This window comes from Azospirillum sp. UENF 312511 (assembly GCF_058780635.1).
Map to the genome: position 1 here is coordinate 2360603 of NZ_JBSNCG010000003.1, position 221996 is coordinate 2582598.

Annotated in this window: 220 protein-coding genes, 6 tRNA genes, 1 other RNA gene, 5 pseudogenes and 1 riboswitch (2 of these 233 running past the window's edge); of the genes and pseudogenes, 148 read left to right on the forward strand and 84 right to left on the reverse strand. The window is 68.4% G+C overall.

What is annotated here, in order from left to right; genetic code table 11:
• The 17 genes from rplV to ACWPN7_RS22590 all read left to right on the forward strand — a co-directional run.
• Positions 1–95, forward strand: partial view of a 50S ribosomal protein L22 gene (gene rplV, locus ACWPN7_RS22510; protein ID WP_035675046.1) — the 3' portion only. Its footprint begins 301 nt before the window's first position; only the last 95 of its 396 coding nucleotides appear in the window; its start codon lies beyond the left edge, outside the window; it ends in the stop codon at positions 93–95.
• Between the two features lies 1 nt (position 96).
• Positions 97–873 carry a 30S ribosomal protein S3 gene (gene rpsC / locus ACWPN7_RS22515; RefSeq protein ID WP_014241032.1) on the forward strand — a complete coding sequence of 259 codons (777 nt, stop codon included), beginning with the start codon at positions 97–99 and terminating at the stop codon, positions 871–873.
• A gap of 15 nt (positions 874–888) precedes the next feature.
• Entirely contained in the window at positions 889–1320 is a 432-nt protein-coding gene (gene rplP / locus ACWPN7_RS22520) for a 50S ribosomal protein L16 (RefSeq protein WP_014241031.1), read from the forward strand.
• Entirely contained in the window at positions 1317–1523 is a 207-nt protein-coding gene (gene rpmC / locus ACWPN7_RS22525; protein ID WP_014241030.1) for a 50S ribosomal protein L29, read from the forward strand. The genes rplP and rpmC overlap by 4 nt, the downstream gene beginning before the upstream one ends.
• 12 nt (positions 1524–1535) lie before the next feature.
• Positions 1536–1790, forward strand: a complete 255-nt coding sequence (gene rpsQ / locus ACWPN7_RS22530; RefSeq protein WP_014241029.1) for a 30S ribosomal protein S17 — start codon at positions 1536–1538, stop codon at positions 1788–1790.
• 17 nt (positions 1791–1807) lie between these two features.
• Complete coding sequence (rplN, locus tag ACWPN7_RS22535; RefSeq protein WP_012973215.1) at positions 1808–2176, forward strand: 50S ribosomal protein L14; 369 nt, start codon at positions 1808–1810, stop codon at positions 2174–2176.
• A complete protein-coding gene (gene rplX, locus ACWPN7_RS22540) occupies positions 2173–2493 on the forward strand; it encodes a 50S ribosomal protein L24 (protein ID WP_088123921.1) in 321 nt (106 codons plus the stop codon). Before rplN ends, rplX begins: the two co-directional genes overlap by 4 nt.
• An 11-nt stretch (positions 2494–2504) precedes the next feature.
• Positions 2505–3047 carry a 50S ribosomal protein L5 gene (gene rplE, locus ACWPN7_RS22545; RefSeq protein WP_035675042.1) on the forward strand — a complete coding sequence of 181 codons (543 nt, stop codon included), beginning with the start codon at positions 2505–2507 and terminating at the stop codon, positions 3045–3047.
• A gap of 19 nt (positions 3048–3066) precedes the next feature.
• Positions 3067–3372, forward strand: a complete 306-nt coding sequence (gene rpsN / locus ACWPN7_RS22550) for a 30S ribosomal protein S14 (RefSeq protein WP_038526805.1) — start codon at positions 3067–3069, stop codon at positions 3370–3372.
• Between the two features lie 13 nt (positions 3373–3385).
• A complete protein-coding gene (rpsH, locus tag ACWPN7_RS22555) occupies positions 3386–3784 on the forward strand; it encodes a 30S ribosomal protein S8 (protein ID WP_035675041.1) in 399 nt (132 codons plus the stop codon).
• Positions 3785–3797: 13 nt separating this feature from the next.
• The gene (rplF, locus tag ACWPN7_RS22560) at positions 3798–4331 is read left to right on the forward strand and encodes a 50S ribosomal protein L6 (RefSeq protein WP_014241025.1); all 534 of its coding nucleotides are present in this window, start codon (positions 3798–3800) and stop codon (positions 4329–4331) included.
• 8 nt (positions 4332–4339) lie between these two features.
• Positions 4340–4702: a 50S ribosomal protein L18 gene (gene rplR / locus ACWPN7_RS22565; RefSeq protein ID WP_014241024.1), complete on the forward strand. Its 363-nt coding sequence runs from the start codon at positions 4340–4342 to the stop codon at positions 4700–4702.
• A 12-nt stretch (positions 4703–4714) separates the two neighbouring features.
• Positions 4715–5296, forward strand: a complete 582-nt coding sequence (rpsE, locus tag ACWPN7_RS22570) for a 30S ribosomal protein S5 (RefSeq protein WP_035675037.1) — start codon at positions 4715–4717, stop codon at positions 5294–5296.
• 2 nt (positions 5297–5298) lie between these two features.
• Positions 5299–5490, forward strand: a complete 192-nt coding sequence (gene rpmD / locus ACWPN7_RS22575; protein WP_014241022.1) for a 50S ribosomal protein L30 — start codon at positions 5299–5301, stop codon at positions 5488–5490.
• Positions 5491–5494: 4 nt separating this feature from the next.
• Positions 5495–5980 carry a 50S ribosomal protein L15 gene (gene rplO / locus ACWPN7_RS22580; RefSeq protein WP_014241021.1) on the forward strand — a complete coding sequence of 162 codons (486 nt, stop codon included), beginning with the start codon at positions 5495–5497 and terminating at the stop codon, positions 5978–5980.
• Positions 5981–6098: 118 nt separating this feature from the next.
• Positions 6099–7439, forward strand: a complete 1341-nt coding sequence (gene secY / locus ACWPN7_RS22585; RefSeq protein ID WP_014241020.1) for a preprotein translocase subunit SecY — start codon at positions 6099–6101, stop codon at positions 7437–7439.
• Positions 7439–8086 (forward strand): adenylate kinase, encoded by a 648-nt coding sequence (locus ACWPN7_RS22590; protein ID WP_038526809.1) that lies wholly within the window; start codon positions 7439–7441, stop codon positions 8084–8086. Before secY ends, ACWPN7_RS22590 begins: the two co-directional genes overlap by 1 nt.
• A gap of 133 nt (positions 8087–8219) precedes the next feature.
• Here ACWPN7_RS22590 and ACWPN7_RS22595 read toward each other — a convergent pair whose 3' ends face one another.
• Positions 8220–8978: a FadR/GntR family transcriptional regulator gene (locus ACWPN7_RS22595; RefSeq protein ID WP_459196412.1), complete on the reverse strand. Its 759-nt coding sequence runs from the start codon at positions 8976–8978 to the stop codon at positions 8220–8222.
• A 109-nt stretch (positions 8979–9087) separates the two neighbouring features.
• Positions 9088–10002 (reverse strand): DMT family transporter, encoded by a 915-nt coding sequence (locus ACWPN7_RS22600; RefSeq protein ID WP_103041387.1) that lies wholly within the window; start codon positions 10000–10002, stop codon positions 9088–9090.
• 185 nt (positions 10003–10187) lie between these two features.
• Between ACWPN7_RS22600 and ACWPN7_RS22605 the strand changes: the two genes are divergently transcribed.
• The 5 genes from ACWPN7_RS22605 (at position 10188) to ACWPN7_RS22625 (ending at position 16487) form a co-directional block, all read left to right on the forward strand.
• Entirely contained in the window at positions 10188–11060 is an 873-nt protein-coding gene (locus ACWPN7_RS22605) for an N-formylglutamate amidohydrolase (RefSeq protein WP_103041388.1), read from the forward strand.
• Between the two features lie 6 nt (positions 11061–11066).
• Positions 11067–12197, forward strand: a complete 1131-nt coding sequence (locus ACWPN7_RS22610; protein ID WP_137114847.1) for a carboxylate-amine ligase — start codon at positions 11067–11069, stop codon at positions 12195–12197.
• Positions 12198–12383: 186 nt separating this feature from the next.
• Complete coding sequence (locus tag ACWPN7_RS22615) at positions 12384–13694, forward strand: O-acetylhomoserine aminocarboxypropyltransferase (protein ID WP_200476043.1); 1311 nt, start codon at positions 12384–12386, stop codon at positions 13692–13694.
• A 10-nt stretch (positions 13695–13704) separates the two neighbouring features.
• On the forward strand, positions 13705–14502 hold the full coding sequence (locus tag ACWPN7_RS22620) for an alpha/beta fold hydrolase (RefSeq protein ID WP_492273447.1): 798 nt from the start codon (positions 13705–13707) through the stop codon (positions 14500–14502).
• A gap of 98 nt (positions 14503–14600) precedes the next feature.
• Complete coding sequence (locus ACWPN7_RS22625) at positions 14601–16487, forward strand: sensor histidine kinase (protein WP_459196414.1); 1887 nt, start codon at positions 14601–14603, stop codon at positions 16485–16487.
• An 83-nt stretch (positions 16488–16570) separates the two neighbouring features.
• Here ACWPN7_RS22625 and ACWPN7_RS22630 read toward each other — a convergent pair whose 3' ends face one another.
• Positions 16571–17032: an Hsp20 family protein gene (locus tag ACWPN7_RS22630; RefSeq protein ID WP_038526830.1), complete on the reverse strand. Its 462-nt coding sequence runs from the start codon at positions 17030–17032 to the stop codon at positions 16571–16573.
• A 279-nt stretch (positions 17033–17311) separates the two neighbouring features.
• On the opposite strand from ACWPN7_RS22630, the gene ACWPN7_RS22635 reads away from it, so the two are divergent.
• Entirely contained in the window at positions 17312–17719 is a 408-nt protein-coding gene (locus ACWPN7_RS22635) for a DUF1465 family protein (protein WP_038526833.1), read from the forward strand.
• 83 nt (positions 17720–17802) lie between these two features.
• Here the strand turns inward: ACWPN7_RS22635 and rpmE are convergent, their stop codons facing one another.
• The gene (gene rpmE, locus ACWPN7_RS22640) at positions 17803–18027 is read right to left on the reverse strand and encodes a 50S ribosomal protein L31 (protein ID WP_014241009.1); all 225 of its coding nucleotides are present in this window, start codon (positions 18025–18027) and stop codon (positions 17803–17805) included.
• Between the two features lie 378 nt (positions 18028–18405).
• Here rpmE and ACWPN7_RS22645 point away from each other — a divergent pair, with 378 nt between their 5' ends.
• Together ACWPN7_RS22645 and ACWPN7_RS22650 are read left to right on the forward strand one after the other, a co-directional pair.
• On the forward strand, positions 18406–20208 hold the full coding sequence (locus ACWPN7_RS22645) for an ABC transporter transmembrane domain-containing protein (protein ID WP_459196612.1): 1803 nt from the start codon (positions 18406–18408) through the stop codon (positions 20206–20208).
• A 57-nt stretch (positions 20209–20265) separates the two neighbouring features.
• Complete coding sequence (locus tag ACWPN7_RS22650; RefSeq protein WP_149648482.1) at positions 20266–21063, forward strand: DUF2243 domain-containing protein; 798 nt, start codon at positions 20266–20268, stop codon at positions 21061–21063.
• Between the two features lie 15 nt (positions 21064–21078).
• On the opposite strand, the gene ACWPN7_RS22655 is transcribed toward ACWPN7_RS22650, so the two are convergent.
• On the reverse strand, positions 21079–22605 hold the full coding sequence (locus ACWPN7_RS22655; protein ID WP_459196415.1) for a class I SAM-dependent methyltransferase: 1527 nt from the start codon (positions 22603–22605) through the stop codon (positions 21079–21081).
• A 296-nt stretch (positions 22606–22901) separates the two neighbouring features.
• Between ACWPN7_RS22655 and ACWPN7_RS22660 the strand changes: the two genes are divergently transcribed.
• Together ACWPN7_RS22660 and ACWPN7_RS22665 are read left to right on the forward strand one after the other, a co-directional pair.
• A tRNA-Lys gene (locus ACWPN7_RS22660) sits at positions 22902–22977 on the forward strand.
• Between the two features lie 76 nt (positions 22978–23053).
• Positions 23054–23129, forward strand: a tRNA-Lys gene (locus ACWPN7_RS22665).
• Positions 23130–23238: 109 nt separating this feature from the next.
• Here ACWPN7_RS22665 and ACWPN7_RS22670 read toward each other — a convergent pair.
• The 7 genes from ACWPN7_RS22670 to ACWPN7_RS22700 all read right to left on the reverse strand — a co-directional run bounded on the left by ACWPN7_RS22670 (position 23239) and on the right by ACWPN7_RS22700 (position 29571).
• Positions 23239–23679: a MaoC family dehydratase gene (locus ACWPN7_RS22670; protein ID WP_038526841.1), complete on the reverse strand. Its 441-nt coding sequence runs from the start codon at positions 23677–23679 to the stop codon at positions 23239–23241.
• 236 nt (positions 23680–23915) lie between these two features.
• The gene (sciP, locus tag ACWPN7_RS22675) at positions 23916–24278 is read right to left on the reverse strand and encodes a CtrA inhibitor SciP (RefSeq protein ID WP_425321498.1); all 363 of its coding nucleotides are present in this window, start codon (positions 24276–24278) and stop codon (positions 23916–23918) included.
• Between the two features lie 175 nt (positions 24279–24453).
• Positions 24454–25182 carry a flagellar hook assembly protein FlgD gene (locus ACWPN7_RS22680; protein ID WP_038526844.1) on the reverse strand — a complete coding sequence of 243 codons (729 nt, stop codon included), beginning with the start codon at positions 25180–25182 and terminating at the stop codon, positions 24454–24456.
• A gap of 40 nt (positions 25183–25222) precedes the next feature.
• Positions 25223–27265 carry a flagellar hook-length control protein FliK gene (locus tag ACWPN7_RS22685; RefSeq protein ID WP_149648485.1) on the reverse strand — a complete coding sequence of 681 codons (2043 nt, stop codon included), beginning with the start codon at positions 27263–27265 and terminating at the stop codon, positions 25223–25225.
• Positions 27266–27492: 227 nt separating this feature from the next.
• Positions 27493–28008 (reverse strand): hypothetical protein, encoded by a 516-nt coding sequence (locus ACWPN7_RS22690; protein WP_035675012.1) that lies wholly within the window; start codon positions 28006–28008, stop codon positions 27493–27495.
• Positions 28001–28408, reverse strand: a complete 408-nt coding sequence (locus tag ACWPN7_RS22695; RefSeq protein ID WP_103040025.1) for a rod-binding protein — start codon at positions 28406–28408, stop codon at positions 28001–28003. The genes ACWPN7_RS22690 and ACWPN7_RS22695 overlap by 8 nt, the downstream gene beginning before the upstream one ends.
• On the reverse strand, positions 28408–29571 hold the full coding sequence (locus ACWPN7_RS22700; RefSeq protein WP_081862872.1) for a flagellar basal body P-ring protein FlgI: 1164 nt from the start codon (positions 29569–29571) through the stop codon (positions 28408–28410). Before ACWPN7_RS22700 ends, ACWPN7_RS22695 begins: the two co-directional genes overlap by 1 nt.
• 252 nt (positions 29572–29823) lie before the next feature.
• Between ACWPN7_RS22700 and ACWPN7_RS22705 the strand changes: the two genes are divergently transcribed.
• The 4 genes from ACWPN7_RS22705 (at position 29824) to ACWPN7_RS22720 (ending at position 32795) form a co-directional block, all read left to right on the forward strand.
• The gene (locus tag ACWPN7_RS22705; RefSeq protein ID WP_038526852.1) at positions 29824–30240 is read left to right on the forward strand and encodes a flagellar assembly protein FliX; all 417 of its coding nucleotides are present in this window, start codon (positions 29824–29826) and stop codon (positions 30238–30240) included.
• A gap of 189 nt (positions 30241–30429) precedes the next feature.
• Positions 30430–30849 carry an RNA polymerase-binding protein DksA gene (gene dksA, locus ACWPN7_RS22710; protein ID WP_035675009.1) on the forward strand — a complete coding sequence of 140 codons (420 nt, stop codon included), beginning with the start codon at positions 30430–30432 and terminating at the stop codon, positions 30847–30849.
• Positions 30850–31422: 573 nt separating this feature from the next.
• Positions 31423–31932 (forward strand): hypothetical protein, encoded by a 510-nt coding sequence (locus ACWPN7_RS22715; protein ID WP_051657785.1) that lies wholly within the window; start codon positions 31423–31425, stop codon positions 31930–31932.
• A gap of 464 nt (positions 31933–32396) precedes the next feature.
• Complete coding sequence (locus ACWPN7_RS22720; protein ID WP_103040024.1) at positions 32397–32795, forward strand: SHOCT domain-containing protein; 399 nt, start codon at positions 32397–32399, stop codon at positions 32793–32795.
• Between the two features lie 429 nt (positions 32796–33224).
• On the opposite strand, the gene flgH is transcribed toward ACWPN7_RS22720, so the two are convergent.
• The 4 genes from flgH to flgF are packed head-to-tail and all read right to left on the reverse strand — an operon-like array spanning position 33225 to position 36384.
• Positions 33225–34010, reverse strand: coding sequence for a flagellar basal body L-ring protein FlgH (flgH, locus tag ACWPN7_RS22725; RefSeq protein ID WP_459196416.1), 786 nt, complete (start codon positions 34008–34010; stop codon positions 33225–33227).
• A 12-nt stretch (positions 34011–34022) separates the two neighbouring features.
• Entirely contained in the window at positions 34023–34805 is a 783-nt protein-coding gene (gene flgA, locus ACWPN7_RS22730; RefSeq protein WP_459196417.1) for a flagellar basal body P-ring formation chaperone FlgA, read from the reverse strand.
• A 44-nt stretch (positions 34806–34849) separates the two neighbouring features.
• Positions 34850–35635 carry a flagellar basal-body rod protein FlgG gene (flgG, locus tag ACWPN7_RS22735; protein WP_038526857.1) on the reverse strand — a complete coding sequence of 262 codons (786 nt, stop codon included), beginning with the start codon at positions 35633–35635 and terminating at the stop codon, positions 34850–34852.
• A gap of 26 nt (positions 35636–35661) precedes the next feature.
• Positions 35662–36384, reverse strand: a complete 723-nt coding sequence (flgF, locus tag ACWPN7_RS22740; RefSeq protein WP_038526860.1) for a flagellar basal-body rod protein FlgF — start codon at positions 36382–36384, stop codon at positions 35662–35664.
• A gap of 498 nt (positions 36385–36882) precedes the next feature.
• Here flgF and ACWPN7_RS22745 point away from each other — a divergent pair, with 498 nt between their 5' ends.
• The 11 genes from ACWPN7_RS22745 to ACWPN7_RS22795 all read left to right on the forward strand — a co-directional run bounded on the left by ACWPN7_RS22745 (position 36883) and on the right by ACWPN7_RS22795 (position 46999).
• Complete coding sequence (locus tag ACWPN7_RS22745) at positions 36883–37404, forward strand: flagellar basal body-associated FliL family protein (protein ID WP_035674997.1); 522 nt, start codon at positions 36883–36885, stop codon at positions 37402–37404.
• Between the two features lie 18 nt (positions 37405–37422).
• Positions 37423–38505: a flagellar motor switch protein FliM gene (fliM, locus tag ACWPN7_RS22750; protein ID WP_035674995.1), complete on the forward strand. Its 1083-nt coding sequence runs from the start codon at positions 37423–37425 to the stop codon at positions 38503–38505.
• A complete protein-coding gene (locus ACWPN7_RS22755; RefSeq protein ID WP_137103277.1) occupies positions 38502–39209 on the forward strand; it encodes a DUF6468 domain-containing protein in 708 nt (235 codons plus the stop codon). Before fliM ends, ACWPN7_RS22755 begins: the two co-directional genes overlap by 4 nt.
• Positions 39206–40156 carry a MotE family protein gene (locus ACWPN7_RS22760; RefSeq protein ID WP_459196418.1) on the forward strand — a complete coding sequence of 317 codons (951 nt, stop codon included), beginning with the start codon at positions 39206–39208 and terminating at the stop codon, positions 40154–40156. Before ACWPN7_RS22755 ends, ACWPN7_RS22760 begins: the two co-directional genes overlap by 4 nt.
• 202 nt (positions 40157–40358) lie before the next feature.
• Entirely contained in the window at positions 40359–40697 is a 339-nt protein-coding gene (locus ACWPN7_RS22765) for a con-10 family general stress protein (RefSeq protein ID WP_038530663.1), read from the forward strand.
• 462 nt (positions 40698–41159) lie between these two features.
• Positions 41160–41879, forward strand: a complete 720-nt coding sequence (locus tag ACWPN7_RS22770) for a protein phosphatase CheZ (RefSeq protein WP_492273448.1) — start codon at positions 41160–41162, stop codon at positions 41877–41879.
• Positions 41880–41883: 4 nt separating this feature from the next.
• The gene (locus ACWPN7_RS22775; protein WP_247881623.1) at positions 41884–42570 is read left to right on the forward strand and encodes a hypothetical protein; all 687 of its coding nucleotides are present in this window, start codon (positions 41884–41886) and stop codon (positions 42568–42570) included.
• A complete protein-coding gene (locus ACWPN7_RS22780) occupies positions 42567–43304 on the forward strand; it encodes a flagellar motor protein MotB (protein ID WP_035674985.1) in 738 nt (245 codons plus the stop codon). Before ACWPN7_RS22775 ends, ACWPN7_RS22780 begins: the two co-directional genes overlap by 4 nt.
• 5 nt (positions 43305–43309) lie before the next feature.
• Positions 43310–46735, forward strand: a complete 3426-nt coding sequence (locus ACWPN7_RS22785) for a tetratricopeptide repeat protein (RefSeq protein ID WP_459196419.1) — start codon at positions 43310–43312, stop codon at positions 46733–46735.
• Positions 46736–46814: 79 nt separating this feature from the next.
• Positions 46815–46961 carry a hypothetical protein gene (locus ACWPN7_RS22790; protein WP_160174796.1) on the forward strand — a complete coding sequence of 49 codons (147 nt, stop codon included), beginning with the start codon at positions 46815–46817 and terminating at the stop codon, positions 46959–46961.
• On the forward strand, positions 46952–46999 hold the full coding sequence (locus ACWPN7_RS22795) for a hypothetical protein (RefSeq protein WP_490246407.1): 48 nt from the start codon (positions 46952–46954) through the stop codon (positions 46997–46999). Before ACWPN7_RS22790 ends, ACWPN7_RS22795 begins: the two co-directional genes overlap by 10 nt.
• Before the next feature lie 84 nt (positions 47000–47083).
• On the opposite strand, the pseudogene ACWPN7_RS22800 reads toward ACWPN7_RS22795, so the two are convergent.
• From ACWPN7_RS22800 to ACWPN7_RS22820, 5 genes and pseudogenes are all read right to left on the reverse strand, one after another.
• Positions 47084–48983: pseudogene (locus tag ACWPN7_RS22800) on the reverse strand (potassium transporter Kup).
• A 221-nt stretch (positions 48984–49204) separates the two neighbouring features.
• Positions 49205–49960 carry a flagellar type III secretion system pore protein FliP gene (gene fliP / locus ACWPN7_RS22805; RefSeq protein WP_165359978.1) on the reverse strand — a complete coding sequence of 252 codons (756 nt, stop codon included), beginning with the start codon at positions 49958–49960 and terminating at the stop codon, positions 49205–49207.
• 14 nt (positions 49961–49974) lie between these two features.
• On the reverse strand, positions 49975–50325 hold the full coding sequence (locus ACWPN7_RS22810) for a FliO/MopB family protein (protein WP_014240974.1): 351 nt from the start codon (positions 50323–50325) through the stop codon (positions 49975–49977).
• A gap of 8 nt (positions 50326–50333) precedes the next feature.
• Positions 50334–50711: a hypothetical protein gene (locus tag ACWPN7_RS22815; protein WP_038526881.1), complete on the reverse strand. Its 378-nt coding sequence runs from the start codon at positions 50709–50711 to the stop codon at positions 50334–50336.
• A complete protein-coding gene (locus ACWPN7_RS22820) occupies positions 50708–51034 on the reverse strand; it encodes an EscU/YscU/HrcU family type III secretion system export apparatus switch protein (RefSeq protein WP_103040016.1) in 327 nt (108 codons plus the stop codon). Before ACWPN7_RS22820 ends, ACWPN7_RS22815 begins: the two co-directional genes overlap by 4 nt.
• A 225-nt stretch (positions 51035–51259) precedes the next feature.
• Here ACWPN7_RS22820 and flgB point away from each other — a divergent pair, with 225 nt between their 5' ends.
• From flgB to ACWPN7_RS22855, 7 genes are read left to right on the forward strand one after another with little or no spacing between them, the layout of a single operon-like run.
• Positions 51260–51664: a flagellar basal body rod protein FlgB gene (flgB, locus tag ACWPN7_RS22825; RefSeq protein WP_035674977.1), complete on the forward strand. Its 405-nt coding sequence runs from the start codon at positions 51260–51262 to the stop codon at positions 51662–51664.
• 57 nt (positions 51665–51721) lie between these two features.
• Complete coding sequence (flgC, locus tag ACWPN7_RS22830) at positions 51722–52132, forward strand: flagellar basal body rod protein FlgC (protein ID WP_035674975.1); 411 nt, start codon at positions 51722–51724, stop codon at positions 52130–52132.
• Between the two features lie 35 nt (positions 52133–52167).
• Entirely contained in the window at positions 52168–52467 is a 300-nt protein-coding gene (gene fliE, locus ACWPN7_RS22835; protein WP_014240969.1) for a flagellar hook-basal body complex protein FliE, read from the forward strand.
• A 46-nt stretch (positions 52468–52513) separates the two neighbouring features.
• Entirely contained in the window at positions 52514–52834 is a 321-nt protein-coding gene (locus ACWPN7_RS22840) for a flagellar biosynthetic protein FliQ (RefSeq protein ID WP_035674973.1), read from the forward strand.
• Positions 52831–53601, forward strand: coding sequence for a flagellar biosynthetic protein FliR (fliR, locus tag ACWPN7_RS22845; protein WP_137103270.1), 771 nt, complete (start codon positions 52831–52833; stop codon positions 53599–53601). The genes ACWPN7_RS22840 and fliR overlap by 4 nt, the downstream gene beginning before the upstream one ends.
• A 15-nt stretch (positions 53602–53616) precedes the next feature.
• Positions 53617–54693 (forward strand): flagellar biosynthesis protein FlhB, encoded by a 1077-nt coding sequence (flhB, locus tag ACWPN7_RS22850; protein ID WP_456530553.1) that lies wholly within the window; start codon positions 53617–53619, stop codon positions 54691–54693.
• Positions 54694–54743: 50 nt separating this feature from the next.
• A complete protein-coding gene (locus ACWPN7_RS22855; protein WP_451992448.1) occupies positions 54744–57269 on the forward strand; it encodes a PAS domain S-box protein in 2526 nt (841 codons plus the stop codon).
• 26 nt (positions 57270–57295) lie between these two features.
• Here ACWPN7_RS22855 and ACWPN7_RS22860 read toward each other — a convergent pair whose 3' ends face one another.
• Entirely contained in the window at positions 57296–57799 is a 504-nt protein-coding gene (locus tag ACWPN7_RS22860) for a class I SAM-dependent methyltransferase (RefSeq protein WP_038526899.1), read from the reverse strand.
• Positions 57800–58023: 224 nt separating this feature from the next.
• On the opposite strand from ACWPN7_RS22860, the gene recA reads away from it, so the two are divergent.
• A complete protein-coding gene (recA, locus tag ACWPN7_RS22865; protein ID WP_014240962.1) occupies positions 58024–59103 on the forward strand; it encodes a recombinase RecA in 1080 nt (359 codons plus the stop codon).
• Between the two features lie 146 nt (positions 59104–59249).
• On the opposite strand, the gene ACWPN7_RS22870 is transcribed toward recA, so the two are convergent.
• The gene (locus ACWPN7_RS22870; RefSeq protein WP_160174797.1) at positions 59250–59402 is read right to left on the reverse strand and encodes a hypothetical protein; all 153 of its coding nucleotides are present in this window, start codon (positions 59400–59402) and stop codon (positions 59250–59252) included.
• Between the two features lie 159 nt (positions 59403–59561).
• On the opposite strand from ACWPN7_RS22870, the gene alaS reads away from it, so the two are divergent.
• The gene (alaS, locus tag ACWPN7_RS22875; protein ID WP_459196420.1) at positions 59562–62231 is read left to right on the forward strand and encodes an alanine--tRNA ligase; all 2670 of its coding nucleotides are present in this window, start codon (positions 59562–59564) and stop codon (positions 62229–62231) included.
• On the opposite strand, the gene ACWPN7_RS22880 is transcribed toward alaS, so the two are convergent.
• Positions 62228–62626, reverse strand: a complete 399-nt coding sequence (locus tag ACWPN7_RS22880; RefSeq protein ID WP_459196421.1) for an Mpo1-like protein — start codon at positions 62624–62626, stop codon at positions 62228–62230. The genes alaS and ACWPN7_RS22880 overlap by 4 nt on opposite strands.
• Positions 62627–62742: 116 nt before the next feature.
• On the opposite strand from ACWPN7_RS22880, the gene ACWPN7_RS22885 reads away from it, so the two are divergent.
• From ACWPN7_RS22885 to ACWPN7_RS22900, 4 genes are all read left to right on the forward strand, one after another.
• Positions 62743–63588, forward strand: a complete 846-nt coding sequence (locus ACWPN7_RS22885) for an AAA family ATPase (RefSeq protein WP_492273449.1) — start codon at positions 62743–62745, stop codon at positions 63586–63588.
• Between the two features lie 356 nt (positions 63589–63944).
• Entirely contained in the window at positions 63945–64910 is a 966-nt protein-coding gene (locus ACWPN7_RS22890) for a pyridoxal-phosphate dependent enzyme (protein ID WP_459196433.1), read from the forward strand.
• Between the two features lie 100 nt (positions 64911–65010).
• Complete coding sequence (locus ACWPN7_RS22895; protein WP_349618688.1) at positions 65011–65361, forward strand: hypothetical protein; 351 nt, start codon at positions 65011–65013, stop codon at positions 65359–65361.
• 99 nt (positions 65362–65460) lie between these two features.
• Positions 65461–65955 (forward strand): DUF6803 family protein, encoded by a 495-nt coding sequence (locus ACWPN7_RS22900; protein WP_459196434.1) that lies wholly within the window; start codon positions 65461–65463, stop codon positions 65953–65955.
• Positions 65956–66112: 157 nt separating this feature from the next.
• Here the strand turns inward: ACWPN7_RS22900 and ccoG are convergent, their stop codons facing one another.
• Together ccoG and ACWPN7_RS22910 are read right to left on the reverse strand one after the other, a co-directional pair.
• Positions 66113–67588, reverse strand: a complete 1476-nt coding sequence (ccoG, locus tag ACWPN7_RS22905) for a cytochrome c oxidase accessory protein CcoG (protein ID WP_459196435.1) — start codon at positions 67586–67588, stop codon at positions 66113–66115.
• A 108-nt stretch (positions 67589–67696) separates the two neighbouring features.
• Positions 67697–68248: an HD domain-containing protein gene (locus ACWPN7_RS22910; RefSeq protein ID WP_137103261.1), complete on the reverse strand. Its 552-nt coding sequence runs from the start codon at positions 68246–68248 to the stop codon at positions 67697–67699.
• A 67-nt stretch (positions 68249–68315) separates the two neighbouring features.
• Here ACWPN7_RS22910 and ACWPN7_RS22915 point away from each other — a divergent pair, with 67 nt between their 5' ends.
• The 4 genes from ACWPN7_RS22915 (at position 68316) to hmuQ (ending at position 72978) form a co-directional block, all read left to right on the forward strand.
• A complete protein-coding gene (locus ACWPN7_RS22915; RefSeq protein ID WP_349618686.1) occupies positions 68316–69509 on the forward strand; it encodes a vWA domain-containing protein in 1194 nt (397 codons plus the stop codon).
• Positions 69510–69991: 482 nt separating this feature from the next.
• Positions 69992–71683 carry a methyl-accepting chemotaxis protein gene (locus ACWPN7_RS22920; RefSeq protein ID WP_456521561.1) on the forward strand — a complete coding sequence of 564 codons (1692 nt, stop codon included), beginning with the start codon at positions 69992–69994 and terminating at the stop codon, positions 71681–71683.
• A 129-nt stretch (positions 71684–71812) separates the two neighbouring features.
• Positions 71813–72517, forward strand: a complete 705-nt coding sequence (locus ACWPN7_RS22925) for a hypothetical protein (RefSeq protein ID WP_459196436.1) — start codon at positions 71813–71815, stop codon at positions 72515–72517.
• A 125-nt stretch (positions 72518–72642) separates the two neighbouring features.
• On the forward strand, positions 72643–72978 hold the full coding sequence (hmuQ, locus tag ACWPN7_RS22930; protein WP_459196437.1) for a heme-degrading protein HmuQ: 336 nt from the start codon (positions 72643–72645) through the stop codon (positions 72976–72978).
• 14 nt (positions 72979–72992) lie between these two features.
• On the opposite strand, the gene ACWPN7_RS22935 is transcribed toward hmuQ, so the two are convergent.
• Positions 72993–73472 carry a phosphate-starvation-inducible PsiE family protein gene (locus tag ACWPN7_RS22935; RefSeq protein WP_349593580.1) on the reverse strand — a complete coding sequence of 160 codons (480 nt, stop codon included), beginning with the start codon at positions 73470–73472 and terminating at the stop codon, positions 72993–72995.
• 250 nt (positions 73473–73722) lie between these two features.
• On the opposite strand from ACWPN7_RS22935, the gene ACWPN7_RS22940 reads away from it, so the two are divergent.
• From ACWPN7_RS22940 to ACWPN7_RS22955, 4 genes are all read left to right on the forward strand, one after another.
• Positions 73723–75168, forward strand: coding sequence for an NADP-dependent isocitrate dehydrogenase (locus ACWPN7_RS22940; protein WP_459196439.1), 1446 nt, complete (start codon positions 73723–73725; stop codon positions 75166–75168).
• Between the two features lie 78 nt (positions 75169–75246).
• Positions 75247–75828, forward strand: a complete 582-nt coding sequence (locus tag ACWPN7_RS22945) for a sigma-70 family RNA polymerase sigma factor (protein WP_459196440.1) — start codon at positions 75247–75249, stop codon at positions 75826–75828.
• Entirely contained in the window at positions 75828–76619 is a 792-nt protein-coding gene (locus tag ACWPN7_RS22950; RefSeq protein ID WP_459196441.1) for an anti-sigma factor family protein, read from the forward strand. Before ACWPN7_RS22945 ends, ACWPN7_RS22950 begins: the two co-directional genes overlap by 1 nt.
• 175 nt (positions 76620–76794) lie before the next feature.
• The gene (locus ACWPN7_RS22955; protein ID WP_014240942.1) at positions 76795–77178 is read left to right on the forward strand and encodes a GcrA family cell cycle regulator; all 384 of its coding nucleotides are present in this window, start codon (positions 76795–76797) and stop codon (positions 77176–77178) included.
• Between the two features lie 103 nt (positions 77179–77281).
• Here the strand turns inward: ACWPN7_RS22955 and ACWPN7_RS22960 are convergent, their stop codons facing one another.
• The 4 genes and pseudogenes from ACWPN7_RS22960 to ACWPN7_RS22975 all read right to left on the reverse strand — a co-directional run bounded on the left by ACWPN7_RS22960 (position 77282) and on the right by ACWPN7_RS22975 (position 80569).
• Positions 77282–77890: an exopolysaccharide biosynthesis protein gene (locus tag ACWPN7_RS22960; protein WP_014240941.1), complete on the reverse strand. Its 609-nt coding sequence runs from the start codon at positions 77888–77890 to the stop codon at positions 77282–77284.
• 91 nt (positions 77891–77981) lie between these two features.
• Positions 77982–78362 carry an oxidoreductase gene (locus tag ACWPN7_RS22965; RefSeq protein WP_038526937.1) on the reverse strand — a complete coding sequence of 127 codons (381 nt, stop codon included), beginning with the start codon at positions 78360–78362 and terminating at the stop codon, positions 77982–77984.
• A 157-nt stretch (positions 78363–78519) separates the two neighbouring features.
• Positions 78520–79744: pseudogene (locus ACWPN7_RS22970) on the reverse strand (NADP-dependent isocitrate dehydrogenase).
• Positions 79745–79984: 240 nt separating this feature from the next.
• Positions 79985–80569: an LOG family protein gene (locus ACWPN7_RS22975; RefSeq protein WP_459196442.1), complete on the reverse strand. Its 585-nt coding sequence runs from the start codon at positions 80567–80569 to the stop codon at positions 79985–79987.
• Between the two features lie 142 nt (positions 80570–80711).
• On the opposite strand from ACWPN7_RS22975, the gene ACWPN7_RS22980 reads away from it, so the two are divergent.
• Together ACWPN7_RS22980 and ACWPN7_RS22985 are read left to right on the forward strand one after the other, a co-directional pair.
• Positions 80712–80921, forward strand: a complete 210-nt coding sequence (locus ACWPN7_RS22980; protein WP_038526946.1) for a hypothetical protein — start codon at positions 80712–80714, stop codon at positions 80919–80921.
• Between the two features lie 168 nt (positions 80922–81089).
• Positions 81090–82169, forward strand: a complete 1080-nt coding sequence (locus tag ACWPN7_RS22985) for a LysM peptidoglycan-binding domain-containing protein (protein WP_451992426.1) — start codon at positions 81090–81092, stop codon at positions 82167–82169.
• A gap of 16 nt (positions 82170–82185) precedes the next feature.
• On the opposite strand, the gene ACWPN7_RS22990 is transcribed toward ACWPN7_RS22985, so the two are convergent.
• Positions 82186–82650 carry a hypothetical protein gene (locus tag ACWPN7_RS22990; protein WP_014240935.1) on the reverse strand — a complete coding sequence of 155 codons (465 nt, stop codon included), beginning with the start codon at positions 82648–82650 and terminating at the stop codon, positions 82186–82188.
• Between the two features lie 127 nt (positions 82651–82777).
• On the opposite strand from ACWPN7_RS22990, the gene ACWPN7_RS22995 reads away from it, so the two are divergent.
• Together ACWPN7_RS22995 and pssA are read left to right on the forward strand one after the other, a co-directional pair.
• Complete coding sequence (locus ACWPN7_RS22995; RefSeq protein ID WP_014240934.1) at positions 82778–83476, forward strand: phosphatidylserine decarboxylase; 699 nt, start codon at positions 82778–82780, stop codon at positions 83474–83476.
• The gene (pssA, locus tag ACWPN7_RS23000) at positions 83473–84381 is read left to right on the forward strand and encodes a CDP-diacylglycerol--serine O-phosphatidyltransferase (RefSeq protein ID WP_014240933.1); all 909 of its coding nucleotides are present in this window, start codon (positions 83473–83475) and stop codon (positions 84379–84381) included. The genes ACWPN7_RS22995 and pssA overlap by 4 nt, the downstream gene beginning before the upstream one ends.
• Positions 84382–84403: 22 nt before the next feature.
• On the opposite strand, the gene ACWPN7_RS23005 is transcribed toward pssA, so the two are convergent.
• Positions 84404–84742 carry an ACT-like domain-containing protein gene (locus tag ACWPN7_RS23005; RefSeq protein WP_014240932.1) on the reverse strand — a complete coding sequence of 113 codons (339 nt, stop codon included), beginning with the start codon at positions 84740–84742 and terminating at the stop codon, positions 84404–84406.
• 264 nt (positions 84743–85006) lie between these two features.
• On the opposite strand from ACWPN7_RS23005, the gene ACWPN7_RS23010 reads away from it, so the two are divergent.
• The gene (locus tag ACWPN7_RS23010; protein ID WP_038526955.1) at positions 85007–85597 is read left to right on the forward strand and encodes a GNAT family N-acetyltransferase; all 591 of its coding nucleotides are present in this window, start codon (positions 85007–85009) and stop codon (positions 85595–85597) included.
• Between the two features lie 23 nt (positions 85598–85620).
• Here the strand turns inward: ACWPN7_RS23010 and prmB are convergent, their stop codons facing one another.
• Together prmB and arsC are read right to left on the reverse strand one after the other, a co-directional pair.
• A complete protein-coding gene (gene prmB, locus ACWPN7_RS23015; protein WP_200775867.1) occupies positions 85621–86562 on the reverse strand; it encodes a 50S ribosomal protein L3 N(5)-glutamine methyltransferase in 942 nt (313 codons plus the stop codon).
• Positions 86563–86904, reverse strand: a complete 342-nt coding sequence (gene arsC, locus ACWPN7_RS23020) for an arsenate reductase (glutaredoxin) (RefSeq protein ID WP_038526958.1) — start codon at positions 86902–86904, stop codon at positions 86563–86565.
• A 208-nt stretch (positions 86905–87112) separates the two neighbouring features.
• On the opposite strand from arsC, the gene serA reads away from it, so the two are divergent.
• Positions 87113–88360, forward strand: a complete 1248-nt coding sequence (gene serA, locus ACWPN7_RS23025; RefSeq protein ID WP_038526960.1) for a phosphoglycerate dehydrogenase — start codon at positions 87113–87115, stop codon at positions 88358–88360.
• A gap of 153 nt (positions 88361–88513) precedes the next feature.
• Complete coding sequence (locus tag ACWPN7_RS23030; protein WP_492273450.1) at positions 88514–89158, forward strand: hypothetical protein; 645 nt, start codon at positions 88514–88516, stop codon at positions 89156–89158.
• A 150-nt stretch (positions 89159–89308) separates the two neighbouring features.
• Here the strand turns inward: ACWPN7_RS23030 and ACWPN7_RS23035 are convergent, their stop codons facing one another.
• The 3 genes from ACWPN7_RS23035 to carA all read right to left on the reverse strand — a co-directional run bounded on the left by ACWPN7_RS23035 (position 89309) and on the right by carA (position 94148).
• Positions 89309–89614 carry an HNH endonuclease gene (locus ACWPN7_RS23035; RefSeq protein WP_247875140.1) on the reverse strand — a complete coding sequence of 102 codons (306 nt, stop codon included), beginning with the start codon at positions 89612–89614 and terminating at the stop codon, positions 89309–89311.
• Positions 89615–89639: 25 nt separating this feature from the next.
• Complete coding sequence (locus tag ACWPN7_RS23040; protein WP_459196613.1) at positions 89640–92708, reverse strand: response regulator; 3069 nt, start codon at positions 92706–92708, stop codon at positions 89640–89642.
• 264 nt (positions 92709–92972) lie between these two features.
• Entirely contained in the window at positions 92973–94148 is a 1176-nt protein-coding gene (gene carA / locus ACWPN7_RS23045) for a glutamine-hydrolyzing carbamoyl-phosphate synthase small subunit (protein ID WP_459196444.1), read from the reverse strand.
• A 462-nt stretch (positions 94149–94610) separates the two neighbouring features.
• Between carA and ACWPN7_RS23050 the strand changes: the two genes are divergently transcribed.
• The 5 genes from ACWPN7_RS23050 to ACWPN7_RS23070 all read left to right on the forward strand — a co-directional run bounded on the left by ACWPN7_RS23050 (position 94611) and on the right by ACWPN7_RS23070 (position 99426).
• A complete protein-coding gene (locus ACWPN7_RS23050; protein WP_492273451.1) occupies positions 94611–95072 on the forward strand; it encodes a GatB/YqeY domain-containing protein in 462 nt (153 codons plus the stop codon).
• 38 nt (positions 95073–95110) lie between these two features.
• On the forward strand, positions 95111–96592 hold the full coding sequence (gene dnaG, locus ACWPN7_RS23055; RefSeq protein ID WP_492273452.1) for a DNA primase: 1482 nt from the start codon (positions 95111–95113) through the stop codon (positions 96590–96592).
• The gene (locus ACWPN7_RS23060) at positions 96589–97044 is read left to right on the forward strand and encodes a hypothetical protein (protein ID WP_492273453.1); all 456 of its coding nucleotides are present in this window, start codon (positions 96589–96591) and stop codon (positions 97042–97044) included. Before dnaG ends, ACWPN7_RS23060 begins: the two co-directional genes overlap by 4 nt.
• A 185-nt stretch (positions 97045–97229) precedes the next feature.
• Complete coding sequence (gene rpoD, locus ACWPN7_RS23065) at positions 97230–99191, forward strand: RNA polymerase sigma factor RpoD (RefSeq protein ID WP_103039999.1); 1962 nt, start codon at positions 97230–97232, stop codon at positions 99189–99191.
• A 159-nt stretch (positions 99192–99350) separates the two neighbouring features.
• Positions 99351–99426: transfer RNA gene (locus tag ACWPN7_RS23070), tRNA-Ile, on the forward strand.
• A 5-nt stretch (positions 99427–99431) separates the two neighbouring features.
• Here the strand turns inward: ACWPN7_RS23070 and arsN2 are convergent.
• Both arsN2 and ACWPN7_RS23080 read right to left on the reverse strand, forming a co-directional pair.
• Positions 99432–99911, reverse strand: a complete 480-nt coding sequence (arsN2, locus tag ACWPN7_RS23075) for an arsenic resistance N-acetyltransferase ArsN2 (protein ID WP_051657793.1) — start codon at positions 99909–99911, stop codon at positions 99432–99434.
• Between the two features lie 134 nt (positions 99912–100045).
• Positions 100046–100123 (reverse strand) — tRNA-Arg (locus tag ACWPN7_RS23080).
• Positions 100124–100335: 212 nt separating this feature from the next.
• Between ACWPN7_RS23080 and ACWPN7_RS23085 the strand changes: the two genes are divergently transcribed.
• The 5 genes from ACWPN7_RS23085 (at position 100336) to ACWPN7_RS23105 (ending at position 106531) form a co-directional block, all read left to right on the forward strand.
• Positions 100336–100842: a hypothetical protein gene (locus ACWPN7_RS23085; RefSeq protein ID WP_144243458.1), complete on the forward strand. Its 507-nt coding sequence runs from the start codon at positions 100336–100338 to the stop codon at positions 100840–100842.
• A 23-nt stretch (positions 100843–100865) separates the two neighbouring features.
• Positions 100866–101519: a phosphatase PAP2 family protein gene (locus ACWPN7_RS23090; protein ID WP_051140303.1), complete on the forward strand. Its 654-nt coding sequence runs from the start codon at positions 100866–100868 to the stop codon at positions 101517–101519.
• A gap of 186 nt (positions 101520–101705) precedes the next feature.
• Complete coding sequence (locus ACWPN7_RS23095; RefSeq protein ID WP_459196445.1) at positions 101706–105104, forward strand: DEAD/DEAH box helicase; 3399 nt, start codon at positions 101706–101708, stop codon at positions 105102–105104.
• A 108-nt stretch (positions 105105–105212) separates the two neighbouring features.
• Positions 105213–105752, forward strand: a complete 540-nt coding sequence (locus tag ACWPN7_RS23100; protein WP_038526974.1) for a hypothetical protein — start codon at positions 105213–105215, stop codon at positions 105750–105752.
• The gene (locus tag ACWPN7_RS23105) at positions 105749–106531 is read left to right on the forward strand and encodes an endonuclease III domain-containing protein (RefSeq protein ID WP_459196446.1); all 783 of its coding nucleotides are present in this window, start codon (positions 105749–105751) and stop codon (positions 106529–106531) included. Before ACWPN7_RS23100 ends, ACWPN7_RS23105 begins: the two co-directional genes overlap by 4 nt.
• A 127-nt stretch (positions 106532–106658) precedes the next feature.
• Here the strand turns inward: ACWPN7_RS23105 and ACWPN7_RS23110 are convergent, their stop codons facing one another.
• Positions 106659–106922: a hypothetical protein gene (locus ACWPN7_RS23110; RefSeq protein ID WP_038526977.1), complete on the reverse strand. Its 264-nt coding sequence runs from the start codon at positions 106920–106922 to the stop codon at positions 106659–106661.
• A 192-nt stretch (positions 106923–107114) separates the two neighbouring features.
• On the opposite strand from ACWPN7_RS23110, the gene ACWPN7_RS23115 reads away from it, so the two are divergent.
• Positions 107115–109766, forward strand: coding sequence for a glycosyltransferase (locus ACWPN7_RS23115; RefSeq protein WP_451992410.1), 2652 nt, complete (start codon positions 107115–107117; stop codon positions 109764–109766).
• 72 nt (positions 109767–109838) lie between these two features.
• Here the strand turns inward: ACWPN7_RS23115 and ACWPN7_RS23120 are convergent, their stop codons facing one another.
• From ACWPN7_RS23120 to ACWPN7_RS23135, 4 genes are all read right to left on the reverse strand, one after another.
• Positions 109839–110651: a hypothetical protein gene (locus tag ACWPN7_RS23120; RefSeq protein ID WP_149648521.1), complete on the reverse strand. Its 813-nt coding sequence runs from the start codon at positions 110649–110651 to the stop codon at positions 109839–109841.
• 87 nt (positions 110652–110738) lie between these two features.
• Positions 110739–111089, reverse strand: coding sequence for a hypothetical protein (locus tag ACWPN7_RS23125; RefSeq protein ID WP_459196447.1), 351 nt, complete (start codon positions 111087–111089; stop codon positions 110739–110741).
• A gap of 71 nt (positions 111090–111160) precedes the next feature.
• Positions 111161–111610 (reverse strand): hypothetical protein, encoded by a 450-nt coding sequence (locus ACWPN7_RS23130; protein WP_038526988.1) that lies wholly within the window; start codon positions 111608–111610, stop codon positions 111161–111163.
• A gap of 230 nt (positions 111611–111840) precedes the next feature.
• Positions 111841–114072: a DNA topoisomerase gene (locus ACWPN7_RS23135; RefSeq protein ID WP_459196448.1), complete on the reverse strand. Its 2232-nt coding sequence runs from the start codon at positions 114070–114072 to the stop codon at positions 111841–111843.
• A 45-nt stretch (positions 114073–114117) separates the two neighbouring features.
• Here ACWPN7_RS23135 and ACWPN7_RS23140 point away from each other — a divergent pair, with 45 nt between their 5' ends.
• The 8 genes from ACWPN7_RS23140 (at position 114118) to ACWPN7_RS23175 (ending at position 123779) form a co-directional block, all read left to right on the forward strand.
• Positions 114118–114903: a trypsin-like serine peptidase gene (locus ACWPN7_RS23140; protein ID WP_456521552.1), complete on the forward strand. Its 786-nt coding sequence runs from the start codon at positions 114118–114120 to the stop codon at positions 114901–114903.
• A 112-nt stretch (positions 114904–115015) separates the two neighbouring features.
• Positions 115016–115363, forward strand: coding sequence for a RidA family protein (locus tag ACWPN7_RS23145; protein ID WP_014240903.1), 348 nt, complete (start codon positions 115016–115018; stop codon positions 115361–115363).
• A 229-nt stretch (positions 115364–115592) separates the two neighbouring features.
• On the forward strand, positions 115593–117734 hold the full coding sequence (fusA, locus tag ACWPN7_RS23150) for an elongation factor G (RefSeq protein WP_038526994.1): 2142 nt from the start codon (positions 115593–115595) through the stop codon (positions 117732–117734).
• Positions 117735–117906: 172 nt separating this feature from the next.
• Positions 117907–118479, forward strand: coding sequence for a tetratricopeptide repeat protein (locus ACWPN7_RS23155; protein WP_137114796.1), 573 nt, complete (start codon positions 117907–117909; stop codon positions 118477–118479).
• Positions 118480–118601: 122 nt separating this feature from the next.
• Positions 118602–120182, forward strand: coding sequence for a DegQ family serine endoprotease (locus tag ACWPN7_RS23160; RefSeq protein ID WP_492273454.1), 1581 nt, complete (start codon positions 118602–118604; stop codon positions 120180–120182).
• 178 nt (positions 120183–120360) lie between these two features.
• Positions 120361–121038, forward strand: coding sequence for a winged helix-turn-helix domain-containing protein (locus ACWPN7_RS23165; RefSeq protein WP_035674886.1), 678 nt, complete (start codon positions 120361–120363; stop codon positions 121036–121038).
• Between the two features lie 19 nt (positions 121039–121057).
• Complete coding sequence (locus tag ACWPN7_RS23170; RefSeq protein ID WP_459196450.1) at positions 121058–122455, forward strand: sensor histidine kinase; 1398 nt, start codon at positions 121058–121060, stop codon at positions 122453–122455.
• A gap of 241 nt (positions 122456–122696) precedes the next feature.
• Positions 122697–123779 carry an AI-2E family transporter gene (locus ACWPN7_RS23175; protein WP_492273455.1) on the forward strand — a complete coding sequence of 361 codons (1083 nt, stop codon included), beginning with the start codon at positions 122697–122699 and terminating at the stop codon, positions 123777–123779.
• A 16-nt stretch (positions 123780–123795) separates the two neighbouring features.
• Here the strand turns inward: ACWPN7_RS23175 and ACWPN7_RS23180 are convergent, their stop codons facing one another.
• The gene (locus tag ACWPN7_RS23180) at positions 123796–125337 is read right to left on the reverse strand and encodes an MDR family MFS transporter (protein WP_038527004.1); all 1542 of its coding nucleotides are present in this window, start codon (positions 125335–125337) and stop codon (positions 123796–123798) included.
• Positions 125338–125465: 128 nt separating this feature from the next.
• On the opposite strand from ACWPN7_RS23180, the pseudogene ACWPN7_RS23185 reads away from it, so the two are divergent.
• The 4 genes and pseudogenes from ACWPN7_RS23185 to ACWPN7_RS23200 all read left to right on the forward strand — a co-directional run.
• Positions 125466–125642: pseudogene (locus tag ACWPN7_RS23185) on the forward strand (ATP-binding cassette domain-containing protein); the annotation flags it as partial.
• A gap of 76 nt (positions 125643–125718) precedes the next feature.
• Positions 125719–126057, forward strand: coding sequence for an ATP-binding cassette domain-containing protein (locus tag ACWPN7_RS23190; RefSeq protein WP_492273456.1), 339 nt, complete (start codon positions 125719–125721; stop codon positions 126055–126057).
• A 4-nt stretch (positions 126058–126061) separates the two neighbouring features.
• The gene (locus ACWPN7_RS23195) at positions 126062–126859 is read left to right on the forward strand and encodes an ABC transporter permease (RefSeq protein WP_149648529.1); all 798 of its coding nucleotides are present in this window, start codon (positions 126062–126064) and stop codon (positions 126857–126859) included.
• Between the two features lie 75 nt (positions 126860–126934).
• Positions 126935–127147 carry a hypothetical protein gene (locus ACWPN7_RS23200; RefSeq protein WP_103039994.1) on the forward strand — a complete coding sequence of 71 codons (213 nt, stop codon included), beginning with the start codon at positions 126935–126937 and terminating at the stop codon, positions 127145–127147.
• A gap of 121 nt (positions 127148–127268) precedes the next feature.
• On the opposite strand, the gene ACWPN7_RS23205 is transcribed toward ACWPN7_RS23200, so the two are convergent.
• Both ACWPN7_RS23205 and ACWPN7_RS23210 read right to left on the reverse strand, forming a co-directional pair.
• Complete coding sequence (locus ACWPN7_RS23205) at positions 127269–129815, reverse strand: PAS domain-containing sensor histidine kinase (protein WP_459196451.1); 2547 nt, start codon at positions 129813–129815, stop codon at positions 127269–127271.
• The gene (locus ACWPN7_RS23210; RefSeq protein ID WP_459196452.1) at positions 129812–132859 is read right to left on the reverse strand and encodes a chemotaxis protein CheB; all 3048 of its coding nucleotides are present in this window, start codon (positions 132857–132859) and stop codon (positions 129812–129814) included. Before ACWPN7_RS23210 ends, ACWPN7_RS23205 begins: the two co-directional genes overlap by 4 nt.
• A 644-nt stretch (positions 132860–133503) precedes the next feature.
• On the opposite strand from ACWPN7_RS23210, the gene ACWPN7_RS23215 reads away from it, so the two are divergent.
• Complete coding sequence (locus ACWPN7_RS23215; protein ID WP_038527021.1) at positions 133504–133749, forward strand: hypothetical protein; 246 nt, start codon at positions 133504–133506, stop codon at positions 133747–133749.
• Between the two features lie 98 nt (positions 133750–133847).
• On the opposite strand, the gene sppA is transcribed toward ACWPN7_RS23215, so the two are convergent.
• Positions 133848–135599 carry a signal peptide peptidase SppA gene (gene sppA, locus ACWPN7_RS23220; protein ID WP_459196453.1) on the reverse strand — a complete coding sequence of 584 codons (1752 nt, stop codon included), beginning with the start codon at positions 135597–135599 and terminating at the stop codon, positions 133848–133850.
• A 58-nt stretch (positions 135600–135657) separates the two neighbouring features.
• Positions 135658–136230, reverse strand: coding sequence for a peroxidase-related enzyme (locus ACWPN7_RS23225; protein ID WP_014240886.1), 573 nt, complete (start codon positions 136228–136230; stop codon positions 135658–135660).
• A 218-nt stretch (positions 136231–136448) separates the two neighbouring features.
• Between ACWPN7_RS23225 and ACWPN7_RS23230 the strand changes: the two genes are divergently transcribed.
• Complete coding sequence (locus ACWPN7_RS23230; RefSeq protein WP_459196454.1) at positions 136449–137543, forward strand: response regulator; 1095 nt, start codon at positions 136449–136451, stop codon at positions 137541–137543.
• Positions 137544–137552: 9 nt separating this feature from the next.
• Here the strand turns inward: ACWPN7_RS23230 and ACWPN7_RS23235 are convergent, their stop codons facing one another.
• From ACWPN7_RS23235 to fabI, 4 genes are all read right to left on the reverse strand, one after another.
• Positions 137553–138122, reverse strand: coding sequence for an invasion associated locus B family protein (locus ACWPN7_RS23235; RefSeq protein ID WP_459196455.1), 570 nt, complete (start codon positions 138120–138122; stop codon positions 137553–137555).
• 5 nt (positions 138123–138127) lie between these two features.
• Complete coding sequence (gene aroC, locus ACWPN7_RS23240; protein ID WP_459196456.1) at positions 138128–139204, reverse strand: chorismate synthase; 1077 nt, start codon at positions 139202–139204, stop codon at positions 138128–138130.
• Positions 139205–139299: 95 nt separating this feature from the next.
• Complete coding sequence (locus tag ACWPN7_RS23245) at positions 139300–140463, reverse strand: hypothetical protein (protein WP_038527037.1); 1164 nt, start codon at positions 140461–140463, stop codon at positions 139300–139302.
• Between the two features lie 172 nt (positions 140464–140635).
• The gene (fabI, locus tag ACWPN7_RS23250) at positions 140636–141484 is read right to left on the reverse strand and encodes an enoyl-ACP reductase FabI (RefSeq protein WP_014240881.1); all 849 of its coding nucleotides are present in this window, start codon (positions 141482–141484) and stop codon (positions 140636–140638) included.
• A 136-nt stretch (positions 141485–141620) separates the two neighbouring features.
• On the opposite strand from fabI, the gene ACWPN7_RS23255 reads away from it, so the two are divergent.
• Positions 141621–142967, forward strand: a complete 1347-nt coding sequence (locus tag ACWPN7_RS23255; protein WP_459196457.1) for a YihY family inner membrane protein — start codon at positions 141621–141623, stop codon at positions 142965–142967.
• A gap of 34 nt (positions 142968–143001) precedes the next feature.
• Here the strand turns inward: ACWPN7_RS23255 and ACWPN7_RS23260 are convergent, their stop codons facing one another.
• On the reverse strand, positions 143002–144018 hold the full coding sequence (locus tag ACWPN7_RS23260) for a radical SAM/SPASM domain-containing protein (protein WP_456524333.1): 1017 nt from the start codon (positions 144016–144018) through the stop codon (positions 143002–143004).
• 137 nt (positions 144019–144155) lie between these two features.
• Between ACWPN7_RS23260 and ACWPN7_RS23265 the strand changes: the two genes are divergently transcribed.
• From ACWPN7_RS23265 to ACWPN7_RS23280, 4 genes are all read left to right on the forward strand, one after another.
• Positions 144156–145292 carry a sialidase family protein gene (locus tag ACWPN7_RS23265; RefSeq protein ID WP_459196458.1) on the forward strand — a complete coding sequence of 379 codons (1137 nt, stop codon included), beginning with the start codon at positions 144156–144158 and terminating at the stop codon, positions 145290–145292.
• A 73-nt stretch (positions 145293–145365) separates the two neighbouring features.
• Positions 145366–146526, forward strand: a complete 1161-nt coding sequence (locus tag ACWPN7_RS23270; protein ID WP_349618657.1) for a phosphoserine transaminase — start codon at positions 145366–145368, stop codon at positions 146524–146526.
• Between the two features lie 53 nt (positions 146527–146579).
• Positions 146580–146852 (forward strand): ribbon-helix-helix domain-containing protein, encoded by a 273-nt coding sequence (locus ACWPN7_RS23275; RefSeq protein ID WP_451992382.1) that lies wholly within the window; start codon positions 146580–146582, stop codon positions 146850–146852.
• A complete protein-coding gene (locus ACWPN7_RS23280) occupies positions 146839–147186 on the forward strand; it encodes a hypothetical protein (protein WP_459196459.1) in 348 nt (115 codons plus the stop codon). The genes ACWPN7_RS23275 and ACWPN7_RS23280 overlap by 14 nt, the downstream gene beginning before the upstream one ends.
• Positions 147187–147218: 32 nt before the next feature.
• Here the strand turns inward: ACWPN7_RS23280 and ACWPN7_RS23285 are convergent.
• Together ACWPN7_RS23285 and ACWPN7_RS23290 are read right to left on the reverse strand one after the other, a co-directional pair.
• Positions 147219–148611 (reverse strand): annotated as a pseudogene (locus ACWPN7_RS23285) (TrkH family potassium uptake protein).
• A gap of 206 nt (positions 148612–148817) precedes the next feature.
• Complete coding sequence (locus ACWPN7_RS23290; protein ID WP_459196461.1) at positions 148818–150527, reverse strand: hypothetical protein; 1710 nt, start codon at positions 150525–150527, stop codon at positions 148818–148820.
• Positions 150528–150820: 293 nt separating this feature from the next.
• Between ACWPN7_RS23290 and ACWPN7_RS23295 the strand changes: the two genes are divergently transcribed.
• The 4 genes from ACWPN7_RS23295 (at position 150821) to ACWPN7_RS23310 (ending at position 156176) form a co-directional block, all read left to right on the forward strand.
• Positions 150821–151984: an ATP phosphoribosyltransferase regulatory subunit gene (locus ACWPN7_RS23295; protein WP_035674841.1), complete on the forward strand. Its 1164-nt coding sequence runs from the start codon at positions 150821–150823 to the stop codon at positions 151982–151984.
• 91 nt (positions 151985–152075) lie between these two features.
• Positions 152076–153368 carry an adenylosuccinate synthase gene (locus tag ACWPN7_RS23300; protein WP_035674818.1) on the forward strand — a complete coding sequence of 431 codons (1293 nt, stop codon included), beginning with the start codon at positions 152076–152078 and terminating at the stop codon, positions 153366–153368.
• A 203-nt stretch (positions 153369–153571) separates the two neighbouring features.
• Positions 153572–155614 (forward strand): serine/threonine-protein kinase, encoded by a 2043-nt coding sequence (locus ACWPN7_RS23305; RefSeq protein WP_081862875.1) that lies wholly within the window; start codon positions 153572–153574, stop codon positions 155612–155614.
• Positions 155615–155648: 34 nt separating this feature from the next.
• Complete coding sequence (locus ACWPN7_RS23310) at positions 155649–156176, forward strand: hypothetical protein (RefSeq protein WP_459196462.1); 528 nt, start codon at positions 155649–155651, stop codon at positions 156174–156176.
• Between the two features lie 144 nt (positions 156177–156320).
• Here ACWPN7_RS23310 and rpoH read toward each other — a convergent pair whose 3' ends face one another.
• Both rpoH and ACWPN7_RS23320 read right to left on the reverse strand, forming a co-directional pair.
• Positions 156321–157205 carry an RNA polymerase sigma factor RpoH gene (gene rpoH, locus ACWPN7_RS23315; RefSeq protein WP_038527068.1) on the reverse strand — a complete coding sequence of 295 codons (885 nt, stop codon included), beginning with the start codon at positions 157203–157205 and terminating at the stop codon, positions 156321–156323.
• Positions 157206–157388: 183 nt separating this feature from the next.
• Positions 157389–158441, reverse strand: a complete 1053-nt coding sequence (locus tag ACWPN7_RS23320; RefSeq protein WP_459196463.1) for an RluA family pseudouridine synthase — start codon at positions 158439–158441, stop codon at positions 157389–157391.
• 46 nt (positions 158442–158487) lie between these two features.
• Between ACWPN7_RS23320 and ACWPN7_RS23325 the strand changes: the two genes are divergently transcribed.
• The 4 genes from ACWPN7_RS23325 to ACWPN7_RS23340 all read left to right on the forward strand — a co-directional run bounded on the left by ACWPN7_RS23325 (position 158488) and on the right by ACWPN7_RS23340 (position 160115).
• Positions 158488–158811 carry a hypothetical protein gene (locus ACWPN7_RS23325; protein ID WP_038527073.1) on the forward strand — a complete coding sequence of 108 codons (324 nt, stop codon included), beginning with the start codon at positions 158488–158490 and terminating at the stop codon, positions 158809–158811.
• Entirely contained in the window at positions 158808–159857 is a 1050-nt protein-coding gene (locus ACWPN7_RS23330) for a threonine aldolase family protein (protein ID WP_459196464.1), read from the forward strand. Before ACWPN7_RS23325 ends, ACWPN7_RS23330 begins: the two co-directional genes overlap by 4 nt.
• A 68-nt stretch (positions 159858–159925) precedes the next feature.
• A tRNA-Glu gene (locus ACWPN7_RS23335) sits at positions 159926–160001 on the forward strand.
• A gap of 38 nt (positions 160002–160039) precedes the next feature.
• Positions 160040–160115: transfer RNA gene (locus ACWPN7_RS23340), tRNA-Glu, on the forward strand.
• A 72-nt stretch (positions 160116–160187) separates the two neighbouring features.
• Here ACWPN7_RS23340 and ACWPN7_RS23345 read toward each other — a convergent pair.
• Positions 160188–161198, reverse strand: a complete 1011-nt coding sequence (locus tag ACWPN7_RS23345; RefSeq protein WP_459196465.1) for a transglycosylase SLT domain-containing protein — start codon at positions 161196–161198, stop codon at positions 160188–160190.
• Positions 161199–161834: 636 nt separating this feature from the next.
• Between ACWPN7_RS23345 and ACWPN7_RS23350 the strand changes: the two genes are divergently transcribed.
• Positions 161835–162539, forward strand: coding sequence for a sigma-70 family RNA polymerase sigma factor (locus ACWPN7_RS23350; RefSeq protein WP_081862876.1), 705 nt, complete (start codon positions 161835–161837; stop codon positions 162537–162539).
• Positions 162540–162741: 202 nt separating this feature from the next.
• Here the strand turns inward: ACWPN7_RS23350 and ACWPN7_RS23355 are convergent, their stop codons facing one another.
• Positions 162742–162906: a DUF1328 domain-containing protein gene (locus tag ACWPN7_RS23355; RefSeq protein ID WP_035674837.1), complete on the reverse strand. Its 165-nt coding sequence runs from the start codon at positions 162904–162906 to the stop codon at positions 162742–162744.
• 330 nt (positions 162907–163236) lie between these two features.
• Between ACWPN7_RS23355 and ACWPN7_RS23360 the strand changes: the two genes are divergently transcribed.
• Positions 163237–163890: a hypothetical protein gene (locus tag ACWPN7_RS23360; protein ID WP_103039985.1), complete on the forward strand. Its 654-nt coding sequence runs from the start codon at positions 163237–163239 to the stop codon at positions 163888–163890.
• A 34-nt stretch (positions 163891–163924) separates the two neighbouring features.
• On the opposite strand, the gene ACWPN7_RS23365 is transcribed toward ACWPN7_RS23360, so the two are convergent.
• The 3 genes from ACWPN7_RS23365 to tldD form a co-directional block, all read right to left on the reverse strand.
• On the reverse strand, positions 163925–166000 hold the full coding sequence (locus tag ACWPN7_RS23365) for a YjbH domain-containing protein (RefSeq protein ID WP_459196466.1): 2076 nt from the start codon (positions 165998–166000) through the stop codon (positions 163925–163927).
• Positions 166001–166216: 216 nt separating this feature from the next.
• Positions 166217–166741: a glycine cleavage system transcriptional repressor gene (locus ACWPN7_RS23370; protein ID WP_038527082.1), complete on the reverse strand. Its 525-nt coding sequence runs from the start codon at positions 166739–166741 to the stop codon at positions 166217–166219.
• Positions 166742–166783: 42 nt separating this feature from the next.
• Positions 166784–168217, reverse strand: coding sequence for a metalloprotease TldD (tldD, locus tag ACWPN7_RS23375; protein WP_137103209.1), 1434 nt, complete (start codon positions 168215–168217; stop codon positions 166784–166786).
• A 169-nt stretch (positions 168218–168386) separates the two neighbouring features.
• Here tldD and ACWPN7_RS23380 point away from each other — a divergent pair, with 169 nt between their 5' ends.
• The 15 genes from ACWPN7_RS23380 to ACWPN7_RS23450 all read left to right on the forward strand — a co-directional run bounded on the left by ACWPN7_RS23380 (position 168387) and on the right by ACWPN7_RS23450 (position 183738).
• Positions 168387–169745, forward strand: a complete 1359-nt coding sequence (locus ACWPN7_RS23380; RefSeq protein ID WP_014240856.1) for a DUF3422 family protein — start codon at positions 168387–168389, stop codon at positions 169743–169745.
• 483 nt (positions 169746–170228) lie between these two features.
• Entirely contained in the window at positions 170229–171074 is an 846-nt protein-coding gene (gene coxB / locus ACWPN7_RS23385) for a cytochrome c oxidase subunit II (RefSeq protein WP_038527090.1), read from the forward strand.
• A 66-nt stretch (positions 171075–171140) separates the two neighbouring features.
• On the forward strand, positions 171141–172754 hold the full coding sequence (gene ctaD, locus ACWPN7_RS23390) for a cytochrome c oxidase subunit I (RefSeq protein WP_035674796.1): 1614 nt from the start codon (positions 171141–171143) through the stop codon (positions 172752–172754).
• Positions 172755–172819: 65 nt separating this feature from the next.
• Positions 172820–173749, forward strand: coding sequence for a heme o synthase (cyoE, locus tag ACWPN7_RS23395; RefSeq protein WP_492273457.1), 930 nt, complete (start codon positions 172820–172822; stop codon positions 173747–173749).
• The gene (locus ACWPN7_RS23400) at positions 173746–173880 is read left to right on the forward strand and encodes a cytochrome c oxidase system small membrane protein (RefSeq protein ID WP_014240852.1); all 135 of its coding nucleotides are present in this window, start codon (positions 173746–173748) and stop codon (positions 173878–173880) included. The genes cyoE and ACWPN7_RS23400 overlap by 4 nt, the downstream gene beginning before the upstream one ends.
• 44 nt (positions 173881–173924) lie before the next feature.
• Positions 173925–174548 (forward strand): cytochrome c oxidase assembly protein, encoded by a 624-nt coding sequence (locus tag ACWPN7_RS23405; RefSeq protein WP_459196468.1) that lies wholly within the window; start codon positions 173925–173927, stop codon positions 174546–174548.
• A gap of 59 nt (positions 174549–174607) precedes the next feature.
• Positions 174608–175486, forward strand: coding sequence for a cytochrome c oxidase subunit 3 (locus ACWPN7_RS23410; protein ID WP_014240850.1), 879 nt, complete (start codon positions 174608–174610; stop codon positions 175484–175486).
• A gap of 82 nt (positions 175487–175568) precedes the next feature.
• Entirely contained in the window at positions 175569–175943 is a 375-nt protein-coding gene (locus ACWPN7_RS23415) for a DUF983 domain-containing protein (RefSeq protein ID WP_038527096.1), read from the forward strand.
• A 2-nt stretch (positions 175944–175945) separates the two neighbouring features.
• Positions 175946–176695: an SURF1 family protein gene (locus ACWPN7_RS23420; protein ID WP_459196614.1), complete on the forward strand. Its 750-nt coding sequence runs from the start codon at positions 175946–175948 to the stop codon at positions 176693–176695.
• A gap of 12 nt (positions 176696–176707) precedes the next feature.
• Positions 176708–178204 (forward strand): carboxypeptidase M32, encoded by a 1497-nt coding sequence (locus tag ACWPN7_RS23425; RefSeq protein WP_459196469.1) that lies wholly within the window; start codon positions 176708–176710, stop codon positions 178202–178204.
• 412 nt (positions 178205–178616) lie between these two features.
• Entirely contained in the window at positions 178617–179942 is a 1326-nt protein-coding gene (locus ACWPN7_RS23430) for a glycoside hydrolase family 5 protein (protein ID WP_459196470.1), read from the forward strand.
• Between the two features lie 174 nt (positions 179943–180116).
• Positions 180117–181529 carry a threonine synthase gene (thrC, locus tag ACWPN7_RS23435; protein ID WP_459196471.1) on the forward strand — a complete coding sequence of 471 codons (1413 nt, stop codon included), beginning with the start codon at positions 180117–180119 and terminating at the stop codon, positions 181527–181529.
• Positions 181526–182782 (forward strand): M16 family metallopeptidase, encoded by a 1257-nt coding sequence (locus ACWPN7_RS23440; protein ID WP_492273458.1) that lies wholly within the window; start codon positions 181526–181528, stop codon positions 182780–182782. Before thrC ends, ACWPN7_RS23440 begins: the two co-directional genes overlap by 4 nt.
• A 27-nt stretch (positions 182783–182809) precedes the next feature.
• Entirely contained in the window at positions 182810–183400 is a 591-nt protein-coding gene (locus tag ACWPN7_RS23445) for a GNAT family N-acetyltransferase (protein ID WP_038527111.1), read from the forward strand.
• Between the two features lie 119 nt (positions 183401–183519).
• Complete coding sequence (locus tag ACWPN7_RS23450; protein WP_459196472.1) at positions 183520–183738, forward strand: hypothetical protein; 219 nt, start codon at positions 183520–183522, stop codon at positions 183736–183738.
• 73 nt (positions 183739–183811) lie between these two features.
• Here ACWPN7_RS23450 and ACWPN7_RS23455 read toward each other — a convergent pair whose 3' ends face one another.
• Positions 183812–184387 (reverse strand): YqgE/AlgH family protein, encoded by a 576-nt coding sequence (locus ACWPN7_RS23455; protein WP_038527116.1) that lies wholly within the window; start codon positions 184385–184387, stop codon positions 183812–183814.
• Positions 184388–184544: 157 nt separating this feature from the next.
• Between ACWPN7_RS23455 and ACWPN7_RS23460 the strand changes: the two genes are divergently transcribed.
• Together ACWPN7_RS23460 and ACWPN7_RS23465 are read left to right on the forward strand one after the other, a co-directional pair.
• Complete coding sequence (locus ACWPN7_RS23460; RefSeq protein WP_459196473.1) at positions 184545–186629, forward strand: protein-disulfide reductase DsbD family protein; 2085 nt, start codon at positions 184545–184547, stop codon at positions 186627–186629.
• A gap of 29 nt (positions 186630–186658) precedes the next feature.
• The gene (locus ACWPN7_RS23465) at positions 186659–187141 is read left to right on the forward strand and encodes a peroxiredoxin (protein WP_038527122.1); all 483 of its coding nucleotides are present in this window, start codon (positions 186659–186661) and stop codon (positions 187139–187141) included.
• Between the two features lie 171 nt (positions 187142–187312).
• Here the strand turns inward: ACWPN7_RS23465 and ACWPN7_RS23470 are convergent, their stop codons facing one another.
• From ACWPN7_RS23470 to ispH, 5 genes are all read right to left on the reverse strand, one after another.
• On the reverse strand, positions 187313–188911 hold the full coding sequence (locus tag ACWPN7_RS23470; protein WP_459196474.1) for an AMP-binding protein: 1599 nt from the start codon (positions 188909–188911) through the stop codon (positions 187313–187315).
• Between the two features lie 110 nt (positions 188912–189021).
• Positions 189022–189516, reverse strand: a complete 495-nt coding sequence (gene rnhA, locus ACWPN7_RS23475; protein ID WP_014240837.1) for a ribonuclease HI — start codon at positions 189514–189516, stop codon at positions 189022–189024.
• A 4-nt stretch (positions 189517–189520) separates the two neighbouring features.
• A complete protein-coding gene (locus tag ACWPN7_RS23480) occupies positions 189521–190504 on the reverse strand; it encodes a homoserine kinase (protein WP_014240836.1) in 984 nt (327 codons plus the stop codon).
• 65 nt (positions 190505–190569) lie between these two features.
• Positions 190570–190932: a Uma2 family endonuclease gene (locus ACWPN7_RS23485; protein ID WP_492273459.1), complete on the reverse strand. Its 363-nt coding sequence runs from the start codon at positions 190930–190932 to the stop codon at positions 190570–190572.
• Between the two features lie 245 nt (positions 190933–191177).
• Positions 191178–192158 (reverse strand): 4-hydroxy-3-methylbut-2-enyl diphosphate reductase, encoded by a 981-nt coding sequence (gene ispH, locus ACWPN7_RS23490; RefSeq protein ID WP_038527134.1) that lies wholly within the window; start codon positions 192156–192158, stop codon positions 191178–191180.
• Positions 192159–192432: 274 nt separating this feature from the next.
• Between ispH and ACWPN7_RS23495 the strand changes: the two genes are divergently transcribed.
• The 6 genes from ACWPN7_RS23495 to gcvPB all read left to right on the forward strand — a co-directional run bounded on the left by ACWPN7_RS23495 (position 192433) and on the right by gcvPB (position 197936).
• Positions 192433–192879: a hypothetical protein gene (locus ACWPN7_RS23495; protein WP_247887567.1), complete on the forward strand. Its 447-nt coding sequence runs from the start codon at positions 192433–192435 to the stop codon at positions 192877–192879.
• A gap of 20 nt (positions 192880–192899) precedes the next feature.
• The gene (locus tag ACWPN7_RS23500; RefSeq protein ID WP_349618640.1) at positions 192900–193145 is read left to right on the forward strand and encodes a CDGSH iron-sulfur domain-containing protein; all 246 of its coding nucleotides are present in this window, start codon (positions 192900–192902) and stop codon (positions 193143–193145) included.
• A gap of 85 nt (positions 193146–193230) precedes the next feature.
• Positions 193231–193330, forward strand: a riboswitch (glycine riboswitch).
• A gap of 175 nt (positions 193331–193505) precedes the next feature.
• Positions 193506–194618 (forward strand): glycine cleavage system aminomethyltransferase GcvT, encoded by a 1113-nt coding sequence (gene gcvT / locus ACWPN7_RS23505; protein WP_459196476.1) that lies wholly within the window; start codon positions 193506–193508, stop codon positions 194616–194618.
• A 33-nt stretch (positions 194619–194651) separates the two neighbouring features.
• Positions 194652–195026: a glycine cleavage system protein GcvH gene (gene gcvH / locus ACWPN7_RS23510; RefSeq protein ID WP_014240827.1), complete on the forward strand. Its 375-nt coding sequence runs from the start codon at positions 194652–194654 to the stop codon at positions 195024–195026.
• Between the two features lies 1 nt (position 195027).
• Positions 195028–196368, forward strand: a complete 1341-nt coding sequence (gene gcvPA, locus ACWPN7_RS23515) for an aminomethyl-transferring glycine dehydrogenase subunit GcvPA (protein ID WP_459196477.1) — start codon at positions 195028–195030, stop codon at positions 196366–196368.
• 5 nt (positions 196369–196373) lie between these two features.
• Positions 196374–197936, forward strand: coding sequence for an aminomethyl-transferring glycine dehydrogenase subunit GcvPB (gene gcvPB / locus ACWPN7_RS23520; RefSeq protein WP_372441615.1), 1563 nt, complete (start codon positions 196374–196376; stop codon positions 197934–197936).
• A 130-nt stretch (positions 197937–198066) separates the two neighbouring features.
• Here the strand turns inward: gcvPB and ACWPN7_RS23525 are convergent, their stop codons facing one another.
• From ACWPN7_RS23525 to efp, 5 genes are all read right to left on the reverse strand, one after another.
• Positions 198067–199386 carry a peptidoglycan -binding protein gene (locus ACWPN7_RS23525; RefSeq protein WP_459196478.1) on the reverse strand — a complete coding sequence of 440 codons (1320 nt, stop codon included), beginning with the start codon at positions 199384–199386 and terminating at the stop codon, positions 198067–198069.
• 51 nt (positions 199387–199437) lie between these two features.
• Positions 199438–200577: a hypothetical protein gene (locus ACWPN7_RS23530; protein ID WP_038527158.1), complete on the reverse strand. Its 1140-nt coding sequence runs from the start codon at positions 200575–200577 to the stop codon at positions 199438–199440.
• Positions 200578–200677: 100 nt separating this feature from the next.
• Entirely contained in the window at positions 200678–201448 is a 771-nt protein-coding gene (locus ACWPN7_RS23535; RefSeq protein ID WP_451992334.1) for an OmpA family protein, read from the reverse strand.
• A 179-nt stretch (positions 201449–201627) separates the two neighbouring features.
• The gene (locus ACWPN7_RS23540) at positions 201628–202482 is read right to left on the reverse strand and encodes an inositol monophosphatase family protein (RefSeq protein ID WP_145677040.1); all 855 of its coding nucleotides are present in this window, start codon (positions 202480–202482) and stop codon (positions 201628–201630) included.
• A 91-nt stretch (positions 202483–202573) separates the two neighbouring features.
• The gene (efp, locus tag ACWPN7_RS23545; protein ID WP_014240821.1) at positions 202574–203140 is read right to left on the reverse strand and encodes an elongation factor P; all 567 of its coding nucleotides are present in this window, start codon (positions 203138–203140) and stop codon (positions 202574–202576) included.
• 167 nt (positions 203141–203307) lie between these two features.
• On the opposite strand from efp, the gene epmA reads away from it, so the two are divergent.
• On the forward strand, positions 203308–204360 hold the full coding sequence (gene epmA, locus ACWPN7_RS23550; protein ID WP_038527165.1) for an EF-P lysine aminoacylase EpmA: 1053 nt from the start codon (positions 203308–203310) through the stop codon (positions 204358–204360).
• A 27-nt stretch (positions 204361–204387) separates the two neighbouring features.
• Here epmA and ACWPN7_RS23555 read toward each other — a convergent pair whose 3' ends face one another.
• From ACWPN7_RS23555 to ACWPN7_RS23585, 7 genes are all read right to left on the reverse strand, one after another.
• A complete protein-coding gene (locus ACWPN7_RS23555; RefSeq protein ID WP_038527168.1) occupies positions 204388–205383 on the reverse strand; it encodes an MDR family oxidoreductase in 996 nt (331 codons plus the stop codon).
• 123 nt (positions 205384–205506) lie between these two features.
• On the reverse strand, positions 205507–206853 hold the full coding sequence (locus ACWPN7_RS23560) for an OmpP1/FadL family transporter (protein WP_200776537.1): 1347 nt from the start codon (positions 206851–206853) through the stop codon (positions 205507–205509).
• A gap of 192 nt (positions 206854–207045) precedes the next feature.
• On the reverse strand, positions 207046–207852 hold the full coding sequence (locus tag ACWPN7_RS23565; RefSeq protein WP_038527174.1) for a TSUP family transporter: 807 nt from the start codon (positions 207850–207852) through the stop codon (positions 207046–207048).
• Between the two features lie 19 nt (positions 207853–207871).
• Positions 207872–208510 carry a thiamine phosphate synthase gene (gene thiE / locus ACWPN7_RS23570; protein ID WP_456523396.1) on the reverse strand — a complete coding sequence of 213 codons (639 nt, stop codon included), beginning with the start codon at positions 208508–208510 and terminating at the stop codon, positions 207872–207874.
• A 12-nt stretch (positions 208511–208522) separates the two neighbouring features.
• Positions 208523–209452, reverse strand: a complete 930-nt coding sequence (locus ACWPN7_RS23575) for a class I fructose-bisphosphate aldolase (protein ID WP_014240815.1) — start codon at positions 209450–209452, stop codon at positions 208523–208525.
• A 180-nt stretch (positions 209453–209632) separates the two neighbouring features.
• Positions 209633–209878 carry a hypothetical protein gene (locus ACWPN7_RS23580; RefSeq protein WP_459196479.1) on the reverse strand — a complete coding sequence of 82 codons (246 nt, stop codon included), beginning with the start codon at positions 209876–209878 and terminating at the stop codon, positions 209633–209635.
• An 87-nt stretch (positions 209879–209965) separates the two neighbouring features.
• Positions 209966–210409 carry a hypothetical protein gene (locus tag ACWPN7_RS23585; protein WP_051657800.1) on the reverse strand — a complete coding sequence of 148 codons (444 nt, stop codon included), beginning with the start codon at positions 210407–210409 and terminating at the stop codon, positions 209966–209968.
• Between the two features lie 133 nt (positions 210410–210542).
• Between ACWPN7_RS23585 and ACWPN7_RS23590 the strand changes: the two genes are divergently transcribed.
• Positions 210543–210887 carry a type II toxin-antitoxin system HicB family antitoxin gene (locus tag ACWPN7_RS23590; RefSeq protein ID WP_014240811.1) on the forward strand — a complete coding sequence of 115 codons (345 nt, stop codon included), beginning with the start codon at positions 210543–210545 and terminating at the stop codon, positions 210885–210887.
• Positions 210888–210973: 86 nt separating this feature from the next.
• Here ACWPN7_RS23590 and gap read toward each other — a convergent pair whose 3' ends face one another.
• A complete protein-coding gene (gene gap / locus ACWPN7_RS23595) occupies positions 210974–211981 on the reverse strand; it encodes a type I glyceraldehyde-3-phosphate dehydrogenase (RefSeq protein WP_451992324.1) in 1008 nt (335 codons plus the stop codon).
• A 144-nt stretch (positions 211982–212125) separates the two neighbouring features.
• Positions 212126–214138: a transketolase gene (gene tkt / locus ACWPN7_RS23600; protein ID WP_459196480.1), complete on the reverse strand. Its 2013-nt coding sequence runs from the start codon at positions 214136–214138 to the stop codon at positions 212126–212128.
• Between the two features lie 328 nt (positions 214139–214466).
• On the opposite strand from tkt, the gene ACWPN7_RS23605 reads away from it, so the two are divergent.
• The 13 genes and pseudogenes from ACWPN7_RS23605 to tolR form a co-directional block, all read left to right on the forward strand.
• Entirely contained in the window at positions 214467–214691 is a 225-nt protein-coding gene (locus ACWPN7_RS23605; protein ID WP_038527192.1) for a hypothetical protein, read from the forward strand.
• A 3-nt stretch (positions 214692–214694) separates the two neighbouring features.
• Entirely contained in the window at positions 214695–215009 is a 315-nt protein-coding gene (locus ACWPN7_RS23610) for a cell division protein ZapA (RefSeq protein WP_014240504.1), read from the forward strand.
• 13 nt (positions 215010–215022) lie between these two features.
• Positions 215023–215182, forward strand: a non-coding RNA gene (ssrS, locus tag ACWPN7_RS23615) — 6S RNA.
• Between the two features lie 39 nt (positions 215183–215221).
• Positions 215222–215845, forward strand: coding sequence for a 5-formyltetrahydrofolate cyclo-ligase (locus ACWPN7_RS23620; protein WP_459196481.1), 624 nt, complete (start codon positions 215222–215224; stop codon positions 215843–215845).
• A 12-nt stretch (positions 215846–215857) separates the two neighbouring features.
• Complete coding sequence (locus tag ACWPN7_RS23625; RefSeq protein WP_137103172.1) at positions 215858–216679, forward strand: TIGR00282 family metallophosphoesterase; 822 nt, start codon at positions 215858–215860, stop codon at positions 216677–216679.
• Positions 216680–216879: 200 nt separating this feature from the next.
• Positions 216880–217632 carry a YebC/PmpR family DNA-binding transcriptional regulator gene (locus tag ACWPN7_RS23630; protein WP_014240508.1) on the forward strand — a complete coding sequence of 251 codons (753 nt, stop codon included), beginning with the start codon at positions 216880–216882 and terminating at the stop codon, positions 217630–217632.
• A 28-nt stretch (positions 217633–217660) separates the two neighbouring features.
• A pseudogene (gene ruvC, locus ACWPN7_RS23635) lies at positions 217661–218170 on the forward strand (crossover junction endodeoxyribonuclease RuvC); the annotation flags it as partial.
• A 96-nt stretch (positions 218171–218266) separates the two neighbouring features.
• Complete coding sequence (locus ACWPN7_RS23640) at positions 218267–218743, forward strand: endonuclease domain-containing protein (protein WP_459196615.1); 477 nt, start codon at positions 218267–218269, stop codon at positions 218741–218743.
• Positions 218740–219345, forward strand: a complete 606-nt coding sequence (gene ruvA / locus ACWPN7_RS23645) for a Holliday junction branch migration protein RuvA (protein WP_459196482.1) — start codon at positions 218740–218742, stop codon at positions 219343–219345. The genes ACWPN7_RS23640 and ruvA overlap by 4 nt, the downstream gene beginning before the upstream one ends.
• Positions 219342–220433, forward strand: a complete 1092-nt coding sequence (ruvB, locus tag ACWPN7_RS23650) for a Holliday junction branch migration DNA helicase RuvB (RefSeq protein ID WP_149648567.1) — start codon at positions 219342–219344, stop codon at positions 220431–220433. Before ruvA ends, ruvB begins: the two co-directional genes overlap by 4 nt.
• Positions 220426–220905 (forward strand): tol-pal system-associated acyl-CoA thioesterase, encoded by a 480-nt coding sequence (gene ybgC, locus ACWPN7_RS23655; RefSeq protein ID WP_109138422.1) that lies wholly within the window; start codon positions 220426–220428, stop codon positions 220903–220905. Before ruvB ends, ybgC begins: the two co-directional genes overlap by 8 nt.
• 5 nt (positions 220906–220910) lie before the next feature.
• A complete protein-coding gene (gene tolQ, locus ACWPN7_RS23660; RefSeq protein WP_174441036.1) occupies positions 220911–221633 on the forward strand; it encodes a protein TolQ in 723 nt (240 codons plus the stop codon).
• Between the two features lies 1 nt (position 221634).
• On the forward strand, positions 221635–221996 hold the 5' portion of the coding sequence (tolR, locus tag ACWPN7_RS23665; protein ID WP_459196483.1) for a protein TolR. Its footprint extends 121 nt past the window's final position; only the first 362 of its 483 coding nucleotides appear in the window; its start codon is at positions 221635–221637; its stop codon lies off the right edge, out of view.

Consider the following 221996-nt stretch of genomic DNA (forward strand, 5'->3'; position numbering starts at 1 on the left):
CCCGTGGGCGCGGCGCGCGGGTCGAGAAGCTGTTCTCCAACCTGACGATCATCGTGCGTGAGCGCGAAGCCGCCGCTGCCGAAGGGGCCGAGTAAGATGGGTCAGAAAGTCAATCCGATCGGGCTGCGCCTCGGCATCAACCGGACCTGGGACAGCCGGTGGTTCGCCAAGCGCGACTACGCCAACCTGCTGCACCAGGACCTGAAGCTCCGCGGCTACCTGCAGGGTCGCCTGCAGCAGGCCGGCTGCTCGCGCGTCATCATCGAGCGTCCGGCCAAGAAGGCCCGCGTCACCATCCACTCGGCCCGTCCGGGCGTGGTGATCGGCAAGAAGGGCGCGGACATCGAGAAGCTGCGCACCGAGCTGTCGAAGATGGCCGGCGGCGAGGTGAGCCTGAACATCATCGAGATCCGCAAGCCGGAGATCGATGCCAAGCTCATCGCCGAGAACATCTCCAACCAGCTCGAGCGCCGTGTGGCCTTCCGCCGCGCCATGAAGCGCGCGGTCCAGTCGGCCATGCGTCTGGGCGCCCAGGGCATCCGGATCAACTGCTCCGGCCGTCTCGGCGGCGCCGAGATCGCCCGCCTGGAGTGGTACCGCGAGGGCCGCGTTCCGCTGCACACCCTGCGTGCGGACATCGACTACGGCACCGCGACCGCGAAGACCACCTACGGCACCTGCGGTGTCAAGGTGTGGGTCTTCAAGGGCGAGATCATGGCGCACGACCCGATGGCGCAGGACAAGCGCATGGGCACCGAGCCGGTGTCGACCGATGGCGAGCCGCGGCGCGAGCGTCGCGAGCGTGGTGACCGTGAGGAGCGTGGGGGCCGTGGTCGCGGCGACCGTGACCGCTCCGAGCGGGCTGACCGCTAGTAAGGGGCACGAGCGATGCTTTCTCCGAAGCGTACCAAGTACCGCAAGGCCCACAAGGGCCGCATCCACGGCAACGCGAAGGGCGGCACCCAGCTGAACTTCGGCTCCTTCGGCCTCAAGGCCCTGGAGCCGGAGCGCATCACGGCCCGCCAGATCGAGGCGGCCCGCCGCGCGATCACCCGCGCCATGAAGCGTCAGGGCCGCGTGTGGATCCGCGTGTTCCCGGACCTGCCGGTCTCCACCAAGCCCGCCGAAGTCCGCATGGGTTCCGGTAAGGGCACGCCCGAGTACTGGGCGGCCCGCGTTCATCCCGGCCGCATCCTGTTTGAGCTGGACGGCGTGCCCGCGGATGTGGCAAAGCAGGCGTTCGCCCTGGCGGCCGCCAAGCTGCCGATCAAGACCAAGCTGGTGACCCGCCTCGGCGGCGGTGAGGAGGTGGCGGCATGAAGTCCGTCGACGTTCGTGCGAAGAGCACCGAGGAGCTGAACGATCAGCTCCTCCAGCTCAAAAAGGAACAGTTCAACCTGCGTTTCCAGCGGGCTTCCGGCCAGCTGGAGAACACCGCGCGGGTGCGAGTGGTGCGTCGCGACATCGCGCGCATCAAGACGATCCTCGGCGAGCGTTCGCGCTCGGCCGAAGCCGGCAAGTAAGGAGGGCTACCTATGCCTCGCCGCGTTCTGCAGGGCACGGTGGTCAGCGACAAGGGCGACAAGACGGTTATCGTCCTGGTCGAGCGCCGCGTCATGCACCCCGTGTACAAGAAGTTCATTCGTCAGTCGAAGAAGTACGCCGCCCACGACGAGGGCAACCAGTTCAAGGTCGGCGATACCGTTTCGATCATCGAATGCCGCCCGATCTCCAAGCGCAAGCGCTGGACGGTCGTGCTTGAGTCCGCCGCCGTTAGCGGCGCCGCGTAAACGGAAGGGTACAAACCATGATCCAGATGCAAACCAACCTGGAAGTCGCCGACAATAGCGGGGCGCGCCGGGTGCAGTGCATCAAGGTGCTTGGCGGGTCCAAGCGGAAGGTGGCCACCGTCGGCGACGTCATCGTCGTCTCGGTCAAGGAGGCCATTCCGAAGGGTCGCGTCAAGAAGGGCGACGTGCATCGCGCCGTCATCGTCCGCACCGCGAAGGAACTGCGCCGGGAGGACGGATCCGCGATCCGTTTCGACCGCAATGCCGCCGTGCTGATCAACAAGCAGGGCGAGCCGATCGGCACGCGTATCTTCGGGCCGGTCACTCGTGAGCTTCGCGGCAAGAAGTTCATGAAGATCATCTCGCTGGCGCCGGAGGTGCTGTGATGGCCGCGAAGATCAAGACCAAGGACAAGGTCGTCATCCTTGCCGGCAAGGACAAGGGCAAGACCGGTGAGGTCCTCAAGGTCATCCCGGCGGAAAACCGTGTCGTCGTGCAGGGCGTGAACGTGGTGAAGAAGCACCAGCGTCCGAGCGCCACCTCGCAGGGCGGCATTGTTGAGTTCGAGGCGCCCATCAACGTCTCGAACGTTGCTCATGTCGACCCCAAGGACGGCAAGCCGACCCGCGTCGGTTTCAAGGTCCTTGAGGATGGCCGCAAGGTGCGTGTCGCCAAGCGGTCCGGCGAAGTCATCGACGTGTGAGGACCGGACCAATGGCTGCACGTTTGAAGGAAGTGTACGACTCCAAGATCCGCGCCGCGCTCAAGGCTGAGTTCGGCTACGCGAACGACATGGAAGTTCCGCGGATCGAGAAGATCGTCATCAACATGGGTGTCGGCGAGGCTGTCGGCGACTCCAAGAAGATCCAGAATGCGGTGAGCGAACTGACGGCGATCAGCGGCCAGAAGCCGATCGTCACGAAGTCCCGCAAGTCGATCGCGCAGTTCAAGCTGCGTGAGGGCATGGCGATCGGGTGCAAGGTCACGCTCCGCCGTGAGCGGATGTACGAGTTCCTGGATCGCCTGGTCACGATCGCGTTGCCGCGTGTCCGCGACTTCCGCGGCATCCCCGGCAACAGCTTCGACGGCCGTGGCAACTATGCCATGGGCGTGAAGGAGCAGATCATTTTCCCGGAGATCGACTACGACAAGATCGATCAGATCCGCGGCATGGACATCATTTTCGTCACCTCGGCGAAGACCGACAAGGAGGCCAAGGCTCTCCTGAAGGCCTTCGACATGCCGTTTGTGGCCTGATTGGCTGGAGCACGACCCCATGGCTAAGACCAGTGCCATCGAGAAGAACAAGCGTCGCACCAAGCTGGTGAAGCAATTCGCCAACAAGCGTGCCCGCCTGAAGGCCATTGCCTCCGATCGCTCCCTCCCGCCGGAAGAGCAGTTCGCCGCCCGCCTCAAGCTGGCTGAGCTGCCGCGCAACTCATCGAAGGTGCGCATCCGCAACCGCTGCGAAATGACCGGCCGTCCGCGGGCGTTCTATCGCAAGTTTAAGCTGTCCCGCGTCACCCTCCGTGAACTGGCCTCGACCGGCCAGATCCCGGGGATGGTGAAGTCGAGCTGGTAAGGAGGGTCGGAGAATGTCTTTGAGCGATCCGCTCGGCGATATGCTGACCCGCATTCGCAACGGTCAGCACGCCCGTATGTCTGTTGTGCAGAGCCCGGCGTCGAAGCTGCGCAGCAACGTGCTTGAGGTTCTCAAGCGCGAGGGTTACATCCGCGGCTACTCCGAGGAGGAGCTGCGCCCCGGCATCAAGAACCTGAAGATCGAGCTGAAGTATCACGAAGGCGAGCCTGTCATTAAGCAGATCGCCCGCGTGTCGAAGCCCGGCCGCCGCGTTTATTCGAAGATCACCGATCTGCCCCGCGTCTTCAACGGCCTCGGCATCGCGATCCTCTCCACGCCGCGCGGCGTGATGTCGGACAATGAGGCCCGCGCCGCCAACGTCGGCGGTGAAGTCCTCTGCCGCGTGTTCTAAGGGGGACCCTTCGATGTCGCGCATTGGAAAGCATCCCGTGCCGGTTCCGGCTGGTGTTGACGTCTCCGTCAACGGCCAGCAGGTGTCGGCCAAGGGCAAGCTGGGTTCGCTCAGCCTGACCCTCATCGACGACATCACGGCCAAGCTGGAAGACGGCAAGGTCGTGGTGGCCCCGGCGAACGACAGCAAGCGCGCCCGCGTCATGTGGGCAACCTCGCGCACCCTGATCAACAACATGGTCACGGGCGTCAACCAGGGCTTCACCATCAACCTCGAGATCAACGGCGTCGGTTACCGTGCCGCCGTGCAGGGCAAGGAGCTGGTCATGCAGCTCGGCTACTCGCACGACGTCAAGTACCCGATCCCGGAGGGCATCACCATCAAGTGTGACAAGCCCACCGCGATCTCGGTGTCGGGCTTCGACAAGCAGAAGGTCGGTCAAGTCGCTGCGGAGATCCGCGGTTGGAAGAAGCCGGAGCCCTATAAGGGCAAGGGCATCAAGTACGAGACCGAGACGCTGATCCGCAAGGAAGGCAAGAAGAAGTAAGGTCCGCCATGCTCAAGCCAAAGCAACTCCACGAGCGCCGCAAGCAGCGCGTGCGCGCGCAGATTGCCAAGAAGGCCGGCGGGCGGGCTCGCCTCTCGGTTTTCCGGTCCAATCTGCACATCTACGCCCAGATCATCGACGACGAGAACGGCCGCACGGTCGCCTCGGCCTCGTCCGTGGAAAAGGAGCTGCGCGAGCAGCTCAAGCACGGTGGGAACGTCGAAGCCGCCCAGAAGATCGGCGCGCTCATCGCCGAGCGCGCCAAGGCGGCGGGCGTCACCGAGGTCGTGTTCGACCGTGGTGGCTACATTTACCACGGCCGGGTCAAGGCCCTGGCTGACGCCGCCCGCGAGGGCGGGCTGTCGTTCTAAGGAGGCTCCGAAATGGCACGTGAAAGAGGCGAGCGGAGCGACCGTGATCGGCAGCCGCGCGATCGCGACCGGGAAGAGAGCGAGCTGATTGAAAAGCTCGTTGGTATCAACCGCGTCGCCAAGGTTGTGAAGGGCGGCCGTCGCTTCGGCTTCGCCGCCCTGGTGGTGGTCGGTGACGGCAAGGGCCGCGTCGGCGTCGGATCGGGCAAGGCCCGTGAAGTGCCGGAGGCGATCCGCAAAGCGACCGACCAGGCGAAGCGCGGCATGATCCGCGTTCCGCTCCGCGAAGGCCGCACGCTGCACCACGACTCCAACGGTCACTTCGGTGCCGGCAAGGTCGTGCTGCGCACCGCCCCGGCCGGTACCGGCATCATCGCCGGCGGCCCGATGCGCGCGATCTTCGAGGCGCTGGGTGTGCAGGATGTGGTGACGAAGTCCATCGGCACCTCCAACCCGCACAACATGATCAAGGCGACCTTCGACGCCCTGTCGCAGGTTTCCAGCCCGCGCAGCGTCGCCGCCCGCCGCGGCCGTCGCGTGAGCGACATCCTCGGCAAGCGTGAAACCGGCGCCGCCGGTGCGCAGGAGGCTTGATCATGGCCGAGAAGAAGACCGTCATCGTCACCCAGACCGGCAGCCCGATCGGTCGTAAGCACGACCAGCGCGAGACGCTGGTCGGTCTGGGTCTCAACAAGCTGCACCGGACCCGCGAGCTGGAGGACACTCCGGCCGTGCGGGGCATGATCGCCAAGGTCGCGCACCTGGTCCGCGTCGAGAACGAGGGCTGAACCCATGACGAAGCTGAACGATCTCCGGGACAACCCCGGTGCCCGTAAGGAGCGCATGCGCGTCGGCCGCGGTATCGGTTCGGGCAAGGGCAAGACCGGCGGCCGTGGCGTCAAGGGTCAGACCTCGCGCACCGGCGTGGCCATCAACGGCTTTGAAGGCGGCCAGATGCCCCTTCACCGCCGCCTTCCGAAGCGCGGTTTCCGCAACATCTTCGCGAAGGAATACTCGGTCGTGAACCTGGGCCTGGTCCAGAAGTTCATCGACGCCGGCAAGCTCGACGCCAGCCAGACCATCGATGCGGTGGCTCTGGAAGCGGCGGGCGTCACCGGCAAGGTGAAGAAGGACGGCATCCGTCTGCTGGGCAAGGGCGCCCTGACGACGAAGGCCAGCTTCACCGTGGCCGGCGCCTCCAAGTCGGCTGTGGAAGCGGTCGAGAAGGCGGGTGGCAGCGTCACGCTGACCGCGTCCGCCGCCGAAGCCGCCGAGTGATCGGAAGCCCGCGCTTGCGCGCGGGCACCTTCCGGCACTAAATGAAGCGAAGTTGCGAGGGGCGGCCTGCATCCTGCAGGACCGCCCCGTTCGTGCATTAGGGACAGGGATACGACCCATGGCATCAGCGGCCGAGCAGCTTGCCGCGAACATTAATTTCGGGGCCTTCTCCAAGGCGACCGAGCTGAAGAAGCGGATCTGGTTCACCCTTGGTGCCTTGATCATTTACCGCCTGGGCACCTACATCCCGATTCCGGGCGTCAACCCGCAGATCCTGGCCGATATTTTCCGGCAGCAGGGCGGGGGCATCCTGGGCATGTTCGACATGCTGGCCGGCGGCGCGCTGCACCGCATGACGATCTTCGCGCTCAACATCATGCCGTACATTTCGGCCTCCATCATCGTGCAGCTTCTGACCGCGGTGTCGCCGCAGATGGAAGCGCTGAAGAAGGAGGGCGAGTCGGGCCGCAAGAAGCTGAACCAGTACACCCGCTACGGCACCGTCCTTCTGGCGACCGTGCAGGCCTGGGGCCTGGCGGTGGGGCTCGAGGCGATGACCGGCGCTTCCGGCGCCGCGGTTCCGGAACCGGGGCTGTTCTTCAAGATTGCCACCGTCATCACGCTGGTCGGCGGTACCATGTTCCTGATGTGGCTGGGCGAGCAGATCACCGCCCGCGGCATCGGCAACGGCATCTCCCTCATCATCTTCGCCGGCATTGTCGCCGAGCTGCCGCGCGCTCTCGTCAGCACGCTGGAGCTGGGGCGCACCGGCGCGCTGTCCACGCTGTTCATCGTCTTCCTGCTGCTGATGGCGGTGGGCGTCGTGTTCTTCATCGTGTTCATGGAGCGCGCGCAGCGCCGGCTGCTGATCCAGTATCCGAAGCGGCAGATGGGCAACCGCGTGTTCGGCGGCGAAGCGTCGCACCTGCCGCTGAAGCTGAACACCTCGGGCGTCATCCCGCCGATCTTCGCGTCGTCGCTGCTGCTGCTGCCGCTGACCGCGGTCGGCTTCGCCGGCGGCGAGGGTCCGGAGTGGCTGCAGACCGTCACGCGCTATCTGGCGCACGGCACGCCGCTCTACATGATCCTGTATTCGGCGCTGATCATCTTCTTCTGCTTCTTCTACACGGCCATCGTCTTCAACCCCGCGGACACGGCCGAGAACCTGCGTAAGTATGGCGGCTTCATTCCCGGCATCCGTCCAGGCAAGAACACCGCGGACTACATCGACTACGTGCTGACCCGGTTGACGGTGATCGGTTCGGCCTACCTTGTGGCGGTTTGTCTCCTCCCCGAAATCCTGATTTCCCAGCATTCGGTTCCGTTCTATTTTGGCGGCACCAGCCTGCTGATCGTGGTCACGGTGACGATGGACACGGTTGCGCAGATTCATTCCCATCTGCTGGCCCACCAGTATGAGGGGCTGATTAAAAAAGCGAAGCTTCGGGGGAGAAAGTAATGAATCTCATTCTGCTCGGACCGCCGGGCGCCGGGAAGGGGACCCAGGCGCGGCGTCTCGAAGACACGCGCGGGCTCGTCCAGCTTTCCACGGGCGATATGCTCCGCGCGATGGTCGCCGAGGGTGGTCCGCTTGGGCAGCAGGCGAAGGACATCATGTCCGCCGGCAAATTGATGCCGGACGAGCTGATGGTCAAAATCATCGCTGAGCGCATTTCCAAGCCGGATGTGGCCAACGGCTTCATTCTCGATGGTTTCCCGCGCACGGTCGCCCAGGCCGAGGCGCTGGACACCATGCTGTCGGACAAGGGCCTGAAGCTCGATCATGTGATCGAGATGAAGGTCGTGGACGACGTCCTGGTGGAGCGCATCACCGGCCGTTACACCTGCGCCAAGTGCGGCAAGGGCTACCACGACGTTTTCGAGAAGCCGAAGGTCGAGGGCGTCTGCGATGTCTGCGGCAGCACGGAGTTCAAGCGCCGGGCTGACGACAACGCCGACACGGTGAAGACCCGCCTCGCCCAGTATCACGAGCAGACCGCGCCGATTCTGCCGTATTATCAGAGCCGTGGCGTTCTGAAGACGGTGGACGGCATGGCTGAGATCGACGACGTGACCAAGCAGATCGAGGGCATCCTGGCGGCCTGACCGGGCCGCCTGACCAGGACCGCCATGATTGGCTGAAAAGAAAAGCCGCGAGGATCTTCGGACCCTCGCGGCTTTTTCCATGCCGTGACGACGAGGCGGGGAGGGTGGTCCTCCCCAATGACGCCGCCCGTCGTTACGGAACGGCGTCGGTATCGGGGCGCGAAAGGTCTTCCGCCTTGCGGCTCAGATCGTTGTAGCGGTCGAGTACCCAGCCAAGGTGATCGGTGGCCGCAACGGCGGCGGCATCGGCGTCGCGGCGCCGGATGGCGTCGTAGATGGCCCGGTGATGGTCGATCATCAGCGCCTCGCGGCCCAGCGCGAAAGGTTCGGTGTGATGGTACTCCATCATCTGGCCGAGGATGTCGCGGATGGTCGCCAGCAGATGCAGATAGACCGGGCTTCCCGCCGCCTGGGCGACGGCGAGGTGGAAGTCCATGTCGTCGGCCGCCTGCTTGCCGTCGCGACCCGTCTCGCCCATCGCGGCGAGGACCCGCCCGATATGATCGATCTGCTCCTGGGTCGCGCGCTCGGTGGCGCGCCGGGCCGCCCAGCTTTCCAGGGCCTGCCGGATCTCCACGAGGTCGCAGAGATTGGCGTGCTTCACCCGGACCATCTCGGTCAGGGCGCCGTCCATGGCGCCCGCGGAGGACACCACGCGCGTGCCGCCGCCCTGCACGGCGGTCAGGAAGCCCTGCGTCTTCAGCTTCTGCAGGGCCGCGCGCACCGACACCCGGCTGACATGGAGCTGCTCCGCGAGCTGGCGCTCGCCGGGCAGACGCTCTCCCGGAACGAGTTCGCCGCGGGCGATCCGTTCGAGAATCCGCTCCGCCACCCATTCGGAAATGCGCTGGGAGGAGGCCGGTACGTGGTGGGGTTCTTCGGTGTCGGACACGGTGGCATGCCCTTTCATCAGCAATCGGTCATAGGTCGTACCCGAGTCGGGCAAATCACGTCAACTCGCATCCGGACGGCGGCGTATGGTCTGCGTCTGCCGCAGCGCTTCATCGGCTCCCGCGCCGCGCCACCAGGATTCCCGCCAGCACCACGGTGCCGCCGACCGCCTGGAACGCGCCGAGCGGCTCGGCGAGCAGTGCCCAGGCCAGCACCGCCGCCGCGGCCGGCTGGAGCAGCAGGCTGACGGAGGAGAAGGCGGCGGGCAGATGGGCCAGCGCGTAGGCGATCAGGCTCTGGCCGCCGGCATGGCTGACCAGGGCGAGCCCCAGCAGCACACCCCAGCCGCCGAGCGAGCCGGCGATCAGGCTCTCCCCCGACAGCAGGGCGATGGGCAGCAGAGCGAGGCCGGTGACCACACCGCTCCAGGTCATGATGGTGGCGGTGGAGAACTCCGCCCGCAGACGGCCGACCATCAGGAAGTAGCCGCTGTAGAACACCGCGGTCAGCAGCCCCAGGGCGTCGCCGAACAGATGGTCGGGGCTCAGCTGCAGGCTTTGCCCCATCAGGATGATGGCGCCGCACAGCGCCAGTGCCAGTCCGGTGAGGAAGGTCCGGCTGAACCGCTCCTTGAACACCAGCCAGGACACCAGCGTCACGAAGATCGGCGCAAAGTTGGCGAGCAGCGTGGAGTTGGCCACGGAAGTGTAGCGGATCGACCAGTGCCAGATGGCGAGGTCGCCCGCGAAGAACAGTCCGGCGGCGCTCAGCCGGGCGTAGTCGTTGAGCGACGACGGTTTGCGGGAGCGCGCGCCGCCCTTCGGCTCCATGGCCATCCAGACCCACAGAGCGGGAATGGCGAAGGCCAGCCGCCAGAAGGCGGTGGCGCTTGGTCCCAGTTCGGACAGGCGCACGAAGATCGGGGCGAAGGCGATGCCCAACGCTCCGGTGAGAAGGGCGATCAGCGCGATCCGCTGCGCGGAGTCGACGCGCGCGACGGGGGCGAGGGTGCTGGCGTCCGGCATGGCGTCCGTTATAACGGACGCAACCTGCGGGCGCCATGTTCCCCCACCGCATGGCACGTCTGCGGAGGACCCGGATTGTGGGACATTGCCGCGACGACGGGATCATCCCGGCGTCCCGACCGTTGCCCTCGGACCCACCGGCGGGAACTTCCGCTGCGACCGAGACCCTGCAATACTGTGCCATCATGACGCAGCGATCCCCCTGCAAGCCCGCCGAACACCCCCGACCGGTGACCCTGCCGTCGCCGCCGCGCGCCGCGCCGGCCCCACCGCTGCTGGGTCCCGACGATCCGCCGCCGGTGACCGTGCTGCGCCCGGAGTCGGACAGTCCGGTGCTCCTGCTGTGCGACCACGCCTCGCGCGCCATTCCGAAGGCTCTGGGGACGCTGGGGCTGGACGAGGCGAATCTGTGCCGGCACATCGCCTACGACATCGGCGCGGCGGAGGTGACGCGGCGGCTGTCGGAGCGCTTCGGCGCGACGGCGGTGCTGTCCGGCTATTCCCGGCTGGTGATCGACCCGAATCGCGCGCTGGACGATCCCACGGCGATCCCGGTGGTCAGCGACGACGTGGTGATCCCCGGCAACCGTGCTCTGGACCGGGCCGAGGAGGAGCGCCGGATCGACGCCATCTTCCGGCCCTATCACGAGGCCGTCGCCGCCGAGGTCGCCCGGCGGCGCGAGCGCGGGCAGGTGCCGGTGCTGCTGTCGATCCACAGCTTCACGCCCGCCATGCGCGGTGTCGCCCGGCCCTGGCACGTCGGCATCCTGTGGGACCACGACCCGCGCATTCCGATTCCGATGATCGCGCGGCTGCGCGCCGATGGGCGCTGGTGCGTCGGCGACAACGAACCCTATTCGGGCCGAACGACCCTGGGCGGCACGGTGGAAAGCCACGCGACTCCCGCCGGGCTGCCCAACGTCCTGGTCGAGGTCCGCCAGGACCTGATCGCCACGCCGGAGGGGGCGGAGCTGTGGGCGACGGTGCTGGGCGACGCGCTGGAGCCGATCCTGGCCGACCCCGGCCTCTACGAAATCAAACTGTTCCCGCGGGAGTGAGCGTTCATGGAGCCGGCCTTCACGCTGGGGCTTGAGGAAGAGTATCTGCTGGTGGACCGCAGCTCGCGGGACATCGCGCGCAACCCGCCGGACGAGATGCTGGAGGCCTGCCAGGAGCAGGCGCCGGGCCAGATCCATCCGGAATTCCTGCGCTGCCAGATCGAGGTCGGCACGCCGGTCTGCTCCGACCTGAAGGAGGCGCGGGCGGAGCTGGCGCGGCTGCGCGCGACGGTGGCCGGGGTGGCGCGCGCCCACAATCTGGCGCCCATTGCCGCCTCGACCCATCCCTTCGCCGCATGGGAGCCGCAGAAGCACACCAACCGCGACCGCTACAACATGCTGGCCCGCGACCTTGGTGCCCCGGCGCGGCGCCTGATGATCTGCGGCATGCACGTTCATGTCGGGATCGAGGACGACGACCTGCGCATCGACCTGATGAATCAGGTCCGTTACTTCCTGCCGCATCTGTTGGCGCTGTCCACCTCTTCGCCCTTCTGGCGGGGGCAGGACATGCAGCGGAAATCCTACCGGCTGGCGGTGTGGAACGAGTTGCCACGCACCGGCATGCCCGACAGCTTCCAGAGTTTCGGCGAGTACCAGCAGCAGGTGAATGTCCTGGTCAACGCCGGGATCATCGAGGACGCGAGCAAGCTGTGGTGGGACATCCGCCCGTCCCAGCGCTTCCCGACGCTGGAGATGCGGATCACCGACGTCTGCACCCGCCTTGACGACGCGGTGACGGTGGCGGCGCTGTTCCGCTGCCTGCTGCGGATGCTGTGGCGGCTGCGGCTGACGAACGTGACGTGGCGGCCCTACAAGAACCTGCTGATCGGCGAGAATCGCTGGCGCGCCCAGCGCTACGGCCTCGACGAGGGGCTGGTCGATTTCGGGCGCGGCACCATCGTTCCCTACGCCGACCTGATGGAGGAGCTGATCGAGCTGACCCGCGAGGACGCTGAGCGATTCGATTGCGTGGCGGAGGTCGCCAACGCCCGCGACATCATTCGGCGCGGCACCAGCGCCCACCGTCAGGTGGCCATCTACCGCGAGGCGCTGGAGCAGGGCGCCACCGGCTGGGAGGCCCTGGCCCAGGTGGTCGATTGGCTGGCCGAGGAGACGATGGTCGGAGTGGAGTGATTTGCACCGAAGAGTTGCTTCGAAATCCATGGCAACTTTCGGAAAGCCACTACTTGACCTTTGCGTCATCCAGCCATACCCTCCCCGCAAATCAGCTCACCGAGTTGAGCAGGGCAGGCAAAAAAACGAAGCAGCAGAGGGCCGCTCGCACCACGGGCGGCCCTTACCTTTTTCAGGGGGAAGGGAATGGCCGACGCCAAGTTCCTCAAGTTCGACACGCTGAGCCTGCACGCCGGCCAGCGGCCCGACCCGGCCACCGGGGCGCGGGCGGTGCCGATCTACCAGTCCACGTCCTACGTCTTCGACGACACCGACCACGCCGCCTCGCTGTTCAACCTGGAGCGGCCGGGGCACATCTATTCCCGCATCTCCAACCCCACGGTGGCAGTGCTGGAGGAGCGGCTGGCGGCTCTGGACGGTGGTGTCGGCGCGGTCTGCACGGCCAGCGGCCAAGCGGCGCTGACGCTCGCCATCATGACGTTGATGGACGCGGGCGGGCACATCGTCGCCTCCTCCTCGATCTACGGCGGCAGCCGCAACCTGCTGGCCTACACGCTGCCGCGATTCGGCATCACCACGACCTTTGTGAATCCGCGCGACCTCGACGGCTTCCGTGCGGCCATCCGGCCGGAGACGCGGCTGCTGTTCGGCGAGGTGCTGGGCAATCCGGGGCTGGAGGTGCTCGACATCCCCCGCCTGTCGGCCATCGCGCATGAGGCCGGTCTGCCGCTGATGGTCGATGCGACCTTCGTCACGCCCTATCTGTGCAAGCCGCTGAGTTTCGGCGCCGATCTGGTCATGCATTCCTGCACCAAGTGGCTGGCCGGGCACGGCGTCGCCATCGGCGGGGTGGTGATCGACGGCGGCACCTTCGACTGGGAGGCGTCCGGCAAGTTCCCGACCCTGACCGAACCCTACGCCGGCTATCACGGCATCGATTTCGCGGAGGAGTACGGGCCGGCGGCCTTCGTCATGCGCGCCCGCGCCGAGGGGCTGCGCGACTTCGGCGCCTGCATGAGCCCGATGAACGCCTTCCAGATCCTCCAGGGGGTGGAAACCTTGCCGCTGCGCATGAAGGGCCACATCCACAACACCCGCAAGGTGCTGGGCTTCCTCGAATCGGAGGCCTACGCGGAGAACGGCACCGTCGCCTGGGTCACCCATCCCGAACTGCCCGACCATCCCGACCACCGGCTGCGCGCGCAGCTCCTGCCGCACGGCGCCGGCTCCATCATCTCCTTCGGCATCAAGGGCGGCCGGGCGGCCGGGCGGCGCTTCATCGAGAAGCTGGTGCTGTTCTCCCACCTCGCCAACGTCGGCGACGCCAAGTCGCTGGTCATCCATCCCGCCAGCACCACCCACGCCCAGCTCGACGCCGAGGCGCTCGCCGCCGCGGGGGTGGGGGAGGACATGATCCGCCTGTCCATCGGACTGGAGGATTGCGACGACCTGATCGACGATCTGCGCCAGGCGCTGCGCGCCGCGACGAAGGCGTGAGGAGGCTGCCATGGACCTGACCGTCAACGGCCACGCCGTCTACGCCCACACCGGCGGACGTCCCTTCGACCCGACGCTGCCGGTGATCGTGCTGATCCATGGCGCCGGCATGGACCACACGGTGTGGAGCCTGCAAAGCCGCCACCTCGCCCATCATGGGCGGTCGGTCCTGGCGGTTGACCTGCCGGGCCATGGCCGTTCCACCGGGGCGCCGCTGCCCTCCATCGAGGCGTTGGCGGATTGGATCGTGGCGTTGCTGGACGCGGCGGGGGTGGCGAAGGCCGCGCTCGCCGGTCATTCCATGGGCGCTCTGGTGGCCCTGGAAACCGCGGCGCGGCACGGCGACCGCGTCGAATCGCTGGCCCTGCTGGGGGTGGCGGAGACGATGCCGGTCCATCCCGACCTGCTCGCCGCCGCGGCGCTGAACGACCCGTCCGCCATCGAGCTGGTCATCGGCTGGGGGCACGGGCCGCGCGGGCATGTCGGCGGCGCCGCGGCGCCCGGACTGTCGCTGCTCCCCGGCGGGCGGCGGCTGATGCAGCGGGCGCGGCCCGGTGTGCTGGGCGTCGATCTGGGCGCCTGCAACGCCTATGTCCGCGGCGGCGAGGCGGCGGCGGCGGTGTCCTGCCCGGCGCTGTTCCTGCTGGGCGGAGTCGACCGTATGACCCCGGCGAAATCCGGCAAGGCGCTTGCCGCCAAAGTGAGTGGTTCTGAAGTCATTCTGCTGTCTGGCATAGGCCATATGGTTATGACGGAAGCACCAAACGCAACCACAGATGCTTTCGCCGCGCGGTTTTCTGCGCGCTGAAGCGGCTATTTCTTAGACCATTACAATGGCGTCATGAATCGTTAACGGATTCGCGTCTTACTAATCTGCATCGGAGTGGCGGTGCGGAATGGTGAGCGGTGCGGAGTCTTGAGCGGTATGTTCATGCTTTGATGGCGAACGCCGGCGATTTCGTCGCCGTGGTGTCGCCGGACGGTCGATTCGCCGATGTGGGAGCCGCGTCTCTGCGCGTGCTTGGCATTCCGCCGGAAGCGCTTCGGGGGACGTTCGCGCTGGAGTGCGTGCACCCGGACGACCGCGCGGAGGCTGCCCGGCGCCTGTCCCACGACAAGCCCTCCGGCGAGGCCGAAGGTCCCTTCGCCTGCCGGCTGCGCCACGCGGCGGGTGGATGGCGGCACATAGAGGCGATGGCGCAGAACCGGCTGGACGATCCCGACGTTCGGGGAATCGTTCTCAACGCCCGGGACGTGACCGACCGGGTGGAGGCCGAACAGCGGCTGCGGGCAAGCGAAGCGCTCTACCAGACGCTGGCCCGCTCCGCCCCGGTCGGCATTTTCCAGACGGATCGCGACGGCGGCATCGTTTCCGCCAACCCGCGCTTCGCCGCCATCGCCGGGTTGCCGCCCGACGCCCCGCATGGTCATGGCTGGCGCGCGGCGCTGCATCCGGATGACCGCCCGCGATTGGAGGCGGACTGGGGGGAGGCAGCGGTGTCGGGGCAACCGATTCTGCTGAATGTGCGGTTCTGCGGAGCCGATGGCGCCGTCACCTTCGCCTTGTGCCAGGGCTCGCCGCTGACCGACGCGGACGGGCGGGTGCAGGGCTGGGTCGGCACGTTGTCCGACATGACCGAGTATGTGCGGACTGTCGACGCGCTGCTGATGGCGGAAGCCCGGACCAACGCCATCGTCGACGCCGCGGCCGACGCCATCGTCACCATGGACGGGGAGGGGATCGTCCACAGCTTCAACCCGGCGGCGGAGGCGATGTTCGGCATTCCGGCCGCCGACATGCTGTGGAGCCGGATCGACCGGCTGATCCCGGACATCGGCGCGCTGCTGCAGGATGGTGGGTTGACCGTCTACCAGCCGGGCGGCGAGGCCCACGGCGCCGGGGCCGTGCGGGAGGCCGTGGCGGTGCGTGGCGGTGACGGCGACCGCTTTCCCATCGAACTGTCGGTGAGCGCGGTCGAGACGGGAGGGCGCCGCGTCTTCACCGGCATCATCCGCGACATCACCGCGCGCAAGCGGAGCGAAAGCGACCTGATCGCCGCGAAGGAGGCCGCCGAATCGGCGGATCGCGCCAAGTCGACCTTCCTCCAGGTCATGAGCCACGAATTGCGGACCCCGCTGAACGCGGTCATCGGCTTCGCCCAGGTGATCGAAATGCGGCTGCTCGGCGCGGCGGAGGTGGACCGCTACATCGACTATGCCGGCTCGATCCGCCAGTCGGGCGAGCATCTGCTGGCGATCATCGACGACATCCTGGACATCACGACCATCGAGGCCGGCGGGCTGCGGTTGAACGAAACCCCCGTCGATCCGTCCGCCCTGGTGGGGGAGGCGCTGACTCTCGTCGCCATCCAGTCGGGCAAACGCGGCGTGCCGATCCACCTCGATCTGGAGGATGGCTTGCCGACGGTGACCGGCGACGCGCTGCGCTTGCGGCAGGTGCTGGTGAACCTGCTGTCGAACGCCGTCAAATTCTCCAATCCGGGCGAACCCGCCCTCATCCGTGCCCGTCGCGGGGGGGATGGCGGGCTGGAGTTGGCGGTGACGGACACCGGGATCGGCATCGCGGCGGAGGATCTGCCGAAGGCTATGACCCCCTTCGTCCAGGTCGACCAGTCGATGGCGCGGCGCTACGAGGGGATGGGGCTCGGCCTGTCCATCTCGAAACGGCTGGTCGAGGCGCATGGCGGCAGGCTGCGCATCGACAGCGCGCCGGGGCAGGGGACCACGGTGACGGTGGCCTTGCCGCCGGGCCGGGTCATGGCCGACGGATGATGGAGACGGCGAGACCTTCCTGCGGACGCAAAAACGGCGCCCCGGTTTCCCGGAGCGCCGTGCCGACGTGTGGAGGTTTCCGGTTACGCGGCCTGCTGGGTCAGCGCGGGCTTCGCCGTACCGTTGGTGCCGATCTGAATGGTCCGCGGCTTCATCGTCTCCGGCACCTCGCGCACCAGATCGATGTGGAGCAGCCCGTTCAGCAGATTGGCGTTGCCCACCTTGATGAAGTCGGCAAGCTGAAAGCGGCGCTCGAAAGCGCGGCCGGCAATACCCCGGTAGAGGAATTGGCCGGTCTCCTGTTCCTTCTTAGCTTTTCCTGTGACCACCAGAGAGTTCTGCTGAGCGGTGATCTCCAGGTCTTCCGGGCCAAAGCCGGCGACGGCCATGGTGATCCGGTAAGCGTCGTCGCCCGTCTTCTCGATGTTGTAGGGCGGGTAGGACGCGGCGGCCTCGTCGCCGGTCATCGCGTTCTCCAGGAGACGCGAGAGGCGGTCGAACCCGACGGTCGAACGGAACAGGGGCGAAAGGTCGTAGGAGCGCATGACATATCCTCCAGATGAGCGATACAGCGATCGGAGACCACGATCATCGTCGGTCTCCCGGCTTGCGGTTCCGGCGAACCCCAACTGGGCGTCCGCCGACACCGCGACAGATAAGCGAGCGACTTGCCTGTTCAAGAGGGTGCTTTTTGAAAATCGCCGGGCCGCGCCACCCCCGCCCACAGGGCGGACGGCGGGGGTCCATAACCACTCATCGATTGTTAATCAGTTGCGGCGAGGCTCGGAATCGGGCCATCCGGCCGCGGGAGGGGTACGGCCGTGATGGAAACACCGACCTTCTTCAACGGAACTTATGACGAGACGATGGCGCTGCTGATCGAGGCGCGCAATTACATCGCCTATCATGACGCCGCCAGCCATCGGGCGCTGCCGCCCCATGTCCGGCTGCAGATCTCGTACGAATCCATGCGGGTGACCAGCCGCCTGACCCAGGTCATGGCCTGGCTTCTGGCGCAGAAGGCCGTCCACGCCGGGGAGATGACCCGCGAGCAGGCGGCGAGCGATGACTTCGCCCTGTCGGGCGGAGACATCTGCACCGACCCCTCCGGCCCCGACAACGAGCAGCTTCCGGAGGGCCTGCGCAGCCTTCTGGAGCGCAGCCACCGGCTCTACATGCGCGTCGCCCGCCTGGACGAGCGCGCCCGCGACGCGGTGGCTCTGGCCGGCTGACGGCCGGCTTTCTCAAAAGCCGCAAACGCGAAAAGGGCGTCCGGCGGACCGGACGCCCCATTTCGTTTTGCGGACGAAGAAGATTACTTCTTCAGGCCGAAGCTCGCGAAGCGCTTGTTGAACTTGGCGATCTGGCCGCCCGTGTCCAGCAGCTTCTGCACGCCGGTCCAAGCCGGGTGCGACTTCGGGTCGATGTCGAGGCGCAGCGTATCGCCCGGCTTGCCCATCGTGGAGCGGGTCTTGAACGTGCTGCCGTCGGTCATCACCACGTTGATCTCGTGGTAGTCGGGATGGATATCAGTCTTCATGGCCGGGGTTCCTGCAAAGCGAGCGCGGTCTATAGCAAAGCATGCGGCATGATGCAACCGCGTTCCTGCGCTGGAATGGCGGGTGTTCCCCAACGACCGCCGCCTCGGCATGCCGCGGCATCCTTCACCACAAAGACGCGGATGCACGGAGAGTTGGAGCGCTTCTGGAACGGGGGGCCGCCGGCCGGATCGCCGTGTCTTGGTGCCTGCGCGGTTTGATCCGGCGGCCACACCATACCTTGTTCATAGGCCTCCCCCTTGCTATATGCCGAGTTTGCCCCCGTGCACATCTGCACATCGTCCTGCCGCCCGTCCTGCTGCTGGGGAGCCTCGGTGTCCCGTCATTCGTCAAAGTCCAATCCGGTCACGCCCGATCCGGTGTCCGAAGGGTTGCCCATCGCAGCAACACGCCGCCGCAACCTGTCGCCGCTGCGCCGGCTGTTTCCTTTCCTGTGGCCGTACCGTCTGCAAATCCTGGGCGCCATGCTGGCCCTGACCGTGGCCGCCGGGACCGTTCTGGGGCTGGGGCAGGGGATGCGCGTCCTGGTGGACCAGGGCTTCGTCGCGGGTGATTCGGCGCTGCTCGACCGGGCGCTGCTGGTGCTGCTGGTGGTCATCGTGCTGATGGCCGCCTCGACCTTCGGACGCTTCTATCTAGTGAGCTGGATCGGCGAGCGGGTGGTGGCCGACATCCGCCGCGCCGTCTACAGCCATGTGGTGAAGCTCTCCCCCGGCTTCTTCGAGACCACCAAGACCGGCGAGATCCTGACGCGCCTGACCACCGACACCGAGGTGCTTCAGGTCGTGGTCGGCTCTTCCGTCTCGATCGCGCTGCGCAACACGCTGATGTTCGTGGGCGGCACGGCGATGCTGCTGGTGACCTCGCCGAAGCTGGCCGGGCTGGTGTTCCTGGGCGTGCCGGTGGTGATCCTGCCGATCATCATCCTGGGGCGCCGGGTGCGCACCCTGTCGCGGGCCAGCCAGGACAAGATCGCCGATCTCGGCTCCTTCGTCGAGGAGACGCTGGGCGCCATCCGCACAATGCAGGCCTACACGCACGAGACCATCGACCGCAGCCTGTTCGGCGCGCGGGTGGAGGACGCCTTCGCCACCGCCCGGCGGCGGGTGACGGTGCGCGCGATCATGACGATGATCGTCATCGTGCTGGTGTTCGGATCGGTCGGGCTGATCCTGTGGATCGGCGGGCACGACGTGCTGGCCGGCCGGCTGACGGTGGGGCAACTCTCGGCCTTCGTCATCTATTCGGTGGTCGTCGCCGGCTCCGTCGGAGCGATCAGCGAAGTCGCCGGCGAACTCCAGCGCGCCGCCGGCGCCACGGAGCGGCTGTTCGACCTGCTGGACACCGAGCCGGAAATCCGCGCCCCGGCCAACCCGCGCGCGCTGCCGGAGCCGGCGCAAGGCGCGCTGTCCTTCCGCGACGTGCGCTTCCATTACCCGTCGCGCCCGGATTGGGCGGCGCTGAAGGACTTCTCCCTGGAGATCGAGCCGGGGGAAACGGTGGCCCTGGTCGGCCCGTCGGGCTCCGGCAAATCCACGGTGTTCCAGCTTCTGCTGCGCTTCTACGACCCGCAGGACGGAGCGGTCAAACTGGACGGGGTGGATGTCCGCGACGCCGACCCGGTGGAGGTGCGGCGGCGGCTCGGCCTCGTGGCGCAGGACCCCGTGGTCTTCTCCGCCAACGCCTGGGAGAACATCCGCTACGGGCGTCCGGACGCCAGCGACGCGGAGGTGCTCGCCGCCGCCGAGGCCGCCCACGCGCTGGAGTTCCTGCAGGCATTGCCGGAAGGGCTGGACACTTTCCTGGGCGAGAAGGGCGTGCGCCTCTCCGGCGGCCAGCGCCAGCGCCTGTCCATCGCGCGGGCCATCCTGCGCGACCCGCCGGTGCTGCTTCTCGACGAGGCGACCAGCGCGCTCGACGCGGAGAGCGAGCGCATGGTGCAGGACGCGCTGGACAAGCTGATGACCCGGCGCACCACGATTATCATCGCCCACCGCTTGGCGACGGTTCTGAACGCCGACCGGATCGTGGTGATGGAGCAGGGGCGCGTCGTCGCCACCGGGCGTCACGCCGAGCTGGTCCGCGAAGGCGGCCTCTATGCCCGCCTCGCGGCGCTCCAGTTCGACCGCGCGGCGGACGAGGCTGGGCTGGTCGGGGGCTGAGAAGCCCTTCGGGCGCCGAATCCGGAACCCGTCCGTGTTTGCGGCGGTTGTCCGGCCATGTCCTCAGACACGGCGTATTCTCCTTCACCGGCGCGGGCGGCCACGGGGTTTCCCTGGGCGGGGTACCTGCTGGGCTTCGCGCTGGGCGGCTTCTTCGACGGAATCCTGCTGCATCAGGTGCTGCAGTGGCATCACCTGCTGTCGGCCGTCGAATCGTCCGCCGTGCAGGACATCCGCGTCCAGATCCTGGCGGACGGCCTGTTCCACGCCGCGATGTACATCGTCGCGGCGGTCGGCCTGTGGCTGCTGTGGCGGAGCCGGCGCCGCTTCGCCGAACCGGGGGCGGACCGTCTCCTGTTCGCCAACGCGCTGATCGGTTTCGGCGTCTGGCACCTGATCGACGGCGTCCTGTCCCATTGGATTCTCGGCATCCACCGCATCCGCATGGATTCGGCGAACCCGCTGCTCTGGGACCTGCTGTGGTTCGTCGTCTTCGGCGTCGTCGTCGTCGCGGCGGGCTGGCGATTGCGGCGCAGCGGGGGAGGAGGCAGCGTTGGCCGCGTCTCACCGGTCGTCCTGACGCTGGCGGCGCTGGTCGCCGGGCCGGTCGCCGCTCTGCCGCCGCCGGGCATGACGACGGTGATGGTGCTGTTCAAACCCGGCACGACGGCGCCGGACGTCTTCGCCGCCGTGGCGGCGGTGGACGGGCGGACGGTCTGGCAGGATCCCTCCGGACAGCTTTGGGCCATCGACCTGGGCGAGGCCGGCAGCCCGACGGCGCTGTACCGGCACGGCGCCCTGCTGGTCAGCAACACGCTGCTGCCGACCGGCTGCCTCGACTGGTTCCGGACCTGACGCGCCGCCTCCCGGTTACGCCACGCCGAGGCGGCGCAGGGTGGGCAGGCGCAGGCGGGTGAAGCGGTCGAACCGGGCGCGCAGCTCCGCCAGATTGGCCTCCTCCCCGTCGAGCCGTTCGCCGTCGCGCGACAGGGCGAGCCCGTCGGCCGACAGCGCTTCCCAGGCGGTCGCCGCGGGGTCGGTGCCGTTGCGTCGGGCCAGCAGGAACAGCGCCTCCAGCCGCGACACCGCAACGCCGGAACCGAGGACGGGCGACGCCAGCGTGTCCAGTATGTCGTCGCGGCGGCTGCGCTCCAGGATGGCGGCGTTGAAGCGGTCCGCCTGGAGCGCGCGCGCCGCCTGACCGGTCTCGGGCAGGGCGGGCGCCGCCAGCGCAAGGCTGGTCAGGATCATCAGCGCGCGCAGCACGGCCTCCTCGCCATGGCGGGCGAGGGCGGGAAGGGCCGACAACTCGGCCAGCGTGGGCGTGCCGGCGGACAGCGCCTCGGCCAGCGGGCCGTGCAGGTCCTGCGGCAGGGGCACGCGCCCGACCGGCGCCAGCACGACTTCCGGCAGATCGTCGGGCGGCACCAGAAGGGCGAAGCAGGTGGCGCGCAGCCGCTCCCGCCGCTCCGCCACGGTCAGCCGCTCCGCCCCCTTCACGAACAGGTCGCGGCGGAAGGCGCGGTTGGTCAGCAGGTCGCGCAGCGTCTCGCGGTAGGCCGGGTCGCGCGCCTCGGCCAGCAGGGGCATGGCGTCCGGCGGCAGGGACAGCTCGTCCATCTGCTCCATCGGGACGGCGGGGCCGGCGAAGTCCAGCTTGGCCGCGGCCAGCTCCCGCGCCACGTCGGCGTGGTAGAAGGCGGTCCAGTCGCGGTTCAGATATTCGTGGGCGATGTAGTTGGGCGACTTGCGTTTCAGCGAGTCCAGCCGCGCCGGGAGCGCGTCGGCCTGGGCGAACCAGCCGGCGTTCAGCGCGGTCAGGCGGCTGGCGAAGGCCACGGCCTCCTCGATCCGCTCCGGCAGGGGGCCGGTGCGGTCGGCGCAATGCTCGACCAGGACGCGGCGCAGCGGCATGTAGGCGAGCGTGCCGGGCAGGGCGTTGTAGCTGACGAAGACCAGCCCGCCGGGCTTCAGCCGCCGCTTCAACAGGTCCACCAGGATCGCCCGGTTCTCCGCGCTGACCCAGGACCAGACGCCGTGCAAAGTCACGATGTCCAGGTCCTTGGACCCGCCTTGGGCGTATTCGGCGAAGCTCTCCTCCCGGAAGGCGGCGTTGCCCAGCCCGGCCTCGGCGGCGAGGCGTTGGGCGCCGGCGATGTGGCCGGGGTTGAAGTCCACCGCCTCGAACCGGGCGTCGGGATGGCAGCCGGCCAGGACGGCGCTGCTCACCCCATGGCCGCAGCCGATCTCCGCGCAGGCGAAGGACCCTGCGAGGTCCATCGGGGACCGCCAGCCGCGCAGGGTCAGCGCGAAGGACAGCAGCGCCGGCGACAGTTCCCGGTAGAAGGCGTGGATGTAGCCGATCCCGCCCACATAGCCCTCGGTCCAGCCCTGCATGATCCCCAACCTTTCCGTCATCCGCTGGGGAAGGGTGATAGCGCCGGGCTTGGCCGACTGTCAAAGAAGGCGGCCGAAGAGGGCGGTTTTGAGGGGTGTGTGCGGAGCCGGAATGAGCCCCGCAAAAAAATGCGATCCTATCCATTTTGGTATCGACAAGCCCCGGACCCTTCGTTATAAACCGCGCCACACCGGCCGGGACGACGGCTTGGCCGGACAGGAACCCTAGTCGATACGGTCAGGCACCCCCTGACGCAGAGACGAAGGCTCCGGTGCCGGTGTGAACGAGAAGTGATGGGCGCATAGCTCAGTTGGTAGAGCAGCTGACTCTTAATCAGCGGGTCCAAGGTTCGAGTCCTTGTGCGCCCACCATCACTTTCCGGATCGAAAGGGATCATTCCCAGACCCCTTTCTACGCCGCCGGGTGTTTCGATGCCCGGATGGGAATGGGCGCATAGCTCAGTTGGTAGAGCAGCTGACTCTTAATCAGCGGGTCCAAGGTTCGAGTCCTTGTGCGCCCACCATTCCCAAGACAACGGCACGACAGCGACGCGCACAAAAGGGCTGCCCTCGGGCGGCCCTTTGTGCGTTTGGGGTCGTTCGCGTTCGGGGCTCTGCTTGCGCCATCAGTCTTTATCGGCGGCGGGGGACGAGCAGATTCGCGGTCATCTGCTGCACAATCTCGCCGTCCTGGTTGAGGGTGGTGGTGCGCACGCGGGCGATGCCGCGGTCGGGGCGCTTGGCCGACACACGGACCTCCAGGATCTCGCTCTCGATGCGCAACACATCGCCGGGGCGGGTGGGCTTGGGCCAGCGGATGTCCTCCACCCCCATCCCGACGAAGCCGCCGGCAAGCGCGCCATCCCCCGTGACGATCATCCGCATGGTCAGTCCGGCGGTGTGCCAGCCGCTCGCCGCCAACCCGCCGAAGACGCTGTCCTGCGCCGCCTCGGGGTCGAGGTGGAAGGGCTGTGGGTCGAACTGCCGCGCGAAGGCGACGATGTCCTCTTCCGTCACGGTCACCGGGCCGCCGGTGAAGCGGTCGCCCGGGGTCAGGTCGTCAAGATAGCGCATCGGTCGGCGGACTCCCGTGGGTGGCTGCACCGTCGCTTAGCGTTAACCTTTGCGGGGCGAGAACGAAAGCGATACCTGCCACGTAAAAATTGCAAAGCAGCCGGGACGCAAAATGTCGGGGCAGAAAGCGCCCGTTTTGGAAAACGCCCGCCGACAACGCGCCAGGACACAAAACAACGACGCCGCAGGGCGAGCCTGCGGCGGTCTGGTCCGGTCGGACGGCGAGCGAGAGTCGCTTATTCGGCGGCGGTGCTGGCCATGCGGCTGCGCACGGACGGTGGCGGCTGGTTCCCACGATAGTCCTGCAGCCGCGTGGCGCGCAGGCCCCGCATGCCGTGGCTGTCGATCAGCCGTTGCCAGGACAGGAACTCTTCCACGGACAGGGTGTAGCGGCGGCACGCCTCCTCGAGGCTTATGAGCCCCGAACGCACGCCGGCCACAACCTCCGCCTTGCGCCGCATGACCCAGCGCTTGGTGTCCGGAGGGGGAAGATCATTTTCTGTCATCGGCCGTCCTGCTGGACCGATGACCGACGCTCCACTGGAGCCATCGTCGCTCATTTCAAGCTCGCGAGATGACATGCGCGGACGCTCCACCATCAGCAGTGTATTCCACGATTTGGTGGTAACCTACCCCTTCTACGCTTAACAAAAGCCTAAACGATAGGGTTAATGTTTTAAGCATAAAAGGCATGGCGCATAGGCCCATCCGGACCCATGCCCATGCCTTTTCCCATGCGTCTGGACGACGCCTGTGAAGGTGAGGACGAGACCCTCAGTACACCTTGGAAAGCTTGGACAGCGGAACCTCGAGGCTGCCGACGGACATCACCGTTTCGCCGTCCTTGTTGGACCCGATGCCGTTGACCGTGCCGAAGGTGAAGGGGGTCGCCTTGATGATGTCGTCCTTCTTCTCGGACACCGGGGCGATGTTCAGGCGGTACTGGCCCGGCTGGACGGCGTTGCCGCCATCGTCCTTGAAGTCCCAGTTCACGACATGCTTGATGCCGGCGGTGGTCTCGCCGGTCATCGACCGGACGATGCGGTTCTTGCTGTCCAGGATGTCCACGCGCACCGACTTGGCGGACTTCTCCAGTTCATAGGCCAGCGGCGCCGCCGTCATGCCCTGGGTGTAGTCGAAGCTGTCGCCCTCGAAGGTGACCGTGCGGCCCAGATAGGCGAGGTTGGTCGAGTTGGTGGAGGCGTTCTGCAGCTTCAGCAGCTTGTCCAGGCGGCTGTTGGTTCCGATGTTCTGCTCCACGTTCGCGAAATCGACCAGCTGCTTGGTCATGTCGTTCGTGTCCATGGGCTTCAGCGGGTCCTGGTTCTGCATCTGCGTGGTCAGCAGCTTCAGGAAATGCTCGAAATTGTCGCCCAGCCCTTTCACCGCGGTGTCGAGCTTCTGCTCGTCGGCCGTCTTGGTGGTCTTGGTGGAGGTGTCGGTCTTCGTCTTGGTCTGGTTGGTGTTCCAGCTGCTGCCGTAGTCGGTGTTGGTGGTGGCCATGGTCGTCGTCCTTCGCTGGAATGGCTGCAGCTGGTCTGAATCAGGCTTGGATGTCGACGCGGCCCGGGGCCAGCGTCAGGGTGTAGGCGGCCTGCGCATCCTCCACCTCTCCGCCGCCGCCGAGGCCGCGGCCCCGCCGTCCCGAGCCGCCTTGCCGTCCCGAGTCCTGGAACGACTGGCCGCCTTCGCCGCGCAGGCTGAAGTTGAGGCTGTTGCTGTCCGCCTTCAGTCCGGCGTCTTGCAAGGCGCGTTCCAGATTGCGGCTGTCGCGCTGCAGCAGTTCGAGCGTCTGGGCCTTCTCCACGGCGACCGACGCGGTGACCCGCCCGTCCTGGCCGATTTCCAACTTGATGTCGATGCGGCCCAGCTCGGCGGGGCGCAGGTTGATGGTGAACTGGTCGTTGCCGTCCGACACGTTCTTGCTGATGTGGACGGCCACCTGATCCTGCACGCCCATCGGCAGGCCGGCGGACCCGCGGGACGGGCGAAGCTGGGCGGTGGTCAGACCCGTTTCCACGCCGCTCGCCGTGTGCACCCCCTCGATCCCGGCGAAGACCGGGTGGGTGGGTGTTGCGGGGTGGGACGCGCCGTCGGTCGGCGGCGGCGTGTCCGCGGCGGCCGCCGCAGCGGCGGCGGTCAGGAACGCGCTTTGCCCGGCAGGCTTTGCCGGGTCGGCAACCGGTGCCTGGGGCGCCGGCGGTTGCGTCAAGCCGGCGTTGCCGCTCGGGTCCTGGGTGCCGCGGTTGCCGGCGTTGGCCCCGGCATCGCCGTCCGCCCCGGTCCGGTTTGCGCCCTTGGCCTTGGCCGCGGCGAGATCGGTCAGGGATTGCGGCAGCGGCGCGCCGTCGTCGTTCGGCAGGTCGGCGATGGACAGGGCACCGGGGGGCAGGGCGCCGGGGGACGGCGCGTCGGTGGCCTTCGCCGGCTTGTCCTTGGTGGCGGCGTCCCTGGCCTCGGCGTGGGGCGCAGGCACCTCGATCTGCGGGCCGTCGGTCGGAGCGGCCGGCACCGGCGCGGCTCCCGCCAGCGCCGGAGACGCTTCCGCGGCCGGCTTGGCCGTGCCCGCGGCCTTCACCGATTCGTCGGCGGCCTTGGTCTTGCCGTCCGGATGAGGAGCGCCGGCGGCCGCCAGGGCGGCGGCCAACGCGGCCTCCGCGGCGGCGTCAGGGGCGGAAGGGACCTTTTCGCCGTCCGGAGTCGGGCTGCCGGGCGGCGTGGCCTCGACCGGGGCTGCCGGCTCGACCGCGCCATCCCCGGTCGCCTTGTCGGCCTCCGCGCCGTCCGGCGTGCCGACGGCAACCTGGGCGACGGCCAGCGAGAGGGCGGCCTCCATGTCGGTCAGGGTGGCGGATCGGTCGGCGGTGACCAACTCCACGGTGGTCTCAGTCACGGTGACGGTCAGGTCGAGGATCACGGCGTCGCCGTTCCCATCCTCCGCGGCCTGATCGCCGGCACCGTCCTGCATGGTGCCATCGCCCAGTGCGCTGCCGGCTTCGTCCGAGGGGACCTCCTCTGCCGTGTCGGCGAGAGCGGCGGCGCCGGTGGGCGCCGGCTTGGCGGCGTCTTCCTGCGCGGTCTTGGCGCTGGCGGCCTTCGCATCCTTGGCCGCGGCGTGGTTGGCCGCGGCGGCCTCGCGCCGTTCGGTGCGCGTCGCGTGGGCGGAGTCGCCAGCCTTGGCCGCGTCGGACGCGCGGGCGTCCTTGCGGTCGGCGGCGCGCTGAGTCTCGTCCTTGCGGGCGGCGCGGGACTCGGCCTGGGTCGTCGCTTCGGAGGCCTGGCGCGGCTTGGCGGGCTCCGCGCGTATGGGGTCGGGACGGGCCGGCGGACCGCGCTCCGCGGCCTTGCGGGCGGCGGCCCGATCGGCGGCGGCCTGGTCGGCTGCGCTTGCCGCGGCGTTGCGCCGGTCCTGGGCCGCGCTCTCCGCCTGGACCTGATCGCGCTTGCGGGTGGCGGCCTCGCTGATCAGCCGGTCCATCATCGAGGCGAACTTGTCGCTTCGCGGAGCCGTGTTCTGGCTGGAGGAGGTCTGGCCCCTGACCAGGCTTTCGAACGCGGAGGGCGCGGTGTTCGTTTGGATGGCCATGGAACGGGTTCCCCGAAGCGGACAGGTGCACCCCATCCAGAAGCAACTAACGGGCCAGTTTCAGGCCGGCGCCGACGCGTCCGACCGTCATCCCGCGCCCGGCAGTTCCGTCCGCCGGGCGGCAAAATCCGCCGGGTGACCGGCGCTTCTTGCCGGACCCGGCAACGGCGAAGGGCCGCCCGGTCGGACGGCCCATGCTGCGGATTTCGGTGACGCCGGGAGAGGTGTCAGAGACGGGTGTTGAGGGTGGCGGAGGTGGACGGCCCATGGCTCGGCGTGACGTAGGTCGCGCGGGGCGGAACCGGGGCGGTGCCGTAGGCGGGGGTGGTGGTCTGCCGGGCGCGGTTGATGGCGCCGACCACGGTGTCCACCAGGATCTTCTGCGCCGCGCTGTTGCGGCGGAGCGCGTCGGCGTTGGCGGCGGACGCCTCGTACAGGCCGCGCGTGGCCTCGCGCAGCTGGGCCTTGGCCTCGTCGGGCAGGGCGGCCATGCCCTCGCGGTCCACGCGCAGCAGGCGCGACACCTCTTCATAGACCAGCATCATCGGCTGCTTCTCGCGTCCCAGCCGGGCCAGCTCGGCGCTGGTGCAGTGCCGCATCACCGCCTCGGTCTCGCGCGCCAGATGGGCGCTCAGCCGGTTCATCAGCTCGACCAGAGCGGCGGCACGCTCCTCCGCGTTCTTGGGCAGATTGGCGGCGGGAGCCTTGGACGGCTGCGGGAAACGGACGTCGACCTTATCCATGGGTGCCCTCCTGTGCGCGCAGAAGCTCGCGGTAAACCTGATCGGCAATGCCGAACCCGCCGCTGCGGGACATCTGCTTGCCGTATTCGTTGGTCAGCATGGAGCGGAACATCTCCTCGGCGTGGCCGCCGCCGAAGGTCTGGTCCACTTCGATCCCGTCGAACATGTGGCCCAGCATCTGGGAGACGAAGACGCTCTCGAACTCGTTCGCGGACTGGCGGATCTTGGCGCGGATCGCCGGGTCCACCTTGCTCTCCGCGCTTTTGGGATCGACCAGATCGCTCCGCACCGCCGTCCGGAAGCTCGCCTGGGCGCCGGACTGCGCACCGTTCTGGGCGCGCTCGGCGGCCGCGGGCAGGCGCGGGGGCGGAAGGCCGGGAAGGGAAAGCGTCGTATCCATCAGATCACCTCGATCTCCGCCTGCAGGGCTCCGGCGGCCTTGATCGACTGAAGGATGGCGATCATGTCCCGGGGCCCCACGCCAAGCGCATTCAAGGATTGTACCAACTCCTGGAGCGTCACCCCGGAATTCATCACGGCGAGGCGGTTGTTGGACTGGTCGTCCACCTGGATGTCGGTGCGCGGCACCACGGCGGTCTGGCCCTGGCTGAAGGGGCCGGGCTGGCTGACCTGCGGCGTCTCGGTGACGCGGATCGTCAGGTTGCCCTGGGCGATGGCGACGGTGGAGATGCGGACGTTCTCGCCCATCACGATCACGCCGGATTTCTCGTCCACCACCACGCGGGCGACCTGATCGGGGGTGACGCGGAGCTGCTCGATCTCGGTGATCAGGCCGACGATGTCGCCGCGCCGGGCCTCCGGCACGCTCAGCAGGACCGAGGAGGGGTCGGTGGCCTGCGCCCGATTGCCGCGGAGCTGGATGTTGATGGCGGTCGCCACGCGCTGGGCAGTGGTGAAGTCCGGGTTGCGCAGCGACAGGCGCAGCACCGGCAGCTCGGCCAGCGAGAACTGGATCTCGCGCTCGACGATGGCGCCCGAGGAGATGCGCCCCGAGGTGGGGACGCCGCGGGTCACGCTGGCCCCCTGGCCCTGGGCGGAGAAGCCGGACACCGCGATCGGCCCCTGGGCCACGGCGTAGACCTCGCCGTCGGCGCCCAGCAGCGGGGTGACCAGCAGCGTGCCGCCGAGCAGGCTCTTCGAATCGCCCATCGCCGACACGGTGGCGTCGATGCGCGTGCCCTGGGCGGAGTAGGGCGGCAGGGTCGCCGTCACCATCACCGCCGCCACGTTCTTGGTGCGCAGGTTGGTGCCGCGGGTGTTGACGCCCATGCGCTCCAGCATGCCGACGAGGCTCTGCTCGGTGAAGGGCGAGTTGTTCAGGCTGTCGCCCGTGCCGTTCAGGCCGACCACCAGGCCGTAGCCGATCAGCATGTTGTCGCGCACGCCCTCGACGTCCACCACGTCCTTGATCCGCGCCGAGGAGGCCGAGGCCGGAGCCGACAGCGCGAGCAGCGCCGCGGCGAGTGCCGCCAGCAACGCGACCGCGCGGAGCAGGACGGCGGTGCGCGGCATGGTGGCGCGGGTCAGGGCGGTGGCGGTCATGGCGGGGACACTCCTCAACGGCTGTCCCTTCCTATACAAACGGCGTGCCAGAGCCGCCGATGGCAGGCGAAGGGCAGGATCGGCAAGGGGAAGCGGCCGCGCTGGATGAAAAGGCCGGAAATTGGCACCGTGTCCGACCGCTTTATGTCACGGAAGCGGGGCAATTTTTGCCCGATTGCGGCAAACCTTGACCGGATGTTAAGGTGCTTCCATCTAGAGTATCGCGCTTTTCCGAAACCGGTTGCACGGAACATGAAAGTCGAAGGCCCCGGAAAACTTCGCGGCAGCAGCTCGGTCCGGCGCACGGGGAAGGCCGAAGGCTCGTCCGGTGCGTCCTTCTCCAAGCAGCTCGTCGGCGAGACCAACACCGCCCAGGGCGTCCATGCCGCGGCGCCGCTGGCCGGCATCGCCAGCGTGCTGGCGTTGCAGGAGGTGGACGACGCCACGGCCCGCGCGTCGCGTGGCAAGATGCGCGCCGAGGAGATGCTCGACAAGCTGGAGGAGATCCAGCACGGGCTTCTGGCCGGCACGCTTTCGGCGCAGAAGCTGATGGACCTCGTGAAGGTGGTGCAGTCGCGCCGCGTCCATGTGGACGATCCGCGGCTGGCCGACATCCTTGACCAGATCGACCTGCGCGCCCAGGTCGAGCTGGCGAAGCTCACCCCCTGAGCGCGGTTTCCGGCCCTAGGACCGGCTTTTCGGCATCGGCCGTACGGCCATCGCCGAGCCTTTCACAAAACTTTGCTTCTCCAAGGGCTTGTTCGCGCTTCGATAGGCGAAGCGCAGGGTTGCGGTTGCCGATGCGCCTACCTATACTCCGCGCCGCCCGGATCACCCTTTTGCGTTGGATGCTCTCGGATGTCGTCTCCGCTTCTGCCTAAGAACTACACCCCGTCGGAAGACGAGGAGTTCATGAATCCCGTGATGCGGGAATATTTCCGCCAGAAGCTGCTGCGCTGGCGCGCGGAGCTGCTGGCTGAATCCAGCGAGACCCTGAGCAGCCTTCAGGAAGGCGGCATCCAGGAACCGGACATCGCCGACCGCGCGTCGGCGGAAACCGACCGGGCGCTGGAACTCCGCACCCGCGACCGCGAGCGCAAGCTGATCTCCAAGATCGACGCGGCGCTGGAGCGGTTGCAGGATGGGTCCTACGGCTATTGCGAGGAAACGGGGGAGCCCATCTCCGTCCGCCGCCTCGACGCCCGTCCCATCGCGACGCTGAGCCTGGAAGCCCAGGAGCGGCACGAGCGTATGGAACGCACCCAGCGCGACGACTGACGCGGCGGCTGTTCGCGTCACTGGCCGCGCCTTGGACAAAAGCCTCCTCCGATCCCGGCGGGGGCTTTTGTCCGTGAGGGGAACGGTGTGCCGGCGATCGATCCCCGCAACGAAGGGCCTCGTGGCGAGGTCCCGGCGGTGATCTGAAGAAGGGGCGGCCCGCCCCTCTGTCGGAGCTTGGTTCGCTCGGGCCGGCCGCGAGCCCGCTGCAATGAGCCGTCAAACTACCGGCCCCGACCGGTCCCGGCCAGCCCGGGAAACGGCTTGCCACTCCCTGTCGCTCTCCATCCCCGAACGAAGAACGTCTTCCGATGACCGCCTCACCCTTCGGCGTGGCGCTTTCGCGCGCCTAGCCGCGTCCCCCGGGGTGGCTGTCCATAAACCCATGGTGCGGGTTGCCAGAACGGCCTGTTGAGGGTGAAATGGACGTTCTGAAGCGGATCGAGACATTGCGGGCCTTGGTCGGTGAGACGCAGACACGCAGGAAGCGTCTCCTGGATCGATCCCATGAGCGCTTGCGCTCCGCTGAGAAGGCGTTGGAGGGTTCTCACCGCCTGTTGAAAGGGAAGCCCCATGACCCAGGCACGCCATCCGGTGAACCACACTGTGACGCGGGACGCTGATGCGGAAGACTGGCGTCGGCGCAGCGAGACAAGGCGCGGCCGGGCCGAAGAGGCGCGCGCCGGGGCGGAACGGATGCGGGAGGAGGCCGAACAGGAACGCTCCGCGATGTTCCAGCGCCACGTCGAAACGGAAGGCGCACGGCTTATAGCGGAAGAGGGGCGAATCACCGGCGAGGCGCAGCGGCAGGAGGCCGAGGACGCCCGCATCCAGGACGAAGACCTTCGCCGGTCCGCCGAGATGGCCAGGCTCGCGGCGGAAGAGGCGCGGCGCGCCGAAGAACAGGCGCGGCTGCTCCACGAGGACATCCGGCGTTTCGCCGAGGAGGCTCGGCTTCATGCCGAACAAGCGCGCGCCGACGCGGAGCGCATCCGGGCGGCGAACGAGGAGCAGCGCCAGATCCTTGAGGAGATGCGGGAAACCGTCCGGCGCTACGAGGCGCTTCTGGCCCGGAACGGGTGACGGTCAACGGCGCGCTCCGGTGGGGCGCTGCCGTATCGCGCAATCCCGGGGCGCGTCGGCGCTGCACGATGAACTTCCCCGGAACCTCGCGGCATCGTGGCGCCTCAACACAGTGCCGTTGGTTACAAACTCTTTAGATTTCCTTCGCACACTCGCTTCGGTGGTGCTCGGCGGCGAGCGCTCATGGGCGGGTGTGGGGAGGGTTTATGAGGGGTGGTGGCCTCGCTTGTCCGGTTTGGCGCCGCTGGTTACGGCTTGCGCACCAGGAAAACGGAAGCGATCAGGCCAACACGGCTCATCCAGGCGCTTCGCAACCATCTGTCACCCAGCCATCCCGCCATGCACAGGGTTCCTGTCGATCTGCATGAACGGGTGTCGTCGATCCAGTCCATGAAGCCCAATGCCCCGAGGCAACACGCCGTTGTCTCCGGGGCCGGTTTCTTCGGCACTCCAGGGAAGCTGGGATGAGAAAAGTTTTCGTTGCTGTTCTGGTGCTGGGGCTTGGGGCCTGCACACGGGCCATCCCGATCACCGACACAGAGGGTGAGCGCGTTTGGATGATCGAGTGTGGCGCTGCCGTTTCGTTCTCGGTGTGCCACACCAGGGCACAGAAGATGTGTCCCGGCGGTTACGCGACGCTCTCCGAGGATGCGGGCTTTAACCGTAAGGAGGTTCGAGTCCGTTGCCTTCCGCCAAAGGACACGGCGGATCAAGCCCCATCAGCCTTGTCGTCGACCACGGCGCCCGGGGCGCCCAAATCCGCTGAATCTCGCCTCCGCGATCTGCAGTCGCTCTTCGACAAGGGGCTCATCACCGAGCAGGAGTACGAGACACGTCGGCGCTCAATCATCGGAGCCTTGTGATCTCCGATGTGGGCGAGGTGCAGGGGCGAGAGGATGTCCGGAGACCTGTCCGCCCGTGCAGCGAATCGTGTCGTGACAGCGTCGGAGCGGATAGCCCAACCTTCCCGCGCACCATGCTGATGCCGTCAGCTTGCCGGCGCGCCTCAGGGCATCGGCACGAACATCGAAACGACAAGCTCGGGGCGGGCAGCGAACGGCGCGGCAAAAGGCGCCGGGCGGCATAAACTTCCCGTCCATGCTCGCGCCAGCGGACATGGAGCCGCTTCCGCGTCGTGTCCATGCCGCGTGGGATGGTTGTCGATGCATAGGGCGCGGCGGAAGCGCCGGGCTTCCCGTTGCGGCGCCTTGCAGCACGTCCGAAGGGGGGCGATGCCCCCTTCGCATTGATTTTCCTGTCTGTTCGGCCCTGTGTTCCCGAACGTCCCGAGATCAGAAGGGCATGATGATGTCGAAGAGCTGCTGGCCGTAGCGCGGCTGCTGCACGTCGGTGATCTGGCCGCGTCCGCCGTAGGAGATGCGGGCCTCGGCGACCTTCTCGTAGCTGATGGTGTTCTGCGCGGTGATGTCCTCGGGCCGGATCACGCCGGTGATGATCAGGTCGCGCACCTCGTAGTTCACCCGCACCTCCTGCCGGCCCTGGATGACCATGTTGCCGTTGGGCAGGGACTGGGTGACCAGGGCGGCCACCTTCAGGGTGATCTGCTCCTTGCGGTTGACGGCGCCCTTGCCGTCGTTGGAGGTCGAGCTGCCGACGTTGAGTAGACTGCCGGCGTTCGCCCCGTCGGGCAGCACGCGCTGCAGCGCCTGGCCCTCGAAGCCGAAGAGGCTCGGCATGCCGGCCTGCTCAGTGTTGTTGCGGCTGCGGGTGGTCTGGTTGTTGATCTGCGCCTGGTCGTTGATCTGGATGTCAACGGTCAGCAGGTCGCCGACCTTGGCCGCGCGCTGGTCCTTGAAGAAGGCCTTGGCGCCGGTCCGCCACAGCGAGTTCGGGTTGCGCTCCGTCGGCAGCGGGGTGGGCATCGGCAGGCTGACGGGCTGGTAGCCGGGCTGGGCCTGCGGGTCCTTGATCTTGGTGAGTTCGGGAGCGGAGCCGATGTCCGCCACGCGCGACATGGCGTTGCAGGCGGGGAGGCCGGCGGCGGCGACGGCGAGCAGAGCGAAGCGGAAAGCCGTGCGGGCGGTGTTCGTGGGGGTGGGGATCTTGAGGGCGCACATGGAGCTTTCTCCTTACTTCGCGATGAAGCCGGGCTTTGCCACGGCGACGATGCTGGGGCCGGCGACGGTCGCCTCGAGGATGCGGTTCGACTGGGTGTTGATGACGCGGATCACGTCGCCCCGGCCGCCGTCCTGCAGGGCCTTGCCCTGGGCCGACAGGGTCAGGTTCTCGGTGGCCAGCGTGATGGTGACGAGCGAGCCCTTGTCCACGACCCGCGGCGACTGCAGGTCGCGCAGCCGGACCGGCTGGTTCACCGGGACGCCGCGCCGCGGCGTCAGGCCGATGAGCTGGGCGTCGGTGGCGGCGATGTCGCTGCCGGCGAGGTCGGCGCGCACGTCCTGCCAATCCACGTCGCCGGGGCCGATCACGTCGCCGGGCGCGATGCGCCGCGACAGCACCGGCACCTGCACCACGCCATAGGCGCGGCCCGACACCGGAAGGCGCACGACCGGGCGGGTGTCGGCCACGATCATCTCCGCGGCGAAGCGGCCCTGCACCGGGTTGTAGTAGAGGTTCTCCACCGTCAGACTGCCGGCGCCCGCCGGCGCGCGCAGCTCCACCGCCCGGTTGTCCAGCTCCATCTGCAGCCGGCCCGTGGTGATCTGGCGGGACAGCGCGTCTGACAGCACCGCCTCGACATGGGCAGGGCTGTAGACGACCACCTGCGCCGCCACCCCGATCGCGCCGTCGTCCATCGCCTGGGCAAGGGCCGTCTGGGCAAAGACCGTCGGGCCGCCGGCAAGGGCGGCGGCGAGAAGGGCGGTGCCGAGGATGCGGAGGGCGGGGCGGGGCATGGCGGGAGTTCCTTGCAAAAACGGGCCTTACGACGGTGCCGACATCAGCGGAGCTGCGAGGCCTGCTGCATCATCTCGTCGGTGGTCTTGATGACCTTGGAGTTCATCTCGTAGGCGCGCTGGGCCGAGATCAGGGTGGTGATCTCCTGCACGATGTTGACGTTGGAGGTCTCCAGCGCGCCCTGCACCACGCGGCCGAAGCCGGGAGCGCCAGGGTTGCCATTGACCGCCTCGCCCGAGGCGCCGGTCTGCAGGAACAGGTTGTCGCCGACGGCTTCCAGGCCGGCCGCGTTGGCGAAGGTGGCGAGCTGGAGCTGGCCGACATTCTGCTGCGCCACCTGGCCGTCCAGCTTCACCATCACCTCGCCCGAGGCGTTGATGGCGACGTCCACGGCTTCCGCCGGGATGGTGATGGCCGGCTGCACCGGATAGCCGTCGGCGGTGACGATGATGCCCTCCGGCGACAGCTTGAAGTTGCCGGCGCGGGTGTAGGCCGTGTCGCCGCTGGGGAGCTGCACCTGGAAATAGCCGGAGCCGTTGATGGCGACGTCCAGCTTGTTGTCGGTGACGGTCAGGTTGCCCTGCTCCAGCACGCGGGCCACCGCGGCGACGCGCACGCCGGCACCCACCTGCACGCCGGTCGGCACGATGGTGCCGGCGTCCGACGAGGTGGAGCCGATGCGGCGGAAGTTCTGATACAGCAGGTCCTGGAATTCGGCCCGCTGCTTCTTGAAGCCGGTCGTCGTCGCGTTGGCGATGTTGTTCGAGATGGTTTCGACGTTCAGCTGCTGGGCGATCATGCCGGTGGCGCCGATGGCGAGGCTGCGCATGGTCCTTACTCCTTAAACGCGGTCGATCAGGCCGTGCGGCCCAGCTTCTGGATGGCGCTGCGGATGCGCTCGTGCTCGTTCTCGATCAGCTTCTGGTTGGACTGGTACTGGCGCTGGATCTCGATCAGCGCCGTCATCTCGACCACCGGCTTCACGTTCGAATTCTCTAGCATTCCCTGTGCCACCTTCGTGTCGGCGGGGGCCGCCTGCGGCTCCTCGTCGCTGACGTAGAGGCCGGCCCCGACCTCGGTCATCAGTTGCTCGTTGCGGAAGGTGACGATGTTCAGCCGGCCCACCTGACCCAGCTCGGTGGAGACGGTGCCGTCGCCGGACACCATGATGTCCCTGGTGCCGTTCGGGATGGCCAGCGGCTGGCCGTTGTCGCCCAGGACCGGCAGGCCGCCGCCGTCGACGATCTGGCGCTGGTCGTTCAGGCGGAAGTTGCCGGCGCGGGTGTAGCGGGGGCCGCTCGCCGTATCGACGGTGAAATAGCCGTGGCCGGTCAGTGCCAGGTCCAGCGAATTGCCGGTCTGCATCATCCCGCCGGCCGAGAGGTCGCGCACCACGGCGCGGTCCTGCACGAAGCTGATCTGCTCGTGCATGCCCGGACGCTCCAGGAACTCCGTGAACAGCATGCGCTGCTGCTTGAAGCCCGTGGTGTTCATGTTCGCGATGTTGTTCGAGATCACGTCCAGCTGGCGGCGCAGGGTCATCTGGCGCGACAGGGACACGTAGATCGGGTTTTCCATCGGCGGCCTCTTTCCATTCGGACCGGGGGAGCGTCCCGACCGGCGCAAATGGCTATGCACGACGCGTGCCAGCGCCGGAGAGAGCCGGAAAGACGGCGATGACGGGCGTTGCCGCCGTTGGGGAAGCGCCTGCCGGGCAAGAACTGCCGGTGGGTTGGCAAGGGCTGCCGCCCGACGCCGGGCAAAAGCGTCCCGTTGCCGCGGCGCGGACGGCGCGCGGGGTCACGGAGGCCTCATCCGCCGGAAGCAGGCGGACCGGCAACGGCAGGTGGGGCGGGGCAGGGTGGTGCGGACGGGGATGGCGGGCGTGGTTCGGGCGTTCGCTCCTCGGTTGACGGAGATCTCCGGCGATGCCCCACTCAAGAACCGTGCCGCTGTCTGTGGTTGCGCTTCTGTCACAGCCCCGGGCCATGCCTGAAAGGCTTTGTTAACTATCCGAAAGATAGGGTTGCTGGGCTGGTAAGGCCACGCTCCGCCACCGCTCGCGCTTAGGATTCCATGACCGCGCACGCTGAAGACGACGTTCCGACCGATGGCCTGCCGCGCAAGAAATTCAGCGGCAAGAAGCTGGTTCTGTTCGTCATCCTGCCGCTGGTGCTGCTGATCGGCGCCGGGGCGGGCGTGTATTTCAGCGGCCTGCTCGACTCGCTGCTCGGCAAGAAGGAGGAGCATGCGGAGGTGCCGGCGGAGCCGGCGCAGCCCGATCCCCACGCGGCCCCGGTCTTCTACGACCTGCCGGACATGCTGGTGAACCTGAACAGCAGCGGCAAGCGGCCGGCCTTCCTGAAGATCAAGATATCGATCCAACTCGCGAAGGGCGAGGACATACCGGCGATCGAGCATGTGCTGCCGCGCATCATCGACAACTTCCAGGTCTATCTGCGCGAACTGCGGCTGGAGGATCTGAAGGGGTCGGCGGGCATGTACCGCCTGCGCCAGGAACTGCTGATGCGGATCACCGCGTCCGCCCATCCGGTGAAGGTCAAGGACGTTCTGTTCAAGGAAATGCTGGTCCAGTAGGGGCGGCGGAAACGGGCCATGAGCAACACCGAGGAACTGAGCGAAGAAGAACGCCTTGCCGCCGAATGGGCCGCCCTCGCCGAAGACGGCGGCGATATGGGCGACATGGCGGACATGGGCGGCGGCGGTTCGACCCGCGTCCTCAACCAGGACGAGATCGACAGCCTGCTCGGCTTCGACCAGGGCGGGGCCGGGGACGGCGACAACTCCGGCATCATGGCGCTGGTCAACTCGGCGCTGGTCAACTACGAACGCCTGCCCATGCTGGAGGTGGTCTTCGACCGCCTCGTCCGCATGATGTCCACGTCCTTGCGCAACTTCACCTCCGACAACGTCGAGGTCAGCCTCGACCAGATTTCCTCGGTGCGCTTCGGCGACTATCTGAACTCGATTCCGCTGCCGGCGATGCTGTCCGTCTTCAAGGCGGAGGAGTGGGACAACTACGGCCTGATGGTCGTGGACTCGGCGCTGATCTACTCCATCGTGGACGTGCTGCTGGGCGGGCGGCGCGGCACCGCGGCGATGCGCATCGAAGGCCGCCCCTACACGACCATCGAGCGCAACCTCGTGGAGCGCATGGTCCATGTGGTGCTGTCCGACCTGTCCGCCGCCTTCGACCCGCTGTCGCCCGTCACCTTCCGCTTCGACCGGCTGGAGACCAACCCGCGCTTCGCGACCATCGCGCGCCCGGCCAACGCGGCGGTGCTGGTCAAGCTGCGCATCGACATGGAGGATCGCGGCGGCCGCCTGGAGCTGATGATCCCCTACGCGACGCTGGAGCCGGTGCGCGAGCTTCTGCTCCAGATGTTCATGGGTGAGAAGTTCGGCCGCGACTCGATCTGGGAAACCCACCTCGCCTCGGAGCTGCTGGTCACCGACGTGGACATCTCCGCGGTGCTGGACGAGGTGACGATGACCCTGCACGACGTGCTGAACTGGCGCGTCGGCACGCGAATCCTTTTGAACGCCACGCCGGACGGCACCATCGAGCTGCGCTGCGGCGACGTTTCCATGTTCCAAGGCCGCATGGGCCGCAAGGGTGGGCACATCGCCGTGCGGATCGAGCGGGAGCTGCCCAAGCAGGAGGTCATGCGGCTATGAGCCCGACCCTCACGCTCGTCCTCGATCTGGTGATGGTGGGGCTGCTCGCCGCGACCATCGCCTACGCGATCATCCTCAACCGGCAGATCATCAAGCTGCGCGAGAGCCGCGGCGAGATGGCCGAGCTGGTGCGCGGCCTGAACGAGGCCATGTCGCGCGCCGAAACCGGCGTGCGCGGTCTGAAGAAGACGGCCCACGAAACCGGCGACGATCTGCAGCGCACGGTCGCGAAGGCGCAGACCCTGCGCGACGAGCTGGAATTCATGATCGAGGCCGCCGACGCCATGGCGAACCGGCTGGGCAACGTCGGCGGGGAGCGTCCGAAGCCGGGCCCCGCGGCGCGTCCAGCGGCGCGCCCGGGCTTGGCCACCCGTCCGCCCGTCGCCTCGCGCCCGCCCGTCGCCCCGCGTCCGATCGTCGAGGACGATCATGGTCACGACGATCTCGATCCCGATGATCTCGATCTTCACGGCCACGATCTTCACGACGGGCATAGCGACCACGACGACCACGACGACCTGCCGCCGCTGCGCTCCGCCGCCTTCCGGAACGAGCCGCTGCGCGCCGACCCGCTGCGGGCCGATCCATCGGTGCGCCGTCCGGCGCCCGCGCCCGATCCCATCTTGCGGGAGGGCGAGAGCCTGTCCCGCGCCGAACGTGAACTTCTGCAAGCCATCGAGAACGCCGGCAAGGGGGTCGGATGAGCGACGCCACCACCACCGCGAAGGGCGCCCCCGCCGCGCAAGGCGGGGAGCCGAAGGTTGTGATCCGCCCCGCCGGGGCCACCCCGACCGGCGTCCGCACCAGCCAGAGCGTCGCCGGCCAGCCGACCGCTCAAGGCGCCGCTCAGGCCGCGGCCCAAGCCGCCGCCAAAGCAAAGCCGAAGGCCAAGGTGAAGGCCAAGGCCAAGCGCAAGCCCGCCGTCCCGCGACGTCCATTGTCGGAGCGGATGCGCGAGAAGATGAAGGCGTGGCGGTTCCGCATCCTGCCCCTGACCATCTTCGTCGCCGTCCTGATGCTGGGGGTGCGCGTCGGCGACCTGTGGCGGATCACCACGCGCGACGCCCGCCTGCCGGAGTTCCCGGCGACCCTCGCCCAGGGGCAGAGCGCCGTTCCGGCGGCTCCGATGCAGCTTGCCGCCAACGGCGCCAAGCCCTCGCCCGAACCGGCCCAGGGCGGGTCGAGCAACGGCGCGCCGCCCAACCCGACGCCGCCGGACAACGCCGCCCTCGGCCCGGTGAAGAACGAGGAGCTTCTCCAGCATTTCGCCGAGCGCCGCGCCGAGATCGAGCGCCGCACCAAGGAGCTGGAGCAGCGTGAAGCGCTGCTGACCGCCGCCGAGAAGCGCATCGACCAGAAGGTGCAGGAGATGGAGAAGGTCCGCACCGACATCCAGAAGCTGATGCGCCAGGGCGACGAGAAGCAGACCGCTCAGCTCGAAAGCCTCGTGAAGATCTACGAGACGATGAAGCCCAAGGAAGCCGCCCGCATTTTCGAGGAGCTGGACATGCCCGTCCTGCTGGGGGTGGTGGAGAAGATGAAGGAAACCAAGACGGCGCCGATCCTGGCCGCGATGGACCCTCTGAAGGCCAAGGAACTGACCTCCGCGCTCATCGAGCGGCGCGGTGTGCCCGCGGCACCGAAGAACTGAATACGCCCTTCGATTGCGATGACGGCAAGTCGGGTATGACCGTGCGGTTGGTCATACCCGCCCCCCGTGCCACATCTACTGAATATACGTACACGTACTGTCAGGATGGTAGAAGGCCCGCGACGGTCGGCTTCGGTTCATGTTGGCTCCGGCGTGTTCGGGCAACGCAAGTTTGCCCAACAACAAGAAGGAAGGAGACAAGATGAACGACCAGAACCAGGGCCGTAGCTCGGGCGGTCAGCATTCCGGCGGCAACTTCAAGAACGATCCGGAACGTGCGGCGGAAGCCGGCCACAAGGGCGGCCAGGTTTCCGGCGGCAACTTCAAGAACGATCCGGAGCGCGCCTCCGAAGCCGGCCACAAGGGTGGTCAGGTTTCCGGCGGCAACTTCAAGAACGACCCGGAGCGTGCGTCGGAAGCCGGCCACAAGGGTGGTCAGGCGTCGGGCGGCAACTTCAAGAACGATCCGGAGCGCGCATCGGAAGCGGGCCGCAAGGGCGGCGAACACAGCCATGGTGGCGGGCGGAGCAGCGGGAGCTGACCGTCGGGACTGTTTTAGCGTAACTGTTTGACCCCTGACTGTTTCATTGGCGCACCAGCCTGACGGAACAGTCGCACGGTGCAACGGTGAAGAAGGGCCGCCCTCAAGGCGGCCCTTTGTCCGTTTGCGGACTCCGATTGAAACAAATTGCCGCAGCTTTCTTTGAAGTTCGACAGTGGCGAGCGTTGGTCGAAGGCACGCGGGCGCAGAAGAACGCTTCCACTTTCTTTCCGGAAGCGCGATTCTATCCCGTCTTTGCGTTGCGACGTTTCAGGCGCTTAACGGCGTGTTAACCGAGCGAAATTAGGGTTGGAAAGGCTGACGAGGCTCCGAGTCGGCGGCGGCCGTGCGAGGACGCGAGGTAGGGTCGAACCCGCTTCCGGCGTCTGCGTCCGGGCCGGCCGACGCACCCGATCGCACGCAGGCCGGACAAGACCACGGAACGCTCACATCGGAACGCACATGGCCCCGCCCGTTTCCTCCTCGCTCGCCGACCAGAAGCTTCTGCGCCAGCAGCTCGACGCCGCCCATGCCGAAGCGGCCCAGCCGCTGAGCCGCGAGGAGGTGACGGACATCGTCCGCTCCATCCTCGGCAGCATGGACGGCGACATCTCCGCCACCGACCTGCGCCTCTACAAGGAAGTGGTGGACCTCGCCCGCTTCATCGAGAGCGCCAAGCAGGAGCTGGCGGCGCTCCAGCCCGCGGAAATCCGCGACCAGCACATTCCCAACGCCACCGATGAGCTGGACGCCGTCGTCGGCGCCACGGAGCAGGCCACCTTCGCCATCTTCGACGCCTGCGACGTCATCACCGGCATCTCCGGCCAGATCGATCCGGGGAACTCCGCGAAGCTGACCGAGCAGGTGACCAAGATCTTCGAGGCCTGCAACTTCCAGGACATCACCGGCCAGCGCATCTCCAAGGTGGTGCGCACGCTCAAGCACATCGAATCGAAGGTGGATATGATCGTCGCGGCCTTCGGCGACGAGGTGCGGCAGAACTACACCCGCCCCGCCGCCGCCGCAGTTGCCGCGGCGGAGGTCCACACCGATCCGTTGCCGAACTTCGCCACCGACCGCCCGGCGGACGACCCGGAGGCCGGGCTGCTGCACGGGCCGCAAATGACCAGCGCCGCCATGGACCAGGACGAGATCGACCGCCTGCTGGCGAGCTTCGATTAATCCCATGGCTGCGCCCGGCCACAGGAAGCCGGACCTGTCGGGCAGCCGGCCGAACCCGAACAACGGAAGCATCGTGCTTCTGCTGTCGCTGTTCCTGCTGCTGCTCGTCTTCTTCATCGTGCTGAACGCCCAGTCCGTGCAGACCGCCCAGCGGGTGCGCACGGTCCTGGTGTCGCTGGAGCGCAGCTTCCCCGCCTTCTACATCGACCCCCGCCTGCGCGAGCCGGCCGACCCGCTGGCCTCGCGCGCCGGCACCGTCTTCGCCGTGCAGCGGCTGGACGGTCTGGGCAATCTGTTCGCCACTGCCGTCGCCGTGGCGAAGGTGGACAGCGTGACGCCGGGCCGCCTGCTGGAGGTGCGCCTGCCCGCCGACGAGCTGTTCCTGCCCGGCACGGCCGACCTGCGCCCGGACCGCATCGGCCTGATCGACCGGGTGGCTGACGCGCTGTTGCAGAACCGGCCCGGCGAGCGGATCGAGCTGGACGCGCTTCTGTCCATCGGTGCCGCGGGCGGCCCCAGCCAGCCGCCCGGCCCGGTCGTGCGGGCGGGTGCGCTGGCCCGGCTGTTGATCGCCGACGGGGCGCCGTCGGACGCGGTGACGGTGGGCATCGAGCGCGGTGCGCCGGGCGCCGTCCGCCTGCTGTTCAGCTTGCGCGCCATGGACGATGCGCCAGGGGGAGGGCGCCGATGATCCGCCTCCCCAAACTGCCCAAGGCCGAGGACAAGAGCGGCGGCCACAACCGGACGATCTGGCTGATCAGCTTCACCGACCTGATGTCGCTGCTGCTCGCCTTCTTCGTGCTGATGTATTCGATGAGCGAGCCGGAGGCGCAGCGCTGGACCGGGCTGGTCAAGTCGCTGTCGTCTGCCCGCTCGACCGCGGTGACGCCCTCCGCGACGCCGCCCGAGCCGAAGGCCGCCTTCAACGCCGCCACGGTGGAGTCATATTCGGCGATCAATCTGGATTATCTCAGCGCCCTGCTTCGTACCCAGACCGCGGCCAACGAGGATCTGGCGGCAGTGGAGGTGCGGCGGGAGGACGACCGCGTGGTGATCGGCCTGCCGGCCCATGTGATGTTCGACCCGACCGGCGGCAGCTTCACCGACCAGGGGCGGCGCGTGCTGTATCTGCTGGGCGCGGCGGTGGGCCGGATCGGCAACCGGATCGAGGTGGTCGGCCACGCCGAGCGGGAGGACCAGTCCGCGGGGCTGGCCTGGGAACGCGCCCTGACGCGCGCGGTTGCCGTTGCGGCGCTGTTGCGCGAGACGGGCTACAAGCGCGACCTCGTGGCGCGCAGCCTGATGAGCGAAGCGCCCGGCATCGATCCGGTGCCCGGCGGGGCGCGGGTCGATGTGGTGGTGCGTGAGGAGACGGCGGGGCCGCCGGTGTCCGGGGCGGCCACCGATGCGGAGCCGGAGGAGTGAAACGGATGGGGCGGGGCAGGGCATACCGGCGCTGGCTGAGCGGCTTCGTGGCCGCCACGGCTCTGCTCGCTGCCATCCCAGCTGCCTGGGCCGTCGACGTTCCGGTGCGCGCCGCCACCCACAAGACCTTCGGGCGCATGGTTTTCGACTGGCCGCGCCAGACCGGCTACAGCGCGTCGGTGGAGGGCAACACGCTGGTCGTCCGCTTCGACGAGCCGATCAACGCCGCTCTGGATCGCACCGTGGCAGCCTTGCCCGGCTATCTGTCCGGCGTGAGGATCGGCGGCGACGGCAAGACGGTGACCTTCGACCTGAAGCGGCCGGTGACGCTGAAGAGCTTCCGCAACGGCAACGCCGTGGCGCTTGACCTCACTCCCGCCGCGGAGGCGCCGGTCCAGAACCAGACGCCGACCCAGAGCCAGACGCCGGCCCAGGCCCCCGCTCCAACTCCCGCGGCAAAGGCCGAGACACCGGCCGCACCCGCTCCGGCGCGCTCCGCGGGACGGGTGACGGTCAGCGCGGCCGACACGCCGGAACAAAGCCGCCTGTCCTTCACCTGGCCGGAGGGCGCCAATTACACGCTGCGCCGCGACGGTGCCTCGGCCACGCTGCTGTTCGACCGCAACGGCACCGCCGATCTGGCGCCGGTGGCCAAGGCGACGCTGCGCAACATCCAGAACGTCGAGCAGTTCCGGCAGGCCAACGGCGCGCTGGCCTTCACCTTCGCGGTGCCGCAGGACGCCGAGATCAAGGACAGCAAGTCGGGCCGGTCCGTGGTGATCGACGTGCAGAATCCGGGCACGCGCGCCGGTCTGCCGACGAGCGACGCCGCGAATGCGGCCCCGCCCGGCGCCACCACGACCACCGTCCGCCCGCCCTCGGCCAAAGCCGCAGCGCCATTGCCTGCGGTTACACCCCCGGCTCCTGCCAGACCGGCGGCCGCGCCTCCTCCGCCGAAGGAGGTCGCGGCGGCCCCCGCGCCCGCGAAGCCCGAAGCCGCCAAAGCCGATCCGGCGAAGGCCGAGCCGCAGGGGCCGACGCTGGTCTTTGACGCGGGTGGCCCGGCGTCCATCGCCGTCTACCCGCGCGCCGGGCATCTCTACATCGTGTTCGACAAGCCCCTGCCCATCGGTGCCGGCAAGGCCATCGGTGCCGGCGCCGGGACGGTCGGGGCGATCGAGCCGGTGCCGGCCACCGGGGGCAGTGCCTTCCGCACCCGGATCGGGCCGCTGGTCTGGCCGAAGATCGAACGGCAGGGGACGAGCTGGAAGATCACGCCGACCAGCCGCCTGACCGGTACGCCGCCCTTCGAGCTGAAGATCGACCCGGAACCGGATTTCCTGCTGGGCGCCCGTCTGCTGGTGCGCGCCGCGGACGCGGCGACCGTGGTGACGCTGTCCGACCCCGACGTCGGCGACCGTCTCCAGGTCGTCCCGCTGCCGGTTCCCGGCAACGCCATTCCCGAATCGCACCGTTACGCCGATCTGGAACTGCTGCCCAGCTACCAGGGCGTCGTCGTGCGGCCCATCGCCGACGCCATCACCGTGCGCCCGGTCAAGGAGGGGGTGGAGGTGACGGCGGCGGGGGGGCTGCATCTGTCGCCCATGGCCGACGCCGGGAGCCGCCCGGCCACGGCGCAGACGGCGTCGCTTCCGCCGACGCCGTCCCCCGGCGGCGCCTCCAACACGCTGACGCCGCCCACCGACCCGAAGCCGGTGCCCTCCGGACGCCGCCTGTTCGACCTGCCGGCCTGGAAGAAGGGCGACCTCGACCATTACACCGAGGCGCGGCAGAACCTTCAGCTCAACATCGTCAACGCGCCGGATTCCGAACGCCCCCGCGCCCAACTCGACCTTGCCCGCTTCTATCTGGCGAACGGCTTCGGGCAGGAGGCCATCGGCATGATGGATGTGCTGCAGGAGGCCCAGCCCGACCTGGAAGGCTGGCCGGAATTCCGCGCCCTGCGCGGGGCCGCGCGTTTCCTGGCCGGAAACACCGACGCCGCCGCGGAGGATTTCGCCCATCCGAACCTCGCCAACAACGGCGAGGCCGCGCTGTGGCGCGCCGCCATCGCGGCGGACCGCAACGACTGGCCGGCGGCCCAGGCCGGCTTCAAGGCGGCGGCGCCGATCCTGAATTCCTACCCCGACCCGATCCTGACCAAGCTGGCGACCCGCGCCGCCGAGGCCGCGCTGAAGACCGGCGACGCGCCCTTCGCCAAGCGGCTGCTCGACCGCATTGTCGAGCGCGGCGGCACGGACGCCGAGGAGCGGCCCGACGTCCAGTATCTCCGCGGCCTCTACTATGCCCAGACCAACGAGCCGGAGCGGGCGCTGGAGCAGCTAACCGCCTCCTACAACAGCCTCGATCGCTACTACCGGGCCAAGGCCGGGCTGGCGCTGGTCAACCTGCAACTGGCGGAAGGCCGCATGTCGCCGCCCGCCGCGGCGGAGCGGCTGGCCGGGCTGACCTTCACGTGGCGCGGCGACGAGCTGGAGATGCAGATTCGCCAGCGCATGGGCGAGGTGCTGATCGCCGCCGGCCAGTACGCCGACGGCTTCAACGCCATGAAGGAGACCGCCGCGCTGGTCGCCGACACGCCGCGGGCGGAGGAGATCACCCGCGAGATGTCGCGCATCTTCGCCGACCTCTACAAGGACGGGGCGCAGAAGCTGCCGACCATTGAGGCGCTCCAGCTCTACGACCAGTTCCGCGAGCTGACCCCGGTGGGCGAGGCGGGCGACGAGGTGATCCGGCAGCTCGCCGAACGTCTGATCTCGGTGGACCTGCTGAACCGCGCCGCCGACCTGTTGCAGCATCAGGTGGAATACCGCCTGTCCGGCGAGGACAAGGCGCGCGTCGGCACGCGGCTCGCCTCCGTCCGCCTGCTCGACAACAAGCCGGAAGACGCGTTGCGCGCGCTGGAGCTGTCCAACGTGCCGAACCTGCCGGCGGACCTGATTGGCGAGCGCCGCCTGATGCAGGCCAAGGCGCTGGCCGAGCTGGGCCGCGGCGACGAGGCGCTGCTGCTGCTCTCCGAGGACGACAGCAAGCCGGCCAACTCGCTGCGGGTGGACATCGCATGGCGCGCCCAGAAATGGGAGGCTGCGGCCTTTGCGCTGAACAAGCTGATCGGCGCGCCGCCGCCGCCGACCCAGCCGATCAACCCGGCGACCTCGCAACTCGTCCTGAACCGGGCGGTGGCGCTGGCCTTGGCGGGCGACGGCACGAACCTGAACTTGCTGCGCAAGGAGTTCGGTTCGGCGATGACCAACGGTCCCGACGCCGACGCCTTCCGCGTGCTGACCCGGCCGGAGCAGGCGCTGGGCCTGATCGACGTCAACACCGTCCGCTCCCGCGTCGCCGAGGTGGACGTGTTCCAGAAGTTCCTGAAGAACTACCGCGGCAAGCAGAGCACGGCGATCAACTAGGTCCTTCTCTGGATTCGACCGGGGCGGGAAGTTGTGGTAGGTTTTGCGTCGGAATGCATGCTTTCGAGGGGATTCGGTGATGGATCGCGAATCGGAAATCCTGTCGAAGCTCGATCAGCTCATCGATATGCAGCATGCGACGCAGGGCGACATCCGTGAACTGAAGGGGCAGATGTCCATCATGCTGATGTGGCTGCAGTCCATGGATCAACTTTTTTGGCGCTGATGGCGCCGGTCAATCCACCGCGCAAGCCGGCAGCCTGACCTTGCTCTCTCGCGAAAAAGCCCCTCTCCATCGGAAAGGGGCTTTTTGATTGGCGCGGCGGCAAAGCGTCGGAGCGAGGCCCTTCAGAGCTGAACCTGGGTGCCCAGCTCGACCACGCGGTTCGGCGGGATCTTGAAGAAGTCGGTGGCGCTGACCGCGGTGCGCGACATCACGACGAACAGCTTTTCCCGCCATTGGGCCATCTGCGGGTTGATGCGGGGGATCAGCGTCTCGCGGCCGAGGAAGAAAGAGGTCGTCATCACGTCGAACTCCAGCCCGAACGCCTTGCACAGCCGCAGCGCCTTGGGGATGTTCGGTTCCTGCGAGAAGCCGTAGCGCACCGTCAGGCGGTAGAAGCCGTCGGCCAGCCCTTCCAGGACGACGCGCTCCTTGGCGGGAACGCGGGGCACGTCCTCGACCATCACGGTCAGGAAGACGATGCGCTCGTGCATCACCTGATTGTGCTTCAGGTTGTGCAGCAGGGCGATCGGCACCGTGTCGGCGCTGGAGGTCAGGAAGATCGCCGTGCCCTTCACCCGCTGGATGTCGGAGGACTTGGCGTGCCGTTTGACGAAGCCGTCCAGTGGCAGGGAATCCTCAGCCAGCCGGCGGTTCAGGACGGCGCGGCCGCGGCGCCACGTCGACATCAGCCCCAGAAGTCACCGCGGCGATGACCAGCGGCACCCAGCCGCCGTGCGGGATCTTCACCGCGTTGGCGAGGAACAGCGCCAGATCGACGCTGAGGAACAGCGCGCCCAGCGCCAAGCAGGCCGGCAGGCTCCAGTTCCAGCGGCGGTGCGCCACGACCAGCGCCAGGATGGTGGTGATGACCATGTCGCCGGTCACCGCGATGCCGTAGGCGGTCGCCAGCCGGCTGGAGGACTCGAACCACAGGACCAGCCCGATGACCGCGACCAGCAGGCCCCAGTTGGCGCGCGGGATGTAGATCTGCCCGCCTTCCTCCTGCGAGGTGTGGCGGATGTCCAGCCGCGGGCACAGGCCGAGCTGCACCGCCTGCCGGGTCAGCGAGAAGACGCCGGAAATCACCGCCTGGCTGGCGATCACCGCCGCGCAGGTCGACAGCAGGATCATCGGGTAGAGGCCCCACTCCGGCACCAGCAGGTAGAAGGGGCTGCGCACCGCCGCCGGATCGCTCAGCAGCAGGGCGCACTGGCCGAGATAGTTCAGCAGCAGCGCGGGCAGCACCACGGCCAGCCACGCCACCTTGATGGGGCGGCGGCCGAAATGGCCCATGTCGGCGTAGAGCGCTTCGCCACCGGTGACCGCCAGAACGACGGCGCCAAGCACCAGGAAGCCGATCCAGCCGTTCGAGGCGAAGAAATGAACGGCATGCCGGGGGTCGAGCGCGGCCAGAACCTGCGGCTCCTTGACCAGCTCGATCAGGCCGAGCAGGCCCAGCGTGGCGAACCACGCGACCATGATCGGGCCGAACAGGCGGCCGACCTTCTCGGTGCCGCGGCTCTGGATTCCGAACAGGGCGATCAGGATGCCCACGGTCACCGGCACGACGACCCGCTCCAGTGCCGGCTGCGCCACCTCCAGCCCCTCCACCGCGGAGAGGACGGAGATGGCCGGGGTGATCATGCCGTCGCCGTAGAACAGGGCGGCGCCGAACAGGCCCATCGCCATCAGGCCGGACAGCCGCCCGGTGGAATCGGGCCGGCTGTTGGTCGCCAGGGCCAGCAGGGCCAGGATGCCCCCCTCGCCCTTGTTGTCGGCGCGCATGACGAACAGCACGTATTTCACCGTGACCACGAGCACCAGCGCCCAGAAGACCATGGACATGATGCCCAGGATGTTCTGCGGCGTGAGGGCGAGCCCATGCTCCGGCGAAAAGCATTCGCGCAGGGTGTAGAGCGGGCTGGTGCCGATGTCGCCGTAAACGACGCCAAGCGCACCGAGGGTGAGCGCGGCCAGCCTGCCCTTGTCGGGTGCCGCGGCTTTCAGGGTCGTGTCTGACATGTGGGACGTGGAGGGGGTCCGTTGGGAGGCCGAGCGGGGGACGAAGAAGCCACAAGCTGCGGGTACGGCGGCGGTCGGTGCGCTCGCGCGGGCCGATCCTCTTACGCTCTTCCCGGATCCAATACTAGCGCAAGCCGATGCGCCCGTCCGCAGGCAGTTTCACCTGCGACGATCTGGGCCGAAGGCGAAGGGCAACCTGCGGAACCCCGGACGAAAAGCGCCTACAGCGTGCCGAAGCTGCGGGCCAGCGATCCGGCGATCAGGTACCAGCCGTCCACCAGCACGAAGAAGATGATCTTGAACGGAATCGCCACCATGGTCGGCGGCAGCATCATCATGCCCATCGACATCAGGATCGACGACACCACCATGTCGATGATCAGGAAGGGCAGGAACAGCAGAAAGCCGATCTCGAAGGCCCGCTTGATCTCCGAGATCATGAAGGCGGGGACCAGCACGTGCAGCGGGGTCTGCTCGGCGTCCGCCACGTTCTCGATGCGCGCCATGTCCATGAACAGGCGCAGGTCCTTCTCGCTGGTGTGCTTCAGCATGAACTCGCGCAGCGGGGCGACCGTGCGGCGGAAGGCCTCCGTCTCGTCGATGTCCTGGTTGATCAGGGGCTGGATGCCCTGATTGTAGGAACGCTCGAACACCGGCGCCATGACGAAGAAGGTCAGGAAGACCGCCAGAGACATCAGCACCGTGTTCGGCGGCACCTGCTGGATGCCCAGCGCCGAGCGCAGGAAGGACAGAACGATGACGATGCGGGTGAAGGCCGTCATCATGATGAGGATCGACGGCGCCAGTGACAGCACCGTGATCAGCGCGACCATCTGGACGATGCGTCCGGTGGTCGATCCCCCGGCGTCGCCCAGGTCGAAGGTCATGCTCTGCGCCAGCGCCGGCCCGGCGGCCAGCGCCCCGGCCACCCCGATCGCCAGCGCCAGCAGCCCGGCGAACGCCAGCCGTCTGGTCATGCCCATGCCGGCTTTCATGACCGGGCCCCGGCGGGGGGCAGGGCGGTGGACGGCGTGGTTGTGGACGGTGGGGCGGCGGCCTCGGCCAGCGCGCCCTGGAAGCCGCCGCGCGGCGTCTGGTCAACCACCTGGTCGCCGAAGGCGCTCAGCAGCAGCAGATGCTCGCGGTCGTCGCGGCGGACCAGCACCAGCCGGCGCTTGCCGTCGAGCGGCAGCACCTCGACGACGCCCAGCCGGCGCTGGCGCCCCGACGTGGCGGTCATGCCGCCGAAGCCGATGCGGCGCATCACCCAGGCCACCAGCACGATCAGCGCGATGACGAAGGCGAGGGCGAGAACGAATTGGATGTACTGGTCGAGGCCCATGGATCAGGTCAGCTCTGTCGGGACGGCGTGGCCGGCGGGTCGGACGGAAGGTCGCCGGGCGCGGCGGAGGCGCCGCGGCCATAGGCGGCGCTGGCGCGCTGGCGTGCGGTGTGGGGGTCGTGGCGTCCCTCGGCGGCGGCGGCCAGCGTCTCCCTCTGGCGGGTCAGCGCGGCCGCGACGGCATCCAGGGTCGGCAGCAGACGTTCCAGGGCGGCGGCCAGTTCGGCGTCGCCGCGGGCGGACTGCGCCTCGGCGCACAGGGTGGCGACACGGGTGTCGAGCCCGGTCAGGTCGGCGGCCAGTCCGGCCTCCATCTGGGCGCGGGTTTCCTCCAGCGCGGCGGTCAGCGCCTGGATGTCGCGGCGGAGCGTCGCGGTGCCGGTCACGTCGCCTCTCCGGCGGCCGGTTCCGCGGACGGCGGCAGCGTGCCGTTGGCGCGGTAGACGTAGGCGAGGATCTCGGCCACGGCGGCGATGGCCTCGATGGGAATTTCCGAGTCGATGTCCACCGCCGACAGGATCTGCACGAGGTCGGCGTCCTCGCGCACCTTCACGCCGTTGGCGAAGGCCAGCTCCAGGATCTGTTCGGCCACATGCCCCTTGCCGGTGGCGACGACGCGGGGCAGGGACTGGTCGCCCAGCTCATACTTCAGCGCGACCGCGACGGGCCGGTTGGGGAGAGGGCGGTGGTTGGGAGTCGGCTCGGACAAGGGGCTCCTGCCGGATGGCCTGTGTCGATGGGCGTATCCTGGCGGAACATGCTTAACGAAGCATGAAGCTCAAGCGTGGCAGGAAAGGGCGGAGCGATGCCGCGGGTGGGATTCACCTTTGATTAACTGAAACGGCGGAAGATCGGAATGCTGTGATGCATCCCGCCCGCCCTGGTGCGCGCCTTCGCGCGTCCGGGCGGCAGGCCCTCAGACCGGAACCCGGCGATGAATCTCGAAAACCTCGGCCTCTTCAAGCTGATGTCGCGCAAGATGGGCTGGCTGACCGAACGCCAGAACGTGATCGCGGCGAACATCGCGAACGCCGACACGCCGGATTACAAGGGCCGGGACCTGAAGCCCTTCACCTTCCGCGACGCCCTGTCCGACAGCCGGCGCCTCCAGCCCGCCGCGACCAACGCCTCGCACCTCCAGGGGACGCGCGGCACCGGCGGACTGAACCAGGAACAGCGCCAGCGCAACCCCTACGAGACGGCGCCGGACGGCAACAACGTGGTCCTGGAAGAGCAGATGCTGAAGCAGGGCCAGACCGGCATGGACTACCAGACGATCACGAACCTCTACAAGAAGCAGGTCAACCTGATCCGCTCCTCCATCCGCAGCGGCGGTTGAGGAACGGCGGCGTTCAGGCGGGGTTCGGGGCGCCAAGCTCGGAGAAGGGGGCGGAACATGGATCTCTACACGTCGATGGCGGTGTCCGCGTCCGGTATGAAGGCGCAGGGCACGCGTCTGAAGACCATCGCGGAAAATCTGGCCAACGCCAACACCACGGCGGAAACGCCGGGCGATCTGCCCTATCGGCGCAAGGTCGTGATGTTCCAGAACGCCCTGGACCGCCAGATGGGGGTCGATCTCGTCCGCGTCGCCAAGATCGACGTGGACAAGAAGGACTTCGAGCGGCGCTACGACCCTTCGCACCCCTCCGCGGACGCCGACGGCTACGTGCTGCTGCCCAACGTCAATTCGGTGGTCGAGGCGATGGACATGCGCGAGGCGCAGCGTTCCTACGAGGCCAACCTGTCGGCGGTGGACAGTGCCCGCCAGATGCTGATGCGCACCATCGACATCCTCCGCACCTGACGCGGCGACGCTTTTAAAGGAAGGACATCCGTCCCATGGTCAACCCGATCAACGCCGCCGCGGCCTACGCGAACACCGCCGCCTCCACGACCGGGCCGGGCATGGCGCCGCGCAACGGCGTCAGCTTCGGTGACGTGCTGGAGCAGACCGCCAAGGAGGTCATCGGCGACCTCAAGCAGGGCGAGACGATGACCGCCAAGGCCGCCGTCGGGCAGGCCGACCTGACCGACGTGGTCCAGGCCGTCACCAACGCCGAGGTGACGCTGCAGACCGTCACCGCCGTGCGCGACAAGGTTCTGTCGGCCTATCAGGAAATCCTGCGCATGCCGATCTGACGGCGGCTTGCGGAGTCCTGAAAAGAAGCGCCCCGAGCGAAGCATCATGAGCGAAACCGACGTCATCGAGATCTGCCGCACCTCCATCGTCACGCTGGTGTTCGTGGTGGCGCCGGTGCTGGTCGCCATGATGGTGGTCGGCACGGTCATCTCGGTGTTTCAGGCGGTCACCCAGATCAGCGAGCAGACCTTGGCCATGGTGCCGAAGGTGCTGCTGGTCTTCGGCCTGTCGATTCTGCTGATGCCCTTCATGCTGGGCGAGTTGCGCTCCTTCTTCGAGCATGAGGTCGCCGACCGCATCGTCGCCATCGGCACCGGCGTGAACACGGTCCCCAACGCCGGAAACCTGCCCGGCGGCGGCGGATGAACCTGCTTCAGCAGTTTCTGGGCGACCAGATCTTCGTCTGGTTGCTGGTCTTTGCGCGCGTCGGGACGGCCTTCAGCATCATGCCGACCATCGGCGACGCCTTCGTCTCCGCCCGCACGCGCCTTCTCTTTTCCGTCGCGGTCAGCGTTCTGGTGGCACCGGTGCTGGGCGACCGCATGCCGCCGATGCCCGACAACATCTTCCGCCTGTTCGTCCTGATCGCCGGAGAGGTGACCGTCGGCATCTTCATGGGCACCGTCGCGCGCCTGCTGATGGGTGCCCTGGAGGTGGCCGGAACGATCATCGCGCTGCAGTCCGGCCTGTCGAACGCCCAGATGTTCAACCCGGCCATGGCGTCGCAGGGATCGCTGCCCGGCGCCCTGCTGGGGTGGCTGGGCCTGCTGCTGATCTTCATCACCAACCTGCACCATCTGCTGATCATGGCGGTGGTGGACAGCTATTCGACCTTCGCGCCGGGGGCGGCGATCCCCATCGACGACATGGCGAACGTGGTCGGGCAGCTGGTCGGCAAGTCCTTCGTGCTGGGCGTTCAGATGGCGGCGCCGTTCCTGATCTCGGGCATGCTGTTCGCGTTGGCGCTGGGTCTGCTGAACAAGCTGGCGCCGCAGATCCAAGTGTTCTTCCTGTTCACCTCGCTCCAGGTCGCGCTCGGGCTGTTCATGTTCGCTCTGACGCTGGCGGCGATGATGATGTTCTGGCTGACCCATTTCGAGGCTGCCTTCGTCGATTTCCTGAGACCGGGCTGAGCGGGGAGAGAGCCGGTGTCCGAAGACGCGGATGAATCATCCAAAACAGAAGACCCTACGCAAAAGAAGCTCGACGAGGCCCACAAGCAGGGCCAGTACGCGATGACGCAGGAAATCGGCAATTGGCTGATGATCGCCGCGGCGCTGGTGATCCTGATCACGATCCTGCCCGGAACGCTGAAGGGCATGGTGCCCCGCCTGAACTTCTTCTTCGAGAACCTGGACCAGATTCCCATGGACCAGGGTGGGGTCGGCGCGGTCTTGATGCGGGTGATGAAGGACATCCTGTGGGCGCTGTGGCTGCCCATCCTGTTCCTGCTGTTCGCCGGGGTGATCGGCACCATCGGGCAGAAGGGCTTCAACGTCTCCTGGGAGCTGATCGCGCCGAAATTCAGCAAGCTGAATCCGATCTCCGGCGTCGCCAACCTGTTCAGCGCCCAAAAGGGCGTCGATCTGCTGAAGAGCTTGGCCAAGGTCGCGGTGGTCGGCGTCGTCGCCTACATCGCGCTCCAGCCGATGATGCTCACCATCGGGCATTTCATCGGCATCGACATGATGCTGCTGCTCCGCGAGATGGACGGCCTGACCTTCCGGCTGCTGGCCGGTGTTCTGGCCATCCTGACTCTGATCGCCGGGGCCGACCTGTTCTGGCAGCGCCACAGCTTCGACAAGAAGATGCGCATGACCAAGCAGGAGGTGAAGGACGAGCACAAGCAGGCCGAAGGCGACCCGCATGTGAAGGGCCGCATCCGCCAGTTGCGGTTCGAGCGGGCGCGCAAGCGCATGATGGCGGCGGTGCCCGGCGCCGACGTGGTGGTGACCAACCCGACCCACTTCGCCGTCGCGCTGAAATACGACTCCTCCACCATGGGTGCCCCGATGGTGGTGGCGAAGGGCGCCGACGCCGTCGCCTTCAAGATCCGCGAGATCGCCGAGGAGAACGGCGTGCCGGTGATGGAGAATCCGCCCCTCGCCCGTGCGCTCTATGCCGCATGCGATATCGACGAGGAGGTTCCGTCCGAGCACTATCGCGCGGTGGCGGAAGTCATTACCTATGTCTTCAAGCTGAAAGGACGCGCGGTGCGGAACTGAGGACCGTTCCCGGACCTTTCCTTGCGGCGAACGGCTGACCTGGAGTTCCGGTGGACGACACGACCTCTTCCTTTGCCGACAGCGCTCCCGCCGGACGGCGCACCGATGGTGTCGCGGGGGTGGGGGAGCGGCCCGGCGGCGCCGTCGCCACCGGCGTTCTGGCGGTCCTTCTTCTGGCCGGGCTGGTCGCGGCGGGGGCCGGGGTGGTTCTGGACCGCGATCCTGTGGCCTGGGCCGGCCTGACCACCGCGGGCGCGGGAGCCTTGGCCCTGGCGATCCGCATGGTCCGCGCGCGGCGGCGGGTGGCCCGCGTCGGCTCCCTGCTGGGCAGCGCGCTGGAAGGGCTTCCCTCCGGCCAGCTCGTCTGCGACGGCGCCGGGCATGTGGTCTTCGTCAACAGCACCTTCCGCTCGCTGACCGGCTGGAGCGAGGGAGAACCGCCGCTGCGCGCCCTGGAGCGCCAGTTCGCCGACGATCCGGACAGCGCCGACGCCTTCCGCCGCCTGTGCGAGCGGGTGAAGGGCGGCTATTCCGGGTCCATCGAGCTGGCGGTCCGCCAGCAGGGGCGCGCCGCCGAATGGCGCCGCATCCAGGGCCAGCCCATCGACGGGCACGCCGGGGCGGTGATGTGGCGCGTCGAGGACATCACCGCGCGGCGCGAGCTGGAGCAGGTGACCCGGCGCGAGCAGACCCAGCTCGTCGATTTCATGGACCACGCACCGATCGGCTTCTTCTCGGTGGACCAGGACGGGCACTTCCAGTTCGTCAACGCGACCCTGGCGAAGTGGCTGGGCTGCGCGCCGGAGGATCTGGTCGAGGGCGGGCGCCGCCTTCACGATGTGCTGGCCCATCCGCCCGCCGTGTCCGCTCCCTACGACCTCCTGGAGGGCGGCGGGCTGGAGCAGCGCGGCGAGATCGCCATGGACGGGCTCCAGGGCCGCCGCTTCCAGGCCTATGTCGCGCAGAGCGTGGTGAGGGGCGAGGACGGGCGGATTTCGCACACCCGCTCCGTCGTGCGCGACCTGACGCCGGAGCGCGAGTGGCAGGAGGCCCTGCGCCTGTCCGAGCAGCGCTTCCAGCGCTTCTTTGAGGACGCGCCCATCGGCATCGCCCTGGTGGATGAGGTTGGGCGGCTGGCCGAGTGCAACCAGGCCTTCCTGGCACTGATCGGCAGCGAGGCCGGCAACGTCCTCGGGCGGGGCATGGCCGACCTGATCGTCCCGGCGGAGCGCGCCATGGTGACCGAGCGGCTGACTGCCGTGCAGGGTGGCGCCGACCCCGCGGCCCCGCTGGAGGTGAGGTTGACCGGCGGGCGCGAGCTGGTGGCCCAGCTCTACGCGCGGCGGCTCGGCGGGGTGGGGCCGGAAGGGGCGGCGGGGCTGATCCTGCATTTCATCGACATGACCGAGCGCAAGGGGCTGGAGGCCCAGTTCGCCCAGTCGCAGAAGATGCAGGCGGTCGGCCAGCTGGCCGGCGGCGTCGCCCATGACTTCAACAACCTGCTGACCGCGATGATCGGCTTCTGCGATCTGCTGCTGCTGCGGCACAAGCCGGGCGACCAGTCCTTCAGCGACATCATGCAGATCAAGCAGAACGCCAACCGCGCGGCCAATCTCGTGCGCCAGCTTCTGGCCTTTTCGCGCCAGCAGACGCTGCAGCCGCGCATTCTCAGCGTGACCGACGTCCTGGCCGAGCTTGGCAATCTGATGCGCCGGCTGATCGGCGAGAACATCGAACTGAAGATGCTCCACGGCCGGGACATCGGCTATGTGAAGGTCGACCAGAACCAGCTGGAGCAGGTCATCATCAACCTCGTGGTCAATGCGCGCGACGCCATGGCCGGGGGCGGACGGCTGACCATCGTCACCTCCAACCATGTGGTCGAGCAGGCGCAGCGCCGCGAGCACGAGACGATTCCGTCCGGCGAGTATGTGTCCATCGAGGTGATCGACACCGGCTGCGGCATCCCCAAGGAGAATCTCCAGCGCATCTTCGAGCCCTTCTTCACGACCAAGGGCGTGGGGTCGGGCACCGGGCTGGGGCTGTCCACCGTCTATGGCATCGTCCGCCAGACCGGCGGCTTCGTGCTGGTCGAGTCGGAGAAGGGGGAGGGGACGACCTTCACCATCCTGTTGCCCCGCCACAAGGGCGAGGCCCGCCCCGACCAGGGCGAGCCGCGCGAGCGGCGCGGCAGCGACCTGACCGGCTCCGGCACCATCATGCTGGTCGAGGACGAGGACGCCGTGCGCGTCTTCTCCGCCCGTGCGTTGCGCAACAAGGGCTATCAGGTGCTGGAGGCCAAGAACGGCGAGGCGGCGCTGCAGCAGATCAACACGGACGGCAACCGCATCGATCTGCTGATCACCGACGTGGTGATGCCGCAGATGGACGGCCCGACCCTGGCCCGCCATGTCCGGCAGATGCGGCCTGACATGCGGGTGATCTTCATCTCCGGCTACGCCGAGGACCGTCTGGGCGAGATCGACGGGGTCGAGGTCGCCCACTTCCTGCCCAAGCCCTTCTCCCTGAAGCAGTTGGCCTCCAAGGTGAAGGAGGTCATCCGGGACGGGAAGTGACGCGGTGGGCAGAATAGGGCGGGGCCTTATCCGACCCGCCAGCCGTGATAGGTCCAGCGGTCCGTTCCCGGCACGTCGACCGGCTCCCACCCGCGGCGACCGGCGCCGATCGGGCGGTCCGACAGGACCAGCGCGCCCGGCGCCAAGAAAGGTTCGACCAGGCCGCCGATCCACTGGCGGATGCCGTCCTCGTCGTCCTCCCGCTCGCAGCCGATGTCGGCGTGGGCCAGCCGCACGCTGCCGCGGAAGCGCTCCGCGGCGGCGGGCAGCGCGTCCCGGAAATCGCCGAGGAACAGCCGGTCCTCGTCCGGGCGCAGGGAGGCGGGAACGCGCGCCCACATGTCGAAGACCAGGATGTCGCGCGGCGGGAACAGGCTGCGCAGATGGTCGTAGGTGCGGCCCTTCCCCAGACCGATCTCCATCACCAAACCGGGCGTTCCCGCGACGCAGCCGGCGGCCCAGCCGAGCGCGACGCGCTGGGTGGTGAGGCGGTCGATCATGCGGTCGAGCGTGGAGTGGACGGTCGCCATGCGTGGCTTTCCGGGGTGTCGTTGGAGGGGCATCTCCTCTTGAACGCAGCCGCTGGAATTCCGTTGCACGGCGCCGGATCGTTACTAACTTGTGATGAGAACATTCGCGGAACTTAGAGCTTTGCGCAGGGGAACAAAGCTGGTACATTCCCTCTCACCGAATGACCGTTGGTGAGATCGTTGGCCCTGGGGCCGCGGATGTGATCTAACAAGGGGAGACGGGCATGTCGTCCGCACAGCTTCGTTTGGTCGAGAAGGATTCCATGGATAAGCAGAAGGCCCTGGATGCCGCTCTGGCGCAGATCGAGCGCGCCTTTGGCAAGGGCTCGATCATGAAGCTCGGCGCCCGCGAGAACACGGTCGAGACGGAGGTCGTTTCCACCGGCTCGCTCGGCCTCGACATCGCGCTGGGCATCGGCGGCCTGCCGCGCGGCCGCATCATCGAGATTTACGGGCCGGAAAGCTCGGGCAAGACGACGCTGGCGCTGCACGCCATCGCCCAGGCCCAGAAGGGCGGCGGCACCTGCGCCTTCGTGGACGCGGAGCACGCCCTGGACCCGTCCTATGCCCGCAAGCTGGGCGTCAACGTGGACGAGCTGCTGATCTCCCAGCCCGACGCCGGTGAGCAGGCGCTGGAGATCGCCGACACGCTGGTGCGCTCCGGCGCCGTCGACGTGCTGGTGGTCGACTCGGTGGCGGCATTGGTGCCGCGCGCCGAGCTGGAAGGCGAGATGGGCGACAGCCACGTCGGCCTGCACGCCCGCCTGATGAGCCAGGCGCTGCGCAAGCTGACCGGCTCCATCGCCAAGTCGAACTGCCTGGTGATCTTCATCAACCAGATCCGCCTGAAGATCGGCGTGATGTTCGGCAACCCGGAGACGACGACCGGCGGCAACGCGCTGAAGTTCTACGCCTCCGTCCGTCTGGACATCCGCCGCATCGGCGCGATCAAGGACCGGGAGACGGTGGTGGGCAACCAGACCCGCGTGAAGGTGGTGAAGAACAAGATGGCCCCGCCGTTCCGCGTGGTCGAGTTCGACATCATGTACGGCGAGGGCGTGTCGAAGGTGGGCGAACTTCTCGACCTCGGCATCCAGGCCGGCGTGGTGGAGAAGTCGGGCGCGTGGTTCAGCTACGACGGCACCCGCATCGGCCAGGGCCGCGAGAACGCCAAGAACTACCTGCGCAACAACCCGGCCACGGCCGACGCCATCGAGGCGAAGATCCGCGGCAACGCCGGTCTCGTCGCCGACGCCATGATGGGCACCCCGGAGGCCGACGGCGAGGCCGCCACGCCGGAGTGATCCCGGGCGGCAAGCCGGTTTCTGTGTGTGAAAGCCCCTCTCCGGTCCGCCGGGGAGGGGCTTTCGCCGTCTTGCCGGACGGCTGGAAAGACCTTACATTCAGGCTGGGCGGACGGGTGCTGCTACACCCGCCCGCCGGCCCGGTCCTAGCGGTTCAGGATCTCAAGCAGCAGCTTGAGCGCCCGCAACAGCAGGATCAGGAGTTCGAGGATTTTCCGCATCCTCTCATCTCCTTGTGAGCGCCTCATTGAGATTGGACGGGCGGTGGCGATCCACCGCCCGTCCGCGCTGACGATCATGCAAATGTGGCGCTCCGTCCACGCGGCCTGTCGCCGCGCGGGTGCCCGTCGCGGGCACTCTGTGGACAGCCACCGCAAGTCACGTTAAAAGCACGGTTCGGCCGCGAACAAGGCCGCGCCGCCGATTGTAGCCGACCGTAGCCGGAGCCTGGACAGCTTATGAAGACCGCCAACGACATCCGCCGCACGTTCCTGGACTTTTTCGCGAAGAACGGCCACCAGATCGTGGAGTCGTCGCCGCTGGTTCCGCGCAACGACCCGACGCTGATGTTCACGAACGCCGGCATGGTGCAGTTCAAGAACGTCTTCACCGGGGCGGAGCAGCGGCCTTATTCGCGCGCGACCACCTCGCAGAAGTGCGTGCGCGCGGGCGGCAAGCACAACGACCTGGACAATGTCGGCTACACGGCGCGGCACCACACCTTCTTCGAGATGCTGGGCAACTTCTCGTTCGGCGACTATTTCAAGGACGACGCGATCGCCTTCGCCTGGAACCTTGTGACGAAGGAGTTCGGGCTGCCGGCGGACAAGCTGCTGGTCACCGTCCACAGCTCCGACGAGGACGCGGCGGGCATCTGGCGCAAGGTCGCCGGCCTGTCGGACGACCGCATCATCCGCATCCCGACCGACGACAATTTCTGGCGCATGGGCGACACCGGCCCCTGCGGTCCCTGCTCGGAGATCTTCTTCGACCACGGCCCGCACATCGCCGGCGGTCCTCCGGGCTCGCCCGACCAGGACGGCGACCGCTTCATCGAGATCTGGAACCTCGTGTTCATGCAGTATGAGCAGCGCGGTCCCGACGACCTGATCGCCCTGCCGAAGCCGTCGATCGACACCGGCATGGGGCTGGAGCGTCTGGCCGCCGTGCTCCAGGGCAAGCACGACAACTACGACATCGACCTGATGCGGGCGCTGATCGTGGCCTCCGCCGAGGCGACGAAGACCGCGCCGGACGGCGCGCACGCCGTCTCGCACCGCGTCATCGCCGACCATCTGCGCTCCTGCTGCTTCCTGATCGCCGACGGCGTTCTGCCGTCGAACGAGGGCCGCGGCTATGTGCTGCGCCGCATCATGCGCCGCGCCATGCGCCACGCCCACATGATCGGCGCGCGCGAGCCGCTGATGCACCGCCTCGTCCCGGCGCTGATCCAGCAGATGGGCGACGCCTATCCGGAGCTGAACCGCGCCCGCGCCCTGATCGTCGAGACGCTGAAGCTGGAGGAGACCCGCTTCAAGCAGACGCTGGAGCGCGGCCTGCGTCTGCTGGAGGACGAGGTCGCCCGCCTGGGCGAAGGGCAGCCGCTGCCCGGCGACGTCGCCTTCAAGCTGTACGACACCTACGGCTTCCCGCTCGACCTGACCCAGGACGTGCTGCGCACCCAGGGCCGCCCGGTCGACGAGAGCGGCTTCAAGGCCGCCATGGACGAGCAGCGCCGCAAGGCCCGCGAATCCTGGGCCGGCTCGGGCGAGGCGACGACCGAGAAGCTGTGGTACGAGCTGAAGGACGAGCTGGGCGCCACGGAGTTCTTCGGCTACGACACCGAGGTCGCCGAGGGCAAAGTGACCGCCATCGTCAAGGGCGACGCCCGCGTCGAGCAGGCCGCCGCCGGGGACGAGGTGCTGGTCATCGTGAACCAGACGCCCTTCTACGGTGAATCGGGCGGTCAGGTCGGCGATGCCGGCGTGATCTTCTCCGCCGAGGGCACCGAGGTCGCCGTCTCCGACACCCAGAAGAAGCTGGGCGCCGTCTGGGCCCATGTCGGCACGGTCACCAAGGGCACGCTGAAGGTCGGCGACGTGGTGGAACTGCGCGTGGACACGGAGCGCCGCTCGGCCATCCGCGCCAACCACTCGGCCACCCACCTGCTGCACGAGGCGCTGCGCCGCCGCCTGGGCGAGCATGTCACCCAGAAGGGCTCGCTGGTCGCCCAGGAGCGCCTGCGCTTCGACATCAGCCAGCCGGTCGGCCTGACCCCGGCGGACATCGCCGCGGTCGAGGACGAGGTGAACCGCCGCATCCTCGGCAACAGCGAGGTCGTCACCCGTCTGATGTCCCCGGACGAGGCCCGCGCGTCCGGCGCCATGGCCCTGTTCGGCGAGAAGTATGGCGACGAGGTGCGCGTCGTCTCCATGGGTGGCCCGCACGGCGAGCTGGACCGTGACTACTCGATCGAGCTGTGCGGCGGCACCCACGTCCGCCGCACCGGCGACATCGGCCTGTTCACGATCGTCGCCGAGGGCGCCGTCGCCGCCGGCGTGCGCCGCATCGAGGCGCTGACCGGCACCGGCGCCAAGGCTTGGCTGTCGGAACGCGATCATCTGCTGACCGAGGCCGCGTCCGTCCTGAAGGTCCGTCCGGAGGACGTCCCCTCGCGCCTCGCCGCTCTGGTGGACGAGCGCAGGAAGATGGAGCGCGAGCTGGCCGAACTCCGTCGTCAAGTCGCCATGGGCGGTGGTGCGAAGGCGGACGGCGGCAACGAGGCCAAGGACATCGCGGGCGTGAAGTTCGCCGCCCGCGTGGTCGAGGGCCTGCCGGCCAAGGACCTGAAGCCGATGGCCGACGAGCTGAAGAAGCAGGTCGGTTCCGGCGTCGTCGTTCTGATCGCATCGAACGAGGGCAAGGCGTCCATCGTCGTCGGCGTCACCGACGATCTGACCGGCAAGATCAGCGCCGTCGATCTGGTGCGCGTCGGTGCGGAGGCTCTGGGCGGAAAGGGCGGCGGCGGCCGTCCGGACATGGCCCAGGCCGGCGGTCCGGACGTCGCGCTGGCGCCCGCCGCCGTCGAGGCCATTGAGAAGGCGCTGGCGGCGAAAGCCGCTTCTTAACCGGGCCGCTCCTCCGAGCGCACCGGCTCCAACGCGGGTGCGCTCGGCGGGTGCCGGCGAATGACGAGGCCGGGGCGGTCAGGAATGCCGTAGCGCCGGTATTCCCGCGCCAGCTGTCCGGTCAGGGCCAGCCCGGCCATGCGGATGTCCGCGGCCAGCGAGGCCAGCGGCGCGTCCAGCGTCTTGGGCCGATTGCGCTCCACCAGGAAATGGCCCAGCCACGCCGCGCCGTAGCCGACCAGCGGCGCCGCCACGAGCGCCCGCCAGTCGCGGCGTGCCAGTCCCACTCCAAGCAGGGCTGCCGCCGACAGCGTGCCGGCGACGTGCAGCGCGCGGTTCGTCGGGTCGCGGTGCTGTTCCAGATAATCGGGCCAGAAATTGGGATCGGTCGCCATGGCGGACTCCTTCCGCGGGGGAACGCCGGGCGGCCCGCGGCGGTTCCGTCTTGCATGACGCCCGCCGTGCTGGAAGGATGCGCGGGTCAACGAACGATACCGCGGAACCGACTGGCATGCGCTTCACCGGCACCGACTCCTACGTCGCCACCGACGACCTGATGGTGGCCGTCAACGCGGCCATCACGCTTGAGCGCCCGCTGCTGGTGAAGGGGGAGCCGGGCACCGGCAAGACCGTGCTGGCCCAGGAGGTCGCCCGCGCCCTGAACAAGCCGCTGCTCGCCTGGCACATCAAGTCCACGACCAAGGCGCAGCAGGGCCTCTACGAGTACGACGCGGTCAGCCGCCTGCGCGACAGCCAGCTCGGCGAGGAGCGGGTGCACGACATCGGCAACTACATCGTGCGCGGCAAGCTGTGGGAGGCGTTCGAGGCGCCGGAGCCCCCCGTGCTGCTGATCGACGAGATCGACAAGGCCGACATCGAGTTTCCCAACGACCTGCTGCTCGAACTCGATCGCATGGAGTTCCACGTCTACGAGACGCGGCAGACGGTCAAGGCGGCCCGGCGCCCCCTGGTCATCATCACCTCCAACAACGAGAAGGAACTGCCGGACGCCTTCCTGCGCCGCTGCTTCTTCCACTACATCCGCTTCCCCGACCGCGACACCATGGAGCGGATCGTGGACGTTCATTACCCCGGCCTGAAGCAGGACCTGCTGCGCGAGGCGATGGCGCTGTTCTACAGCCTGCGCGAAGTGCCCGGCCTCAAGAAGAAGCCCTCCACCTCGGAGCTTCTCGACTGGATCAAGCTGCTGATGGTCGAGGACGTGGACCCCGAGACCCTGCGCGCCAAGGACGCCCGCAGCCTGATCCCGCCGCTGTGCGGCGCGCTCCTGAAGAACGAGCAGGACGTGCACCTGCTGGAACGGCTGGCTTTTCTCGCCAAGCGGGAAGGGCGCTAGGAAGCGCTTGACCGCGGCCGCCCTTCTGGGGCAGCCTGAACCCATGCAATCGACCCCGCACCTGAACCGAATGCGAATTACCGCCCCGGCGCTCTGACAGAGGGCGCCGGACCGCGAGCGTTCGTTTTCGCAATCTGGTGTGGAGTGTGGCGTGTCCGTGCGCCCTGGGTCTTCCGGAACCCGCAATCCGGTTCATCACCATCCCCTGACCCGTTGCTTCACGCGTGCGTTGCGCCATCCGGCGGACCGAATGCGGGGCTCTGCGCGAATTATCGTCCCGGTCCGCTGACGCTGGCCGGGTTTCGCGCCTTCCTTTTCCGCCCCCCGTTCGTTCCCTCCGCCCGAGGACCCCTGCGATGCCGTCCGCGCACGCCACCCGTCTGCCTGCCCCTACCAGCCACCGGAACACCGAAGACCGTTTGCCGTCCTGGCTCCCCCTCTCCGCCATCGAGGACGCCGCCGAGCGTCTGCACGGGCGGATCGTCCGAACGCCGCTGCTGCCCGCTCCGGTGCTGGGGCGTGACGTCTGGCTGAAGGCGGAGACCTTCCAGGCGACCGGCGCCTTCAAGGAGCGCGGTGCCCTGAACCGCCTCTTGCGCCTGACGGCGCTGGAGCGCGCGGCGGGCGTCGTCGCCATGTCGGCGGGCAACCACGCCGCCGGACTGGCGCTGCACGCCCAGCGGCTGGGCGTGGCGGCGACCATCGTCATGCCGGTCACCGCGCCGCGCTGCAAGGTGGAGCGGACCGAGGCGCTGGGTGCCGAGGTCGTGCTGTCCGGGGCTAATGTGGGGGAGGCGAAGTCCCGCGCGCTGCAACTGGCGGCGGAACGGCGGCTGACCTTCGTTCATCCCTACGACGACCCGGACGTGATCGCCGGGCAGGGCACGGTGGGGCTGGAGGTGCTGGCCGACCGCCCTGACGTTGGGACGCTGGTGGTGCCGGTGGGCGGCGGCGGCCTGCTGGCCGGGATGGCGGCGGCGGTGAAGGCGCGCAAACCCTCCGTCACCGTGGTCGGGGTGCGGCTGGCGCGCCGGCGGGGACCGACCTTGGCCGACGGGATCGCGGTGGACGCGCTGGGCAAGCTGCCGCAGGCCCTGCTGGCCGGCTTCGTGGACGCCCTGGTCGAGGTGGAGGAGGCGGAGGTCGCGGCGGCGATGCGGACCCTGCACGGCTCCTTCGGCATGGTGGCGGAAGGCGCGGGTGCCGCGGCGGTGGCGGCGCTGTTGGCCGGGAAGGTGCCGGCGGGGGGGCGGACCGTGGCCGTGCTGTCCGGCCGCAACGTGGATTCCGACACGCTGGTGCGGACGCTCGCCGCCGCTTGATCGACATCAAAGACCGCGGGGCCGGGACAGGCCCAGGATCATCCTGCGGGCGCACCGTCCGGAAGACGGTGGCCTTGCAGGCAAAAGGCCGGTTGTCCCCGTGGCTCGTCTGGTGTCCCTCCTCGCGCTTGTGGTTCTGGCCGTCGGGTTTCTCGGCGGTGCCGCGCCCATGCGCATGGCGGACCTCCCGACGCTCCACTGCGAGTCCACCACGGTGCAGGACGCCGTGGATTGCGACATCCACCACCCGACGGACAGCCCGGCTCCGGGAAAGACCCATGCACACGGCACCGCCGGGTGCCTCTGCCTGAGCGGAGCCTGTGACCTGACCGGTCTGCCGGCCCGGATCGGTGTGCCGTTCGGCCACCGCCTCGCGACCCTGCTTCCCGGCGCGGACGCCGAGCCCGCCGCCACCGCCCACGCGCCGCCGCTGCCACCGCCGCGCGCCTGACTCCCGCCGTTCCGTCGCCTTTTCCCCGACCTGCGGACGTGCCCGGTCTTACGCCGATCGCGGCACCGGCGCGCCCGCCGAACACGCGCGAGTCACCCCATGACCATGACCCACTACATGGAACTGCTGGCCGTCAACCAGCCCTGGAACCTGCTGATCTTCATGGCGGTCCCCGTCATCCTGGCCGAGACGGTGGCAATCAGCGAACTGTACCTGCTCTACACCCGCGACTATGACGGCCCGGTGCGGCGGCTGAACCGCTGGGCCGGCATCACCGTCGGCGTCTATTTCACGGGCGTCTTCGTCCATCTGATGCAGAACGCGGTCGTTCCGCTGACCGTATCCGGCGGCTGGCGCGGGCCGGCGGACGTGCTGGCGGTGGGCTTCTACCTCGCCGGCATCGTTCCGCTCGGCGGCATCGCGCTCCTGGACCTTGGGCTGATCGGCCGGGGCCGCGGCGAGCATGGCCGCATGGCGATCCACGCGGCCCTGGTCGGGCTGTTCCTGATCGTCGCCCACATCGCCATGATCTTCGGGATGCTGGACCCGACGCTCCTCACGGGTGCGGCGGCCGGCGGTCACAGCATGCATTGAGCGGATGCTGACAGTCCCTCTCCCGTCCCGGGAGAGGGAAGGGGCCCGCGCAAGGCGCGGGAAGGGTGAGGGTACTGCCGAGAATAACTGCCTCGATCCTCGTACGACCCTCACCCGGCCCTTCGGGCCACCCTCTCCCGGGACGAGAGAGGGGTTTCTAGGGCGCCATGAACACGCTGCGGTGCCGGCCGATCTCGCCGCTGGTCAGGTCACGGGCCACCACCGTCACGTCGGTGGATCCCGGCGTTGCGGCGCCCCGCGGCACGCGGACGAAGATGCGGTAGGTCGCCACCGAATCCGCTTCCGCGGCGAGCGTCAGCGAACTTCCCGACTGGGCGTCCACGCTGGCGACCGACAGGTCGGCGTTCGCCAAACCCTCCACCGACAGGCGGTAGGTCCGTGCTTCGTGGGTCTTGTTCAGAATCTTGATGGTGTAGGCGTTCTGCACGTCGCCGTTCGACTGCTGCACGTAGAGCGGGGCGCGGTCGCGCAGCACGCTGACGTCCAGCGTCGGGCGCAGCGCCAGGGAGATCGCCATGGCGCCGGCCACCACCAGGATGATGAGCGCGTAGATCACCGTGCGCGGGCGCAGCAGCCGCACTGGCGCGGCCTGACCGTCGGCCTTGGCGACCTGATTGGAGCGGTTGTCGAACAGGATCAGGTCGCCGGGGCGCCCGACCTGGGCCATCACGTCATTGCAGGCGTCCACGCACAGGCCGCAGCCGATGCAGGAGATCTGCTGGCCCTTGCGGATGTCGGTGCCGGTCGGGCAGACATGGACGCACAGCTTGCAATCGATGCAGTCGCCCAGCCCCTCCGCCGTCCGTTCCTCCCAGTTCTGCGACTTGCGCAGCGGCGCGCGCCCTTCGCCGCGCCAGTCCTGGTAGGTGACGACGTAGGTGTCCTCATCGACCATCGCCGCCTGGAAGCTGCGCCACGGGCAGACGTAGATGCAGATTTGCTCGCGCGCCCAGCCGGCGAAGAAATAGGTCGTGCTGGTGAACAGCCCGGCGAAGGCCAGGACTTTCCACGATACCTCGCCGGTCACGATCTCGCGCAGCAGGGTCGGGGCGTCGTTGAAGTAGAAGATCCAGGCGCCGCCGGTGACCAGGGAAATCACCAGCCAGATGGCGTGTTTCGACGCCTTCAGTCCCAGCTTGCGCGCCGACAGCGGCGCCTTGTCGAGCCGGATGCGCTCGGTGCGTGGGCCTTCCAACTTGCGCTCCACCCACATGAACAGGTCGGTCCAGACCGTCTGTGGGCAGGCGTAGCCGCACCAGATGCGGCCGAGCAGGGTGGTGGCGAAGAAGATGCCGAAGGCGCCGATGATGAGCAGGCCGGTCAGATAATAGACCTCCTGCGGCCAGATCTCGATCCAGAAGAAGTAGGCGCGCCGGCCCACCATATCGACCAGCACCGCCTGATCGGGAATGCCCGGCCCGCGATCCCAGCGCAGCCAGGGCGTGACGTAGTAGACGCCGAGCAGAACCGCCAGCGCCAGCCATTTCAGCCGGCGGAAGCGGCCATGGACGTCGGCGGCGTAAACCTTGGGGCGTTGCACGAACCAGCGCTCGCGCGGCTGGTCGGCATCATGGGAGTCCGGGGTTTGGGCGGCGGGGGAGGTGAGGGACATGGCGTGCGACCTTGCTTTGACGCGGCGGTCAACCTAGCCCCTCCTTTATAAGCCTTCCGTGATGTAGTCACACTGCGCTAAATCAGCCGCCGCGGCAGCGAAATGGGTCTAGACCGCTTCGCCGCGCAGTTCGGCCAGACCGTCCTCATAGGCGCGGTCGAACAGCGATTCCAGCCGCGCGTCGGTGCCGCGCAGGCCGGCGACGACCGCGTGCGCCCACTCGAAATACTCGACCTTGCGCTCCAGCGGCCAGTCGGCGGGCGGGCTGTGCGCCATGGAGCGCAGGTTGGACACCTTGTCGGCCAGCTTCACCAGCTTGGCGCGCGAGGAGGCGGTCGGGGCGGCGTCGATCTGCCGCTGCTTGCGCTCCGCCTTGCGCAGGCGCTTGTCGTCGGTGGTCTCGGCGACGACGCCGGCGACCTCCGCCCCGAAATGCTGCTCGATCTCCTCATAGGAGGCGTCGGTGTCCTCCAGCGTGTCGTGGAGCAGCGCGGCGATGACCACCACCGGGTCATTGCCCGCCGTCGCCTCGGCGCAGAGGAACGCCACCTCCGACAGGTGGTTGAGGTAGGGCTCGGCGCGCACGCCCTTGCGGCGCTGGTCGATGTGCTTGTGCGCGGCGAACTCCAGCGCGCGGGCGAAGTCGAGAAGGGCTGTCATGGCGTTCCTGGCGGGTCGGCGCTACGATGAGGGCGGATGGGGACGAAACCCCACGGGGGGAAGCGGCATGTTCACGGGATTCTTCTTCGAACTGCGCAAGGCGGGCGTGCCGGTCTCGCTGAACGAGTACCTGACGCTCATGGAGGCCATGAAGCGCGGCGTCGCCGACTTCCGCGTCGAAGACTTCTATTACCTCAGCCGGGCCTGTCTGGTGAAGGACGAGCGCAATCTCGACCGCTTCGACCGCGTGTTCGGGCAGGTCTTCAAGGGGCTGGAAGGTGCGGAGGGCGCCGGGGGCGACGAGATTCCCGTGGTCGACCTGCCGGAGGAATGGCTGCGCAAGCTCGCCGAACGCTTCCTGACCGACGAGGAGAAGGCGCAGATACAAGCCCTTGGCGGCTGGCAGAAACTCTTGGAGACGCTGGCGGAGCGGCTGGCCGAACAGAAGGGGCGGCACCAGGGCGGCTCCAAATGGATCGGCACCGCCGGAACCTCGCCCTTCGGCGCCTACGGCTACAACCCGGAGGGCGTGCGCATCGGCCAGAAGGAATCCCGGCACCGCCGCGCCGTGAAGGTGTGGGACAAGCGGGAATTCAAAAATCTGGATGATCAGGTCGAGATCGGCACGCGCAACATCAAGGTGGCGCTGCGCCGCCTGCGCAAGTTCGCCCGCACCGGGGCGGCCAGCGAGCTGGACCTGCCCGGAACCATCCGCGCCACCGCCAGCAACGCCGGCTGGCTGGACCTGAAGATGGTGCCGGAGCGGCACAACACAGTGAAGGTGCTGCTGTTCCTCGACATCGGCGGTTCGATGGACGACCACATCCGGCTGGTCGAGGAGCTGTTCTCCGCCGCGCGGGGCGAGTTCAAGCATCTGGAGCACTTCTACTTCCACAATTGCGTTTACGAGAGCGTGTGGCGCGACAACAAGCGCCGCCACGACGAGCGCACCTCGACCTGGGACGTGCTGCACACCTATCCCGCCGACTACAAGCTGGTCTTCGTCGGCGACGCGGCGATGAGCCCTTACGAGATCGCCTATGCCGGCGGCAGCGTCGAGCATTGGAACGAGGAGCCGGGGCAGGTCTGGCTGCAGCGGATGCTGTCCGTCTACAGCCGCGCCGTCTGGCTCAACCCCACGCCGGAATCGCGCTGGGGCTACACTGAGAGTACCCGCATGCTGCAGCGGCTTTTGGGCGGCCGCATGTACCCGCTGACCTTGCAGGGCCTGGACGCCGCGATGCGCGAGCTGGTGCGGTAACGCGCGGTCCAGCCACCGCCTTCGACGGTCGATTGCGTTTCGTGGAAACGGACGGCGTGAAGCCGCGTCCGCCGGCGCGATGCGTCACGCCTGTGACAGCTCTGTCGGGCAAAGCGCCGAAGGGCGCGTCAACAGTCCGCTCAAGATCAGTTTGCAATCTTTGGCTGAGATTGTGTTTTGCGGATGCGCGCCTTTATAATGGCCTGTTTCAGTAATTGAACGAATTTCTGGGCATTTGAAGAAACAAGAGGCCCGAGTCGCAGAGTTAAGTATCTGAACAATCCTCTAATCGGTATCTCTATACGATACAAATGCGGTCAGGCTTTCGTTTGTTTTAAACATTGATCGTCATTTTTGCGGCTTCCGGGCAACATTGCCTAGCAAACGGATATTGCAAATCATTCTACCTTGAATGCATACGATTGCATTCATGAACATGAAGCTTCTTGTTCACAGCATGCAGTCGATGAGGGTCAGGGAAAATGGCGGGTCTTCTTGCGCGCATCAGCATCAGCGGCAAAATCTACAGCGTTGTCGCGATCCTGGGAGTGGTGGCCGCTATCATTGGTGGTGTTGGCTCCATTGGAATGCAGACCTACGACGACAAGTTCGACCAAATTCAGAACTGGTCCCGGCGGGCGCTGATCAACGAGCAGATCAACGCTTTGATCTATAAGGTCGTCATGGACAGCCGCGGCATCTACGCCGCGGACGGAACGGCGGACGCCACGCCCTACGCCAAGAACATCCTCGGCGCCACCGGCGAGCTGGAAAAGCTCATGGGCAAGCTGGAGACTCTGCAGCCGCCGGAAAACAAGGTCGCCTTCGGCGAGGTCCAGCAGACGGCCCGCGCGTTCGTCCTGCACCGCAACGAGGTCGCCCGCCTCGGGATGGAGGCCGGCCCGGACAAGGCGCGCGACCACGGCGACACCCCCGAGGCCCGCGCGCTGCGCAGCAAGCTCGGCCAGTTCATGGAGAAGGCCTCCGAACGCAACATGCAGGGGATCGCCCAGGCCAACGATGAACTGAGCGCCGTGAACAGCCTGATGACGACGCTCATGATGGTCGTCGGCATCGGTGGTGGCCTCGGCGCGCTGGCGTTGAGCGTCCTGGTCGCGCGCGTCGGCATCTCCCGCCCGATCGCCGGGATCACCGACGTCATGGAGCGGCTGGCGACCGGCGACACCTCGGTGACGGTGCCGGGCCTCGGCCGTGGCGACGAGATCGGCGGCATGGCCAAGGCCGTGGCGGTCTTCAAGGACAACGCCGTGGACCGCGAGCGCATGCGGGTCGCCGAGGAGGCCGAGCGCCGGGCCAAGGAGCGGCGCACCCACGCCGTCGAGGAACTGGTGCAGTCCTTCGACCGCAACGTTTCCGGCATCCTGCGCACCGTCGCCTCCGCCGCCACGGAACTGGAGGCCACGGCGCAGAGCATGCTGACGACCGCCGACCAGACCAAGGGGCAGGCGGCCAGCACCGCGGCTGCGGCCGAGCAGGCGTCGGTCAACGTGCAGACCGTCGCCGCGGCGACCAACGAGTTGAGCGCGTCGATCAACGAGATCAGCGGTCAGGTGACGCGCTCCACCACCATCGCCAGCCACGCGGTGGGCGAGGCGCAGCAGACCAACGAGCGCGTCCAGGGCCTCGTCGCTCAGGCGCAGCGGATCGGTGATGTGGTGAAGCTGATCACCGACATCGCCAGCCAGACCAACCTGCTGGCGCTGAACGCGACGATCGAGGCGGCGCGCGCTGGGGAGGCCGGCAAGGGCTTCGCCGTCGTGGCGTCGGAGGTGAAGAACCTCGCCAACCAGACGGCCAAGGCGACCGAGGAGATCGCCTCCCAGATCGCCTCCATGCAGGAGGCCACCGGCGGGGCGGCGGCGGCCATCAACGGGATCGGCGACACCATCGGCACGATCAGCGAGATCGCCACGATCATCGCCTCGGCGGTGGAGGAGCAGGGATCGGCGACCGGCGAGATCGCCCGCAACGTGCAGCAGGCCGCTCAGGGCACCCATCTGGTGACCACCAACATCACCGAGGTCAGCGACGGCGCCACCCAGACCGGCTCCGCCGCCACCCAGGTGCTGGGCGCCGCCGGCGAGCTGTCCCGCCAGTCGGAGGTCCTGCGGAGCGAGGTGGAGCGCTTCCTGGCCGGCATCCGCGCCGCGTAAGGATGGTTCGGGGGTGTGCGAGGAAGCGCACCCCCGCCCATTCTCATCCTGAACGGACCGAACGGCGTTTGCCGGACCGAAATCCCGTTTTTATCGTCACGGCCATTCGCGTTCGAATGGAGGGGTACCGTGGCGAAATCCTATCTGGCGTCCTGGAAGAAGGCGAAGGACCGCTTCGAGAAGACGACGGGCAAGAAGAAGCCCGATCCCAAGAGCCGTTTCGGCAAGCTGTTCAGCAAGATCAGCGCGACCGGCCTGGAAGGCGCGCTGAAGAGCTACGACGCCGCCACGACCGTGCAGGATGCGCAGAAGCACGCCCGTGCCTTCCAATCCGCGGCAGGCAGCTACATCCCCACGCTCGACGCGGCGGGCAAGGCGGCCAAGCAGGACGGCGACGCGGTCTACGCCGAAGCCTGCGCCGACATGGTGGCGTCGCTGAACAAGATCGCCGGTAGCGTCGTGACGGATTTGGAACGGTTCGACGATCTGCCGAAGACCATCGATGGCTATTTCAAGTCGCCGTACTGGTTCAAGCTGCTGCACAAGATGGCCAAGCAGGAAATGTCGCTCGAAAATGTCGAGCTGTACGACAAGATCCTGAAAGGCAAGCTGTCGAAGGCGGAGCCTGCGGAAGAGGCATACAAGGAATACGTGGCCGTCCGCTCCCCCAAGGAAGTGAACATCGGGTCGGGAACCCGGAGCGCGTGCAAGAAGTGCGCGGATCAGGGCGCTTGGACCGACATGCCTTGGGACAAGGTGGCGAAGGATTTGGGCGTCAACCTGGCTGACACCATCGGACGCCTGCACAGCGCGCTCGCCAAGGGCGAGATCTGACGGCCGGCGGCCGGTTGACGCGGTCAGGTTGATGCGGTCAAGTTGACTGGGCGGGCCTCCGCCGTCACTTTGAGGGTCAGCCCTTCAGGGGCGGCCCTTCAAAAATGGTCTCGGGAGGCTCCGCCATGTACATCGCCATGAACCGTTTCCGCGTGCGTCCGGACGCGGAACAGGACTTCGAGGAGGTCTGGCTGAACCGCGAGGTCCATCTGAACACGGTTCCGGGCTTCGTGGAGTTCCACATGCTGCGCGGCCCGCGTTACGAGGACCACCGCCTCTATTCCTCCCACACCGTCTGGGAGTCGGAGGCGCATTTCCAGGCCTGGACCCGCTCGGAGGAGTTCCGCGCCGCCCATCGCGGGGCGGGGGACCGCAAGCCGCTCTATCTCGGCCCGCCGCAGTTCGAGGGCTTCGAGGTCATCCAGACCGTGGTGGGGCAGACCGCGGGGCGCGAGGGCTGAGCCGCCGGGTGCGCTCAGCCTTTCAAAGCGTCCTCGTCGCCGATCAGGCGGTGGGCGATGGCGACGGTGATCAGGCCGGCGAGCAGAAGGCCGTACTGCCACAGGCTGGACCAGTCGCCGGTCTGCACGTCGCCCGCCACCGCCTGGACCGGGCGCACGATCAATTGCCGCAGCAGCGTGATCATCGCCACCTCCAGGAAGACGCGCAGGTGGAAGCGGTTGGTCCGCACATAGTCGACCTCCGCGGAGATCAGCGCGGACAGCGTCCAGACGATGAACAGCACGCCGAGCGCGTGCAGGAATCCGTGTGCCAGCTGGTCCTTCTGGAAGGCTGCCCAGGCTTCGATGAAGAATTCCCAGACCACCATGGCGCTCGCCGCGACCAGGGCGATCGCCAGGACGACGTGCAGCAGCCCGTTGAAGGACTTCAGGGCGCGGATCAGGCCCTGTTCGAGAAGCGAGTTGGATGGGGCGCGGGGGAGCGATTGCAGCATCGTGGCGTGTCGCAAGGTCGAAGGGTGCGGGAAGATAGAAGCCCAACCCGGCGGACGCCCCCGCCGTTTTGCCATTGCCGCCATGGGGAAAACGCAAGCATTGCAGATCAGCGTCAAGTCGCCGCATCAATGGTCCCGGCTTTGCAGGTGGAAAAAAGCACCGGCCATTGAACTCCGGGCCTGATTTCGTCTAGGGTCGCCGCGGTCCCTCCGGCGTCGTTCCTTCGAGGGTTCCCCCAGGAGTGAATGGATGCGCGAAACCACCCCCATCACGGTCGCCCGCGGCGACGGCATCGGTCCGGAAATCACCGACGCGGTGCTTCACGTGATGGAGGCCGCCGGCGCCCGCCTGAAGGTGGAGGAGGTGCCAGCGGGCGAGCAGGTCTACCGCCGCGGCCATCTGGGCGGGCTGGACGCCGCCGGCTGGGGGTCGATCCGCCGCACGCGGGTCTTCCTGAAGGGGCCGATCACCACGCCCCAGGGCTACGGCAACAAGTCGCTGAACGTCACCGCGCGGACCACGCTGGGGCTGTTCGCCAACGTGCGGCCCTGCGTGTCGCACCATCCCTACGTCCGCACGCGGCACCCGCGCATGGACGTGGTCATCATTCGCGAGAACGAGGAGGACCTCTACGCCGGGATCGAGCACCGCCAGACCGACGACGTGATCCAGTCGGTCAAGCTGATCTCCCGGCCGGGGTCGGAGCGCATCGTGCGCTACGCCTTCGACTACGCCCGTGCCAACCACCGGCGCAAGGTGACGGCCTTCGTCAAGGACAACGTCATGAAGATGACGGACGGGCTGTTCCTGAAGATCTTCAACGAGATCGCCGCCGAATATCCAGAGATCAAGGCCGACCACCTGATCGTCGACATCGGCGCCGCCCGTCTGGCCGACCAGCCGGAACGGTTCGACGTGATCGTGACGCTGAACCTGTACGGCGACATCGTGTCGGACATCGCCGCCCAGATCACCGGCTCGGTCGGGCTGGCCGGCTCCGCCAATATCGGCGACGCCTGCGCCATGTTCGAGGCGATCCACGGCTCGGCGCCGATGATCGCGGGGCAGGGAATCGCCAACCCGTCGGGTCTGCTGATGGCCGCCGTGATGATGCTGGTCCATATCGGGCAGGGCGACGTGGCGGCGCGCATCCACAACGCCTGGCTCAAGACCGTCGAGGACGGCGTCCACACCGTGGACATCTTCAACCGCGGGGTCAGCCGCCAGCGCGTCGGCACCCATGCCTTCGCGAACGCGGTGGTGGAGCGGTTGGGCCAGATGCCGGTGACCCTGCCCACCGTCGGCTACGCCGTCACCGCGCGGCCCGCCTATGAGTCCGGGGTGCGGCTGTCCCCCCGCCGCAAGGCGGTGAAGGAGTTGGTGGGGGTGGACGTGTTCCTGCATTGGCCGGGCGGCAACCCCGACGAGCTGGCCGGGCTGGTCCTGCCGGTGGCGACCCCGGCGCTGCGGCTGTCCAGCATCTCCAACCGCTCGCAGAAGGTCTGGCCGGAGGGCAACATCGGCGTCTTCTGCACCGATCATTGGCGCTGCCGCTTTCTGGCGCCGGAGGGCGTGGCGGTCGGCCACCCCGACATCGTCGAGCTGCTCTCGGGTCTGGCCCGCGCCGGGTTGGATTTCACCCAGACCGAGAACCTGTGCAACTTCGACGGCAAGTCCGGCTTTTCGGCAACGTAAGCCGCGAAGTCGGGGAATAATCGTCCCCGGCCGGACGTCCAGACGGGCAGGACATCCTTCCAAGGGGAGCGCCGCCGCATGCCTCTGCCAAAGCCGCCTCCCGAACCTCCTCCAGGGAACAGCCCCCCAGCCAGCGGCGCCCCAGCCAGCGGCGCAGTGGACGAGCGGGCCATCGCCGCGCAGGTGCCGCGGCTGCGCCGTTACGCCGCAGCGCTGGCCGGCAACCTGTCCGACGCCGACGACCTCGTGCAGGACTGCATCGAGAAGGCGCTGGCCAACCGGCACACGCTGCGGGACGTCACCCGGCTCGGCGGCTGGCTGCTGTCGATCCTGCACAACCTGCACGTCTCCGGCCTGCGCTGGCGCCGCCGCCGCGGGCCGGAGGTGCCGGTGGAGGATCTGGCGAACGATCTGGCGCTCAGCGCCGCCCCCGCCGACCGGGCGGAGGTGCGGGACTTCGTGCGCGCCTTCAACCAGATGTCGGAGGAGCACCGGGCCGTGCTTCTGCTGACCGGGCTGGAAGGGCTGTCCTACCGCGAGGCGGCGGAGGTGCTGGGGGTTCCGGTGGGAACCGTCATGTCTCGGCTGGCCCGCGCCCGGGAACGGCTGCGCGTTCTGCTGGACGGCGGGACGGAGCAGGCGGTGAGGAGGATCAAGTGATGGACACCGAACCGGACGCTCCGGTGACCGAGGCCGAGTTGCACGCCTGGATGGACGGCGAATTGCCGGAGGAACGGCGTGGCGAGGTCGAGCGCCATCTGGCGGGCGACCCCGATCTGGCCCGCCGTTTCGACCGCTACCGCGCCCAGCGGGCCATGCTCCAGGGAACCTTCGGCCCGCTGATCGACCGGCCGTTGCCGGCGGCCCTGGTGCCGCCCTACAGCCGGGCGCCGGGTCGGCCGGCGGTGCGCCCGCGCCGATGGCTTCCGGCGCTGGCCGCGGCGGCGATCCTGCTGGTTTTCGTCGCCGGAGGGGCGGGGGGGTGGTGGCTGCGCGGTTGGTCGGGCGGGGTGGGCGGCGGTGGCGCCGCCTTCGTCGCCGACGCGGTGGCCGCGCACCGGGTCTTCGCGGTGGAGGTCCGCCATCCCGTCGAGGTCGGCGCCGACCAGGAGGCGCATCTCGTGGGTTGGCTGTCCAAACGCCTGGGCAAGCCCCTGCAGGCGCCGCGGCTGGCCGACAAGGGCTACGATCTGGTGGGCGGGCGGCTGCTGTCCGACGCCCGGGGGCCGGCGGCCCAGCTCATGTACCAGGATGCGGCCGGTCGCCGCATCACCCTGTACATCCGGCCGGCCTCCGACGCGCCGGACACATCCTTCCGGTTTGCCCAGGACGGCAACGTCCAGGCTTTCTACTGGCGGGACAACGGTTTGGCGTGGGCGGTAACGGGTGACCTCGACCGAGTGACCCTTTCGGCCATAGCCGAGGAGGTGTACGGCGCGTTGAACTCATAACACCCACAGACTTATGCACAGGAATGTTGTTCGAGCCCCCTATCCCTCTATCCGGCCATCTGGTAGGTTGGCCGGCGTTGGGCACAAAATATTGCGCCTTATGGAAAACGGCCGTCTGGTCGGAAGGTATATTGGTTAACCAAGTCACCGGTTACCGGACCACGGGAGACAGGGGATGAGTTGGACGGACGAACGGGTTCAGCAGCTTAAGGACCTCTGGGCCCAGGGGCTGAGCGCGAGTGAAATCGCGGACATCCTGGGCGACATCACCCGCAACGCGGTGATCGGAAAGGCGCACCGCCTCGGCTTGTCGGGACGCCCGTCGCCGATCAAGAAGAAGCCGACCCGCGGCGCGACGATCCTCGCTTTGACCGAGCGCATGTGCAAATGGCCGGTCGGCGACCCGAAGCACCAGGACTTCCATTTCTGCGGCAAGCCCTCGCTGCCCGGCCTGCCGTACTGCGCCGAGCATGCGGCGGTGGCCTACCAGCCGGCGTCCTCCGGCAAGAAGCGCGACGAGGACCGCAACACCGGTGAGCGCAACGTCGGCGCTGCCTAGACTCCGCCGGATTTCTCCGCCGGATTTCCGGATTTCGGGCGCTCTTCACGCGGGCGCCCGCCCGACACGGCGACCGGATCGCCGGCCGTAAGAGGGGCGCCGGTCAGATCGGCGCCGCGGTGATCGCCCACCAGCTTCCGGCGATCAGCATCGCCGAGACACCCGCCGCCGCCACGCCCAGACCCAGACCGGCGGCGACCGCCAGACCGTCCTTCACGATCAGCCCCAGCGCGATCACCAGCACCGCCAGACCGGGCAGGGTGTTGCCGAACGGGATGGGCAGGGCGATCAGAACACCCATCGCCAGCAGGAAAACACCCAGCGGCCGCAGCGCGCTCTGACGGGTCAGCGACGGCCAGCGCGTGCGCAACCGGGCTTCCAGCCGCTCGACCAGCGGTGTTCCCTTCTCCACGATCTTTTCAAGCGTGGTCCGCGCCACACGGCGGCGCCCGATCCAGCCCGGCACCTCCAGCCGGTCGCGGCCGACGATCATCTGGATCGCCACCAGCGCCAGCACCGTGCCGAAGATCAGGCCCGCCGGCAGCCCCGGCGTCGGCACCACGGCCGGGATCGCCAGCGCCAACAGCAGAAAACCCGGCGCGCGGTCGCCGAGATGGCCCAGCACCTCCCCCAGCGTCGGCTTGTCGCCGGTCATGCGCCCGTGCAGCTTTTTGAGCAGCGCGGACGCCCGTGCCGGGTCCTTCGTGTCCATGACCTGTCCCAAACCCCCTGTTCCATCGTCGCCGGGTGGATGTGGTGGCGCGGCGGCTCACAGGAAAGGGGGGCGGGGGAAGGCGTGAAGGTCAGTACTCCTCGACCTCGTGCTTCAACTGCACCAGACGGCCGCTCAGCAGCGACAGCATCAGTTGCACCACCATCTCGTGGACGATCAGCGTGTGGGTGTTGCCGCTGTCCTGCATGTGCTGGCGCAGCGCCTCGCGCACCTTCGGCACGCCGGTCACGTCGATCAGCACGTCCACCGCCGAGCCGAGCCGGGCGAGGTCCATGAAATCGGTCGTGGTGGCGACGCCGCGCGCGCGGGCAAGCCGCATGCCGGGCGCCTCGGCGTCCAGGTCGGCAACGCCGAGAATCTCGACGAAGGGAGCGTCCAGAAGCTGCGTCAGCAGGGGCGTTCCGGTTTCGCCGGCGCCGATCACGGCGATGCGGAAGATGTCCTTGGCCATGGGAAAAGTCTCGAATTCCGGTTCGTCAGGTCCGCGCCGGCATCGCGCCGCGCGGGCAAGAAAAAAGCGGGGAGCCGAAACTCCCCGCCGCAACCTTACATCGACCCGGCGTCCCGTTTGACCGGGACGCGTCGTCGCACCTGACGCGGAATGCGCGTTACGCCCAGGCGGCCATCTTCTTCTGCAGGTTCTCGTCCAGCTTGTCGAGGAACTGCTTGGTGGTCAGCCAGGGCTGATCCGGACCGATGAGGATCGCCAGATCCTTGGTCATGAAGCCCGAACTCGACGGTCTCGACGCAGACGCGCTCCAGCGTCTCGGCGAACTTCACCACGTCCGGCGTGTTGTCGAACTTGCCGCGGTAGGCCAGACCCTGCGTCCAGGCGTAGATCGAGGCGATCGGGTTGGTGGAGGTTTCCTTGCCCTTCTGGTGCTCGCGGTAGTGGCGGGTCACCGTGCCGTGGGCGGCCTCCGCCTCGACGGTCTTGCCGTCCGGCGTGATCAGCACCGAGGTCATCAGGCCCAGCGAGCCGAAGCCCTGCGCCACGATGTCCGACTGCACGTCGCCGTCGTAGTTCTTGCAGGCCCACACGAAGCCGCCTTCCCACTTCAGGGCCGAGGCGACCATGTCGTCGATCAGGCGGTGCTCGTAGACGAGGCCCTTGGCCTTGAACTGGGCGGCGTAATGCTCGTCGAACACCTTCTGGAAGATGTCCTTGAAGCGCCCGTCATAGGCCTTGAGGATCGTGTTCTTGGTGGACAGATAGACCGGGTAACCGCGCTCCAGGCCGTACATGAAGCTGGAGTGGGCGAAGCCCTCGATCGACTCGTCCAGGTTGTACATGCCCATGGCGACGCCGGAGGCGGGGAAATCGTACACCTCGTGCTCGATCGGCTCGCCGCCGCCTTCCGGCACCCACTTGATCGTCAGCTTGCCCTTGCCGGGAACGACGAAGTCGGTGGCCTTGTACTGGTCGCCGAAAGCGTGACGGCCGATGATGATCGGCTTGGTCCAGCCCGGAACGTAGCGCGGAACGTTGGAGCAGACGATCGGCTCGCGGAAGACGGTGCCGCCCAGGATGTTGCGGATCGTGCCGTTCGGCGACTTCCACATCTTCTTGAGATTGAACTCCGTCACCCGCGCCTCGTCCGGGGTGATGGTCGCGCACTTGACGCCGACGCCGTACTGCTTGATCGCGTTGGCCGATTCGACCGTCACCCGGTCGTCCGTCTTGTCGCGGTTCTCGACGCTGAGATCGTAGTATTTCAGGTCGACGTCGAGGTACGGCAGGATCAGCTTGTCCTTGATGAACTGCCAGATGATACGCGTCATCTCGTCGCCGTCGAGTTCGACGACCGGATTGGCTACCTTGATCTTCGTCATGGGTGCGAGTTCTCCCCGAACGGGTAGGGGTTGTCTTATGCTTGGACGCCGGGCGCGCTGTGCGAGGGCACGGGCCGGGGCGTCCATCCGAAGACGGGCCCCGGTTCCCCGGACGGAAACGGATGGCGGTTATATAGCACCGGGGCACCGCCGAAAGAAAGGACCGCGGGGCATCAAAACAGACGATATCGCGCTGAAAACGGCGCAATTTGCGCGATCTGGTCCTACCACTTGGTCTTTTCAGAGCTTTTGTGTGGGAATCTTCAACGTTGGCTCCGGTTCATAGGCCAGCGCGGCAAACACATCGTCCACGTCATCGACGACGGTGTACAGCGCGCGGTGCGCCGGCTGGGTGAAACCCTGCGCCACCGTATGGTCGATCAGGCCGAGCAAGGGGCGCCAGTAGCCGTCCACATCCGCGATCACCACCGGCTTGTCGTGCAGGCCCAGCTGCTTCCAGGTCAGGATCTCGAACGCCTCGTCGAGCGTGCCGAGGCCGCCCGGCAGCACCACGAAGGCGTCGGCGCGGTCCACCATCATGCGCTTGCGGGTGTGCATGCTGTCGACGACGTGCAGTTCGGTCAAGCCGGTGTGCTCGATCTCGGCGGCCTGGATGTGTTCCGGGATGATGCCGATGACCTGCCCCCCGGCGGCCAGTGCCGCGTCGGCCGCGATGCCCATCAGCCCGACGCGCCCGCCGCCGTAGACGAGCTGGATGCCCCGCCGGGCGAGCCCGTCGCCCAACATATGGGCGGCCTCCTTGTGGACAGCGGCGACGCGGCTGGATGAGCCGCAATAGACGCAGACGGAATTCGGGGCTCTCATCGCTCACCCTTTCTCGCCGGTTGGGTACACGTTCCGGTGACTGTTCCGGTGCGCCCGGCGGGGTCACCTAATGCAAGGGAATAGCAAAGCCGGGGCGGCGTCTACCCGGACATCGGACTTCAGCCCATCGGGAGGAATCATTATGGATTCGCGCGTCGTCAACGCCCTGGCCGCCATCTCGGTGGCCACGTTCCTGTTCCTCGGCTTTGGCGGGGGGGTCGGCTTTCTGACCGGCGGGGGCAAGGCGAACGCGGGCGGCGCCACGACGGTTCAGGCCACGGAAACCAGCGTTTCCGCAGCGGACCTGTCCTCCGGCCGCCATTCCGAGACGGTCGCCAAGCTGGAGAAGTGAGCCGGGAGGCGTGAGCATGGGGCCGCGCCGCCCGGCGGCGCGAAGGCGGTGCGCGGGTCCCGATGCGGCTATGCGTCTGCTCCATCGGCGGTGTTCAGTTCCACCGCCGCAATCTGTTATCCTGCCGCAAGCCGGCGTGTCCGCCGGCAATGATGCGGCGGTGCTCCGGTGAAGCAAGCTCTCCTGTTCGGCGGTGCGGCGACGGTCGCCGCGGCCGCCGTTGTCGCGTATCTGGCCTTCGATCCGGCGTCTGCGCCGGGCTCCCGCGCCGGAACGGCCGGGTCCGGAACAACCGTCGCGCTGGGCAGCGTGTCCCCGGCCAAGCCGCCGGCAACCGCGCCCGCCCCGGCGAAGGCCGCGGAGGAGCCCGCCGGTCCGCGCTTCGACATCGTGCGCGTCGCGCCGGACGGTGCCACCGTGATGGCCGGCCGCGCCACGCCGGGCTCGTCGGTGACCGTCCATGACGGGGAGCGCGCGCTCGGTTCCGTCAACGCCGACGCGCGCGGCGAATGGGTTCTGCTTCCCGACCAGCCCCTGTCCCCCGGCGCCCGCGAACTGAGCCTGTCGGAGAAGGCGACCCCCGCCGCCGAGCCGACGCCGTCGGAGCGCGTCGTGGTGGTCGTGGTGCCCGACCCGCCGCCGGCCACCGGCGGAGCGTCCTCCGAAGCGCCCACGGGTCCGCTGGCCGTCGCCATGCCGCGTGATGGGCTGGGCGACGGACGGGGCGGCAGCACGATCCTGCAGGCGCCGAAGGGGCCGGCTGCCCCGGCGACCCGCGGCGTGGCGGCCCCGCCGCCGCCGGGGGGCGTGTCGCTGGAAAGCATGGATTACGACGCTTCGGGGCAGGTCGCCATGGGCGGCCGGGCGCAGCCGGGAAGCGCCGTGCAGCTCTATCTCGACAATCTTCTGGTCGGGAGCGCCCACACCGACCCGAACGGCCAATGGCGGCTGCGCCCGGAGCGCGCCGTGGCGCCGGGCGTCTACACGCTGCGCGCCGATCAGGTCACCGACTCGGGCAAGGTCACCGCCCGCGTCGAGCTGCCGGTTCAGGTGTCGGAGGTTCCGGCCAACCTGCCGGACGGCCGGTCGATGGTCGTCCAGCCCGGCAACAGCCTGTGGCGGATCGCCCGCTCCACCTACGGGCACGGCGTGCAGTACACGCTGATCTACGAGGCCAACCGCGGCCAGATCCGCGACCCGGACCTGATCTATCCCGGCCAGATCTTCGCGCTGCCGGTCTCGAACTGAGCTTTTCGAACCGACTTTACAGGTAAGGGGCGAGCAGGCGTAGGAAGGGGCGCGCCTGCTGGAGCGCGACCACCGTCTGGTGGATCAGATCCTCCGGAGTCGCCTGCCCCTCGAACTCGGCTTCGGAGAACAGCAGGATCTTCTGGCCCTCCTGGACGAGGAAGCGGGTTCCCCGGCGGTCCTGGATGCCGCGCAGGATCGCCAGGAGCTGGCGCCGCCGTTCCGGCGACTGGGCGGTGTAGGGGATGTGGCCGATCTCCGCCCACACCTGCGAGCGCGACTTTTCCCCGTCGAAGCCGACGGCGATGCTGAAGGGCAGCCCGTCGGCCATGAAGTGCAGCCGCGCCGGGCGCGGCGGCTGGGCGATGCCCAGCACGCCCTCGGGAGTCATCACGAAGGTGTCGGGGCTGAAGGGCAGGGCGGTCTGCGAGACCTGCGCGAGCGACGGCATGGCCTGAAGGCGGGCGGCGGGAACGGACACGGGGGCTCGCTCATTCCTGTGGTGTCGGTGGCGTCACTCTCCACCTTCCCTGCTAAAATTCTGTAAAGGGCGGGGGATGCTGTCTAGAATGCGCCGCTCCAACGATCCGAGGCTGAAGTAACCGGCGATGTCCGCCCTCAATACCGTAGTCGTTCCGATCCACCGCGCCGGCTGGCCCTTCATTGCCGCCTTCGCCGTGGTCTCCCTGATTCTCGGGCTTGCCGTGGCGAAGCCGCTGGGCTGGCTGGGTCTCGTGCTCACCCTGTGGTGCGTGTATTTCTTCCGCGATCCCGATCGCGTGACGCCGACGCGCCCCGGCCTGCTGGTCAGCCCCGCCGACGGGCGCGTGACCATGATCGTTCCCGCGGTTCCGCCGCCGGAGCTGGGCATGGGCGACAAGCCGCTGACCCGCGTCAGCATCTTCCTCAACGTCTTCAACGTGCACGTCAACCGCGTGCCGGCGGACGGCACGGTGGTCGCGGCGGAGTATCACAAGGGCACCTTCGTGAACGCCGCGCTGGACAAGGCCAGCGAGGAGAACGAGCGCGCCGCCTTCCGCCACCGTCTTCCCGACGGGCGTGAGATTGCCTATGTGCAGATCGCCGGCCTCGTCGCCCGCCGCATCCTCTACTGGGTGAAGGCCGGCCAGGAGGTCAAGGCGGGCGAGCGGTTCGGCCTGATCCGATTCGGCAGCCGCACCGACGTCTATCTGCCGGACGGCGTGGTTCCGCTGGTCTGCGTCGGGCAGACGGCGATCGGCGGCGAGACCGTGCTGGCCGACCTGACCGCCACCGAACCGCAACGGCAGGGGGATGTCCGCCGATGAAGCGACCGGTCTTCAAGCCGGCAGTGTTCCGCAAGCGCCGGGCGCGCCGCCCGCATCCGCGGCTGAAGGGGTTGTCGATCAACCATCTTCTGCCCAACGTGCTGACGGTGCTGGCGCTGTGCTCCGGCCTGACGGCCATCCGCTTCGCCATGCACGAGCGGTGGGAGCAGGCGGTCGTCTGCATCGTCATCGCGGCGATCTTCGACGCGCTGGACGGGCGGATCGCCCGCCTGCTGAACGGGCAGAGCAAGTTCGGCGCGGAGCTGGACAGCCTGTCCGACGTCATCAGCTTCGGCGTGGCCCCCGCCTTCATGATGTATCTGTGGGCGCTGAACGGCGCCGGCAGCCTGGGCTGGATCGCCGCCATGGCCTACGCGGTCTGCGCGGCGCTGCGGCTGGCCCGCTTCAACTCCCGCCTGGACGTCGACCTGCCGCCCTGGGCCTTCAACTACTTCACCGGCGTTCCCGCCCCGGCGGGCGCCGGTCTGGCCATCCTGCCCATGGTCATCGGCTTCGAGGCCGGGCCGGACATCGCCGGCCACCCGGCCGTCGTCGTGCCCTGGACGCTGGCGATGGGCGGGCTGATGGTCAGCACGCTGCCCACCTTCTCCTTCAAGGGCATGCGGGTGCCGACCCAGTATGTGGTGCCGGGTCTGGTCGGCGTCGGGCTGCTCGCTGCCTCGCTGGTCAGCCAGCCCTGGTGGACGCTGGCCTTCCTCGGGCTGGCCTATCTGGCGAGCCTGCCCTTCTCGGTGGCACAGTTCCGCAAGCTGCAGCAGGCCGCCCAGCTGATGAAGGAGACGGAGGAGCCCCCGGCGGAGGAGGCTGTCGTCGCCGCTTCGGACGCGCCGCCCCCGTCGCCTGAGATGGTGTCTGAAAAGACCAGGACGCCCTCGTCCGACTGACGCCGGTCGCCCGCCGTCGCCGTCACTCGGCGGCGGCGGGCAGGTCCAGCGGCACGGTCCGTTCGGTCACGGCGACCGTCAGGACCATCGGGATCTGGCGCAGGCAATTGCCGACATGGTTCGATTCCGCGGCGACCATGCCGGTCATTTCGACCTCCACGGTCAGCGTCTCGCCCAGCAGGCGGCTGTTCAGCGACAGCGGGACGAGGCCGCGCTTGGCGAACAGCTCCAGCACGCGGGGCAGAGTGCCGGGATCGGCATCGGCCTGCACGGCGAAGCGGACGAGACGGTTCGGATCGGTCGGACGGGATTCAGCGGCGGGCGCCGCCAGCGTGACGGTGGGCAACGTGACGGTTGACATGGGTCGCTCTTACCTTGGTCTTGAGTCGATGAGTGCAGGTTCAGACCTGCAGACGTGCGAAAACCCCGGCTCTCACAGGAGAACCGGGCTGCTAATTCGCAGACCCAGGGTAAGGTGACGGTCCATCATGGGCGTCAGGATAGGGCGACGGGCGGCCATGGTCAATGGAGTCGGGGAGTGAAGCTCATTAACCCTCTCCTCTGAGGGCAGTGGGGATATAGGCGGCGGCAACCAATAAATTCCATCCGACAGGAAACGCGGGATATGAACGACAACGGCATCCACATCCGCCCGGCCGAGCCGGACGACGCGCCGGAGCTGGCGCGGCTCATCGACATGGCCGGTGGCGGCATCTACGAGTTCCTGCTCGACGGGCTGGTGCCCGGCCAGACGGCGGCGGAGATGCTGGTGCCGGGTCTCGCGGGCACGTCTGGGTCCTTTTCCCACCGCCATTCGGGCGTGGCGGAGGCGGCGGGACGCATCGTCGGGATCGTCCACGCCTATCCCGTGGACTGGATCAAGACCCAGGACTACACCGGGCTGCCCGTCGACCGGCTGGCCCACATGGAGGATTTCAACCGGGTGCACGACTGGGGCAGCTACTTCCTGTCGGCGCTGGCCGTCGATCCGGCGTGGCGCCGACGCGGCATCGCCTCCCGGCTTCTCGCCTGGGTCTATGAACGGGCGCGCCGCGGCCGGTTCGACCGGGTGACGCTGCATGTCTGGGCCGACAACGCCGACGCCCGCCAACTCTATGCCAAGGAAGGCTTCGCCGAGATCGGCCGCGCCGACATCCCCTGGCACGAGCGGCTGCCGCACCAGGGGGGAAGCGTGCTGCTCCGGCGTCCGGTCTGAGCCCGGTCTGATCAGCGGTCCGGTTACTTGCCCGCCTTCAGCTGGTCGCGGGTCAGCCAGAAGACCTCGCCGAAGCTGTTGGCGGTCTCGACCCAGAAGAAGTCGAGGTCCGGGTACTCGGCCTCCAGGATTTCACGGCCGGTGCCGAACTCGCAGAGCAGGCCGCCTTCCGGCGTCAGGTGCTTGGGCGCCTCCTTGAGGATGCGGCGCACGATGTCCAGCCCGTCCTCGCCCGACGCCAGGGCCATCTGCGGCTCGTGGCGGAACTCCGGCGGCAGGTTGGCCATCGCCTCGGCGTCCACATAGGGCGGGTTGGTGATGATGACGTCGTACTTGCGGTTCTTCAGCGGCGCGAACAGATCGCCGTGGTGCAGGGCGATGCGGTCCTCGAACCCGCTGTCGGCGACGTTGCGCTTGGCCACCTCCAGCGCGTCGGCGGACAGGTCCACCGCGTCCACCTGGGCCTCCGGGAAGATCTGCGCGGCCAGGATGGCGAGGCAGCCCGAGCCGGTGCACAGGTCGAGCACCCGCTCGACCTCCGTCGGGTCCTCCACCAGCGTGAAGTCGTCGCCGCCGATCAGGTCCGAGAACAGGATTTCCCCAATGTAGGAGCGCGGGACGATCACCCGCTCGTCCACATAGAAGGGGATGCCCTGGATGTAGGCCTTGTTCAGCAGGTAGGAGGCCGGCTTGCGCGTCTCCACGCGGGCGTGCAGCAGGTCGGCGACCTTGCGGCGCTCCGCCAGGGTCAGCCGGGCGTCCACATAGGGGTCGAGCTGGTCGATGGGCAGGCTCAGCCCTTCCAGCACCATGAACACCGCCTCGTCATGGGCGTTGGTGGTGCCGTGGCCGTAGTCCAGGTCGGCCTCGTTGAAGCGGCTGACACCGTAGCGGATCAGGTCGCGGACGGTGCGCAGCTCGGTCGCCGCGTCGGCGGGGGTGAGGTCCAGGGAGGGCTTGGTCACTTACAGGATCTCCAGAACGCTTTCCGGCGGACGGCCCACGCGGGCCTTGTCGCCCGTGACGACGATGGGCCGCTCGATGGCGGCGGGATTGGCGGACAATGCGTCGATCAGGGCGTCGCCGTCGAGATCCTTGGCGATCCCGGCCTCCGCCGCCTCCTTGGCGCGCAGGATGTCGCGGGGACCCTTGCCCAGCTTGGCCAGGATGGCCTTCAGCTCGGCCGGGGCGGGCGGGGTCTTCAGATACTCGACGACGGTGGGTTCGACGCCCCTGGACCTCAGAAGCTCCAGCGTCTGGCGCGACTTGGTGCAGCGCGGGTTGTGGTAGATGGTGACGTCGCTCATCCCGGTGTTTCCCTCGCTCTTCCCAGCCATGGCTTTGCCTGTGGCACGAATACACCCGCTCCGCGTGCGGCGCCAACCCGCCATGCGGAATGGCGGCGGCAGCGCAACATCCCTCGCGTGACAAGGCCGGCGCTTGGCATTACCTTGCGCGCTCGCATTATTGGCGGCCCGCCGCGTGCGGGGCCATTCATTTCGACGGATTCCGGCCGTGACGAAGCTCTCGCTCTCCAAGGACAAGATCAACATCCTGCTGCTCGAAGGCGTTCACGACAACGCCATCAACGAGTTGGCGCATGGCGGCTACGCCACCGTGGAGCGTCTGCCGCACGCGCTGGACGAATCGGAGCTGCTGGAGCGCATCGGGTCCGTCCACATGCTGGGCATCCGCTCGCGCACCCATCTGACCGCCAAGGTGTTGGAGGCCGCGACCCGTCTGTTCAGCGTCGGCTGCTTCTGCATCGGCACGAATCAGGTCGATCTGAAGGCCGCGCGCCGACTCGGCATCCCGGTCTTCAACGCGCCCTATTCGAACACCCGGTCGGTGGCGGAGCTGGTGATCGGCGAGGTCATCATGCTGATGCGCGGCATCTTCTCGAAGTCGACCCTCGTGCACGGCGGTGGCTGGATGAAGTCGGCCAAGGACAGCTACGAAATCCGCGGCAAGACGCTGGGCATCGTCGGCTACGGCCACATCGGCACGCAGGTGTCGATCATGGCCGAGTCGATGGGCATGAAGGTCCGCTACTACGACGTCGTGAACAAGCTGGCGCTCGGCAACGCGCAGCCCTGCCACTCGCTGGAGGAGCTGCTGGCGGTGTCCGACGTGGTGACGCTGCACGTCCCCGACACGCCGCAGACCCGCGACATGATCGGCGAGGCGCAGATCCGCGCCATGAAGAAGGGCGCCCACCTGATCAACGCCGCCCGCGGCAAGGTCGTGGTGATCGAGGCGCTGGCCGCCGCCCTGAGGGACAAGCATCTGCTGGGCGCGGCCATCGACGTGTTCCCGAAGGAGCCGGGCGGCGACAAGGAGGTGTTCGAGAGCGCGCTGCGCGGGCTCGACAACGTCATCCTGACGCCGCACATCGGCGGCTCGACGATGGAGGCTCAGGCCAACATCGGCACCGAGGTGTCGCAGAAGCTGATCGAGTATTCGGACAACGGCTCGACCATGGGCGCCGTGAACTTCCCGCAGGTCGGCCTGCCGGTCGTCCACGCCGGCAGCACCCGCTTCCTGCACGTCCACGAGAACCGTCCGGGCGTGCTGCGCAAGATCAACGAGGTGTTCTCGGGCCGCAACCTGAACATCGCCGCGCAGTATCTCCAGACCGACCCGGAGCTGGGCTACGTCGTGGTGGATGTCGACGGCGACGTGGACGAGAACGAGGTGGCGAGCGACCTGCGCGCCATCGAAGGCACGCTGAAGGCCCGCTTCCTCTACCCGGGCAAGCGCTGAGACGTTGCGGCCCTTGCCCATGGCAGGGGCCGCACCGACATAGGCGGAATGACCCTCCGCCCGTTTCGACCGCGTCTGCGCGCCGGCCTCCTGACGCTCCTTTGCCTGGGTGGGGGAGGGCTTGGCGTTTCCGCGCCCGCGGCCGCACAGACCGTGACCGCTGAGGGCGGGGTCGCCACCTGTCCGGACTTCGCGCCGGCCCGCGTGGTCCTCGATCTGCAGATCGCCCCGCTGCGCACCGACTACAGCCAGTCGATCCGGCAGCTGGCCCAGAAGCCGGGGCGGCGGCCCGTCGCGGGGCGGACCGCCAATTCCCACACGCTGGGGCTGGCGGCCATCCAGTACAATCAGCAATGGCAGGCCGGCGTCATGACGGCGTCGCTGGGGCAGGGCCGCTATTGCGGCGCGGCCCAGACTTTGACCGTCACCTTCGGCTACGACGAGCGGACCGTCTATGTCGCCCGCGAGCTGCCGCAGGGCAGTTGCATCCATGGCGAAGTCCTGGCCCACGAGATGCGCCATGTCACGGTGGATGAGCAGCTTCTGCGCGAGTATGTGCCGGTCCTGAAGCGCCGGTTGGAGGATGTGGTCGGCCGCGCCCGCCCGGCCCAGGGCCGCTCCGAGCGGCAGGTCATGGCGGCGATCGAGCAGCCGATCAAGGCGGCGATGCGCCAGTTGATGGAGGAGTTCGGGCGCGAGCGCAACGCGCGCCAAGCCCGCATCGACACCCCGGCCGAGTACGAGCGCATCAGCCAGTCCTGCAACGGTGAGATCAACCGCTACCTCGGGCGCGTGTAAAGACTCCCCTCTCCCGTCCCGGGAGAGGGAGGGGCCCGCCGCGAAGCGGTGGGAGGGTGAGGGTACTGCCAAGAATCCGCGCTCTGATCCTTGGACGACCCTCACCCGGCCCTTCGGGCCACCCTCTCCCGAGGCGGGAGAGGGATTTCGTCACCGACGGCGCCCGCGCCCGGAGGCGTGGCGGTCGATGAACTCCGGCGGCTTGCGGGACACCCAGCGCAGGAAGGCGGCGATGTCCGGGTGGGCGCGCAGGCTGGCGATGGTGTGGTAATGGTCGCGCAGTTCCGCCTCGCTCAGCACCGCGTGGATCTTGGCGTGGCAGATGCGGTGCATGGTCACGGTGTCCCGTCCGCCGTAGGTGCGCGGGATCAGGTGGTGCTCGTTCAGGCTGGGGCCGGGCACCATCGGGCGGCCGCAGAGCGGGCAAGGCGGATGGGACGGGTCGGGCGGCGGCATGAAGCGTCCGAGTGGGCGGCGGCCGTCAGCCGGGAGGCGCCGCAGGCAAGGCGGCGCGGATGCGGGCGACCAGCTCGTCGGCCTGATAGGGCTTTTGCAGGATGGGCAGCCCGTCCAGCGCCGAGGCCCGCTGGATCTCCGCATAGCCGGTGACCATCAGGACCGGCAGGCCGGGGCGCCGGGCGCGCAACTCCCGCACCAGTTCCAACCCCGTCATGCCGGGCATCGCGTAATCGGTCAGCACGAGGTCCACCTCCGGTTCGCGGGCGAAGGCGTCCAGCGCGTCGGGGCCGCTGGACGCCTCCATGATGCGGAAACCGGCGTGTTCCAGAACCGTCGCGGTGGCCATGCGAACCAGCGCCTCGTCCTCCACCAGCAGGATGGTGGCGGGGCGGGGCGGGGACTGGACGGCGGCGGGAAGCGCGGCGTCCAGGGCGGCGTCCCCCTCGGCGTCGGCCCGCGGCAGATAGAGCGTCACCGTCGTACCGGCGCCCAGACGGGTGGTCAGGACCACCGTCCCGCCGGACTGCGCGGCCAGACCGTGCACCATCGACAGGCCCAAGCCGGTGCCGTGCCCGACGCCCTTCGTCGTGAAGAAGGGCTCGAAGGCGCGGGCCGCCGTCTCCTCGCTCATCCCGCTGCCGGTGTCGGCGACGGCGATGGACACGCAGTCCCCGGCGGCGAGGTCGAGCGGCCGTCCCTCCATGTCGTCCGGGCAATTGCCGGTGCGGATGGTCAGGGTGCCGCCCGCCGTCATGGCGTCCCGCGCGTTGATGGCGAGGTTGAGGATGGCCATTTCGAGCTGGTTCGGGTCGACCCGCGCCGGCCACAGGCTGGGGTCCGTCTCCGTCACGATGCGCGTGGTCCCACCCAGCGTGCGTTCCAGAAGCCCGCCCATGCCGGTGACCAGGGCGCCGACGTCGACCGTCTTGGGCTCCAGCCGCTGCCGGCGGGAGAAGGCCAGGAGATGCTGGGTCAGGGTGGCGCCCCGCTCCACCGCCTTCTCCGCCATGTCGAGGGCCTGAGGATGGCTGGCTCCGCCGCTTTCCCCCGCGGCGCGCAGCAGGTAGAGCGAGGTGCCGATGGCCTGGAGCAGGTTGTTGAAGTCGTGGGCGATGCCGCCGGTGAGCTGGCCGATGGCCTCCATCTTGCGGGCTTGGTGCAGCGTCTCCTCGATCTCGCGCAGGGCTTGCCCCGTGCGCTCCCGCTCCTCGACGTCGCGGGCGACGTGATAGGCGCCGATGCGCCGCCCGCTGGAATCCAGGATGGTGCCGAAGGCCAGCTCGTAACGCTTGCGCTGCAACGTGGGGTCGCCCAGCTCCTCCACGATGGTGAAACGCTCCCCGCCGAGCGCGCGGCTCCACAGGGATTCCGTGGTGACCTGCGCGGTGGGCAGATGCTCCATCATCTCCAGCAGGCTCTGGCCGATGGCCGGGCGGTGGCCGTACAGCGCCTCGACCTCCCGCTGGTAGGCGCCGTTGAACAGGATGTAGCGAAGCTCCTGGTCCACCGCGACGATCAGGTCGGTGGAGCTTTCGATGATCGCGGCGAACAGGCGGCGGTCGGAGGCGTGGCGGTCCACCAGCTCGCCCAGCTGCATCTCATGGGCGCGCCGCCGCTCCGTCACGTCCTCCAGAATGCCGACGGCGCGGGTGGTGCCGTCCGGGTCGGTCAGGCAGGACCCGCGCATGGCCAGCCAGCGCACCTGCCCGTCGGGGGACCCCACGGGAAACTCCGCCTCCAACTCGCCCTTCGACGGGTCGTCGCGGAAGAGGGCGGCGCGGATGGCGTTGCGGTGGTCCGCCGCGACGTTGCGAATCCAGGATTCGACCGAGGCGCCGTCGAGCACCGGCACGCCCAGGAGAGCCGCGGTGTGGTCCGAGCCGTGGAACCGGCGGCTGCGCATGTCGAAGCGCCAGACGCCCAGCCCGACCACCTCCATGACCAGCCGCTGCTGCGCCTCGCTGTCGCGCAGGCGGCGGGCCGCCCGGTTCAGCGCGCCGGCCACCGCGTTGACCTCGCGGATCGGCGCGGGGGCGGTCATCATCAGCGCGGCGTGCGGGCCGTCCCGCCCCAGCGCCAGGGCGGAGCCGGCCAGCGCGGCGACCGGATCGGCGATGCGGCGCCCGACCACCAACGCCATCGCCAAGCTGACGAGCAGCAGGATGCCGCCGCCGCACAACACCAGCGTGACCGAGCGGCGCATGGGCTCGGCGATCAGCGCCTGCGGGACGCCGACGGCGACGGTCCAGCCCGACAGCTCCGACCGGGCGAAGGCGTTGAACAGCGGCGTGCCGTCCCGCGCCACGATGTCGAAGGAGCCGAAACTGGTCGAGGCGGTCCGGCGGAACACGTCCGCCGAAATCGGCGTGCCGGTGAAGGTGTCGTGCGAGGCGGTGCGGGTGATGACGACGCCCTGCCGGTCCCACAGGGCGGCGATCCAGCCCTCCGGGAGGCCCTGCTGGCGCAGCACCTCGATGAACGTCTCGGTCGGGATGCTCATGGTCAGCACGCGCTCCGAAGGTCCGTTCCGCGTGATCGGCAGCGCGACGGCGACCAGGGGGCGCTGGGCGACGGCGCCCGTGAAGATTTCGGAGATCTGGGTCTGGCCGCTGTCCGCCGTCCGCCGGATCAGGCCGGTCACCGCGGCACGGGGAAGCGGTTCGCCGAACGGGCGGCGCGTGTTGATCAGTTGTTGGCCCTGGGCGTTGCTCAGCACGATGTGGACGCCCTCGCGCCGGCTGCCCTTGTGCTGAAGCACCTCGGTCGCCTGCCGGTGGAAGGCGGCGAGATCGCCCTTTTCCAGGTGGGGGGAGGTGGTCAGAACCTGGAGCGCCGTCTCCATCGCCATGAGTTCGCGGTCCACGGCGACGGCCAGCGTCCGCGCCAGATCCCGGCCGGATCGCTCAATCGCGGCGCTCTGCGTCTCGGCCATGCGGAAGACCGTCCAGCCGGCGAAGCCCAGCATCGGCAGCAGCGCCGCCATGACCAGCAGCACCAGCCCGGTGCGGAGCGACAGGCCGCTGGCTTGGGGCTGATCATCGCCCGCCACGCCGTCGTTCAGGGCGGGTGCGTTGTCATCCTGAGCGTGCACAGGCAAGGGATGTCATGCTCCGGTATGCATAGCAATGGACGCGCCCGTAACCATCGCAGAGTCCGGCAGCAAAGGACACACCTTTGACGGAGCAGGGTTTTTATCGAAGGGGGTGGAAATCCGGCTAATTCATTCGATCGATTGGGGCTGGCGCCGGCGAAGAGGGCAGGGAGGGCGAAGGTCCCGCGCGGATGGCGTGCATGAAAAGAAAAAGGAGCCGCAAGCGGCTCCCTTTCCGTCATCGGTCGGTGCGTCCGTCGGGCGTCAGGCCGGCTGCTTGCCGTCCATCAGCGCCACGAAGCGGTCGAACAGATAGTGGCTGTCCTGCGGGCCGGGCGAGGCCTCGGGGTGGTACTGCACCGAGAAGACCGGCTTGTTCTTCAGCCGGATGCCCTCGTTGGTGCCGTCGAACAGGCTGACGTGGGTCACCTCGGCGTCCGCCGGCAGGGTCTCCTCCATCACCACGAAGCCGTGGTTCTGGCTGGTGATCTCCACGCGGCCGGAGGCCAGGTCCTTGACCGGATGGTTGGCGCCGCGGTGGCCCAGCGACATCTTCTTCGTCTTGGCGCCCAGCGCCAGCGAGAGCATCTGATGGCCCAGGCAGATGCCGAACATCGGCAGGCCGGTGTCCAGCAGGCCCTTGATCGTCGGCACGGCGTATTCGCCGGTGGCCGCGGGGTCGCCGGGGCCGTTGGACAGGAAGACGCCGTCCGGCTTGTGGCGCATCACCTCGTCCACCGTGGCGGTGCCCGGAACCACGGTCACCTTGCAGCCGGCCGCGGCGAGGCAGCGCAGGATGTTGCGCTTGGCGCCGAAATCGATCGCCACGACGTGGAAGCGCGGGCTCTCCTGCGTGGCGTAGCCGGCGCCGAGCGTCCAGGCGCCCTCATCCCAGCCGTAGGTCTGGCGGCAGGAGACATCCTTGGCGAGGTCCATGCCCTCCAGCCCCGGCCAGCCCTTGGCCTTGGCAACCAGCGCGTCGAGGTCGAACTTGCCGTCCGGCGCGTGGGCGACGACGCCGTTCGGCGCGCCCAGGTCGCGGATGCGGCGGGTCAGGCGGCGGGTGTCCACCCCGGCCAGACCGACCAGCCCGTAGCTCTTCAGCCAGTCGTCGAGATGGCGGGTGGCGCGCCAGTTCGACGGGTCGGTGACATCGGCGCGCAGGATCAGGCCGCGCGCGGCGGGGGTCACCGTCTCGATGTCCTCCGGGTTGGCGCCGGTGTTGCCGATGTGGGGGAAGGTGAAGGTGATGATCTGCCCGGCGTAGCTGGGGTCGGTCAGGATTTCCTGATAGCCGGTCATCGAGGTGTTGAAGCACACCTCGCCCACCGAATCCCCCACCGCACCGATGCCTCGGCCCTTGAAGACGGTGCCGTCGGCCAGAACCAGGACACCGGTGTAAGCGCCGGCATCGCCCGCCGGGAGAGTCGATTGAGCCATCCTTCAGACCTTATCAAGAGCCGCCGCGGGCCACATATTCCTGCTTCGCGGAACGTCGGCGCCGCGTCCCGCCCCGCTGGGCGCACGCGTCGTCGTCGGTCCGTGCCCCGCCATCCCGGTTCCTTGCGGTTCGGGTGTCTGAGCCTGGATCGATTAGTCGGGACGGGTGAGCCGGTCAACCGTATATGACGATTGGTACCCTGATTTCCAGCGGCGCGTTTGCATAATCGCCGTGCTTCACCGGTGGGGCTTGGCCGCTGGGGGGATGGTTGGGGGCTGCTGGAAGGCTGGAGGCGGCCCTTCGGAATTGACGTGGCAATCCGGCGCAAATTTAGGAATATTGCCGGTTCGCGCCGCGTCTCCCGCGCCATCCCACGGATGGGGACGGTGCGGATGCTGCCGAGCGGCCGTTGATCGTTTCGACCTGACGAACACACCTGACGAACACGAAGGACACACGCAATGCTGCGCACGCGCCTGAACGAGGCTTTGAAGCAGGCGATGCTCGCCAAGAACCAGCGCGCCGTCTCGACCGTGCGCCTGATCCTGGCCGCGCTGAAGGACCGGGACATCGCGGCGCGCTCGCGCGGCGTCACCGACGGCATCGACGAGGCCGAGATCCTCTCCATGCTGCAGACGATGATCAAGCAGCGCGGCGAGTTGATCAAGCTGTACGAGCAGGGCGGCCGCCTGGAGCTGGCCGAGCAGGAGCGCGAGGAGATCACCATCATCGAGGGCTTCCTGCCCAAGCAGATGTCGGAGGCGGAGGTGGCCGCCGCCGTGAAGACGGTGGTGGACGAGATCGGCGCCACCTGCATCAAGGACATGGGCAAGGTGATGGCGGAGCTGAAGACCCGCTACGCCGGCCAGATGGACTTCGCCAAGGTCAGCGGCACCGTGAAGCAACAGCTCTCGGCCTGCTGATCTTGCGGTTTCCGATCTAGCACGGGGGCCGCCCGCCCATGGCCTTTCCGCCCCAATTCCTGGAGGAGCTGCGCACCCGTCTCGCTTTGTCGGACGTGGTGGGCAAGCGCCTGCGCCTGATCCGCGCCGGCCGCGAGTACAAGGCGCCGTGCCCCTTCCACAACGAGAAGTCGCCCTCCTTCTACGTCAACGACCAGAAGGGCTTCTTTCATTGCTTCGGCTGCGGAGCGCACGGCGACATCATCGGCTTCGTCATGCGCCACGACAACCTCGCCTTCCCGGAGGCGGTGGAAGCGCTGGCCGGCGAGGCGGGGCTGCCGGTCCCCCGCGCCACCGAGGAGGACAAGCAGCGCTACGAGCGGCGCAAGACGCTGCACGATCTGGTGGAGCAGGCCGCCCGCTGGTTCGAGCAGCAGCTCTACGCCCCCACGGGGCGCGCCGGGCTGGAGTATTTCCAGCGCCGCGGGCTGGACACCGAGGGCATGGCGCGCTTCCGCCTGGGCTTCGCCCCCGGCGATTCCGGCGCGCTGCGCAGCCAACTGCTGAAGCAGGGCTTCTCGGAAGAGGACATGGTGACCGCCGGCCTGCTGAAGCGGCCGGAGGACGGGCGCACGCCCTACAGCTTCTTCCGCAACCGGGTGATCTTCCCGGTGACCGACCGGCGCGGCCGGGTGGTCGCCTTCGGCGGGCGCATCCTGGAAGGCGACGGCCCGAAATACGTCAACACCGCCGACACGCCGCTGTTCCACAAGGGCACGCTGTTGTATGGCCTGTCGCGGGCGCGGCAGGCGGCGGCGGACGGCAAGCCGGTGATCGTCGCCGAAGGCTACATGGACGTCATCGCGCTGGTCCGCGCCGGCTTCGAGGGCGCGGTGGCCCCGCTCGGCACCGCCCTGACCGAGACGCAGGTCCAGGAGTTGTGGAAGCTGATCCCCGACGCGGAAAAGGTGCCCTTCCTCTGCTTCGACGGCGACAACGCCGGGCGCCGGGCGGCGTGGCGGGCGGTGGAGCGCATCCTGCCGCACCTCGCCCCCGGCCATTCCGCCCGCGTCGCCTTCCTGCCGGAGGGGGAGGACCCCGACAGCCTGATCCGCCTGCACGGCCCCCGCGCCATGCAGGAGCTGCTGGGCGAGGCCATCCCGCTGTCCGAGGCGGTCTGGCGCATGGAGACCGAGGGCAAGCCCACCGACACTCCCGAATCGAAGGCGGCGGTGAAGGCGGCGCTGGACGCCCGGGTCGGGCAGATCGCCGACCGCGACGTGCAGATTTTCTACCGCACGGAGATGCGCCGCCGCGTCGACGAAGCCTTCGCCCCGCCTCCGCGCCAGCGCAACGAGCGCGGCCCCTGGGTTTCGGGCGGCTCCTGGCAAGGCGGGGGCAGGGGGGCGGGCGCTTCGGCCAGCAGACGCGCCGGCACACGCCGGGCCTGCCGGGTCTGCGCACCGCGCCGCCGCCCGGCCACCGCCGCCGCAACCCCGGCAATCTGGCCGCTGCGCGGGAGCGCGTTCTGCTCGCCGTGATCATCAATCATCCCGAGTTGTTTGATGAGTTGGGCGAATCGCTGGGCATGCTGCCGTTTCCCGACCGGGAATTGGAGGAATTGCGCCAAGCGGTCATCGGATTGCTTGCCGAACGGCGGGAAAACGACTCGGGACTTGACGCCGCATCGCTTTGTCGCCACTTGTCTTCCGCCGGCTATGATACCATTGTCCGCTCTCTGCTCAGCGAGTTGACCTATGTCCATGCCGGCTTTGCACGCCCGGATGCGTCCTCCTTGGACGCAAAACGGGGGTGGTGGCCGACATGGCATCACCTGCATCACAGGCAGGTGATGGCCGATTTGAGAGAAGCGGAGGCGGCTTTGGCCCGTGACAACAGCGAGGCGAACTTCGCGCGGGTCGTGGCCCTTCAACAGGAGGTCATCAGGTCCGGAATGGGAATGACGGATGACGAGGATCTCGACGATGCCTAGCGGCCAGCGCCGCCGGGCGTGGTGCGGAAGGGAAGGGCCGGAGGGAATGAGACCCGAAGGGGTCTGTCCGGACACGGTCCGGAACGGTTCACAACCGGTTTAAGCAGGTACGGATCGACAGCGGGGGGCCGCTGCGATGCGTGCTATGGGTTTTTATAATGGGGTAATGCGGGGGCATCGATCGCATGGCCACGAAAGCTGCGAACAGCGTTGAAGTTTCCGAAGCCCGGGACGAGGCCGGCGACGGCCCGCTCATGGACGGCATGGGTCTTGCCGTCAAGAAGATGATCGCCCGCGGCAAGGAGCGTGGCTACGTCACCTATGACGAGCTGAACGCTGCCCTGCCGCAGGATACGTCGTCTTCCGAGCAGATCGAAGACACGATGGCCATGCTCTCCGAGATGGGCATCAACATCGTCGAATCGGAAGAGCAGGACTCGGAAGGCAACGCCAACGCCGACGGCGAGGGCGAAGGCCGGTCCGCCGGCAATCTGGACGATGACGACATCGGCCGCACCGACGACCCCGTGCGCATGTATCTGCGCGAGATGGGGTCGGTCGAGCTGCTGTCCCGCGAGGGCGAAATCGCCATCGCCAAGCGCATCGAGGCCGGTCGCGAGATGATGATCGGGGCGATCTGCGAATCGCCGCTGACCATCCGCGCCATCCTCGAGTGGCACGACGCCCTCATGGAAGGGAAAATGCTGCTGCGCGACATCATCGACCTGGACGCCACCTATGGCGGCGGCCCGGACGGTGAGGAGATCCCCGAAGGTCTGGCCGAGACGGTGGAAGCCGCCCCGGAGGAGACCGAGGAGGAGCGTCCGCCGCGTCCCGAGGGCGAAAGCGAGGAGGAAGGCGACGAGGATGGCGAGAACAGCCTGTCCCTGTCGGCCATGGAAGCCGCGCTGAAGCCGCAGGTCATCGAGACCTTCGAGAAGATCAAGACCACCTACGACAAGCTGCACAAGCTGCACGAGGGCCGCATCGCGGCCATCCAGCGCGGCGAGGACGTGGCCAAGCAGTCGGACAAGAAGTACGACAAGCTCAAGACCGAGATGGTCGAGCTGATGAACACGGTGCGCCTGAACAACCAGCGCATCGAGCAGCTTGTCGAGCAGCTCTACGCCCTGAACCGCAAGCTGACCGGCTTCGAGGGCAAGCTGCTGCGCATGGCGACCGACTGCCGCGTGAAGCGCGAGGACTTCCTGAACCACTATTTCGGGCACGAGCTCGACCCGAACTGGCTGGAGCGCATTCGCGGCCTGAACCCCAAGACCTGGGGCAAGTTCTACGACAAGTACGAGGCCGACATCCGCAAGACGCGCGACGGCGTGTCGAGCATCTCGGATGAGGCCAAGCTGCCGATCAGCGAGTTCCGCCGCATCGTCTCCACCGTCCAGAAGGGCGAGAAGGAAGCGAGCCGCGCGAAGAAGGAGATGGTCGAGGCCAACCTGCGCCTCGTGATCTCCATCGCGAAGAAGTACACGAACCGCGGCCTGCAGTTCCTGGACCTGATCCAGGAGGGCAACATCGGCCTGATGAAGGCGGTGGACAAGTTCGAGTACCGGCGCGGCTACAAGTTCTCGACCTACGCGACGTGGTGGATCCGTCAGGCGATCACCCGCTCGATCGCCGACCAGGCGCGGACCATCCGCATCCCGGTCCACATGATCGAGACGATCAACAAGCTGGTCCGCACCAGCCGCCAGATGCTGCACGAGATCGGCCGCGAGCCGACCCCGGAGGAGCTGGCGGAACGCCTGATGATGCCGCTGGAGAAGGTCCGCAAGGTCCTGAAGATCGCCAAGGAGCCGATCTCCCTCGAAACGCCGATCGGCGACGAGGAGGATTCGCATCTCGGCGACTTCATCGAGGACAAGAACGCGGTCCTGCCGCTCGACGCCGCCATCCAGGCGAACCTGCGCGAGACGACGACCCGCGTCCTGGCCTCGCTGACCCCGCGCGAGGAGCGTGTGCTGCGCATGCGCTTCGGCATCGGCATGAACACCGACCACACGCTGGAAGAGGTCGGCCAGCAGTTCAACGTGACGCGCGAGCGCATCCGCCAGATCGAGGCGAAGGCGCTGCGCAAGCTGAAGCACCCGTCGCGGTCGCGCAAGCTGCGCAGCTTCCTGGACACCTGAGGTTTCCGAGGCAGGCTCGATACGGACTGCGATCGTATGAAAAGCGGGGGACCTTCGGGTCCCCTGTTTTCATTTTGGCGTCTTCATTTTGGTGGCGGCCCCTGTCGAACGGGGTTGCATAAGCTCCCGGTTCTGGGCACATTCGGCATCCCTCGGTGGGGGCCTGTAGTTCAGCGGTTAGAACGCGCCGCTCATAACGGTGTTGTCGTCGGTTCGAATCCGGCCGGGCCCACCATTTCTCTACAGCTTTCCGCGACCGTCCATTCCCGCTGCGGTCGAGACGAGGTCGCGGCGCAGGCAAACGGCGCTGCCGGGGCACAGCCCGGCGAATTGCGCGCTGGCGCGGATGTCCGGCGGCGCGTCGCCGCGCTCCGCGCGCGCGAAGCCGATGCGTTCGAAGAAGCCGGCGGCGCCGATGGTCAACAGCCACAGCCGCTCCAGGCCGAGCGCCACGGCTTCTCGGGAGATCGCGTCCACGACCGCGCAGCCATCGCCCTTGCGGCGGCGCTCCGGCGGCACGACGACCGAGCGCAGTAGCCCGTCGCGCCCATAAACCTCCAAGCCGCCGTACCCCAGGAACCCGTCGAGGGCGTCCACGCGCCAGAAGAACCGCCCTGCGGCGGTGATGTCCTGGTTCGGCAAGCCTTCCATGGCGAGAAGAGCCGCAAGAGCCGGCAAGTCCTGCTCCGCCAGCGGCGTGGCCGTCCGTGGTCCCGTCATGACGGCTTACTCCCCTTCGGCACGCCCGCGGCGGTGGGCGCAACGACCGCTGAAAACGACAATAACGCCGTCGGATCACCTGATCCAACCGCGTTCAGCGAAGCGTCATGGGAATTTGTATGGGAAGAGGAGAGTGGCGCGCCCGAAGAGATTTCGAACTCCTGACCCCCAGATTCGTAGTCTGGTGCTCTATCCAGCTGAGCTACGGGCGCTTCTCTCTGCCGCGGCGTCGGCGAGGCCGTCGTCTGCGGTGGCGCGGTTTTTAATCGGGCCGTGACCGGAAGGCAACCAAAATCGTCCGGCTCGTGAAATTTTTCCGGCAAGCGGATGTCAGCCCTTTGACGGACTACAGAATGGCGGCGGTTGGGCTTACCTTGGCGTGGAGAACGACCAGCCAGAAGGGCATTTGAGAACAGCTATGGGCATGACGTTTCTGAGCCGCGCCGTTATGGGGCCGGTGGGGTTGCTGACGGCGCTTTCCGTGACGGCAACGATCGGGGCGGCGGCAATCGCGACGGCGCAGGCGGCGGACGACCGGTCCGGCGCCGCGGTGCTGGTGTCCGCGGCCATCGGCAACGAGGTCGTCCAGATGGTCGAACTCGGCCCGAAGGTCATCCAGGTGACCGTCAACGACCGCGTCGTCTACGAGGACCGCGAGGGGCGCACCCTGTCCTTCGTGAACGCCTACAACATGGAAGGGCGCTGGCTGGTGCTGCTTCAGGAGAGCGTGGACGGCAAATGCGCCGCGCGCTTCCGCGTCCTCGACCTCGGCGGGACCAAGCCCTCCGTCTCGCTGCCGTTCGGGACCTGCAGCGACGCGCCGAAGGTGGAGCAGGCTGAGCGGACACTGACCGTTTCGCTGCCGGCGTCCGACGGAAAGAGCACGGCGGCCTGGAACTACCGGGACGGAATGCTCGTTCGCATGCGCTGAATGGAAAGGGAGCGGCGAGGACCGTGGGACATCTGAACCTCTGGCACGTCAACAAAGCGATCTCGCTTCTCGGCAGCACGTCCTTCGTGCTTCCGGTGGCGGGCATCCTGATCGTGATGCTGTGGCGCCGCCATTCGGCGGTCTCGGCGGCGCGCTGGCTGGCCGTGCTGGCCATGCTGATGGGCTCGGTGGCGCTTCTGAAGATCCTGGGGCACGCCTGCGGCATCCGCCTGTTCGACGACCGGCTGACCAGCCCCAGCGGCCACGCCGCGCTCGCCGCCGCCGTCTATGGGGCGGTCGGGGTGATGGCGGCGCGCTCGCTGGACGGCTGGCGGCGTGGCGTGGTGGTCCTCGGCGCCCTCGGCCTGGTGGTGGGAGTGGCGGCCTCGCGCATCCTGCTGCGCTACCATTCGGTGACGGAGGTGGTGGTCGGCCTCGTCCTCGGCGGGCTGGCGGTGGCGGCCTTCGCGCAGAGCTTCAACCGGATGACCCCGTCGCGCCTGAACCTCAGCCCGCTGGTCCTCGCCCTGGTCGTTCTGTTCGGCGTCGCCACCTACGCGCTCGGCGACCGCACCAACGCCGAGCCGATGCTGAAGCATTTCGCCTATCTGCTCCGTGAGGAATCCCCGGTCTGCGGTCCGATGCCGCCGCTGAACAGTTTCCTGGAACGGCTGTAGCGGCTGTTTTCCTTGCCGGATGCCGCGACCGTCCAGGGTTGGTCTTCCCTGGACTTGGCAACCGGAATGTTTGCCTTGCGGTGTCGGTTGAGGGTTGAGAGCGGGCTTGCGACGGGGCATGGTGTGGGCTTATACCGACGCCCCCGTTCCTGACCCGTTCTGCTTTTTCGGTATCCCTTCCGGCCCATGTCGCTGTTCGGTTCCCTTCCCCGCGCCGCCGCCACCGCCAGCGCGACGGTCTCCTTTTCGCAGGAGGATCTGGCGCGCGTCTTCGATGCGAAGACGCTGCAGCGCGGGCGCACGCTCATCCTGACCGGGGCGGTGACGCTTCTGGAGGCGGAGGCGCGGATCGCCGCCACTGTGACCGACCTCGGCCGGACGCTGTCGGTGACGGTCGTTCCGGTGCGCGGGCGCAGCCGGGTGGTCTTCGACAAAAGCTGTACCTGCGGGCGCAACGCCTGCGCCCACATGGCCGCGGCGGCGCTGATGACGCTGGACGCCCGTCCGGAAGGGCGGCAGATGTCCCTGTTCGACGCGCCCCCGGCGGCCCATCCGGCGGAGGAGCCGCCAGCGCTCCAGGCGGTTCCCGATGCGGCTCCCGCGCCGCCGCCGATTCCGGAACCTTCTCCGCCGCCCCCGCCCCCCGATCCGGTGCTCAGCGTCCGCTGGACCCTGGAGCCGGGCAAGGACGACGCGGCCATGTTCGTCTCCGCCGTCATCGCGGTGGAGGGGGCGGGGGAGGGCGACGACGTGTCCACTCCGGCCAGCCCGCGCGACGTGCTGGCCCGCGCGCCGCGCAGCCTGGACGGCGACGTGGACCGTGCCATCGCCCGGATGCTCGGCGGCGGCGGGGTGGTGCGCACGCCGGTCGCCAAGAGCCGCGGCGACGTGGTGGACCGCATCCTGCGCAGGCTCCTCGGCTGCGGGCGGCTACGCTGGCGCGGCGGGACAACGCTGGCGGAGGGGGCGGGGATGACCATCCGCGCCTTCCGAGACCCGGCGACGCGCAAGCTGCGCCCGACCGGCCTGCCGCCCGGCGCCGCGCTGATCAAGGGGCTGGGCTACTGGTGCGTCGATCCGAAGGCCGGCACCGTCTGCCCCGTTGAGTTGCAGGTGGTGGAGGTGCCGAAGCCCAAGGCCGCGGTCCCGCCGCCCGCCGTGAAGGCGGCGCCGTCGAAGACGGCGGCCCTCAAGGCGGCGTCCCTGAAGGCCTCCGCCCGGCCGGCAGCGGCCCGCTCCGCTCCGGAGCGCCCGGATTTCCCGGCGGCCTCCGCCTTCGCCGCGGGCATGCCCGGCGGCGTGCGCATGGGCTCCGATCCCGCCGCGACCATCGTCGAGCGTGACCCGCGCGTCGTCGCCCGGCTGGGCCGGGTGGTGTCGCCGGACGGCGGTCTGGTGGACGTGCTGCGGTTGGCCTTCGACTATGGTGAGGAGGATTCGCCCTCAGAGATCGAGCCCGACGACCAGCGCCAGTTCGCCCGCGTCGAGGAACCCGCCGGGGCGGTCTTCGTTCGCCGCGACAAGGCGCTGGAGCAGGGCGCGCTGGAAAGGCTGGCCGCCTTCGGCTTTGCCCAGGCGCGCATCGAGCCGCCCAAGGGCCAATTGAACGCCCGCGGCACTCGCGTCCACTGGCTGACCGGCAAGGACGCCGAGGAGCGCTGGGCGGCCTTTCTGAAGACCGAGGTGCCGTCCCTGCGCAAGGACGGCTGGACCGTCGAAATCGGCGCCGATTTCGGCACCCGCGTCGTCGAGGCGAACGAGGAGGTGGCGGTCGCCGTGCGCGATTCCGGCGACGGCTGGTTCGACCTCGACGTCGGCGTGGAGATCGACGGGGAGCGCCGCGCTCTGCTGCCCATTTTGGCGACCCTGATCGAGCGCGGCGGCATGGAGGCGACCCGCGTCATCGACGGGCGCGCCCATCTGGTGCTGGACGACGGCAACGTGCTGGCCCTGCCGGCGGAGCGGGTCGAACGGCTGCTCAGCGTCCTGGAATCCATGCTCGACAGCGGGCGGCGGCTCGACGACACGCTGAAGGTGCCGCTGACCGAAGCCGACGGGCTGCTGGACATTGACGACCTGATCGCGCGGCGCACCGAGGACACCGGTCAGATCGACCGCTACCTGCGCACCATCCAGGAGCAGGAGATGCCGGCGGAGATGGACCCGCCGTCGGGCTTCCAAGGCACGCTGCGCGACTATCAGCGCGTCGGCCTCGCCTGGATGCAGGGGCTGCGGGCCAACCGGGTGGCCGGCATCCTGGCCGACGATATGGGCCTGGGCAAGACGGCCCAGACGCTGGCCCACATCGCCATGGAGGAGAAGGAGGGCCGGCTGACCGACCCCTGCCTCGTCGTCGTGCCGACCAGCCTCGTCCCCAACTGGGTGGCCGAGGCGCAGCGCTTCACGCCGCACCTGCGGGTGGTCGTGCTGCATGGTCTGGATCGGCACGAGAAGCTGGGCGACCTCGACCGCGCCCATATCGTGGTGACCACCTACGGCGTGGTCGGCCGCGACGTCGAGGTGCTGAAGCGCCGGGACTGGCATCTGCTGATCCTCGACGAGGCGCAGGCCATCAAGAATCCGGACAGCAAGGCGACCCGCGCCGTCTGCGCGCTGAACGCCCGCAACCGGCTCTGCCTGTCCGGCACGCCGGTGGAGAACAATCTCGGCGAGCTGTGGAGCCAGTTCGCCTTCCTGATGCCCGGCCTGCTCGGCGACCGCAAGGAGTTCGGGCGCCGTTACCGCACCCCCATCGAGAAGCGCGCCGACGGCACCCGCGCCAAGCAGCTGATGCGCCGCATCCGCCCCTTCCTGCTGCGCCGCACCAAGGAGGCGGTGGCCAAGGAGCTGCCGCCGAAGACCGAGGTGGTGGTGCGCATCGACCTGGAGCCGGCGCAGCGTGACCTCTACGAGACCATCCGCCTGTCGGTGAACGAGACGGTGCGGGCGGCGCTGGCGGTCAGCGGGGTGTCGCGCAACGCCATCACCATCATCGACGCGCTTCTGAAGCTGCGGCAGGTCTGCTGCGACCCGCGTCTGGTCAAGATCCCCGCCGCCGGCAAGGTGAAGGAGACCGCGAAGCTCGACGCCCTGACCGACATGGTGCTGGAGATGGTGCCGGAAGGCCGGCGCATCCTGATCTTCTCGCAGTTCACCTCCATGCTCGACCTCATCAAGTTGCGGCTGGAGGAGGCGAAGATCGGCTATGTCGAGCTGACCGGGCGCACGCTGGACCGCGCCGAGCCGGTGAACCGCTTCCAGAACCGCGAGGTGCCGGTTTTCCTCATCAGCCTGAAGGCGGGCGGGCGCGGCCTGAACCTGACGGCGGCGGACACGGTGATCCACTACGATCCGTGGTGGAACCCGGCGGCGGAGGATCAGGCGACCGACCGTGCCTACCGAATTGGCCAGGACAAGCCGGTCTTCGTCTACAAGCTGATCGCCGCCGACACGGTGGAGGAGCGCATCCTCGACTTGCAACGGCGCAAAGGAAACCTGTCCGACGCAACCATCGAGGGCAGCGGTCTCATCAGTGCCCTTGAAGGCGGGGACATCGACTATCTGCTGGGTAGGGCGGCGGACTGACCGCACCCTCAGGATTACCGCCCTTCCCGGTCTGGCCTTTGCGGCGCCATGGCATAGATCCTTGACGACGAAAGCATTGCGTTCGTTTCCCTTGCAACGGGGAGGGCCATGGCATCGACGAAGCGGGACACCGCACCCGATCCGGAACGGCTCATCGGCGCGTGGCGCGACGCCGCCGCGGACGCCCGCCGTTGGCGTGACGATCCGGACCGCGTGGCCGCCCTGAAGGCGGCGCGCACCCGGCTGCATCAGCCGCCACCACCGCCGCCGCGCCCGCCCCAGCGGGTGCTGGCCGACGAGTTGCACGCCGCCCGCGCCGCCTGGGAGGAGGGGCAGGGGCTGGATGGCTCCGCCCGTGCCCTGGCCTACGCCAACCTGAAGCGCTGGGAGCCCGGCCTCTTCGGCTACAGCGAGACGCAGCGGTCCACCGCCGGCAAGATCGCCGCGTCGGAAGCCGCGGAGTCGCGGCGCGACGAGCAGGAGCGGGCGGAGGCCCAGGCCCTGATCCGGGCCTTCCGGCGGGTCCAGGACCGTGCCCGCAGCACCGCCCGCGCCGTGCAGGCCGACCCCCGCGCCCGCGCCATGGCGGCGGACGAGGGGCTGATGCTGCCGGAGGGCGGCCGGTCGGGCGGTGTGACGGCCCCGTGAAGCGCCGTCTCAAGGCCAACGGCGATCAGGCGTCTTTCGCCTTGTTGCCCGCGGCTTTGCCCGACGAGAAGCTGCTGGAGATCCACCGCCGGCTCTGCCTGATCTTCGGCTGCCCGATCGCCTATTTCCGCGCGCTCGACCCGCTGAGCGAACTGGTGTCCTCGCTGCTGTCGCACCGCACGCGCAACGTGGCCTCCGGCGCGGCCTTCCGCGCTTTGCGGGCACGCTGGGGGGAGGATTGGGCCGCTGTGCGCGACGCGGACCCGGCGGAGGTCGAGACGGTCATCGCCGGGGTGACGTGGCCGGAGCAGAAGGCGCCGCGCATCCAGGCGATCCTGCGGCGGATCACCGAGTTGCGCGGCGAGCTTTCCCTGGATTTCCTGGCGGAAATGACGGTGCCGGAGGCGCGGGCCTGGCTGCAGGCGCTTCCCGGCGTCGGCCCGAAGACCAGCGCCGCGGTGATGAGCTTCAGCAGCCTGCGTCGCCCCGCCTTGCCGGTGGACAGCCACCATCACCGCGTCGCGGTGCGGACCGGGCTGATTCCATCCAGCGTGGCGGTCGGCCCGTCGCACACCATCCTGGAGGCGCGGCTTCCCCCGGACTGGACGGCCCAGGAGATCTATGATCATCACGAGGTGATGATGCTGCACGGGCAGCGGGTCTGCTTTTACCGCAACCCGGCCTGCGAGCGGTGCGTTCTGCTGGAGCTGTGTCCGGAGGGGCAGAAACGGACGGCGGGTGGGGCGTCGGCTGAGCAAAAGTCGGTCGAAGGAAAATAGGCGACCTCTGCCCCCTCCCTAACCCTCCCCCTCTGCGAGGTGGAGGGGACTGCCGCCGCGTCGTGGAAGGCACCCTCTCCCGCAGAGCGGGGGAGGGTCGGGGAGGGGGCCAAAGATTCCAGTAGGTTCAATTCACCAGCGGCGGGCGGCGCATGCCCGGCAGGGGGGAGGGGTTGCTGCGCTGTGGCCGTTCGCCACCGGAAGCGGCCTGCTCGGCGGCGTCGAGCATGGCTTCGGCCTGCTTCTGCACGGCGGCGGCGCGGGCCTGGTCCATGGGGTCGCTGCTTTCCTTCCGAACATAGCCGGCGGCCTGTTCGGCGAGGTCGAGGGTTTCGACCACCTCGTCCATCGTTTCCTCCAGCGCGGTCACATCGACCTTTTTGCCGGTCATTTCGTCGTCTCCGGTCGTTGCGGTTGGTGATGCCAACAGGAGCGGGACGGCGGCCGTTCCCGATTTGGTAATCCGGGCGGCCACCCGTAAAAAAATCGACGCGGGCGCGGGAATAGTTTTTTGCAGCGCACGTTCGTCTGTGTGTCCGGTGGCGCCCGCCACCCATCCTACCCAGGCTTGCGAAATCCCCACATGAGCAACCCGAAGCGTTCGATCCGGTCTGCGGCCTTGGCCGCGGCGATGCTCGCCGTGACTGCCGGCCACGCGTCCTTCTGGTCCTGGCGCAACGCGCCCACTCCTGTGGACGCCGTGCCGGGTCGCATCGAATCCGTCTCCTACTCCCCGTCGGGCCGCAGCTACGACCCGAACCACCAGCCGGTGGTCGATGCGGTGGAGCTGGACCGCGACATGACCGCCATCGCCGGCTTCGCCGACGGTGTGCGCACCTATTCCACGCTGGGCTCCCAGGGCGACGTGCCGGCCATCGCCGCCAAGCATGGCCTGGACGTCACGCTGGGCGTCTGGCTGAGCGACGACAAGGCCCGCAACGAGCGCGAGGTCGCCCGCGCCATCGTGCTGTCCCGCACCGTGCGCGGCATCGAGCGCGTGGTGGTCGGCAACGAGACGCTGCTGCGCGCCGAGCTGACCGACGCGGAGCTGGCCTCCTACATCCGCCGCGTCCGCGCCGGCGTGCCGAAGCACATCAAGGTCGGCACCGCCGACGTGTGGTCGGAGATCGTCAAGGCCAAGGAGACCATCGCGGCGTCCGACTACATGGGCGTCCACGTCCTGCCCTACTGGGAAGGCGTTCCGGTGGACAAGGCGCTGACCTGGATCCGCGACCGGCTGGACACCGTGCGCAAGGCGCATCCGGGCAAGCCGCTGTTCGTGGGCGAGGTGGGCTGGCCGTCGGGCGGCGAGAACTTCCACGACGCCTACCCAACGCCGCAGGCCCAGGCCTTCGTCGTCCGCAACTTCGCCGCCGAGGCGGGGATGCTCGGCATCGACTACAACGTGGTCGAGGCGTTCGACGGCGTGTGGAAGTCCAGCATCGAAGGCTCGCCGGGTCCGACCTGGGGCGTGCTCGACGCCGACCGCGCGCCGAAATGGCCGCTGGCCGGCGACGTCCCGGCCCCGTGGGGCGACCGTGCCGGCGCCGCCGTGGCGCTGGCCCTCGGCCTCGCTTTGTCGGCCTTCGCCGCCTTCCGCCGCCGCACCAACATGACCTACGCGCTGGCCGCCTCGGTGGGCGCCAACATCGTCGGCTTCGGCGTCGGCTCGGCCGTCGCCGGCGCCTACGCCGAATACTTCACCTTCGGTGCGGCGACCACCTGGGGCTCCGCCTTCCTGCTGGGCGCCCTGATGATGTCGGTGGCCTTCGCCGACCTGACCGAAGTGGCCCGCCGCCTGTTCACCGGCCGCGCCCCGGCCCTGCTGCCGCGGGTTCCCGCGGTGCCGGAGCACAAGCCGATGGTGTCCGTGCACATCGCCGCCTGCCGCGAGCAGCCGGACGTGCTGGCCGCCACGCTGACCTCGCTGGCCCGCGTCGATTATCCGGACTACGAGGTCGTCGTCCTCATCAACAACACCGAGGACGAGGCGCTGGTCCGCCCGGTCGAGGAGCTGTGCGCCGAGCTGGGTCCGAAGTTCAAGTTCCACTGGTACAAGAAGATCACCGGTTTCAAGGCTGGCGCGCTGAACGCCGCGCTGCGCCACACCGACCCGCGCGCCGAGATCGTCGCCGTGCTCGACGCCGACTACACGGTGGAGCCGGATTGGCTGAACAAGCTGGCCCCGACCTTCGCCGACCCGCGCGTCGGCATCGTCCAGGCCCCGCAGGAGCACCGCGACGGCCATGAGACGCCGCTGAAGGCCGCCATGACCGCCGAGTACCGCCCCTTCTTCGACGTCGGCATGCAGGAGGGTCTGACCTCCCAGGCCTTCGTCTGCCACGGCACGATGATCATGCTGCGCCGCTCCGCCATGGAACAGGTCGGCGGCTGGTCGGAAGAGGGCATCTGCGAGGACACCGAGCTGGGCATCCGCATCCTGTCGGCCGGCTACCGCGCCGCCTACACGGACGAGCGGCTGGGCCAGGGCCTCGCCCCCGACAACTTCATGCAGTTCCGCAAGCAGCGCGACCGCTGGGTCTTCGGCTCCACGCAGATCCTGCGCGCCCACTGGCGCAAGTTCCTGCCCGGCGCCACGGAGCTGACGCTCAGCCAGAAGATCGGCTACCTGACCAACTGGGCGCGCTGGTGGTCCGACGCGGTGGGCGTGCTGGCCGCCGGTGCGGCGGTCACCTGGACCTTCGCCTCGCTGGTCCTGCCGCTGCACCTGCCGCCGGTCCAGGCCACCGCCGCGGTGCTGGGCGCCCTGGTCCTGCGTGCCGGGTCGAGTCTGCTGGCCTCGCGCTACGCCTCCGGCAACTCGTGGAAGGAGAGCTTCGGGGCCTGCGCCGTCGGCATGGCGCTGTCCACCACGGTGGCGCTCGCCGCTCTGCGCGGCGTGGTCCGCAAGCGCGACGCCTTCCGCGTCACCGCCAAGGGCGGCAAGCGGACCCAGGGCGCCTTCTGCGCCAAGCCGGAAGCTTGGCTGTCGGGCGCGCTGCTGGTCTCCGCGGTGACCGCGTGGTTCGCCAACCCGCTGGGCACCCTGTCGCTGGAGCTGTGGGCGATCCTGCTGACCGCGATGGCCGTGCCCAACCTGATGGCCGTGGGCCTCGCGATCGGCGACATGCTGCCCGCCGGCACCCCGCGCCCGGCGCCGCTGCCCGCCCCGCAGGGCGTGGTCCAGCCCGCCGCCACCCCGGCCAAGGCCGCCAACGAGCCGGTCGCCGCGTAACCGCGCAGCTCTGAACGGAGAAATCCCCCTTGCCGCCGGCAAGGGGGCTTTTCCATGCCTTGGGGGGAGGGCTCAGCGCTTGCCCTTCTTTCCCTGGATGCTGGTGATCTGCTGGGAGGCAAAGTTCCCTTGGCCCATGGCGGCGTTGAAGGCGGTGCCGACGTTGTTGAACTGGATGCCGCCGCTGGCCAGCGCCGCGGGCAGATGCGGCAGCGGGCCGAAGTTGCTCATCACCGGGTCGAAGAAGCCCTCGGGCGGTGGGCCGCCGTTGCCGGTGGTCACGCCCGGCTGGGGCTTCGGTGCCGGAGCCTTGGCCTGCACCGGAGCGGGCGCTTGACCGACGGGGGCCGGCGCGGCCGCTTGCTCCGCGACACCGCCACCAGCGACACCACCGCCGGCCGACCCGTCCGCGCCCTGGACGATGAACTGTTCCGTCACGTTGCTGTCGCCGAAGGACAGGGCCAGCGAGCTGTCGAAGTTGTTCACGATGAAGGGCGCGTCGATGAAGGTGAAGTTCGGCACGATGGGCTCCGGCGGCGGCTGGCGGCTGGCGGCCAGCGCCTGACCCTTGTTAAAGCCGCCCAGGAAGCCGGCGTCGCCGCGGATCTTGGCGATGGCCTGCTGGTGGGTGGCCTGCCGGCTGACGTTGGGATTGGTCACCGTCGCCCCCGGAGGCGCGCCGCGCCGGGCGGCGTTGACGAAGACGGGCTGGCGCGGCAGCAGCGGCGGCATCCCCATGCCCATGCCCATCGACATGCCGACCGCCGCGCCCAGCTGCGGGTTGACGGAAAAGCCGCCGGCATCCTGGGCGGCGGCTTTTCCGCCCAGCAGTGCCAGGGCGGCGAGGCCGGACAGCAGCGGCGCGAAGCGGCGGATGCGGATCATGGCGGGGCTCCTCTGTTCGGCGGTGTGCGCTGATCCTAGGGCGGCCGACCGGGGAGCCGCTGTGAGGCGGACCACAGCTGGGGCGCTTTACGCCTCTTCCTCAAAAGGGAAGTTTTTGCCGAAGGGGTGATCGGGCATCGGGGCGGCCTGCGGGGGTATCGGCGGCATCGGCATCGGCTTGAGGTCCGGCTGCGACGGGCCGCGACGGCAGGCGGTGTGGCCGTTGACGGTCTCGCAGGTCAGCGCGCCCGGCCCGGTCACGCAGGTCGTCCGGTCGTTGACCGTCTGGCACGACAGCGAGCCCGAGCCGCGGCTGCACACCGTCTTCCCGTTGACCGTCTGGCAGGCGAGGTTTTCGGCGGCGGCGATCTGCGGGGTTCCGGCCAGGGCCAGGATGGCGGCGAGCGCACCGAAGACCGGCAGGGCGAAGCGGAGCATGACGGCAGTCCTCCAGTGAGGAATCCGAAAGGGGCGCCGCCTTGCGGATCGGCGGCGCCGGATGGGGTCGATTACTGGGCCTTAAGACCGAACAGATTTTGTCCGGCGGCGTTGCCGATGCCAGCGGCGACGTTGGTCGTCACCCCGACGTTGGTGTCGAGCAGGCCGCCCTTGCCGAAGCCGAAGGTGACGCCGGTGACGTTCTGCTTGGCCTTGTTGCCGATGCCGGCGGCGACGTTGGTGGCGACGCCGACGTTGGTGTTCACCAGCGACCCGCCGGTGCCCTGCTGCATGGTGAAGACGTTCTGCTTGGCCTTGTTGCCGATCCCCGCCGCGAGGTTCGTCGCGACGCCGACGTTGGTGCTGGACAGGGAGGGCGCCGCGGCGAAGGGGCTGCCGAAGCCCGGCTGCATCATCATCGGGTTGACCGGCATGCCGCCGGTCTTGAGATCGTTGGCGAAGGCGTGGGGGGCGGCGAGCAGCGTGGCGGCAGCGGCGGCGATCAGGGTCAGGCGGCGCATGGGCTGGGTCTCCTCCGGGGTGTGGGGCCGTGTGTGGCTCGATGTCCGTGGAGGAGAGGGTAGGCGGATGCCGCCGCCGCCGCTGTGGCATGGGCCACAGTCGGAGGGTGATTTGGAGATGCTTGGAATGTTTTGCCCCCTCCCTAACCCTCCCCCGCTGTCGCAGGGGAGGGGACAAACCTCCCTCTCCCGCGAAGCGGGGGAGGGCCGGGGAGGGGGCAAGCCGACGCTCAGCGCGCGTGCTGGTCCAGGAACTGGCGGCAGGAATCGAAGTCCTGGAGCACCGTGTTCGGCAATTCGACGCCCTTGCGGTCGGCGAGGCTGCGGGCGAAGGCGACCATCTTGTCGGTCGGGGCCTTGCGTCGCGCCCCGCTCGGCGGTGCGGCGGGGGCCGGCGGGGCAGCGTCGGCCACCGGGCTCATCGAGTCGGGGACCTCCGGCGCGGCCTTCGCCTTGCGGCTGCGCCGGGGCGTCTTCGGCGCTTCGCCGTCCACGCCGACGGCGGCGACCGCCACCTTGCGCGTGCGTGGCCGCGGCGTCGTTCCAGCGGCGCGCGGGCTCGTGGAGCGACGGCGCCCGGCGCCCCGTCCGGCGCGGATCGGGCCGCCGCGCACGCCGAGGTCCACCGCTGGCCCTTGGTTGCCGACCAGCACGCCGATCAGCCGCCCGGCCTCGTCGGCGATGCCGTCGATGACGCTGCGGAAATCGGCGCGTCCGACGACCACTTCGTCCAGCCGCATCTCCCACAGGGCGGTGGTGCCGGGATCGACCAGCGTGGGGGCGGCGCCGCGCAGAGTCTCGAACAGTTGCAGCCCGGCGGGGGTGGGCACCAGCCACTTGCCGTCGGCGCCCAGCAGGCTCTGCCGCCGCAGGCCCTTGATGATCTCGGCACGGGTGGCCGGGGTACCAATGCCCTTGGCCTCCTTCAGCCGGTCGCGGAGCGCCGGGTCCTCGACGAAGCGCCAAGCGTTCTGCATGGCGTCGACCAGCGTGCCCTCGTTGTAGCGCGGTGGCGCCTGGGTCCGCTTGGCTTCCACACGGGGGTCGGACAGGCGGGCGGGCTCGCCGTCGGCCAGCGGAGGCAGGGTCTGCTCCTCCTCCTTCTCGTCGGGCTTGCCGTCCGTCTCGGCGGAGCCGAAGGCCGTCTTCCAGCCGAGCTTCAAGGGGATGCGGCCGACCGCCCGGAAAACCACCGGCTTGCCCTCGACCGGCACGTTCATCAGGACGGTGGTCTGCCGGTACTCGTAGTCGGGCATGACGGCGGCGAGGTAGGAGCGGCAGATCAGCGCGTAGAGCCGCTTCTCGTCGTCGGTCAGGCGGTTCAGCCGGCTTTCCAGATCGTCGAGCACGTTGACGTTGGGCACGATGGCGTGGTGCGACACGCCCTCCAGCGCCTTGTCGCAGAAATGGCCGGACTTGCCGCGGCGGATCACCGGGCGGGACAGGTCGAGATGGGCGAAGCCGCGCAGCCGGGTCAGTGCCCCGGCGATCGCCGGAACGTCGGCGATCTGGTTCTCCGACAGATACCGTGCCTCGGCGCGCGGGTAGGTGATGAGCTTCTTGCCCTCGCCGTCGTAAAGCTCCTGAGCGACCTCCAGCGTGCGGTCGGCGGTCCAGCCCCAGCGCTGGCCGCAGGTCTTCTGCAGCGCAGGCAGGTCGTAGAGCTTCGGCGGGGCCTGCCGCCGGTCCTCCACCGTCACCGACAGCGGGCCGCCATGGCCGTCGGCGGCGCGGGCAATGGCCTCGGCGCGGGCGCGGTCCTTGATGCGGTCCTTCGGCGGCGGAGCGTGGCGCATCAGGAAGGAGCCGCCCGCGGCGGTGGCCGTCGCCACGACCTCGAAATAATCCTCCGGCTTGAAGTTGCGGATTTCCAGCTCGCGCAGGCAGACGATGGACAGGGTCGGCGTCTTCACCCGCCCGATGCCGATCACCCCGCGCGTCCCCGGTGCCAGCAGCGTCTTGGTCGCCGTGCGGGTCAGGGAGAGATTGAAGATCTGGTCGGCCTGCTGGCGGGCCACCGCCGCCTCGTAGAGAGGGCGAAGCTCGTTGTTCGGCTTCAGCTTGGCGAAGGCGTCGCGGATCGTCTTGGGGTCCTGGGCGGTGAACAGGGCGCGCTGCACCCGCCCGCGGAAGCCCAGATGCTCCAGAATCTCCTGCCCGATCAACTGCCCTTCGCGGTCGCAGTCGGTGGCGAGGATGACCTGGTCGCAGCCCTTCAGCGCCGCCTTGATGGCCGCCAGCTTCGCCGTTTTGTTACCGCCGTTGTCCGGCCGGGTCGGGTAGAGTCCGTCGGGCTTCAGCAGGGTGGGCGACCAGCGCTTCCAGTCCGGATTGACCTCGTCCGGCTCGGCAAGCCGCAGCAGATGCCCCTCGGCCGGCAGGATGCGCCCGTAGCGATCCCCCAGCGCGGCGCGCAGGTCCTTTGCCTGACTGGATTTTTCCGTGATGATGAGCGTGGCCATGACCGCCATGGTAAGACGAACATGAAAACGTATCAAGAACGCTTGATGGCCATTCTGAGCGGATTCCTGGTCGCGGCGCCGCTTTTCGTGGCCGCGCTGCCGGCAGCGGCGCAGAACCCACTACTGCCGGGGATCGGCGCGAAGGACCGGCGGGTGGTGGTGGACGCGACGCACGCGCCGTGGAACAGCCTCGTCAAGGTGCAGAGCAATCTCGGCGCCCGCTGCACCGGCGTGCTGGTGGCGCCGCGCCGGGTGGTCACCGCCGCCCATTGCCTGCTCAACCGGGCGCAGCGCTTCCTGCCGGCCTCCTCGCTGCACGTCCTGTTCGGCTATGAGCGCGGGGAGTACCGGCAGCACCGCGCCGTCGCCGCTCTGGAGACCGGCGGTCCCTACGACAAGGAGCGGCGTCTCGACGGGCTGGTCGGTGACTGGGCGGTGCTGACGCTGGACGGCGACGCGCCGGAGGGGATGCCGCCGCTGCCGCTCGCCCGAGTCCCGCCGGACGCCGGCACGCCGCTGATGCTGGGCGGCTACAGCCAGGACCGGGCGCACCTCGTCACCGCCGACACCGCCTGCGCGGCGCGCGGCATCAACGACACCGACCGCGGGCCGCTGCTGGTCCATGATTGCGACGGCACGCGCGGGGTGAGCGGTGCGGCGCTGCTGGTGCGCACGCCCAGCGTGGATGGGGGCGCGGGCGGGGCGGGGGAGGGCTGGGCGGTGGCCGGCATCGCGGTGGCCGCGGTCAGCGGCCCCAATCCCCGCAACATCGCCGTGCCGAGCGCCGCTTTCGTGGCCGCCGTGGAGGGAAATACGCCTTCTTTGCGGTGATGCACGGGCGCGGGGCAGCTTTGAGCGGTGGCGCCTCATTTTTTGCTAGGCCGTTGGACGTGAATCGCATAGACGTACGCGCGTTCAAGACCCCGTAACCGGAGCCGTACCGATGTCGATCCAGCGCTTCCATTCCGGACCGCGCATGAGCCAGATGGTCATCCACAAGGACACGGTCTATCTGGCCGGCCAGGTGGCCAACGATCCGACTCCGGACGTGGAGACGCAGACCCGCCAGATCCTGGGCCAGATCGACGCCCTGCTGGCCGAGGGCGGCTCCGACAAGAGCAAGCTGCTGTCCGCCACCATCTATCTGACGGACATGTCCACCTTCGGCGCGATGAACAAGGCGTGGGAAGCCTGGGTCGATACGGCCAACCCGCCCGCCCGCGCCACCGTGGAAGCGAAGCTCGCCGCGCCGGAGTATCTCGTTGAAATTCAGGTGACGGCGGCCAAATAAGCTGCGTGACGGGGCGACCCGGCTCCCTCGGTTGGGGTTTGCCGGCGTGGCCCACCAGACTGTAAGGGCCGCGTGCTTCGAAAAAATCCGGAAGGCTTGACCTTCCGGATTTACAGAACGTTAATCACGCCTTAACAGATCATCCGTAAAACCCCGACCAACCTCTGCCGCCGGAGCGGACGACCGTCGTTGCGCTTCGATAGCTGCGTTACAGTAATGGATTCGCAACATGCCGCGCCAAACGCCTCTTTCTGACATCCGGAACATCGGCATCATCGCCCACGTCGATGCCGGCAAGACGACGACCACCGAGCGCATCCTGTACTACACCGGTCGTAAGCACACGATTATCGACGTGCACGAGACGAAGGACCTGAAGTCCTCGACGACGACCGACTACATGGAGCAGGAGCAGAAGCGCGGCATCACGATTCAGTCGGCTGCCGTCTCGACCTTCTGGCGCGGTAAGAAGATCAACGTCATCGACACCCCGGGCCACGTGGACTTCACCATCGAGGTGAACCGCTCGCTTCGCGTGCTCGACGGCGCGGTCGTCGTGTTCGACGGCGTGGCCGGCGTGGAGCCGCAGTCCGAGACCAACTGGCGCCTCGCGGACAACTACAACGTCCCGCGCATCTGCTACGTCAACAAGATGGATCGTTCGGGTGCGAACTTCCAGCGTTGCGTCGGCATGATCAAGAGCCGCCTGAACGCCCGCCCGGTCTGCATCCAGGTTCCGCTGGGCTCGGAAGACAACTTCCGCGGCATGGTCGACCTGATCGAGATGAAGGCGTACGTCTGGTTCTCGGACGACAAGGACGCCAAGTGGGAAATCTGGGACATCACTGACGATCTGGCGAGCAAGCTCAACCTGACCGTCAAGGAAGACCTGGACAACATCGCCAGCATCCCGGCCCTGCGCGCCGAGCTGGTCGACACCGCGCTCGAGATGGACGACGCGGCGATGGAAGCCTACCTGGAGTCGGGTGAGGAGCCGTCGGCCGACGTGCTGCGCACCTGCCTGCGCAAGGGCACCATCACCAGCACCTTCACCCCGGTTCTCTGCGGTTCGTCCTACAAGAACAAGGGCGTCTGCCAGGTTCTGGACGCGGTCGTCGACCTGCTGCCGGCCCCGACCGACGTCGAGGCCATCAAGACGGTGGACGAGGACGGCAACCCGAACGGCGAGCGTCTCAGCTCCGACGACGCGCCCTTCGCGGCGCTGGCCTTCAAGGTGCTGAACGACACCTACGGCTCGCTGACCTTCGTGCGCGTCTACTCGGGCGTGCTGACCAAGGGCATGTCGGTCCTGAACACCACCCGCGGCAAGCGCGAGAAGATCGGCCGCATGGTCGAGATGTTCGCCGCCCAGGCCAACCCGATCGAGGAAGCCCGCGCCGGCGACATCATCGCGCTCGTCTCCCTGCAGGAGACGGACACCGGTGACACGCTCTGCGACGCCGCCCACCCGGTGATCCTGGAGCGCATGCGCTTCCCCGACCCCGTCATCAGCGTCTCGGTCGAGCCGAAGACCAAGGGCGAGCAGGAGAAGTTCTCCATCGCGCTCGGCAAGATGGTCCGCGCGGACCCGTCGCTGCGTCTGGAGACCGACCGTGAAACCGGTCAGACCATCCTGCGCGGCATGGGCGAGCTGCACCTGGAAGTGACGCTGGACCGTCTGCGCACGGAGTTCGGCGTGGAAGGCAACATGGGCAAGCCCCAGGTCGCCTACCGCGAGACGATCACCAAGCCGGTCGAGTACACTTACACCCACAAGAAGCAGACCGGCGGTTCGGGCCAGTTCGCCGAAGTCAAGATCGTCTTCGAGCCGCTGGAGCGTGGCGAGGGCTTCGTGTTCAAGGACGAGACGGTCGGTGGCACGGTGCCGCGCGAATACGTCCCGTCGGTCGCCAAGGGCTTGGAAATGCAGAAGGAAGAGGGCGTGCTCGCCTCCTATCCGACTGTGGACTTCCGCGCCCGCTTGGTGGACGGCAAGTACCACGACGTCGACTCGAACGCCCTGACGTTCGAAATCGCCGCCAAGGCCTGCTTCCGTGAAGCCCTCAAGCAGGCCGGCCCGATCCTGCTCGAGCCGGTCATGAAGGTCGAGGTCGTCACCCCGGACGATTACCTGGGCGACGTCATCGGCGACGTGAACCGCCGCCGCGGCACGGTGCTGGGCCAGCTCGAGCGTGGCAGCAACATCGCCGTCGAGGCCCACGTGCCGCTGAACGAGATGTTCGGCTACATCGGCCAGCTCCGTGGCATGACCTCGGGCCGCGCGTCCTACTCGATGGAGTTCAGCCACTACGAGCCGGTGCCGCGCAACGTCACCGACGAGATCGTGGCGGGCCGCAGCAAGGCCGCCTGATAACGGGCTGCTGCTTTCAGGGGAAGGGGCCGGCGAAGCGATTCGCCGGCCCTTTTTCTTTGTCCGGCGGGAACTTTGCCGGGACCACCCCGGCGGGATGAGGGATTCTTCTTGCGGCGATACCGCTTTCGGGTCAGTGTTGCTGGCAAGTGACGCATCCCAATTTTTGGGAATGACCCAGCGAATCTTCTTGCCCGTGGCCTTCCTGGCCCTTCTGCTCCTCGGCGCTTCCAGCCCCGGTTCGCGGGCTTGGGCAGGGCAGGAGGACACGCGACTCGGCGGCTTGTTCCAGGACCTGCAGACCGCCGGCGACGCGGTCGCGGCGGAGGCGGTCGAGGACCGCATCTGGGACGTCTGGCTGGAGCATCCCAACGACGACCTGATCGTGCTGATGCACCACGGCGTGCAGAGCCTGAACGCCGACCGCTACGGCGAGGCGCTGGCCGCCTTCGATCAGGTGGTCGCTGCCGACCCGACCTACGCCGAGGGCTGGAACAAGCGGGCCAACGCCGAATACATGCTGGGGGATTACGACGCCGCGGTGCGCGACATCCGCCGGGTGCTGGCGCTGGAGCCGCGGCATTTCGGGGCGCTGGCCGGGCTGGGCCTCGTCTACCTCGCCATCGACCAGCCGGCGGGGGCGCTGCGCGCCTTCGACGCCGCCCTGGCCATCAATCCCCACCTCGACCGCGTCCGCCAGCAAGCCGCAACCATCCGCCTGCGCACGGCCGGATCGGCGCTGTAATCGAGACGTGACTTAATATTCCCTCCCTGAAAAACTTTTAATCCGCCTGCAAGCCCCCCGTGACTCGGCGCCCGCTACTTTCAGGGCAACGAACAACGCATGCCAGTCACGGAGAGCAACCGATGTCCACCCCCGCCAACGCCGGACGCGCCCCGCGGTCGGGCCGGGTGCGGCGTACCATCGCCGCCGTCCTCCTCGGCACCACGGTGCTGACCGGTCCGTTCCTGATCGCCAACCAGTCCACCGCCGCGGCCGCCGAAAGCGCCCTGACGCAAAACGCGCTGTCCCAAAACGCACCGGGCAGCTTCGCCGATCTGGCGGCCAGGGTGTCGCCCGCCGTGGTGAACGTCTCCACCACCCAGCAGGCCAAGGCCGAGCGCGGCAACCCGCGCATGCCCGGCTTCCCGCCGGGGTCGCCCTTCGAAGAGTTCTTCCGCCAGTTCCAGGACCAGTTCGGCCAAAACGGCGGCCCCGGCGGCCCCGGCGGCGACGACCAGTCCGAGGGTCCCTCCGAGGGCCAGCCGCGCGGCAAGGTCGGCTCGCTTGGCTCCGGCTTCATCATCGACGCGACCGGCTATGTGGTGACCAACAACCACGTCATCGACGGCGCCGACGAGATCAAGGTCACGCTCCAGGACGGCACGGAGCTGCCCGCCACGCTGGTCGGGCGCGACGCCAAGACCGACATCGCCCTGCTGAAGGTCAAGTCCGACAAGGCGCTGCCCGCGTTGGACTGGGGCGACAGCGACGCCGCCCGCGTCGGCGACTGGGTGATGGCCGTCGGCAACCCCTTCGGGCTGGGCGGCACGGTGACCAAGGGCATCATCTCGGCCCGCGGGCGCGACATCCACAGCGGCCCCTACGACGACTACCTGCAGCTCGACGCCGCCATCAACCGCGGCAACTCGGGCGGCCCGACCTTCACCCTGGACGGCCGGGTGATCGGCATCAACACCGCGATCTATTCGCCCAACGGCGGCTCGGTCGGCATCGGCTTCGCCATCCCGTCGAACATCGCCAAGCAGGTCGTCGCCCAGCTCAAGGAGAACGGCCATGTCGAGCGCGGCTGGCTGGGCGTGAAGATCCAGGAAATCTCGCCGGAGATCGCCGAGTTGGTCGGCCTGTCCCAAACCAAGGGCGCCCTGGTCGCCGAGGTGACTCCGGACAGCCCCGCCGCCAAGGCCGGCGTGCGCCAGGGCGACGTGATCCTGGCCTATGGCGGCAAGCCGGTGAACACGCTGCGCGATCTGACCCGCCGGGTGGCCGACACCAAGGCCGGCGACACGGTGGACATGACCGTGGTCCGCAAGGGCAAGGAAACGACCCTGACCGCCCACATCGCGCCGCTGCCCGCCGAACAGCGCATGGCCGCCGCCGAGGGTGCCGGCCCCGCCGCCGAGAGCGCGGTGGAAACCGTCAACGGGCTGAAGCTGGCCCCGCTGGACGGCGCCACACGCAGCCGCCTCGGCCTGGGCGAGGGCGTCAAGGGTGTGGTCGTCACCTCGGTGTCGCCTCAGGCCGGTGATCTGCCCGTCCGTCCGGGCGACGTGATCGTCAAGGTCGGCGACCACAGCGTGACCTCCCCCGCGGAGGTGACCAAGAGCCTGCACGAGGCCGAGAAGGATGGCCGCAAGGCGGTCCTGCTGCTGGTCAACCGCGGCGGCAACGAGAGTTTCGTCCCGCTGAAGCTCGTCAAGGCGTGACGCAGGGTAACACCGGCGATCCTCCCGTCTCCGGTGTGATGGGGTGGAGGATGTCCGCGGTGCGAACCCCCGCCGCGCGGACGTCCTCCCCCTTCGTGTCGTTTGGCCCTTTCCCCTCCCCGGAGGGGCGGGGGCATTCACCTTTGGACTCGCGGAAGGATGCGGTAGACTCATGCTCATGAAAGTCCTCGTCATCGAAGACGACCAGCAGGCCGCCTCCTATCTGGCCAAGGGGCTGAAGGAGGCCGGGCATGTCGTGGACGCCGCCAACGACGGCAAGGAGGGGCTGTTCCTGGCCGGCTCCGAGCATTACGACGTCATGATCGTCGACCGCATGCTGCCGGGCCGCGACGGGCTGTCGCTGGTCGAGATCCTGCGCGCGACCGGCAACGACACGCCGGTGCTGTTCCTCTCCGCGCTGGGCAGCGTCGACGACCGGGTGAAGGGGCTGAAGGCCGGCGGCGACGACTACCTGACCAAGCCCTTCGCCTTCTCCGAGCTGCTTGCCCGGATCGAGGTGCTGGTGCGCCGCCGCAGCGCCGCCCAGCCGCAGACCCGCCTGGCGGTCGCCGACTTGGAGCTGGACCTGCTGTCGCGCACCGTCCGGCGGGCCGGCAAATCCATCGACCTGCTGCCGCGGGAATTCGCCCTGCTGGAGTATCTGATGCGCAACGCCGGCAGCGTGGTGACCCGCACCATGATGCTGGAGAATGTGTGGGACTATCACTTCGACCCGCAGACCAACGTCATCGACGTGCACATCGCACGCCTGCGGCAGAAGATCGACAAGGATTTCCCCACGCCGCTGATCCACACGGTGCGCGGCGCCGGCTACAGCCTGCGGGCGCCGCAATGAGGATGGCGGGCCGGGAAGCGTGAAGGCGGCGATTCCCACCCTGCGGCTTCTGCGCACGACGCCGTTCCGGCTGGCCCTGCTGTATCTGGGCCTGTTCGTCATCTCGGTCGGGGTGATCCTGGCCGTCGTCTACCGCTCCACCGCGGGCTTCCTGGAGGAGGAGATCGGCGCCACCATCGCGCTGGAGGTCGCCGGGCTTCAGGACCAGTACCGCAGCGCCGGCCTGCGCGGGCTGGTCGATTCCGTGCGTGAGCGCAGCGGCTATTCGCACACCAATTCCATCTACCTGCTGACCACGCCGGGCGGCGTCATCCTGGCCGGCAACCTGTCGGGCTGGCCCGACGCCACGGCGGGACCGGGCGGCTGGACGCATTTCAAGATTTCCGACTATGGCGGGGTGAACAACCGGCCCTCCACCGCGATGGCGGTCAGCTTCGTCCTGCCCGGCCAGTTCCGCCTGCTGGTGGGCCGCGACATGAGCGAGCTGGACCAGCTCCGCGGGCGCATGGTCGTGTCGCTGCGCTGGGTCTTCCTGGTGACGGTGGTGCTGGGGCTGGGCGGCGGCCTGCTGCTGGCGCGCGGCGCCATGCACCGGATCGAGGCGATCAACCGCACCACCCACCGCATCATGGCCGGCGACCTGTCGGGCCGGGTGCCGCGCGGCGGTGGCGGCGACGAGATCGACCGGCTGGCCGGCAACCTGAACGCCATGCTGGACCAGATCGAGCGGCTGATGACCGGCATGCGGCAGGTGACCGAGAGCGTGGCGCACGACCTGCGCACGCCGCTGTCGCGCCTGCGCGCCCGCGTCGAGCTGGCCCTGATCCGCGAGACCGACGACCCGGAGGTCTACCGCGGCGTGCTGCAGGACACGATCCTGGAGGCCGACCGGCTGCTCGCCACCTTCACCGCGCTGCTGTCCATCGCCGAGGCCGAGTCCGGCGCCAACCGCAAGGGACTGGAGCCGGTGCGGCTGGCCGACGTGGTCCGGCTGGCCGCCGACCTCTACGAGCCGGTGGCGGAGGAGAAGGGCCTGACCCTGGTCACCGACATCCGGGCCGAGCCGACCGTGCGCGGGAACGAGCAGCTGTTGGCCCAGGCGGTGTCGAACCTGCTGGACAACGCCATCAAATACACGCCGGAGGGCGGGCGCATCACTCTGCTGCTGGAGGGAGTCGGGCCCGGGCAGGCCGCCCGTGTCACCGTGGCGGACAACGGGCCCGGCATTCCCGCCGACATGCGCGAGAAGGTGCTGGAGCGCTTCGTCCGGCTGGACGCTGCGCGGGCCTCGCCGGGAAACGGGCTGGGCCTCAGCCTCGTGGAGGCGGTGGCGCGGCTGCACGACGCGTCGCTGCGGCTGGAGGACAACGAACCCGGCCTGAAGGTCGGCATCGTCTTCCCGCCGGACGCCGGCTGACGCTCTCCATAACAGACATCCCCACAAGAAAAGAGCCCGCCGTTTCCGGCGGGCTTTTGAGGTGACATCAGCGAGAATGACTCCTTGGCGTCAGACATTATATGGGGCGCCAACCGTCCGCGCGCATTCGGATAAGCGTATTAGCACGAAGGTGCTAGCGGGCTGACGGTGCAACAGTTTCCTGCGGGCGGCGTTTGTCCATCGGACCGGCATGCCGGTGGCAACACGGCGGGAAGAAACGATGGACGCGACCAGACAGGTTCCCCTTCATGCCTCTGCGCAAGCTGGGGAGCCGGCGACCGCCGGGCGGAACACCGCAACCGAACTCAAGCTGTTCACCTGGAAGATGCTGATCGCCGCCGGCGTGGTGGGGACGCTGTTCCTGGCTTGGCAGGTGGCCGACGCGCTGCTGCTGGTCTTCGCCGGCGTGCTTCTGGCGATCCTGTTCCAGCGCATCGCCGGGCTGGTGCGGCGCTTCACCGGACTGCCGCAGGGGTGGTCGCTCGGCGTCGTGCTGCTGCTTCTGGCGGTGCTTCTGATCGGCGGCGGCGTCCTGATGGGCCAGTCGGTGGTGAGCCAGTTCGACCAGCTCTCCCAGCAGATCAGCGGGGCCGTTCAGCAGCTTCCCGGCTCGCTGCGCGACCAGATCATGAAGCAGGGGCAGGACGCCTCCTCCTGGCTGAATCGGCTGCAGACGGTCGCGTCCAGCGTGATGTTCTTTCTGGGCGATCTGGTGGTGGTGATGTTCACGGCCATCTACCTCGCCGCTTCGCCCGGCGTCTACCAGCGCGGCGTCATCCTGCTGGTGCCGCCGCGCGGCCATGAGCGGGCGCGGGAGGTGATGGACGTGATGGGGAACTCGCTGTGGAAGTGGCTGATCGGGCAGCTTTCGGCCATGGCCATCGTCGGCGTGCTGACCACCGTGGGCCTGCTGCTGCTGGGCATTCCGAGCGCTCCGGCTCTGGGCCTGCTGGCGGCGCTCCTGGAATTCGTTCCGCTGATCGGCCCCTTCCTGGCGGCGGTCCCGGCGATCCTCATCGCGTTCGCCCAATCACCGCAGGAGGCGCTGTGGGTGGCGCTGCTCTACTTGGCGATCCAGCAGGTCGAAGGCAACGTCGTCATGCCGCTGATGCAGAAGAAGGTGGTGGACCTGCCCCCGGTCATCACCATCGCGGCCATCGCGGCGGGGGGCGTGCTGTTCGGGCTGATGGGCATGTTCCTGGCGACGCCCTTCGCGGTGGTGATGCTGGTGCTGGTCAACATGCTCTACATCGAGGACAAGCTAGGCGAGGGGCGGCACTTCCCCAGCGAGGACAAGGCGTAGCGCCTGACTCCCACTCTCAGGCGATCTCCGCCCCGGCCTTGGCGGCGTCGGCGGCGGAGCGCAGCGGAAGCTCCTTCAGGAACAGGGTCAGCACGAAGGACACCACGGCCAGCCCGGCGGCCAGCAGGAACAGGGTGGAGAAGCCGTGCTCGAACACCGACTGGGCGGTGGAGCGGGCGGCGGGGGCCAGATTGGCCAGGGCGGACGGGCCGCGTTCCATCACCTCGCGCCCGCTGATGCCGGGCAGGCCGGCGGCGTTCAGCCGGGACTCGACGTCGGCGGCGAAGACCGCGCCGAACACCGCCACCCCGACCGACCCGCCGAGCGAGCGGAAGAAGCCCACCGAGGCCGTGGCCGCACCCAGGTCGCGCCGGTCCACCGCGTTCTGAACGGCGACCGTCATCACCGGCATGACCAGCCCCAGCCCGATGCCCAGCGGCACCAGGATCAGCGTGGACCACAGTCCGCTTTCCGACACCGTCGGCGACAGGCCGAGCGCCAGATACATCACCGCCGCCAGCGCCAGTCCGGCCAGCGGGAAGACCTTGTAGCGGCCGGATTTGGAAATCAGCCGACCGCCGCCCCCGGCGCCCAGCACCATGCCCAGCACCATCGGCAGCAGCAGGAAGCCCGACGTGGTGGCGCTGGTCCCGGCGACGAGTTGCGAGCGCAGCGGCAGATAGACGATGCCGGCGAACAGCACCATGGCCGACACCGCCACCACCGGGTTGGCGACGGCCACAACCGGCTCGCGGAACAGGTGCAGCGGCAGGATCGGCTCATTCACCCGCCGCTCGTGCCACAGGAAGACCCCGAGCATCATGAGGCCCAGGACGCACAGGCCGAGGATCGTCGGGGAGGTCCAGGGCAGGGCGACCCCGGCGCGCGACACCACGAACAGCAGGGAGGTCACCGTGCCCATCAGCAGCGCCGCCCCGAGATAATCGATGGTCGGCTTCGCCCGTCCCGCCGGCAGGCGGTCGAGCGCCCGGCTGGTCATCAGCAGCGCCGCCGCCCCCAGGGGCAGGTTGATGAGGAAGATCCAGTGCCAGCTCAGCCGTTCCGTGAAGATGCCGCCCAGCAGCGGCCCGGCCACGCTGGACAGGGCGAAGATGCCGCCGATGTAGCCCTGGTAGCGCCCGCGCTCCCGCGGGGCCACCACGTCGCCGATGATGGTGAAGGCCAGCGCCATCAGACCGCCGCCGCCCAGCCCCTGGATGCCGCGGAACAGGATGAGCTGACCCATGCTCTGCGCCAGCGCGCACAGCACCGACCCGATCAGGAACAGGAAGATCGCCACCTGGAGCACCCGCTTGCGCCCGTAAAGGTCGCTCAGCTTGCCGTAGATCGGCGTGGTCGAGGTCGAGGCCAGCAGATAGGCGGTGACCACCCAGGGCAGGTTTTCCAGGCTTCCCAGGTCGTGGGCCATGGTCGGCAGGGCCGTCGCGACGATGGTCTGGTCCATCGCCGCCATCAGCATGGCGAGCGCCACCCCGCTGAACACCCGCATGATTTCGCGGTGGGTGAAGACGGCGTGGTCGTTGGAGGCGTCGGTCATGGTCTCGGTTCAGGCCGGAATGAGCGGTGGGGCGTACCATAGCCCCCGAGACGTTCCGCGCAAGGACTCCGCCATGAATGGCTGGTAATCTCCCCTTCCACCTTCCGGAATAGTCGCCGTACCCCGCCATGCTGAGCGTGCGCAACCTGTCCACGACCGTGCTGAAGCCCGCCAGTTTCCAGGTGGAGGCCGGCGAGTGCGTTTCCGTTCAGGGGAAATCCGGATCGGGGAAATCCGTGCTGTTGCGCGCCCTGGCCGATCTCGACCCGTCGACCGGGGAGGTGCGGCTGAACGGTGATCTTCGGGAGGACATGCCCGCGCCGCTCTGGCGCCGCCGGGTGACCTACGTCGCCGCCGAGTTCGGGCTGGTGGGAGGATCGGGTGGGCCCCCACTTCGCCCAGCCGGACCGCGCTGCGGCGCTCGCCATGGCGCTGGGCCTGCCGGGGGAGGTGATGGACTGGCCGGTGGCCCGCCTGTCCACGGGGGAGCGGCAAAGGCTGGCGCTGGTCCGCGCGCTGGTCCAGAGGCCGGAGGTGTTTCTGCTCGACGAGCCGACCGGAGCGCTGGACACCGAGGCGACGGGGCGGGTCGAGGCTTTGCTGCGCGCCGAGCTGGCCCGCGGGGCCGGCGTGCTGATCGTCACCCACGCGCCGGAGCAGGCCGTCCGCCTGGCCCGGCGGCATCTGCACGTCGCGGATGGCGTGGTGACGGAGGGGTAGGGCGATGCTGGTGTCCCTGCATTACACCGACCTCGCCGTGGCTGGGCTGCTCCTGCTGGTCAACGGCGGCCTGTCCATGGCGCTGGATCTGGGTCTGGCGCGGCCGCTGCTGGTGGCGGCGCTGCGGATGGTGGTCCAACTGTCGCTGGTCGGGCTGGTGCTGACCCGGCTGTTCGCCCTGGAATCGCCCTGGCTGACCCTGGGGGCGGCGCTGGTCATGCTGCTGTTCGCCGGCCAGGAGACGATGGCCCGGCAGGAGCGGCGGCTGGCCGGCTGGTGGTCCTACGGCATCGGCACCGGGGCAATGGGGACGGCGGCGGGGATCGTCCTGCTGCTTGGCCTATCCACCGCGGTGCGGCCCGATCCGTGGTGGGACGCGCGCTACGCCATTCCGATGCTGGGCATGGTGCTGGGCAACGCAATGAGCGGGGTGGGGCTGGCCCTCCACACCCTGACCGCGACGGCGGCGCGGGAGCGGTCGGCCATCGAGGCGCAGCTGGCGCTGGGCCACACCCGCTGGACGGCGCTGCGGCCCATCCTGCGCCACGCGCTGCGCACCGCGCTGATGCCGACGATCAACAGCATGGCGGCCATGGGGGTGGTGGCCCTGCCCGGCATGATGACCGGCCAGATCCTCTCCGGCGTCGATCCGGGGGAGGCGGTGAAGTACCAGATCCTCATCATGTTCCTGATCTCCGGCGCGACCGGGCTGGGCGTGCTGGCGGCGTCGCTGGCGACGGTGCGGCGGCTCAGCGACCGGCGGCACCGGCTGCGGCTCGACCGGCTGGTGCGTCGGCGGTGAGCGGAAGGAACCCGGACGGGAGCGCCGCCGTTGAACACCGATTGGTGTTCACCAACGACGGTGGGGGAGCGGGTCATGGCGCACATCGTGGAAATCCGGAACGGCGCGATCATCGGCAACGACGAGCCCGCCGACGAGTATCTGCCCGTCGGAACCCACATCGCCCAGGCCGATGGTTTCTATGTGAGCTTCGGCATGGATGTGGAGGGACCCTACGCCCGCAACGAGGCCGAGGAGCGGTTGAACCACCTGAAGCGCGCCACCCAGGCGGATTTGGAGCGTCCGTAAGGCGGCGGCCTGCCCCCTCCCTAACCCTCCCCCTCTTCGAGGTGGAGGGGACTGCTGCCGCTTCGCAAAAGGCACCCTCTCCCGCAACGCGGGGGGGCTGGGGAGGGGGCAAAGGCAGCTGCTACGTCGCCTCCGTCTCCACGTCGCGGTGCTCCAGGCTGGCGCGCACCGTGCGGCGCAGGTCGTCGGGCTGGATGGGCTTGTGCAGCAGGGCGCATTGCGCGCCGGCGGCCTCGCGCAGCCGGTCGGAGGAGGTGTCGCCGGTCAGCAGCACCCCCGGCAGGTCGGGTCCGAAGCGTCGGCGCAGCGTGTCCATCAGCATCAGCCCGGTGTCGCCGTCCGGCAGGCGGTAGTCGGTGAGCACGAGGTCGGGCACCAGCGCGCCGTCCACCAGCTCCAGCGCTTCCGCCACCGAACCGGCCTCGGTCACGCGATAGCCCCAGCCCTCCAGCATCAGGGCCAAAGCCATGCGGATCACCGCGTCGTCCTCGACCAGCAGGACGGAGGCGTCGCCGTCCGCCTCGCCACTGCCCGCGGCGGAGTCGTCCGGTGAATCGCCGCAGTGCCGCTCGTCGAGAATGGTCCCCGACGGCAGGGTAACGGCGAAACAGGAGCCCTTGCCCGGCGTCGAGGTCACCTCGATGGTGCCGCCCAGCATGTGGACGAGGCGCCGCGCGATGCTGAGCCCCATGCCCAGCCCTTCCCGCCGGTCGCGGGCGGCGTTGCCGATCTGGTAGAAGTCCTGGAAGATGCGGTCGATCTGGTTCTCCGGAATGCCGATGCCGGTGTCCCACACTTCGAACCGCAGGGCGCCACCGTGCCGCCGCGCCCCGAACAGAATCCGGCCCTGCCGCGTGTAGCGGATGGCGTTGGTCAGCAGGTTGCGCAGCACCCGTTCCAGCAGGCCGCCGTCGGTGCAGACGCCCAGCCGCACCGGCACGGTGCGCAGCGTCAGCCCGGAGGAGGCGGCGACCGCCCGGAACTCCCCGTGCAGCCGCTCCATGATCGTCCCCACCTCGACCGGAGTGCTGTGCGGGGTGACGAGACCGGCCTCCAGCTTGGAAATGTCCAGCAGGCAGTCGAGCAGCCCGCCGAGCGAGGCCACGGTGTCGCGCAGTTGGGTCGCGATGCGCCGCGCGTCCTCGGGGATCGGCTCCTTCAGCAGCAGGCCGGACAGCAGGGTCAGGGCCTGGGCCGGCTGGCGCAGGTCGTGGCTGGCCGCCGCCATGAAACGCTCCTTGGCGTCCAGCGCCACGTTCAGGTCGCGCTCCATCGACTTGATGGCGGAGATGTCGGTGACGCTCGATACCACCGCCTCGGGCCGTCCGTCGGCGCCCGGCACCGGATGGCTGGAAACACGCAGCCAGCGGGTGGGGGCTGCCGCCTCATCGCCCTCGGCGATGCCGACGATCTGCTCGACCACCGGCTTTCCGCTGTCCACCGCCTTGGCGGTGGGCGGCAGTCCGGTCAACCGGGCGCCGTCGGCGCCGATGAAGCGCCGCCTCGCCGCGCGGCCCGTCCGATCACCCGGCTTGCGGCTTTCGAGGGGGCGGGCAAGGGGGTCGAGCAGCACGCCCGTCGGCCCGGACATCAACCGTTCCGCCATGGCGTTGGCCACCATCACCGTGCCGTCCGTCGAGCGCATCACCAGCCCTTCGGACAGCGATTGCACCAGCGTGCGGTGCCGCCGCTCGCTCTCCGCCAGCGCCTGTTCCGCGGCGCGGCGGGCGGTCACGTCGCGGAAGGCCACCACCGCCCCGGTGATCGCGCCGTTCTGGAGGATCGGGGAGACGGTCAGCTCCGCCACGAAATCGTCGGTGCCCTGGCGGCGGAGGCGCCCGTCGGTCACCTGCCGGACCAGCCCGTCGGCCAGCGACAGCGTCAGGGCGCGCCGGCCTTCCTCCTCGGCGTCGCCGCCGATCAGCGCGGTGAAGGAACGGCCGACCAGTTCGCTGGCGCCGAAGCCGGTCATCGACTGGGCTGCGGCGTTCACGAAAGTGACGGCGCCGCGCGCGTCCAGACCGCAGATGCCGTCGGCCACCGCCTGAAGGATGTGGTGGTAGGCGGCACGGGTGCGCTCCGCCTCGTCGCGGGCCTCCTGAAGCTCGCTGACCCAGGCGTTGCGCTCCGTCACGTCGGTGATGGTCAGCAGGACGTCGCCCTTGTCGACGCCGTCCGGCCCGGGTTCCAGTTCGACGACCCGCGCGTCGGTCAGCCCGTCGATGGCGCTGTGGGCGCCGACGAAGGCGTATTCCTGGCGCGTCCATTGCCCGGAATCGCGCAGCCGGGCCAGCGCCGTGAACAGGCGCCCATGGTCCAGCGACTCCACCATCAGGGTCAGCGGGCGGCCCTTCAGCCGGCGCAACGGCAGGCCGAACTGCCGCTCCGCGGCGACGTTGGCCTCGCAGATGATGCCCGCGGCGTTGATGGTGAAGCAGGCCAGCGGCACCGATTGGAACAGCTGGAGATACTGGATGCGCGAGGCTTCCAGCGCCTGCTGGGCGGTGCGCAGCTCCTCGTTCTGGATTTCCAGCTCGGCCTGATGGACGTACAGCTCGTGCAGGACTTCCTTGAGCGTGGTCGCCGAGACCTCCGCCCCTTCGAAGCCGCCCGAATTGAGGGCCTGTTCCGCGCGCTTGCGAAGCCGTTCGTTGCGGAATCCGTTCACGCCGCGCCACCGGTCGCCGGGTCCTTGGCAATGGATGGCCCGGATTTTTTCTGGCCGTTCCGCCGTCCGCTGGCGCGCAGTTCCATCCGCTTCCGGTTGGTGATGTCGATGTGGCTGACCACCGCTCCCCCTGACAATCCGGCCAGACGGCAGGCGTGCATCATGAACCAGCGCTCCTCCTTGTCGGAGTGACAAGGGTATTCGATGGTGAACTGCTCGATGTCGCCGGACAAAATCCGGCGCAGCCCGTCGTTCACGGCACGGGCGATGTCTTCGCCTTCGGTTCCTTCCTCGGCGTTGCACACATCAAGATAATTGGTTCCCGGCCCGCAGCGGTCCAGCGCCGGGGCGCCGTTCTTCTCGCCGAACATGCGCCAGGCGTGGTTGACCATGGTGATGGCGCCATCGGAATCGATGACCGCCACATGCTCGGGCAGGCTGTCCAGCACCGTCTGGAGCCGGTGCTCCGCGGCCTTGGCGGCGGTGACGTCCACGAAGGTGACGACCACACCGGCCACCTGGTTCTTCTCGGTCAGGTACGGGAGGATCCGCGTCTGGATCCAGCGGTCGCCGCGCACCGGGACATGGCGTTCCACCGGCTTGTGGTCGTGGAACACCCGTTCGATGTCCTTGAGGAAATCCGGGTAGTCGATGTTGGTCGACAGATGCGAGATCGACCGCCCGACGTCGCGCGGGATGATGTTGATGAAGCGTGCCGCCGCCGGGGTGAAGCGCCGGATCACCATGCCGCTGTCCAGGAAGACCGTGCCGATCTCGGTCGAGCGCAGCAGGTTGTCCAGGTCGTTGGTGACCTCCGTCAGCTCCTCCACCTTCGCCTGATACTCGGCGTTGACGGAATACAGCTCCTCATTGACCGATTGCAGCTCTTCGTTGGTGCTCTGCAACTCCTCGTTGGAGGCGAGAAGCTCCTCGTTGGTCGCCTGGAGTTCCTCGTTGGCGGTCTCCAGCTCCTCGATGGTGGCCTGGAGATTCTCGCCGCGGGAAACCAGTTCCTGCTCCAGCCCGCGGATGCGCTCCGCGGTGTCGGTGTCGAAGTCGAAGTCGCTGTCCGGCAAGGCCAGCGCCGGGGCGCTGGGGTCGAGCACGATCAGCGCAAAGCGCCGGCCGGTCTTGCGCGCGACGAAGGGCTTCACGCGCAGGCTGACGGCGGGCAACCCCTCGCGGTCCTTCACCGGGATGTTCGACAGGGCGAACTCCTCGCCGGAGCGGAAGGCCCGCGTCAGCGCGGTCCCCACCACCATGGAGACCGAGGAGGGCAGCAGCTTCAGCGCGTTCAGCGTGGCCTCGCCCGGCGGCACCTTCAGGATGGCCGACGCCTCGCCGAACACGTGCATGATGTTCATCTGCTCGTTGACCAGAAGGCTGGGCGGCACATAGGCCCGCATCAGGGTCGAGATCGCCTCGTCGATGGCGGCCCCTTCCTCCTGCGCCTGCGACAAGGTCTCGTCGCCGTGGCGGTGCACCGGAGAAGCGACGGTGGGGACGAGCAGCCGCGACAGCCGGTGGGTCCCGGTGCGCAGGCTCTGGAACAGCTTGTTCCGGCTGTCCAGGACGTGGAATTCCGCCGACAGGTCGCCCAGCGTCTCGCTGGTGCCCAGGAACAGGAAGCCGCTTTGCCGCAGCGCGTACTGGAACAGGCTGAGCACCTTCCGCTGAAGCGGCGAGTCCATATAGATCAGCAGGTTCCGGCAGCTCACCAGATCGATCTTGGTGAAGGGCGGATCGCGCATGATGTTGTGGGCGGCGAAGACCACCATGCGGCGGATGTCGCGCGACACCAGATAATGGTCGCCGCGGGCGGAGAAGTAGCGGGTCAGCCGGTCGTGCGACACGTCCTCCGCGATGGAGCGCGGGTACTCGCCCAGGCTGGCGATTTCGATGCTGTCCTGGTCGATGTCGGTGGCGAAGATCTTGACGTCGAAGGACCGCCCCATCCGTTCCTGCGCCTCGGCGAAGAGGATGGCGATGGAGTAGGCCTCCTCGCCCGTGGCGCAGCCGCAAACCCAGACGCGCACCATGTCGGTGGGGCTGCGCTTGGCCAGCAGGGTGGGGATCACCTTGTCGGCAAGCGACGCGAAGGCCCCCTCGTCGCGGAAGAACCGCGTGACGCCGATCAGCATCTCCTTGTAGAGGCTGACCGTCTCGGCGCTGTTGCGGCGGAGCAGGGCGGCGTAGTCGCTCATCGAGTCGAGGCCGGCGGTGTGCATCCGCCGCTCGATCCGGCGCAGCAGGGTCGCCAGCTTGTAGTGCGAGAAATCCACCCCGGTGACCGAACGGATGGCCGCCACGATCTGCGCCAGGGGGTCGTTGTCGCGCTCCTGCGGCTTGGCCGGGACGGGCAGGTTGCGGGACAGCACCCGGCCGGCGTGTTCGATCAGGCAGCCCGGCAGCTTGTCCGCCGTCTTCACGATGTCCACCTGCCCGGTGGCGATCGCGCTGCGCGGCATGCCGTCGAACTGCGCCGATTCGGGGTCCTGCGCGGCGGCGAAGCCACCCGCCGACTTGATCGCCAGCAGGCCGCGCGTTCCGTCCGACCCGGTGCCGGACAGCACCACGCCCAGCGCCCGCGGCCCCTGGTCCTTGGCGAGAGCGGTGAAGAAGATGTCGATGGGCAGGCTCATGCCCCCGGCGGCGTCCTTGGCGGTCAGGATCAGCCGCCCGTCCTCGATCGACAAATGCTTGGCGGGGGGCAGCAGATAAACGGTGTTGCGCTCAACCGCCATGCCGTCCGCGGCCTGCACCACCGACATGGCGGTGTGCTTGGCCAGCAGATCGACCATCAGACTCTTGTGGACCGGCGAGAGATGCTGGACCACCACATAGGCGAGGTCGCTTTCCCCCGGCACATTGTCGAAAAAGCGCTGGAGCGCCTCCAACCCGCCGGCGGATGCGCCGATGCCGACGATGCAGCAGACCCGATCCCGGCCTTCCGGATAGGGACCATAGACGGAAACCCTGTCCGCGCCCTCATCGGGTGACGTGGGCGCGTCGGCGATGGTGTGATCGTTGTCTTCTGGTTCCACGGAGCACTTCAGGTCTGCGGGAGTAAAGGACGGCCTACTGAATTATTTGCCGTCCGACCGTGACATTCAAACCCTCCCTTGCGCGGCGCCTTGCCTTTTCCGTGCGCGCCGGCGGTTTTGAAACGGCGAAGGGTTCAGCGGCTATATAGGAAGCGTTCCTGCCAGTCAATCCGGGCAATCCGTCCTTCGAAGGAGCGCGCCGTGCCGGCTTTCTAAAGATCAAGCGCGTAGCGCGCCACGCGCTGTCTTCGACGTTGCGCATATGACTAATGGATTTTCAGAGCCGAATTCGATAAGGGCCGATTTCGGCTTTCAGGGATCGTCGAGACGAGACTTTCGAATGTGCAGTGATTTTCCATATCCATTCCTTTTCAATGCCCTGAGCTTGATTGCGTGAATTCATGGCGCGGCGGTGCCTCGTTCCTTTCTCCCGATGCCCCGCTTCATGGCGGGGTTGAAAGATAAAAATCGATGGGATTTGCCACCAGCGCACAGCTTACCCAGAAGGTATGATGTGATACGGGCACAACACTGTGCAGGATCTGTTGCCCCGTTCGCTTATGTCGCTTTACGCGATTGGCGCTTTGCGCAATCTTTAATCCGTAGCCACTAATCACGAGAAACGTAGGAAAGGAGTGCGCCAGATGGAGCGCGAGGACGAATGTGCTCTCGACCGATATATCGCGGCGATTCCGCTTAATCTGAGAGTAGTGGCCAGGGCTGCTTACGAGGAGCTGTCGAACAATCCCTTCCTGCCGGTCTTTTCCAAGGACGAAATCGCGCGGTTGGTCTGCTCGCCAGGATTTCAGAGTTACTTGGAAAGTGAGAACCGGACCAGCGCCGGTTCGCTGATGATGCTCTGTTCGGCGGGGTATGCGACGCGCCATTGACGATGCATTTCTGACGAGACGCAGCCGTCACAACGCGACGCAGCCACTCTTCTGCAGGCCGGCGGTTGTCCCGCCGGCCTGAATTTTGTCCAAACGTTTTACCGTTCGAGGCCCAGCGGCGGCATGCGCGCTTCCACCGCACCGCTGCGGGCCGCCTTCACCAGCGGCGCCAACTCGGCCAGCGCCGGGCGCAACCCGGCCAGCACCGCCACGGCTTCCACCAGATCGCCCTTGCCCGAGGCGAGGTCGAGGATTTCCCGGATCAGCGGCTTCGGGCGCGGATAGCCGGTCACGGTGACCGGAGCATCGGGCGCCAGCTTCGCCGCCTGCTTGGCGAGCGTCAGCGCGGTGGCGACCCCGCCCAGCTCGTCGATCAGCCCGAGAGTCTTGGCCTGGGCGCCGGTCCAGACGCGGCCCTTGGCGGCGTCCCGCGCCTGTTCGGGGGTGAGGTGCCGCGCCTCCGCGACGCGGGACAGGAAGGTGGAATAGCTGCTGTCGATGATGGCGTTCAGCCGCTCTTCCCCGGCAGGGCCGAAGGGGCGGAAGGGCGACCACAGGCCGGCGTTCGGCGCGGTGTCGAGGACGCCCCAATGCACGCCCAGCCGCTCCGACAGGCCGGCGACCGACATCTTGCCGGCGACCACGCCGATGGAGCCGGTCACCGTGGCGGGGGAGGCGACGATGCGGTCGGCGGCCAGCGCGATCCAGTAGCCGCCGGACGCCGCCGTGCCGCCCATGGTGGCGATCACCGGCTTGCCCGACTGCCGGGCCTTGACCAGGGCGCGACGGATCGTCTCGGACGCGGTCACGCTGCCGCCGCCGCTGTCGATGCGGAAGAGGATGGCCTTGACGTCGGGATCGTCCACCGCGTCCTCGACGGCCGCCACGATCGTCTCCGACCCGGCGGTGACCTCGCCCAGGCCGGGTTTGCCGCTGTCGCCGCCGGTGATGGTGCCGGTGGCGTGGATCAGCGCGATGGTCGGGCCGCTGCGGTTGGGCGGGCCGGCGATGCCCAGGTAATCCGCCGCCTCCATGGTGTCGGCGCCGGGTGCCGCTCCGGCGCGGCGCAGTGCCTCCTCCCGCGCCTCGTCGGCGTAGCCCAGCCGGTCGACCAGCTTGGCGTCCACCGCCTCGCGGTCGATCAGGGGCGCGCGGTTCATCGCCGCCTTGACGGCGGCGGGGGGAAGGCGGCGGCTCACCGCCACCCCGTCGACGATCTGGTTGGTCAGGTCGCCGAGCAGGGATTCCATCATCTCGCGGTGGGCGGGCGTGAAGTCCGTCCGCATGACGCTGTCGGCGAGGCTCTTGTACTCCTCGCGCTGGAGAACCTGCGGCTGGATGTCCAGCTTGTCCAGCGCGCCGCGGGCGAAGGGGATCTGGGCGGACAGGCCGGTCAGGCCGAGCAGCCCCAGCGGCTGCATCCACACCTCGTCGAAGGCGCTGGCCAGCAGGTAGGAGCGGTTGCCCGCCCCGGTGTCGCCGTAGGATTCGGCGAAGGCGATGGCGAAGCGGCCCGACGCGCGGAACCGCTCCACCGCCGCCCGCAGCTCCTGCACCTGGGCAAAGCTGGCGCCATCGCCGCCGAAGCGGGCGAGCACGCCCTTCACCCGCGGGTCGGTGCGTCCACGCTCCAGCGCGTCGAGCACCTCCTGGAAGGTCGTCTCGTGGCCGAGGAAGCTGCCCAGCCGGTCCACGCTCCCTTCCGCCAGCGGGTCGCGGAGGTCCAACTCCAGCACCACGGTCTCGGGCAGGGAGGGCTCGTGCCGGACCGCCAGCACGACCCCGGTGACCACGGCGGCCACCACGAGGAAGCCGATGAGGGCGAACAGGCGGACAAAGAACCTCAGCATCCGAAGGGGCTCCGGTGGTTGCGCGGCGTCAACGGTCCAGCGTTTGGCGGTCGGGCGTTTAGCGGTCCTGCTTGTGGTAGTCGCGGTTCGGCATCATGTCCACCGCCGAGGCGACGCGGTTGGACATGTTGTAGAAGGCGGCGGTGTCGGCGATGTCAAAGATGTCCTCTTCGCCGAAGCCGGCGTCGCGCAGCGCCTGTCGGTCCGGCTCGCCCATGGTCCAGGGCTCCTTGGTCAGCTTCCACGCGAAATCGAGCATGGCGCGCTGGCGCGGCTCCAGCTTGGCGGCTCGGTAGTTGAAGGCGAGCATCTCGCCCAGCTCCGGATCGCCGGACAGCTTGCGCACCGCCTGCCCGTGGGCGACGAGGCAGTAGTAGCAATGGTTGGCCGAGGACACGACCACGGCGATCATCTCGCGCTCCAGCTTGGACAGGCCGCTCTCGCCGACCATCAGCTCGTTGTAGAGCTGGGCGAAGGTGCGCAGCTTCTTCGGGCGCAGGCTGTAGGCGCGCAGCACGTTGGGGACGAAGCCCAGCTTCTCCTCGCACTTGGCGAAGAGCGCGGCCATGTCCGGGTCGAGGTCGGGAGTCTCGGGAACGGGCAGGGCCATGACGTGATCGGGCTGCGGCATCGCTGTGGTCTCCTCCGGCGTTTTCGGTTCGTTGCGGTCAATGCTGTTTTGGCCGACAGGGTAGCCGGGCGGCGGCGCTTCGCAAAGCCCCACCTCCGGTCAGGGCGACAGGACGCTTCGCCGGGGAGTTGCAACCCAGCCTTTCCTAAGTTGTGTCTCGCCAAGCGGCCGTTGCCCGTGCGAAGACTGCATCCACTTCCAAAGCAGTGGTTCCGTCGATGAACGATCCGGGTGGCAAAGGCGCGCCCAAGCTCGGCCTCCTCTCGGTTCTGGTGGTCGAGGACAGCGCCTTCATCCGCAACGTGCTGACCGCGACCCTGCGCACCATCGGGGTCGGCGCGGTGCATGCCGAGCCGGGTGGGGCGGAAGCCATCCGCTTCCTGGAGGAGCGCCGTGCCGCCCTGCCGCCCGGCACGGCGCCGGTGGACGTCGTCATCACCGATCTGGTGATGCCGGAGGTGGACGGACTGATGCTGTTGCGCTGGCTGCGCTGCAGCCCGAAATCGCCGGACCGCTTCCTGCCCGTGCTGATGCTGTCCGGCGCCGCCGACCGCCATTATGTGGAGCAGGCGCGCGACCTGGGCGCCACCGACTTCATCGCCAAACCCTTTTCGGCGGCCATCATCGCCAGCCGCCTGCTGGCGGCCATCGCCCGGCCGCGGCGCTTCGTGCTCGCCAAGGGCTACTTCGGACCGGACCGGCGGCGGACGCAACGCCCGGTGGCGATGGATTGCCGGATGACCGGATCCAGGGAAATCCTGGTGGTGCACAGCGCGTCCAAGGCGGCGGGCATCGACCGCTTTCCGGTGATTCATTTCGATCTGCCCAACCGGCTGGGCGCCAAGATGGGCATCGCGCCGAAGGACCCTGTGCCGACGCTTCCCGACGAGGTGCTGGCGGCGGCGGAGGCGGAGATCCAAAACCGGGCGGGCGATTACGCGACCTGGATCGCCGGAGAGGTCGACGAGTTGGCCCGCCGCGTCGATCGGCTGGGCGGGGACTCCGCCGCGGTCCCGGCGCTGATGGCGCAGATCAACCGCTCCGCCCACGAGATGCGCGGGCAGGGCGGCATTTTCGGCTATCCGCTGATCACCCGCATCGCCAAGTCGCTCTACGAGGCGACGCAGGGCGGCTTCCCCGCCGTCACCGGCAACGAGCGCCTGCTGTTGAAGGCCCATGTGGACGCCATCAAGGCGGTGATGGCCGGGCGGATCAACGGCGACGGCGGGGCCATCGGCCAGCAGCTTCTCGCCTCGCTGGACCGCGCCAAGAAAAAATACGCCAAGCCGGAGAGCGAGGGCGATCCGGCCTGAGCGCCGTGTCTATTTCCAGTGTATGCCCGCCTCGCGGCGGATCTCCTCCATGCGCTCCAACGCCGGCTTGAAGCCGGTCAGGGAGAAGCGCACCTCCGCCTTGCCGCCCGCCGGGGCGGAGCCGACGGCGGAAACCTCCTTGCCGGGAGCCAGCCGCTCGACCAGCTTGGCGTTGGTCTCCGGATCGACCACCGCGCAGGTGTTGGTCTCCCACTCGAACCGCTCGCACGGGTATTCGGGACGGAACAGCGCCCGGTCCACCCAAACGCGGACGATCTTCGACAGGTCCATCGCCTGCTCGTCCAGCCGGAAGCGCATCCCCTCCAGCCAGCGCTCGCTGGAGCGCAGCCAGACGAGGCGCGATCGCCGGTCGCTGCCGGGGCGGGAGAGCAGCTCGCATTCGACGCGGCGCGGCTCGCTCCAGACCTGGCAGTAGAGGCGCCAGTCCTTGAAGGTCTCCGCATGCTCGCGGTAGGTCGGGGCCTGGGTCTGGGCCTGGGCGGCGGTGGGAAGGGCGGCGACCAGCAGAAACCCCGCGATCACGCCGCCGCGCCACGCCGCCGTCCTGCGTCCCCGCATCGGGCTCAGCCCCGCGCGTAGGCGCGGTGGCGCAGCAGATGGTCGGCCAGAACGCAGGCCATCATCGCCTCGCCGACCGGGACGGCGCGGATGCCGACGCAGGGGTCGTGTCGGCCCTTGGTCAGGATGTCGGTGTCCTTGCCCTGCAGATCGACCGTCTGGCGCGGGGTGAGGATGGAGCTGGTCGGCTTCACGGCGAAGCGCACCACGACGTCCTGACCGGTGGAGATGCCGCCCAGGATGCCGCCGGCAAGGTTGGACCGGAACTCCGGCTCGCCGTCGGGTCCGGAACGCATCTCGTCGGCATTCTGCTCGCCGGTCAGGGTGGCGGCCTCGAAGCCGTTGCCGATCTCCACGCCCTTGACGGCGTTGATCGTCATCATGGCGCGGGCGAGATCGCCGTCCAGCTTGTCGTAGAGCGGATCGCCCAGCCCGGCGGGCAGGCCGGAGGCCACCAGCTCGACCACCGCGCCGATGGAGGAGCCGCTCTTGCGGATGCCGTCCAGATAGTCGGCCCATTCGGCCGCGGCCTGCGGGTCGGGGCAGAAGAAGGGGTTGTTGTCGACCTCAGTCCAGTCCCAGCGGCTGCGGTCCACCTTGTGCGGGCCGATCTGCACCAGCGCGCCGCGGACGGTCACGCCGTCGCCCAGCACCTTGCGCGCCACGGCACCCGCCGCCACGCGGCAGGCCGTCTCGCGCGCCGAGGAGCGCCCGCCGCCGCGGTAATCGCGGATGCCGTACTTCTTCCAGTAGGTGTAGTCGGCGTGGCCGGGCCGGAACTTGGACGCGATCTCGCTGTAGTCCTTGGACCGCTGGTCGGTGTTCTCGATCATCAGCGAGACCGGCGTGCCGGTGGTCTGCCCTTCGAACACGCCGGACAGGATCCTGACCTGATCGGGCTCCTGGCGCTGCGTGGTGTAGCGCGACTGGCCGGGGCGGCGCTTGTCGAGCCAGGGCTGGATGTCCGCCTCGGTCAGGGAGAGCAGCGACGGGCAGCCGTCCACCACCACGCCAATCGCCGGCCCATGGCTCTCGCCCCAGGTGGTGAAGCGGAAAAGCGTTCCGAAGCTGTTGCCGGCCATGGCGAGGACCCCCGATGCGACGCGATGTTGCCGTACATTGTACGGTGGAGCGCGTTTCTTGCGGCGTTTCGGCCGGCGCGTCAAGCGCGAGGGGCTTAAAAAGCGCCCTTCTGCTCGCGCCGGCGATCGAGTGCCACCTCGAACTGACGCAGCAGCTTGTGCGTGGCTTCGAAGTAGAGCTTGCGCTGCGGGTTGTTCTTCATGCAGCGGGCGTCCAGGTGGGACACGCTGGTCAAGGCGGAGACGCAGTAGCCGAGAAGCCAGTAATGGGAGCGGATCTTGCGCAGATAGTCGCGGAAGGGCTCCGGCTGGCCGGCCATGAAGGCGGAGAAGCTCGCCTCGTAATCGGCGAGAATCTGCCGAATGTCCAGCAGCGTGGTTTCCAGCAGCTTGCCCACCTTTTCGATGTGCATCAGAAGCTGGGTCTCATAGGGCTTGTGCATGCGGATGTCGACCGGGATGCATTCCCGCGACTTCAGCCAGTTCAGGATGATCCGCGCCCGCGGCGCAATGCGGCGAAGCTGGTACTCGTAGAAAGTCGTGCCCTTCCAGGCGCTGAAGATCTGGTCCGCTTCGCTGCGGTCGATGCCGAAGGCCGAGACGAACAGGCCAGCCTCTTCAAGCTCCGGATTCCAGATCGCCTCCAGAAAGCGTTCGATGCTCTGGGCGCCGTTGCCGCCGCCGTCGATGGCCTTGCGCACGATGGGCTCGATGCGCGCCCGGATCAGGCGGCGGAGCTGCTGGTCCTCGGTGTCGCTGATCGCCCAGTGACGCTTGTCCACCGGGACCTTTTCACCTTCGAAGCACGCCTTCAGCAGGAAGGCGTCCAGCGACGGCACGCTGTCGATCAGGGTGAGGGTGCGCAGGTCCGCGGCCGCGGCCTCGCTGTTGGCCTCGCCGATGCCGAACTGTTCGGCCAGAAGGATGTTGCTGTTGCGGGCGCGCAGATAAATGGCGAGGCCGCCCGCTTCGGTGTGTTCGACGCTGTGCGGAATGTAGATGCCGGTTTCGACCGGCCGCGATGCGGCGTCGCCGTCCTCATCCTCGTCGGCGATGGGGTTGGCGTAGTCGTCGGCGTCTTCGTCGAAATTCGGATACTTGAAGAGAATGGCCTTGTTCAACCCACGGGCACGGAACAAGCGGTTTTCTTCGGGAATCTCGCGGGTGATGGTGATCAAATTCATCGAGACGCTGGAGCCGCCGTAGAGAATTTGCTCCAGAATTGGGGACACCGAATCCGATTGACGCCGTGCACGCATCCGACCGTCACCTTCCGCAACCTTCCGTATGTGTGAAGAATAGCGGTATGCTGCGGCGCGCAAAAGTAAGTAATACGACGTTCGGTAAAAAATGTCTCAAATGGGGTAAGGGCGTTTCCGGCGGGCGTTCCGGAACGAGCCGGACGCGCCCGCCGTTGCCATAGGCCTGGGATCAGGCGGGCTTGCCTGCGCCGCCCAGCGACCCCAGAAGCTGCGACACCTCGGCCGCCGCGTCCACCGCGACCATGCCGACGGTGTGGTAGCCTGAGTCGACGTGCATGACCTCGCCGGTCACGCCGGTGCCGAGATCGCTCAGCAGGAACAGGCCGGCGCCGCCGACCTCGCCGATGGTGACGTTGCGCTTCAGCGGGGCGTTCAACTCGTTCCACTTCAGAATGTAGCGGAAGTCACCGATGCCGCTGGCGGCCAGCGTCTTGATCGGACCGGCGGAGATGGCATTGACGCGGATGTCCCGACCGCCCAAATCGACCGCCAGGTAACGCACGCTCGCCTCCAGCGCGGCCTTGGCGACACCCATCACGTTGTAGTGGGGCATCACGCGCTCGGCGCCGTAGTAGGAGAGAGTGAGGAGGCTGCCGCCGTCCTTCATCAGCGGGACGGCGCGCTGCGCCACCGCGGTGAAGGAGTAGCAGGAGATGTCCATCGTGCGCAGGAAGTTGGCCCGCGTCGTGTCGAGGTAGAGGCCGTCCAGCTCGTTCTTGTCGGAAAAAGCGATCGCATGAACCAGGAAGTCCAGCTTGCCCCATTCCTTCTCGATGGCGGCGAAGGTCGCGTCGACGCTGGCCTCGTCGGTGACGTCGCAGGGCAGCAGCAGCGGGGCGTTGACCTGCTCGGCCAGCGGCTTCACACGCTTCAGCAGCGCATCACCCTGATAGGTGAAGGCCAGTTCGGCGCCATGCTGCGCCAGCGTGGAGGCAATTCCCCAGGCGATCGACCGATCGTTCGCCACGCCCATGATCAGGCCGCGCTTGCCGTCCATGAGCGGCTTCGGGTTGGACATCCGTACCTCGTGCATCCAGAGTATGCTTTGAAAAGTGGGCCGCATCCTACACGAAAGACCGGCCCGGTCAAACCAAGGCGGGAGGCGTCCTGTGGCTGAAACCGAAGGCACTTCGAAAGGGGCGTGGAACCCCTTTGTGCGCATTCGGGAAATCGGCGGCTTCATCGCCTATTCCTCCATGCGCTTCTACAACGACAACTGCTTCCAGACCGCGGCCTCGCTGACCTACACCTCGCTGCTGGCGCTGGTGCCGCTGATGACCATCGGCTTCGCGATCTTTTCGGCCTTTCCCGCCTTCAACGCGCTGCAGTCGCGCATCCAGACGCTGCTGTTCAAGAACCTCGTGCCGGAGAACAGCGACGCCATCCTGCAATATCTGGCGGCCTTCATGGCCAACGCCGGGCAGATGCCGGTGTTCGGCATCGTCGGGCTGGCGATGTCCGCCGTTCTGCTGATCTGGACCATCGAAGGGTCCTTCGCCACCGTCTGGCGGGTGCGGGAGCCGCGCTCCTACGTCACCCGCATCCTGTCCTTCTGGGCGGTGGTGTCGCTGAGCCCGCTGTTCGCCGGCGCCAGCCTGTCGCTGTCCAGCACCCTGTGGGCGGTGCTCCAGTTCGCCCATCTGGAGGGCTTCGCCGACCCGCTGGTGGGGATCGGGGCGATCCTGCCCTTCATGCTGCAGCTCGTCGGCTGCACGCTGCTCTACGTCATCATTCCGAACCGGGACGTCGGCTGGATGGACGCCGCCTGCGGCGGGGCGGTCGCCTCGCTGCTGCTGGAGACGTCCAAGGCGGGCTTCGCCATGTACATGAAGGAGTTCCCGGCCTACCAGACCATCTACGGCGCGCTGGCGACCGTGCCGATCTTCCTGTTCTGGCTCTACATCGCCTGGTCGACGGTGCTGTTCGGCGCGGTCATCACCGCCTCGCTGCCCGAATGGCGGGCCGGCAAGATCACCCGCGGCGGGCCGGAGGGGCTGCTGCCCGCCCAGCGGCTGGGTCTGGCGCTGGCCGTCCTGCACGAGCTTCTGGAGGGCACGCGGCTGGGCGTCGGCTTGCGGCGGCGGACGCTGGTCGGGCGCGTGCCGGTCGGCACGGTGCTGATCGACGGCATCCTGGAGCAGCTTCGCGACGCCCATTGGGTGGCCCACACCACGCACAACGCCTGGGTCGTCACCCGCGACCTCAGCGAGGCCACGCTCTACGACCTGATGAAGGCGCTGGGCATCGGCCTGCGCGGCTCCGTCCGCGGGCTGGGCGGGCTGGAGCTGCCCTGGCAGGACCGCACGGCCCAGCTGCTGGAGCAGGCGGAGCGCAACCAGGAGGAGATCCTCGGCGTGCCGATCAAGGACCTGCTGTCCGACCGGCCGCTGGAGACGGGACCGCTCGAATCGGGGGCTCGGGAAGCGGATTCGCAGGATTCCGGGACAGCGGCGGGGGAGGGCTCCGGCGCGGTGCCGTTGCGCGCGAAGCGCTGGCCCTGAAGGCGGGCTCTGAAGGCTGGCCTTGAGCGGGCGCTCAGGCCCGGTACTTGGCGATGAGGTCCGCGGCGAAGCCGTCCAGGTTGTTGTCGGCGGGCAGGGTCTGGACGTAGGAGCAGCCGCGGCAGGCCTCGATCTCGTCGCGGCGGCCCTCCAGATGCTTCAGCCGGAAATCGCGCAGCCGCTCGCCGTTCCAGATGTCGCGCAGCGACTCCTCGACGACGTTGCCGACGATGGTGCCCATGCGCCAGTCGGCGCAGCAAACCGACACCTCGCCATTGAAGTTGATGGCCAGCTTCAGGAAGGGCTCGGAGCAGACCTTGCGGGCGGTGTCGGGGGCGGCGGCGAAGGCGCTCTCCTCGGCCAGCGCTTCGCCGTGCAGGGGATGGACGAACAGGCTGTCGGCGATCGGCGTGAAGGTGTCGATGAAGCTCTGCCGCTCCTCCTCCGTCAGCTCCACGTTGATGATCTTGCAGTGGAGGTGGAAGTCGCGGCCCAGCTCCGTCTTGCGGCGGTAAAGATAGGCCACGTTGTCCACAATGGTCTGGAAGCGGTCGAAGCGCTGGGTGACCCGCTTGTACATGGCGTCGCTGGCGCCGTAGACGGAGACGCGCATGGCGTCCAGCCCGGCGGCCAGCAGGGCGTCCGCCCGCTCCGGCGTCAGCAGGGAGCCGTTGCTGGTCATCTCAACGTGGCGGGCCAGGCCGCGCGATTTCAAAAGGTGGACCATGTGTTCGATCCGCGTGTTCACCAGCGGCTCGCCGTCCTTGTAGAGATGGACGGACTTGATCGGGGCGTCGAATTCGGCGATGTCGTCGGCGATCTTGCGGAACAGGTCGAACTTCATGGCGCCGCGCGGCCGGCCGACTTCCTTCAGCAGCTCCGGGTTGCCGGTGGCGCAGAAGACGCAGCGGAAGTTGCAGCCGTTCGACGGGTCGATCAGCAACGAGAAGGGGGTGGTCAGCGGCAGCACCTGCGACAGGTCGTTGCGGTCGCGGTGGCGGCCGTAGGGGATGTTCGCGGGGGCGGCCGTTTCGGTGCTCACTTCGGTCATGACCTTCGCCGGGCGGGGCTGCGGAAAGCGTGTGACTAGCAAGGGATCACGCGCACCGTAAAGGAATCCTTCATTGCGGCAAACGGACAGTGGCCGGGCGTCCCCAATGCCGCGGGCGCGAGGTGGATTCCAGGGGTATGCTCGACATTCTTTCGCATCGCGTCGTCTACAGCGACCGGCGCTTCTACGCGTCCTTCCCGTCCGCGGCGACGCTGGCCGACGGTGGCGTGCTGGTGGCCTTCCGGCGTGCTCGCGATCACCGCTGGCTGCATGGGGAGCCGGCGGAGGGCAACGGCGACTTCACCAGCGTCGACCATGTGGACTCGCGCTCCCACCTCGTGATCCAGCGCTTCACCCCGGATTTCGAGCCGGAGGGCGCGCCGCAGCCGCTGCCCACCGACCCGGAGGCGGGCGATCAGGACCCCAGCCTTCTGGTTCTGCGCTCGGGGCGGATCGTCCTTGGCAGCTTCGGCTGGTACCCGATGTCGGCGCGCCACGGCCTGCGGCTGCGCGAGAAGGGCGTCCACCTGCTGGGCAACGCCGAGACGTCGGGCACCTTCTTCCTGTTCTGGGGCGGCAGCACCCGCGTCAGCGACGATGGCGGGCGGCACTGGTCGGCGCACCGCTACCTGCCGGAGTTGCCGGACCAGGGGCCGATCCTGCCCGGCCTGCGCCCGATGCTTGGCGGCGCCGTGCGCGGCCGGGCGGTGGAGGCGCCGGACGGCACGCTGCTGATGGCGACCTACACCGGCGGCCCCTACACCAGCTACCTGTTCGCCTCCCGCGACCAGGGGGAAAGCTGGGCGCTGCGCAGCACTATCGCGCGCGATCCGGCGGGACGGGCCGGCTTCTGCGAGACCGCCCTGCACCTGACCGCGGACGGGCAACTGGTCGCCTTCCACCGCACCACCGGGCTGGGCGACCGCCTCGCCACCTCCGTCTCCCACGATCTCGGGGAGAGCTGGGCGCCCTGGATCGAGAGCGCGGTCATCGGGCATCCCTACGACGCCTGCCCGCTGCCGGACGGGCGGCTGTTCGTCGTCTACGGCTACCGCCACCAGCCCTATGGCGTGCGCGCCCGCGTCTGGGACAGCCGGCGGGAGACGCTGGAAAGCGCGCCGGAGATCATCGTCCGCGCCGACGCGCCGTCACCCGACGTCGGCTATCCCTGGGCGACCGTGCTGGCGGACGGGCGGGTGGCGGTCTGCTATTACATCTGCGACGCGGCGGGCACGCGGCACATCCAGGCGACGCTGCTGCGCGTGAGCGGCTGATTGACGGGCTCCCGCGCACCTCCTATCGTCCCCGGCCATACCGCAATCCCATGTTCCGGGGAGTAGAGTGTCCATGAAGCCCGCCCGCCGGCCGTCGAACCCGCTGTTTTCCTCCGGCCCCTGCGCCAAGCGGCCCGGCTGGTCGCTGGACGCCCTGGACGGCGCGCTGCTCGGCCGCTCCCACCGCTCGAAGCCGGGCAAGGCGAAGCTGAAGGAGGTCATCGACCTCACCCGCGCCGTGCTGGCGATCCCCGGCGACTACCGCATCGGCATCGTTCCGGCCTCCGACACCGGGGCGGTGGAGATGGCGCTGTGGAACCTGCTCGGTGAGCGGGGCGTGGACATGGTGGCCTGGGAGAGTTTCGGCAAGGAGTGGGTGACCGACGTCACCAAGCAGCTCCGCCTGTCCGACGTGCGGACCATCCAGGCCCCCTACGGCGCGCTGCCGGACCTGTCGCAGGCCGACTTCAGCCGCGACGTGGTGTTCACCTGGAACGGCACGACGTCGGGCGTGCGGGTGCCGGACGGCAACTGGATTCCGGCGGACCGCGAGGGTCTGTCGATCTGCGACGCGACCTCTGCCGCCTTCGCCATGGACATTCCCTGGAGCAAGATCGACGTCGCCACCTGGTCCTGGCAGAAGGTGCTGGGCGGCGAGGCCGCGCATGGCATGCTGGTGCTCAGCCCGCGCGCCGTGGCGCGGCTGGAGAGCTTCCAGCCCGACCGCCCGTTGCCCAAGATTTTCCGCCTGACCAATGGCGGCAAGCTGATCGAGGGCATCTTCGTCGGCGATACCATCAACACGCCGTCCATGCTCTGTGTGGAGGACGCCATCGACGGGCTGCGCTGGTCGCTGTCGGTCGGCGGCCTGACCCAGCTCATCCGCCGGTCGGAGCAGAACCTGCGCATCGTCTCGGAGTGGGTGGCGGCCTCGACCTGGGCCGGCTTCCTGGGGGACGATCCAGCGACGCGCTCCTGCACCTCGATCTGCCTGCGCTTCACCGACCCCGAGGTGACCGCCCTGACGCCGGAGGCCCAGGCCGACTTCGCCAAGAAGCTCGCGGCACTTCTGGAGAAGGAGGAGGCCGCCTTCGACGCCGGCTCCTACCGCGACGCCCCTCCGGGCCTGCGCCTGTGGGGCGGTGCCACGGTGGAGAACGAGGACATGGAGGCGGTCCTGCCCTGGCTCGACTGGGCCTTCGCCACGATCAAGGCGGAGACCTTCGGGCGCTGAACCTTGACGTTGGTGCTACTGGGTAGTACTTGGTTGGTGAGGGAGGGCAACGCATGACCGTGAAGACCTCGATCTCGCTGACCGACGAACAGGAAGCCTTCGCACGCAGCCTTGTCGAGACCGGGCAGTATCCAAGCCTCAGCGCGGTGCTCCAGCGCGGTCTCGACATGCTTCGGCGCGACACCGAGAGAAGCAACGCCGAGATCGAAGCGCTGCGGATCCTGATCGACCAGCGCCGCGCCGGTGCATTCGTCGATCTTGATGCCGGCGAAGCGGAAACCCGGGCGATGCTGGAGCGCAAGAGGCGTGCGCGTGCGGCTCTATAAGGTCCGCCGTGCGGCATCCGTTACCCGAGACCTCGACCTGATCGAGGATCATTTCGTTCAGGCTTATCGAGACCTGGGTGACGATGGGGAGCGCGCGATGGAACGGGCCGCCGTGCGGATCGGCGACGCCCTTTCCTACATGCGGACCTTCGAGGCCCATCCGCATCGTGGCACCGAGCATCCGGAAATTCGATCCGGCATCCGCACCGTCACCAGTCGAAATTTCATCTTCTATTTCCAAATCGATGAGGGGGTGGTCGAGGTCAGGATTCTCGCCGTCTTCTTTGGTGGGGTGAATCACAGCCAACAGATTCTGGACAGGCTGCGCGGCTGAGTCGTTTCTGCGCGGCCATTTTCATGGCCCGGTCAATCCCGCCAGAAGCTCGGCAGGATCAGCACCAGCACGGTGAAGACCTCCAGCCGACCCAACAGCATGGCGAAGCTCAGCACCCATTTCGCGGCGTCGGGCATGGGGGCCATGGTGCCCGCCGGGCCGACCACCGGCCCCAGCCCCGGCCCGGCGTTCGCCAGTGCGGAGGCGACGGCGCTGGCCGCGCTCAGGTAGTCCACGCCCATTGCGGCGACCAGGAGCGACAGGATGCCGAAGGCCGCCATGAAGGCGAAGGCGAGGTTGATGACCGAGCCGACCACATCCTCGTCCAGCACCTTGCCCTGGTAGAGCGGGACCAGCACGCGGTTCGGCTTCAGCATCCGCTGCATCTGGTTCAGCATCGACAAGGCCAGCACCTGCCAGCGGAAGACCTTGATCGACCCCGCCGTCGATCCGGTGCAGCCGCCGATGAAGTAGAAGAAGAAAAAGGCGACGACGGCGAAGCTGCCCCAGGTCGAATAGTCGGTGGAGACGAAGCCGGTCCCGGTGATGATCGAGGTGACGTTCACCGCCGAATGGCTCAGCGCGTCCCGGAAGGGCAGGCCGACCACCGTGAAGGCCCACACCGTCATGGCGCCCCCGGCCACCAGCAGGATCGCCAGCAGCGCGTTCACCTGGCTGTCGCCGGAGAGCGGCGCGTTGCGCTGGCCGCGCAGCAGGCGGATGTACCAAGTCAGCGGCAAGGCCCCGCAGATCATCGAAACGGTCGCCACCCACAGCACCGCGTGGGAGTCGAACCAGCCGAGCGAGGCGTCCTTGGTCGAGAAGCCGCCGGTGGCGATGGAAGCCATGGCGTGGTTGATCGCGTCGAACCACGTCATGCCGGCCAGATGATAGGCCACCGCCGACAAGATGGTCAGCGCCAGATAGATCATGGCGATGGCGCCGGCGGTGTCCTGCACCGTGGCGAAGGGCTTGTCGCCCTTGTCGGAGGAACTCGGTGCGGAAGAGCTGCATGCCGCCGACCCGCAGGATGGGCAGCACCGCGATCGCCATGACGATGATGCCGACCCCGCCGAACCAGTTCAGCAGCGAGCGCCACAGCAGGACCCCCGGCGGGGCGTCGTCCAGCCCGACGATCACCGTGCCCCCGGTGGTGGAGAGGCCCGACATCGCCTCGTAATAGGCGTCGGTGAAGGACAGGCGGGCGGCGGAGATCATGAAGGGCAGGGCGCCGAAGGTCGCCAGGACGCACCAGGACAGCGTGGTCAGCAGGAAATGCTGCTTCACGGTGAAGCGCGCGTGCTCCTTGCTCGACGTCGCCAGCACCATGCCGCCGCTGACCGCCAGCGTCGCCGCGCTGGAGCCGACGAAGGCCGTCCAGTCGCTGTTGCCCACGGCGGCGTCGGCCAGCGCCGGCACCAGCATGCCGAGCCCCAGGATGGTCAGAAGGATGCCGATGATGTGGAAGACCGGTCCCAGCGCAATTCCATTGCCGACGCCATTGCCCAAGGCTGTGCCCTTCGTCGCCGCGGAGGCCGATGGCGGCCCCCGTCTTTCCCGATGTAATGCGCTGATTATCCAAAGGGGCGGGTGCTGTCCATCGGCATCGGGGCGGTCGGACCGTCCGAGGTTCACACGAAACCGGCTTCTCCCAACATGCGGTAGAACTCCCGCAGGGCGCGCTGCTGCGCCGCCGCGTCGGGCAGGTCCTCCACGTATTTCCGGTCGAATTGCGGTTGGCGAAGATGCTCGACCACGCGGCGCCGGACCATCTCCAGGGCCCGCCGGCTGCGCAGGATTCCCGGCGCGCAGACCTGCAGCAGACGGTTCGCGCGCAGCCGCAGCGCATCGCCGGGATCGTCCAGCCGCTCCACCACCCGGTCCTCGGTGATGTAGGCCACCAGAAGCGCGTCGAGATCGCTGGTCAGGCGGGTCCGCGCATCCTCCGGAAGCGCCGAGTCGGCGGCTTGGCAATAGAGCAGGGTCAGCGCTTCCAGATTGTCGCGCGGCGGCAGGCGGGGGTGGATGAAGCGGCCATAGCCCGCCGGGTTGCCGGTCAGCGCGTGCAGCAGCCGGGCGATGTCCCCGGCGTGCCCATGGCCGAGGTCGGAGTCGGCCAGCGCCAGCAGGAAGCGCACCCGGTCCCGCGCGTCGGGGATGCGGCCGGCCACCTCCGTGATGGCCTGCTTGCGGCCCGGCGCCCCGCCGCCCTCCAGGAAGCGCAGGTAGCGCAGGACCAGCGCCTCGGCCATCGGACCGCCCCCGGCCGGCCCGTCGGGGCCGAGCGTGCGCTTCAGGATCTCCTGGAAGGCGTCCATCTCCAGCGAGGGGTCGGAGCGGTAGAGCGGCTGCGTGCCCTTCAGTTGCCGGCGCACCAGATCCAGGATAACCAGCCGCGTCTGGTCGAGGTCGTGGAAGGCGAGAAGCTCGTTCAGTTGGACGGCACGATCATCCTCCGCCCGTTTGGCCGGGGACAGGCGGCCCCGCGACAGGTCGATCAGGTTGCACAGCGCTTCCGCGAGGCTGCCCTGGACGCCCAGAAGCTCCTGTGCGACGGAGGGGGCGCCCAGGACGTCGGCGATCACCCCGTCGAGCAGCCCCAGCGGGCGGTCGGCCGCGGTCCCGCCCTCCCGCGCCAGTTCCCCCAGGAAGTCCAGCTTGGCCAGCCAGTTGCGCATCTGCACCAGCTCGCGCGACAGGACCACGCAGGCGAGGAAGTCGCGCTCCGCCGCCGGCAGGCTCGAATCCAGCCGGTCGAACATGGGGCGGAAGCCGGTGGCGGCGATGGCCGGCAGGTCCTTGCGCGCGGCGGCGACGCGCGCCCGGTCGGTCAGTTCGTGCATCAGCAGGTTCAGCGCGTCGCGTCGCCCGCGCCCGTCCGTCCCGGCCTTCTCCGCCTGGAGTGCTGCGACCCGCCCGACGGCGGTGGGCACGAGGTTGTCGGTGTTGAGAAGCCGCGCCAGTTCCGCGTGGTTGTGCAGCACTTCGGTCGGGGTGACCACCGCGCGCTCCACGTAATTGCGCAGGACGCGGTTCATCGCCATCCGGCTCTGCACGCCGTAGCAATGGTCGAGCGTGAGGCAGAGCGCCGGCGCCTCGTCGATGGGGGAGGCGGCCACCGTGCGGGAGACCTGACGGAACTCCACATGGACTTCCGTCTCGACATGGCGGCCGTCCGGGCGCCGCCAGTCGCGCACCACCCGCATGCCCTCGACCTTGCCGCCGGACAGCGCCTTGCGGCCGAAGACCAGCGCCTCCGCCTCGGTGTCGAAGCGGCCCTCCAGGACCCAGTGGTCCTGGGCGTAAATCTGCACTTCGTAGCTGGCGGACGCGCGTGCCATGGTGCCATTGCCCCGCTGCTGCCGGCACGGTTCGTACACAGGATGCCGGAGATTTCGCATCAAACTCAACAAAGATTAGATTGGAATGCATTCATGTTTCGAACCGCGCCGAACGGGCGCCTGTCGTCGGCGCAGGGGAGACGGGCATGGGCCGCGGGGCTTTTCCGTTTGCATGAGGAAGGCGGGGTGGGGTATTGACCCGCTCCGTATGCCCGAGCACCGCATGCCCACCGGACGTGCGGGCTCTCGCCATGCCGACGGTTTGCCACCCATTCGACGAGACGACGCAGGCCATGCCCGCTGATTCCCTGAGCTCCGCCCTGTTGCCCGCCGGCCTGCACGACGTGCTGCCGCCCGAAGCGGCGCACGAAGCGGCGGCGGTGGCGCGCCTGCTGGCGGACTTCACCGCCCACGGCTACGAGCGCGTCGAGCCGCCGCTGGTCGAGTTTGAGGACAATCTGCTGTCCGGCTCCGGCGCCGCCATGGCGAAGCAGACCTTCCGGCTGATGGACCCGCTGTCGCAGCGCATGATGGCCGTGCGCGCGGACATCACCCCGCAGATCGTGCGCATCGCCACCACCCGCCTGAAGAACGGCGCCCGCCCGGTGCGGCTGTGCTACGCCGGGCCGGTGCTGCGCGTGAAGGGCTCGCAGCTCCGCCCGGAGCGGCAGATCACCCAGGTCGGCGTCGAGCTGATCGGTCCGCTGGAAGCCGAGGCGGACGCCGAGGTGATCCTGCTGGCCGCTCATGCCCTGGAAGGGGTGGGGGTGCGGCACCTGTCGGTGGACCTCTGCGTTCCGACCATGGTGGCGCGCGTCTGCCGCGGCCTCGGGCTCGGCGAGGAGGAGACCGCCCGCCTGCGCGAGGCGCTGGACAAGAAGGACGCCGCGGCGGTGAGCGCGGTCGGCGGTCCGGCGGCCTCGCTGCTGCAAACGCTGATGGCCGCCTCCGGCCCGGCGGAGCGCGCCATGGAGGTTCTGTCGGCGCTGCCCCTGCCGGAGACGGCGGAGAAGGACCGGCGCCGCCTGACCGACGCCCTGCGCCTGCTGCGCGCCGCGCGCCCCGATCTGACGATCACCGTCGATCTGGTGGAGCACCGCGGCTTCGAATACCAGACCGGCCTCAGCTTCACCCTGTTCGCGCGCGACGTGCGCGGCGAGCTGGGGGCGGGGGGGCGCTACCGCGCCGGGGTGCGTCCGGGCGTGGAGGAGGAGGGCGAGCCGGGGACCGGCTTCACCCTCTACATGGACACGCTCCTGCGCGCCGTTCCGGCGCCGGAGCCGGCCAAGCGCGTTTATGTGCCGCATGGCACCTCCTGGGCCGCAGCGGGCAAGCTGCGCGCCGAGGGCTGGGTCACCGTGGCGGGGCTGGCCCCCGTGGCGGACGCGGCGGCGGAGGCCCGACGGCTGGACTGCGGTCACCGTCTGGACGGCGGCACGGTCACGCCGCTGACTTGAGACTTCACGATGAGGCTTCCCCCGCAAGGTCGGGGGATGCCTTTGCATGGGCAACGTTTTCTTTCTGCCTTCTTTTTTTGCGGAGACACACATGGCCAACGTGGCGGTGGTCGGCGCCCAGTGGGGCGACGAGGGCAAGGGCAAGATCGTCGACTGGCTGTCCAGCCGGGCCGACGTGGTGGTGCGCTTCCAGGGCGGTCACAACGCCGGCCACACGCTGGTGATCAACGGCGTGACGTACAAGTTGAGCCTGCTGCCTTCGGGCGTGGTTCGGCCGAACAAGCTGTCGATCATCGGCAACGGCGTCGTCTTCGACCCCTGGGCCTTCATCCGCGAAGTGACGGCGATCAAGAGCCAGGGCGTGGACGTGTCCCCCGCCACGCTCCAGGTCGCCGAGAACGTTCCGCTGATCCTCCCGGTCCACAGCGCGCTCGACAAGGCGCGCGAGGAGGCCCGCGGCGCCGGCAAGATCGGCACGACCGGCCGCGGCATCGGCCCGGCCTATGAGGACAAGGTGGCCCGCCGGGCCATCCGCCTCTGCGACCTCGGCGACGAGGCGGTGCTGAAGGAGAAGGTGGACGCCCTGCTGGCCCACCACAACCTGCTGCTCCGCGGCCTGGGCGCGCCGGAGATGACCCCGGCCGACATCCTGGACCCGCTGCGCGAGATCACCCCGCAGGTGCTGCCCTACGCGTCGGTCGTCTGGAAGACGCTGGACGAGCTGCGCCGCGCCGGCAAGCGCATCCTGTTCGAAGGCGCCCAGGGCCAGATGCTCGACATCGACCACGGCACCTATCCGTACGTCACCTCCTCCAACACGGTGGCCGGCAACGCCGCCGCCGGCAGCGGCATGGGCCCGCGCGCCGTCGGCTATGTGCTGGGCATCTGCAAGGCCTACACGACCCGCGTCGGTTCCGGCCCGTTCCCGACCGAGCTGTTCGACGACGTCGGCGAGCTGATCGGCCAGCGTGGCAAGGAGTTCGGCGTGGTCACCGGCCGCAAGCGCCGTTGCGGCTGGTTCGACGCCGTGATGGTGCGCCAGGCTGTGAAGACCGGCGGCATCGACGGCATCGCCATGACCAAGCTGGACGTGCTGGACGGCTTCGACGAGATCAAGGTGTGCGTCGGCTACCGTCTGGACGGGCAGGAACTGGATTACTTCCCGGCCAACGCCGGTGCCCAGGCCCGCGTCGAGCCGATCTACGAGACCTTCGAGGGTTGGAAGGACAGCACCCAGGGCGCCCGCTCTTGGGCGGAGCTGCCGGCCCAGGCGGTGAAGTACGTCCGTCATGTGGAAGAGCTGATCCAGGCCCCGGTGGCCCTGCTGTCCACCAGCCCGGAGCGCGACGACACCATCCTGATGAACGACCCGTTCCAGGATTGATGTGAAAGTTTAGGCCTCGGACCCCCTCCCTAACCCTCCCCCACCTTTGGTGAGGGAGGGGACCGATCTCCCTCTCCCGCGTCAGCGGGGGAGGGTCGGGGAGGGGGCCCGACGCGACCACTTTCCCCGCGTTAACAATTTGTTTGCCCTTTTCGAGCGACTAAGGCTGGCACACGCTCGCAGGCTCCGGGGATTCGAACGCCATGCCATCCGATGCCATGACCGCAGCCGCCGCGGATCGGATGATGGCGAACGCCGAGCCGGTCAAGCTGGCCGAGCGGTACGAAATCCACCCCAGCGCGCCGCTCGCCGCTCTCAACGCCATCGGCGGCAACGCCTACACGGCCAAGCCGCTGCGTGACAAGCGGTCCGAAGCCTTCGCCATCATCGGCCACGGCGCCACGCTGGCCCGCACCGACATCGCCGCCACCATTGCCAGCCTCGACAACCAAGCCCACATGCGCCTGCTCGACTGGGGCATGGTGGACTGGCCGGCGAGCCAGGGGCGCCGCCTCTGCATGATCTTCGAGCGTCCGGCGGGCAAGCGGTTGATGAACAGCCTGACCGAGGCCACGGACCCGATCCCCGAAGATCATCTGACCCGGCAGATCATCCACCCGCTGGTCGCGGCACTGAAGGAGCTGTCGAGCCGCGGCGTGGTCCATGGGGCGATCCGCCCGACCAACCTCTATTACCGCGATCTGGCCTCCAGCAGCCTGATGCTGGGCGAATGCCTGTCCACCCCGCCGGGCTACGGCCAGACGGTCCTGCTGGAGACGGTGGAGCGCGGCATGGCCTCGCCGGCCGGGCGCGGCACCGGCACCATGGCCGACGACCTCTATTCGCTGGGCGTCACGCTGCTGCTCCTGCTGCTGGGGCGCAACCCCGTGGGGGCGGCGGAGGACGAGGCGATCCTCCAGGCCAAGATCGAGCGCGGGTCCTACCCGGCGCTGGTCGGCCAGATGCGCCTGCCGCTGGCCATCAGCGAGGTGATCCGCGGCCTGCTGGTGGACGATCCCAAGCAGCGCTGGACGCTTCAGGACCTCGACCTCTGGGTCGCCGGGCGCCGCCTCAGCCCGAAGCAGCCGCAGGTGCCGCGCCGCGCCGCCCGTCCGCTGGAGTTCCAGGGACAGGATTACTGGCATTGCCGGACGCTGGCCCGTGCCTTCGCCCGCCATGTGGCGCCCGCCGCCACGGTCATCGAGGGCGGCGAGCTGGACAAGTGGCTGCGCCGCTCCATGGGCGACGACGCGCGGGCCGAAGCGGTGGCGAACGCGGTGCAGACCGCCTCGACCACCGGCAAGGGCGGCAGCATGGCCGAACGGCTGGTGTCGCGCGTCTGCATGGCGCTGGACCCCGGCGCACCCATCCGCTACCGCGGCAAGGCGATGATGCCCGACGGCATCGGCACCATGCTGGCCGAAGCCTTCCTGCGCGGCGAGTCGCCGCAGCCGTCGGCCGAGGTCCTGGCCAACCAGCTTCCCATGTTCTGGGTGAGCGTGCAGAGCGACTTCAAGCCGGAGTTCGTGCCGATGGTGCAGAACTTCGATCAGGTCCGCGGTCTGCTGGACCGCACGGGCCACGGTCTGGGGGTGGAGCGCGTGCTCTACGAGATGAACCCCACCATGCCCTGCATCAGCCCGCTGATCGCCAAGCAGATGCCGACCAATCCGGCGGAGCTGCTGCGCGCGCTTGACTGGATGGGAGCAGGGAGCGAGCGGCACAAGGACCCCATCGACCGCCACGTCGCCGCCTTCCTGGCGGTGCGGCACCGGCGGACCGACGAGATGCTCTACACCCAGCTCGGCTCCAGCATCGAGCCGATGCGCCGGGTGATCGCCATGCTGACCATCCTGGCCGACGTGCAGGCGCGCACCGGCACCGACGGGCTGTCGCACCTCGCCGCCTGGGTGGTCTCGCTGCTCGACCCGGCCTTCCGCCGCTTCCACAGCCGGCCGCACCAGGACAATGTGCGCAAGCTGGCCGACTCCGCGGCCCACAACGGGCGCCTCGGCGACCTGCTGAAGATCGTCGACGATCCGGAGGCGCTGCGCCGCGACAAGCTGGAGTTCGAAGCCGCCCAGATCGCCTACCGCGAGGCCGACGCCGAGATCAACAAACTGCGGCAGAGCATCGGCGACCGGAACAGCATCATCGAATCGTCCGGCCGGCAGGTGGCGGCCATCGTGTCGAGCCTGCTGTCGACCCTTCTGGTCGGCGGCATCATCCTCTTCTTCGCCTTCTGACGGCGGCCTTCAAACCAAGGATCGGGTGGCACCCATGGCGCGCGGCGGCAAGAGCGGCGGAAAGAAGAAGAAGCGCAAGGGCAGCATGCTGACGCTGATCCTGCTGATCATCCCGGCGGGTCTGGTGGTGCTGCCCACCTCGATCCTGTTCGGCATCGGCATGATCCCGACCATCGTCGCCTACGTCACCGACCGCGACCCGGAGAAATCGGCGCCGATCACCGTCGGCGGGCTGAATTTCTGCGGCTGCATGCCCTACGCCATCGAGCTGTGGAAGCACAACCACACCATCGGCGCCGCCGGCAAGATCTTCATGGATCCGCTGGCTTGGCTGGTGATGTACGGCGCGGCGGCAGTCGGCTGGGCGCTCTATTTCGGCATCCCGCCGATGGTGGCGAATTTCGAGGTGATGCGCGCCGAAAAGCGGGTCAGCGCCCTGAAGGACGTGAAGGTCGGCCTCGTCCAGGAATGGGGACCGGAGGTCGCCGGCGACCTGTTCGACGAGGCCGGCAGCCTCTCGCCGGACGAGCAGGATCAACTGGCCGAACCCGCGGGGGCGTGAGGGCGGCGACTTCATACAATGTCCCCTCTCCCCTCCGGGGAGAGGGTTAGGGTGAGGGGGATGTGCTTGTGCCGGACGTACCGCCACGCCCATCCCCCTCACCGGCCCTTCGGGCCACCCTCTCCCCAGAGGGGAGAGGGTTAATCACCCAGCCAGCTTCTGCTCCACCGCGGCGTTGCGGATGGCCTTCTGGAGCTTCTCGAAGGCGCGCACCTCGATCTGGCGGACGCGCTCGCGGCTGATGCCGTACTTCTGCGACAGATCCTCCAGCGTGGTGGGGTTGTCGCGCAGGCGGCGCTCCACCAGGATGTCGCGCTCGCGCTCGTTCAGGTTCTCCATGGCGGCGGTCAGCAGCTTGCGCCGCTTGCCCAGCTCCTCGTTCTCGGCGAGCGAGATTTCCTGGTTCGCCGTCTCGTCGACCAGCCAGTCCTGCCACTCGCCCTCGCTGTCGGCGCGCAGCGGCGCGTTCAGCGAATGGTCGGGTGCGCCCAGGCGGCGGTTCATGTTGACGACGTCCTGCTCCGGCACGTCGAGGGTCGTGGCGACGTGGCGCACCTGCTCGGGCGACATGTCGCCCTCCTCGATGGCCTGCATCTGGCCCTTCAGGCGGCGCAGGTTGAAAAACAGCTTCTTCTGGGCCGCCGTGGTGCCCATCTTCACCAGCGACCAGCTGTGCAGGATGTATTCCTGGATGGCGGCGCGAATCCACCACATGGCGTAGGTCGCCAGCCGGAAACCGCGGTCGGGGTCGAACCGCTTCACCGCCTGCATCATGCCCACGTTGCCCTCGGAGATCAGCTCCGACAGCGGCAGGCCGTAGCCGCGGTAGCCCATGGCGATCTTCGCCACGAGCCGCAGATGGCTGGTCACCAGCTTGTGCGCGGCGTCCGAATCCTCGATCTCCTGCCAGCGCTTGGCCAGCATGTACTCCTCCTCCGCCGCGAGCATGGGGAACTTGCGGATTTCCTGGAGGTAGCGCGAGAGGTTGCTTTCGGAACTGATGACCGGAACGCTGGATGTCGTCGCCATGTTGGACCCTCTCCGACGGCTGTTGTTCGTGCCTTCTGACGGGCACACGGCCGTTCACTGTTCTGCGCCGCCTCGCCGTACGCTTGCCCGTTCGATCCGCCGGGGATGGTCCCGGATGCAAGCGTGAGCGTTGGTGGCTGTTGACGCGAAGAATAACCGACTTCTGCGCGCGGGTATAGTGGATTACAGGGATTCTAAGAAATCTGACAAATCTTTAATATCCGTGGGTAGCGGCGCCTGGAAGCGGACCGTCTCCCCTGTTGCGGGATGGCGGAAGGTCAATCCCACAGCGTGCAACGCCTGCCGTGGAAAGCCAACAAACCGCTCGCGATCGGGTTCCGGCAGGGCTGAGGCGTGCTTGCCGCCGGCGCGTCCGGCACGCCCCTTGCCATAGAGCGGGTCGCCCACGATGGGGTGGCCGAGGTGCGCCATGTGCACGCGGATCTGGTGGGTGCGCCCGGTCTCCAGCGTGCATTCGACCAGCGCCAGCGCCGTGCCGAAGGAGCGGACGACGCGGTAACGGGTAGCGGCGTGCTTCCCGCCGCCGGTGACCACGGCCATCTTCTTGCGGTCGCTGCTGCTGCGCCCGATGTTGCCCTCGATCCGCCCCTCGCGGGGGGAGGGGACGCCCCAGACGAGCGCCTGGTAAGTGCGGCTGAGCGTGCGGCCGGAGAATTGCTCCGTCAGCGCGTGGTGCGCGCGGTCGTTCTTGGCGACGACCATCAGGCCGCTGGTGTCCTTGTCGAGCCGGTGGACGATGCCCGGACGCCGCACGCCGCCGATCCCCGACAGGCTGTCGCCGCAATGGGCGAGCAGGGCATTGACCAGCGTGCCGTCCGGATTGCCGGCGGCGGGGTGGACCACCATGCCCGCGGGCTTGTCGATCACCAACACGTCCTCATCCTCATAGACCACGTCCAGGGGTATGTCCTGGGCCTCGGGCTGTGCAGGTTCAGCTTCGGGGATGAAAACGTCGAAAGTTTGTCCGGGCTTGACCTTCATCGACGGGTCCGTGACCGTCCGCCCGGTGCCGTCCTGCACGCAACCCTTCTCCAGCAGCGCCTGCACACGCGACCGCGACAGGCCGGGAAGCCCCGAAGCCAGGGCCTTGTCGAGCCGATGGCCGCCGGCATCGTCGGGAACGCTCCAGCGCTGCCGCGTGCCTTCGCCGGTTTCGCCATCCTGCGTTCCGGTGTATTCGTCCTCATCGTCGTCGAATTCGGTGCGTTCGGGCATCGTTCGGCAAAACTCCTCACATTCGCGCGAGAGTGGACCCCAAACCGTGCAGTTCCTCAAGGCACTCATCGTCATCATGGGCGTGATGATCATCGCCGGCTTCGCGTTCCTCGGCGTCGAACTCTACAAGCGCATCAACGATCCGGAGCGCCGGGCCGCCATGGATGCCGAGCGGGCAACCGCCGCCGCCGGCCGGACGGAGGAGGTTGTGCTGGGCCTGCCGGCGGGCGCGCGCCTGGGCGAGCCGGTGGCGGTGGGCAACCGCGTCGTCTTCCGCGTCACCATACCGGACGCCGCGGACCGCCTCTATGTGATGGACCCGCGCACCGGCGCCATCGCCGTGACCGTTACCGCCGGAGCCGCGCCATGACCGACGCCTTTGTGTACGACTTCCGCAGCGACAATGTGGCCGGCGCCGCGCCGGAGGTGGTCAACGCCCTGGCCGCGGCCGCGATCGGGTCCGCCGATCCCTATGGGCAGGACCCGCTGACCGCCAGCGTCACCCGGCGCCTGTCGGCCCTCTTCGAGGCCGAGGTGACGGTGTTTCCGGTCGCCACCGGGACGGCGGCCAACGCGCTGGCCCTGTCGGCCCTGGTCCCGCCCTACGGCGCGGTCTACTGCCACCAGGAAAGCCACATCCACGTCGACGAGTGCGGTGCGCCGGAGATGGCCACCGGCGGGGCCAAGCTGGTGCCGCTGGCCGGGGAGGGCGGCAAGCTGACCCCCGCCGCGCTGACCGCGGCGCTCGGCGGTGCGGGCATCGGCGTGGTCCACCGGGTGCAGCCCGCCGCCCTCAGCCTGACCCAGGCGACGGAGGCCGGCACGGTCTACCGACCGCAGGAGGTGGCGGCCCTGTCCGACGTCGCCCACGCCCACGGCATGGCGGTGCACATGGACGGCGCCCGCTTCGCCAACGCGGTGGCCCGGCTTGGCTGCGCCCCGGCGGAGGTGACCTGGAAGGCCGGGGTCGACGTGCTGTCGCTCGGCGGCACCAAAGGCGGCTGCCTCGCCGCGGAGGCGGTGGTGTTCTTCAACCCGGCGCTTGCCGAGGATTTCGGGTTCCTGCGCAAGCGGGCCGGGCATCTGGTGTCCAAGGGCCGCTTCCTGTCGGCGCAGCTCGACGCCTGGCTGGCCGATGACCTGTGGCTGCGGCTGGCCCGCCACGCCAACGCCATGGCCGACCGGCTGTCGCAAGGCCTCGCCGCGCTGCCGGGGGCGGAACTGGCCCATCCGGTGGAGGCCAACGAGATCTTCGTGCGCCTGCCCGCAGCGGTGGCCGACGGGCTGGAGGCGGCGGGCTACCGCTTCTACCGTTGGGAGGGCGATCTGCTGCGTCTGGTCACCGCCTTCGACACGCCGCAGGCCGTCGTGAACTCTTTTCTGAAAATCGCCAAAGATCTGTCAGAAAAGGCTTGATCGGGCAGGGTGGGTTCGCTAAAAACCCGCCACGCCGACGACGCCACGTCGTCAGACGACGAAAGACTGTCCCCTTCGTCTAGAGGCCTAGGACACCGCCCTCTCACGGCGGTAACAGGGGTTCGAATCCCCTAGGGGACGCCACTTTCGTTCGGCTGGCAACCGAGCATCGCCCGATGAAGGTCCCCTTCGTCTAGAGGCCTAGGACACCGCCCTCTCACGGCGGTAACAGGGGTTCGAATCCCCTAGGGGACGCCATCCTTTCCGGCATCAACGATCCACGGCCCGCCTTTCGGCGGGCCGTCGTCGTTTTGGGTCCTCGTTTCGGCCTCAGCGCTTCGAAGTGCCGCCGGAACGCGAGACGCTCAACTCGGCGACCTCCTCCTGCTTGGCGGCGGGCAGACCGGCGGAGCGCACCACGCCGGGGTCGTGAGGATGGACGCGGCGCGGGTAGACGCTGTGGACCTTGACCACGTAATCCTGCGTCTCGCGGTAGGGCGGAACGCCCTTGTACTGGACCACGGCCCCTTCGCCCGCGTTGTAGCCGGCCAGCGCCAGCGTCACGTTGCCGTCGAAATAGGCCAGCAGCCAGCGCAGATACTTCATGCCGCCGCGCAGGTTCTGCTCGGGGTCGAAGGGCTTGGTCACGCCGAAGCGCTCCGCCGTCTCCGGGATCAGCTGCATCAGCCCCATGGCGTTCTTTTCCGACACCACATCCACGCGGTAGCCGGACTCCACGGCGATCACCGCCAGCACCAGATCGGGGTCGAGCCCGTAGCTGGGGGCCATCTTGGTGACCATGGCGCGGATTTCCTTGGGCGGCATGCGGATCACGCCCCAGCGCACGCTCGGCGGTTCGCAGCGGTCGGGAGCCTTCCCCGCCGCGCTCTTGCCCGAGGTGCTGACCGGCTTGACCATCCGGGTCGCGTCCTCATTGCCCAACTGGGCGGCGCGGCGCAGCCAGGAGCGGCCAAGCTCCTCGTCCTTCGACACCGCGCCACGCCCGGCCATGTGCATGCGCCCGGCGCGGTAGGCCGCCTCGGCGTAGTCCTGGCGGGCCGCCCGGCAATAGAGGGAGAGGGCCATCCGCTCGTCCCGGTTCACGCCTTTGCCGACCTCGTAGCGCATGGCCAGCTCATACTGGGCGCGGGGGCTGCCCTTGCTGGCGAGCGCCTCCAGGGCGCGGATCGTGCGCTCGCCCGAGTTCTGGAAGACGGGGGGTGGGGCCGCCGCCGTCTGGGTTGTCCCCGTCTGGGCGGGCGCTTCCTGGGCTGCCGCCGGCAGCGCCGTCAGAAAGGACGCGATCAGCCCGCCGGCGGCCAGCGCCACCGCGCTTTTCACCGCCTTGAAGCGCCTTCCGCCGATTGGTGAAATCGACCGGTCTTTCGGCGTATGCGGGAAGATCGCTGCCTTAGAGCCAACGTCCGGCTGTCCGCGAAAGACGTAATGCGATATGGTTCCGGCCAAGAGAGGAAGCGGAACACAATGAAATAAGACTTCCGCTAAGGGACGGAAACGCCGCCTATACAGAGAAGAAGAACCGCTGGCAGCGGACCTGCGGATGGATGAATGAGCGAATTCATCGTTGGCCATAGACATGGCTATCCCGCAAAGGAGATTTGAGGTCGGTTGGTGAAAGCCAGCCGGCCTTTTCCTTTTGAGCAAAGTCATGAAGCCTCCCGTATGTCCGGAGACGATACCTCATCCCCGGTCGAACGCTACGGGAGCAATCGGGCGATCCTTGGCATTTAGGGGTAATCTCGCCAAATTGTTAAGTGGCTTAGCCTTTTTCCCAACTGGCAGCCCCTGTGGTGCGCCATTACGTACTGATGGACCGACGATTGTCGTTGGAGAATCCGGTTATGCCCCGCGCGCATTCGGCGCAAGGCGGGGGCCGGAGCGATGGTTCGGGCGTTTCCAGACGCGCCCGGAATGATCGGGACATCTTTCGGTACACAGGGAGGCAGCGTTCCACCGATGGCGAACCACGTCGCGAGTTCCTTGCGCCGTCCGGCAAGCAGCCCCGCGCCGCTTGACCCCGTCGCCCTCAAGCCGGTGATGGGAAGCCGCCGTGCGGACGAGGACGAGTTGAACGTTGCGGTCGAAGCCGAGGATGGCGTCGAAGCCGACGAACCGGCCGTCGAAGACGCGGCGGAAATGCCCTCGGCGCCGTTGGCGCCCCCCGATCCGGCGATCATCGCGCAGATCGAGGCGGAGATTCCCCGTCTGCGCCGTTTCGCCCGCGCCATGGTGCGGGACGCCACGCTGGCCGACGACCTCGTCCAGGAATGCCTGGAGCGCGCCCTGTCGCGCCTGCATCTCTGGCGGCCCGGCAGCAACCTGCGCGCCTGGCTCTTCACCATCCTGCGCAACCTGCACATCAACGGCATCCGTCGCCGGCAGGCCGTCGTGGACATCGACGGGGAAGGGCAGGCGGCGATCGGTGCTGCCCATGGCGGGCAGTTCGTCCGGCTGGAGCTGCGCGACCTGAAGCGCGCGCTCGGCCTGTTGCCGACCGAACAGCGGGAGGTGGTCCTGCTGATCGGGCTGGAGGGCATTTCCTATGGCGAGGCCGCCGACATTCTCGGCATCTCCATCGGCACCGTGAAGTCGCGCCTGTCGCGCGGCCGTCGTGCCCTGCGCCAGCTCATGGAAGGGCACAGCCCGACCGACGAGGACTGATCCGTCCGAACGTCATCACCGCTCACGCCGGGCGCACAGAGAAACCGGCAACGCTCCGGATGGGGCGTTGCCGGTCAGGTGCGAGGCTAACATCGAGAGGCTTTCGGGGTACTCGCGAGCCTGGCCTTCCGAAACGGGAACGGCCAAGCAAGGGCGCGCTGCAGGAAACGCCCGCCCGGACGGTTCCGGGCGGGTGCTGGGTCTAGCGGCGCCTGACCAGGCCCAGAATCAAACTCGCTGCGAACAGGATCAGGAAAAGGAAGAACAGGATTTGCGCGATGCCTGAAGAGGCTGACGCAATCCCGCCGAAACCGAGTGCGCCGGCAATCAGCGCGATCACGAAGAAAACAAGTGCCCAATAGAGCATCCTAACCTCCCCCGCCCGGTCCGAAGCGCGTGACGGCTCGTCCGGCGCGCAGTCTGTTGAACGTCCTACTCTGTGAAGAGCGTGTCAGTATTGTGCAGAACACGCCTCCGCTCTGAAAGGTTCCGCGGCGCCGTCGCCGCAAAGAGCTTTTTTTGGGTAGGGTCGGTTCCAAAAGGGGGAGGGGCATCCCGATAACGCTGGCTTGACCGCAACAACCGCCGACGAGCGCTGTTGTCGGGGTCGCCAGCCTGCTTGGTTCCGGCCGGGCGGGCGAAAAGGCGCGGCACCGCTCCGCCGGTGCGAGACGCCCTATCGAGAGAAGAGGATGCCATGAACGCCAAACTGTCCCTCGCCGTTCTCGCCGCGACCCTGGCCGCCGCTCCCGCCGCGATGGCCCAGACCTACCAGAACAACGCGCCGCAGGTTCCCTACGAGCGTTCCAGCCCGTCGGGCCTGCCGACCACCAGTCCGCAGGTGGAAAGCCTGCCCAACGAGCGGGCCGAGCCGTGGAACGACCAGACCCGGAACCGGATGCCGGACGGCCGCATGCCCGACCGCGTGACCAGCGGCAGCGCCGAATCCACCGTCGGCGCCGGCACTGCGGGCACCTACGGCAGCACCGGCACCTATGCGGCGCCCGGCACCTACGGTTCGACCGGCAGCATGAACAACAGCATGCCGAACAGCGGCGCCATGGGGACGACCGGGTCGGCCACCGGCACCATGCCCAACACCATGCAGGGCAACCGGCAGGTCATCATGAACGTCGACCCGAACACCGCCCAGCGCGCCGAGCGCGGCCAGAACCGCAAGGAGCTGATGCAGACCTCGCTGCTGAACTACTTCAGCGCCGCCGGCTTCACCTCGGTCCGCGACTTCCGCAAGCAGGGTGAGAACTACGTGGCGGAAGCCCAGTCCGCCAACGGCACCTGGAGCACCGTGCTTCTCGATGCCAAGACCGGGACGATCTCCGAAATCCGCTGATCGCCGGACTATACGGATCTCAGTTTGCCGCGGCTCAGTCCATCAGCCGCGGCCATGATCCGGTCAGGCGGCCGTAACCCGCCGTGACCGACGCGTCATACAGGGGCAATGGCTGGCGCAGCCGTTGCCCCGCGTCGCGTCCCAAGGTGCTCACCGCGGTCGCCAGCCGCCCGTCCGGCGGCCAGGAGCCTCCGGGACTGAAGGGCACCGTCAACGCGATGCCCTGCTCCAACCGCCCGCCGTAGCGGCTCTGCGCGCCCTCCGGTCCCTCGGTCCAGGTGACCTGGGCGGACAGGCGGACGCCGCCGTCAAAGGCGCGCATCAGTTCCAGCGTGCCGCCCCAATCCCCACCGAGGTAGCGGCCCAGCCGCAGCACGCCCGTCGTGGCGGCCCCCGGCGCTTCCCAATAGAGGCTGGCGTGCCCGGTGTTCCGCCCGCTTTCCGGGGCAAGGCGCAGCGCGTCGTCGGGCGGACGCTTCCAGACGCGGTTGAGGTCGACCCCGAGCGCCCAGCGCGCCGTCAGGGGGCGGTACAGCGCCTCGGCACCCACGCCGCCGAACATCTCCTCGAAATGACCGATGGACAGGCGCGTGCTCCAGCTCCCGGAAGGAGCGGCGAGCCACGCCGCGTACAGCCGCTCGACCGCGGCGAGGCGGTCGGCGTAGCGCGGCAGGTCGCTGCGCACCGGCTCCGCCGCCGGGATGGCGTTGGTGTCGAGGAGGTGGAGGTTGTGGCTGACGTTCACCCGCAGCCCGCCGCTGAGAACCAGCCCGCGCAACGGTTCCGCGGTCAGCACGGTGTCGCCGTAGGTCCGCTGCACCAGCGGGGCGCTCTGTTCGAACAGGCTGGCTTCCAGGGTCGGGATGACGGTCAGGGCGAGCCGCGCCGGCCAATCCGGTGGAGGGCCGGCGGAGCGGTCCACGTGGGCCGTCCGCCAGATTTCCTCGGGGCTGCCGCGCTTGGCGGCCGCCTGCTCAACGGCATGGCGCGACAGGGTGACGGCCGTGCCGTCCAACCCGTCGGCGCCGGTGACGACAGTGAGCCATTCGACCTCCGGCGGCGCGCCGTCGGCCAGCAGGCGGGCGGCGCGCCCCACCTCCTGCGCCAGCGGAGCGGTCCCGTCGCCCGCCGGGTCCAGCCAGAGAGCGGCGCGGTCGCCATCGACCAACGCGGTGCGGGCGGGCAGCCGGTGAAGCCGGGCCAGCGTCGCGATGTCCGGGGCGGGCAGGGCGGCGTCCGGGGCGGCGGGGCGGACACCGATCGCGGGTGGCGGCGTGCGTGGGGCGGTATCTTTGTCCACCCTTGGGTCGAAGCGGGCGGCGAGGCGCAGCATGGCGCGCGATCCCTGCTCGACGCCGGCGCCCAGCTCCAGCCAGTTCCAGGGCCGATAAGCTAATCCGACATTCAGCGGTGAACCGGGGTGGAAGCTCGGATCGTCCTGCCGTTGGGCGCGGAAGCGGTCGGCGCTGTATTCCAGCTTGACGCTCAGTCCCTCCAGCGGCGTGTGCCACTCGACTCCGCCGAACAGGGCCGCGCGATCCCCGGTGAACCACGCCTCCGGTCCGCGCGACGACGCTTTCGCCGGGTCGCGGTCGCGCTTGAAACGCCCGCCGAGGAAGCGCAGCGGGTTGCGGACATGCCCGTGGTCGCCGAGCCCGCCCCAGCCGATGCCCAGGCTGAGATCGACGTTCCACCAGCGGCGCGAGGCGACCAGATACTCCCCCGCGAAGCGGCCCTTGCCGGGCAGGTCCAACCCGCCGCCGGTGACGTCCCGACCACCGACCGCCAACGCCGGCAACCAGGGCCCCTCGCGCAGCAGACGCAGCTTGGCGTCCACCCCCGGCTCGCTGAGACCGTGCCAGCTCGGGTAGGTGCTGTCGCGGAGGGTGACCTCCAGGCTGGGAAGGAGCTGCGCCCCGGCGAAGACATGCCGGTGGAGGCCGCCGAGAGCGGTCAAACCGGCGGTGACGGAGCCGTCCGGCATGCCGCGCGCGGTCGGTGTCTGAAGCAGCCCGATGGCTCCCCAGTCGGACAGGGTTGCCTCAAGCCCCTCCGCCCGAGCGGGCAGGGCGGCCAAGGACAGCGCCAGGGCAAGGAGAACGCGATTCACGCCATGGTGGAAATGATCGGGGACGGTTCCCGATCCATGGCATTTTCATGCGTATGAATGCAACCTTTATCCCTCTCTCCTCTGGGGAGAGGGTGTCCGCGAAGCGGGCGGGTGAGGGGGATGCGCGTGGCGGAAGGTTCGGCAAAAGCTCAACCCCCTCACCCCAACCCTCTCCCCGGAGGAGAGAGGGGCAAGCGGGCTGATGCACGAGAAGCGTTACAGCGGTTCGGCGGTGCAGGTCAGGCCCATCGTCTCCGCGGTGTTGGCGATCGCGGACAAGCAGGTGCCGGCGCGCTCCGGCGGGATCGAGACGGCAAAGCGGATGGTGTAATGCCCGCCTTCCCGTTCCGGCAGGGTCTGGGCGTCCAGCCGGACGATGTTCGCCTCGAACTGGGTGAAGATTTCCGACAAGCGGGCGATCAGGCCGGGCTGGTCGCCGCCCGACACCTCCACGCGGTGGGTGATGCGGGCGAGCGGGCCGGGGTTGGGATCGAAGTCGAAGGGCGTGACCTTGATCTGCGCGCCGGCCAGCTCCGGCAGGCTGGCCAGCCCCTCCTGCACCTCCCCGACGGGGACGCCGTCGGGGAGTTCGCAGACCGCCGAGAACTCCGCCCCGGCCCCCATCACTGCAAAGGTCGCGTCGCGCAGGTTGGCCCCCAGCCCGAACAGATGGCCGGTGACCGCCGAGACGAGACCGACGCGGTCGGGACAGAAGGTCGAAACCAGCGCGAGGGACGACACGGGCGGAACCTCCGAAGCAGGAAAGGGAAGCGGTGGCGGCGGTCAGGCCGCCGTGCCGCCCACGGTCAGGCCGTCCAGGCGCAGGGTCGGCTGGCCGACGCCCACGGGAACGCCCTGGCCGTCCTTGCCGCAGGTGCCGACGCCGGGGTCCAGCTTGGTGTCGTTGCCGATCATCGACACGCGGGTCAGGCTGTCCGGGCCGTTGCCGATCAGCGTCGCGCCCTTCACCGCCGGGCCGAGCTTGCCGTCCTCGATCAGATAGGCCTCGTTGGCGGAGAAGACGAACTTGCCGCTGGTGATGTCCACCTGCCCGCCGCCGAAGTTCTTGGCGTAGAGGCCCTTCTTGACCGACTTGATGATCTCCTCCGGCTCGTAGGCGCCGGGGCGCATCACGGTGTTGGTCATGCGCGGCATGGGGTGGCAGGCAAAGCTCTGGCGCCGCCCGTTGCCGGTCGGGCGCATCCCCATCAGTCTGGCGTTCATGCGGTCCTGCATGTAGCCGACCAGGATGCCGTCCTCGATCAGCGTCGTGCACTGGCCGGGGGTGCCCTCGTCGTCGACGGTGATCGAGCCGCGGCTGTTCTCGATGGTGCCGTCGTCCACGATGGTCACACCGGGGGCGGCGATGCGCTGGCCCATCAGCCCGGCGAAGGCCGAGGTCTTCTTGCGGTTGAAGTCGCCCTCCAGCCCGTGGCCGATGGCCTCGTGCAGCAGGATGCCCGGCCAGCCGTTGCCGAGAACCACGGTCATCTCGCCCGCCGGGGCCGGAACGGAGGACAGGTTGACCAGCGCGGAGCGCAGCGCCTCGTCCACGAAAGCCCGCCACGTCTCCGGCTGCATATAGTGCTCGTAGGTGACGCGCCCGCCGCCGCCGTAGCCGCCCGTCTCCATGCGGTCGCCCTCGGCCACCACGACGGAGACGTTCAGCCGGACCAGCGGGCGCAGGTCGGCAACGCGCACGCCGTCGGCGCGGATGATCTGCACCGCCTGCCACTCGCCGCTGATCGAACAGGAAACCTGCCGCACCCGCGGGTCCTTGGCGCGGGCGTAGGCGTCGATCTCCGCCAGCAGCTTCACCTTCGCCTCGAAGGGGACCAGGGGCAGGGGGTTGTCCGGGATGTAGAGCGCGCGGTTGGTGCCGGCGGGCGGCTCGGCGAAGGTGCCGGCGTGCCCGGCCTGGACGGCGCGCACCGTCGCGGCGGCGCGGCGGATGGCGTCCTCAGACAGGCTGGAGGCGTGGGCGAAGCCGGTGGCCTCGTCGGCGATGGCGCGCAGGCCGAAGCCCTGGGTGGTGTCGAAGCTGGCCGCCTTGAGCTTGCCGTCGTCCCAGCCCAGCGATTCGCTCTGCGAATATTCCAGATACAGTTCGCCGTCGTCCGCCCCCCGCAGCGCGTCGGCCACCACCCCCTCGACACGGGAACGGTCCAGGCCGGCGCGGTTGAAGAACAGATCGTCGGTGACGGCAAGCGCGCTCATGGGAACTCCGGGGTATCGGTCTATCGTAGGACAACGATGCGGCACCGGCGCTCTCGCACCCGCACGCGCGATGTGGTCTAAGATCAGACTTATAGTGTGGCGACGGGCGGACCATCCGGCAAGGCTCGTCGTCCATGGGCGGATGGGGCTCGGAAGGGGAATGGCCACTATGACCGACGACGCGCTGGCGATGGGCCGCACCGGCAACGGAGACGCGCGCTCCCTGGCCCACCCCCTGAAGAACCACGCCCTGCGCGTGACTCTGACCAACGAGGTGCACACCCGCCCGCCGGAGGTCCTGTCCACCCCGGTGCGCGCCACCATGCTGGCGATGCTGTCGGGGGAGGGCGCGTCGGAGGCCGACCGGCTGCATCTGGAGAAGCTGTGCGACTGGGCCGGCGTGCCGCGCCCACCCGCCGGGGCTACCCATTACAGCGGCTCCTTCGGCAGCTTCCGCCTGAAGTGGGAGCGCCATACCGAATTCTCCACCTGGACCGTCTTCCGTCCCAACGCCGTGTCCCCGGCGAACGTGCTGGTCGATCCCTTCCTGGAACCGGCGCTGAACGCGGTGCCCAAGGAATGGTTGGCCGGGTTGCCGGGCGAGCTGATGGTCGGCGTCCATGTCGCCGTGCTCGACGCCGAATCGCCGGAGCCGTCAGCCAACATGCTGGCGGCGATGTTCGGCTCGCCGAGCTACATCGGCACGCGGATCTCCGGGCGGGCGGCGACGGCCTGGACCGACTTCCGCATCCATGGCGACGGCTTCTCGCGCATTTTGATCGCCGACCACGCGATGACCTCCAACCAGGCGGGCCGCGTCGTGCAGCGCCTGCTGGAGATCGAGACCTACCGGGTGATGGCGCTGCTGGCGCTGCCGGTGGCGCGCGGCGTGCTGCCGCGCATCGGCCCGATCGAGGCCGATCTGGCCGACCTGACCACCCGCATCGCCACCCTGCGCGGGCTGGACGACGAGCGCGAGCTGCTCGACCGGCTGACCCTGCTGGCCGCCCAGACCGAGCAGATCGCGGCGGAGACCGCCTACCGCTTCGGCGCGGCGCGGGCTTATTACAACCTTGTCGAAAAGCGCATCGTGGAGCTGCGCGAGATCCGCATCGAGGGGCTGCCCACGGTGGGCGAGTTCATGGACCGCCGCCTCGCCCCGGCGATCCGCACCTGCGAAGCGGTGGAATCGCGTCTGCAGGCGCTGTCCCAGCGCGTGGCCCGCGCCAGCGACCTGCTGCGCACCCGCGTGGAGATCGCCGTGGAGGGGCAGAACGCCGAGCTTCTCCTCTCCATGGACAAGCGGGCGCAGCTCCAGCTCCGCCTGCAGGAGACGGTGGAGGGGCTGTCGGTGGTGGCGATCAGCTACTACCTCGTCGGCATCGTCGGCTACGCCGCGAAAGGCGTGAAGGGACTCGGGATGAAGGTCGATCCCGACCTGCTCGTCGGGCTGATGATTCCCATCGTCATCGCCTTCGTCTGGTCCGGCGTGCGCCGAATCCGCAAGGTCATCACCAGCGGGCACTGACGGCCCCGGAGCTTTTCCGTTCTAACACGGTGGTGGGTTACCGCAGCGCAAACGGTGGCCGGATGGCGCCGTCCGCGCAAGGTCGCTTGCGTCCCACACCAGGGACGTGCAAGCCTAAAAACTTGATTTTCCGAGACAATTCGCTGTACCATCAAACTGCGACAGCTTGTCGCAGTGCGAAGCCGATACGGAAGCTCAATTTCTGTTCTGATGCGGGCTTGAAACCGGCATTGCGCCTATGTCCTTCGTGTAGGGACGCCTGACTTGTACCCAAGCGCAGTGCAGGGTTAAGCTCGCGCTGCGGGGACCGTGCCGCCCACAAACGGCACGATCCCTGCATAGACCGGCACCGTCGCAACGCCCGGACGCGCAACCGCCCGACAGGGGTGGAACGCACCAGGGAAACAGGGGCGAAGGCGGGTCCGGCGGGAAGGGACGACCGCCGTCCGCGACCGTGGGCGGCGGGCAACGAAGAGGGTGGGGATGAAGACGCAGACCCTGAACGCTGCCGTTCTGGCGGCGCTGACATCTTTGTGTGGATTTGCCGCGACCGGTTCCGCCGCCGAACCCCACCCCTGGCAATTGGGGCTTCAGGAGGCGGCCACCCCGGTCAAGCACGCCATGGACTCGTTCCACGACCTGCTGACGGTGATCATCGTCGCCATCGTCATTTTCGTGGCGGGGCTGCTGGGCTGGGTGGCGCTGCGCTTCAACGCCAAGAAGAACGCCGTGCCGTCCACGACCTCGCACCACACGGTGCTGGAGATCGCCTGGACGGTCATTCCGGTCATCATCCTGATCGTCATCGCGGTGCCCTCCTTCAAGCTGCTCTACCAGGCGGAGCGGGTGCCGGAGTCGGAGATGACCATCAAGGTCACCGGGCGGCAGTGGTACTGGGACTACGAGTATCCCGACCACGGCAACATCGCCTTCTCCAGCTACATGATTCAGGAGTCGGAGCTGAAGCCCGGCCAGAAGCGCTTGTTGGAGGTCGACAACCGCGTGATCCTGCCGGTCGGCACGACCGTGCGCGTGCTGGTCACCGCGGGCGACGTCATCCATTCCTGGGCGGTGCCGAGCTTCGGCGTGAAGAAGGACGCCGTGCCGGGCCGTGCCAACGAGACCTGGGTGCGGATCGAAAAGGAAGGCGTCTATTACGGCCAGTGTTCCGAGATCTGCGGCGTGAACCACGCCTTCATGCCGATCGCGGTCGAGGCCGTGTCGAAGGAGGCCTTCAACCAGTGGGTCGAGAAGGCCAAGACCGCTTACGGGACCCCCGACACCAAGCGCGACGTCGCCCAGATGCCGTCCGCCGGGGCCGTCCAGTAAGCCTCATGCTTTGGATGCAGCGGCACCTCAAAGAAAAATCATTCCGCCGACGCGAGGGTTAGAGACATGGCAAACGCCAATCCGGGGGAAGCGCAGGGACACGGCCACGGGCATGACCATGACCACCACATGCCGGGCTTCGTCGAGCGTTGGTTCTTCTCCACGAACCACAAGGACATCGGAACGCTCTACCTGATCTTCTCGGTGATCGCCGGGCTGATCGGCGGGTTGTTCTCGGTCATCATGCGGCTGGAACTTCAGTCGCCGGGCCTGCAGTTCGTCAGCGACGGGCAGGTCTGGAATGTGCTGATCACCGCGCACGGCCTGATCATGGTGTTCTTCGTGGTGATGCCGGCGCTGATCGGCGGCTTCGGCAACTGGTTCGTGCCGCTGATGATCGGCGCGCCCGACATGGCTTTCCCGCGGCTGAACAACATCAGCTTCTGGCTGATCGTCCCGGCCTTCCTGCTGCTGCTGGGTTCCGCCTTCGTGGGGCAGGGTGCGGGCACCGGCTGGACGATCTACCCGCCGCTGTCCTCGCCGCTCGGCCACAGCGGGCCGTCGGTGGACATGGCGATCTTCGCCCTTCACCTTGCGGGCGCCTCTTCGATCCTGGGTGCGGTGAACTTCATCACCACCATCTTCAACATGCGCGCGCCGGGCATGACGCTGCACAAGATGCCGCTGTTCGTCTGGGCGATGCTGGTGACCGCCTTTCTGCTGCTGCTGGCCGTGCCGGTCCTGGGCGGCGCCATCACCATGCTGCTCACCGACCGCAACTTCGGCACCAGCTTCTTCAACCCGGAGGGCGGCGGCGACCCGATCCTGTTCCAGCACCTGTTCTGGTTCTTCGGCCACCCCGAAGTTTACATCATGATCCTGCCGGCCTTCGGCATCATCAGCCACATCGTTTCGACCTTCTCGCACAAGCCGGTGTTCGGCTACCTGGGCATGGCCTACGCGATGGTCGCCATCGGCGTGGTCGGCTTCGTGGTTTGGGCGCACCACATGTACACGGTGGGGCTGGACGTCGACACCAAGGCCTACTTCACCGCCGCCACGATGATCATCGCGGTGCCGACGGGCGTGAAGATCTTCTCCTGGATCGCCACCATGTGGGGCGGGTCGATCGAGTTTAAGGTGCCGATGCTGTGGGCACTCGGCTTCATCTTCCTGTTCACGGTCGGCGGCGTGACCGGCGTGGTGCTGGCCAACGGCGGCATGGACATCGTGCTGCACGACACCTACTACGTCGTCGCGCACTTCCACTACGTGCTGTCGCTGGGCGCGGTCTTCTCGATCTTCGCCGGCTGGTACTACTGGATCGGCAAGATGTCGGGGCGCCAGTATCCGGAGTTCTGGGGCAAGGTCCACTTCTGGACCACCTTCATCGGCGTGAACCTGGTCTTCTTCCCGCAGCATTTCCTGGGTCTGGCCGGCATGCCGCGCCGCATCCCGGATTACCCGGACGCCTACGCTGGCTGGAACATGGTTTCCTCCTTCGGGGCGTATCTCTCCTTTGCGTCCACGCTTCTCTTCGTGTGGATCGCGTACAAGACCCTGCGCAGCGGCGAGAAGGTCGAGGCCGCTTATTGGGGGCCGCAGGCCGGCACGCTGGAGTGGACCGTGAGTTCGCCCCCGCCGTTCCACGCCTTCGAGACGCTGCCGCAGGTGAAGTAACCATCGGTTGTGACCATGACGCCGGGGGAGCCGGGATGCTCTCTCCGGCCGGAGGATAGTGCAGAATGACGGACCTGAGCATTGAACGGGTCTCGACAGGTCCGGTCTCCGGATCGACGCCGGGTGACTACATCGAACTGCTGAAACCGCGGGTGATGTCGCTCGTGGTGTTCACCGGGCTGGCCGGCATCGTTCTGGCGCCCGGTCACATCCACCCCGTGCTGGCGGCGGTGGCGGTGCTGTGCATCGCGGTTGGGGCCGGTGCCTCGGGCGCCATCAACATGTGGTACGACCGCGACATCGACGCGGTGATGTCGCGCACCATCCGCCGCCCGATCCCGTCGGGGCGGGTGGAGCCGGAGAACGCGCTGGCCTTCGGGGTGATCCTGGCGGCGGCGTCGGTCGTGGTGATGGGGCTGGCGGTCAACTGGGCGGCGTCGGCGCTGCTGGCGATGACCATCGGCTTCTACGTCTTCATCTACACGATGTGGCTGAAGCGGCGGACGCCGCAGAACATCGTGATCGGCGGGGGCGCCGGCGCCTTCCCGCCGATGATCGGCTGGGCGGCGGTGACGGGCGGTGTGGAGTTGCCCTCCATCCTGCTGTTCCTGCTGATCTTCCTGTGGACGCCGCCGCATTTCTGGGCGCTGGCGTTGTTCCGCAACGGCGACTACACGCGCGCCGGGGTGCCGATGATGCCGGTGGTCGCCGGTCCGGACGCGACCAAGCGGCAGATGCTGGCCTACACGCTGGTCCTGCTGCCGGTCGCCGTGGCGCCGTACTTCCTGGGCATCGGCGGTCCTGCCTATCTGATCGGGTCGAGCCTGCTGGGCGCCTTCTTCGTGCTGTGCGCGGTCCGCGTGCTGCGCGCCACCGACGACAAGCCGGCCAAGCAGATGTTCGGCTTCTCGATCCTCTACCTGTTCCTGCTGTTCGCCCTGCTGATGGGCGAGCATCTGGTGAGCGGAATCCTGACGACCGGAGGCGGGGCATGACGATCATGGATGAGTCTTACGAGGAACGCCGCAAGCGGCTGCGCGGGCGCAACTATGCGGTCCTGGCCGCGCTGATCGGGCTGGTGGTGATGTTCTATGTCATCACGCTGGTGCGGATGGGCGGGCACTGACCACGGGACGTCAAGCTGACAAACGGCAGGGAGGAAGCGGCGCCATGAACGACCGGCGAGAAGGCGACAAAGGGCTCCGGCGGAAGAACCGCCTGTTCATGGCCGGGCTGTTCGGCCTCGTCTTCGGGATGGTCGGGCTGGCCTACGCTTCGGTGCCGCTCTACGCGCTGTTCTGTCAGGTGACCGGCTTCGGCGGCACCACCCAGCGGGCCGACGCCGCGCCCGCGCGGCAGGTCGACCGCGTCATCAAGGTCCGCTTCAACGCCGACGTGAACCAGTCGCTGCCCTGGCGCTTCAAGCCGGAGCAGAAGGAGCTGACGGTGAAGCTGGGCGAGATGGGGCTGGCCGCCTATCAGGCCGCCAACCGGGTCGACCGGCCCACCGTGGGCACCGCGCTCTACAACGTCACGCCGGACAAGGTCGGCAAGTACTTCAACAAGATCGAGTGCTTCTGCTTCACCGAGCAGGTGCTGGAGCCCGGTCAGTCGGTGGATATGCCGGTGGCCTTCTTCGTCGATCCGGCCCTGGCCGACGATCCGGCGATGGAGGATGTGACCACCATCACCCTGTCCTACACCTTCTTCCGCGCCAAGGACGAGACCCAGGTACTGGCGCAGCACGCGATGCAGGCCGCGGGTGCGAAAGGCACCGGGACCGCGGCGAACTGAAAAAAGAGACAGTCTGAACGAAGAAATCGGGCGAAACAAACCGGGGTTGGAAAGAGACGATGGCCGACATCACGCACGCGCAAATGCCGCATCCCCCAGCCTCCGCGCACGGCGCGGGCGAGGGCGCCGGCATCCCGCATCCCTACCATCTGGTGAAGCCGAGCCCATGGCCTCTGCTGGGCGCCTTCGCGGCCGGTCTGTTCGCGACGGGCATGGTCATCTACATGCACGGCGGCGGCTGGCTGCTGGCAGCCCTCGGCTTCCTGTCCATCCTGGGCGTGATGTTCGGCTGGTGGCGCGACGTCATCAAGGAGGCGGTGCGCGAGAAGGCGCACACCCCGGTGGTGAAGATCGGCCTGCGCTACGGCATGGCGCTGTTCATCGCCTCGGAGGTGATGTTCTTCGCCGCCTTCTTCTGGGCCTTCTACGACGCGGCGCTCTACCCGAAGGTATTCGCCGAGAACCCGCACGGCGTCTGGCCGCCGCCGAACATCACGGTGCTGGAAACCTTCCACCTGCCGCTGATGATGACGCTGATCCTGCTGCTGTCGGGCGTCACCGTCACCTGGGCGCACCACGCCATCCTTGAGGGCCGCAACAAGGAGGCGTCGCGCGCGCTGGGCCTGACCGTCCTGCTGGGGGTGATGTTCACCTTCTTCCAGGGCTGGGAATACGCCCACGCCGCTTTCGGCTTCAAGCAGGGCATCTACCCGTCGACCTTCTACATGGCGACCGGTTTCCACGGCTTCCACGTCATCATCGGGACCATCTTCCTGGCGGTCTGCTGGTTCCGCACCATGAAGGGCCACTTCACCCCGCGGAGCCATTTCGGCTTCGAGGCGGCGGCCTGGTACTGGCACTTCGTGGACGTGGTCTGGCTGTTCCTGTTCGTGTCGATCTACTGGTGGGGGTCACTGGGCGCCGCCAGCGGCCACTGATCGATCCCCCCTGTCGCCTTGCGAAGCCCTTCTCCTCCACCGGGGGAGAGGGGCTTCCCGTTCCTGGAAGGAGGCGGATCATTTGAGCACGTACTACACCAGCCCATCGCCCCTGACCGCCGGCCTGCGTTGCGCCTGCCCGCGCTGCGGACGGGGCAAGCTGTTCGACGGCTACCTGACGGTCAACGAGCGCTGTTCGGTGTGCAACCTGAACCTCGCCCGGCAGGACAGCGGTGACGGGCCGGCGGTGTTCCTGATCTTCATCCTGGGTTTCCTGGTCGTGCCGGTGGCGTTGTGGGTGTCGATGTCGGTGGACTGGCCGCTGTGGCTGCACGCCGTCGTCTGGAGCATCGTCGTGCTCGGGCTGGCGCTCGGCATGCTGCGCCCGGCCAAGGCCTATGTGGTGGCGCTGCAGTACCGCCACCGCCGCAACGAGCTGGAGGATCCGGACGAGTGACCATGACCGCCGCCGCCGAGCCCCGCCGCTTCCGCCCCTCGCTGTGGGCGACGCTGATCACCGTTCCCACCGTGCTGGTCATGCTGGGGCTGGGCACGTGGCAGATGCAGCGGCTGGCGTGGAAGGAGGATCTGGTCCGCCGGGTCGAGCAGCGGCTGCACGCCGCCCCCATCCCGCTGCCCTCCGCCATCGCCGATCCGGAGGCGCTGGAGTTCCGTCCGGTGACCGTCAGCGGGCGCTTTCTGAACGACAAGGAGATGCTGCTGGTCGCCCGGCCCCGGCAGGGGCAGGCGGGTTACGAACTGCTGACCCCGTTGCAGCGCCCGGCGGAGGAGGGCGGCGTGGTGCTGGTCAACCGCGGCTTCCTGCCCATGGACAAGCGCGCCCCCGCCAGCCGTCCGGAGAGCCGGGTGGAAGGGCCGGTGACCGTCACCGGTCTGGTCCGCCTGCCGCAACCCGCCGGCTGGCTCCAACCGGGCAACCGGCCGGGGGCGGAGTCCTGGATGCGGCTGGACCCGCCGGCCATGGCGGCGTCCGTCGGGCTGGAGACGGTCGCCCCGCTGGTGGTCGAGATGACCCCCGACCCGGCACGGGGCAACGCACCGCAGACTGGAATGCTGAACGGGATTCAGCCCCTGGTCGAGATGCCCAACAACCATAGGCAATACGCGTTCACCTGGTATAGCCTCGCCGCGACGCTGGTCGTCGTCTATGTGCTGTCCCAACGCCGGAGGACCAACCCGGCATCCTAGGAGTTGCGCCTCATGACTGCCGCCTATCGGGAGTTGGAACGCCGTTTCGCCCGCATCGCCGCCATCGGCGACGCCCTGGGCATCCTGAGCTGGGACAGCCAGACCATGATGCCCGACGGCTCCAGCGACGGGCGGGCCGAGCAGACCGCCACCCTGACCGTGCTCGCCCACGAGCTGCAAACCGACCCCTGCGTGGCCGACTGGCTGGCGGAGGCCGAGGGGGCGGGCGGGCTGGACGATTGGCAGGCGGCCAACCTGCGGGAGATGCGGCGCACCCACCGCCATGCCACCGCTGTTCCCGCCGACCTGATCGAGGCGACCAGCAAGGCGATCTCGGCCTGCGAGATGACGTGGCGCAGCGCGCGGGCGGAAAGCGACTTCGCCAAGCTGCTGCCCAGCCTGTCGGAGGTGCTGCGCCGCGTGCGGGAGTGCGGCGAGGCCAAAGCGGCCGCCATGGGTCTGTCCCCCTACGACGCCATGCTGGACGAGCACGATCCCGGCGCCCGCTCCGAGCGGATCGACGCCCTCTTCGCCGGTCTGGCCGGCTTCCTGCCGGAGCTGATCGGGCGCGTCCTCGACCGGCAGGCCGCCGAACCGGCGCCGCTGCGGCCCGTGGGGCCCTTCGCCGTCGCCAACCAGAAGGCGCTGGGCGAGCGGTTGATGCGGGCGGCCGGGTTCGACTTCACCCGCGGGCGGCTGGACGTGTCGCTGCATCCCTTCTGCGGCGGCGCCACCGGGGACGTGCGCATCACCACCCGCTACGACGAGGACGACTTCACCAAGGCCCTGATGGGGGTGATGCACGAGACGGGGCACGCCCTCTACGAGCAGGGTCGTCCGCGCGACTGGTTGAACCAGCCGGTGGGGCTGGCCCGCGGCATGGCGGTGCATGAGAGCCAGTCGCTGATTGTCGAGATGCAGGCCTGCCGCTCGCCGGAGTTCCTGTGCTGGCTGGCCCCGGTCGCGCAGGAAGCGTTCGGCGGCTCGGGCCCGTCCTGGGAGCCTGACAACCTGCGCCGCCTCTACAGCCGGGTGGAGCGCGGCTTCATCCGCGTGGACGCCGACGAGGTGACCTACCCGGCGCACATCATCCTGCGCTACCGGCTGGAGAAGGCGTTGATCGCCGGCGATCTGGCGCTGGCCGACCTGCCGGGCGCCTGGAACGACGGCATGAGGGAGTTGGTCGGGGTGGTGCCGCCGAACGACCGGTTGGGCTGCCTTCAGGACATCCACTGGCCGTCCGGCGCCTGGGGCTACTTCCCCAGCTACACGCTGGGCGCCATGACCGCTGCCCAGCTGTTCGAGACCGCGGCGACGGCCGATCCGTACATCCGCCCGGCGCTGGCGCGCGGCGACCTTGGGCCGCTGGTGGCGTGGCTGGGGGCGAATGTGCACGGCAAGGGTTGCCTGTACGCGTCCGGCGACGAGTTGCTGACCGCGGCCACCGGGCGGCCGCTGGATGCGGCGGTGTTCCGGCGGCATCTGGAGAGCCGGTATCTGGGCGCTTGAGCGGAGTCTTGCCCCCTCCCTAACCCTCCCCCGCTAACGCAGGGGAGGGGACTTTTTCTCCCTCCCCTGCGCAGCGGGGGAGGGCCGGGGTGGGGGCATGGGTTTCGCCGAAGCATGTTCGCAGCAGCGGAAAATCCGCAAAATCCACCGAACGCAAAAGGCTAACCCGTAACCCTCCTTCGTTCCTATGCGCCGCTTTGCGCTTTTAAGCAATCAATCCGAAAAACAGCTTCAAAACAGCGCAAGCACTCGACGTGTCCTTATTGTCTAAAATATCTTCAAAATCCGCTCTTCCGGACATGGTCACACATGCCTTGGATTGCCGGAATTAAGCGACATTCCTGGCAATATTTCGTTAACCATAAACCGCCAGCTTCCGGCCCAACGCGAATGGCAACGAGGGCTGAGCACAATGGGCATCGCCAAGGGCTTCCTGCACACGGACGGCAACCAGATCGTCGATTCGTCGGGTCAGAACGTCAAGCTGACGGGCGTCAACTGGTTCGGTGGCGAGGGCTTCGTCTTCAACCCCAACGGCATGGACATGCGCGGGTACTGGGGGATGATGGAGCAGATGAAGGAGATGGGTTTCAACACCATCCGTCTGCCGTGGAGCGACGCGGCTCTGGACGCCGACCGGGCGACGGGCATCGACACCTCCAAGAATCCCGACCTCGCGAACAAGTCCCCGCTTGAGGTCATGGACAAGGTGATCGACTACGCCGGGCGCATCGGCATGAAGGTCATCCTCGACCACCACCGCTCCAGCGACGGTGCGTCGGCCAACGAGAACGGCCTGTGGTACGACGACAAGTACCCGGAGTCGAAGATGATCGAAAACTGGAAGATGCTGGCCGAGCGTTACAAGGGCAACGACACGGTCGTCGGCGCCGACCTGCACAACGAGCCGCACGGCCAGGCGACTTGGGGCGGCGGCGACAAGGCCACCGACTGGGCCTGGGCCGCGGAGCGCATCGGCAACGAGATCCAGTCCGTGAACAAGGATTGGCTGCTGCTGGTCGAGGGCGTCGAAATCCACGAGAACCAGTGGGAGTGGTGGGGCGGCAACCTGCGCGGCGCCAAGGACCGCCCGATCGAGTTCGACAATCCGGGCAAGCTGGTCTACTCGGTCCACTCCTACGGCCCGTCCATCCATGAGATGGAGTGGTTCAAGGCCAGCGACTACCCGAACAACCTGCCGGGCCAGTACACCGACAACTGGGGCTGGCTGCTGAAGGACGACAAGGCGCCCGTGCTGGTCGGCGAGTTCGGCGGCAAGCTGGAGACCGATCAGGACAAGGCCTACATGGCCAAGCTGATCGACTACATGAACGGCGACCTGGACGGCAACGGCACCAACGACCTCGGCGCCGGCAAGGAAGGGGCGAGCTGGACCTACTGGTCGTGGAACCCGAACTCGGGCGACACCGGCGGCATCCTGAAGGACGATTGGCAGACGGTCGACCAGACCAAGTACAACGCCATCAAGGAAGGCCTGTTCGACGGCGGCAGCCCGGCCAAGGCCGCCTGGGCTCCGGCCAAGGCCCAGGCGCTGGGTGAGGGCGACATCAACGTCCTGTCCCACACGGTGACCCAGCCGCAGGCGGCGGATCACAGCACCGCCGCCTCGGTGAACGCCGCGCTCGCCGCCCAGACGGTGGAGCTTCCGCCGGTCGACGCCGCGCACGATCCGTCGGCGCTGCATCACGACCCGCTGGACGTCCACACCGGCGCCTGATCGGAGGATAGCATTCCACCGTCCCTCTCCCGGGGCGGGAGAGGGACGGTGGAATGCAACGCACCCGGAACCCGCCGCTTGCGCCGCGTGTGGGAGGGCGCTAACTATGCCCGTTCCACAAGAGTTGCCGGCCCGCCACAGCGTCGGCCACCTTCAGGCGTCGGAGAGTGTGCGTTGAAGTACGTCAGCACGCGGGGCCAGGCCCCGGTCCTGGGTTTCGAAGAAGTCCTTCTGGCCGGTCTCGCGCGTGACGGCGGCCTCTATGTCCCGGAAAGCTGGCCGCAGTTCTCGGCCGACGAGATCCGCGCGATGCGCGGCCTTCCCTACAGCGAGATCGCCGTGCGCGTCATGCTGCCCTTCCTGGGCGGCGCCATCGCCGAGGACGACTTCCGCACCATCGTGAAGGACGCCTACGCCAGCTTCGACCACGCCGCGGTGGTGCCGCTGGTGCAGCTCGACCAGCGCACTTGGGTGATGGAGCTGTTCCACGGTCCGACGCTGGCTTTCAAGGACGTGGCGCTGCAACTGCTCGGCCGCCTGTTCGACCATGTGCTGGCCAAGCGCGGCGAGCGGGTGACCATCGTCGGCGCCACCTCGGGCGACACCGGCTCCGCCGCCATCGAGGCGTGCCGCGACCGCCAGAACGTGGACATCTTCATCCTGCACCCGAAGGGCCGCACGTCGGAGGTGCAGCGCCGCCAGATGACCAGCGTCCTGTCGGATAACGTGCACAACATCGCGCTGCACGGCACCTTCGACGACTGCCAGGATCTGGTGAAGGCGCTGTTCAACGACATGGCCTTCCGCGACAAGATGGGCCTGTCGGCGGTGAACTCGATCAACTGGGCGCGCATCATGGCCCAGATCGTCTATTACTTCGCCGCCGCGGTGGCGCTGGGCGCGCCCGACCGCAAGGTGGCCTTCACCGTCCCCACCGGCAATTTCGGCAACGTCTACGCCGCCTACGGCGCGCGGGCGATGGGGCTGCCGGTTGAGCGGCTGATCGTGGGCTCCAACGCCAACGACATCCTGGCGCGCTTTTTTGCCAGCGGCACCATGTCGGCGGCTCCGGTCGTGCCCACATTGAGTCCCAGCATGGACATCCAGATCTCCTCCAACTTCGAGCGGCTGCTGTTCGATCTGCTGGGCCGCGACGGCGCCGCCGTGCAGGCCGCCATGGACGGCTTCCGCGCGGAGGGCAAGTTCGCCGTCACCGACGCGCAGCTGGCCGAGGCGCACGCGATCTTCGCCGCGGGCCGCGCCGACGACGCCCGGACCATGGACGTCATCAAGGAGGTCTGGGAGAAGACCGGCGGCTATCAGGTCGATCCGCACACCGCCGTCGGCATCCATTCCGCGGCGACCGCCCCGGTCGATCCGTCGGTGCCGGTGGCCGTGATGGCGACCGCCCACCCGGCCAAGTTCCCCGACGCGGTGGAGACGGCCACCGGCCGGCGCCCGGTCCTGCCGCCGCGCCTCGCCGACCTCTACGAGCGGGAGGAGCGGCTGTCCGAGCTGCCCAACGACGTGGCGGCGGTCCAGGAGTTCGTCGTCGCCCGCGCCCGCGCCGCCAAGGAGGCCGCATGAGCATCCGCGTGACCACGCTGCCGAACGGGCTGCGCGTCGCCACCGACACGATGCCCGGCGTGCAGTCGGTCTCGCTCGGCTGCTGGGTCGGGGTCGGCACGCGCAACGAGTCCGCGAGCGTCAACGGCGTGGCTCATCTCGTCGAGCACATGCTGTTCAAGGGCACCGAGCGGCGCTCCGCCTTCCGCATCTCCGAAGAGATCGAGAATGTCGGCGGCCAGCTCAACGCCTACACGACGCGCGAGCAGACGGCCTATTACGCCAAGGTCCTGCACGACGACACGGCGCTGGCGCTCGACCTCATCGCCGACATGCTCCAGAATTCCGTCCTCGACAGCGAGGAGCTGGTGCGGGAGCGCACGGTGGTGCTTCAGGAGATCGGCCAGTCCGCCGACACCCCCGACGACATTATCTTCGACCATTTCCAGTCGACCGCCTATCCGGGGCAGGCGCTGGGGCGCCCTGTCCTGGGATCGGCGGAGATCGTCGGCGCCCTGTCGCGCCCGGCGCTGGTCGATTACATCGACGGCCATTACGGCGCGCCGGGCATCGTCCTGGCCGCCGCCGGACGGCTGGAGCACGACCGGCTCGTCGACATGGCCCTGTCGGCCTTCGACGGGCTGTCCTCCCGTCCGGCGCCGGAGTCCGAGGACGCGCGCTACGCCGGCGGCGACTTCCGCGAGGCGCGGGACCTGGAGCAGATGCACCTCGTCCTCGGCTTCGACGGGGTGGGGGTGCACGACCCGGACTATTACGCCCATTCGGTGATGTCGACGCTGCTCGGCGGAGGCATGTCCTCCCGCCTCTTCCAGGAGGTGCGGGAGAAGCGCGGGCTGGTCTATTCCATCTACACCTTTTCCGGCGCCTACCGCGACGGCGGGCTGTTCGGCGTCTACGCCGGCACCGGCGAGGACGAGGTGGCGGAGCTGGTCCCGGTCGTCTGCGACGAGCTGATGCGGGTAACCGAGGACGTGACCGAGGAGGAGGTGGCCCGCGCCGCCGCCCAGCTCCGCGCCGGGACGCTGATGGCGCTGGAAAGCTCAATGTCGCGTTGCGAGCAGCTCGGCCAGCAGCTTCTCGTCTACGGGCGCCCCGTGCCGGTGGAGGAGATCGTCGAGAAGATCGGGGCGGTCGACCGCGAGTTCATCGTCCGTGTCGCCCGCCGCCTGCGGGAAAGCCGCCCCACTGTGGCCGCGCTCGGTCCGATCGGGCGGCTTGAGGAGTATGACCGCATCGCCGCGCGGTTCCGGTAAGGGACGCGCCAGGGTGGGAGGGGCAGCATGATCCGCCTGCTCGGCGGTGGTCTCATCAGCCCGCCGGCGGTCCGGCTCGACGGGCCGATCTGCTACATCCGCCCGCCGCTGCCGCGGGATTGGCGGGAATGGGCCGACCTGCGGGCGGACTCCCGCGCTTTCCTCACTCCCTGGGAGCCGACCTGGCCGGCCGACGCCCTGACCCGCGCCGCCTTCGGGCGCCGGCTGCGGCGTCAGGCCCAGGAATGGCGCGACGACCAGGGCTACAGCTTCCTCGTCTACGACCGCGCGACCGACCGGCTGGTCGGCGGGCTGGGGCTGACCAATCTGCGGCGCGGTGTGGCCCAGATGGCGACGCTCGGCTACTGGGTGGGGCAGCCCTACGCACGCAACGGCTACATGTCCGGCGCGACCCGGCTGGTGCTGGATTTCGCCTTCGGGCAATTGGGGCTGCACCGGGTCGAGGCCGCCTGTCTGCCGACCAACGCGCCCAGCCGCGGCCTTCTGGAAAAGGTCGGCTTCACCCACGAAGGCTACGCGCGCGGCTATCTGCGCATCGACGGGGTGTGGCGGGACCATGTCCTCTACGCCATCCTGCGCGAGGAGTGGCGGGGCTAGCCCGTCCGGTCGGGGTGCCCGCCTCCAAAATCCCAAGACGTCGTTCCGGCCAGCTTAACCCGCGGTTAAGGGAGCGGGCGCAGGCTGACGGCATGTCCTTCGCATCGCATGAGGCGGATATGTCGTCGAACCCAACCTATCCGAACGCAACTTGGACGAAAGAAGACTCCCTGACTTACACCGTCGAGCTGGACGGGCGTCGCGTCGATCTGCGCTACGAAGCGTCGGGCTTCCAGAGCGGCTGGGCGGTCTACGCCGGTGACGAGCTGGTCGAACGTTGCAGCGAGCTGATGCAGGCCCGCGGCCTCGCCCTGGCGATCGCCAGCAAGGGTCCGTGAAACAAAAGTTTTGACGTGAGGTCCCGCCGCTTGTGGTGCGGCGGGTCGTGCTCGTGATCGGGAGGGGACGCCGTCAGGCGTGCCCGGCCTCCGCCGACAGCATGGACAGGCTGACGCCGAGCTTGGCGATCGAGCGCTCCCACTTGGTGTCCAGTTCGGGATCGAACAGCAGCGTCTCGTCGCAGGGCACGTTCAGCCAGCCGTTCGCCTGGATTTCCGCGTCCAACTGCCCCGGCCCCCAGCCGGCGTAGCCGAGCAGCAGGATGTTGCGGCGCGGCCCGCGGTTTTCGGAAATGGCGCGCAGGATGTCGATGGTCGCGGTCAGCGCCACCTCGTCGTCCACCACCAGCGTGCCATCCCGCACATAATCGGTCGAATGCAGGACGAATCCGCGCCCGGACTCCACAGGCCCGCCATAATGGACGGGCATGTTGGCGATCGGCTCCTGGATTTCGATCTCGAGCTGCTCCAGCAAATCCTCGAAGGTGACCGACCCGAACAGGCGATTGACGACGAGGCCCATGGCGCCGTCTTCGTTGTGGGCGCACATATAGATCACGGTCCGCTGAAAACGCGGGTCCGTCATGCCCGGCATGGCGATCAGCAACTGGCCGGTCAGATAGTCCGAGGACTTGGTCAGGTGCGGCATGGGCGCTATCCTTGTGTCGGGGGACGGGCGGACCGCTGGGCGGCCACCCGAAGCCGTCTTCGCCCGAGTGTGACAGCACGGGCCAAGCTTTGTCATCCATATACAGCCGCGGCCGATGGGCGGCCCGCTGCGTCTTGATATGAGAACAGTCGGTGCGATGAAAAGGTTTGTTCCGTTCCTGCTCGCCATCCTGGCCTTGGCCGCACCCGGAATGGGGAGGGCGGAGACCGGCTCCTGGGTCAAGTCCGGCCCGGTGGAGGCGCGGCTCGTCGCGTCGGTGCAGGGGGTGGGCGATCTCGCCAAAATCCCTCTGGGGCTGGAGGTCCGGCTGGAGCCGGGCTGGAAGACCTATTGGCGCACTCCGGGCGATGCCGGCTTCGCGCCGCGGCTGGACTGGTCGGAGTCGCAGAACCTCAAGGCGACGGAACTGATCTACCCGGCGCCGCACCGCTTCACCGTTCTGGGCTTCGAGACGGCGGGCTATGACGCGGAGGTGCTGTTCCCCATCGCCGCCACACCGGCGGAGCCCGGCAAGCCGCTCGATCTCGCGCTGAAGGCGGAGCTGCTGGTCTGCTCGACCATCTGCGTGCCGGAGATGGTGGCGCTGTCCCTGTCCATCCCCGAGGGGCCGGCGACGCCGGGGCCGTCGGCCAACGACATCGCCCGCGCCCAGTCCCTGGTGCCCGGCGACGGGCGGGCGTCGGGCCTGACCGTCACGGCGGTGCGCGGCCAGGGTGCCGTGCTGGAGGTGGAGGTCACCGCCCGCGAGCCGATGGTCGCCCCCGACGTGTTCGTAGAGACCGACCCGCCGGTGACCTTCGCCGCACCCAAGAGCCAATTTCTCGATGGCGACCGGCGCGCGATCCTGCGGATGGACGCGACCGACCCGACGCCCGGCCTGGACCTCGCCGGACGGGCGATGACGCTGACCGTGGTGGACGGCAACCGGTCCGTGGAGGCTCCGGCGACCGCCGCGGCGGGGCTGGGCGGAGGTGCCGGGGCGGCTCCGGCGGGGCTGCTGGCCATGCTGGGAGTCGCCCTGCTGGGCGGGCTGATCCTGAACCTGATGCCCTGCGTGCTGCCGGTGCTGTCGCTGAAGCTGCTCTCGATCGTCCAGCAAGGCGGACGGGCGCCCGCGGCGGTGCGCGCCGGCTTCCTGGCCTCGGCGGCGGGCATCCTGACCTCCTTCCTGATTCTCGCCGGGGCGCTGGTCGCGGTGAAGGCGGCGGGCGGTGCCGTGGGCTGGGGCATCCAGTTCCAGCAACCGCTGTTCCTCGTCTTCATGGTCGTGCTGGTGACGCTGTTCGCCGCCAACCTGTGGGGCCTGTTCGAGCTTCCGCTGCCGCGCGCCGTGGCCGATCGGCTGGACGGGCCGGAGGGGCAGGGGCTGGGTGGACAGTTCGCCACCGGCGCCTTCGCCACGCTGCTCGCCACACCCTGCTCCGCGCCCTTCCTGGGGACGGCTGTGGGCTTCGCGCTGGCCCGCGGGGCGCTGGAGGTGTTCGCCATCTTCGCCGCGCTCGGCGTCGGGCTGGCGCTGCCCTATCTGCTGATCGCCGCCTTCCCACGCGCCGCGCGCCTGCTGCCGCGCCCGGGGCGCTGGATGGTGGCGCTGCGCCGGGTGCTGGGCGGGGCGCTGGCCCTGACCGCGCTGTGGCTGCTGTCGGTGTTGGTCGTCCAGGTCGGCGAGGTGCCGGCGCTGGCCGTCGCCGTGCTGATGGGCGGGCTGGTCGCCGCGCTGTGGCTGGGCCGCCGGCTGGCGGAGACGGCGCGCTGGGCCGGGGCGGCGCTGGCCGGGCTGCTGGCCCTGGTGGCCTTCGCCGTTCCCGCCGTCTTCGGCCCTTCCGCCGGGGCGGCTCCGGTGGCCGAAAGCACAGCGGCGCGCTGGACCGTCTTCGACGAGGCGGCGATCCGCGAGCAGGTGGCCGCCGGGCGCACCGTCTTCGTGGACGTCACCGCCGACTGGTGCATCACCTGCCAGGCGAACAAGAAGCTGGTGCTGAACCGCGGCACCGTCGCGCAACGGCTGGAGGACGCCGGGACGGTGACCGCCATGCGCGCCGACTGGACCCGACCGGACGAGAGCATTGCCCGCTATCTTGCCCGACACGGCCGCTATGGTATTCCTTTCAACATCGTCTATGGTCCGGGGGCTCCGGAGGGCATCGCGCTTCCGGAACTGCTGACCGAGGGCGCCGTCCTCGACGCGCTCGACCGGGCGTCCGGCAAGATCAAAAGCTGAAGCACAAAAAATTTGGGAGTTCAGGAGACATGACCATTCAAGTGGGCGACGCCATCCCGTCCGTCACGCTGAAGCATCTGACCGACAACGGGATGCAGGACGTCACCACCGACGCGCTGTTCAAGGGCAAGACGGTGGTGCTGTTCTCCGTGCCGGGCGCCTTCACCCCGACCTGCTCCGCCAAGCATCTGCCGGGCTTCGTCCAGAAGGCCGAGGACCTGAAGGCCAAGGGCGTGGACGACATCGTCTGCCTCGCCGTCAACGACCCCTTCGTGATGCGCGCCTGGGGCGAGAAGAACGGAGTCGGCGGCAAGGTCACCATGCTGCCGGACGGCAACGCCGCGCTGACCCAGGCGCTGGGCCTGACGATGGACGGGACGGGCTACGGCCTCGGCCTGCGTGGCCAGCGCTTCGCCCTGGTCGCCAAGGACGGCAAGGTCACCCACCTCGCCGTGGAGAAGCCGGGCCAGTTCGAGGTGTCCTCGGCCGAAGCGGTGCTGGGCGCGCTGTAAGGGGGGCAGAGCAACCCGGGGGCGTCATTATAAACCCTCTCCCCTCTGGGGAGAGGGTGGCCCGAAGGGCCGGTGAGGGGGGTGCGCTTGTGCCGGACGTTCCGCCACGCGCACCCCCCTCACCCTGACCCTCTCCCCAGAGGGGAGAGGGAATTGTGCGCAGGTTCTCGTTCAAGTCGCCTTCGTGCGGTCCCAGGTGGTGTCGGCCACGCCGCGTTCCCGAAGCTTCGCCTTCTGCACCTTGGCGGTCGGCGTCTTGGGGAAGGCGTCCACGATGTCGATGTAGCGGGGCTGGGCGTAGCGCGGCAGTTCACGCTCGGCGTAGGCGGCCACGGCCTCCGGCGTCAGGGTGGCGCCCGGTGCGGCGACCAGCGCGACCATGATCTCGTCCTCCGCCCCCGGAATGCCTGCCGGTACGGCGTAGGCGGCGACCTCCGCCACGCCCTCGAGCCGCGACAGCACCGTCTCCACCTCGTAGGACGAGACGTTCTCGCCGCGGCGGCGGATGCAGTCCTTGATGCGGTCGACGAAGGTGACGTAGCCCTCCGCGTCCATCACCGCGGCGTCGCCGGTGTGGAACCACAGGTTTCGCCACGCCTCAACCGTCTTGTCGGGCATCCGGTGATAGCCGGACAGGAAGCCGAAGGCGGCCTTCGGGCGTACCATGACCTCGCCGACCTGACCGCGCGGCACCGGGATGTCGGTCTGCGGGTCGCGGATCTCCACCTCGAAGTAGCGGTCGTAGACCTTGCCGCAGGTGCCGGGGCGCGGCTTGCCCATCTCGGCGTAGAGCGGGATGTTCACCTCGGTCATGCCGTAGAGGCTGATGACGTCGCGGACGCCGAAGCGCTCACGCAGCACCCGTTCGGTGTCCGCCGGGTTGGGGGCGGCGCCGACGAGGCGCAGGGGGTGGTCCCGGTCGTCGGGGCGCGGCGGTTGGGCCACCACGAAGGCAGTGACGGCGCCCAGCGAGTTGGTCACCGTGCAGCCGTGGCGCCGGATGTCGTCGAGCCAGGAGGACGCGCTGAACCGCTCGCGCAGCACCGCCGACCCGCCGGAGATCATCGCGGCGTAGAGCTGCATGTAGAGCCCATTGGCGTGGAACAGCGGCAGGCAGATGTAGAAGCGGTCTTCGTCGGTCAGCGCGAAATTGTCGATGGAGCCCAGCCCGAACAGGAAGCCGTGGCCGTGCGGCATCAGCACGCCCTTCGACAGGCCGGTGGTGCCCGACGTGTACATGATGCAGGCGTCGTCGCCGGCGCGGGGCAGGGGGCCGTCGTAGGGGGCGGCGTCGCGCCAGCCCTCCAGCGCCGTGTGCGGCGATCCTTGGGCGGCGCCGGGCACCACCAGCCCACGCAGCGCGGTCAGGCGTGGCGTGATGTCGGTGATGCGGTCGGCCAGGGCGGCGTCGACCACCGCCAGGGCGGCCCCGGCGTTCTCCAACTGGTGCTCCAGGAAGCCGCCCTTCAGCTCGGTGTTCAGCGCGACCATGACGGCGCCCAGCCGTCCCAGCCCCAGCCACACGCGCACGAAGTCCAGTCCGTTCGGCAGCATCACCGCCACCGTGTCGCCCGGCTTCACGCCCAGCCCCGCGAAGAAGCCGGCCACGCGGCCCGCCTGCTCCTGGGCCTCGGCGTAGGTCAGCGAATCGCCGTTGTTCTCTTTGCCGGCGATCATCGTGACGAAGGTCTTGCCGCCGCGTTCGGCGGCCTGATGGGCCAGCACCTCGGGCAGCACCCAGCGGGCTTCGTTCCGCAAATGCGGATACATCTCGGTCTCCTCCCAACGATCTTTCGTCGTTTGTTGTCGGAGGGAGCCTAGCGGGGCGGTGGGGCCGCCGTCCACAAACCCTTGAGGATGGCGGCCATTCGCCGGACGGGTCAGCCCCGCCCGGTCTGCCGGACCTCGGCGACGCCCTGGCGGGCCAGCGCGTCGGCCCGCTCGTTCTCCGGGTGGCCGGCATGGCCACGGACCCAGTGGAACTCGATCCGGTGCTGCCGCTTCGCCTCGTCCAGGCGGCGCCACAAATCCTCGTTCTTCACCGGCTTCTTGTCGGCGGTCTTCCAGCCACGGGCCTTCCAGCCGTGAATCCACTGGGTGATGCCGTTCTTCACATACTCGCTGTCGGTGTAGAGCCGCACCTCCATGGGCCGCTTCAGAGCTTCCAGCGCCTGGATGGCGGCCATCAGCTCCATGCGGTTGTTGGTGGTGGCCGGCTCGCCGCCGTACAGCTCCTTCTCCACCCCGTTGTAGCGCAGGATGGCGCCCCAGCCGCCGGGGCCGGGGTTGCCGCTGCACGCGCCGTCGGTGAAGATGTCGACAACCTTCGGCGCGCTCTTGTCACCGTCGGTGCCGGTCTCCGTGGTGTCCGTCATGGCGTCAGACCTGATAGCTGCCGCCGTCGTCGAGCGCGTAGTCGCCGAGCCCGCGGACGGTCTGGTGGAAGCGCAGCTTGCGCAGATACTCCAGCGGGTCCTTCGGACGCACGAAGGCCCCCGGCGGATGGTTCAGCCAGTCGTAGAGGCGCGTCAGCAGGAAACGCAGGGCGCTGCCGCGGCACAGCCAGGGCAGGGCGGCCATCTCCGCCGGCGACAGAGGGCGGACCTTCTGATAGCTGGTCAGCAGCATTCGCGCCTTGGTGGCGTTGAACGACCCGTCGACCTCGAAGCACCAGGCGTTCATGCAGATCGCGATGTCGTAGGCCAGGAAGTCGTTGCAGGCGAAGTAGAAGTCGATCAGGCCGGACAGCCCGTCGCCGCGGAAGAACACGTTGTCGGGGAACAGGTCGGCGTGGATGACCCCGGACGGCAGGCCGGCAGGCCAGTTGGCCTCCAGTGCTGCAAGCTCCGCCTCCAGCGTCGCGCGCAGGTCGCGGGCCACCTCGTCGGCGCGCGGCGCGCATTTGCCGGCAAGATCCTTCCAGCCGTCCAGCGACAGGGCGTTGGGACGCTCCATCCGGAAATCGGCGACGGCCAGATGCAGGCGGGCCAGCGCCGTGCCCAGTTCCGCGCAGTGGTGCGGCGTGATGCGGCGCGGCCACATGCCGGCCAGGAAGGTGACGATCACTGCCGGGCGCCCGGCCAGCTCGCGCAGGGCCAGCCCGTCCGTCCCCTGGACCGGCAACGGGCAGGCGATGCCCTTGTCGGCGAGATGCTCCATCAGACCCAGGAAGAAGGGCAGATCCTCCCGCCGGGTGCGCTTCTCGTAGAGCGTCAGGATGTAGGGGCCGCGCTCCGTCACCAGGAGGAAGTTGGAATTCTCCACCCCCTCCGCGATGCCCTTGCAGGACAGGACGGCGCCCAGATCGTACTGGGCGATGAAAGCGTTCAGCTCGTCGTCGGTGACTTCGGTGTATACGGCCATGCCAGCGCCTTACCGGGATTCGGGGCGCCGGTCAATGCTGCCGCGGCCGCTCGCCTCTGGGCCGCTCACAGGGCTATGCCGTCGTAAAGCGCCGCCAGGGGAAGCTCCGCCCCGATGGAGGCCAGCGGCAGCGTGGCGTCCTCGGTGAAATCCTCGACGATCCAGCGCCGTCCGTCACGGCGCCAGAGCTGCGCCCGGACGGCGCAGCTGTCCACCAGCAGCACCTCCTGCACGGAGGGGATCTGCATGTAGTCGGGCACCTTGGTGCCGCGGTCGTGGCTGGCCGTGCTGTCGGACAGGATCTCGACCACCAGCACCGGATTCGGCGTCGAGCGCTGACCGGGCTGGTGGGGCGAGCAGGTGACGGCGATGTCGGCCTCGTAAAAGCGGTCGTTGCGGTCGTCGCGTTCGATGGCCGTTTCCGTCAAGACTTCGACAGGGTGGGCGGAGACGCATGCCGATAGCGATGATGATCGCCGCCGTCAGCCGGCTGTGCGCCTGGGAGCACGCGTTCATCGCCCGCGGCTGACCGCCGACCAGCTCGTAGCGGGTGTCCGGCTCCTGCCGGTCGGCCCAGGCCAGGAACTCGTCGATGTCCATCTTCTGGATGGCGGGGGCGCCCATGAACGTCTCCTTCGCGAAGGCCGGTCCCCGGATTATGCGGGTCTTTGCATTATGCGTCTGCCGGGACCGGACGGGAAGGGGCGCCGCCGTCCAGCAGCGGCTTCGGCAGCTTGAAGGTGATGTCCTCGAAGGCGGTGCGCAGCTCCTCCACCGTCACGGCGTAGCGGGCGCGGGCGGCCTCCATGACCTCCTCCACCAGCACTTCGGGGGCCGAAGCGCCGGCGGTGATGCCCAGCGTGGCGACTCCGTCGAGCGCCGACCAGTCGATGTCCGCCGCGCGCTGGACGAGCTGGGCGCGCTGGCAGCCGTGGATCTTCGCCACCTCGACCAGCCGCTTGGAGTTGGAGGAGTTCGGCGCGCCTAGTACCAAGAGGGCGTCCACCTTCGGCGCGATGGCCTTCACCGCCTGTTGGCGGTTGGTGGTGGCGTAGCAGATGTCCTCCTTCTTCGGTCCGCCGATGGACGGAAAGCGGGCCTGGAGGGCGGCGACGATGCTCGCCGTCTCGTCCACCGACAGGGTGGTCTGGGTGGCGTAGGCGAGGTTCTCAGGGTCATCCACCTGGACCGTCGCCACGTCCTCCACCGTCTCCACCAGAACCACGGCGCCCTGAGGCAACTGGCCCATGGTGCCGATCACCTCCGGATGGCCGGCGTGGCCGATCAGGACGATCTGGCGCCCTTCGTTGAAGTGGCGCTCGGCCTCGCGGTGCACCTTGCTGACCAGCGGGCAGGTGGCGTCGAGGTAGAACAGGCCGCGCTGCTCCGCCGCCGCCGGGACCGACTTCGGCACGCCGTGGGCGGAGAAGACCACCGGCACGCCGTCGGGCACCTGATCCAGCTCGTCCACGAAGATGGCGCCCTTGGCCTCCAGGCTCTGCACCACGAATCGATTGTGGACGATCTCGTGCCGGACATAGACGGGGGCGCCGAACCGCTCCAGCGCCACCTCCACGATCTGGATCGCGCGGTCCACGCCGGCGCAGAAGCCACGGGGGGCCGCGAGCAGGATGGTCAGGGGCGTCTGGGTCATGCGCGTCGTTCCGGTGTCTCGAAAAAGGGGTGTAGGGGTTCGTTCGTCGCAGCGGCGGCGTGGCCTTGTGCCGGCCCCACCGCTTCTCTAAAGTCGTGGCAGAACACACCCTTCCAACCGTTAGGCCAGACCGATGGACCGCCGCCGCGACCGTAATATAGGAACCCCCGCCCGGAAAAGCCCGCGGGCGCTTGCATTCGCGAGTCTGGGTTTTCTGGCGCTCACCGGCTGCTCCGGACTCGGGGGCGGATCGAACACCGCGGCGGACGCGGCCTTGGCCTGCCCGAAGGTGTCCATCGTCCGCGATCTGGCGGAGGTCACCCAGTTCCGCAACGGCGGCGGGCGCGACCTGACGGACGTGACCTCCCGCGCGGCGCTGGCCGACTATTCCGGCAACTGCGACTACACCAGCGATGGCGTCACGGTGAACGTGAACGTCTTCCTGATCGCGGAGCGCGGGCCGGCCATGCAGGGAAACACGGCGAACTACCGCTATTTCGTCGCCGTCGCCAAGCCGGGCGAGGAGACGCCGACGACCAAGTCGGAATTCGACACCTCCGTGACCTTCGAGTCCGGCAAGCTCCGCTCCGGCAGCCGCGAGGAACTGGCTCCGAAGATTCCGCTACCCAAGGACGCCAACGGCAAGGACTGGAACATTTTCCTGGGCTTCCAGTTGACGCCGGAGCAGCTGGCCTTCAACCGCGCGCAGATGAAGCAGTGATCGGGTAAGGGGGCAGCATCATGTCCAGCGCACCGGTCGCCGCGACCAAGGAACCCATCGTCATCGAGCTGGAAGCCGGCAAGACCTACTGGTGGTGCCGCTGCGGGCGCAGCGCCAAGCAGCCGCTGTGCGACGGCAGCCACGCCGGCACCGGGCTGGAGCCGATGAAGTTCGCCCCCGCCACCTCCATGAAGGCGCGCTTCTGCGGCTGCAAGGCGACCAAGAAGCCGCCCTTCTGCGATGGCAGCCACCTGGACCTGAAGTGAGCGTCGCCGGGACCCCAGCGAACCCCGCCAGCGAACCCCGATTGACATTCGCAAAGGTCCCGGTAGGTTAAGCGGCACAAGCCGACGATCCCTCGCGGGAGAGATCACTGGCCGGTTCACCGGACAGTGGCGCCGAAGGAGCAACCGCCCCGGAAACTCTCAGGCAAAAGGACCGCAAGGGGGATAAGGCAACTCTGGAAAGCAGCCCGGTTCGCGCACAGCGGATGACGGCTCACCGAAGGAGTAAACCGGTTGTCGAGGGTTGGACCCCGCCGGTGAATCTCTCAGGTCCAGGACAGAGGGGGCAGGACTCGCGCCAATCCCGGCGCGGGTTGTGCGACCCTATGTCGGAGGACCCGCGTGACCGAGGCTTCTGAGTCCCCCAAGAAAACGCCACTGCACAGCCTCCATCTGGAGCTGAAGGGCAAGATGGTGCCCTTCGCCGGCTACGACATGCCGGTGCAGTACCCGCTCGGCATCCTCAAGGAGCACCAGCACACCCGCGCCAAGGCCGGGCTGTTCGACGTGTCGCACATGGGGCAGGTGCGCCTGACCGGCGAGGACCCGGCCGCCGCGCTGGAGTCGCTGGTTCCCGGCGACATCAAGGGGCTGGCCCGTGGGCGCATGCGCTACACGCTGTTCCTGAACGAGCAGGGCGGCATCCTGGATGACCTTATGGTCACCAACGCCGGGGATCACCTGTTCCTGGTCGTCAACGCCGCCCGCAAGGACCATGACGTCGCCCACATGCGCGAGCGGCTGAAGGGCAAGGCCGAGGTGGAACTGCTGGACGACCTCGCTTTGATAGCCCTGCAGGGGCCGGAGGCCGCGGCGGTGCTCGGGCGCTTCATCCCCGAAGCAGCCACCATGAAGTTCATGAGCTACCTGCCGGCCACCTTCAACGGCATCCCGGTCATCATCACCCGCTCCGGCTACACGGGCGAGGACGGCTACGAGATCTCCTGCGACAAGTCCGACGCCGAGACCATTGCCCGCGCCCTGCTGGCCGAGGACGAGGTCGAGGCCATCGGGCTGGGTGCGCGCGACTCGCTGCGGCTGGAGGCCGGCCTCTGCCTCTACGGCCACGACATTGACGAGACGACGACGCCGGTCGAAGCCGGGCTGGAATGGGCGCTGTCCAAGCGCCGCCGGGAGGAGGGCGGCTTCCCCGGCTACGCCATCATCAAGGACCAGCTCGCCAACGGGGCGCCGCGCCGCCGTGTCGGCCTGCAGCCGGAAGGCCGCCAGCCGGCCCGCGAGCACACCGACGTCTGCGACGCGGACGGACAAAAGATCGGAGAGGTGACCAGCGGCGGCTTCGGCCCCACCGCCTCCGCCCCGGTCGCCATGGGCTATGTGGACCGCGCGCACGCCGCCGTGGGCACGCCGGTGCAGCTCATGGTCCGCGGCAAGCCGCTGGCCGCCAAGGTGGCCGCCATGCCCTTCGTGCCGCAGCGCTACTACCGCGGCTGAGAATCACAAAACCGTTTCGAACAGGGGACAATCATGACCATCAAGTACACCAAGGACCATGAGTGGGTCCGCGTCGAAGGCGATGTCGGCACCGTTGGCGTCAGCGACCACGCCCAGCACCAGCTCGGCGACGTCGTGTTCGTCGAGTTGCCGGACGTCGGCCGCCAGCTCGCCCAGGGCAAGGAAGCCGCCGTCGTGGAGTCGGTGAAGGCCGCCAGCGACGTCTTCGCCCCGGTCTCCGGCGAGGTGATCGAGGCCAACGCCGATCTTGAGAACGACCCGTCGCTGGTCAACGCCGGGGCCGAGACCACCGGCTGGTTCTTCAAGCTGCGCCTCAGCAACCCGTCGGAGCTGGACGGGCTGATGGACGAGGCCGCCTACAAGGCCTTCGTGGAAGGGCAAGCCTGAGATGCGTTACCTGCCCCTGACCGAGGCCGACCGGCGCTCCATGCTGGAGGCCATCGGCGTGCCGTCGGTGGACGAGCTGTTCCGCGACGTGCCCGAGGCGGCCCGCCTCTCCGGCCCGATCGAGGGGCTGTCCAACCATATGGGCGAGCTTGAGGTCGATCGCGCCCTGTCGGCGATGGCGGGCAAGAACCTGCCCGCCGGCAGCGTGCCGAGCTTCCTCGGGGCCGGTGCCTACCGCCACCACATCCCGGCGACGGTGGACCATCTGGTGCAGCGCGGCGAGTTCCTGACCGCCTACACCCCGTACCAGCCGGAGGTGAGCCAGGGCACGCTGCAGGTCCTGTTCGAGTTCCAGACCCAGGTCTCGCTGCTGACCGGCATGGACGTCGCCAACGCCTCCATGTACGACGGCGCCACCGCATGCGCGGAAGCCGTGATGATGGCGAACCGCGTCACCCGCCGGAAGAAGGCCGTTCTGTCCGGCGGCCTGCACCCGCATTCCCGCGACACCACCACGACCGACGCCCGCTTCATCGGTTTCGAGACGGTGGTGATGCCGCCGGCCCCGACCGGCGGCGAGGATCTGCTGTCCGAGGTCGACGGCGACACCTCCTGCGTCGTCGTGCAGAACCCGGACGTGTTCGGCCATGTCCGTGACTACACGGAGCTGGGCAAGGCCTGCCAGGCCAAGGGCGCCCTGCTGATCGTCGTGGTGACGGAGGCCGTGTCGCTCGGCCTGCTGACCCCGCCGGGCGAGATGGGTGCGGACATCGTGGCGGCGGAAGGCCAGTCGCTGGGCAACGCGCTGAACTTCGGCGGCCCTTATGTCGGGCTGTTCGCGGTGAAGGAGAAGCTGGTCCGCCAGATGCCGGGCCGCCTCTGCGGCCAGACGGTGGACGCCGACGGGCGGCGCGGCTTCGTGCTGACGCTGTCCACCCGCGAGCAGCACATCCGCCGCGAGAAGGCGACCTCGAACATCTGCACCAACTCCGGCCTGTGCGCGCTGGCCTTCTCCATCCACCTCAGCCTGCTGGGGGAGGAGGGCTTCACCCGGCTCGCCGAGATCAACCACGCCAAGGCCGTGCAGCTGGCCGACAAGCTGGCGGCGGTGAAAGGCGTGGAGATCGTCAACGGCAGCTTCTTCAACGAATTCACCGTCAAGCTGCCGAAGCCGGCCGCGGAGGTCGTGGAAGCTCTGGCGCGGCGCGGCATCCTGGGCGGCGTGCCGGCCTCCCGCCTGTTCGGCGGCGGGCTCGACGACCTGCTGATCGTGGCCGCCACCGAGACCAACACCGAGTCCGACATGGACGCCTTCACCACCGCCCTCGCCGAGGTTCTGTGATGAGCATGAACAACCAGGGTCGCCCGACCGGCCTCGCCGAAGGCTCTGACAGCGCCGTTCCGCAGACCGTGACCGGCAACCGCGGCCTGCAGATCGAGGAGCCGTTGATCTTCGAACAGGACAGCGCCGGGCGATGCGGCGTCGATCTGCCGGAGGTCCCGGCGGTGGGCTCGCGCCTGGGGGCGGTGAAGCCGCGTGGCCGGATCGGCCTGCCGGGCCTCGCCGAGCCGCAGGTGGTCCGCCACTACACCCGCCTGTCGCAGAAGAACTACGCCATCGACAGCGGTCTGTACCCGCTCGGCTCCTGCACGATGAAGCACAACCCGCGCCTGAACGAGAAGATGGCACGGTTGCCGGGCTTCGCCGACGTGCACCCGCTCCAGCCCGAAAGCACGGTGCAGGGTGCCTTGGAACTGATGGCGGAGCTGGGCCGCTGGCTCGCCACGCTGACCGGCATGGCGGCGGTGACGCTGGCCCCGGCGGCGGGCGCGCACGGCGAGATGTGCGGCATCATGGCGATCCGCTCCGCCCACGACGCCAAGGGCGATAAGGGCCGCACCAAGATCCTCGTCCCCGAAAGCGCCCACGGCACCAACCCGGCGACCGCTGCCGCCTGCGGCTACGCCGTCGAGGCGATCCCGGCGACCGAGGACGGGCGCGTCGATCTGGAGGCGCTGAAGGCCAAGCTCGGCCCCGACGTGGCCGGCCTGATGCTGACCAACCCGAACACCTGCGGCCTGTTCGAGCGCGACATCATCACCATCGCCGAGGCGGTGCACGCGGCGGGCGCCTATTTCTACTGCGACGGTGCCAACTTCAACGCCATCGTCGGGCGGGTGCGTCCGGCGGACCTCGGCATCGACGTGATGCACATCAACCTGCACAAGACCTTCTCCACGCCGCACGGCGGCGGCGGTCCGGGCTCCGGCCCGGTGGTCTTCGCGGAGTCGCTGGCCCCCTTCGTCCCGGTGCCCTACGTGGTGCAGGACAAGGACGGCGCCTTCCGTCTGGTGGAGCAGGCCGGCGACGGCCCGGCCTTCGGGCGGATGAAGGCGTTCCACGGCCAGATGGGCATGTTCGTCCGCGCGCTCGCCTACATGATGAGCCACGGCGCCGATGGGCTGCGGCAGGTGGCGAACGACGCGGTGCTGAACGCGAACTACCTGCTGGCCCGCCTCCAGGACGTGATGACGCCGTCCTTCGAGGGGCCGTGCATGCACGAATGCCTGTTCGACGACCGCTTCCTGAAGGGCACGGGGGTGACCACGCTCGACATCGCCAAGGCGCTGATCGACGAAGGCTTCCACCCGATGACCATGTACTTCCCGCTGGTCGTGCATGGCGCCCTGCTGATCGAGCCGACCGAGACGGAGTCGAAGGCCAGCCTGGATCAGTTCGTCACCGCCCTGCGCGCCCTGGCGGAGCGGGCCAAGTCCGGCGACGTGGCCTATTTCCAGGGCGCCCCGCGCCTGACCCCGCGCCGCCGCCTCGACGAGACCGCCGCGGCGCGCAAGCCGGTGCTGCGGTGGAGCCCTGCGGTGGAACCGGAGACGGTCGCGGCGGAGTAAGGAGTGCTTGCCCCCTCCCTGACCCTCCCCCGCCTTTGGCGAGGGAGGGGATAAAATTCCCTCTCCTGCGCAGCGGGGGAGGGAAGGGGCCCGCGGCGCAGCCGTGGGAAGGGCGGGGGCAATGCGCCTTTCACCGCTGATCCAGCTTCACCTCGATGCGCCGATTCCGCGCCAGCGCCTCGTCGCTGGTGCCGGGGTCGAGCGGCTGATACTCGCCGAAACCGGCGGCGGCCAGACGGTCCGCCGGAATTCCCTGGTCGATCAAGTACTTCACCACCGAGATGGCGCGCGCCGCCGACAGTTCCCAGTTCGAGGCGAACTGGATGCGCACCGGGCGCGCGTCGGTGTGGCCGTCCACCCGCAGCACCCAGTTGATGTCCGGCGGGATTGTCCGGCCGATCTCGATCAGTGTATGGGCCAGCGCGGCCAGCCGCTGCTTGCCGGCCTCCTCCAGCATCGCCGAGCCGGAGGGGAACAGAAGCTCCGACTGGAAGACGAAGCGGTCGCCGACGATGCGCACGTCGGGCCGGTTGCCCAGAGCCTCGCGCACCCGCCCGAAGAACTCCGAACGGTAGCGGGCGAGGTCCTGCACCTTGGCGGCCAGCGCCTGGTTCAGCCGCGAGCCAAGTTCGGCGATCTGGACCTGCTGCTCCTCCGCCTTCTTCTCCGAAATCTCCAGCACGGTGCCGATGCGGGCGAGTTGCTCGCGCAGGGCGGCCATCTGCCGGTTCAGCAGGTCCACCTGCTCGTTCGCCTTGCCGGTCGCGCCTTGCTCGGCGGACAGGGAAGCCATCAGCTCAGTGATTCGGATGTCGCGCTTCTCGATGTCCTTCTGCGCGAGCATCGTCTTCTCGTCGGCGCTGGCGAGCCGTGTTTCCAGCGCCTTGGAGCGGTCGCGCTCCCCGCCCAGCTCGGCCAGCAGGGCCTGACGCTGCTCCTCGGTCAGGCGTAGCTGCGCGGCGGCGGCGGCGAGTTCGCCTTCCAGCTTGGTCCGGGCCTCGCGCAGCGCCTTCAGGTCGGCCTGGAGACTGGCGGCCTCGGCCAGCTTCAGCTCGATGGTTTCCTTGTCGGCGCGGATCGTGCGCTGCAACTCCTCCGCCGCGCGGGTGGCGTGGTCGAGGTCGCCCTGGAGCGTGGCGATGCGGCCGGTCATGGTGTCCCGCGCCGCGACGGACCCCTGAAGCTCCGCCGAAAGCTGGGCGACGTTGATGCGCAGGTCGGCGTTGGCGTCCCGCTCCAGCGCCAGCAGGTCGTTCAGCTCCGCCACCTTGCGGTTCAGGCTGCCGAGCTGCTCGTCACGCCCGGTCAGGGCGGTCGCCATGTAGAACTGGGCGACGACGAAGATCATCAGCAGGAAGATGACCACCATGACGAGGGACGACAGCGCGTCCACCCATCCGGGCCATGCGCTGGCCTCGCGGTGGCCGTTGCGGCGGCTGATGCTGGGCATGGCGGGGTGTCCCTCCGGACGGACAGGGGGTAGGCGTCAGCGCTGTTCCGATCAGCGCTGTTCCGATTCTTCGGCCAGGGCGGCGATGGTGCGGGCCAGCAGCTTGATCTCGCTGCGGATTTCCTGCACCGCCTGGACCCGGCCCGTGGAGGATTCCTCGACCATGCGGGCGAGGTAGATGTCCATGTTGCGCAGATGCTGGCGCGAAGCGTCGTCGAACCCGCCGATGGCCGCGTCGGACAGCCGGTCGAGCAGCCCCTTCATCTCCAGCTGGCTCTCGCCGAGGCGCAGGAGGAGCTGCTGTTCGGCGCGCATCTGGTCGGTCAGCGTGGTGAGCCGTTCGGTCAGCGCCATCAGATTGGCGTTGGCCGAGCGGCGGCCCTCCTCGGCGGTGGCGACGGTGCGCTGCAGCGAATCGAGGTTTTCCGCCGTCTGTTCCAGAAGCGCCGTCAGATAGGCGGGCATCGACTGGTCGCCGGTCTCCAGGCTGCCGCCGGCCCCGCTCGACAGGCGGGTGGCGCCGGACAGCCAGTCCTCGACGTCCTGGAAGAAGCGGTTGTGCGCCTGGCTGGCCTGAAGCTCCAGGAAGCCCAGCACCAGCGAGCCCGCCAGACCGAACAGCGACGAGCTGAAGGCCGTGCCCATACCGGTCAGCGGCGCTTCCAGACCGTGCTGGAGGTTGCTGAACATCGCCCCGACATCGCCGCCCTGCACCGATAGCCCGCCGATGACGGAGCCGACCGACTGCACCGTGTGCAGCAGGCCCCAGAAGGTGCCGAGCAGGCCGAGGAAGATCAGCAGACCGATCAGGTAGCGCGACAACTCCCGCGACTCGTCCAGCCGCGAGGCGATGCCGTCGAGCAGCGAGCGCATCGACAGCGCGGATAGGGTCAGCCGCCCGCGCCGCTCCCGCAGCATGCGCGCCATCGGGGCGAGCAGAACCGGCTCCGGCGCGGCGACGGCGGGGTTGCCAGACTGGAAATGCTCCAACCACGCCACCTCCGGCCGCAGCATCAGCACCTGGCGGAAGATGAACAGGATGCCGGCGAGCAGCGTGCCGAGGATCAGCCCGTTCAGCGCCGGGTTGTTCATGAAGGCGGCGCGCAGGGCCGGGAACAGCAAGGCCGTCACGCTTCCCACGACCACCAGGAAGAGGATCATCCGTGTCAGGAAGCGCTCCGGGCGCGTCATCGGGGAAGGCTCCTCAAGAGGGTGGGACGACGGGGCGATGGCGGCCATGGGCACTCTCGTCCAGGGAAGGGGGCAGGCGGTACGGCTTACAGAGAGCAGCTCATTGGTTCAGGAACTCGACGTCCAGCCGGTCCGGCGCACCGCCCGCCGCCTCCATACCCATGGCGCGGATGTCGACGCGGGTGCTGGCGATGCCGGCGGTCCCCAGCCGTTCGCGCACGGCCAGCGCGCGGGCCAGCGACAGCTGCCGCGCCTCGCGCGCCGTTTCCGGCGTGCCGCTGGCGTAGGAGCGGATCTGCAGGCGAAGCTGCGGGTTGGCGTTCATGCGCTCCGCGATGGTGTCCAGACGCGTCTGGGCCGGTTCAGGCAAGGCGGTGGCGGTGCCGTCGAACAGCACGGTCAACGGCTCCATCCGGGGCAGGGCGGGCGCCGAGGGCGCTTTCGGAGTTGGCGGCGGAAGGGCGGCGGTCTGCGTCCGGTCGGGCGGGGGCGGTGCCGCCGGCCGGTTGGAGGCCGGGACCGGCGGCGCGCCTTCCGGCAGAGCCGGCGGTGGCGGCGTTGGACCGATCGAAATCTGCGGCAGCTCCGGTGCCGTCAACAGGGTCGGGGCCTTGAAGACGGGCGGGGCCGGCGGTGCCGGCGGCGGGAAGAGATCGGGCCGCGGCGGGATCGGCAGCGGTTGCGCGTTCTCCAGCGTCAGTCCGCCCGTGTTGGCGGCGGCGGTCTGGGGCGGCGCGGCGCTGGTCTGGGGCGGCGCGGTGCCGGGCGAGGAGCAGGCGGTCACGGCCAGGGACAGAGTCACGGCCGCGGCGGCGGAGAGGACGCGCGGGGGTACCGGCCGCCCGGCGGGCGCGTTCGGAGAACGGCTCATGCGTCCGACAATCCTCATGGTGACCAGCGCGTTGTTCCCAGTGACACGGAAAAGCGTTGGTACCATAGCCCTTCGATCGGCGTAGGGACAACGCCCTTTGGGCCGCGCGGCGTGTTTCCCCACCAAAGCGCGGCCCTTGCTACCCCAACGTCATGAAGGGCTTATGGCTCGGCCGGAGGTCAGCCCTGACCGGCGTCCGCCGCCCCAGCCGCTCCGGCGGGAGCGGAGCGCACCTTGCGTTCCGTCGCACCGCGCAGGATCTTGGCGATCGGCAGGTGGAAATGGGCGTTGGCCGCCAGGATCGTGCCGCCGAACACCGGGTTGCGCCCGCCGCCGATCTCACCGACGAAGCCGCCGGCCTCGGTGACCAGAAGCTGGCCGGCCGCGGCGTCCCAGGGGGCGAGACCGCGCTCCCAATAGCCGTCGTAGCGGCCCGCCGCGACGTAGGCGAGGTCGAGCGAGGCGGCGCCGAAGCGGCGGATGCCCGCGACCTCCTTCATCAGGGCCTCGGCCTCCACCAGGAAGCCGGCATGGTCGCCGCGGCCTTTGAACGGGATGCCGGTGGCGATCACCGCGTCGGCGAGGTTGCGGCGCTCCGACACGCGCAGGCGCTGGTGGTTGAGGAAGGCGCCCTGGCCCTTCTCGGCCCAGAACATCTGGTCGTGCACCGGCTCGTACACGACGCCGGCGACGATCTCGCCGTTCTTCTCCGCGGCGATGGAGATCGCCCAGTGCGGGATGCCGTGCAGGAAGTTGGTGGTGCCGTCCAGCGGATCGACGATCCAGCGGGCGGTCGGGTCGCTGCCCTTGCTGGCGCCCGTCTCCTCCATGAGGAAGCCGAAATCCGGGCGGGCCTTCTGCAGCTCTTCGCGCAGCAGCTTTTCCGCCTTCATGTCGGCGGCGGACACGAAGTCCGCCGGGCCCTTGCGCGACACCTGGAGGTGCTCGACCTCGCCGAAGTCGCGGACAAGGCCGCGGGCCGCCTTTTCGGCGGCGCGGACCATCACGTTGATAAGGGCGGAGCGGGTGGCCATGGGCGTGCTTTATCTCGTGCGGAACCGGAAAAAGAATACACCGGCCCCTGCCTTAAGCGAGAGCCGGTGCGCAGAAAATCAGCCGGGACGGTCAGTCCTTGGCGCGCTCGACATACTCGCCGGTCTGGGTGTCGACGACGACGCGGGTGCCCGACTCGATGTGCGGCGGGACCAGGATCGACACGCCGTTCTCCAGCTTCGCCGGCTTGTAGGAGGAGGAGGCCGTCTGGCCCTTCACCACCGGGTCGGCCTCGGTGATCTGCAGGGTGACCTTGCCGGGGATCTCGACGCCGAGCGGCGCTCCTTCGAAGGACTGCACGGTGACTTCCATGCCGTCCTGCAGGAACACCTTCTGGTCGCCGATGATCTCGCCGGGGATGGCGGTCTGCTCGTAGCTTTCCTTGTCCATGAAGGTGTAGCTGTCGCCTTCGGCGAACAGGAAGGTCATCTCGTGCTCGTCCAGGCGGGCGCGCTCGACCGTCTCCTGGGTGCGGAAGCGCTCGATCGACTTGTTGCCGGTGCGCACATCCTTCATTTCAAGCTGGATGAAGGCGCCGCCCTTGCCGGGTTGGACGATGGCGGTCTTCGTGATGACCCAGAGCTTCCCGTTATGCTCCAGCACATGGCCGGGACGCATCGTGTTGGCGTTGACCTTCATGACATACTCGTGATTTCCAGGAGACAGGCGGCGCGGAACCTAGCAGCTTGCCGGGCCGGTGGCAACGCCGGGTGGGGCTCAATCGGCGTTCTGCGCCTTCTTTGTCCGTTTTCGCCGCCGCTCCCGCTCTGCTAAGCAACGTCATCGCTCCGTCAGTGAAGGCCATCATGTCCCCCGTCACGCCCGCCTGGGCTCCCGAGAGCTTCGCCCGCCGCCGCCCCCATCTGGCCGTGCGCGGCCGCGTGCTGGGCGCCGTCCGCCGCTTCTTCGAGGAGAACGCCTTCCTGGAGGTGGACACCCCGGCGCTCCAGGTCTCGCCGGGGATGGAGCCGCATCTCCAGGCCTTCGCGACGGAACTGGTGGGGCCGCACCCCGACGACCGGCTGCGGCTGCACCTGCACACCAGCCCCGAATTCGCCATGAAGAAGCTGCTGGTGACGGGGTTGCCGCGCATCTACCAGATCGCCCACGTCTTTCGGAACGGCGAGCGGTCGGCCACCCACGCGCCGGAGTTCTCCATGCTCGAATGGTACCGGGCGGGGGAGGGCTATCGGACGCTGATCCGCGACTGCGAGGATCTGGTGCGCGAGGCCGCCATCGCCGCCGGGCGGACGCGATTCGACTTCCGCGGCATGACCTGCGACCCCTTCAAGGAGTGGCGGGTGCTGACCGTTCAGGACGCCTTCCGCGAGTATGCGGGGATCGATCTGCTGGAAACCTTCGACGGCAGCCACGACCCCGACCCGGCCCCGCTGGCCGCCATGGCGCGGGCCATCGGCATCGCCCCGCACGACGGCGACCGCTGGGAGGACATCGTCTTCCGCATCATGTTCGACCGGATCGAGCCGCATCTGGGCGCCGGCGTGCCCTGCGTGCTGACCGATTATCCCATCTGCATGGCCGCCCTGTCGCGCCCCAAGCCGGAGGACTTGCGGCTGGCCGAGCGGTTCGAGCTGTACGCCTGCGGTCTGGAACTCGCCAACGCCTTTGGCGAGCTGACCGACGCCCGCGCCCAGCGCACCCGTTTCGAGGCCGACATGGACCTCAAGGAACGCATCTACGGCGACCGCTTCCCGGTGGACGAGGATTTCCTCGCAGCACTGGAACACGGTATGCCGGAGTGCAGCGGCATCGCGCTGGGCTTCGACCGGCTGGTCATGCTGTGCAGCGGGGCGGAGCGCATCGACGAGGTGTTGTGGCTGCCGGTGGCGGGGGCCTGACCCCACCTGCCACCGGTACCGGCGTCTTCAGGCGGTTACGTCGATCACCACGCGGCCGCGCACCTGCCCGGCGAGGATCTGGCCGGCCAGTTCCGGCAGCTTCGACATCGGCTCCACGGTGTACATCGTCTTCAGATGGTCCTTGTCGAGGTCGCGGGCCAGCCGCGCCCAGGCGCGCTCGCGCCGCGCCGCCGGGGCGGCGACCGAATCGACGCCGATCAGAGTGACGCTGCGCAGGATGTGCGGCAGCACCGTTCCGGGCAGATCGGCGCTGCCCGCCAGCCCGCAGGCGGCAATGGCGCCGCCCCAGACGGTCTGCGACAGGGCGTTGACCAGCGTGATGCCGCCCACCGAATCGACGCCGCCGGCCCAACGCTCCTTCTGCAGGGGCGGGCCTTTCTCCTGAAGGGCGGCGCGGTCGATGAAGCCGGTGGCGCCCAGGCCGGACAGATACTCGTGGGTCTCGGGCCGTCCGGTGGAGGCGGTGACCGGATAGCCGGCCTTGGCGAGCAGGGCGACCGCGACGGAACCGACGCCGCCGGCCGCTCCGGTGACCAGAACCTCCTTGCCGCCGGGCTGGATCGCGCCCCAATCCTCCAGAGCGTCGACGCAGAGCGCCGCGGTGTAGCCGGCGGTGCCGATGCCCATCGCCTCCTCCGGCGAGAAGACGTCGGGCAGGCGGATCAGCCATTCCGGCTTCACGCGCTGGAACCGGCTGTAGCCGCCCCATTGGGTTTCCGACAGGCCCCAGCCGTTGACGATGACCTTGTCCCCGGCCTTCCAGTCGGCGGAGCGCGACTCCACGACCGTGCCGGCGAGGTCGATGCCGGCGACCATCGGCAGCTTGCGGGCGATCCGGCCCTTGCCGGACACGGCGAGGCCATCCTTGTAGTTCAGGGTGGAACAGGCGACCTCGACCAGCACGTCGTGGTCGGGCAGGTCGGTCAGGCTCAGCGGCTTGAAGCCCCCCTTGGGCTTGCCGTCGGCGTCTTCGATGACGAAGGCGGTGAAGGTGTCGGCCATGCGGATTCCTCTCCCGGATCGGGTTCTTGATTGGGGGAAAGCCTAGCACGGACCCGGCGATGGACAAGAGGCGGGGACGGTGGAGCGAACGGGCGGCGCCCGCGCGCTCCACCGGGATGCGGATCAGAAGGTGATCTTGGTCTGGAGCGCGATCACGTCCACATGGGCCTTGTAGTCGGCGGACAGGTTGCCGCGGAAGGCGTCGCTGCCCGTCAGGTTGTCGCGCAGGTCGATCTTGGCCTTGTTGGCGAAGATGTGGCTGTAGCCGATGTCGGTCCGGATGTTGTCGGTGACTTGGTAGCCGGCGCCGATCGACACCCAGTAACGGTCCTCGTCCGGGATGCGTGGCGTGCGGTACTGGTCGCTGACCGGGGTCTGATCATAGGCCACGCCGAAGCGCAGGGTCAGCTTTTCGTTCCACTTGTAGGCGGCGCCCAGCGCGAAGAACCAGGAGTCGTCCCAATTCTCGTCGGTCACCGTGTCGGTGCGCAGCGGGTTGCGGTAGCGGATGCGCAGCTCCTTGAAGCGCGACCAGTTGGTCCACTGCGCGTCGGCCATCACGGCGAAGGAGCTGGTCAGCTCGTGATAGGCGCCGAAGGAGATGATGTCCGGCGTGGCGACCTTCGCTCGCACCGGCGAATTGGCGAAGCTGGCCTGCAGCGCCGGAGTCGCGGGAACGCCCTCGAACTTCGAATCGCCGTCCAGCTCGTGGAAGACGGAGGAGCGGTAGGAGACGCCGAAGCGGGTGCCCTTGGCCGGCTCGTACAGCATGCCGGCGGTGAAGCCGAAGCCCCAGTCGTCGCCCTTCACCTCGCCCACGCCGTCGCGCGAGCCCGGCGCGATGGGAACCCCGGTCGCCGCCAGGATGGAGCCGAAGTCCACGGCCTGGCTCAGCCGCGCCTTGGCGTACTGGAGCTGCAGGCCGCCGGCGATGGTCAGGTCCGGCATCAGCCGGTAGGACACGGTCGGGGAGATGTTGATCGTCAGCAGGCTGGAATGGATGCCGTGGTAGCGGCCGGTCCAGCTTTCCGGATAGTCGGTGGACAGGCCCCAGGGGGCGGTGATGGCGAGGCCCAGCTTGACGTCCGGCGACACGGTGTAGGCCATGTAGCCCGACGGAATCACCGCGTCCATGCCGATGTCGCCGGGGTCGGAGGTGCCCTGGATGGTGCTGCCGCCCAGCCGCGTGGCGCGGGTGCCGCGGGCGTTGCTGGTCTTCGAGGTCGGGAACACGCCGCTCAGCACGCCAACCGCCTGATTCCCCTCGATGGTCCCCAGGGCCGCGGGGTTGAAGAACAGGCCGGTGGCGTCGCCCATGCCGTTGGCGGTGGCGCCCGCGAAGGAGGTGCCCTGGCCCGAGGCGCTCTGCTCCTTCAGCAGATAGCCGGCGGCGCCGGCCGGCAGCGGGGCCGCGATGGCAACAGCGGCGGCGGCGGCGAGCAGATTCCCCTTCAATGACCCTTTGGACATGCGTTTCTCCCCAATTTCGTTATTTGACGCAATGATACACAGATTGACGTTAACGTAAAGTGGCCCCGCTGAAAAAATGTTGGACCAACAAATCATGCGCCCGCGAGTGTGCAGGGGGGAGGGGAATGCCCGCTACGGTCGATTCGCCGCGGCATGAGGGCGCGGGTGTGAAAATCGGGATATTGGGGGCGCTCAGCCCAGCCAGCCGGCGACCATGGCCATGCCGGCGCCGATCACCCCTTGGGCGTCGGTCCAGATCAGCTTCGCCGTGATGGCGATGGAGGCTACGACCAGCATGGGCCGCACGATGGCGGCGCCGTTGCGGATGACCATGTGGGCGCCGATCTGCGCGCCGATCATCTGGCCCACGCCCATCAGCAGCCCGGCCACCCAGGCGATCTGCCCGCCGGCCAGGAAGAAGAGGAGGGCGGCGATGTTGCTGGTGAAGTTCAGCACCTTCGTGTGGGCGGTCGCCTTGCGCAGGTTGAAGCCGAGCAGCGAGACGAAGGCGATGGCGAAGAAGGTGCCGGTGCCCGGCCCGAAGAAGCCGTCGTAAAATCCGATCCCCGTCCCGGCGAGCAGGGCGAATCCACGCTCCCCGATGCGCTGCTGCGCGTCGATCTCGCCGGCCTTCGGGGAGACGAGCAGCCAGATGGCGATGCCGATCAGCAGCACCGGGATGACGTTGCGCAGGAATCCCGGATCGATCATCTGGACGATGATCGCGCCCGCCGCGGAGCCGGCGAAGGTGCAGCCGATCATCACCGCCATGTCGCGCGGCTTCACCTCGCCGCCGCGGGTGAATTTCACCGCGGCGGAGAAGGAGCCGAAGCTCGATTGCAGCTTGTTCGTCGCCAGCGCTTGGGCGGGCGACAGGCCGGCCCAGAGCAGCGCGGGGAGGGTCAGAAGCCCGCCACCCCCGGCGATGGCGTCGACGAAGCCCGCGACAAGGCCGACCGCGAACAGCGCGGACAGCGTCTCGATGGAAAGGAGGTCCATGATCCGGCGGCGGCCTTCGTTACCCTTCGGCCCGGGCGATGGCGGCGTTGAACGCCTTCACGGCGGCGCCCGGTCCATCGGGATGGTTCCACACGGCGCCGACCACGGCCAGGAAATCGGCCCCGGCGCTCACCAGCGGCCCGCAATTCTCCTGGGTGATCCCGCCGATCGCGACGCAGGGGACCTCCATCAACTCCGACCACCACCGGAGCAGCTCCGGCTCCGCCTTGAATTCGGCGTCCTTGGTGGTGGTGGGGAAGAAGGCGCCGAAGGCGACGTAATCGGCCCCGGCCTCACCCGCTTCCATGGCGAGATGGCGGCTGTCGTGGCAGGTCACGCCGACGATGGCGTCGTTTCCGACGATCCGCCGCGCCTGGGCGTAGGGCGTGTCCTTCTGCCCGACATGCACGCCGTCGCAGCCGGTCTCGCGGGCCAGTTCGGGATGGTCGTTCAGGATGAAGGCCACACCGCGGTCCTGGGCGATCGGGCGCAGGGCGTCGCAGGCCCGGCGCACGGCGTCGTCGGAGCAGTCCTTCAAACGCAACTGGACGCAGGCGACATCGCCCGCGTCCAGCGCTTCGGTCAGTTTCGGCGCGAACGCCGCCGGTTCCAGGACCGGCGGCGTCACGAGGTAGAGCCGACAGGCGGTTTCGGTCACCCGAGGCGATCCTTACTCTTTGCCCTGGTAGATCTTCATGATCCGGTCGAGCAGCTTCAAAGCGTCTTCGCGCGGGCGCTGGAAGGCGTTGCGGCCGATGATCGAGCCGTTGCCGCCGCCGTCGCGGATCGCGCGGGCGTCCTCGAACACCGCGTCCTCGCCCTTGGTGGCGCCGCCTGAGAAGACCACGATGCGGCGGCCGTTGAAGGCGCACTGCATGATGTGGCGGACGCGGTCGGCCTGGGTGGCGATCGGGATGTTCTTGGACTCGTAGACCTTCTTGGCCTCCGCCTGCTCCAGATGGGCCGACGGCAGCTTCACCTTGATGATGTGGGCGCCGAGCAGGGCGGCCATGTGGGCGGCGTAGCCGATCACGTCGATGGCCAGCTCGCCCTCCTTGGAGATCGTGCCGCCGCGCGGGTAGGACCACAGAACGGTGGGCAGGCCGACCGACTTGGCCTCCTTCGACAACTCGCGGATTTCCTCGTACTGGTCGTACATGGCGTCCGAGCCGGGGTAGATCGTGAAGCCGATGGCCGAGCAGCCGAGGCGCAGCGCGTCCTGCACCGAGGCGGTCACCGCCTGGTCGGCGTCCTCCTTCTGGCGCGACAGGCTGTTGGCGCTGTTCATCTTGAGGATCAGCGGGATCGAGCCGGCGAAGGTCGAGGCACCGGCCTCCAGCGAGCCCAGCGGGGCGGCGTAGGCGTTGCAGCCGGCGTCGATGGCGAGCTGGTAATGGTAATGCGGGTCGTAGCCCGGCTCATTCGGCGCAAAGCTGCGCGCCGGGCCGTGCTCGAAACCCTGGTCGACGGGGAGGATCACCAGCTTGCCGGTGCCGCCCAGCTTGCCTTCCATAAGAATGCGGGCAAGGTTGGCCTTGACGCCCGGGGTGTCGCTTTCGTAGTTCGCAAGAATTTCCTTAACACGACGAGTGAGCTTCATCTGGCTCTTCCCCTTGGGGTTTCTGTCGGAAATGCGGCCCTCATAGCCCAGCGCGGGACTCTTTGCAACGTCGGCAGGGGTGTAACGCGGCCTTCCGCAGCGCCAAAAGGGCCTATCCAAGAGGCCGGATTCGGAATTCTCCGAAAGGCGACGCGAACGTCGCGCAGCAGCCTTTTGTTGTCAGAGCACGGACTGGACGATGACGTAGAGGCCGTAGCCCGCACCCACCGCCACGGCCCAGGCCCCGGCAGCCAGGCCGGCCCAGACGACGAGCAGACGGGCGCCGCGGATCTTCTCCACCTGAGGCGCGGGAAAGCGCGAGCCGCGCGGCAGCCCGTCCGGCCTCTCCGGATGGAGGAGAGCGGAGTCCTCACCCTTCAGCGGTGTGCCGCCCGCCTGGGGCCGCAAAGGCGTGGTCGTGGTCATGAGGGTGGTACCGCATCGTGATGATGAAACCACCATACACCACTTTTGATCCTGCGGATTCGGGGAAAAAGCGGTATCGCCTTGGGACTATTCCGTGACATGGCCGCCGTCTTGCCCGCCTAGCCAATTCCGGCAGGTGCGCCGGGGATCGCGGGCGCTGCGCAGGTCGAGGGCCTCGGGAAGCGCCGTCAGCAGGCGGGCACCGCGCTGCGTGGCGATGTCGGCCAGCCGCTCCGCGACATCCAAGCGCCCGGTGAACAGGATCGCACCGATCCCGGCGGACAGCGCGCCCAGGGCATCGCCGGGCCGGTCGGCGCAGTCGAGCACCGCCGTCATCGCAACCGACGGGTGTCGGGCGGCGGCGCGGGCGGCGACCGCGCGAAACCAGCCGGCCCCGGCGGAGGCCGCCGCACCGGGCGCGCTGACCAGCAGAAGGGGAATTCCGAGTTCCGCCGCCGCGGCGCAGGCGGCGTCGGCGTCGGTCAGGCTGTGGATGCGGATGGGGCGGGAATGCGGGGGCAGGGCGGTCATGGGGGCAGGGGGCATGACGGGAAAAACACGGCTGGCATTCCCTCGGCCCGATTCCGGGAATTGAGGCAGGTCAAACCGCGGGGGCGGAGGCGAGGCTATCCTTCCAACCTACGCATTCCTGGGGTCGCCGCCGATGATGGACTATAAGGGCTACAAGGCCCAGATCGATTTCGACAACGACGCCGGCATCTTCGTCGGCGCCGTCATCAACACGCGCGACGGCATCACCTTCACCGGCCGCTCGGTCGATGAGCTGCGCAGGGCCTTCCGCGAGGCCGTGGACGACTATCTGGCGATGGCCTGCGACATGGCGGGCAACACCGAGCAGCCCTATTCCGGCAAGCTCGCCATCCGCGTCAACCCGATGCTCCACCGCGCCATCGCCACCTGTGCGGAACGCGAAGGCAAGAGCGTCGCTGCCTGGGTCGCCGATCAGTTGACGCAGGCCACGGGAATCAACGCCGTCAAGGCGGGGTGACCGCGACCGCTGTCGCAACAATCCGCTCATGAAAAAGGGCGCCCCGTTCAGGGCGCCCTTTCTCTTTGCAGCAAGCCACGGACGGCTTACTTGGCGTTGGCCATGGCGACGGCGGTGTCGCTCATGCGGTTGGAGAAGCCCCACTCGTTGTCGTACCAGGTCATGATGCGGACGAAGTTGCCGTCGATGACCTTGGTCTCGTTCAGCGCGAAGATCGAGCTGTGCGGGTCGTGGTTGAAGTCGGTGGAGACCAGATCCTCGGTGTAGGCGCCCAGGATGCCCTTGAGCGGGCCGTTGGCGGCCTCGGAAATCGCCTTGGTGATCTCCTCCACCGTGGTGGCGCGCTTGGCGGTGAACTTGAAGTCGACCACCGAGACGTTGGGCGTCGGCACGCGCATGGCCGTGCCGTCCAGCTTGCCCTTCAGCTCCGGCAGCACCTTGCCCACCGCCTTGGCCGCCCCGGTCGAGGTCGGGATCATGTTCAGCGCCGCGGCGCGGGCGCGGTGCAGGTCCTTGTGGTTGGTGTCGACGATGCGCTGATCCCCCGTGTAGGAGTGGATCGTCGTCATGAAGCCCTTCTCGATGCCGATCAGCTTGTTCAGCACGAAGGCCACCGGGGCCAGGCAGTTCGTGGTGCACGACGCGTTCGAGACGATGCGGTGCTCGGCCTTGAGCTGGTCGTGGTTGACGCCGTAGACCACCGTGATGTCCTCGTCGGTGGCCGGGGCGGAGATCAGCACCTTCTCGGCACCCGCTTCCAGATGCTTGGCGGCGTCGGCGCGCTTGGTGAAGATGCCCGAGCATTCCATGGCGATCTGGATGCCCAGATCCTTCCACGGCAGCTTGGCCGGGTCACGCTCCTGCACGACCTTGATCGAGTGGCCGTTGACGATCAGGGCGCCATCCTTGACCTCCACGGTGCCGGGGAAACGGCCATGGACGCTGTCGTACTTCAGCAGGTGGGCGTTGGCCTTGAGGTCGGCCAGGTCGTTGATCGCCACGACCTCCACGTCGTTGCGGCCGCTCTCGTAGATGGCCCGCAGAACCAGACGGCCGATACGGCCAAAACCGTTGATCGCTACCCGAACAGCCATTGTTTTTCCTCCAGTCTGGCATTCCCCGACCCCGAACCATCCGGCTTGGGGCGGTAACTCCCGGCCCCGGATGTGTGGTCCGGGGCGGCAATTGTCAGCCCCGGACCGTCGGCCCGGAGCCCGATCCCGCGAACGCTCGCTCTTTTACAGGCGCGCCTTCGCCGCGGCGACCACGGCCTCGGCGGTAATGCCGAAGTGCTTGTAGAGTTCCTGATAGGGAGCCGACTCGCCGAAGCCGCTCATGCCGACGAAGGCGACGGCCGTGGCGCCCGGATAGCCGAGCCAGCGGTCCCAGCCCTGACGGATGGCGGCCTCGACCGCGACGCGGACGCCGCTGCCGAGAACGGAAGCCTTGTAGGCGTCGTCCTGCGCCTCGAACAGCTCGAAGCTCGGGATCGACACCACGGCGGCGCCGATGCCCTCGGCCTGGAGCGCCTTGCGGGCCTCGGCGGCCAGCGAGACTTCCGAGCCGGTGGCGAGCAGCGTCACCTTGCGCTCGCCCTCGGCCTCCAGGATCACGTAGCCGCCGCGGGCGGAGCGGTTCTCCGCCGCGTGCTCGGTGCGCAGGGTCGGCACGTTCTGGCGGGTCAGCGCCAGGACGGACGGGCCGTTGACCCGCTCCAGCGCGATCTGCCAGCACTCCGCGGTCTCCACGGCGTCGGCCGGGCGCAGGGTCAGCAGGTTCGGGATGGCGCGCAGGGCGGCCAGATGCTCCACCGGCTGGTGGGTCGGGCCGTCCTCGCCGAGGCCGATCGAGTCGTGGGTCATCACGAAGATCGAGCGCTGCTTCATCAGCGCGGCGAGACGGATCGACGGGCGGCAGTAATCGGCGAACTGCATGAAGGTGCCGCCGTAGGGAATGACGCCGCCGTGCAGCGCCATGCCGTTCATGACGGTGGCCATGCCGTGCTCGCGCACGCCGTAGCGGACGTAGCGGCCGTTGAATTCACCACGGCCCTTCACATCGGCGGTGTTCTTCGCCTTGGTGTTGTTCGACGGGGTCAGGTCGGCGGAGCCGCCAATCATCTCCGGCACCGCCGGAACCAGGATGTCGAGCACGTTGCCCGAGGCGACGCGGGTCGCCCAGCTCGGCTTATCCTCAGACACCTTCTTCTTGAAGGCGGCGATCAGCTCGTCCAGGCCGGCGGGAACGCCCCGGTCCATGGCCGCCTCGAACGCCTTGCGGGCGGAGGGGTCCATCGCCGCGACGCGCTGCGCCCAGTCGGCGTAGGCGGCGTCGGCGCGGGTGCCGGCGGCGCGCCAAGCGTCCAGCACGTCCTGCGGGACGACGAAGGCCTCGTGCGGCCAGCCGAGATTCTCACGGGTGGCGGCCACCTCGTCGGCGCCCAGCGGCGAGCCGTGGCAGCCGTGGGTGTTGGCCTTGTTCGGGGCGCCCTTGCCGATGATGGTGCGGCAGGCGATCAGCGTCGGCTTGTCGGAGGTCTGCGCGGCCTCGATGGCCTTGGCGACGGCTTCCGGATCGTGGCCGTCGACGGTCGCCGTGTTCCAGCCGTAGGAGCGGAAGCGGGCCGGCGTGTCGTCGGTGAAGCTGAGGTCGGTCGAGCCGTCGATGGAGATGTGGTTGTCGTCCCACAGCACGATCAGGCGGTTCAGCCCGAGATGGCCGGCCAGCGAGCAGGCCTCGTGGCTGACGCCCTCCATCAAGTCGCCGTCCGAGGCGATGACGTAGGTGAAGTGGTTGATAAGATCGTTGCCGAAGCGGGCGTTGGTGATGCGCTCCGCCAGGGCGAAGCCGACGGCGGTGGAGACGCCCTGGCCCAGCGGCCCGGTGGTCATCTCGATGCCGAGCGACGGGTCGACCTCCGGGTGGCCCGGCGTCAGGCTGCCGAGCTGGCGGAAGCGCTTCAGCTCGTCGATGGTCATCCGCTCATAGCCGGTCAGGTAGCCCAGCGAGTAGATCAGCATCGAGCCGTGGCCGGCCGACAGGATGAAGCGGTCGCGGTCGGCCCAGGCCGGCTGCTTCGGGTTGAACTTCAGGAAGCGCGTGAACAGCACCGTGGCCACGTCGGCCATGCCCATCGGCATGCCGGGGTGGCCGGACTTCGCGGCCTCCACCGCGTCCATGGACAGCGCGCGGATGGCGTTCGCCATGGTGGTGATGGGGGCGGGCGGGGTGGCGGCGGAAGCAGCGGACATCGGGCAGGGTTCCTGAAGAATGTTCCCGTGGGCAGGCGGGCAGCGAACGGTGGGGGCCGAATGGCATCGGGCAACACCGATTGGGCGGGAAACAAGGCTTCCCGCAGGACGCGCGCACCATGCAGAACCCGTGTGCGCAGGTCAACACGGGAATGGGGATGGCGGTCCGGCTTCCGGCGCATTGTGACGGCGCCATTTCCACCGTGAACTGCGGCGTAATTCCGGTTGACGGGGCGGCATGGCCGGCCCAACTGTAGCGCTCGGCATTTTATGCATGTGCGAACTGCTGCCCGCCCGCCGTCCATCCGTCCGTCAAGGTTCTCCGCCCATGGATTCCCTGAAAGCCGCGCTCGACCGCCTCTCCAAGGCCGTGGATCGTCTGGAGCATGCCGCGTGCGCCCGCGAGGAACGGGTGGCCAAGCGCGAGCAGGAGCTGAGCGAGTCCCTGCGCGAGGCGCGCATCGAGCAGGCGCGGGCCCAGGAGAACGCGGAAACCGTGTCGAAGCGTCTGGAGGCGGCCATCGGCCGTCTCGAAGCGGTTTTGGAGAACTGAGCCATGGCCCAGGTGGACATCGAGGTGAACGGGCGCGCCTACCGCGTCTTCTGCCAGGACGGCCAGGAGGCCCGCCTGCGTGAGCTGGCCGGCTTCGTGGACGCCAAGCTGAAGCAGGTGACCGGCGGCGGGAAATCCGGGTCGGAGGCGCAGATGCTCGTCCTCACCGCCATCGTCATGGCCGACGAGATGCAGGACGTCATGGCCGGCCGCGGCCTCGCCCCGCTGTCCACGGTCAACGAGGCCGAGGTGGCCGCCGCCGTGGATAATGTGGCTTTGCGCATCGAAGAGGTTGCCGCGCGGCTTGAGCGCGCCTAAGTTAGCTCTTGGAAGGTCGCTGCCTGGTTCGTCAGGTCGCAATAATCCCCAGGGCCGATAATCTTAGACTCTCGGGAGCTGTCCCTGTCCGGACCCTGGTCCGGTTACACGGCGCCCACCTGCTCTGCAGGTCATGGAGGATAAGCAATGCCAACGGCCAAGGCGGCACCTTCCACCTCTCCCCTGACTTTCCCCGACCTTTCCAGGCGACGATGACCGACCTGCGCGCGGCCAAGGACGCCGCCCGAGCCCAGGCACGCGCCCGGCGCGATTCCCTCAGCGACGACCGGATGCGCGCTTTTGCCGCGGATGCTCTGCGCGACCGCTTCCTGGAGGAGCTGGTTCGGCCGGGGTTCATCGCCGACGGCCCGGTTGCCGGTTATTGGCCGCTCGGTTCGGAACTCGACGTGCGGCCCCTGCTGCTCCATCTTAGGATGGGCGGGCTTAGGACCGGCGGGCTTAAGACAGGCGGGCGCTCCATCGCGCTTCCGGTGTCCGGGCCGCGCGGGCAGGCGCTGACCTTCCGTGACTGGGACCCGGCGCTGCCGCTGGCCGCTGGCCGCTATGGCATCCAGGAGCCGGGCGCCGACCGGCCCGAGGTGGTTCCGGCGGTGCTGCTGGTGCCGATGCTGGCCTTCGACCGCAGCGGGCACCGGCTGGGCTACGGCGCCGGCTACTACGACCGGACGCTGGACGCCTTGCGCGCGATCCGTCCCGTCCTGGCGGTCGGCATGGCCTTCGCCGCGCAGGAGATGGACGCGGTGCCCTGTGGGGCGCACGACGAGCGGCTCGATTGGATTCTGACGGAGCGCGAGGCGCTCCGCTTTGCGCAGTGAAGGTTGGGGACGATGCGGCTTTTGTTTCTCGGTGATGTGGTGGGGCGGTCGGGACGCGACGCGGTGATCGCGCATATGCCGGCGCTGCGCGACCGGCTCGACCCCGACCTGACCGTGGTCAACGGCGAGAACGCCGCCGGCGGCTTCGGCATCACCGTGAAGATCGCCGAGGAGTTCTTCGCGGCCGGCGTGGACGTGGTGACGCTGGGCAACCACAGCTGGGACCAGAAGGAGCTGGTCGCGGCGATCGACCAGCAGCCGCGCATCATCCGCCCGTTGAACTACCCGGAAGGGACTCCGGGGCGCGGCTTCGTGCTGCTGCAGGCGCGGGGCGGGCGCAAGGTGCTGGTCATGAACGTGATGCTGCGCCTGTTCATGGACCCGATGGACGATCCCTTCGCCGCGGTGGACCGGGTGCTGCGCGCCCACCGGCTGGGCCCCAACGGCGCCGACGCCATCCTGGTCGACGTCCATGGCGAGGCGACCAGCGAGAAGATGATCATGGGCCATTTCTGCGACGGCCGCGCCTCGCTGGTGGTCGGCACGCACAGCCACGTTCCGACGGCGGACCATGTGGTGATGAAGGGCGGCACGGCCTATCTGACCGACGCCGGCATGTGCGGCGACTACGACAGCGCCATCGGCATGAAGAAGGAGGTCGCCATGGCCAAGCTGATCCGCAAGCTGCCGACCGAGCGGCTGAGCCCGGCGGAAGGCGAGGGCACCGTCTGCGGCTGCTACGTCGAGACGGACGACCGCACCGGGCTCGCCACCAGCATCCAGCCGGTTCGGCTGGGCGGCCGGCTGAGCCAGTCCATGCCGGTCCGGGGCTGAGCGGCGCCACCGGCTCCGGCCCCGCGGGGCGCAAAAGGGGCGCCCCAATACTGCCATATTGACTTTCTATATGGGTAGGTGTCGTCTCCGGCGCCGAAGGCGTGCGGTGGCGCACAAAGGCTGGTACATGTGTCCCACCGCTTACCAAGCTGTTTCACAAGACCTTGTATCTTTGAATCCATCTGGGGCTCGTTCGACGCATGGCCGGTCATAGCCAATTCAAGAACATCATGCACCGCAAAGGCGCGCAGGACGCCAAGCGGTCGAAGATCTTCAACAAGCTCGCCCGCGAGATCACCGTGGCGGCCAAGGGCGGCCTGCCGGACCCGGCGGCCAACCCGCGCCTGCGCGCCGCGATCACCGCGGCCCGCGTGCAGAACATGCCGCGCGACCGCATCGACCGTGCGATCAAGCAGGGCACGCCCGGCGGTGGTGACGACGCGAACTACGACGAGGTGCGGTACGAGGGCTACGGCCCCGGCGGCGTCGCTCTGATCGTCGAGGCGTTGACCGACAACCGCAACCGCACCGCCTCGGAAGTGCGCTCGGCCTTCACCAAGTACGGCGGCTCGCTGGGCGAGACGAACTCGGTCAGCTTCATGTTCAGCCGCGTCGGCGCGATCTACTACCCGGCCGCCGCCGCGGCTGCGGACGCCGTGTTCGAGGTGGCCCTGGAAGCCGGCGCCGAGGACGTGGCGTCCGACGAGAACGGTCACGAGGTCACCACCACGGTGGAGAATTTCGCGATCGTGCGCGACGCGCTGGAGGCCAAGTTCGGCGGTGCGGAGAGCGCGCGTCTGACCTGGAAGCCGCTGAACACCGTCGCCCCGTCGGAGGACGCCGCCGCCAGCCTGATGAAGCTGCTGGACGTGCTGGAGGACAACGACGACGTCCAGACCGTCGAAGGCAACTTCGACATCTCCGACGAGCTGATGCAGAAGCTGACGGCCTGATTTCAGGCCGCGGAGCGGAGGGACCGGGGTGCTTGGGCAGGCCGGAAGGAGCGGGGCGGCGCAACAGCCGCCCGTACGCCTGTTGGGGCTGGACCCCGGCCTCCGCCACACCGGCTGGGGCGTCATCGACGTGTCCGGCAACCGGCTGACCCATGTGGCGGACGGCGCCGTCCATTCCGACGACGGCCGTCCGCTGGCCGAACGGCTGTGCCAGATCCACGACGCGCTGACCGGGGTGCTGGAGCGCTACCGCCCCGACGAGGCGGCGGTGGAGGAGACCTTCGTCAACAGCAACGCGGTCTCCACGCTGAAGCTGGGGCAGGCGCGGGCGGTGGCCCTGCTGGTCCCGGCGCTGGCCGGGCTGTCGGTGGCGGAATACGCCAACAACATGGTGAAGAAGGCCGTGGTGGGGCAGGGCCGGGCCGACAAGACGCAGGTCCAGGCCATGGTGCGCCTGCTGCTTCCCGGCTGCGCCATCACCACCCCGGACGCCGCGGACGCCCTGGCCGTGGCGATCTGCCACGCGCATCACCGCGCAAGCTGGCAGATGTGGCGGCGGGACGATGGCGTGTCCCTCTCCCCTCCGGGGAGAGGGTGGCCTGAAGGGCCGGGTGAGGGGGATGCGCGTGGTGGAATGTCCGGCACACGTACAACCCCCTCACCCCAACCCTCTCCCCAGAGGGGAGAGGGGGGGTTGCTGCCGGTTGCGAAGGACAAGCCGGCGCCTTTGCACACCAATCGGGCCGTTCAAATGCGGCGCGATTCCACCGAGATGGAAAAGATCATATGGCAACGTTTGCGGAACGCGCAGATGGGGGCCAAATTCCGTCGGCAGGAACCAATTGTCGGCTTCATCGTGGATTTCGTCGCGCACGACCATCGGTTGGTGATCGAACTGGACGGCGGACAGCACGCCGATCAGGCGCCCTATGACGAGCGCCGGACGCGCATGCTGGAACAGGCCGGTTTCCGTGTGCTGCGCTTCTGGAACAACGACGTGAACGACAATCTGGAAGGCGTTCTCGAAACCATCCGCACGGCGCTTTCCGCGACCACCGTGTTGCGCCGTGATCCCCTCCAGCGTTTGAGGGACAAGGAGAATTCCCCATGATCGCCAAGCTCACCGGTGTCGTGGATTCGGTCGGGACCGACTGGGTGGTGGTGGACGTCAACGGGGTCGGCTATCAGGTCGCCTGCTCCAACCGCACGCTGTCGCGCATGGCGGTGGGGGAGCGGCGGGCGCTGGTCGTCGAGACCTTCATCCGCGACGACCGGATCACCCTCTATGGCTTTGCCGACTCCGGCGAGCGCGATTGGTTCCGGCTGCTGACCACCATCCAGGGCGTCGGCTCGCGCCTCGCCCTGTCGATTCTCGGCGTGCTCGACCCGGACCAGCTCACCCGCGCCATCGCGGCGCAGGACAAGACGGCGCTCACCCGCGCCGACGGCGTGGGGCCGAAGGTGGCCGCGCGCATCGTCAACGAGTTGAAGGACAAGGTGGGCAACCTCACCCTCGGCGCCTCGGCCTCCGCCGCTCCGGCGGCGGGCGGCCCCGACAACATGGTCATGGCGGACGCCGTCTCGGCCCTCGTCAACCTCGGCTACGGGCGGTCGGAGGCGTTCGGCGCCGTCGTGGCCGCCGGGCGCAAGCTGGGCGACGGGGCCGGCGTGTCGGAGCTGATCCGCCATGGCCTTAAGGAACTCAGCCAATGACCGCCGACCAGAACGGCTCCGATCCCGACCGGCTGGTGCAGCCGGGGCGGGGCGCCGGCGACTCCGGCGAAGCCTCGATCCGCCCGCTCTCCCTCGCCGAGTTCATCGGCCAGCGGCAGGCGCGCGAAAACCTGTCGATCTTCATCCAGGCCGCCCGCGCGCGCGGGGAGGCGCTGGACCATGTGCTGCTGTTCGGCCCGCCCGGCCTGGGCAAGACGACCCTGGCCCAGATCGTCTCGCGCGAGCTGGGGGTGGGCTTCCGCGCGACCTCCGGCCCGGTCATCGCGCGGGCCGGCGACCTCGCCGCGCTGCTGACCAACCTGCAGCCGCACGACGTCCTCTTCATCGACGAGATTCATCGCCTTAATCCCGCCGTGGAAGAGGTGCTCTATCCCGCCATGGAGGATTTCCAGCTCGACCTCATCATCGGCGAAGGCCCGTCGGCGCGGTCCATCCGGATCGACCTGCCGCCCTTCACGCTGGTCGGCGCCACCACGCGGTCCGGCCTCATCACGCGCCCCCTGCGCGAACGGTTCGGCATTCCCGTGCGGCTGCAGTTCTACGAGCCGGACGAGCTGGAGCTGATCGTCCGCCGCGCCGCGGCCGTGTTCAACATGCTCATCACGCCGGAAGGCGCGCGGGAGATCGCCAACCGCTCGCGCGGGACGCCGCGCGTGTCGGGGCGGCTGCTGCGCCGGGTGCGCGACTTCGCCTCGGTGGCCGGTGTGCCGGAGGTGGACGCGCGCATCGCCGATGCCGCCCTGACCCGGCTGGAGGTCGACCGGCTCGGCCTCGACAGCATGGACCGGCGCTATCTGGGCATCATCGCCAACAACTACGGCGGCGGCCCGGTGGGCGTGGACACGCTGGGCGCCGCGCTGGGCGAGCAGCGCGACGTGCTGGAGGAAGTGGTGGAACCCTACCTGATCCAGCAGGGCTTCCTGCAGCGGACCCCGCGCGGGCGCATGCTGACCGACCAGGGCTTCCGCTATCTGGGCCTCAATCCGCCGTCGGCGCCGACCCGCCAGTTCGACCTGCTGGACCGGCTGTCGGAGGCCAACCCGGACCCGGAGGACGGCGATGTCTGACGGTACCGGGATGGCGAATCTCTCGGGCTGGTTTGACGAGAACGCGCAGCACAGGCTGCGCTTGCGGGTCTACTACGAGGACACGGACGCCGGGGGTCTGGTCTATCACGCCAACTACCTGCGCTTCTTCGAGCGGGCGCGCACCGAGATGCTGCGGCTGACCGGATTCACCAACGCCGGGCTGGCCGAAAGCGACGGTGTGTCATTTGCGGTACGACGGGCGGAGATCGATTTTGTCGCTCCCGCAAAGCTCGAGGATACGCTTGAAGTGGTGACGCGAATCACCGATACCGGCGGTGCCTCCTTCGCAGTTGCACAACTTGCCCGTCGCGACGGCCGCGACCTCGCGCGGGCGGTGATTCAGCTGGCGATGATCAATTTGGCCGGTAACCGGGCCGGACGTCCCGCGCGCCTTCCGGCGCCGGTCCGCGAGGCGCTCATCGATTTGTACAAAAGGCAGAAGCGAGACTGACTGCGATGGATCTTAATTCCGCCCAGGTGGTCGGGGCCGCGGCGAAGGCTCACGACATCACGATGTGGGGCCTGTTCTGGCAGGCCGACATGATCGTCAAGATCGTGATGCTGATGCTGCTGGTTGCCTCGGTGTGGTGCTGGGCCATCATCATCGAGAAGCTGATGCGCATCCGCCGCCTGAACGCGCAGGCGGACGCCTTCGAGGAAAGCTTCTGGTCCGGCGGCTCGCTGGACGCGCTGTACGACCGCATCGGCCAGAACCCGGCCGACCCGATGTCGGCGACCTTCGCCGCCGGCATGCGCGAGTGGCGCCACGCCGCCGACCGCGGCATCGGCTCCATGAAAGGCTCGCTGCAGCAGCGGGTCGAGCGCGTCATGTCGGTGACCATCGGGCGCGAGATGCTGCGCGCCGAACGCTACATGACCTTCCTGGCGTCGGTCGGTTCGACGGCTCCCTTCATCGGCCTGTTCGGCACGGTGTGGGGCATCATGAACTCCTTCACCTCCATCGCCGCCTCGGGCAACACCAGCCTCGCCGTCGTCGCCCCCGGCATCGCCGAGGCGCTGTTCGCCACGGCGCTGGGTCTCGTGGCCGCCATTCCCGCCGTGATCTCGTACAACAAGTTCACCACCGACCTCGGCCGCTACGCCGACCGGCTGGAGACCTTCTCGGGCGAGTTCTCGGCGATCCTGTCGCGCCACCTCGAGGAGCGGGGAGCCGCCTGACATGGGAGCCCAGTTCGCAGGAAAGGGCGGCCACGGTCGGGGCCGCCGCCGCGGATACCGCGCGATGGCCGACATCAACATGACGCCCTTCATCGACGTCATGCTGGTGCTGCTGATCGTCTTCATGGTCGCGGCACCGCTGCTGACCGTCGGCGTGCCGGTGGATCTGCCGAAGACCAACGCCGCGCCGCTGGAGGCGCAGAAGGACCCGCTGTTCGTGACCGTCCAGTCCGACGGCCGGGTCTATGTGCAGGAGACGGCGGTGGAGACGGCCAACATGGTGCCGCTGCTGATCGCCGTGACCAACAACAACCCAGACGCCCGCATCCTGGTGCGCGGCGACGCGAAGATCGCCTACGGCAA

Excerpts from the sequence above, each read along its gene's own strand:
- rpsC (WP_014241032.1), top strand. The coding sequence starts at position 97 with ATGGGTCAGAAAGTCAATCCGATCGGGCTGCGCCTCGGCATCAACCGG.
- rplP (WP_014241031.1), top strand. The coding sequence starts at position 889 with ATGCTTTCTCCGAAGCGTACCAAGTACCGCAAGGCCCACAAGGGCCGC.
- rpmC (WP_014241030.1), top strand. The coding sequence starts at position 1,317 with ATGAAGTCCGTCGACGTTCGTGCGAAGAGCACCGAGGAGCTGAACGAT.
- rpsQ (WP_014241029.1), top strand. The coding sequence starts at position 1,536 with ATGCCTCGCCGCGTTCTGCAGGGCACGGTGGTCAGCGACAAGGGCGAC.
- rplN (WP_012973215.1), top strand. The coding sequence starts at position 1,808 with ATGATCCAGATGCAAACCAACCTGGAAGTCGCCGACAATAGCGGGGCG.
- rplE (WP_035675042.1), top strand. The coding sequence starts at position 2,505 with ATGGCTGCACGTTTGAAGGAAGTGTACGACTCCAAGATCCGCGCCGCG.
- rpsN (WP_038526805.1), top strand. The coding sequence starts at position 3,067 with ATGGCTAAGACCAGTGCCATCGAGAAGAACAAGCGTCGCACCAAGCTG.
- rpsH (WP_035675041.1), top strand. The coding sequence starts at position 3,386 with ATGTCTTTGAGCGATCCGCTCGGCGATATGCTGACCCGCATTCGCAAC.
- rplF (WP_014241025.1), top strand. The coding sequence starts at position 3,798 with ATGTCGCGCATTGGAAAGCATCCCGTGCCGGTTCCGGCTGGTGTTGAC.
- rplR (WP_014241024.1), top strand. The coding sequence starts at position 4,340 with ATGCTCAAGCCAAAGCAACTCCACGAGCGCCGCAAGCAGCGCGTGCGC.
- rpsE (WP_035675037.1), top strand. The coding sequence starts at position 4,715 with ATGGCACGTGAAAGAGGCGAGCGGAGCGACCGTGATCGGCAGCCGCGC.
- rpmD (WP_014241022.1), top strand. The coding sequence starts at position 5,299 with ATGGCCGAGAAGAAGACCGTCATCGTCACCCAGACCGGCAGCCCGATC.
- rplO (WP_014241021.1), top strand. The coding sequence starts at position 5,495 with ATGACGAAGCTGAACGATCTCCGGGACAACCCCGGTGCCCGTAAGGAG.
- secY (WP_014241020.1), top strand. The coding sequence starts at position 6,099 with ATGGCATCAGCGGCCGAGCAGCTTGCCGCGAACATTAATTTCGGGGCC.
- ACWPN7_RS22590 (WP_038526809.1), top strand. The coding sequence starts at position 7,439 with ATGAATCTCATTCTGCTCGGACCGCCGGGCGCCGGGAAGGGGACCCAG.
- ACWPN7_RS22600 (WP_103041387.1), bottom strand. The coding sequence starts at position 10,002 with ATGCCGGACGCCAGCACCCTCGCCCCCGTCGCGCGCGTCGACTCCGCG.
- ACWPN7_RS22605 (WP_103041388.1), top strand. The coding sequence starts at position 10,188 with ATGACGCAGCGATCCCCCTGCAAGCCCGCCGAACACCCCCGACCGGTG.
- ACWPN7_RS22610 (WP_137114847.1), top strand. The coding sequence starts at position 11,067 with ATGGAGCCGGCCTTCACGCTGGGGCTTGAGGAAGAGTATCTGCTGGTG.
- ACWPN7_RS22615 (WP_200476043.1), top strand. The coding sequence starts at position 12,384 with ATGGCCGACGCCAAGTTCCTCAAGTTCGACACGCTGAGCCTGCACGCC.
- ACWPN7_RS22620 (WP_492273447.1), top strand. The coding sequence starts at position 13,705 with ATGGACCTGACCGTCAACGGCCACGCCGTCTACGCCCACACCGGCGGA.
- ACWPN7_RS22630 (WP_038526830.1), bottom strand. The coding sequence starts at position 17,032 with ATGCGCTCCTACGACCTTTCGCCCCTGTTCCGTTCGACCGTCGGGTTC.
- ACWPN7_RS22635 (WP_038526833.1), top strand. The coding sequence starts at position 17,312 with ATGGAAACACCGACCTTCTTCAACGGAACTTATGACGAGACGATGGCG.
- rpmE (WP_014241009.1), bottom strand. The coding sequence starts at position 18,027 with ATGAAGACTGATATCCATCCCGACTACCACGAGATCAACGTGGTGATG.
- ACWPN7_RS22650 (WP_149648482.1), top strand. The coding sequence starts at position 20,266 with ATGTCCTCAGACACGGCGTATTCTCCTTCACCGGCGCGGGCGGCCACG.
- ACWPN7_RS22655 (WP_459196415.1), bottom strand. The coding sequence starts at position 22,605 with ATGCAGGGCTGGACCGAGGGCTATGTGGGCGGGATCGGCTACATCCAC.
- ACWPN7_RS22670 (WP_038526841.1), bottom strand. The coding sequence starts at position 23,679 with ATGCGCTATCTTGACGACCTGACCCCGGGCGACCGCTTCACCGGCGGC.
- sciP (WP_425321498.1), bottom strand. The coding sequence starts at position 24,278 with ATGGTGGAGCGTCCGCGCATGTCATCTCGCGAGCTTGAAATGAGCGAC.
- ACWPN7_RS22680 (WP_038526844.1), bottom strand. The coding sequence starts at position 25,182 with ATGGCCACCACCAACACCGACTACGGCAGCAGCTGGAACACCAACCAG.
- ACWPN7_RS22685 (WP_149648485.1), bottom strand. The coding sequence starts at position 27,265 with ATGGCCATCCAAACGAACACCGCGCCCTCCGCGTTCGAAAGCCTGGTC.
- ACWPN7_RS22690 (WP_035675012.1), bottom strand. The coding sequence starts at position 28,008 with ATGGATAAGGTCGACGTCCGTTTCCCGCAGCCGTCCAAGGCTCCCGCC.
- ACWPN7_RS22695 (WP_103040025.1), bottom strand. The coding sequence starts at position 28,408 with ATGGATACGACGCTTTCCCTTCCCGGCCTTCCGCCCCCGCGCCTGCCC.
- ACWPN7_RS22700 (WP_081862872.1), bottom strand. The coding sequence starts at position 29,571 with ATGACCGCCACCGCCCTGACCCGCGCCACCATGCCGCGCACCGCCGTC.
- ACWPN7_RS22705 (WP_038526852.1), top strand. The coding sequence starts at position 29,824 with ATGAAAGTCGAAGGCCCCGGAAAACTTCGCGGCAGCAGCTCGGTCCGG.
- dksA (WP_035675009.1), top strand. The coding sequence starts at position 30,430 with ATGTCGTCTCCGCTTCTGCCTAAGAACTACACCCCGTCGGAAGACGAG.
- ACWPN7_RS22715 (WP_051657785.1), top strand. The coding sequence starts at position 31,423 with ATGACCCAGGCACGCCATCCGGTGAACCACACTGTGACGCGGGACGCT.
- ACWPN7_RS22720 (WP_103040024.1), top strand. The coding sequence starts at position 32,397 with ATGAGAAAAGTTTTCGTTGCTGTTCTGGTGCTGGGGCTTGGGGCCTGC.
- flgH (WP_459196416.1), bottom strand. The coding sequence starts at position 34,010 with ATGTGCGCCCTCAAGATCCCCACCCCCACGAACACCGCCCGCACGGCT.
- flgA (WP_459196417.1), bottom strand. The coding sequence starts at position 34,805 with ATGCCCCGCCCCGCCCTCCGCATCCTCGGCACCGCCCTTCTCGCCGCC.
- flgG (WP_038526857.1), bottom strand. The coding sequence starts at position 35,635 with ATGCGCAGCCTCGCCATCGGCGCCACCGGCATGATCGCCCAGCAGCTG.
- flgF (WP_038526860.1), bottom strand. The coding sequence starts at position 36,384 with ATGGAAAACCCGATCTACGTGTCCCTGTCGCGCCAGATGACCCTGCGC.
- ACWPN7_RS22745 (WP_035674997.1), top strand. The coding sequence starts at position 36,883 with ATGACCGCGCACGCTGAAGACGACGTTCCGACCGATGGCCTGCCGCGC.
- fliM (WP_035674995.1), top strand. The coding sequence starts at position 37,423 with ATGAGCAACACCGAGGAACTGAGCGAAGAAGAACGCCTTGCCGCCGAA.
- ACWPN7_RS22755 (WP_137103277.1), top strand. The coding sequence starts at position 38,502 with ATGAGCCCGACCCTCACGCTCGTCCTCGATCTGGTGATGGTGGGGCTG.
- ACWPN7_RS22760 (WP_459196418.1), top strand. The coding sequence starts at position 39,206 with ATGAGCGACGCCACCACCACCGCGAAGGGCGCCCCCGCCGCGCAAGGC.
- ACWPN7_RS22765 (WP_038530663.1), top strand. The coding sequence starts at position 40,359 with ATGAACGACCAGAACCAGGGCCGTAGCTCGGGCGGTCAGCATTCCGGC.
- ACWPN7_RS22770 (WP_492273448.1), top strand. The coding sequence starts at position 41,160 with ATGGCCCCGCCCGTTTCCTCCTCGCTCGCCGACCAGAAGCTTCTGCGC.
- ACWPN7_RS22775 (WP_247881623.1), top strand. The coding sequence starts at position 41,884 with ATGGCTGCGCCCGGCCACAGGAAGCCGGACCTGTCGGGCAGCCGGCCG.
- ACWPN7_RS22780 (WP_035674985.1), top strand. The coding sequence starts at position 42,567 with ATGATCCGCCTCCCCAAACTGCCCAAGGCCGAGGACAAGAGCGGCGGC.
- ACWPN7_RS22785 (WP_459196419.1), top strand. The coding sequence starts at position 43,310 with ATGGGGCGGGGCAGGGCATACCGGCGCTGGCTGAGCGGCTTCGTGGCC.
- ACWPN7_RS22790 (WP_160174796.1), top strand. The coding sequence starts at position 46,815 with ATGGATCGCGAATCGGAAATCCTGTCGAAGCTCGATCAGCTCATCGAT.
- fliP (WP_165359978.1), bottom strand. The coding sequence starts at position 49,960 with ATGACCAGACGGCTGGCGTTCGCCGGGCTGCTGGCGCTGGCGATCGGG.
- ACWPN7_RS22810 (WP_014240974.1), bottom strand. The coding sequence starts at position 50,325 with ATGGGCCTCGACCAGTACATCCAATTCGTTCTCGCCCTCGCCTTCGTC.
- flgB (WP_035674977.1), top strand. The coding sequence starts at position 51,260 with ATGAATCTCGAAAACCTCGGCCTCTTCAAGCTGATGTCGCGCAAGATG.
- flgC (WP_035674975.1), top strand. The coding sequence starts at position 51,722 with ATGGATCTCTACACGTCGATGGCGGTGTCCGCGTCCGGTATGAAGGCG.
- fliE (WP_014240969.1), top strand. The coding sequence starts at position 52,168 with ATGGTCAACCCGATCAACGCCGCCGCGGCCTACGCGAACACCGCCGCC.
- ACWPN7_RS22840 (WP_035674973.1), top strand. The coding sequence starts at position 52,514 with ATGAGCGAAACCGACGTCATCGAGATCTGCCGCACCTCCATCGTCACG.
- fliR (WP_137103270.1), top strand. The coding sequence starts at position 52,831 with ATGAACCTGCTTCAGCAGTTTCTGGGCGACCAGATCTTCGTCTGGTTG.
- ACWPN7_RS22860 (WP_038526899.1), bottom strand. The coding sequence starts at position 57,799 with ATGGCGACCGTCCACTCCACGCTCGACCGCATGATCGACCGCCTCACC.
- recA (WP_014240962.1), top strand. The coding sequence starts at position 58,024 with ATGTCGTCCGCACAGCTTCGTTTGGTCGAGAAGGATTCCATGGATAAG.
- ACWPN7_RS22870 (WP_160174797.1), bottom strand. The coding sequence starts at position 59,402 with ATGATCGTCAGCGCGGACGGGCGGTGGATCGCCACCGCCCGTCCAATC.
- alaS (WP_459196420.1), top strand. The coding sequence starts at position 59,562 with ATGAAGACCGCCAACGACATCCGCCGCACGTTCCTGGACTTTTTCGCG.
- ACWPN7_RS22880 (WP_459196421.1), bottom strand. The coding sequence starts at position 62,626 with ATGGCGACCGATCCCAATTTCTGGCCCGATTATCTGGAACAGCACCGC.
- ACWPN7_RS22885 (WP_492273449.1), top strand. The coding sequence starts at position 62,743 with ATGCGCTTCACCGGCACCGACTCCTACGTCGCCACCGACGACCTGATG.
- ACWPN7_RS22890 (WP_459196433.1), top strand. The coding sequence starts at position 63,945 with ATGCCGTCCGCGCACGCCACCCGTCTGCCTGCCCCTACCAGCCACCGG.
- ACWPN7_RS22900 (WP_459196434.1), top strand. The coding sequence starts at position 65,461 with ATGACCATGACCCACTACATGGAACTGCTGGCCGTCAACCAGCCCTGG.
- ccoG (WP_459196435.1), bottom strand. The coding sequence starts at position 67,588 with ATGTCCCTCACCTCCCCCGCCGCCCAAACCCCGGACTCCCATGATGCC.
- ACWPN7_RS22910 (WP_137103261.1), bottom strand. The coding sequence starts at position 68,248 with ATGACAGCCCTTCTCGACTTCGCCCGCGCGCTGGAGTTCGCCGCGCAC.
- ACWPN7_RS22915 (WP_349618686.1), top strand. The coding sequence starts at position 68,316 with ATGTTCACGGGATTCTTCTTCGAACTGCGCAAGGCGGGCGTGCCGGTC.
- ACWPN7_RS22920 (WP_456521561.1), top strand. The coding sequence starts at position 69,992 with ATGGCGGGTCTTCTTGCGCGCATCAGCATCAGCGGCAAAATCTACAGC.
- hmuQ (WP_459196437.1), top strand. The coding sequence starts at position 72,643 with ATGTACATCGCCATGAACCGTTTCCGCGTGCGTCCGGACGCGGAACAG.
- ACWPN7_RS22935 (WP_349593580.1), bottom strand. The coding sequence starts at position 73,472 with ATGCTGCAATCGCTCCCCCGCGCCCCATCCAACTCGCTTCTCGAACAG.
- ACWPN7_RS22940 (WP_459196439.1), top strand. The coding sequence starts at position 73,723 with ATGCGCGAAACCACCCCCATCACGGTCGCCCGCGGCGACGGCATCGGT.
- ACWPN7_RS22945 (WP_459196440.1), top strand. The coding sequence starts at position 75,247 with ATGCCTCTGCCAAAGCCGCCTCCCGAACCTCCTCCAGGGAACAGCCCC.
- ACWPN7_RS22950 (WP_459196441.1), top strand. The coding sequence starts at position 75,828 with ATGGACACCGAACCGGACGCTCCGGTGACCGAGGCCGAGTTGCACGCC.
- ACWPN7_RS22955 (WP_014240942.1), top strand. The coding sequence starts at position 76,795 with ATGAGTTGGACGGACGAACGGGTTCAGCAGCTTAAGGACCTCTGGGCC.
- ACWPN7_RS22960 (WP_014240941.1), bottom strand. The coding sequence starts at position 77,890 with ATGGACACGAAGGACCCGGCACGGGCGTCCGCGCTGCTCAAAAAGCTG.
- ACWPN7_RS22965 (WP_038526937.1), bottom strand. The coding sequence starts at position 78,362 with ATGGCCAAGGACATCTTCCGCATCGCCGTGATCGGCGCCGGCGAAACC.
- ACWPN7_RS22975 (WP_459196442.1), bottom strand. The coding sequence starts at position 80,569 with ATGAGAGCCCCGAATTCCGTCTGCGTCTATTGCGGCTCATCCAGCCGC.
- ACWPN7_RS22980 (WP_038526946.1), top strand. The coding sequence starts at position 80,712 with ATGGATTCGCGCGTCGTCAACGCCCTGGCCGCCATCTCGGTGGCCACG.
- ACWPN7_RS22995 (WP_014240934.1), top strand. The coding sequence starts at position 82,778 with ATGTCCGCCCTCAATACCGTAGTCGTTCCGATCCACCGCGCCGGCTGG.
- pssA (WP_014240933.1), top strand. The coding sequence starts at position 83,473 with ATGAAGCGACCGGTCTTCAAGCCGGCAGTGTTCCGCAAGCGCCGGGCG.
- ACWPN7_RS23005 (WP_014240932.1), bottom strand. The coding sequence starts at position 84,742 with ATGTCAACCGTCACGTTGCCCACCGTCACGCTGGCGGCGCCCGCCGCT.
- ACWPN7_RS23010 (WP_038526955.1), top strand. The coding sequence starts at position 85,007 with ATGAACGACAACGGCATCCACATCCGCCCGGCCGAGCCGGACGACGCG.
- arsC (WP_038526958.1), bottom strand. The coding sequence starts at position 86,904 with ATGAGCGACGTCACCATCTACCACAACCCGCGCTGCACCAAGTCGCGC.
- ACWPN7_RS23035 (WP_247875140.1), bottom strand. The coding sequence starts at position 89,614 with ATGCCGCCGCCCGACCCGTCCCATCCGCCTTGCCCGCTCTGCGGCCGC.
- carA (WP_459196444.1), bottom strand. The coding sequence starts at position 94,148 with ATGGCTCAATCGACTCTCCCGGCGGGCGATGCCGGCGCTTACACCGGT.
- ACWPN7_RS23050 (WP_492273451.1), top strand. The coding sequence starts at position 94,611 with ATGCTGCGCACGCGCCTGAACGAGGCTTTGAAGCAGGCGATGCTCGCC.
- dnaG (WP_492273452.1), top strand. The coding sequence starts at position 95,111 with ATGGCCTTTCCGCCCCAATTCCTGGAGGAGCTGCGCACCCGTCTCGCT.
- rpoD (WP_103039999.1), top strand. The coding sequence starts at position 97,230 with ATGGCCACGAAAGCTGCGAACAGCGTTGAAGTTTCCGAAGCCCGGGAC.
- arsN2 (WP_051657793.1), bottom strand. The coding sequence starts at position 99,911 with ATGACGGGACCACGGACGGCCACGCCGCTGGCGGAGCAGGACTTGCCG.
- ACWPN7_RS23085 (WP_144243458.1), top strand. The coding sequence starts at position 100,336 with ATGACGTTTCTGAGCCGCGCCGTTATGGGGCCGGTGGGGTTGCTGACG.
- ACWPN7_RS23095 (WP_459196445.1), top strand. The coding sequence starts at position 101,706 with ATGTCGCTGTTCGGTTCCCTTCCCCGCGCCGCCGCCACCGCCAGCGCG.
- ACWPN7_RS23100 (WP_038526974.1), top strand. The coding sequence starts at position 105,213 with ATGGCATCGACGAAGCGGGACACCGCACCCGATCCGGAACGGCTCATC.
- ACWPN7_RS23110 (WP_038526977.1), bottom strand. The coding sequence starts at position 106,922 with ATGACCGGCAAAAAGGTCGATGTGACCGCGCTGGAGGAAACGATGGAC.
- ACWPN7_RS23115 (WP_451992410.1), top strand. The coding sequence starts at position 107,115 with ATGAGCAACCCGAAGCGTTCGATCCGGTCTGCGGCCTTGGCCGCGGCG.
- ACWPN7_RS23120 (WP_149648521.1), bottom strand. The coding sequence starts at position 110,651 with ATGATCCGCATCCGCCGCTTCGCGCCGCTGCTGTCCGGCCTCGCCGCC.
- ACWPN7_RS23125 (WP_459196447.1), bottom strand. The coding sequence starts at position 111,089 with ATGCTCCGCTTCGCCCTGCCGGTCTTCGGTGCGCTCGCCGCCATCCTG.
- ACWPN7_RS23130 (WP_038526988.1), bottom strand. The coding sequence starts at position 111,610 with ATGCGCCGCCTGACCCTGATCGCCGCCGCTGCCGCCACGCTGCTCGCC.
- ACWPN7_RS23135 (WP_459196448.1), bottom strand. The coding sequence starts at position 114,072 with ATGGCCACGCTCATCATCACGGAAAAATCCAGTCAGGCAAAGGACCTG.
- ACWPN7_RS23140 (WP_456521552.1), top strand. The coding sequence starts at position 114,118 with ATGGCCATTCTGAGCGGATTCCTGGTCGCGGCGCCGCTTTTCGTGGCC.
- ACWPN7_RS23145 (WP_014240903.1), top strand. The coding sequence starts at position 115,016 with ATGTCGATCCAGCGCTTCCATTCCGGACCGCGCATGAGCCAGATGGTC.
- fusA (WP_038526994.1), top strand. The coding sequence starts at position 115,593 with ATGCCGCGCCAAACGCCTCTTTCTGACATCCGGAACATCGGCATCATC.
- ACWPN7_RS23155 (WP_137114796.1), top strand. The coding sequence starts at position 117,907 with ATGACCCAGCGAATCTTCTTGCCCGTGGCCTTCCTGGCCCTTCTGCTC.
- ACWPN7_RS23160 (WP_492273454.1), top strand. The coding sequence starts at position 118,602 with ATGTCCACCCCCGCCAACGCCGGACGCGCCCCGCGGTCGGGCCGGGTG.
- ACWPN7_RS23165 (WP_035674886.1), top strand. The coding sequence starts at position 120,361 with ATGAAAGTCCTCGTCATCGAAGACGACCAGCAGGCCGCCTCCTATCTG.
- ACWPN7_RS23175 (WP_492273455.1), top strand. The coding sequence starts at position 122,697 with ATGGACGCGACCAGACAGGTTCCCCTTCATGCCTCTGCGCAAGCTGGG.
- ACWPN7_RS23180 (WP_038527004.1), bottom strand. The coding sequence starts at position 125,337 with ATGACCGACGCCTCCAACGACCACGCCGTCTTCACCCACCGCGAAATC.
- ACWPN7_RS23195 (WP_149648529.1), top strand. The coding sequence starts at position 126,062 with ATGCTGGTGTCCCTGCATTACACCGACCTCGCCGTGGCTGGGCTGCTC.
- ACWPN7_RS23200 (WP_103039994.1), top strand. The coding sequence starts at position 126,935 with ATGGCGCACATCGTGGAAATCCGGAACGGCGCGATCATCGGCAACGAC.
- ACWPN7_RS23215 (WP_038527021.1), top strand. The coding sequence starts at position 133,504 with ATGGAGCGCGAGGACGAATGTGCTCTCGACCGATATATCGCGGCGATT.
- sppA (WP_459196453.1), bottom strand. The coding sequence starts at position 135,599 with ATGCTGAGGTTCTTTGTCCGCCTGTTCGCCCTCATCGGCTTCCTCGTG.
- ACWPN7_RS23225 (WP_014240886.1), bottom strand. The coding sequence starts at position 136,230 with ATGCCGCAGCCCGATCACGTCATGGCCCTGCCCGTTCCCGAGACTCCC.
- ACWPN7_RS23230 (WP_459196454.1), top strand. The coding sequence starts at position 136,449 with ATGAACGATCCGGGTGGCAAAGGCGCGCCCAAGCTCGGCCTCCTCTCG.
- ACWPN7_RS23235 (WP_459196455.1), bottom strand. The coding sequence starts at position 138,122 with ATGCGGGGACGCAGGACGGCGGCGTGGCGCGGCGGCGTGATCGCGGGG.
- aroC (WP_459196456.1), bottom strand. The coding sequence starts at position 139,204 with ATGGCCGGCAACAGCTTCGGAACGCTTTTCCGCTTCACCACCTGGGGC.
- ACWPN7_RS23245 (WP_038527037.1), bottom strand. The coding sequence starts at position 140,463 with ATGCGTGCACGGCGTCAATCGGATTCGGTGTCCCCAATTCTGGAGCAA.
- fabI (WP_014240881.1), bottom strand. The coding sequence starts at position 141,484 with ATGTCCAACCCGAAGCCGCTCATGGACGGCAAGCGCGGCCTGATCATG.
- ACWPN7_RS23260 (WP_456524333.1), bottom strand. The coding sequence starts at position 144,018 with ATGACCGAAGTGAGCACCGAAACGGCCGCCCCCGCGAACATCCCCTAC.
- ACWPN7_RS23265 (WP_459196458.1), top strand. The coding sequence starts at position 144,156 with ATGCTCGACATTCTTTCGCATCGCGTCGTCTACAGCGACCGGCGCTTC.
- ACWPN7_RS23270 (WP_349618657.1), top strand. The coding sequence starts at position 145,366 with ATGAAGCCCGCCCGCCGGCCGTCGAACCCGCTGTTTTCCTCCGGCCCC.
- ACWPN7_RS23275 (WP_451992382.1), top strand. The coding sequence starts at position 146,580 with ATGACCGTGAAGACCTCGATCTCGCTGACCGACGAACAGGAAGCCTTC.
- ACWPN7_RS23290 (WP_459196461.1), bottom strand. The coding sequence starts at position 150,527 with ATGGCACGCGCGTCCGCCAGCTACGAAGTGCAGATTTACGCCCAGGAC.
- ACWPN7_RS23295 (WP_035674841.1), top strand. The coding sequence starts at position 150,821 with ATGCCCGCTGATTCCCTGAGCTCCGCCCTGTTGCCCGCCGGCCTGCAC.
- ACWPN7_RS23300 (WP_035674818.1), top strand. The coding sequence starts at position 152,076 with ATGGCCAACGTGGCGGTGGTCGGCGCCCAGTGGGGCGACGAGGGCAAG.
- ACWPN7_RS23305 (WP_081862875.1), top strand. The coding sequence starts at position 153,572 with ATGCCATCCGATGCCATGACCGCAGCCGCCGCGGATCGGATGATGGCG.
- ACWPN7_RS23310 (WP_459196462.1), top strand. The coding sequence starts at position 155,649 with ATGGCGCGCGGCGGCAAGAGCGGCGGAAAGAAGAAGAAGCGCAAGGGC.
- rpoH (WP_038527068.1), bottom strand. The coding sequence starts at position 157,205 with ATGGCGACGACATCCAGCGTTCCGGTCATCAGTTCCGAAAGCAACCTC.
- ACWPN7_RS23320 (WP_459196463.1), bottom strand. The coding sequence starts at position 158,441 with ATGCCCGAACGCACCGAATTCGACGACGATGAGGACGAATACACCGGA.
- ACWPN7_RS23330 (WP_459196464.1), top strand. The coding sequence starts at position 158,808 with ATGACCGACGCCTTTGTGTACGACTTCCGCAGCGACAATGTGGCCGGC.
- ACWPN7_RS23350 (WP_081862876.1), top strand. The coding sequence starts at position 161,835 with ATGGCGAACCACGTCGCGAGTTCCTTGCGCCGTCCGGCAAGCAGCCCC.
- ACWPN7_RS23355 (WP_035674837.1), bottom strand. The coding sequence starts at position 162,906 with ATGCTCTATTGGGCACTTGTTTTCTTCGTGATCGCGCTGATTGCCGGC.
- ACWPN7_RS23360 (WP_103039985.1), top strand. The coding sequence starts at position 163,237 with ATGAACGCCAAACTGTCCCTCGCCGTTCTCGCCGCGACCCTGGCCGCC.
- tldD (WP_137103209.1), bottom strand. The coding sequence starts at position 168,217 with ATGAGCGCGCTTGCCGTCACCGACGATCTGTTCTTCAACCGCGCCGGC.
- ACWPN7_RS23380 (WP_014240856.1), top strand. The coding sequence starts at position 168,387 with ATGACCGACGACGCGCTGGCGATGGGCCGCACCGGCAACGGAGACGCG.
- coxB (WP_038527090.1), top strand. The coding sequence starts at position 170,229 with ATGAAGACGCAGACCCTGAACGCTGCCGTTCTGGCGGCGCTGACATCT.
- ctaD (WP_035674796.1), top strand. The coding sequence starts at position 171,141 with ATGGCAAACGCCAATCCGGGGGAAGCGCAGGGACACGGCCACGGGCAT.
- cyoE (WP_492273457.1), top strand. The coding sequence starts at position 172,820 with ATGACGGACCTGAGCATTGAACGGGTCTCGACAGGTCCGGTCTCCGGA.
- ACWPN7_RS23400 (WP_014240852.1), top strand. The coding sequence starts at position 173,746 with ATGACGATCATGGATGAGTCTTACGAGGAACGCCGCAAGCGGCTGCGC.
- ACWPN7_RS23405 (WP_459196468.1), top strand. The coding sequence starts at position 173,925 with ATGAACGACCGGCGAGAAGGCGACAAAGGGCTCCGGCGGAAGAACCGC.
- ACWPN7_RS23410 (WP_014240850.1), top strand. The coding sequence starts at position 174,608 with ATGGCCGACATCACGCACGCGCAAATGCCGCATCCCCCAGCCTCCGCG.
- ACWPN7_RS23420 (WP_459196614.1), top strand. The coding sequence starts at position 175,946 with ATGACCGCCGCCGCCGAGCCCCGCCGCTTCCGCCCCTCGCTGTGGGCG.
- ACWPN7_RS23425 (WP_459196469.1), top strand. The coding sequence starts at position 176,708 with ATGACTGCCGCCTATCGGGAGTTGGAACGCCGTTTCGCCCGCATCGCC.
- ACWPN7_RS23430 (WP_459196470.1), top strand. The coding sequence starts at position 178,617 with ATGGGCATCGCCAAGGGCTTCCTGCACACGGACGGCAACCAGATCGTC.
- ACWPN7_RS23440 (WP_492273458.1), top strand. The coding sequence starts at position 181,526 with ATGAGCATCCGCGTGACCACGCTGCCGAACGGGCTGCGCGTCGCCACC.
- ACWPN7_RS23445 (WP_038527111.1), top strand. The coding sequence starts at position 182,810 with ATGATCCGCCTGCTCGGCGGTGGTCTCATCAGCCCGCCGGCGGTCCGG.
- ACWPN7_RS23450 (WP_459196472.1), top strand. The coding sequence starts at position 183,520 with ATGTCGTCGAACCCAACCTATCCGAACGCAACTTGGACGAAAGAAGAC.
- ACWPN7_RS23455 (WP_038527116.1), bottom strand. The coding sequence starts at position 184,387 with ATGCCGCACCTGACCAAGTCCTCGGACTATCTGACCGGCCAGTTGCTG.
- ACWPN7_RS23460 (WP_459196473.1), top strand. The coding sequence starts at position 184,545 with ATGAAAAGGTTTGTTCCGTTCCTGCTCGCCATCCTGGCCTTGGCCGCA.
- ACWPN7_RS23465 (WP_038527122.1), top strand. The coding sequence starts at position 186,659 with ATGACCATTCAAGTGGGCGACGCCATCCCGTCCGTCACGCTGAAGCAT.
- ACWPN7_RS23470 (WP_459196474.1), bottom strand. The coding sequence starts at position 188,911 with ATGTATCCGCATTTGCGGAACGAAGCCCGCTGGGTGCTGCCCGAGGTG.
- rnhA (WP_014240837.1), bottom strand. The coding sequence starts at position 189,516 with ATGACGGACACCACGGAGACCGGCACCGACGGTGACAAGAGCGCGCCG.
- ACWPN7_RS23480 (WP_014240836.1), bottom strand. The coding sequence starts at position 190,504 with ATGGCCGTATACACCGAAGTCACCGACGACGAGCTGAACGCTTTCATC.
- ispH (WP_038527134.1), bottom strand. The coding sequence starts at position 192,158 with ATGACCCAGACGCCCCTGACCATCCTGCTCGCGGCCCCCCGTGGCTTC.
- ACWPN7_RS23500 (WP_349618640.1), top strand. The coding sequence starts at position 192,900 with ATGTCCAGCGCACCGGTCGCCGCGACCAAGGAACCCATCGTCATCGAG.
- gcvH (WP_014240827.1), top strand. The coding sequence starts at position 194,652 with ATGACCATCAAGTACACCAAGGACCATGAGTGGGTCCGCGTCGAAGGC.
- gcvPA (WP_459196477.1), top strand. The coding sequence starts at position 195,028 with ATGCGTTACCTGCCCCTGACCGAGGCCGACCGGCGCTCCATGCTGGAG.
- gcvPB (WP_372441615.1), top strand. The coding sequence starts at position 196,374 with ATGAACAACCAGGGTCGCCCGACCGGCCTCGCCGAAGGCTCTGACAGC.
- ACWPN7_RS23525 (WP_459196478.1), bottom strand. The coding sequence starts at position 199,386 with ATGCCCAGCATCAGCCGCCGCAACGGCCACCGCGAGGCCAGCGCATGG.
- ACWPN7_RS23530 (WP_038527158.1), bottom strand. The coding sequence starts at position 200,577 with ATGACGCGCCCGGAGCGCTTCCTGACACGGATGATCCTCTTCCTGGTG.
- ACWPN7_RS23535 (WP_451992334.1), bottom strand. The coding sequence starts at position 201,448 with ATGAGCCGTTCTCCGAACGCGCCCGCCGGGCGGCCGGTACCCCCGCGC.
- ACWPN7_RS23540 (WP_145677040.1), bottom strand. The coding sequence starts at position 202,482 with ATGGCCACCCGCTCCGCCCTTATCAACGTGATGGTCCGCGCCGCCGAA.
- efp (WP_014240821.1), bottom strand. The coding sequence starts at position 203,140 with ATGAAGGTCAACGCCAACACGATGCGTCCCGGCCATGTGCTGGAGCAT.
- epmA (WP_038527165.1), top strand. The coding sequence starts at position 203,308 with ATGTCCCCCGTCACGCCCGCCTGGGCTCCCGAGAGCTTCGCCCGCCGC.
- ACWPN7_RS23555 (WP_038527168.1), bottom strand. The coding sequence starts at position 205,383 with ATGGCCGACACCTTCACCGCCTTCGTCATCGAAGACGCCGACGGCAAG.
- ACWPN7_RS23560 (WP_200776537.1), bottom strand. The coding sequence starts at position 206,853 with ATGTCCAAAGGGTCATTGAAGGGGAATCTGCTCGCCGCCGCCGCCGCT.
- ACWPN7_RS23565 (WP_038527174.1), bottom strand. The coding sequence starts at position 207,852 with ATGGACCTCCTTTCCATCGAGACGCTGTCCGCGCTGTTCGCGGTCGGC.
- ACWPN7_RS23575 (WP_014240815.1), bottom strand. The coding sequence starts at position 209,452 with ATGAAGCTCACTCGTCGTGTTAAGGAAATTCTTGCGAACTACGAAAGC.
- ACWPN7_RS23580 (WP_459196479.1), bottom strand. The coding sequence starts at position 209,878 with ATGACCACGACCACGCCTTTGCGGCCCCAGGCGGGCGGCACACCGCTG.
- ACWPN7_RS23585 (WP_051657800.1), bottom strand. The coding sequence starts at position 210,409 with ATGACCGCCCTGCCCCCGCATTCCCGCCCCATCCGCATCCACAGCCTG.
- ACWPN7_RS23590 (WP_014240811.1), top strand. The coding sequence starts at position 210,543 with ATGATGGACTATAAGGGCTACAAGGCCCAGATCGATTTCGACAACGAC.
- gap (WP_451992324.1), bottom strand. The coding sequence starts at position 211,981 with ATGGCTGTTCGGGTAGCGATCAACGGTTTTGGCCGTATCGGCCGTCTG.
- tkt (WP_459196480.1), bottom strand. The coding sequence starts at position 214,138 with ATGTCCGCTGCTTCCGCCGCCACCCCGCCCGCCCCCATCACCACCATG.
- ACWPN7_RS23605 (WP_038527192.1), top strand. The coding sequence starts at position 214,467 with ATGGATTCCCTGAAAGCCGCGCTCGACCGCCTCTCCAAGGCCGTGGAT.
- ACWPN7_RS23610 (WP_014240504.1), top strand. The coding sequence starts at position 214,695 with ATGGCCCAGGTGGACATCGAGGTGAACGGGCGCGCCTACCGCGTCTTC.
- ACWPN7_RS23620 (WP_459196481.1), top strand. The coding sequence starts at position 215,222 with ATGACCGACCTGCGCGCGGCCAAGGACGCCGCCCGAGCCCAGGCACGC.
- ACWPN7_RS23625 (WP_137103172.1), top strand. The coding sequence starts at position 215,858 with ATGCGGCTTTTGTTTCTCGGTGATGTGGTGGGGCGGTCGGGACGCGAC.
- ACWPN7_RS23630 (WP_014240508.1), top strand. The coding sequence starts at position 216,880 with ATGGCCGGTCATAGCCAATTCAAGAACATCATGCACCGCAAAGGCGCG.
- ACWPN7_RS23640 (WP_459196615.1), top strand. The coding sequence starts at position 218,267 with ATGTCCGGCACACGTACAACCCCCTCACCCCAACCCTCTCCCCAGAGG.
- ruvA (WP_459196482.1), top strand. The coding sequence starts at position 218,740 with ATGATCGCCAAGCTCACCGGTGTCGTGGATTCGGTCGGGACCGACTGG.
- ruvB (WP_149648567.1), top strand. The coding sequence starts at position 219,342 with ATGACCGCCGACCAGAACGGCTCCGATCCCGACCGGCTGGTGCAGCCG.
- ybgC (WP_109138422.1), top strand. The coding sequence starts at position 220,426 with ATGTCTGACGGTACCGGGATGGCGAATCTCTCGGGCTGGTTTGACGAG.
- tolQ (WP_174441036.1), top strand. The coding sequence starts at position 220,911 with ATGGATCTTAATTCCGCCCAGGTGGTCGGGGCCGCGGCGAAGGCTCAC.